Origin of the sequence: Vreelandella venusta (assembly GCF_015689495.1) — a bacterium.
GTDB classification, from domain to species: domain Bacteria; phylum Pseudomonadota; class Gammaproteobacteria; order Pseudomonadales; family Halomonadaceae; genus Vreelandella; species Vreelandella venusta.
In genome coordinates this window covers 1,268,439-1,498,586 of the sequence record NZ_CP065135.1, presented here as the reverse complement: position 1 = coordinate 1,498,586, position 230,148 = coordinate 1,268,439, and the positions used below count along the sequence as shown (strand labels likewise).

Annotated in this window: 211 protein-coding genes, 9 tRNA genes and 3 rRNA genes (1 of these 223 cut by a window edge); 94 read left to right on the top strand and 129 right to left on the bottom strand. The window is 52.1% G+C overall.

Going from position 1 to position 230,148, the window contains the following annotated elements:
* Positions 1–1,095: the 3' portion of a dihydrolipoyllysine-residue acetyltransferase gene (gene aceF, locus IR195_RS07060; protein ID WP_206049113.1), read on the top strand. The gene continues 600 nt to the left of window position 1, outside the view; only the last 1,095 of its 1,695 coding nucleotides appear in the window; the start codon falls outside the window, past its left edge; its stop codon occupies positions 1,093–1,095.
* A gap of 123 nt (positions 1,096–1,218) precedes the next feature.
* Here the strand turns inward: aceF and IR195_RS07055 are convergent, their stop codons facing one another.
* The 7 genes from IR195_RS07055 to IR195_RS07025 all read right to left on the bottom strand — a co-directional run bounded on the left by IR195_RS07055 (position 1,219) and on the right by IR195_RS07025 (position 7,456).
* Positions 1,219–1,452: a hypothetical protein gene (locus tag IR195_RS07055; RefSeq protein ID WP_241006807.1), complete on the bottom strand. Its 234-nt coding sequence runs from the start codon at positions 1,450–1,452 to the stop codon at positions 1,219–1,221.
* A 128-nt stretch (positions 1,453–1,580) separates the two neighbouring features.
* Entirely contained in the window at positions 1,581–2,981 is a 1,401-nt protein-coding gene (locus tag IR195_RS07050) for an amidase (protein ID WP_206049112.1), read from the bottom strand.
* A gap of 19 nt (positions 2,982–3,000) precedes the next feature.
* Entirely contained in the window at positions 3,001–3,468 is a 468-nt protein-coding gene (locus tag IR195_RS07045) for a RidA family protein (protein WP_206049111.1), read from the bottom strand.
* A 40-nt stretch (positions 3,469–3,508) separates the two neighbouring features.
* Positions 3,509–4,783, bottom strand: coding sequence for a TRAP transporter large permease (locus tag IR195_RS07040; protein ID WP_206049110.1), 1,275 nt, complete (start codon positions 4,781–4,783; stop codon positions 3,509–3,511).
* Positions 4,784–4,798: 15 nt separating this feature from the next.
* On the bottom strand, positions 4,799–5,320 hold the full coding sequence (locus IR195_RS07035; protein WP_206049109.1) for a TRAP transporter small permease: 522 nt from the start codon (positions 5,318–5,320) through the stop codon (positions 4,799–4,801).
* A gap of 62 nt (positions 5,321–5,382) precedes the next feature.
* A complete protein-coding gene (locus IR195_RS07030; protein ID WP_206049108.1) occupies positions 5,383–6,384 on the bottom strand; it encodes a TRAP transporter substrate-binding protein in 1,002 nt (333 codons plus the stop codon).
* A gap of 76 nt (positions 6,385–6,460) precedes the next feature.
* Entirely contained in the window at positions 6,461–7,456 is a 996-nt protein-coding gene (locus IR195_RS07025) for an asparaginase (RefSeq protein ID WP_206049107.1), read from the bottom strand.
* Positions 7,457–7,732: 276 nt separating this feature from the next.
* On the opposite strand from IR195_RS07025, the gene IR195_RS07020 reads away from it, so the two are divergent.
* Complete coding sequence (locus IR195_RS07020; RefSeq protein ID WP_241006806.1) at positions 7,733–8,431, top strand: FadR/GntR family transcriptional regulator; 699 nt, start codon at positions 7,733–7,735, stop codon at positions 8,429–8,431.
* A 97-nt stretch (positions 8,432–8,528) separates the two neighbouring features.
* Here IR195_RS07020 and IR195_RS07015 read toward each other — a convergent pair whose 3' ends face one another.
* The gene (locus tag IR195_RS07015) at positions 8,529–9,464 is read right to left on the bottom strand and encodes a LysR family transcriptional regulator (RefSeq protein WP_206049105.1); all 936 of its coding nucleotides are present in this window, start codon (positions 9,462–9,464) and stop codon (positions 8,529–8,531) included.
* 135 nt (positions 9,465–9,599) lie between these two features.
* Between IR195_RS07015 and IR195_RS07010 the strand changes: the two genes are divergently transcribed.
* Complete coding sequence (locus IR195_RS07010) at positions 9,600–10,673, top strand: tartrate dehydrogenase (RefSeq protein WP_206049104.1); 1,074 nt, start codon at positions 9,600–9,602, stop codon at positions 10,671–10,673.
* A 238-nt stretch (positions 10,674–10,911) separates the two neighbouring features.
* Here the strand turns inward: IR195_RS07010 and IR195_RS07005 are convergent, their stop codons facing one another.
* From IR195_RS07005 to uraH, 9 genes are all read right to left on the bottom strand, one after another.
* A complete protein-coding gene (locus IR195_RS07005) occupies positions 10,912–11,082 on the bottom strand; it encodes a hypothetical protein (protein WP_206049103.1) in 171 nt (56 codons plus the stop codon).
* Between the two features lie 54 nt (positions 11,083–11,136).
* On the bottom strand, positions 11,137–11,868 hold the full coding sequence (locus IR195_RS07000) for a GntR family transcriptional regulator (protein ID WP_206049102.1): 732 nt from the start codon (positions 11,866–11,868) through the stop codon (positions 11,137–11,139).
* 123 nt (positions 11,869–11,991) lie between these two features.
* Positions 11,992–13,314: a glycerate kinase type-2 family protein gene (locus tag IR195_RS06995; RefSeq protein WP_206049101.1), complete on the bottom strand. Its 1,323-nt coding sequence runs from the start codon at positions 13,312–13,314 to the stop codon at positions 11,992–11,994.
* A gap of 159 nt (positions 13,315–13,473) precedes the next feature.
* On the bottom strand, positions 13,474–14,358 hold the full coding sequence (locus IR195_RS06990) for a 2-hydroxy-3-oxopropionate reductase (RefSeq protein WP_206049100.1): 885 nt from the start codon (positions 14,356–14,358) through the stop codon (positions 13,474–13,476).
* 132 nt (positions 14,359–14,490) lie between these two features.
* Positions 14,491–15,267 carry a hydroxypyruvate isomerase gene (gene hyi, locus IR195_RS06985; RefSeq protein WP_206049099.1) on the bottom strand — a complete coding sequence of 259 codons (777 nt, stop codon included), beginning with the start codon at positions 15,265–15,267 and terminating at the stop codon, positions 14,491–14,493.
* Positions 15,268–15,335: 68 nt separating this feature from the next.
* Positions 15,336–17,123, bottom strand: coding sequence for a glyoxylate carboligase (gene gcl / locus IR195_RS06980; protein ID WP_125747003.1), 1,788 nt, complete (start codon positions 17,121–17,123; stop codon positions 15,336–15,338).
* Between the two features lie 351 nt (positions 17,124–17,474).
* On the bottom strand, positions 17,475–18,272 hold the full coding sequence (locus tag IR195_RS06975) for an IclR family transcriptional regulator (protein WP_038483184.1): 798 nt from the start codon (positions 18,270–18,272) through the stop codon (positions 17,475–17,477).
* Positions 18,273–18,462: 190 nt separating this feature from the next.
* Positions 18,463–19,662, bottom strand: a complete 1,200-nt coding sequence (locus IR195_RS06970) for a urate hydroxylase PuuD (RefSeq protein WP_125747001.1) — start codon at positions 19,660–19,662, stop codon at positions 18,463–18,465.
* Between the two features lie 92 nt (positions 19,663–19,754).
* A complete protein-coding gene (uraH, locus tag IR195_RS06965) occupies positions 19,755–20,117 on the bottom strand; it encodes a hydroxyisourate hydrolase (protein WP_206049098.1) in 363 nt (120 codons plus the stop codon).
* Positions 20,118–20,634: 517 nt separating this feature from the next.
* On the opposite strand from uraH, the gene IR195_RS06960 reads away from it, so the two are divergent.
* From IR195_RS06960 to IR195_RS06950, 3 genes are all read left to right on the top strand, one after another.
* Positions 20,635–22,089 (top strand): uracil-xanthine permease family protein, encoded by a 1,455-nt coding sequence (locus IR195_RS06960; protein ID WP_146945107.1) that lies wholly within the window; start codon positions 20,635–20,637, stop codon positions 22,087–22,089.
* A gap of 147 nt (positions 22,090–22,236) precedes the next feature.
* Positions 22,237–23,874 (top strand): methyl-accepting chemotaxis protein, encoded by a 1,638-nt coding sequence (locus tag IR195_RS06955; protein WP_206049097.1) that lies wholly within the window; start codon positions 22,237–22,239, stop codon positions 23,872–23,874.
* A gap of 68 nt (positions 23,875–23,942) precedes the next feature.
* A complete protein-coding gene (locus IR195_RS06950; RefSeq protein ID WP_206049096.1) occupies positions 23,943–25,019 on the top strand; it encodes a PA0069 family radical SAM protein in 1,077 nt (358 codons plus the stop codon).
* On the opposite strand, the gene tyrS is transcribed toward IR195_RS06950, so the two are convergent.
* Both tyrS and IR195_RS06940 read right to left on the bottom strand, forming a co-directional pair.
* Positions 25,016–26,284, bottom strand: a complete 1,269-nt coding sequence (gene tyrS, locus IR195_RS06945) for a tyrosine--tRNA ligase (RefSeq protein WP_206049095.1) — start codon at positions 26,282–26,284, stop codon at positions 25,016–25,018. The genes IR195_RS06950 and tyrS overlap by 4 nt on opposite strands.
* A 117-nt stretch (positions 26,285–26,401) precedes the next feature.
* Positions 26,402–27,244 (bottom strand): response regulator transcription factor, encoded by an 843-nt coding sequence (locus IR195_RS06940; protein ID WP_206049094.1) that lies wholly within the window; start codon positions 27,242–27,244, stop codon positions 26,402–26,404.
* Between the two features lie 76 nt (positions 27,245–27,320).
* On the opposite strand from IR195_RS06940, the gene IR195_RS06935 reads away from it, so the two are divergent.
* Positions 27,321–27,620 carry a winged helix-turn-helix domain-containing protein gene (locus IR195_RS06935; RefSeq protein WP_206049093.1) on the top strand — a complete coding sequence of 100 codons (300 nt, stop codon included), beginning with the start codon at positions 27,321–27,323 and terminating at the stop codon, positions 27,618–27,620.
* 11 nt (positions 27,621–27,631) lie between these two features.
* Here the strand turns inward: IR195_RS06935 and IR195_RS06930 are convergent, their stop codons facing one another.
* On the bottom strand, positions 27,632–28,411 hold the full coding sequence (locus tag IR195_RS06930) for a sulfite exporter TauE/SafE family protein (RefSeq protein WP_206049092.1): 780 nt from the start codon (positions 28,409–28,411) through the stop codon (positions 27,632–27,634).
* Between the two features lie 57 nt (positions 28,412–28,468).
* Between IR195_RS06930 and IR195_RS06925 the strand changes: the two genes are divergently transcribed.
* Positions 28,469–28,966 (top strand): LysR family transcriptional regulator, encoded by a 498-nt coding sequence (locus IR195_RS06925; protein ID WP_206049091.1) that lies wholly within the window; start codon positions 28,469–28,471, stop codon positions 28,964–28,966.
* Between the two features lie 5 nt (positions 28,967–28,971).
* Positions 28,972–29,349 (top strand): LysR substrate-binding domain-containing protein, encoded by a 378-nt coding sequence (locus IR195_RS06920; protein ID WP_338073927.1) that lies wholly within the window; start codon positions 28,972–28,974, stop codon positions 29,347–29,349.
* 105 nt (positions 29,350–29,454) lie between these two features.
* On the opposite strand, the gene IR195_RS06915 is transcribed toward IR195_RS06920, so the two are convergent.
* The 7 genes from IR195_RS06915 to IR195_RS06885 form a co-directional block, all read right to left on the bottom strand.
* Positions 29,455–30,336, bottom strand: a complete 882-nt coding sequence (locus tag IR195_RS06915) for a DUF2797 domain-containing protein (protein WP_206049089.1) — start codon at positions 30,334–30,336, stop codon at positions 29,455–29,457.
* A complete protein-coding gene (locus tag IR195_RS06910) occupies positions 30,320–30,604 on the bottom strand; it encodes a YeaC family protein (RefSeq protein WP_038483142.1) in 285 nt (94 codons plus the stop codon). The genes IR195_RS06915 and IR195_RS06910 overlap by 17 nt, the downstream gene beginning before the upstream one ends.
* An 11-nt stretch (positions 30,605–30,615) precedes the next feature.
* Positions 30,616–31,467, bottom strand: coding sequence for a rhomboid family intramembrane serine protease (locus tag IR195_RS06905; protein ID WP_206049088.1), 852 nt, complete (start codon positions 31,465–31,467; stop codon positions 30,616–30,618).
* A gap of 206 nt (positions 31,468–31,673) precedes the next feature.
* Positions 31,674–32,660 carry a metallophosphoesterase gene (locus IR195_RS06900; protein ID WP_125746980.1) on the bottom strand — a complete coding sequence of 329 codons (987 nt, stop codon included), beginning with the start codon at positions 32,658–32,660 and terminating at the stop codon, positions 31,674–31,676.
* Position 32,661: 1 nt separating this feature from the next.
* Positions 32,662–33,627, bottom strand: a complete 966-nt coding sequence (locus tag IR195_RS06895) for an NAD(+) kinase (protein WP_146945113.1) — start codon at positions 33,625–33,627, stop codon at positions 32,662–32,664.
* 116 nt (positions 33,628–33,743) lie between these two features.
* Positions 33,744–34,613 carry a carboxylate/amino acid/amine transporter gene (locus IR195_RS06890; RefSeq protein ID WP_125746978.1) on the bottom strand — a complete coding sequence of 290 codons (870 nt, stop codon included), beginning with the start codon at positions 34,611–34,613 and terminating at the stop codon, positions 33,744–33,746.
* A gap of 85 nt (positions 34,614–34,698) precedes the next feature.
* Positions 34,699–35,235 (bottom strand): YqaE/Pmp3 family membrane protein, encoded by a 537-nt coding sequence (locus IR195_RS06885; RefSeq protein WP_125746976.1) that lies wholly within the window; start codon positions 35,233–35,235, stop codon positions 34,699–34,701.
* A 209-nt stretch (positions 35,236–35,444) separates the two neighbouring features.
* On the opposite strand from IR195_RS06885, the gene IR195_RS06880 reads away from it, so the two are divergent.
* The 7 genes from IR195_RS06880 to IR195_RS06850 all read left to right on the top strand — a co-directional run bounded on the left by IR195_RS06880 (position 35,445) and on the right by IR195_RS06850 (position 44,269).
* A complete protein-coding gene (locus tag IR195_RS06880; RefSeq protein ID WP_206049087.1) occupies positions 35,445–35,852 on the top strand; it encodes a CBS domain-containing protein in 408 nt (135 codons plus the stop codon).
* A 328-nt stretch (positions 35,853–36,180) separates the two neighbouring features.
* On the top strand, positions 36,181–36,540 hold the full coding sequence (locus IR195_RS06875) for a hypothetical protein (RefSeq protein WP_125746972.1): 360 nt from the start codon (positions 36,181–36,183) through the stop codon (positions 36,538–36,540).
* A 26-nt stretch (positions 36,541–36,566) separates the two neighbouring features.
* Positions 36,567–37,460 (top strand): AraC family transcriptional regulator, encoded by an 894-nt coding sequence (locus IR195_RS06870; RefSeq protein WP_206049086.1) that lies wholly within the window; start codon positions 36,567–36,569, stop codon positions 37,458–37,460.
* Positions 37,461–37,708: 248 nt separating this feature from the next.
* Positions 37,709–37,855 carry a hypothetical protein gene (locus tag IR195_RS06865; RefSeq protein ID WP_164517070.1) on the top strand — a complete coding sequence of 49 codons (147 nt, stop codon included), beginning with the start codon at positions 37,709–37,711 and terminating at the stop codon, positions 37,853–37,855.
* A gap of 132 nt (positions 37,856–37,987) precedes the next feature.
* Positions 37,988–41,653 carry a bifunctional proline dehydrogenase/L-glutamate gamma-semialdehyde dehydrogenase PutA gene (gene putA / locus IR195_RS06860; RefSeq protein ID WP_206049085.1) on the top strand — a complete coding sequence of 1,222 codons (3,666 nt, stop codon included), beginning with the start codon at positions 37,988–37,990 and terminating at the stop codon, positions 41,651–41,653.
* A gap of 236 nt (positions 41,654–41,889) precedes the next feature.
* Entirely contained in the window at positions 41,890–43,380 is a 1,491-nt protein-coding gene (gene putP, locus IR195_RS06855) for a sodium/proline symporter PutP (RefSeq protein ID WP_125746966.1), read from the top strand.
* A gap of 262 nt (positions 43,381–43,642) precedes the next feature.
* A complete protein-coding gene (locus IR195_RS06850; RefSeq protein WP_125746964.1) occupies positions 43,643–44,269 on the top strand; it encodes an OmpW/AlkL family protein in 627 nt (208 codons plus the stop codon).
* Positions 44,270–44,420: 151 nt separating this feature from the next.
* Here the strand turns inward: IR195_RS06850 and IR195_RS06845 are convergent, their stop codons facing one another.
* Positions 44,421–44,753 carry a YqcC family protein gene (locus tag IR195_RS06845; protein ID WP_120387184.1) on the bottom strand — a complete coding sequence of 111 codons (333 nt, stop codon included), beginning with the start codon at positions 44,751–44,753 and terminating at the stop codon, positions 44,421–44,423.
* A gap of 286 nt (positions 44,754–45,039) precedes the next feature.
* Here IR195_RS06845 and IR195_RS06840 point away from each other — a divergent pair, with 286 nt between their 5' ends.
* The 4 genes from IR195_RS06840 to IR195_RS06825 all read left to right on the top strand — a co-directional run bounded on the left by IR195_RS06840 (position 45,040) and on the right by IR195_RS06825 (position 48,085).
* Positions 45,040–46,092, top strand: coding sequence for a DUF3549 family protein (locus IR195_RS06840; RefSeq protein WP_206049084.1), 1,053 nt, complete (start codon positions 45,040–45,042; stop codon positions 46,090–46,092).
* 69 nt (positions 46,093–46,161) lie between these two features.
* Positions 46,162–46,602, top strand: a complete 441-nt coding sequence (locus IR195_RS06835; protein ID WP_009724956.1) for an ATP-dependent zinc protease family protein — start codon at positions 46,162–46,164, stop codon at positions 46,600–46,602.
* Between the two features lie 40 nt (positions 46,603–46,642).
* Positions 46,643–47,551 carry a 30S ribosomal protein S6--L-glutamate ligase gene (rimK, locus tag IR195_RS06830; RefSeq protein ID WP_125746960.1) on the top strand — a complete coding sequence of 303 codons (909 nt, stop codon included), beginning with the start codon at positions 46,643–46,645 and terminating at the stop codon, positions 47,549–47,551.
* A gap of 87 nt (positions 47,552–47,638) precedes the next feature.
* On the top strand, positions 47,639–48,085 hold the full coding sequence (locus tag IR195_RS06825; RefSeq protein ID WP_125746958.1) for a hypothetical protein: 447 nt from the start codon (positions 47,639–47,641) through the stop codon (positions 48,083–48,085).
* Between the two features lies 1 nt (position 48,086).
* Here the strand turns inward: IR195_RS06825 and IR195_RS06820 are convergent, their stop codons facing one another.
* The 10 genes from IR195_RS06820 to IR195_RS06775 all read right to left on the bottom strand — a co-directional run bounded on the left by IR195_RS06820 (position 48,087) and on the right by IR195_RS06775 (position 56,627).
* Positions 48,087–48,860 (bottom strand): SanA/YdcF family protein, encoded by a 774-nt coding sequence (locus IR195_RS06820; protein WP_241006805.1) that lies wholly within the window; start codon positions 48,858–48,860, stop codon positions 48,087–48,089.
* An 18-nt stretch (positions 48,861–48,878) separates the two neighbouring features.
* Complete coding sequence (gene sufT, locus IR195_RS06815) at positions 48,879–49,448, bottom strand: putative Fe-S cluster assembly protein SufT (RefSeq protein WP_038483092.1); 570 nt, start codon at positions 49,446–49,448, stop codon at positions 48,879–48,881.
* 22 nt (positions 49,449–49,470) lie between these two features.
* Positions 49,471–50,736, bottom strand: a complete 1,266-nt coding sequence (locus IR195_RS06810) for an aminotransferase class V-fold PLP-dependent enzyme (RefSeq protein ID WP_206049083.1) — start codon at positions 50,734–50,736, stop codon at positions 49,471–49,473.
* A gap of 30 nt (positions 50,737–50,766) precedes the next feature.
* Positions 50,767–52,107 carry a Fe-S cluster assembly protein SufD gene (sufD, locus tag IR195_RS06805; protein WP_146945119.1) on the bottom strand — a complete coding sequence of 447 codons (1,341 nt, stop codon included), beginning with the start codon at positions 52,105–52,107 and terminating at the stop codon, positions 50,767–50,769.
* Positions 52,104–52,853 (bottom strand): Fe-S cluster assembly ATPase SufC, encoded by a 750-nt coding sequence (sufC, locus tag IR195_RS06800; RefSeq protein WP_125746952.1) that lies wholly within the window; start codon positions 52,851–52,853, stop codon positions 52,104–52,106. The genes sufD and sufC overlap by 4 nt, the downstream gene beginning before the upstream one ends.
* Before the next feature lie 69 nt (positions 52,854–52,922).
* Positions 52,923–54,365 (bottom strand): Fe-S cluster assembly protein SufB, encoded by a 1,443-nt coding sequence (gene sufB / locus IR195_RS06795; RefSeq protein ID WP_125746950.1) that lies wholly within the window; start codon positions 54,363–54,365, stop codon positions 52,923–52,925.
* A gap of 71 nt (positions 54,366–54,436) precedes the next feature.
* On the bottom strand, positions 54,437–54,895 hold the full coding sequence (locus IR195_RS06790) for an SUF system Fe-S cluster assembly regulator (protein WP_083002775.1): 459 nt from the start codon (positions 54,893–54,895) through the stop codon (positions 54,437–54,439).
* Between the two features lie 275 nt (positions 54,896–55,170).
* The gene (locus tag IR195_RS06785; RefSeq protein ID WP_146945120.1) at positions 55,171–55,512 is read right to left on the bottom strand and encodes a zinc ribbon domain-containing protein YjdM; all 342 of its coding nucleotides are present in this window, start codon (positions 55,510–55,512) and stop codon (positions 55,171–55,173) included.
* A 151-nt stretch (positions 55,513–55,663) separates the two neighbouring features.
* On the bottom strand, positions 55,664–56,224 hold the full coding sequence (locus IR195_RS06780; RefSeq protein WP_206049082.1) for a hypothetical protein: 561 nt from the start codon (positions 56,222–56,224) through the stop codon (positions 55,664–55,666).
* 28 nt (positions 56,225–56,252) lie between these two features.
* Positions 56,253–56,627, bottom strand: coding sequence for a thiol-disulfide oxidoreductase DCC family protein (locus tag IR195_RS06775; RefSeq protein WP_125746944.1), 375 nt, complete (start codon positions 56,625–56,627; stop codon positions 56,253–56,255).
* An 81-nt stretch (positions 56,628–56,708) separates the two neighbouring features.
* On the opposite strand from IR195_RS06775, the gene IR195_RS06770 reads away from it, so the two are divergent.
* Positions 56,709–57,170, top strand: coding sequence for a flavodoxin family protein (locus tag IR195_RS06770; protein WP_206049081.1), 462 nt, complete (start codon positions 56,709–56,711; stop codon positions 57,168–57,170).
* A gap of 60 nt (positions 57,171–57,230) precedes the next feature.
* Here IR195_RS06770 and fadA read toward each other — a convergent pair whose 3' ends face one another.
* Both fadA and fadB read right to left on the bottom strand, forming a co-directional pair.
* On the bottom strand, positions 57,231–58,409 hold the full coding sequence (gene fadA / locus IR195_RS06765) for an acetyl-CoA C-acyltransferase FadA (RefSeq protein WP_125746941.1): 1,179 nt from the start codon (positions 58,407–58,409) through the stop codon (positions 57,231–57,233).
* Between the two features lie 23 nt (positions 58,410–58,432).
* Positions 58,433–60,607: a fatty acid oxidation complex subunit alpha FadB gene (fadB, locus tag IR195_RS06760; RefSeq protein WP_206049080.1), complete on the bottom strand. Its 2,175-nt coding sequence runs from the start codon at positions 60,605–60,607 to the stop codon at positions 58,433–58,435.
* Positions 60,608–60,878: 271 nt separating this feature from the next.
* Here fadB and IR195_RS06755 point away from each other — a divergent pair, with 271 nt between their 5' ends.
* Both IR195_RS06755 and slyA read left to right on the top strand, forming a co-directional pair.
* Positions 60,879–62,036 carry a DUF5924 family protein gene (locus IR195_RS06755; RefSeq protein ID WP_125746937.1) on the top strand — a complete coding sequence of 386 codons (1,158 nt, stop codon included), beginning with the start codon at positions 60,879–60,881 and terminating at the stop codon, positions 62,034–62,036.
* A 71-nt stretch (positions 62,037–62,107) separates the two neighbouring features.
* Complete coding sequence (gene slyA / locus IR195_RS06750) at positions 62,108–62,560, top strand: transcriptional regulator SlyA (RefSeq protein WP_125746935.1); 453 nt, start codon at positions 62,108–62,110, stop codon at positions 62,558–62,560.
* An 8-nt stretch (positions 62,561–62,568) separates the two neighbouring features.
* On the opposite strand, the gene IR195_RS06745 is transcribed toward slyA, so the two are convergent.
* A complete protein-coding gene (locus IR195_RS06745; protein ID WP_146945123.1) occupies positions 62,569–63,111 on the bottom strand; it encodes a preprotein translocase subunit YajC in 543 nt (180 codons plus the stop codon).
* Positions 63,112–63,291: 180 nt separating this feature from the next.
* Between IR195_RS06745 and IR195_RS06740 the strand changes: the two genes are divergently transcribed.
* The gene (locus IR195_RS06740; RefSeq protein ID WP_125746931.1) at positions 63,292–63,744 is read left to right on the top strand and encodes a universal stress protein; all 453 of its coding nucleotides are present in this window, start codon (positions 63,292–63,294) and stop codon (positions 63,742–63,744) included.
* 50 nt (positions 63,745–63,794) lie between these two features.
* Here the strand turns inward: IR195_RS06740 and IR195_RS06735 are convergent, their stop codons facing one another.
* Entirely contained in the window at positions 63,795–65,714 is a 1,920-nt protein-coding gene (locus tag IR195_RS06735) for an ATP-binding cassette domain-containing protein (RefSeq protein ID WP_206049079.1), read from the bottom strand.
* A gap of 153 nt (positions 65,715–65,867) precedes the next feature.
* Between IR195_RS06735 and IR195_RS06730 the strand changes: the two genes are divergently transcribed.
* Positions 65,868–66,881, top strand: coding sequence for an AraC family transcriptional regulator (locus tag IR195_RS06730; RefSeq protein ID WP_125746927.1), 1,014 nt, complete (start codon positions 65,868–65,870; stop codon positions 66,879–66,881).
* Between the two features lie 3 nt (positions 66,882–66,884).
* On the opposite strand, the gene IR195_RS06725 is transcribed toward IR195_RS06730, so the two are convergent.
* The 5 genes from IR195_RS06725 to IR195_RS06705 form a co-directional block, all read right to left on the bottom strand.
* The gene (locus tag IR195_RS06725) at positions 66,885–68,552 is read right to left on the bottom strand and encodes a fatty acid--CoA ligase (RefSeq protein ID WP_206049078.1); all 1,668 of its coding nucleotides are present in this window, start codon (positions 68,550–68,552) and stop codon (positions 66,885–66,887) included.
* Positions 68,553–68,589: 37 nt separating this feature from the next.
* Positions 68,590–69,777, bottom strand: a complete 1,188-nt coding sequence (gene bktB, locus IR195_RS06720; RefSeq protein ID WP_206049077.1) for a beta-ketothiolase BktB — start codon at positions 69,775–69,777, stop codon at positions 68,590–68,592.
* Between the two features lie 102 nt (positions 69,778–69,879).
* A complete protein-coding gene (locus IR195_RS06715) occupies positions 69,880–71,022 on the bottom strand; it encodes an acyl-CoA dehydrogenase family protein (RefSeq protein WP_125746921.1) in 1,143 nt (380 codons plus the stop codon).
* Positions 71,023–71,024: 2 nt separating this feature from the next.
* On the bottom strand, positions 71,025–72,581 hold the full coding sequence (locus tag IR195_RS06710; RefSeq protein WP_206049076.1) for a fatty acyl-CoA synthetase: 1,557 nt from the start codon (positions 72,579–72,581) through the stop codon (positions 71,025–71,027).
* Positions 72,582–72,622: 41 nt separating this feature from the next.
* A complete protein-coding gene (locus IR195_RS06705) occupies positions 72,623–73,855 on the bottom strand; it encodes an ABC transporter substrate-binding protein (RefSeq protein WP_206049075.1) in 1,233 nt (410 codons plus the stop codon).
* Positions 73,856–74,124: 269 nt separating this feature from the next.
* On the opposite strand from IR195_RS06705, the gene IR195_RS06700 reads away from it, so the two are divergent.
* Both IR195_RS06700 and IR195_RS06695 read left to right on the top strand, forming a co-directional pair.
* Entirely contained in the window at positions 74,125–74,976 is an 852-nt protein-coding gene (locus IR195_RS06700) for a TatD family hydrolase (RefSeq protein ID WP_125746915.1), read from the top strand.
* 12 nt (positions 74,977–74,988) lie between these two features.
* Positions 74,989–75,468, top strand: coding sequence for a hypothetical protein (locus tag IR195_RS06695; RefSeq protein ID WP_125746913.1), 480 nt, complete (start codon positions 74,989–74,991; stop codon positions 75,466–75,468).
* Here IR195_RS06695 and IR195_RS06690 read toward each other — a convergent pair.
* Positions 75,465–76,046, bottom strand: coding sequence for an elongation factor P hydroxylase (locus tag IR195_RS06690; protein ID WP_206049074.1), 582 nt, complete (start codon positions 76,044–76,046; stop codon positions 75,465–75,467). The two genes, IR195_RS06695 and IR195_RS06690, sit on opposite strands and share 4 nt — an antisense overlap.
* A 155-nt stretch (positions 76,047–76,201) precedes the next feature.
* On the opposite strand from IR195_RS06690, the gene IR195_RS06685 reads away from it, so the two are divergent.
* From IR195_RS06685 to IR195_RS06675, 3 genes are all read left to right on the top strand, one after another.
* Entirely contained in the window at positions 76,202–77,620 is a 1,419-nt protein-coding gene (locus tag IR195_RS06685; protein ID WP_125746909.1) for an MATE family efflux transporter, read from the top strand.
* A gap of 3 nt (positions 77,621–77,623) precedes the next feature.
* Positions 77,624–78,622: a DUF3080 family protein gene (locus tag IR195_RS06680; protein ID WP_125746907.1), complete on the top strand. Its 999-nt coding sequence runs from the start codon at positions 77,624–77,626 to the stop codon at positions 78,620–78,622.
* Between the two features lie 112 nt (positions 78,623–78,734).
* On the top strand, positions 78,735–79,436 hold the full coding sequence (locus tag IR195_RS06675) for a hypothetical protein (RefSeq protein ID WP_125746905.1): 702 nt from the start codon (positions 78,735–78,737) through the stop codon (positions 79,434–79,436).
* A 77-nt stretch (positions 79,437–79,513) separates the two neighbouring features.
* Here the strand turns inward: IR195_RS06675 and tusA are convergent, their stop codons facing one another.
* Entirely contained in the window at positions 79,514–79,765 is a 252-nt protein-coding gene (tusA, locus tag IR195_RS06670) for a sulfurtransferase TusA (RefSeq protein WP_125746903.1), read from the bottom strand.
* Positions 79,766–79,793: 28 nt separating this feature from the next.
* Between tusA and IR195_RS06665 the strand changes: the two genes are divergently transcribed.
* Positions 79,794–80,081, top strand: coding sequence for an antibiotic biosynthesis monooxygenase family protein (locus IR195_RS06665; protein WP_125746901.1), 288 nt, complete (start codon positions 79,794–79,796; stop codon positions 80,079–80,081).
* A gap of 29 nt (positions 80,082–80,110) precedes the next feature.
* On the opposite strand, the gene rlmM is transcribed toward IR195_RS06665, so the two are convergent.
* From rlmM to IR195_RS06625, 8 genes are all read right to left on the bottom strand, one after another.
* On the bottom strand, positions 80,111–81,178 hold the full coding sequence (gene rlmM / locus IR195_RS06660) for a 23S rRNA (cytidine(2498)-2'-O)-methyltransferase RlmM (protein ID WP_206049073.1): 1,068 nt from the start codon (positions 81,176–81,178) through the stop codon (positions 80,111–80,113).
* A 384-nt stretch (positions 81,179–81,562) separates the two neighbouring features.
* Positions 81,563–81,678, bottom strand: a 5S ribosomal RNA gene (gene rrf / locus IR195_RS06655).
* Between the two features lie 118 nt (positions 81,679–81,796).
* A 23S ribosomal RNA gene (locus tag IR195_RS06650) occupies positions 81,797–84,689 on the bottom strand.
* Positions 84,690–84,984: 295 nt separating this feature from the next.
* Positions 84,985–86,519: ribosomal RNA gene (locus tag IR195_RS06645) — 16S ribosomal RNA — on the bottom strand.
* Together the 16S, 23S and 5S rRNA genes form the textbook arrangement of a ribosomal RNA operon.
* A 670-nt stretch (positions 86,520–87,189) precedes the next feature.
* The gene (locus tag IR195_RS06640; RefSeq protein ID WP_206049072.1) at positions 87,190–88,995 is read right to left on the bottom strand and encodes an acyl-CoA dehydrogenase C-terminal domain-containing protein; all 1,806 of its coding nucleotides are present in this window, start codon (positions 88,993–88,995) and stop codon (positions 87,190–87,192) included.
* A gap of 253 nt (positions 88,996–89,248) precedes the next feature.
* Complete coding sequence (locus IR195_RS06635; protein WP_206049071.1) at positions 89,249–90,016, bottom strand: SDR family NAD(P)-dependent oxidoreductase; 768 nt, start codon at positions 90,014–90,016, stop codon at positions 89,249–89,251.
* Positions 90,017–90,032: 16 nt separating this feature from the next.
* Positions 90,033–91,703, bottom strand: coding sequence for an AMP-binding protein (locus IR195_RS06630; protein ID WP_125746893.1), 1,671 nt, complete (start codon positions 91,701–91,703; stop codon positions 90,033–90,035).
* Between the two features lie 190 nt (positions 91,704–91,893).
* A complete protein-coding gene (locus IR195_RS06625) occupies positions 91,894–92,457 on the bottom strand; it encodes a TetR/AcrR family transcriptional regulator (RefSeq protein ID WP_125746891.1) in 564 nt (187 codons plus the stop codon).
* Positions 92,458–92,585: 128 nt separating this feature from the next.
* On the opposite strand from IR195_RS06625, the gene IR195_RS06620 reads away from it, so the two are divergent.
* The gene (locus IR195_RS06620; RefSeq protein ID WP_206049070.1) at positions 92,586–93,773 is read left to right on the top strand and encodes an acetyl-CoA C-acyltransferase; all 1,188 of its coding nucleotides are present in this window, start codon (positions 92,586–92,588) and stop codon (positions 93,771–93,773) included.
* Between the two features lie 33 nt (positions 93,774–93,806).
* Here IR195_RS06620 and IR195_RS06615 read toward each other — a convergent pair whose 3' ends face one another.
* A complete protein-coding gene (locus IR195_RS06615) occupies positions 93,807–95,489 on the bottom strand; it encodes a methyl-accepting chemotaxis protein (protein ID WP_206049069.1) in 1,683 nt (560 codons plus the stop codon).
* A gap of 8 nt (positions 95,490–95,497) precedes the next feature.
* Positions 95,498–95,923, bottom strand: coding sequence for an arsenate reductase ArsC (locus IR195_RS06610; protein ID WP_206049068.1), 426 nt, complete (start codon positions 95,921–95,923; stop codon positions 95,498–95,500).
* A gap of 154 nt (positions 95,924–96,077) precedes the next feature.
* Here IR195_RS06610 and arsH point away from each other — a divergent pair, with 154 nt between their 5' ends.
* From arsH to IR195_RS06590, 4 genes are read left to right on the top strand one after another with little or no spacing between them, the layout of a single operon-like run.
* Positions 96,078–96,797 carry an arsenical resistance protein ArsH gene (gene arsH, locus IR195_RS06605; protein WP_206049067.1) on the top strand — a complete coding sequence of 240 codons (720 nt, stop codon included), beginning with the start codon at positions 96,078–96,080 and terminating at the stop codon, positions 96,795–96,797.
* Between the two features lie 15 nt (positions 96,798–96,812).
* Positions 96,813–97,907: an ACR3 family arsenite efflux transporter gene (gene arsB / locus IR195_RS06600; protein WP_206049066.1), complete on the top strand. Its 1,095-nt coding sequence runs from the start codon at positions 96,813–96,815 to the stop codon at positions 97,905–97,907.
* A complete protein-coding gene (gene arsC / locus IR195_RS06595; RefSeq protein ID WP_125746879.1) occupies positions 97,908–98,312 on the top strand; it encodes an arsenate reductase (glutaredoxin) in 405 nt (134 codons plus the stop codon).
* A 40-nt stretch (positions 98,313–98,352) separates the two neighbouring features.
* Complete coding sequence (locus tag IR195_RS06590; RefSeq protein WP_125746877.1) at positions 98,353–98,646, top strand: CC/Se motif family (seleno)protein; 294 nt, start codon at positions 98,353–98,355, stop codon at positions 98,644–98,646.
* A gap of 9 nt (positions 98,647–98,655) precedes the next feature.
* Here the strand turns inward: IR195_RS06590 and arsJ are convergent, their stop codons facing one another.
* From arsJ to IR195_RS06550, 8 genes are all read right to left on the bottom strand, one after another.
* Positions 98,656–99,867, bottom strand: a complete 1,212-nt coding sequence (gene arsJ / locus IR195_RS06585; RefSeq protein ID WP_206049753.1) for an organoarsenical effux MFS transporter ArsJ — start codon at positions 99,865–99,867, stop codon at positions 98,656–98,658.
* A 10-nt stretch (positions 99,868–99,877) separates the two neighbouring features.
* Positions 99,878–100,939, bottom strand: a complete 1,062-nt coding sequence (locus IR195_RS06580) for an ArsJ-associated glyceraldehyde-3-phosphate dehydrogenase (protein WP_206049065.1) — start codon at positions 100,937–100,939, stop codon at positions 99,878–99,880.
* A gap of 149 nt (positions 100,940–101,088) precedes the next feature.
* Positions 101,089–101,928 carry a phosphate ABC transporter ATP-binding protein PstB gene (gene pstB / locus IR195_RS06575; RefSeq protein ID WP_125746873.1) on the bottom strand — a complete coding sequence of 280 codons (840 nt, stop codon included), beginning with the start codon at positions 101,926–101,928 and terminating at the stop codon, positions 101,089–101,091.
* A 26-nt stretch (positions 101,929–101,954) separates the two neighbouring features.
* Positions 101,955–103,121: a phosphate ABC transporter permease PstA gene (pstA, locus tag IR195_RS06570; protein WP_125746871.1), complete on the bottom strand. Its 1,167-nt coding sequence runs from the start codon at positions 103,119–103,121 to the stop codon at positions 101,955–101,957.
* An 18-nt stretch (positions 103,122–103,139) separates the two neighbouring features.
* The gene (pstC, locus tag IR195_RS06565) at positions 103,140–104,390 is read right to left on the bottom strand and encodes a phosphate ABC transporter permease subunit PstC (protein WP_206049064.1); all 1,251 of its coding nucleotides are present in this window, start codon (positions 104,388–104,390) and stop codon (positions 103,140–103,142) included.
* Positions 104,391–104,543: 153 nt separating this feature from the next.
* On the bottom strand, positions 104,544–105,557 hold the full coding sequence (locus tag IR195_RS06560; protein WP_125746867.1) for a substrate-binding domain-containing protein: 1,014 nt from the start codon (positions 105,555–105,557) through the stop codon (positions 104,544–104,546).
* 129 nt (positions 105,558–105,686) lie between these two features.
* Positions 105,687–106,418: a sulfite exporter TauE/SafE family protein gene (locus tag IR195_RS06555; RefSeq protein WP_125746865.1), complete on the bottom strand. Its 732-nt coding sequence runs from the start codon at positions 106,416–106,418 to the stop codon at positions 105,687–105,689.
* A 51-nt stretch (positions 106,419–106,469) separates the two neighbouring features.
* A complete protein-coding gene (locus tag IR195_RS06550; RefSeq protein WP_206049063.1) occupies positions 106,470–107,663 on the bottom strand; it encodes a multidrug effflux MFS transporter in 1,194 nt (397 codons plus the stop codon).
* 202 nt (positions 107,664–107,865) lie between these two features.
* On the opposite strand from IR195_RS06550, the gene tal reads away from it, so the two are divergent.
* Complete coding sequence (tal, locus tag IR195_RS06545; RefSeq protein WP_206049062.1) at positions 107,866–108,804, top strand: transaldolase; 939 nt, start codon at positions 107,866–107,868, stop codon at positions 108,802–108,804.
* A gap of 135 nt (positions 108,805–108,939) precedes the next feature.
* Here the strand turns inward: tal and IR195_RS06540 are convergent, their stop codons facing one another.
* The 8 genes from IR195_RS06540 to IR195_RS06505 all read right to left on the bottom strand — a co-directional run bounded on the left by IR195_RS06540 (position 108,940) and on the right by IR195_RS06505 (position 119,968).
* On the bottom strand, positions 108,940–109,455 hold the full coding sequence (locus tag IR195_RS06540; protein ID WP_146945272.1) for an STAS domain-containing protein: 516 nt from the start codon (positions 109,453–109,455) through the stop codon (positions 108,940–108,942).
* Entirely contained in the window at positions 109,445–110,638 is a 1,194-nt protein-coding gene (locus IR195_RS06535) for a PP2C family protein-serine/threonine phosphatase (RefSeq protein ID WP_125746857.1), read from the bottom strand. Before IR195_RS06535 ends, IR195_RS06540 begins: the two co-directional genes overlap by 11 nt.
* 8 nt (positions 110,639–110,646) lie before the next feature.
* Positions 110,647–111,447: an MlaA family lipoprotein gene (locus IR195_RS06530; RefSeq protein WP_146945271.1), complete on the bottom strand. Its 801-nt coding sequence runs from the start codon at positions 111,445–111,447 to the stop codon at positions 110,647–110,649.
* A 76-nt stretch (positions 111,448–111,523) separates the two neighbouring features.
* Complete coding sequence (locus IR195_RS06525) at positions 111,524–112,645, bottom strand: beta-ketoacyl-ACP synthase III (protein ID WP_125746853.1); 1,122 nt, start codon at positions 112,643–112,645, stop codon at positions 111,524–111,526.
* 108 nt (positions 112,646–112,753) lie between these two features.
* Positions 112,754–116,767 (bottom strand): ATP-dependent RNA helicase HrpA, encoded by a 4,014-nt coding sequence (gene hrpA / locus IR195_RS06520; protein WP_206049061.1) that lies wholly within the window; start codon positions 116,765–116,767, stop codon positions 112,754–112,756.
* A gap of 100 nt (positions 116,768–116,867) precedes the next feature.
* Positions 116,868–118,538: an AMP-binding protein gene (locus IR195_RS06515; RefSeq protein WP_206049060.1), complete on the bottom strand. Its 1,671-nt coding sequence runs from the start codon at positions 118,536–118,538 to the stop codon at positions 116,868–116,870.
* A gap of 185 nt (positions 118,539–118,723) precedes the next feature.
* Entirely contained in the window at positions 118,724–119,509 is a 786-nt protein-coding gene (locus IR195_RS06510) for a class II glutamine amidotransferase (protein ID WP_206049059.1), read from the bottom strand.
* 33 nt (positions 119,510–119,542) lie between these two features.
* A complete protein-coding gene (locus IR195_RS06505; protein WP_206049058.1) occupies positions 119,543–119,968 on the bottom strand; it encodes a hypothetical protein in 426 nt (141 codons plus the stop codon).
* Positions 119,969–120,030: 62 nt separating this feature from the next.
* On the opposite strand from IR195_RS06505, the gene IR195_RS06500 reads away from it, so the two are divergent.
* Both IR195_RS06500 and IR195_RS06495 read left to right on the top strand, forming a co-directional pair.
* Entirely contained in the window at positions 120,031–122,136 is a 2,106-nt protein-coding gene (locus tag IR195_RS06500) for a S9 family peptidase (RefSeq protein WP_206049057.1), read from the top strand.
* Between the two features lie 174 nt (positions 122,137–122,310).
* Complete coding sequence (locus IR195_RS06495) at positions 122,311–122,478, top strand: hypothetical protein (protein WP_206049056.1); 168 nt, start codon at positions 122,311–122,313, stop codon at positions 122,476–122,478.
* Positions 122,479–122,534: 56 nt separating this feature from the next.
* On the opposite strand, the gene IR195_RS06490 is transcribed toward IR195_RS06495, so the two are convergent.
* From IR195_RS06490 to grxD, 8 genes are all read right to left on the bottom strand, one after another.
* Complete coding sequence (locus IR195_RS06490; protein ID WP_038482916.1) at positions 122,535–122,993, bottom strand: YcgN family cysteine cluster protein; 459 nt, start codon at positions 122,991–122,993, stop codon at positions 122,535–122,537.
* An 18-nt stretch (positions 122,994–123,011) separates the two neighbouring features.
* Entirely contained in the window at positions 123,012–123,608 is a 597-nt protein-coding gene (locus tag IR195_RS06485) for an acyl carrier protein phosphodiesterase (protein ID WP_206049055.1), read from the bottom strand.
* Positions 123,609–123,655: 47 nt separating this feature from the next.
* The gene (locus IR195_RS06480) at positions 123,656–123,949 is read right to left on the bottom strand and encodes a YcgL domain-containing protein (RefSeq protein WP_125746839.1); all 294 of its coding nucleotides are present in this window, start codon (positions 123,947–123,949) and stop codon (positions 123,656–123,658) included.
* Positions 123,949–125,079: a ribonuclease D gene (gene rnd / locus IR195_RS06475; RefSeq protein WP_206049054.1), complete on the bottom strand. Its 1,131-nt coding sequence runs from the start codon at positions 125,077–125,079 to the stop codon at positions 123,949–123,951. Before rnd ends, IR195_RS06480 begins: the two co-directional genes overlap by 1 nt.
* 53 nt (positions 125,080–125,132) lie before the next feature.
* A complete protein-coding gene (recR, locus tag IR195_RS06470; protein WP_125746835.1) occupies positions 125,133–125,738 on the bottom strand; it encodes a recombination mediator RecR in 606 nt (201 codons plus the stop codon).
* Between the two features lie 2 nt (positions 125,739–125,740).
* Positions 125,741–126,067, bottom strand: coding sequence for a YbaB/EbfC family nucleoid-associated protein (locus IR195_RS06465; protein WP_038482905.1), 327 nt, complete (start codon positions 126,065–126,067; stop codon positions 125,741–125,743).
* A 54-nt stretch (positions 126,068–126,121) separates the two neighbouring features.
* On the bottom strand, positions 126,122–128,188 hold the full coding sequence (dnaX, locus tag IR195_RS06460; RefSeq protein WP_206049053.1) for a DNA polymerase III subunit gamma/tau: 2,067 nt from the start codon (positions 128,186–128,188) through the stop codon (positions 126,122–126,124).
* A gap of 135 nt (positions 128,189–128,323) precedes the next feature.
* Positions 128,324–128,674, bottom strand: a complete 351-nt coding sequence (gene grxD, locus IR195_RS06455; protein WP_038482899.1) for a Grx4 family monothiol glutaredoxin — start codon at positions 128,672–128,674, stop codon at positions 128,324–128,326.
* A gap of 221 nt (positions 128,675–128,895) precedes the next feature.
* Here grxD and argF point away from each other — a divergent pair, with 221 nt between their 5' ends.
* Positions 128,896–129,822 carry an ornithine carbamoyltransferase gene (gene argF / locus IR195_RS06450; RefSeq protein WP_206049052.1) on the top strand — a complete coding sequence of 309 codons (927 nt, stop codon included), beginning with the start codon at positions 128,896–128,898 and terminating at the stop codon, positions 129,820–129,822.
* 172 nt (positions 129,823–129,994) lie between these two features.
* Here the strand turns inward: argF and IR195_RS06445 are convergent.
* Positions 129,995–130,070, bottom strand: a tRNA-Ala gene (locus tag IR195_RS06445).
* 195 nt (positions 130,071–130,265) lie between these two features.
* Between IR195_RS06445 and uvrY the strand changes: the two genes are divergently transcribed.
* From uvrY to nadB, 7 genes are all read left to right on the top strand, one after another.
* Complete coding sequence (gene uvrY / locus IR195_RS06440) at positions 130,266–130,916, top strand: UvrY/SirA/GacA family response regulator transcription factor (protein WP_038482893.1); 651 nt, start codon at positions 130,266–130,268, stop codon at positions 130,914–130,916.
* Positions 130,917–130,962: 46 nt separating this feature from the next.
* A complete protein-coding gene (gene uvrC, locus IR195_RS06435) occupies positions 130,963–132,777 on the top strand; it encodes an excinuclease ABC subunit UvrC (RefSeq protein WP_206049051.1) in 1,815 nt (604 codons plus the stop codon).
* A 97-nt stretch (positions 132,778–132,874) separates the two neighbouring features.
* Positions 132,875–133,423: a CDP-diacylglycerol--glycerol-3-phosphate 3-phosphatidyltransferase gene (gene pgsA / locus IR195_RS06430; RefSeq protein ID WP_125746826.1), complete on the top strand. Its 549-nt coding sequence runs from the start codon at positions 132,875–132,877 to the stop codon at positions 133,421–133,423.
* Positions 133,424–133,507: 84 nt separating this feature from the next.
* Positions 133,508–133,582: transfer RNA gene (locus tag IR195_RS06425), tRNA-Gly, on the top strand.
* Positions 133,583–133,669: 87 nt separating this feature from the next.
* Positions 133,670–133,743: transfer RNA gene (locus IR195_RS06420), tRNA-Cys, on the top strand.
* A 41-nt stretch (positions 133,744–133,784) separates the two neighbouring features.
* A tRNA-Leu gene (locus IR195_RS06415) sits at positions 133,785–133,871 on the top strand.
* A 332-nt stretch (positions 133,872–134,203) separates the two neighbouring features.
* Positions 134,204–135,898, top strand: coding sequence for an L-aspartate oxidase (gene nadB, locus IR195_RS06410; RefSeq protein ID WP_206049050.1), 1,695 nt, complete (start codon positions 134,204–134,206; stop codon positions 135,896–135,898).
* Here nadB and IR195_RS06405 read toward each other — a convergent pair.
* Together IR195_RS06405 and IR195_RS06400 are read right to left on the bottom strand one after the other, a co-directional pair.
* On the bottom strand, positions 135,875–136,273 hold the full coding sequence (locus IR195_RS06405) for a protein YgfX (RefSeq protein WP_241006804.1): 399 nt from the start codon (positions 136,271–136,273) through the stop codon (positions 135,875–135,877). The genes nadB and IR195_RS06405 overlap by 24 nt on opposite strands.
* Entirely contained in the window at positions 136,233–136,526 is a 294-nt protein-coding gene (locus IR195_RS06400; protein WP_125746823.1) for an FAD assembly factor SdhE, read from the bottom strand. Before IR195_RS06400 ends, IR195_RS06405 begins: the two co-directional genes overlap by 41 nt.
* 205 nt (positions 136,527–136,731) lie before the next feature.
* Here IR195_RS06400 and IR195_RS06395 point away from each other — a divergent pair, with 205 nt between their 5' ends.
* From IR195_RS06395 to lapB, 3 genes are all read left to right on the top strand, one after another.
* The gene (locus tag IR195_RS06395) at positions 136,732–137,028 is read left to right on the top strand and encodes an integration host factor subunit beta (protein WP_009722715.1); all 297 of its coding nucleotides are present in this window, start codon (positions 136,732–136,734) and stop codon (positions 137,026–137,028) included.
* A 143-nt stretch (positions 137,029–137,171) separates the two neighbouring features.
* Positions 137,172–137,477, top strand: coding sequence for a lipopolysaccharide assembly protein LapA domain-containing protein (locus tag IR195_RS06390; protein ID WP_125746821.1), 306 nt, complete (start codon positions 137,172–137,174; stop codon positions 137,475–137,477).
* Complete coding sequence (gene lapB, locus IR195_RS06385) at positions 137,478–138,677, top strand: lipopolysaccharide assembly protein LapB (protein ID WP_206049049.1); 1,200 nt, start codon at positions 137,478–137,480, stop codon at positions 138,675–138,677.
* A 16-nt stretch (positions 138,678–138,693) separates the two neighbouring features.
* On the opposite strand, the gene pyrF is transcribed toward lapB, so the two are convergent.
* On the bottom strand, positions 138,694–139,392 hold the full coding sequence (gene pyrF / locus IR195_RS06380) for an orotidine-5'-phosphate decarboxylase (protein ID WP_125746817.1): 699 nt from the start codon (positions 139,390–139,392) through the stop codon (positions 138,694–138,696).
* 274 nt (positions 139,393–139,666) lie between these two features.
* Between pyrF and IR195_RS06375 the strand changes: the two genes are divergently transcribed.
* A complete protein-coding gene (locus IR195_RS06375) occupies positions 139,667–139,951 on the top strand; it encodes a ComEA family DNA-binding protein (RefSeq protein WP_125746815.1) in 285 nt (94 codons plus the stop codon).
* 113 nt (positions 139,952–140,064) lie between these two features.
* Here the strand turns inward: IR195_RS06375 and prpF are convergent, their stop codons facing one another.
* The 5 genes from prpF to IR195_RS06350 all read right to left on the bottom strand — a co-directional run bounded on the left by prpF (position 140,065) and on the right by IR195_RS06350 (position 146,944).
* Positions 140,065–141,243, bottom strand: a complete 1,179-nt coding sequence (prpF, locus tag IR195_RS06370) for a 2-methylaconitate cis-trans isomerase PrpF (RefSeq protein WP_206049048.1) — start codon at positions 141,241–141,243, stop codon at positions 140,065–140,067.
* Between the two features lie 159 nt (positions 141,244–141,402).
* The gene (gene acnD / locus IR195_RS06365; protein WP_206049047.1) at positions 141,403–144,042 is read right to left on the bottom strand and encodes a Fe/S-dependent 2-methylisocitrate dehydratase AcnD; all 2,640 of its coding nucleotides are present in this window, start codon (positions 144,040–144,042) and stop codon (positions 141,403–141,405) included.
* Between the two features lie 33 nt (positions 144,043–144,075).
* Entirely contained in the window at positions 144,076–145,203 is a 1,128-nt protein-coding gene (gene prpC / locus IR195_RS06360; RefSeq protein WP_125746809.1) for a bifunctional 2-methylcitrate synthase/citrate synthase, read from the bottom strand.
* A 57-nt stretch (positions 145,204–145,260) separates the two neighbouring features.
* A complete protein-coding gene (prpB, locus tag IR195_RS06355) occupies positions 145,261–146,157 on the bottom strand; it encodes a methylisocitrate lyase (RefSeq protein WP_146945311.1) in 897 nt (298 codons plus the stop codon).
* 43 nt (positions 146,158–146,200) lie between these two features.
* Positions 146,201–146,944: a GntR family transcriptional regulator gene (locus tag IR195_RS06350; protein WP_125746805.1), complete on the bottom strand. Its 744-nt coding sequence runs from the start codon at positions 146,942–146,944 to the stop codon at positions 146,201–146,203.
* A 252-nt stretch (positions 146,945–147,196) separates the two neighbouring features.
* On the opposite strand from IR195_RS06350, the gene pabB reads away from it, so the two are divergent.
* Complete coding sequence (pabB, locus tag IR195_RS06345) at positions 147,197–148,555, top strand: aminodeoxychorismate synthase component I (RefSeq protein ID WP_206049046.1); 1,359 nt, start codon at positions 147,197–147,199, stop codon at positions 148,553–148,555.
* Between the two features lie 115 nt (positions 148,556–148,670).
* A complete protein-coding gene (locus IR195_RS06340) occupies positions 148,671–149,291 on the top strand; it encodes a phosphoadenosine phosphosulfate reductase domain-containing protein (protein ID WP_206049045.1) in 621 nt (206 codons plus the stop codon).
* A 106-nt stretch (positions 149,292–149,397) separates the two neighbouring features.
* Here the strand turns inward: IR195_RS06340 and cysB are convergent, their stop codons facing one another.
* Positions 149,398–150,372, bottom strand: coding sequence for an HTH-type transcriptional regulator CysB (gene cysB / locus IR195_RS06335; RefSeq protein ID WP_146945314.1), 975 nt, complete (start codon positions 150,370–150,372; stop codon positions 149,398–149,400).
* Between the two features lie 358 nt (positions 150,373–150,730).
* Between cysB and trxA the strand changes: the two genes are divergently transcribed.
* Positions 150,731–151,054 (top strand): thioredoxin, encoded by a 324-nt coding sequence (gene trxA, locus IR195_RS06330; protein ID WP_016914369.1) that lies wholly within the window; start codon positions 150,731–150,733, stop codon positions 151,052–151,054.
* A 68-nt stretch (positions 151,055–151,122) separates the two neighbouring features.
* On the opposite strand, the gene IR195_RS06325 is transcribed toward trxA, so the two are convergent.
* Positions 151,123–152,220 (bottom strand): AI-2E family transporter, encoded by a 1,098-nt coding sequence (locus IR195_RS06325; protein WP_089038608.1) that lies wholly within the window; start codon positions 152,218–152,220, stop codon positions 151,123–151,125.
* 192 nt (positions 152,221–152,412) lie between these two features.
* On the opposite strand from IR195_RS06325, the gene IR195_RS06320 reads away from it, so the two are divergent.
* On the top strand, positions 152,413–153,240 hold the full coding sequence (locus tag IR195_RS06320; RefSeq protein ID WP_146945315.1) for an SIMPL domain-containing protein: 828 nt from the start codon (positions 152,413–152,415) through the stop codon (positions 153,238–153,240).
* On the opposite strand, the gene serS is transcribed toward IR195_RS06320, so the two are convergent.
* Entirely contained in the window at positions 153,185–154,462 is a 1,278-nt protein-coding gene (gene serS, locus IR195_RS06315) for a serine--tRNA ligase (RefSeq protein WP_206049044.1), read from the bottom strand. The two genes, IR195_RS06320 and serS, sit on opposite strands and share 56 nt — an antisense overlap.
* A gap of 339 nt (positions 154,463–154,801) precedes the next feature.
* On the opposite strand from serS, the gene IR195_RS06310 reads away from it, so the two are divergent.
* From IR195_RS06310 to ydiJ, 3 genes are all read left to right on the top strand, one after another.
* Positions 154,802–156,055, top strand: coding sequence for a dicarboxylate/amino acid:cation symporter (locus tag IR195_RS06310; RefSeq protein WP_146945316.1), 1,254 nt, complete (start codon positions 154,802–154,804; stop codon positions 156,053–156,055).
* A 115-nt stretch (positions 156,056–156,170) separates the two neighbouring features.
* Positions 156,171–156,761 carry a DUF4202 domain-containing protein gene (locus IR195_RS06305; protein WP_206049043.1) on the top strand — a complete coding sequence of 197 codons (591 nt, stop codon included), beginning with the start codon at positions 156,171–156,173 and terminating at the stop codon, positions 156,759–156,761.
* 87 nt (positions 156,762–156,848) lie between these two features.
* On the top strand, positions 156,849–159,953 hold the full coding sequence (gene ydiJ, locus IR195_RS06300) for a D-2-hydroxyglutarate dehydrogenase YdiJ (RefSeq protein WP_206049042.1): 3,105 nt from the start codon (positions 156,849–156,851) through the stop codon (positions 159,951–159,953).
* Between the two features lie 20 nt (positions 159,954–159,973).
* Here the strand turns inward: ydiJ and trpC are convergent, their stop codons facing one another.
* Genes trpC through IR195_RS06285 form a run of 3 tightly spaced genes read right to left on the bottom strand, consistent with a single transcriptional unit; the run spans position 159,974 to position 162,447 of the window.
* Entirely contained in the window at positions 159,974–160,777 is an 804-nt protein-coding gene (gene trpC, locus IR195_RS06295) for an indole-3-glycerol phosphate synthase TrpC (RefSeq protein ID WP_146945151.1), read from the bottom strand.
* 8 nt (positions 160,778–160,785) lie between these two features.
* Positions 160,786–161,805, bottom strand: a complete 1,020-nt coding sequence (trpD, locus tag IR195_RS06290) for an anthranilate phosphoribosyltransferase (protein ID WP_125746775.1) — start codon at positions 161,803–161,805, stop codon at positions 160,786–160,788.
* Positions 161,806–161,841: 36 nt separating this feature from the next.
* Positions 161,842–162,447, bottom strand: a complete 606-nt coding sequence (locus IR195_RS06285; protein WP_206049041.1) for an anthranilate synthase component II — start codon at positions 162,445–162,447, stop codon at positions 161,842–161,844.
* Between the two features lie 309 nt (positions 162,448–162,756).
* Between IR195_RS06285 and IR195_RS06280 the strand changes: the two genes are divergently transcribed.
* A complete protein-coding gene (locus IR195_RS06280; protein WP_206049040.1) occupies positions 162,757–163,680 on the top strand; it encodes a metal ABC transporter solute-binding protein, Zn/Mn family in 924 nt (307 codons plus the stop codon).
* Positions 163,681–163,722: 42 nt separating this feature from the next.
* Here IR195_RS06280 and IR195_RS06275 read toward each other — a convergent pair whose 3' ends face one another.
* Positions 163,723–164,391 (bottom strand): phosphoglycolate phosphatase, encoded by a 669-nt coding sequence (locus IR195_RS06275; RefSeq protein ID WP_206049039.1) that lies wholly within the window; start codon positions 164,389–164,391, stop codon positions 163,723–163,725.
* A 152-nt stretch (positions 164,392–164,543) separates the two neighbouring features.
* Between IR195_RS06275 and IR195_RS06270 the strand changes: the two genes are divergently transcribed.
* Positions 164,544–165,842 (top strand): NAD(P)/FAD-dependent oxidoreductase, encoded by a 1,299-nt coding sequence (locus IR195_RS06270; RefSeq protein WP_125746768.1) that lies wholly within the window; start codon positions 164,544–164,546, stop codon positions 165,840–165,842.
* Positions 165,843–165,851: 9 nt separating this feature from the next.
* On the opposite strand, the gene rpe is transcribed toward IR195_RS06270, so the two are convergent.
* A complete protein-coding gene (gene rpe, locus IR195_RS06265; protein WP_125746766.1) occupies positions 165,852–166,553 on the bottom strand; it encodes a ribulose-phosphate 3-epimerase in 702 nt (233 codons plus the stop codon).
* A 219-nt stretch (positions 166,554–166,772) separates the two neighbouring features.
* Here rpe and cysP point away from each other — a divergent pair, with 219 nt between their 5' ends.
* From cysP to IR195_RS06245, 4 genes are read left to right on the top strand one after another with little or no spacing between them, the layout of a single operon-like run.
* Complete coding sequence (gene cysP / locus IR195_RS06260; RefSeq protein WP_206049038.1) at positions 166,773–167,810, top strand: thiosulfate ABC transporter substrate-binding protein CysP; 1,038 nt, start codon at positions 166,773–166,775, stop codon at positions 167,808–167,810.
* Positions 167,811–167,819: 9 nt separating this feature from the next.
* Complete coding sequence (cysT, locus tag IR195_RS06255) at positions 167,820–168,674, top strand: sulfate ABC transporter permease subunit CysT (protein ID WP_206049037.1); 855 nt, start codon at positions 167,820–167,822, stop codon at positions 168,672–168,674.
* Positions 168,674–169,501, top strand: coding sequence for a sulfate ABC transporter permease subunit CysW (gene cysW / locus IR195_RS06250; protein ID WP_125746761.1), 828 nt, complete (start codon positions 168,674–168,676; stop codon positions 169,499–169,501). The genes cysT and cysW overlap by 1 nt, the downstream gene beginning before the upstream one ends.
* Positions 169,498–170,592: a sulfate/molybdate ABC transporter ATP-binding protein gene (locus tag IR195_RS06245; RefSeq protein WP_125746759.1), complete on the top strand. Its 1,095-nt coding sequence runs from the start codon at positions 169,498–169,500 to the stop codon at positions 170,590–170,592. Before cysW ends, IR195_RS06245 begins: the two co-directional genes overlap by 4 nt.
* A gap of 114 nt (positions 170,593–170,706) precedes the next feature.
* On the opposite strand, the gene IR195_RS06240 is transcribed toward IR195_RS06245, so the two are convergent.
* Entirely contained in the window at positions 170,707–171,321 is a 615-nt protein-coding gene (locus IR195_RS06240) for an alpha-ketoglutarate-dependent dioxygenase AlkB family protein (RefSeq protein ID WP_206049036.1), read from the bottom strand.
* A gap of 204 nt (positions 171,322–171,525) precedes the next feature.
* On the opposite strand from IR195_RS06240, the gene IR195_RS06235 reads away from it, so the two are divergent.
* Together IR195_RS06235 and IR195_RS06230 are read left to right on the top strand one after the other, a co-directional pair.
* Positions 171,526–172,362 (top strand): DMT family transporter, encoded by an 837-nt coding sequence (locus IR195_RS06235; protein ID WP_241006803.1) that lies wholly within the window; start codon positions 171,526–171,528, stop codon positions 172,360–172,362.
* 115 nt (positions 172,363–172,477) lie between these two features.
* Positions 172,478–173,071 carry a YajG family lipoprotein gene (locus IR195_RS06230; RefSeq protein ID WP_125746753.1) on the top strand — a complete coding sequence of 198 codons (594 nt, stop codon included), beginning with the start codon at positions 172,478–172,480 and terminating at the stop codon, positions 173,069–173,071.
* Positions 173,072–173,220: 149 nt separating this feature from the next.
* Here IR195_RS06230 and IR195_RS06225 read toward each other — a convergent pair whose 3' ends face one another.
* The 3 genes from IR195_RS06225 to IR195_RS06215 form a co-directional block, all read right to left on the bottom strand.
* Positions 173,221–173,853, bottom strand: a complete 633-nt coding sequence (locus IR195_RS06225; RefSeq protein ID WP_206049034.1) for a thiopurine S-methyltransferase — start codon at positions 173,851–173,853, stop codon at positions 173,221–173,223.
* A gap of 53 nt (positions 173,854–173,906) precedes the next feature.
* On the bottom strand, positions 173,907–174,542 hold the full coding sequence (locus IR195_RS06220) for a TIGR04211 family SH3 domain-containing protein (protein WP_125746749.1): 636 nt from the start codon (positions 174,540–174,542) through the stop codon (positions 173,907–173,909).
* Positions 174,543–174,626: 84 nt separating this feature from the next.
* The gene (locus IR195_RS06215; RefSeq protein ID WP_009100748.1) at positions 174,627–174,956 is read right to left on the bottom strand and encodes a DUF1820 family protein; all 330 of its coding nucleotides are present in this window, start codon (positions 174,954–174,956) and stop codon (positions 174,627–174,629) included.
* Positions 174,957–175,169: 213 nt separating this feature from the next.
* On the opposite strand from IR195_RS06215, the gene IR195_RS06210 reads away from it, so the two are divergent.
* Genes IR195_RS06210 through IR195_RS06200 form a run of 3 tightly spaced genes read left to right on the top strand, consistent with a single transcriptional unit; the run spans position 175,170 to position 179,277 of the window.
* Positions 175,170–176,393 carry an ATP-grasp domain-containing protein gene (locus IR195_RS06210; RefSeq protein ID WP_125746747.1) on the top strand — a complete coding sequence of 408 codons (1,224 nt, stop codon included), beginning with the start codon at positions 175,170–175,172 and terminating at the stop codon, positions 176,391–176,393.
* Positions 176,394–176,423: 30 nt separating this feature from the next.
* Complete coding sequence (locus tag IR195_RS06205) at positions 176,424–178,457, top strand: hypothetical protein (protein ID WP_206049033.1); 2,034 nt, start codon at positions 176,424–176,426, stop codon at positions 178,455–178,457.
* Positions 178,458–178,500: 43 nt separating this feature from the next.
* Positions 178,501–179,277, top strand: a complete 777-nt coding sequence (locus IR195_RS06200; RefSeq protein WP_206049032.1) for a TlyA family RNA methyltransferase — start codon at positions 178,501–178,503, stop codon at positions 179,275–179,277.
* Positions 179,278–179,393: 116 nt separating this feature from the next.
* On the opposite strand, the gene mscK is transcribed toward IR195_RS06200, so the two are convergent.
* Positions 179,394–182,735, bottom strand: a complete 3,342-nt coding sequence (gene mscK / locus IR195_RS06195; protein WP_206049031.1) for a mechanosensitive channel MscK — start codon at positions 182,733–182,735, stop codon at positions 179,394–179,396.
* Positions 182,736–182,912: 177 nt separating this feature from the next.
* Between mscK and IR195_RS06190 the strand changes: the two genes are divergently transcribed.
* From IR195_RS06190 to IR195_RS06175, 4 genes are all read left to right on the top strand, one after another.
* Positions 182,913–183,932 carry a phospholipase A gene (locus tag IR195_RS06190; protein ID WP_146945164.1) on the top strand — a complete coding sequence of 340 codons (1,020 nt, stop codon included), beginning with the start codon at positions 182,913–182,915 and terminating at the stop codon, positions 183,930–183,932.
* An 80-nt stretch (positions 183,933–184,012) separates the two neighbouring features.
* Positions 184,013–184,345, top strand: a complete 333-nt coding sequence (locus IR195_RS06185) for an ElaB/YgaM/YqjD family protein (RefSeq protein WP_125746737.1) — start codon at positions 184,013–184,015, stop codon at positions 184,343–184,345.
* Complete coding sequence (locus IR195_RS06180) at positions 184,345–184,749, top strand: phage holin family protein (protein ID WP_206049030.1); 405 nt, start codon at positions 184,345–184,347, stop codon at positions 184,747–184,749. Before IR195_RS06185 ends, IR195_RS06180 begins: the two co-directional genes overlap by 1 nt.
* Entirely contained in the window at positions 184,724–185,023 is a 300-nt protein-coding gene (locus tag IR195_RS06175) for a YqjK family protein (protein ID WP_125746733.1), read from the top strand. The genes IR195_RS06180 and IR195_RS06175 overlap by 26 nt, the downstream gene beginning before the upstream one ends.
* A gap of 90 nt (positions 185,024–185,113) precedes the next feature.
* Here the strand turns inward: IR195_RS06175 and IR195_RS06170 are convergent, their stop codons facing one another.
* Positions 185,114–186,298 (bottom strand): BaiN/RdsA family NAD(P)/FAD-dependent oxidoreductase, encoded by a 1,185-nt coding sequence (locus tag IR195_RS06170; RefSeq protein WP_206049029.1) that lies wholly within the window; start codon positions 186,296–186,298, stop codon positions 185,114–185,116.
* Positions 186,299–186,493: 195 nt separating this feature from the next.
* On the opposite strand from IR195_RS06170, the gene IR195_RS06165 reads away from it, so the two are divergent.
* Positions 186,494–187,561 carry an efflux RND transporter periplasmic adaptor subunit gene (locus tag IR195_RS06165; protein ID WP_206049028.1) on the top strand — a complete coding sequence of 356 codons (1,068 nt, stop codon included), beginning with the start codon at positions 186,494–186,496 and terminating at the stop codon, positions 187,559–187,561.
* Positions 187,561–190,701, top strand: coding sequence for an efflux RND transporter permease subunit (locus IR195_RS06160; protein ID WP_125746730.1), 3,141 nt, complete (start codon positions 187,561–187,563; stop codon positions 190,699–190,701). Before IR195_RS06165 ends, IR195_RS06160 begins: the two co-directional genes overlap by 1 nt.
* A gap of 99 nt (positions 190,702–190,800) precedes the next feature.
* Here the strand turns inward: IR195_RS06160 and IR195_RS06155 are convergent, their stop codons facing one another.
* Complete coding sequence (locus tag IR195_RS06155; RefSeq protein WP_164517067.1) at positions 190,801–191,229, bottom strand: DUF3617 domain-containing protein; 429 nt, start codon at positions 191,227–191,229, stop codon at positions 190,801–190,803.
* Positions 191,230–191,397: 168 nt separating this feature from the next.
* Between IR195_RS06155 and IR195_RS06150 the strand changes: the two genes are divergently transcribed.
* Positions 191,398–191,607 carry a zinc ribbon domain-containing protein gene (locus IR195_RS06150; protein WP_125746728.1) on the top strand — a complete coding sequence of 70 codons (210 nt, stop codon included), beginning with the start codon at positions 191,398–191,400 and terminating at the stop codon, positions 191,605–191,607.
* 9 nt (positions 191,608–191,616) lie between these two features.
* Here the strand turns inward: IR195_RS06150 and IR195_RS06145 are convergent, their stop codons facing one another.
* The 4 genes from IR195_RS06145 to IR195_RS06130 form a co-directional block, all read right to left on the bottom strand.
* Positions 191,617–192,459 carry an ABC transporter permease subunit gene (locus tag IR195_RS06145; RefSeq protein ID WP_125746726.1) on the bottom strand — a complete coding sequence of 281 codons (843 nt, stop codon included), beginning with the start codon at positions 192,457–192,459 and terminating at the stop codon, positions 191,617–191,619.
* Entirely contained in the window at positions 192,459–193,364 is a 906-nt protein-coding gene (locus IR195_RS06140; RefSeq protein ID WP_213017628.1) for an ABC transporter permease subunit, read from the bottom strand. The genes IR195_RS06145 and IR195_RS06140 overlap by 1 nt, the downstream gene beginning before the upstream one ends.
* 34 nt (positions 193,365–193,398) lie before the next feature.
* The gene (locus IR195_RS06135) at positions 193,399–194,583 is read right to left on the bottom strand and encodes an ABC transporter ATP-binding protein (protein ID WP_146945168.1); all 1,185 of its coding nucleotides are present in this window, start codon (positions 194,581–194,583) and stop codon (positions 193,399–193,401) included.
* A 93-nt stretch (positions 194,584–194,676) separates the two neighbouring features.
* Complete coding sequence (locus IR195_RS06130) at positions 194,677–195,780, bottom strand: polyamine ABC transporter substrate-binding protein (RefSeq protein WP_125746720.1); 1,104 nt, start codon at positions 195,778–195,780, stop codon at positions 194,677–194,679.
* 356 nt (positions 195,781–196,136) lie between these two features.
* Between IR195_RS06130 and ahpC the strand changes: the two genes are divergently transcribed.
* Both ahpC and ahpF read left to right on the top strand, forming a co-directional pair.
* Positions 196,137–196,700 carry an alkyl hydroperoxide reductase subunit C gene (gene ahpC, locus IR195_RS06125; RefSeq protein WP_125746718.1) on the top strand — a complete coding sequence of 188 codons (564 nt, stop codon included), beginning with the start codon at positions 196,137–196,139 and terminating at the stop codon, positions 196,698–196,700.
* A gap of 242 nt (positions 196,701–196,942) precedes the next feature.
* Positions 196,943–198,499, top strand: coding sequence for an alkyl hydroperoxide reductase subunit F (ahpF, locus tag IR195_RS06120; RefSeq protein ID WP_146945169.1), 1,557 nt, complete (start codon positions 196,943–196,945; stop codon positions 198,497–198,499).
* Positions 198,500–198,622: 123 nt separating this feature from the next.
* Here ahpF and IR195_RS06115 read toward each other — a convergent pair whose 3' ends face one another.
* Genes IR195_RS06115 through hemA form a run of 5 tightly spaced genes read right to left on the bottom strand, consistent with a single transcriptional unit; the run spans position 198,623 to position 203,172 of the window.
* Positions 198,623–199,378: a HesA/MoeB/ThiF family protein gene (locus IR195_RS06115; protein WP_125746714.1), complete on the bottom strand. Its 756-nt coding sequence runs from the start codon at positions 199,376–199,378 to the stop codon at positions 198,623–198,625.
* Between the two features lie 4 nt (positions 199,379–199,382).
* The gene (locus IR195_RS06110) at positions 199,383–199,883 is read right to left on the bottom strand and encodes an Lrp/AsnC ligand binding domain-containing protein (RefSeq protein ID WP_038482725.1); all 501 of its coding nucleotides are present in this window, start codon (positions 199,881–199,883) and stop codon (positions 199,383–199,385) included.
* A 33-nt stretch (positions 199,884–199,916) separates the two neighbouring features.
* Positions 199,917–200,777: a peptide chain release factor N(5)-glutamine methyltransferase gene (gene prmC / locus IR195_RS06105; RefSeq protein WP_146945171.1), complete on the bottom strand. Its 861-nt coding sequence runs from the start codon at positions 200,775–200,777 to the stop codon at positions 199,917–199,919.
* Positions 200,777–201,865 (bottom strand): peptide chain release factor 1, encoded by a 1,089-nt coding sequence (gene prfA / locus IR195_RS06100; RefSeq protein WP_125746710.1) that lies wholly within the window; start codon positions 201,863–201,865, stop codon positions 200,777–200,779. Before prfA ends, prmC begins: the two co-directional genes overlap by 1 nt.
* Entirely contained in the window at positions 201,862–203,172 is a 1,311-nt protein-coding gene (gene hemA, locus IR195_RS06095; RefSeq protein ID WP_125746708.1) for a glutamyl-tRNA reductase, read from the bottom strand. Before hemA ends, prfA begins: the two co-directional genes overlap by 4 nt.
* 263 nt (positions 203,173–203,435) lie before the next feature.
* On the opposite strand from hemA, the gene IR195_RS06090 reads away from it, so the two are divergent.
* The 9 genes from IR195_RS06090 to IR195_RS06050 all read left to right on the top strand — a co-directional run bounded on the left by IR195_RS06090 (position 203,436) and on the right by IR195_RS06050 (position 210,769).
* The gene (locus tag IR195_RS06090; protein ID WP_241006802.1) at positions 203,436–205,229 is read left to right on the top strand and encodes a tetratricopeptide repeat protein; all 1,794 of its coding nucleotides are present in this window, start codon (positions 203,436–203,438) and stop codon (positions 205,227–205,229) included.
* Between the two features lie 70 nt (positions 205,230–205,299).
* Positions 205,300–205,953, top strand: a complete 654-nt coding sequence (gene lolB, locus IR195_RS06085) for a lipoprotein insertase outer membrane protein LolB (protein WP_206049027.1) — start codon at positions 205,300–205,302, stop codon at positions 205,951–205,953.
* A gap of 17 nt (positions 205,954–205,970) precedes the next feature.
* The gene (gene ispE, locus IR195_RS06080) at positions 205,971–206,831 is read left to right on the top strand and encodes a 4-(cytidine 5'-diphospho)-2-C-methyl-D-erythritol kinase (protein WP_146945173.1); all 861 of its coding nucleotides are present in this window, start codon (positions 205,971–205,973) and stop codon (positions 206,829–206,831) included.
* Positions 206,832–206,862: 31 nt separating this feature from the next.
* A tRNA-Gln gene (locus tag IR195_RS06075) sits at positions 206,863–206,937 on the top strand.
* 59 nt (positions 206,938–206,996) lie between these two features.
* Entirely contained in the window at positions 206,997–207,938 is a 942-nt protein-coding gene (locus tag IR195_RS06070) for a ribose-phosphate pyrophosphokinase (protein WP_171880177.1), read from the top strand.
* 96 nt (positions 207,939–208,034) lie between these two features.
* Positions 208,035–208,670 carry a 50S ribosomal protein L25/general stress protein Ctc gene (locus IR195_RS06065; RefSeq protein ID WP_125746702.1) on the top strand — a complete coding sequence of 212 codons (636 nt, stop codon included), beginning with the start codon at positions 208,035–208,037 and terminating at the stop codon, positions 208,668–208,670.
* A 163-nt stretch (positions 208,671–208,833) separates the two neighbouring features.
* Positions 208,834–209,415, top strand: coding sequence for an aminoacyl-tRNA hydrolase (gene pth / locus IR195_RS06060; protein ID WP_089038651.1), 582 nt, complete (start codon positions 208,834–208,836; stop codon positions 209,413–209,415).
* Between the two features lie 108 nt (positions 209,416–209,523).
* Positions 209,524–210,615, top strand: coding sequence for a redox-regulated ATPase YchF (gene ychF, locus IR195_RS06055; RefSeq protein ID WP_206049026.1), 1,092 nt, complete (start codon positions 209,524–209,526; stop codon positions 210,613–210,615).
* 77 nt (positions 210,616–210,692) lie between these two features.
* Positions 210,693–210,769: transfer RNA gene (locus IR195_RS06050), tRNA-Met, on the top strand.
* Positions 210,770–210,833: 64 nt separating this feature from the next.
* Here the strand turns inward: IR195_RS06050 and IR195_RS06045 are convergent.
* A complete protein-coding gene (locus IR195_RS06045) occupies positions 210,834–212,138 on the bottom strand; it encodes a M18 family aminopeptidase (protein WP_206049025.1) in 1,305 nt (434 codons plus the stop codon).
* A 137-nt stretch (positions 212,139–212,275) separates the two neighbouring features.
* Here IR195_RS06045 and IR195_RS06040 point away from each other — a divergent pair, with 137 nt between their 5' ends.
* Positions 212,276–214,375, top strand: a complete 2,100-nt coding sequence (locus IR195_RS06040) for a carboxy terminal-processing peptidase (protein WP_206049024.1) — start codon at positions 212,276–212,278, stop codon at positions 214,373–214,375.
* A gap of 107 nt (positions 214,376–214,482) precedes the next feature.
* Here the strand turns inward: IR195_RS06040 and IR195_RS06035 are convergent, their stop codons facing one another.
* From IR195_RS06035 to IR195_RS06020, 4 genes are all read right to left on the bottom strand, one after another.
* Complete coding sequence (locus IR195_RS06035) at positions 214,483–215,142, bottom strand: potassium channel family protein (RefSeq protein WP_206049023.1); 660 nt, start codon at positions 215,140–215,142, stop codon at positions 214,483–214,485.
* Positions 215,139–216,320 carry a low temperature requirement protein A gene (locus IR195_RS06030; RefSeq protein WP_206049022.1) on the bottom strand — a complete coding sequence of 394 codons (1,182 nt, stop codon included), beginning with the start codon at positions 216,318–216,320 and terminating at the stop codon, positions 215,139–215,141. Before IR195_RS06030 ends, IR195_RS06035 begins: the two co-directional genes overlap by 4 nt.
* Positions 216,321–216,368: 48 nt before the next feature.
* Complete coding sequence (locus tag IR195_RS06025; protein WP_125746690.1) at positions 216,369–216,620, bottom strand: hypothetical protein; 252 nt, start codon at positions 216,618–216,620, stop codon at positions 216,369–216,371.
* Between the two features lie 63 nt (positions 216,621–216,683).
* Entirely contained in the window at positions 216,684–217,457 is a 774-nt protein-coding gene (locus IR195_RS06020; protein WP_125746688.1) for an SDR family oxidoreductase, read from the bottom strand.
* Between the two features lie 145 nt (positions 217,458–217,602).
* Between IR195_RS06020 and IR195_RS06015 the strand changes: the two genes are divergently transcribed.
* The gene (locus IR195_RS06015; protein WP_206049021.1) at positions 217,603–218,529 is read left to right on the top strand and encodes a LysR family transcriptional regulator; all 927 of its coding nucleotides are present in this window, start codon (positions 217,603–217,605) and stop codon (positions 218,527–218,529) included.
* Here IR195_RS06015 and IR195_RS06010 read toward each other — a convergent pair.
* From IR195_RS06010 to IR195_RS05995, 4 genes are all read right to left on the bottom strand, one after another.
* Entirely contained in the window at positions 218,521–218,889 is a 369-nt protein-coding gene (locus IR195_RS06010) for a metalloregulator ArsR/SmtB family transcription factor (protein ID WP_206049020.1), read from the bottom strand. The two genes, IR195_RS06015 and IR195_RS06010, sit on opposite strands and share 9 nt — an antisense overlap.
* A 196-nt stretch (positions 218,890–219,085) precedes the next feature.
* Positions 219,086–219,161: transfer RNA gene (locus tag IR195_RS06005), tRNA-Asn, on the bottom strand.
* 39 nt (positions 219,162–219,200) lie between these two features.
* A tRNA-Asn gene (locus IR195_RS06000) sits at positions 219,201–219,276 on the bottom strand.
* Positions 219,277–219,354: 78 nt separating this feature from the next.
* A tRNA-Asn gene (locus tag IR195_RS05995) sits at positions 219,355–219,430 on the bottom strand.
* A 198-nt stretch (positions 219,431–219,628) separates the two neighbouring features.
* On the opposite strand from IR195_RS05995, the gene miaB reads away from it, so the two are divergent.
* The 5 genes from miaB to lnt all read left to right on the top strand — a co-directional run bounded on the left by miaB (position 219,629) and on the right by lnt (position 225,293).
* Entirely contained in the window at positions 219,629–220,972 is a 1,344-nt protein-coding gene (miaB, locus tag IR195_RS05990; protein ID WP_172420340.1) for a tRNA (N6-isopentenyl adenosine(37)-C2)-methylthiotransferase MiaB, read from the top strand.
* Between the two features lie 86 nt (positions 220,973–221,058).
* Positions 221,059–222,138: a PhoH family protein gene (locus IR195_RS05985; protein ID WP_146945226.1), complete on the top strand. Its 1,080-nt coding sequence runs from the start codon at positions 221,059–221,061 to the stop codon at positions 222,136–222,138.
* Positions 222,135–222,596 carry an rRNA maturation RNase YbeY gene (gene ybeY / locus IR195_RS05980; protein ID WP_125746661.1) on the top strand — a complete coding sequence of 154 codons (462 nt, stop codon included), beginning with the start codon at positions 222,135–222,137 and terminating at the stop codon, positions 222,594–222,596. Before IR195_RS05985 ends, ybeY begins: the two co-directional genes overlap by 4 nt.
* 308 nt (positions 222,597–222,904) lie before the next feature.
* Positions 222,905–223,798, top strand: coding sequence for an HlyC/CorC family transporter (locus IR195_RS05975; protein ID WP_146945227.1), 894 nt, complete (start codon positions 222,905–222,907; stop codon positions 223,796–223,798).
* Positions 223,799–223,835: 37 nt separating this feature from the next.
* The gene (gene lnt / locus IR195_RS05970; RefSeq protein ID WP_206049019.1) at positions 223,836–225,293 is read left to right on the top strand and encodes an apolipoprotein N-acyltransferase; all 1,458 of its coding nucleotides are present in this window, start codon (positions 223,836–223,838) and stop codon (positions 225,291–225,293) included.
* Between the two features lie 237 nt (positions 225,294–225,530).
* On the opposite strand, the gene IR195_RS05965 is transcribed toward lnt, so the two are convergent.
* From IR195_RS05965 to IR195_RS05950, 4 genes are all read right to left on the bottom strand, one after another.
* A complete protein-coding gene (locus IR195_RS05965; RefSeq protein ID WP_206049018.1) occupies positions 225,531–226,895 on the bottom strand; it encodes a metal-dependent hydrolase family protein in 1,365 nt (454 codons plus the stop codon).
* A 319-nt stretch (positions 226,896–227,214) separates the two neighbouring features.
* A complete protein-coding gene (gene phaC / locus IR195_RS05960) occupies positions 227,215–229,068 on the bottom strand; it encodes a class I poly(R)-hydroxyalkanoic acid synthase (protein ID WP_206049017.1) in 1,854 nt (617 codons plus the stop codon).
* Positions 229,069–229,161: 93 nt separating this feature from the next.
* Positions 229,162–229,572 carry a phasin family protein gene (locus IR195_RS05955; RefSeq protein ID WP_125746644.1) on the bottom strand — a complete coding sequence of 137 codons (411 nt, stop codon included), beginning with the start codon at positions 229,570–229,572 and terminating at the stop codon, positions 229,162–229,164.
* 155 nt (positions 229,573–229,727) lie between these two features.
* Entirely contained in the window at positions 229,728–230,138 is a 411-nt protein-coding gene (locus tag IR195_RS05950) for a hypothetical protein (RefSeq protein ID WP_125746642.1), read from the bottom strand.
* Between the last annotated feature and the right edge of the window lie 10 nt (positions 230,139–230,148).

The window sequence follows — 230,148 nt, the reverse complement described above, 5'->3', positions numbered from 1 at the left end:
ATCGCTGGCGACGGCGGTGATACATCGGCTGAAGAAGACGCACCGCAAGCCGCTGCTGAAGAACCGGCCGTTGAAAACCCTGTCGCTAAAGCACCAGCAAAACAAGCGCCTTCTCCTGAAGGCACCCCAAGTCCGGAAGCACAAATCGCTGCTTACCAACCGCGGGATAGTAAGCTGGTACACGCAGGCCCAGCAGTACGCATGCTGGCACGTGAGCTCGGCGTCGACCTCGGCCTTGTTAAGCCTAGTGGCCCGAAAGATCGGGTGCTGAAAGAGGATGTGCAGGCTTACGTGAAGCAGGCCATTGCCAACCAAGGTAACGCACAAACAGCGGCTGCCCCGGCAGCGAGTGGTGGTGCAGGCATCCCCGCGATACCAGAAGTCGACTTCAGTCAGTTTGGCGATGTCGAAGAGAAGCCGATGGGGCGCCTGCTCAAGATGGGCGCGACCAATCTGCATCGCAGCTGGCTCAATGTGCCTCACGTGACACAGTTCGACGAGGCCGACATTACCGAGCTTGAAAGCTTCCGTAAAGCCATGAAAGCCGAGGCCGAAGCCCAGGGCGCTAAGCTGACACCGTTGCCGTTTATGGTCAAAGCCTGTGCCTTTGCACTGCGTAAATTCCCCCAGTTCAACGTCAGCCTGAAAGGCGACGGCGAAACGCTGGTATGGAAAAACTACGTGCATATCGGGATTGCCGTGGATACCCCGGATGGTTTGATGGTGCCGGTAGTGCGCAACGCCGATAAGAAATCCTTGATTGAGATAGCCAAGGAGATGGCGGAGCTAGGCAAAAAAGCGCAAACCAAGAAGCTAAAGCGTGATGAAATGACCGGTGGCTGCTTCACCATTTCGAGCCTTGGCTCGATTGGTGGAACCGCGTTCACACCGATCGTTAATGCGCCGGAAGTAGCGATCCTGGGAGTATCGAAAGCGCAGATGAAGCCGGTATGGGATGGCAGCGCCTTCCAGCCGCGCTTAATGATGCCGCTCTCGCTCTCCTACGATCACCGGGCGATTAATGGTGCGGATGCCGCCCGCTTTACGGCCTTCCTGGCCGATGTGCTGACGGATATACGTCGATTGCTGCTGTAATCGTCTCAGCGTAAGCCACCAGCGGCGCCCAATTGGGCGCCGCTTTTTTGAGACATCAGTTTGAGGCATTGAAATCTATTGTTAGCGAAAACTCAGGGTTAGCAAAAATCCAGGGTTAGCGAATCACGCCCTAACGGATTTACCGCCTAGAATAGTCATCAAATCGTCGTTTTCCGGCTCTTGAGACGACAGCACCAGCAAAGACTCTAAGCTATTAAGGTGCGTGTATATCGCCTGCTTAGCCGCCTGCGCATCACCACTCGCCAAGTGCCCAAGCAAGTTGGCATGGTCGCCTTCCAAGTAGCAAGAAGACAACCCTGGACGCTTATAAAGAGCAATGACAATTGACGTTCGCAAGACGAGATCGGTCAGAGGGTTATCGCGCCATCATGCACTATGAAGACCATAAGGCGATGCTAAATCGACGCCGCACGATGTGGGCTTTACGCTCCAAATCGACTGGAGTACTTAGGCCGCCTCAGGGCTCATATCGCTGGCGGTTGACCAAGAATCTCCAAGCCTGATCCCAACTCGTTTTCAATTGCCTGACCAACGGCCAATAATTTGGCGTCTTGCCAGGCCCCACCTAGCACTTGCAATCCAACTGGCATGCCAGCGGCATCTTTTCCAACCGGCAGTGTTAGCGCACATAGGCCAAGAAAATTAGCGATCACGGTATTGCGCAAGGCGTGCATATTGGATTTAGGGTAGGCGTCTTCCGGTTCAAGGCTTTCGATAGTAGGTGGCGTAATCGCCACCGTGGGAGTCAGTACCGCATCTACATCTGCCATGCGAGTGGTGGCCACAGCATACAGCGAATCCAGTACTGTGCGGCGACGTACGTACTCCCAAGCGGGCATATCATCAGCTGCTTTGACTCGGGCGGCAACGTTGGGATCGAGAGAATCAATCATCTCAGGTAGTTCGGTTTTGAGAAACGCTGCCAATTCCGGTGCAGCCACCCCCCCCAGTTTGAAGAGTTCATATGCGTCGTTGATTCCGGGCAGTTCCAACGTCACTATTCGCGCCCCGGCGGCTTCCAGCTGTTTAATGGCCGCGCGAACGGTTTCGGCAATGCCCGGGCTGCAGTCATCCCAGAAAAATGTTGCTGGCACGCCGAAGGTCAAATCCGCAAGGGAGGGCGGCGCCGGGACTCGGTTATCTTTACCACTAAGGCCGGGATCCAGCGCATCAAATGCGAAGGCAATATCATCCACCCGCCGCCCCAGCAGCCCGGGGGTATCTAGCGTGCTTGATAGGGGAACGATCTGTTCAGTGGACCAGCGTCCAGCGGTGGTTTTTAGCCCTACGACTCCGGTCATCGAGGCAGGAATACGCACCGAGCCAGCAGTGTCGGTGCCAAACGCCAAGCTCGCCGTGCCACTCACCAGCGACACTCCAGCCCCAGAACTGGAGCCGCCAGGCGTGCGGTGCTGGCTAGTATCCCACGGGTTGCGCGGCGTTCCCCAGTGGGCGTTGGTGCCCAGTCCACCAAAGGCAAACTCAACGGAGTGGGTTTTACCCATCACGGAAGGTAAATGCTTCAGTAACGCGCTGACTACCGGGCCCGGACGCTCCCAACGCTTCGGCAGGCGTTGGGAAGAGCCCGCATAGGTTGGCAGCCCGGTGACTGCATAAATATCCTTGATCGATACCGCCATGCCCATTAGCGCCCCCGCATCACCTCCCTGGGCGAGCACCGCATCGGCAGCTTTTGCCATTGCCAATGCCTGCTCGCCGTTCCAGGTGAGGTAGGCATGATCGTGCTTACCGCGTTGTTGGTACGCCGCTATAGATGCCTCGGCAAGTTCGGTAGCGGTGAGGGTGCCTGCACGTAGGCGTGCGCGTTGCTCACGTAAAGGTAGAAAAATGGCTAAATCCTGCATCGGTGCTCCCTATCGGTGCTTAGCGCACTTCAAAAATCGCTTCGACTTCCACCGCCGCATTGCCGGGCAGTGTCGCCACCCCAATCGCCGTTCGAGCGTGGCGCCCAGAGCCACCAAATAGCGCGACGAATAGCTCGGATGCCCCGTTGATCACCAGCGGCACATCGTGAAAGCCCGGCGCCGCATTAACGAAGCCATTCATACGCACGCAGCGCACCACGCGGGAAAAATCGCCATCAACGGCATCGCTGAGCGAGGCCAGCAGATTCAAGGCACACGCCTGGGCCGCCAGCTTGCCAGTTTCAAGATCGAACTCAGCCCCTATCTTACCGAGATAGAGAACGTCACCGTCACGCTCGCAAATTTGCCCTGCTAAAAACAGCTGACTGCCCAACTGAGACCAGGGCAGAAACATGCCACGCGGCCTTGGAATCGCCGGTAACGTAAGGCCCTGCTCCGCCACCGCTTGTTCAATCGTTTTGCTCATGGTTCGTTGTCCTTATTGTTTAGCTTCATTAAACCGGCTGTTAATAGATTAACGAGGGCAGCCAAGTACTCAGCCACGGTATATAGGTGATGATGATAAGCGCTAACAGCATCAAGCCAATCATCGGTAAACAGGCCTTGAACACTTCCTGCAGCGACATTTTGGAGATCGACATGGCAACGAACAGGTTCAACCCTACTGGCGGCGTAATCATCCCCACCGAGAAGTTGATCAGCGTGATCACCCCAAAATGCACCGGGTCTACGCCCACCTGGGCCGCAATGGGCTGCAGCAGCGGCGAGAGAACGATGATGGCCGAGGCGCTATCGAGGAAAAAGCCAGCAATGATCATCACGACATTAAACAGCGCCATGACCTGAAACGGATCGTCTGTCCAAGACAGCACCTCGCCTGCCAACTGACTAGGCGTGCCAGTAATGGCGAGTAGCCAAGAGAAAGCAGAGGCCCCCGCCGTAATCAGCAGTAACGTCGCTGAAATCAACCCAGAACTTCTTAGCGTGCCCGCCAGTTCCGTTACGTTAATGGTGCGGTAAACCACCATGCCGACAAACAAACCATATACGCAGGCCACCGCGGCTGATTCAGTCGGGGTAAAAACGCCGCTGTAGATACCACCTAGCAGAATCACCGGCAGTCCCAGGCCCCAAGCAGCATCTTTAAAGGCGACTAAAATTTGCCGCAGCGAAGGGAAAGGAGCACGTTCATAGCCTTTGATGCTGCTAAAAACGATGCAGTAGGCGATGAGAATAGAGGCAATCACAATAGCGGGCAGCAGACCCGCCGCAAACAACCGCCCCACCGAAGTACCGGTCACTGAGCCGTAGATAATCAGCGCAATACTCGGCGGCACAATCGGCCCCAAGGTACCGGCGGTGGCGATCAACCCAATCGCAAAGCGCTTATCGTAGCCAGCAGCGACAAGTGCCGGGAACATGATCGAGCCAATCGCCACCACCGTGGCGGGGCTTGAACCGGAAATGGCCCCGAAGAAGAGACATGACAACACCGTGGCCGCTGCCAAGCCCCCTGGCACCCACCCTACCAACGCTTTGGCAAGATTGATCAACCGGTCAGAAAGCCCGCCAATCCGCATTAGTTCTGCCGCCAGGATAAAAAACGGAATCGCCATCAGCGAGAAGTTGTTCATTCCGGTAAACATGCGCATCGGCACGATTACCGGATTGGTAGCGCCAAAGAATTCAATGGCAAGAAACACCGCCAATGCCAAGGAAGCAAAGATTGGTAGCCCAAGCAGTAGAACGGCAAAAAAGATCGGTAATAATGCAGTAATCATGGTCGCCCTCCAGGGTTAAATGAGCTTATCCGACTCAGCCACAAGCTCTTCGGAGAGACTTACCGGAGGCTTTTTCCAGACTTCATTGATTACCCACAGATAACGCAGAATCAGCAGCACACCGGAGACGCCAATCGGCAGATAGAACCATGCCATCGGCAAGCGAAGTGCAGCGGTTAACTGTCCGCGATCCAGTGTGCTGAAATAGAGAACAAAGCCGTAATAGGTCATGAAGCCAGCGAACACGATACCGATTAGTGCTGCGATCATATGCAGCCAGCGGTTCACAGCAGGCGAGGCAATGGCATTCAGCACATCCACCGAAATATGCGTGCCATGGCGCACACCCATACTGGCGCCTACAAAACTCATACAGATAATGGAGTAAATAACGACTTCTTCAGCCCAAAATAGCGAACCGCTAAAGCCGTAGCGATACACGACTTGGATGGTAGTGAGGATGGTCGCAGTCGACATGAAAACGACCATCGCCACACTTTCCAAGCGATCAAGACATTTGTTGAGCGCTTCGAACATGAGATATCCACACCCTGAAAGGGGTAAGAAGAGAGGAACTAGGCCTTAGCCGACCCGTTGGATCAATACTCGATACCCACAGCGTCATATACCTTATGCAGCAACTCCGTGGTGACGATATCTTCATACTCTTCGTGCACCGGCATGCTGGCTTCAATAAAGGCGTCGCGCTGCTCTGGGGTGAGTTCGTTGATCGCTATTTCGTCTTTGATCTCTTCCATAATGGTCTTTTCGTCCTGCAGCGTTAGCGCACGGGATGTGTCTCGGCCGTTATCGAAGGCTTCCAGCATGACAGCCTGCAGATCTGCCGGCAGCGAGTCCCAGGAGTCCTGGTTCATTACCGCTGCATAGGCGTGGTAAGCATGATTGGTCAGCGAGAGATAATCCTGGACCTCGTGGAAACGCATGGTGTAGATGTTGGCCAGTGGGTTTTCCTGCCCCGACACCACTCCCTGCTGCAGGCCGTTGTATACCTCGGTAAAAGCCATTGCGGTGGCGTTAGCACCCAGGTTTTCATAGGTAGAGATGATGATCGGCGCCTGCATGGTGCGCATACGGATACTGTCCATATCCTCGGGTGCTTCGATCGGTCGATCATTGTTGGTGATATGGCGGAAACCCGCTCCCCAGAAGTTGACGCCGTACATGTTATGGCCATTCAGGGTATCGAGGATTTCGCGACCTGCTTCACCATCCAGGGTTTCCACCATGGTGTCGTAATCGGCAATCAAGAACGGCAGATCCAAAATCTGCATGCGTGGCTCAAAGTTGCCCAGGGTGGCCGTTGGCGGGATACCGATATCGACTAGGCCCATCTGAATCTGCTCAATGATTTCAACGTCGCCACCCACCTGAGCGGCTGGCAATACGTTAATCTCAATACGACCGCTGGATTTCTGCTCTACCTCCTCTTTAAAGCGCAGCGCCGCTTGGCCGTTTGGCGTTTCTTCAATCAACACGTGGGCGAAGCTGAATGTATAATCGGCCGCATGGAGTTGAGCCGCACTTAGAGAAGCGACGGCAATAGCAGCAGAGAGGGTGGCTTTTGTCAGCGTTAGTTCCATGTCCAGTACCTTATTTAGTTATGGTGAATTGCTTTTTAGTTTTTGTTACTACAGTTGAGCAAATTTAAACGGCCGCTCACGCCATCAAGCTCTCCATCGCATCTCCCAACGCTTCGCGTGAGGTACTACTCAGCAGCAAGGCAAGTGCAAGCCTTGCCTTACGTGCGCTGATATCGTTGAGCGCGATCACCCCAGCTGATACTAAATCGGCCAAGCTGCCACTAAACTCATAACTGGTATTCACCGGCCCTTGAGCGCAACTACTCACGACTGCTATAGGGACGCCTGCGCTAATCAATGCTCGTATTTCGTTCATCCAGCTAGGTGGCACATGGCCCCGGCCTAAGCCATCGATTACCAACCCTTTCGCCCCACTCTCCACGCAGGCTTTCAGCAGTGCTGGCGAGGCATCCAGATAGGCGGGCAGTAGGTCGACACGCGGCAGTGGAACATCCCAGCCTTCAATGGGGGGGGCAATCGCCGTTCCCGTGTGATAAAGCTTGAGCCGCTGTCCATCGATATAACCCAGCGAACCGGCGCCAGGCGCATCAAAGCCGTTTAGCTGATAACTGTTGATCTTGCGAGCATAACGGGCGGCAAACAGCGACTCGTTAAATGCCACTACACAGCCAAGCTGTCTCAATTGAGGGGTTACCGCCGCCACAATGGCATCGCAGATATTTTTAAAGGCGTCGGTACCTAGCTGGTGAGGTGCCCGCTGGGAACCAGTGATCACACAAGGTTTATCCGCTGGCAGCGTGAGCGATAGAAAGTAAGCGGTCTCTTCCAAGGTATCGGTACCGTGGGTGATCACCAGACCGTCCACATCCGCTCGCGACAATGCTTTTCGCCCTTGGCAATGGAGTTCAGCAAGATCGGCGAGAGTGACGGCATTACTGGGTTTCTGCAGAATCGACATCACCTCTAACGTGACATCGACACCCTGCGGCAACGCTACCTGATTCAGTAACTGCTCGCCGCTTAAAGCCCCGGACTGGCTTCGCCCTGAGTCACTGGGCTTGCTGGCAATAGTGCCGCCCGTGGTCAATATCACGATGTGCTTTTTTGTCATTCAGGTTCTCATTTTTTATGCTTTTTGCCATACACAACAGACATCAGATGTCTGATTTCAGGCTAGACTAAAGAACAAACCCTTAGCAAGGCAGACATATAAAACAATTTGAAATAAGCATATTACATTTAAATATATGAAATCGAGCGTCTTAAGCCACTAGGCTTAGAACATTGATAAAATGCAGAAAACACCGATGAGCCATGCGAGGCCCACATGAGTTTTAAACGCCAGCCCGAGACTAACTCGACTAGTACAACCTCTTTTGGAGATTCAATGGATCGCAGTTCCGTTGCGCTGCAACTGCTAGAGCGTATTAAAAGCGCTCTTATACGAGGCGACCTCAAGCCAGGGGATTACCTGCCCTCGGAAACGGAGCTCACTCACACCCTGGGCATTGGTAAGTCAAGCGTGCGTGAAGCCATCAAAATGTTGCAAGCAATAGGGATTGTTGAGGTCAAACGGGGTCAAGGCACCATGATTCGCCGCGAACCAGGCACACCGCTCGTCGACCCGATGGCGTTTGGGATGATCCTGGCTCGAGGCATGACGCGGGATGTACTGGAGTTTCGCCGCATGTTTGAACCGGCTTACACGCTTCAAGCAATGAACGGGGCAACAGCAGAGGATCATCAACGTATTCAGCAGAGTATCGACGCTATGGAAGAAGCCATCCGAACGGGAGCTCAAACCTCCAAGCACGATATTGCCTTCCATCGTGCCATTCTGCACAGCACCCATAACCCCATGACCATCCGCGTCGGAGAAACCTTGCTACAGCTGATTGAAGCCGCGCTGGAAACCTCTATGCGCTCACTACCAGAAACCGCCTTGAAGGATCATAAAGCTATCTACGCTGCCTTCAAAGCAGGTGACACCGCCGGTATTCATGCAGCAATAACTGTTAGCAGCGAAAGCTGGGAAACCAACCTTACCTATGAAAACGGCAGCGAATTGAGTGCAGAACCACGCTAGAAAGCGTCAGGTATACTAACTAGCCGATCGCGATAATTCATCGCCAAGGAGCATGTTAATACCGCCCTTGCTAGGAAGCAGCGTCGTCAACATGGCCTTACTCCGGCAATATCGGCACCCGCCCGGCTATCTCACTCTGGACATAGTCAACAAAAGCGCGCAGCCGGGCGGGCACATGGCGGCGTTGCTCAAACACCGCATAGAAATCTGCCCGAATCCCCTGCCAGCCTGGTAATAGCGCTACCAATGCGCCACTGACAAGGTGCTCGTTAACATCCCACCAGGAGCGCAGCATAACTCCATGACCGTCCAAGGCCAAACGGGTAATGACCTCACCATCGTTGCTGGCTAATCGACCGCTGACCTTTATCGACTGTGTCTGCCCAGATAGCCCTTTCGCAGACTGAACGACTTGTTCAAAGCGCCAAAGCGGGAAATCACTGTCGTTCTCGCGGATCACCAAACAAGCGTGCTGCTGTAAATCGGTCGGTACTTGCAAAGGCGCTGCCTGGGCAATGTAACTAGGCGACGCACAGAGAACTCTCCGATTGGCAAGAATACGCCGAGCGACCAAGCGCGACTCCGGTGGTTCACCCACGCGAATGCCAATGTCAAAGCCGTGATCGCTCAAGTTGAGTGGAAAATTGGTTAACTCCAGCCACCCTTCCACCTCGGGATGATTGGCACAAAATCGTGACAGCAGCGGAGCAATATGACGGCGACCAAAACCAAAAGTGGCGTTCACCCGTAAACGTCCGCTAAGTGCTTGATCGCTCCTCTCGCCCAGTGAATTTTCCAGCTCACTCAACTCATCTAAAATCAGCGCGCCACGGTCCAAATAACGCTCACCTTCTGCGGTCAGCGTCAACCGCCGCGTGGTGCGAGCCGCGAGTTCTACCCCCAGACGCGCCTCCAACTGCTTTAGCCGCTTGCTTACCGCCGAGAGCGATAGCCCCAGCTCGCGAGCTGTCGCCGTCAGACTCCCCGCCCTCGCTAAGTACTGAAAAAATGCCAAATCATCCAGGTGTGCCATTTCACTCCTCACCTATTCTGCACTTTTACGCAACAATAACTTGAACAGTAGCCTGATTATCTCCAAAAAAATAGTCGCTACACTCCATTAATTACTCATATGTATCCATCAGAACTAACAAGATTAGGAGTCACTATGACCCACCGTATTGCCATTATCGCCGGTGACGGCATCGGCACCGAAGTCATGCCAGAAGGCATCCGCGCCCTTGAGGCGACCGCCAAGCGCTTTAATATTGATCTTGAGTTCGCCACCTTTGAGTTTGGTAGCTGCGACTACTACCTGGAACACGGCAAAATGCTGCCGGATGATTGGTTTGAGCGGTTAAAAGGCTTCGATGCGCTGTTTTATGGCGCGGTGGGTTGGCCCGACAAAGTACCCGACCATATTTCCCTTTGGGGCTCACTGCTGCAATTCCGACGCCGCTTTGATCAGTACATCAACCTGCGCCCCTGTAAGCTCATGCCCGGCATTAAAAGCCCGCTAGCAGGCCGCAAACCCGGCGATATCGACTTTTACGTGGTACGTGAGAACACCGAGGGAGAGTACTCAAGCGTTGGCGGCAAAATGTTTGAAGGAACGGACCGGGAGGTGGTCATCCAAGAAACGGTCATGACCCGAACTGGCGTAGACCGCGTATTGAAATACGCTTTTGAACTGGCCCAAACTCGCCCGCGTCAAAAGCTCACCTCCGCGACCAAATCCAACGGCATCTCAATCACTATGCCGTACTGGGATGAGCGCGTGGCCGAAATGGCAAAGGACTACCCTGAAGTCGCGGTGGATAAATTTCATATCGATATTCTCACCGCCAACTTCGTTCTTCACCCGGATTGGTTTGATGTCGTGGTGGGTAGTAATCTGTTCGGCGATATTCTTTCTGATCTCGGCCCCGCCTGCTCCGGCACGATAGGCATCGCTCCTTCAGCCAACATCAACCCCGAAGGCAACTTTCCCAGCTTGTTCGAGCCAGTACATGGCAGCGCACCGGATATCGCCGGTAAAGGCATTGCTAACCCTATCGGTCAGATTTGGTCAGGTGCCATGATGCTGGAGCACCTCGGCTACAAAGAAGCCGGTGATGCGCTGGTAAGCGCCATTGAGGAAGTATTAAGTGAGGGAGATGCCACCGTACTTACCCGCGATGTGGGTGGAAAAGGCACCACAGCAAGCCTAGGCGAGGCGATTGCCAACGCTATTTCGCGCTGACACACATAGGTCATAGCGATTGGCTGTCTGGTTGAATCCAACCGGACAGCCAATGCATGTTTTTAATCGCTTATGCTCTAGATTTGCCCTGAGAGTGGAAGCAGCGTCAGTTTCACTTAGCTCATGACAACATCAACAAACAACCATCAGGACAATGCTATGAAACTTGGGCACCGTCAGTTATTTTCGGCATCGGCCGCCCTAGCGCTGCTGGCACATCGCCACAGCTTTTTGCTTTTTAGAACTCACAAGGTTCTACCACGGAACGATAGTCGAAAATTCCCGCTTTACGGCCTTCCTGGCCGATGTGCTGACGGATATACGTCGATTGCTGCTGTAATCGTCTCAGCGTAAGCCACCAGCGGCGCCCAATTGGGCGCCGCTTTTTTGAGACATCAGTTTGAGGCATTGAAATCTATTGTTAGCGAAAACTCAGGGTTAGCAAAAATCCAGGGTTAGCGAATCACGCCCTAACGGATTTACCGCCTAGAATAGTCATCAAATCGTCGTTTTCCGGCTCTTGAGACGACAGCATCAGCAAAGACTCTAAGCTATTAAGGTGCGTGTATATCGCCTGCTTAGCCGCCTGCGCATCACCACTCGCCAAGTGCCCAAGCAAGTTGGCATGGTCACCTTCCAAGTAGCAAGAAGACAATCCTGGACGCTTATAGAGAGCGATGACAATTGACGTTCGCAAAACGAGATCGGTCAACATCGCGCCCAAGATACGATTAGGGGCATGCTGCGCAAGGAGATGATGAATATTGAGGGAATGCTCAATGCGTGACGGTTCGTCACTGTTTTCAAAAGCCTGCTTTTCGAGGGCGACCTGCTTCTCTAACGCTTTGTAAGTCACCACATCCAGCTTACCCGCCAACAGCGAGACAATCTCACCTTCCACTAACCTGCGCGCGGAAAACGTCTCTCGCGTTTCGTCAATCGAAGGCGCTCTGACGCGGGCGACCTGATTTGGTCGTTGGTCGATAACATGTTCTGCATCAAGCCGTGTTAACGCTTTACGCACCACTGAACGGCTGACTCCAAATACATCGCCGATGGTGACTTCAGGCAGTTTTGTATTCGGTGCCAGTCGCTGCATCAGTACCGCAGACCGGATGTGTTCAACAATATCTTGATCGCTAACGCGGCCTTCTTTCGTTTTGGTAAAACCTTTCTTGTGCCAGCCGAGGGTCATGGCTTAACTCTCTAATGAACCTCGACGAAACTTATCATGTTTACCCCTCAGACAACCACTCAGAACCACGCAAAACAATGTCTTAACGGGTAATCGGGTCGATATTCGGGCACAACCACAGCCTTACGACGGGTTGGGTAGAATAAGAATCGCCCGGAAATCGTTAACATTGGTTCGGGTTGGCCCCGTCACCACAAGGTCATCTAAAGCGTCAAAGAAACTGTACGCGTCGTTACGAGCAAGATAATCCTGTGCAGAAAGCGTTAATGCCTTCGCCCGCTGCCAGCATTCAGGCCCAATTAACGCGCCTGCGTTATCTTCAGAGCCATCAATTCCATCGGTATCAATCGCAATCGCATAAATGCCATCACACCCTTTTAGCGTATCAAAAAGCCCCAGCAGGTACTCAACGTTGCGCCCTCCTCGACCATTACCACGCACGGTAACGCTGGTTTCGCCACCTGACAGCACCAGCAGCGGACGATTAATTTCAGACTGCAACTTGCACACCATACGTCCCTGGGCAATACCTAAATCTCTCGCTTCTCCCTCAAGATCATCACCTAACACTCTTACCTCTAGGCCACTCTCTTCGGCACTGAGCTGGGCGGCCTTCAGTGCGTCGCGCGCGCGGGCTAGGATAGTCGATTTGTCCCGTGCAAATCCTTGGTTCCAGGTCTGAGGCGCACGATGATCGGCCATTAAATGGCGCTGCACATGCTCAGGCACCTCAATCTCATGGCGGTTTAAAATTGCCAATGCATCTAACGACGTTGTGTTATCCGGCAGCGTCGGGCCTGAGGCAATTAAGGAAGGCACGTCACCAGGAACATCCGAAATAAGTAGTGTCACCACTTGAGCAGGATGCGCTGCAGTGGCCAACCGCCCGCCTTTAATTGCAGACAAATGGCGTCTTACGGTGTTGATTTCGCGGATCGGTGCACCGCAGCGAAGCAGCGCCTTATTCAGAGCCTGTTTATCTGCTAACGAAATGCCGTCCGCCGGCAGGGTCGTTAACGCGGAGCCGCCGCCGGAGATAAGTGCGATCACTTGATCGTCTTCACCCAGGCCTTTTACTTCATCAAGCATGCGCTTAGCGGCTTGCTCACCCAGCGCATCAGGCATTGGATGAGAGGCTTCCAGTACATCGATATAGCGACAGGCTGCCCCATGCTGATAACGGGTCACTACTACGCCTGTTAAGTCGACTTCTTCGCCTGACTCACGAGCGCGTTTTTCCCACGCCAACTCTAATGCACGCGCCATGGAGGCGGCGGCCTTACCCGCGCCCACAACGACAGTTCGGCCTGGCGGTTTTTCAGGCAACTGGGCAGTTAATAAGCTATCAGGATGTACCGCAGCAATGGCCGTTTCGGCCAGTTGAATCAGCCACTGGCGGGTTGCCTCTTCACTGGTAAAAGGCGCCAGGCGAACAAGGGAATTCATCAAAAGACTCCTCGGGCAGGGATCAGGAAAAGGGCTCAGAAAGGAGCTTAGAAAAGAACAAAAACACAGCGCTTGGAAAGCTTAGTAAAAAGAACTTAATGCTTAAAAAAAGAGCTTAATGGCAGGCCAACAGGCGCTGGCCTGCCTGACAAAGGCGCGTTATTGGCCTACCTCATGGTCTGCCAGCTTCTCTAAAGCGCGCACAATACCCGCGTGATCCCAATCCTGGCCCCCGTTGGCGACACATGCTTGGAACAACTGCTGTGCATTGGCGGTGCCTGGCAATGACAGATTTAACGTCCTGGCACCTTCTAACGCCAAGTTGAGATCTTTCTGGTGCAGACGAACGCGGAATCCAGGCTCAAAGGTGCGCTTGATCATGCGCTCGCCATGAACATCAAGGATTTTCGATTGAGCTAAACCGCCCATCAGTGATTCACGCACTTTAGCGACATCAGCACCTGCTTTAGAGGCAAATAACAACCCTTCTGCCACCGCTTCAATGGTTAGCGCAACCACAATCTGGTTGGCCACTTTACACGTCTGACCTGCACCATGACCGCCGATGTGGGTAATCGTCTTCCCAACAACGTCCAGATATGGCTTGGCGCGCTCAAACCCTTCCGTTGTTGCGCCCACCATGATGGTAAGTGCAGCGTTAATTGCACCACCTTCACCACCAGAAACCGGCGCATCGACAAACTCTCCGCCCGCATCGGTAATGCGCTTGGCAAATGCCTGGGTCTGCATTGGAGCAATGGAGCTCATATCAATCACTAGGGTGCCGGGCTTCAGGCCTTCAACCACGCCTCCCTCACCAAATAACACGCTTTCGACATCGGGCGTGTCGGGCACCATGGTGATAATGACGTCAGATTCCTCAGCCACCGCTTTGGGTGAAGCGACTTCACTCATGCCTTTTTCGGCAAGCGCAGCATCCAAAGTACCGCGTTTAACAGTCACCAACGAGTGACCAGCGTCGAGCAGGTGCCCCGCCATAGGACGACCCATAATGCCTAAGCCAATAAAACCAATCTTACTCATAATTGTTCTCCATTCGCGTCTTTTAGAAACCAACCTATTGTTTCTAAATGATTTAAATTTCGTGAATTAGCGCCCTTAACGACCGGCCCTTAACAACCAAGCATTCACTTGCCTGATTTAAGTCATACGGGGTTAACGCGTTTTATCTAACCAACCTAAACCTTCTACCGTCGTGGTCTTAGGCTTGTACTCGCAGCCGATCCAACCGTCATAGCCAAGCTGCTGCAGGTGGCTAAATAAGAAGGGATAATTGATCTCACCCGTTCCTGGCTCATGGCGCCCTGGGTTGTCCGCCAACTGCACGTGAGCGATACGTGCAAAATGCTTTTCAATAGTGGGCGCAAGATCACCCTCCATGATTTGCATGTGGTAGATGTCATACTGCAGCTTTAAGTTATCGCTGCCGACTTCGTCAAAAAGTGCCAACGCCTGCTCGGTGCGATTAAGGAAAAAGCCTGGAATATCACGGGTGTTGATAGGCTCTGCAAGCAGCAAAATGCCGGCTGCTTTGAGCTTTTCGGCAGCGTAGCGAAGGTTTTCAACCAAAGTACGGTGAGCCTCCGCATCACTAACGCCCTCAGGCTGAATACCCGCAAGGCAGTTCACCTGCTTGCACTCAAGCGTAGTGGCATAGTCGATCGCTTTATCCACACCGGCACGAAACTCTTCTACCCGGTCGGGGTGACAAGCAATGCCTCGCTCACCAGCTCCCCAATCTCCCGCAGGTAAGTTGTGCAGTACTTGGGTTAGGCCATTCGCATCCAAGCGCTGCTTGATGTCAGCTGCCGCATAGTCATAGGGAAAAAGGTACTCAACCCCTTTAAAGCCCGCCTTTGCGGCAGCCTCAAAGCGATCAAGAAAATCGACTTCAGTGAACAGCATACTGAGATTCGCGGCAAACTTAACCATAGTGTTCTCCTAACGTTTTAGCGTCTTAATAACGACTTCAGCGACTTGCCTGGAAGCACCTTGGTGCCTTACGTCAGGCTGGCGATAGAGCTCGGTGCATCGGTTAGGTTTTCAGCTAACGCTTCGAACTCATTAACCCCATCAAGGTCAGTGCCCATCGAGATATTGGTAACCCGCTCTAGAATGATTTCCACTACGACCGGCACACGGTATTGGCGCATTAGCTCACGCGCTTTTTCTAACGCAGGCGCAATCTCATCGGGTGTAGTGACACGCAGCGCTTTACAGCCAAGGCCTTCAGCAACCGACACGTGATCTACGCCGTACTCAGCGAGCGCCGCTTCTTCGTCGGTGTAGTTGATGTTTTTGAACGACAGCTGGACACAATAATCCATATCGAAGCCACGCTGGGCCTGGCGAATCAAACCGAGATAAGAGTTGTTCACCAGCACGTGGATATACGGCAAGTTAAACTGTGCCCCAACCGCCAGCTCTTCGACCATGAACTGGAAGTCGTAATCGCCTGACAGCGCAACCACTTCAGCATCAGGATCGGCACGGCAAACACCCAGTGCAGCAGGCACTGTCCAGCCTAGTGGCCCAGCTTGACCACAGTTAATCCAGTGACGAGGCTTGTACACATGCAGGAACTGAGCGCCGGCAATCTGCGACAAACCGATGGTGCTGATATAGCGCGCATTTTTGCCAAAAACCTTGTTCATTTCTTCGTAAACACGCTGCGGTTTCACCGGCACATTATCGAAGTGCGTTTTGCGCAGTAGCGTGCGCTTACGCTCCTGACACTCTTCGGCCCAGGCACTACGGTTTTTAAGTTGTCCGCTGGCCTTCATTTCACGCGCGACGTCGATAAACAGGTCCAGGGCAAGCTTTGCGTCAGAAACGATGCCGTAGTCAGGTCCAAAAATACGACCTATTTGCGTAGGCTCGATATCAACATGAACAAACTTTCTATCTTTTGTATACGTTTCAACATTGCCAGTGTGTCGGTTTGCCCAACGATTACCAATCCCCATGACAAAGTCAGAAGCCAACATGGTCGCATTGCCGTATCGGTGCGACGTTTGCAGCCCCACCATACCTGCCATTAACGGGTGGTCATCAGGGATCGTTCCCCAGCCCATTAGCGTCGGGATCACCGGCACGCCGGTTAGCTCAGCAAATTCAACTAATTGCTCAGCAGCATCGGCATTGATGATACCGCCACCGGCCACGATCAGCGGCTTATCGGCTTCGTTGAGCAGCGTCAGTGCCTTTTCAATTTGGGCACGGGTTGCTGAGGGTTTATAAGCCGGAAGTGATTCATAGGTGTCTGGGTCAAACTCGATCTCGCTCATCTGTACATCGATGGGAAGATCGATCAGTACCGGCCCTGGACGGCTAGAACGCATAAGCTGGAAGGCTTTCTGGAACGCGCGCGGTACCTGTGCAGGTTCCATCACCGTAACGGACCACTTGGTCACCGGGCCAGCAATCGTCTGAATATCGACGGCCTGGAAGTCTTCTTTATGCATCTTGGAGCGAGGTGCTTGGCCAGTGATACATAGAATCGGAATTGAATCAGCACTGGCTGAATACAGGCCCGTAATCATATCCGTGCCTGCGGGGCCAGAAGTACCGATACACACACCAATGTTGCCAGCGGTTGTGCGGGTATACCCTTCCGCCATGTGTGAGGCGCCTTCCACGTGGCGTGCTAACACGTGATCTACGCCCCCTACTTTACGCATCGCAGCGTAGAAAGGGTTGATCGCAGCACCTGGCACACCAAAGGCAACATCAACACCTTCTTTTTTCAGGACGTGAATGGCGGCTTCTGCAGCTGTCATTTTAGCCATCACAACTTCTCCTCGAAGAGTGAATACATTTAGTATTCATTTTTGTATTTAATTTTGTATACGAGACAATATTCAAAGTATGCGCCATCCGGCACACTGTCAATATTTAATGGAAAATATTTCCACTAAATTCAGAATAATCAACAAAAAGCATTTAAAATCAAATGCCTAACATGAATTAAATTAAGTAAAAACACGCACATGGGAGCACACGAGTGACTAACGAAACACGCCTAGCAGTGGTAAAACAGGCATGCCAACTGGACCGGTGCTTTTGCATCCAGTCCATACCTTGGTAGACATTGTGTAGATTTACCCCCGCGTGCAGAGCGCTATTGCCATCTGCAACATCTAGCCATCGCGTTTCGCAAGGACTTGATCGTGCCCGAGCATATCGGAGATTGTTCTCGCGGCTTCTTGCACCAGCGTTTGCAACTTGGCTCGCTCATCTTCGGCAAACTCATGTACCGGCACCATGATACTAACGACGCCCTCCACTACCCCATCATGGTTGTAGAGCGGGTAGGCAATCGACGAAATTCCAAAGTGATAGTAAGAGTCGGCAATGACATAACCACGCTGACGGTCTTCCTGAACTAGATCCCACAGCACATCCCGCCGAATGGGGGCGCCAAGCTCTTTATTCAGCAGTTGATCGTCAGGATAGAGCGATTCAAATTCCTCTTTTGATAGGTCTGTCAGCAGTAGTCGCCCTAGTGACGTGCAGTGCAGTGGAATTCTTGTTCCAACGCTAACGCGACGAATTGTGGCGTTAGTGGCGCCCACACGTGCCACATAAACGGCATCCCTTCCATCGCGAACCGCAATATGGCTTGAGCAGCCGGTTTGCTCGCATAGCGACTCAATGACGGGGTGGCCTACCTGAACAACATCTAATGAGGCCACATATTCAAAGCCCAGCTTTAGCACGTTAACACCCAGCGAATACAGCCCAGTGACCGGGTGATGGCGCAGAAACCCCATATGCTCTAAGGTCTGTACTGCGCGATATGACGTCGACTGGGGATAGCCAACGCGTTTGACGATCTCAGCAAAACTCATTTCACGATGATGACGATTGAGTTCCATTAAAATCGTCAGCCCTCTTTCAAGCGCGGGAATTAAATGCTTTTTTTCCTTATCACTCATGGCGGGTTAACTCACTTCGTTATTTGTATTATCGAGATAACGTAAAACCCCCAACGCCTGCACAAACCTACTACTGGCCGATTGCCATTCATGATTTAAAGCATGCGTTAAGGAACTCAGCTAATACAGTAGCTAACACCGCTAGAGCGCTAGAAAGTGCTAGCTACTGACCTCACAACGAGCGAGCTAGTTACTCAGACCACTCTCCAATCAAGGCGCGCTCTTCATCTGTCATACTGGTCATGTTGCCGAGAGGCATGTATCCACTGGCTACGACCTGCTGAATGCTCTCTTTGTGATGCAAAATTTGCTCAAGGTTATCGTAGGCAAAGCCCGCAGGAGGAGCAGAAAAACCAGGTTGTGTTGGCGTTTGGGAATGGCACGCAACGCAGCGCTGCTCAACAACCGCCTGCACATCAGTAATATCTGGACCACTCTCTGCACTAGCATTAGCTTGCTGGTTAGCTGGCATCCCTATCCAAAACGCCACCATAATCAAGGCAACGCCTGCGGCAGGATAACCAGGCCGTATTTTGCCAGCATGCATCAACACGAAGTACTGACGAATTAAGGCACCCGCAAAAATCAGCAATGCCATGATGACCCATGCATAAGCGTGAGAGTATGCAAAGGAGTAGTGGTTACTGATCATTAATAAGACAACGGGTAACGTAAAGTACGTATTGTGTACCGAGCGTTGCTTACCACGTTTGCCGTCTAACGGATTTGGCGTTTCGCCAGCTTTCATTGCCTTAACAATGCGGCGCTGCCCAGGAATGATCCAGAAGAACACGTTGGCAGACATCGCCGTTGCCATAACAGCCCCGGTCAATAGAAATGCGGCACGACCTGAGAACATGTGAGTACTCAGATACGCGACGACCACCATCATGATTGCAACACCAATACTTAATAGGCCATCGCGCTCCATGTTGGGGCTGATGCGTTTACACATTTCGTTATAGACCACCCACCCCAGCAGCAAGAAGGTCAGCGCTAAAACGTTGGCCTGCCAGCCGGTCATATTGGCAGCCCACTCCCAGCTACTATTGGGGTTAACCAAGTAAAAGCCAGGATTAAACATGTACAAAATGATGAATAGAGCGAAGCCAGACAACCAAGTGGTATAAGCCTTCCAGAAAGACCAGTGGAGGTCATCAGGCAGCTTTTCCGGGCTGGTAGCATATTTCTGGTTATGGTAGAAGCCGCCGCCATGCACGGCCCACATTTCACCAAATACACCTTTTTTACGGCAATTTTCATCTTTGGGGGATTTCAAGCCATTATCTAGCATAACAAAGTAGATAGACTCACCAATCCAGGCAATCGCGGCAATAACGTGTAGCCAGCGAAGCATAAAGTTAGAAAAATCAATTAAGTAGGACAGCATATCGGCTTCCTCGCCTCATTTGTTTATTGTTAGTCGGCAGCATTATGTTTTTTATCAGGGCTATTTTTAGTAGGACGATTGGTTAAGCCTCTTTAGCTGCCGCGATACGTTGAGTAGGCATAGGGCGATAGCAGCAATGGCACGTGATAGTGCTGTGTGGCGTCATTGACCCCGAAGCGAAGCGGTATCACATTTAAGAACGCAGGCTCGTTACTATTAGCAACTCGGCCAGCCTGACTGGCGAAGTAGTCACCTGCATGAAACGCCAACTCGTACTCCCCTTCTTGTAGCTCGTCGCCATCTAATATGGGATGGTCACAGCGGCCATCATCATTGGTGGTTACCGTTTTGAGGAAGCTGCGCTCACCGTTAACGACACGGTACAGATCAATTTTGACCCCCTCGCCTGGGCAGCCTTGCGCAGTATCCAGAACATGAGTTGTTACGTAACCCATTGGTTTCTCCAATATTTTATTAATGTAATTAGAGCCACTACTATGTCTTTTTCCTATGTATTGCTAACCATCAGCAGCTCAACAGCGGATGAGACACACCACAGCTCAAAACCCAATGACTACATTTCTATATAAAAAATCGACACATTTCAAAGTATTTTTGTATACATTTTTATTTGGCAGCGCTATGCACCTCGTCGAGCACCACAATTTTGACGCAACTCTAGCTGTTCAAATTTTCTTGCCTAGGCGACGACCGGGCATCTAAGCACAAGCCTAGCCCTGGTGGCAGGTCCCAAAAATAAATTAAAAATCAAAAACTTGAACAAGAAAATTGATAGGCGTCGCTGAGCAAACATCATGCTATTTGTCGCAGCAAGAAGCGCTATTAGCCAAATAGATGAGCATAAACAGGGCGAAATTATTTATTTTCAGCAGATTTTTTGTGTACAGTATTAACTTTAAAAATGAACAATAATTTCAAATCATTGAATACAACAACAAAGGAGAGTCCTTCATGAGTGACGCCACATCCTCGTCTGAAGAGCGAACGCGAATAGATGGAAAGAGCACCTCCCTCTTTGATTTTTATGGAAAACCTAAATTTCTAAAGGTACTGCCACTTTCTCTTCAGCACCTACTCGCCATGATTGCTGGCGTGATAACTCCTCCTATTATCGTTGCTGGGGTCGTCGGCGCGAGCGTTGAAGAAAAGCTTCTGCTTATTCAGATTGCTGTGCTGGCATCAGGTGTTTGCACTGTGTTTCATCTATATGGCGTGTGGAAGTTCGGAGCGCGCTTACCTGCCATTTTTGGCGTCGGCTTTGCCTACGTACCAACGCTTGTAGCAGTTGGCGCTCAATATGGAATTGAAGGCATACTCGGCGCTCAGTTGATTGGCGGCATGACTATGGTCGTGGTGGGTTATTTCATCCAATACATTCGCCACTTGTTCCCCCCTGTCGTGGCAGGAACCGTGGTGTTGGTGATCGGTCTATCGCTATATGACATCGCTATCCGTTATATGGCAGGCAGTGGAAACGTCAATGCGGCCAATTTTGGTGACCCAATCAATTGGATGGTCGCTGTCGTTACGTTGCTCACTGTCTTAATTGCTGCCCAATTTGGTAAAGGAGTGATTAAGCTCTCAGCCATTATTGTCGGTATTGTGGTGGGCTATTTACTCTCCCTGTCGCTGGGCTTGGTTAGTTTCGACAACGTCGCCAATGCATCCTGGGTAGCCGTTCCTAAACTAATGCCGTTTGAGATGGAGTTTCACACCGCGGCCATTGCTTCAATGGTGGTTATTTGTGTTATCAACTCCGTGCAAACCATTGGGGATTTATCTGCCACGACCGTTGGCGGTATGAACCGTGAGCTAAAAACAAAAGAGCTTACCGGTGGCCTGCTCGGCAATGGTTTAACCACTACCGTCAGCTCTTTCTTCGGTGCCCTGCCCACCTCCACGTTCAGCCAGAATGTTGGCATCGTAGCCATGACCAAGGTAATTAGCCGATACGTACTGGCACTGGCAGGTATCTTTATGATTCTGGCGGGTCTCAGTCCGAAATTCGGCGCAATAATCACGACGATTCCTTACCCCGTTTTAGGTGGTGCAACAATTACTGTGTTTGGCATGATTACCATGACTGGCATCCAGTTACTGGTTAAAGATGAGATGTCCGCACGTAATATGACCATCGTCGGCCTTGCTCTAGCACTTAGCCTGGGTATCGCTGCTGAGCCATCCGCTATTGAGCAGTTTCCTGCAGTATTAAGAGACTTGATAGGTGGTGCCCCCATTGTTGTAGCCGCTATTACAGCTTTCACGCTGAATATCGTCCTACCCAAAAAATCTCTTACCGATGAGGCTAAAGAGAGAGAAAAAATTGCTAACGAAGATAAAGACACTAAGGACGAAGCCCATAACCAAGGCGATAACCTTAGTCAACGTAGCGTTCATGCCGAATAATGTTTTATTAATTAGCAATAAAAGCATCATTTAAAACCATCATTTAAAAACATCATTTAAAACATGCACGACGCTTTAGAACTGCCGTTAGCCCGGCAGTTCTATTTCTCTATGCAGAACATAATAATGAGACGATTGGAGTGACACATGCACCGCTTAAACAATCTAACAATGAGAATGAGCTGGTCACTCGTTTTATGCGCTTTTCTGACATTACTGCTGCTGCTGAGTGGCACTGGCCTCTACGCGGTCAATCATAGCCAGGAAAGTATCGAGCAATTTACCAACGTTAACGTCAATCAACAATCGACACTGAACAGAACCAATTCGTCGATACAAAATGTACGTTTACAAATGGGCCGTCTGTACGAAGAGCTGCTAGAGGCACCCCCTTCTCTTACTGCCGTTGAAAGACGCCAACGAGCGGATGAAATGCGTCATTTGCTTGAAAACGCAGACAATGTGTTCACTGAATTTCTTGCTTTACCATTCAACCCGTCTCATGAGCACTTCGTTCGTGAAATAGAGAGTAGCTTCAATAACATGATGAGTCACCAGCTACTTCCTCAACTTGATTCGCTTTATCAAGGGAACACTGCTGACTACCAACGCCTGCGCAATAGCACCCATGCTGCCTATGACACATTTTATCAAGATGCGGTTAATTTTTTTCATACGGTAGAAGACGAAGGTAATCAGCGTTTGGATAACTTCTCTTCAGTGGTCAACTTAGCTAATTCCGCTATTGTCAGTGTATTCATCATCGCGTTAATCATTACTGCCATTGTCTACTGGGGCGTAAGCGTCAACTTAATTCGCCCAACGCAGCGCATCAACGAGCACTTTCAATATATTGCTAAAGGTGATCTTTCTAGAGAAATTGAGGTGCATGGCCGAAATGAAATCGGCATTCTCTTCAACTCGCTACGCAACATGCAAAAAGATTTGTTGGAAACGGTGGCAACCGTGCGTCATAGCAGTGAAGAGGTTTTTGCAGGCGCACTAGAAATTGCGTTGGGCAACCAAGATCTCGCCTCGCGAACCGAGCGTCAGTCCGCTTCATTAACACAAACTGCCTCCAGTATTGAAGAAATGACGGCCACCATGGAACGTAACAGTGACAACGCAGCGCAAGCTAGCCGCGTTGCTCAAGAAGCTGCGCATAATGCACAGCAAGGTGGCGATGTCGTGACTCATGTGGTGAGTAAAATGCATGAGATACGTCATAGCTCGCAACAGATTACCGACATTATTGGCTTAATTGACTCAATCGCCTTTCAGACCAATATTTTGGCGCTCAATGCATCCGTTGAAGCAGCCCGAGCAGGTGAACATGGTCGAGGGTTTGCCGTGGTCGCCAGTGAGGTTCGCTTGCTGGCAACACGCAGCGCGGATGCCGCAGCGGATATTCGTCAACTGATTGCAACGTCAGTAAGCCAGATAGAATCAGGTACTCAACACGCGGATTTAGCCAGTGAGTCAATGGTCGCCATTATGGAATCTGTTAAGCGTGTTACCACTTTAATGGATGAGATCGCAGTCGCTAGCGAGGAGCAACGTGTTGGCATCAACGAAGTCAATAGTGCTATTAGCGAAATGGAGCAGACGACTCAGCAGAATGCCGCCATGGTGGAGCAAGCCAGCACCTCCGCCACTCAGTTAGAGCATGAAGCTGAACGGTTAACCGAGGTTGTGCTTAGGTTTAAACTCAACGCCAGCGCTGCAAACAGCCAATCAGGTGCCCAGTTGGTTTCGCTAACTCACCAAGCTGTACCTTGCACCTAGAGCCAAACGCCATATACTGTATATAAAAACATATATGGCAATTCTAGTCCGTGCAGAGGTGGCAACTAATGGCTTATTCCCCTTCCAGCACTACTGTATATAAAGGGCGCGGTGCGACCTACGATCCGCATAACCGCTTCGCACCAACCTGCAGCGTGGTAGAGGATGATGACTGGTGGCATGAGGAGGCCTCTACTTCGCTTGCAACGGAGGTACGCGAGGAACCCAGCAAAAGCGCGCTTTCCTGGAACCGTTCACCAGATTTACCCTTTGACCGCTCACTCAATCCATTTCGCGGCTGCGAGCATGGCTGCATTTACTGCTACGCTCGCCCTTCCCACGCCTACTGGGATTTGTCACCGGGGCTCGATTTTGAAACTAAATTAATCGCCCGCACAGGCTTAGTTGAGCACTTAACAGACGAGCTTAGCCATCCCCATTATGTCTGTCGTCCTATCAACCTTTCCGGCAACACCGACTGTTACCAGCCATTGGAAGCAAAATACCAAACAACTCGTCGTTTATTAGAGCTGCTACTAGCATGCAGGCATCCGGTCACCCTGGTGACTAAAAGTACGCTAATACTGCGGGATTTAGACCTGCTCGCAGCAATGGCCGAGCATCGCTTAGTACGGGTGTTTGTTAGCCTGACAAGTCTGGATGCCAATCTAAAGCGTACCTTGGAACCCCGGGCGGCCTCGCCTCAGGCGCGCTTAAAAGTGATCCGCGAGCTCAACACCGCAGGCATTCCAGTGGGTACGCTGGTCTCACCTATTATTCCTGGCCTTACTGATCACGAAATTGAACGTATTCTAGAAGCAGCCAGCCGTGCAGGCGCGCGCACAGCAACGTGGATGCTGCTGCGCCTACCCCATGAAGTCGCACCGATGTTTGAAGCATGGCTACAAGCCCACTACCCGGAGCGAGCCACTAAGGTAATGAGCCTGATTCGCCAATGCCGAAGCGGCCAACACTATGACGCACAATTTGGTAAACGCTTCCGTGGTGAAGGCGTCTTTGCCGACTTGATTGCCCAACGCTTTAATCGCGCCAGCCGCCAGTGGAACATGCAGCCACGCACCGAACAGGGCCTGAACACCCACGACTTTAGACCACCACGGGCGCAAGGAGATTTATTCTATTAGCGTGCGCGCTTAAACAGACAGAAGTGCTTTTTGCCTTTTTGTACGACCCAATAGGTATCAAATAACGCGAAGCTTTCCTCCAAGCGGGATTGCACGGCCCGTTCGCCGTTGAGACGTACTGCCCCCTGCTCAATCAGCTCACGGGCTTGGCGTTTAGAGCCAACTAAACCACCTTTAACCAGTACGCTGTCTAACGACTCTTCTGGCGATACCTGAATACATGGCAAACCATCTAACGCTAGTTGTTCAAGTTCATGCTGCGTTAGCGTAGCTACGTTGCCGCTGAAGAGCGCTTGGGAAATACGCTGTGCAGTCTTTAGCCCTTCACTTCCATGCACGAAACGCGTGACAGCTTCCGCCAGTACCTTTTGTGCCTGGGGCTTACCTGCCACGGCTCGATCATTGGCTTCAATCTCGTCAATCTCATTGCAGCTAATAAAGGTGTAGTAGCGTAAAAACCGGTAGACATCGCTATCATCCGTGTTTAGCCAAAACTGGTAGAAGTTATAGGGCGACGTTTGCTCTGGATCGAGCCATACAGTGCCACTTTCGGTTTTGCCAAACTTAGTACCGTCTGACTTGGTAATAAGGGGCAGCGTCATCCCCATGACCTGCTCACCATTAAGACGGCGGGTTAAATCAATACCGCTGACAATATTGCCCCACTGATCGTTACCGCCAATCTGTATAGTGCAACGCAACGTGCGGTTTAAATAGGCAAAGTCGTAGGATTGCAGTAGTGCGTAGCTAAACTCGGTGAACGACATTCCCTGATCGGGGCGCTCTAGCCGCTGCTTGACCGATTCCCGATTAACCATAGCATTTACAGAGAAGTGCTTGCCCACATCACGGAAGAACTCAATCACATTAATTTCGTTCATCCAATCTGCATTATTGACTACCTTAAATGGCGCCTCTAAGTGCGCAGCCATCAGCCAGTAGATCTGCTCTTTTAGCGACTTCCCCCAGCCTTTAACAGTGTCAGCAGAGTTGAGCGATCGCTCGGTGGCTTTGAAACTAGGGTCACCAATCATGCCTGTCGCACCGCCAACCAAGGCAACACCATGATGCCCAACATCTTGAAAGCGCTTAAGCATCAAAAGTGGCACTAGATGCCCAATGTGTAGACTGCCCGCTGTCGGGTCGAAGCCACAATAGATGGTTTGCGGGGTACTGAGTAGCTCGTTAAGCGCCTGCTGTTCATGCGTTGACTGCGCAATCAGCCCACGTTGCTGCAGGTCCTGCAATAATGCCGTCGCGTCCATGATGCTGCCCTTTTGCAGTTAATTAATAGCATTAGGCTAAGGCGCACCTCGGTAAAGAACGATATCCCGATAGGGATAAATAGCGACAATAGAGACAAAGGCATTGCCCCGCAGCGATCAGGGCCTAGCCGACGCCGCTACAACATGATTTAGAAACAGGCTGAATAGCTCACTCAGTGAGACAACGCCCAACTGGGCATAAATGCGTTTACGGTGATTCTTAACCGTACCGTGGCCGATAGCTAAGTATTCAGCAATCTCCTGGCTATCCATTCCCTGTACCAACAATGCAGCAACCTGTTGCTCCCTTGCTGTTAATAGCGTTTTCCCAAAGCTACCAACAGATTGGCGCAGCATTGCCGCGATATCACAATTCACTGTCGAACTGGCCAAGTGGAAAGGAGTATTCCAGTGCTGCTGGCAAAGCGCAGAAAGTACGCTCAGGTAGCCAGCTATCTGATTAAGTTCGACGTCAGTAAAGCGCGCCTGCTGTACAGCGTGATCCTCTAGCTTTCCCAGATATACGACAATCCAACGGGCGTCACTTAGGCGCAACGTTATACACAATTCATCTCGCCAGCCTGTTTGCTGGTAAAAATCTTGTTGGTAATAGGCATTCTTGTCACTAAATGAGCGAGTATCTTTTGGTGTAAACACTCCCTCTTGTTGGTGCTGAGCAAGCAGTAACAAAAACGGGTCATCCTGGTAGGCATCCATTAAGTAGCGCTGGAACAGAAGTTCTCGCTGCTGATGCAGAGAATCGAATAAATAAATAGGATGCTTACCGGGCCGGTAACCGATAATTACAGCGCAGTCGAAGGCAACTAACCGATTTAGCAGCTTGATAAAAGCGGACGTAAATTGGGTAGTGCGCAGTGCACTGATAGCATTAGCAAGGGCTTTGCTAAGCTCACTCGAAGATGCAGCCACGTTACGATGCATCACGTTATCGTTAACCATGACTCTATAAACCTTAAAGTTACGTTATGCTGCTTGCATTATTCTACAACACTTTTGATTTCCCACAGGACAATGCATGACTGTTGCTTTGAGCAAGACCAAATCAAGTTTTTACCGCCGCTTGTATGTCGCGCATTTAATTGACCACGGCGTCGCAAGCGTACCAGCGTTAATCGAGGCCACCGGTATGCCTCGGCGTACCGCGCAGGATACTATCGCCTCACTTGCGGAGCTGGATATCGAGTGCGTATTCGAGAAAGGCGAAGGTGAGCGCCATAATATTGGCCACTACCAGATACGTGACTGGGGGGCGATAGATCCTAGCTGGGTTGCTGCTCATGCGGAACGGCTAAAGGTGGAACTTGGCTATTGCTGACGCACAAGTACTTAGCGAAAGGGACGTGACATCAGGTCTACGGCCAGCAGCGACAAGGTTAGCAAAAACCAACCACGAAACTGCCCTGTCGATATACGGCTTCTAATCAAGCCCCCCAACCACATACCGGCTAATGCAGGCAGTACCGCGTACAGCGAAAGTGCCAGGTGCACGGTTTCCAAAGAGTGTTGCAGCGCTAGGCTGCTGAGTAGCGCCAGGGTAGAAACCGTAAACGAGAGTCCCAATGCTTGGATCAGTTCGTTCCTGGCTATCCCAAGCGCTTGCAAATAAGGCACAGCAGGAAGTACAAACACACCTGTTGCGCCTGTAATCCATCCGGTCAAAAGGCCGATAATGGGTGACAACCAGGACTCATGTTTGGGCAAAATATTAATCGCAGGTGCCCAAAAAGAGTATATGGAATAGAGCATTAAGGCGCTCCCCAGACTAAACGCTGCCCAGTCTGCATCTAGCTGGCTCAATAGCGGCGCCCCCAAAAAGGCCCCCACGGGAATACCAAGCATCATGCTGGAAAAGCGGCTTAGCACGTGCCAGCGATAACCGCCCTTCAAGAACTGCCAGACATTGGTAATTAATGAAGGAACTATCAATAACGCAGCGGCAACAACGGGTGAGTAAAGTGCCCCCAGCAGAGCCATAGCAACGGTAGGCAATCCCATTCCGGTTACCCCTTTGACCAAGCCTGCCAGCAGGAATGCGCCCAACAACCAAATTAGCGTAGCAATATCGTTTGTCATGGCTACATTGAAGCGCGGCGGGAACCTCGCCACAATCAGGTATTTTCCTCTCAGGCTTCGGCTCAGCCTTAGGGTGCAATAGGAGCTTTTATGCGCTTGGATTTATCAGACCTTCATCTTTTTCTGTGCATTGTTGAAGCAGGTAGCATCACTCAAGGGGCCATGAATGCTCACCTAGCCTTGGGTTCTGCCAGTGAACGCCTGCGCCGTATTGAGGCCGATGTTGAAGTCAAACTGCTTGAACGCCATCCTCGCGGTGTCATGCCAACAGAGGCCGGAGAAGCCCTAGCCCACCACGCTCGGCAAATGTTACTGCAGCATAAAAAAATGCGTGGTGAGCTTAAGGCATTTGCTGAGGGGCTGTCAGGAACGCTAAGACTGCATGCCAATACGGCTGCACTTGCCTCGTTTTTACCTGGCAAGCTCGCGCCCTGGTTACAGGCCCACCCTTCGCTGCATATGGACGTTAAGGAGCGAACCAGTCTAGCGATCATTCAATCAATCCAAGCCGGCATTATTGAGGGAGGAATCATCACCGATGTGGCTAACGCAGAGGGCTTAAAACGCGACTGGCGCCTGACCATTTAGTCGTTGTGGTGGCCAAGGGGCATCCACTATCTAGCCAATCATGGATTAGTTTTCACGAAGTTGTCGGGCTGCCAATGGTTGGATTGAGCGAGGAAAGTGCCTTGCAAACTCAAATCGAAGAGCAGGCTCGCCAGCTTGGGGCTTCATTAACCCTACGGATACGCATGAAAGGGTTTGGTGAGCTGTGCAACTTAGTAGCCCACCAAGTAGGCATCGCCATTATTCCTAAAGGCATTGCGCAACAATGGCTACGGCGTTACGACCTTAGCGTTGTAAATCTCAACGACCCGTGGGCCAAACGGCAACTGTGCTTGTGCTATCGCGATGAAGCATCACTGTCACCGGCTATGCAAAGCCTGTTTACTCATTTACGGCTTCCCTAAGCACTGAACGAGAACTGTCCGCCGTTTGGGCTATCCTAATCACTCAGCATTAAGCGGCACACTGAGCGAGCTTACTGCCATGGCGAGCACTAACATTAATGATGGCTAGTTAGGCGGCGACGACGAGACAGCAATTTCGTAACCGGTGAATTTACGCAGGTTAATAACCCCGGTATCAAAGATCAGGTACTGCCCTTTTACACCTTGAAGAGTACCTTCAATCAGCGGCTGCTTATCAAAGTTATGGGACGTGACTTTAGTTGGAAAAGTCGCCACGGGATAATGGAAGTTCAATGGCGTTTCATCCAGCGTGCGAATGGCATCCTCGCCGTGCATATCACGTAACTGCCCTAACCCATCGGCTAGCAGGTGAAAAAGACGGTCACGCTCTGCGCACAAATCCAGTGGCTTCACTTCGCCTTTAAGCATGGCGCGCCAATTAGTTCGGTCTGCCACCTGCTCTTTAAAGAGCATTTCGACAAAACCAGACTGTTGCCGGGTGTTTACCTCAAGAATAGGCAGCGCCTGTATGGCACCTTGGTCCAGCCAGCGGGTCGGCATTTCCGTTTTGCGGGTGATACCTACCTTCAAACCGGATGAGTTGGCTAAGTAGACTACGTGTGGCTGGAAGCAGTGCTTTTCACCCCACTCGGGGTCTCGACAGGTGCCCTGATGATAGTGGCAAGTCTCAGGTTTCATGATGCAGGTATCACACTGGGCTAAGCGCTTAAAGCAGGGATAACAGTAGCCTTGAGCAAAACTTTTTTTGGTTGCCCGCCCGCAGTGGGTGCAAGCAATCGCGCCGCTCCAGGTAAGACGCATCGGTGAACCAATACGCTCATTGAGTGGCATTCGATGGTCGCCCGCACGAAGGTGATACACCACCTGACCATCTTGGCGGCTTGGTAAGTCAGCCGCCATTTTCTGCAAACACCCTTGCACCGGCGATGCTACCGAGGCAAACAGATCATCAGTCACGCGTGGCATCCCGGGCAAGGCCTGCCATTTCTGGGGAAACACCGGCACCGGTCGCGCCAGCACCACAGGTACGCTGCTCCAGATAGCCAACACGGCTCTCTTCAGGAACGTTATTCTCCACCTCAAAACGCATTACCGCCTCCAGGCACAACTCGGTCTGTTCTGGCGTTAAATACCGACCATCGGGCCATTTGCGCAACGCAACTGCCTGCTTAAGGCTTTCGTAAATAGCAGGCGTCATTTGGTTAATCATTTTATCGAAGGTCATGTCACTCATCGTAGGCACCTTTAATGTTTGCTTCGTTTAGATGAATAATACCAGCCTGTAACCAGCCCCACGAGCAACCCGCCCAAGTGTGTTTCATTCGCTATATTGCCAAACCCCACGCTACCGGCAATATCGGTCATGGTGAACACCATCCAGCCCAGCATTAAGACGACTAGCATCTGAGGGACGAAGAATCCGCTTTGCGGGGCACGATAGGACATCAGCCACGCATGGGCCAGCAAGGCGTAAACCACACCCGACATACCGCCAAACAGCACGGTGCCAGTGACATACTGCGCAATGTTAGCGCCAATACCGGCAACCACAAGCAGTAGCAGCATGATACGACTACCCTGGAGCTGCTCGATTTGACGCCCGAAGTACCATACCCACATCAGGTTGAAGATCAAATGCATCCAACCAAAGTGTAAAAACGCAGGCGACAGTAAACGCCATACTTGGCCAGACATAACAGTGTCACTAAGGCTGCCATATACGAGCTGCCCGCCTGAAACGCCCACCGGCACGATGGTCAGCCCTACAATCAGTAAGTCGCCAAATACCCCTGTTAGGGCAAAAACTAATAGGCTAATACCAATGATTAGCGCTGTAACCGGCACTTGGCGCAACACCGGCACCAAGCGATTCATCCCGCTTCGGTGGTGGGGTCGAACAGTCTCGGTAATTAGCGGCTCGCCTCGCTCCCAGCGGCTAACCAACGATCTCATTTCATCATGCTGACGCGGGTCGGCAACCCATAGTAGCTGGCCATCTGCTTCATCGGTTATACGATGACCAATACGGTAGTGCCATAGCGCTTTACGCAGCTCTTTTGTGTCCGCGCCCGTGGGTAAAAGCATTACTGGATGCATGGCAGTTCCTTTCAACCAATAAGAATCGTCGCAACGTCACGCCGCGTCACCAACGGATAGACGAAAAAAATCCGGCGGAGGGGGCCGCCGGATCAAAAAGCAAGGGATCATTCAAGGGAACACTTACTCTGATAACCGACAACACCGTTAGTTCAGCTATTTTGAAAAAAATATGTAACCGAGTGTAAAGATTAACAATATCGCTATTAATCAAAATCTATTTCCCACGGTTTAGGCAGTGCGCGCTCCTCTCTTGGCACTTGTATCCATACAAAATGATCAGCATTTAGGCGTGTTTCTCCACTCCAGCGATAAGCCACTAAACGGCCAAATTTCACCGCACTATAATCCAAGCAGGCAATATTGTGTGCTGGTAAGGCGGGAATACCTTCGCACCAGTAATGGCCGATAAATAAAGGTGGCTGTTCAGGGCCATAATAACTAAGGCGCTGTCGTTCAGTATCGGTCAGCGCTCTGGTCTCTAGGTCGCCAGGAAGGTTATCTGGTTGAAATACCACGTCCCCCCACTGCTGAGGATTTGCTGACCAAAAGTGCGCACGAAAACTCTGCCTAGTAAAGCCATCGCCTGAGTGTATCGCAATGCCCTTGGGTAACGGTATATGAGGCCCACGGGTTAGACGATCAAGTATACGAAAGGCTTGTGTTGAGGGGTCCGTGGACTCAACCAGAAAGTGGTTGTCCATGCAGGCGTTGGGGGCGCGCTGTTTAAGCTGTCGAATTAACTCGTCATCCCAGCAGGCATGCACCACACGAATCCCATCCAGTTCAAGACATAGCGGAATCGTCTTAAACCACGCCAAGGTGTCTTCCCACTCATTGGTATAATCGCGATACTGGGCCAACGTGTCTTCAATAATACGGTTATGGCGCGGCGTATGTTCGCGCAGCCAGCGTTTGTTGCTCCCAGGGGGCGCAGGATGCGTATAGGCCAGGGCATTGTATTCATGGTTACCCATAACAATATATGCTTCGCCCTCTTCAACCATCCGGCGAGCGATGGTAACCGCTAGACGAATACGCGGGCCACGATCAATTAAATCGCCTAAAAAAATCACTTTTCGGCGTGGGTGACGATACACCCCACCCCGCTGATGATAGCCAAGTCGCTCTAGTAACGCTGCCAGTGTTGCACCACAGCCATGTACATCTCCGATTAAATCGTAACCCTCCATATCAATCCCCTAGCCGATGGCTCCAGCCGAGTTTACTGCGCAACACTTCATAGAAGTTATGCCCAATAGGATGCACGAGCTGAACGCGCTCTGGTTTTCGTTGGATAACGAGCACATCGTCAGGTTTTGCCACGGCACGAGTTTGTCCGTCGCAGCTGATATGGGGATAGGTCTGATTGGTTTCACCAATGTGGACACGGATTTCACTGGCAGCGTCAATCACAATAGGACGACTCGACAGCGTATGGGGGAACATAGGCACCAACGTCACCACATCCAACTTGGGGTGCATGATTGGCCCGCCGCCAGAAAGTGCATAGGCAGTTGAACCGGTGGGCGTGGCAATAATTAAGCCATCACTACGTTGGCTATACACAAACTGTCCATCAATAAACAGTTCGAACTCAATCATGCGCACCGCTTTACCGGGATGAACCACCACTTCATTGAGTGCAGCACCACTACCCACCGCTTTACCGTTTCGGTACAACACGGCATCTAGCAAGAACCGCTCTTCAACTTCAAACTCTCCCGCCAGCACTTCGCCAACCCGGCTTTCTAGTTCATCAGGGGAAATATCCGTTAAAAAGCCTAGCCGCCCCCGGTTCACACCTAACATCAATGTACCGCTAAGACATAGCGTACGAGCAGCCCCAAGAAGGCTACCATCCCCCCCCACAACAATAACCAAATCGCACAGTTCCCCCAGCATGCGTCGGCTAGCTTCAGGTAGTCCATGGTTCGGTAGAGCCGTTGCTGTGCGGTCTTCAATCAGAACTTTATAGTCGTGGGCAACTAGATAGCTGACCAACCGCTTAAGCGAATCGACCACTTTGTCGCTGCCTAAACGACCGATTAAGCCGATTGTTTTAAAGGAAGTCGCTTTTTTAAGTGGCGCATCTTCTGAAGGCTGCGTGCGCTCGGCATGGCTCAAGGGTGCTAAACCTGACGATGGGGTGTTAGACATGGGCAACTCTCGCTGGCATCAGCCCACATTATGGAGAGTATGAGGGTGTCGAGCAAATTGCCCAGCGCGACGCAAAACCGCTGGCTACTCTGGGCAAAAACAATCGCTTGAACTAGTTAGACCGGTATAACGCGACGGCGCTGCAACCACCAGTGATTTAACCACAGAGAAGCAGCCATGATAGCGGCGCCTAATAGGAGCTTGCCTATATCTGCATCCCGATTCCAAATCATCAAATTAACCACTAAACCAGCGGGCACCAGCGCATTGTTCATTACTGCCAGCGTTCCTGCATCGACCTTGGTGGCCCCTTGGTTCCAAGCGAAATAGCCGACGCCAGAAGCGACTAGCCCAAGCCATGCCAATACACTCCACTGCACCGGTGTACTGGGCAGCGCTGCAGTATTACCAAACAGCAAAAAGGCTGGGAGTGCTACTAGCATTGCGCCAATAAAGAACCAGCCAAACACGTTATGCCACGCCAAGGTAGGCGGCAAATCAGCCGCGAGACGACGATAGCCAACCTGACCTAACGCAAAACAGAGATTGGCTCCCTGGACTACCAAAAAGCCCAGCCAGAACCCGCTATCGATACCATCGTAACGAATCACGCCGGCCCCGATTACCGCCAATAGTGCAGTCACTAGATAAATAGGCGTGAAGCGCTTAAACATTAGGTCATCTAGAAGCGCAATATAAACTGGCGTGAAAATCGTGAATAACAGAACTTCAGGAACCGATAGCAGCAAAAACGAGTGGTAGAAGAAGGTATACATGACGCCTAGCTGCACCGCACCCAGTGCCATTAACGCTAAACGCTGTTTTCCACGCAGCAAACTGGGCCGTAAAAATGGCAGGAACACCAGCATAGCGAGCGTTACCCGTACAAGCACCGCAAAGTAGCTATCGACTTGGCCTGCCAGATATACACCAATCAACGAGAATGAGAACGCCCACAACGCCGTCACGCCAACAAGGTAGCCCATAGTAAACCCCACCCAAAAGAAAAGTTGACTGGAATTATACGCGCTTCACAACAACTGCCAATGGGCTAGACGAAGAATCGCTAGCTTAGTGCTTTTTTAACCATATAAACGCATGCACTACGCCAGGAAGCCAGCCCAACAACGTCAACACAACACTAAGGGCAACACGTTTTGCCCCGCCCTCTGTTAACCCAACGGCCAAAGGCGGTAGCAAAACGGCTAACGCGCGGTAGGCGAACAGAACCGATGTCGGCTGAGGCGATGCTGGCACGCCTTCAGAAGCAATGGGTGATGGGGTTTGATGCTTAAGCGCACTATCAGTCTCGCTGGTTGGCGCGGTAGGCGTAAAGTGCTCTACCGCCGCTTGCGCTTGCTGTTTTTCCTTAGCTAGTGCTTTTTGGTGAGCCTGTTTATCAATTTTCTGCTCTAGCGTTTCCGCGCCGTCTGCCAAATCGTCGTGATAGCGCTCCCAGTCTTCCCAATCATGTGGTGTACCGGATTTTGGACGCTGGCTACCTGACCCACGAGCTCTCTCCCACGCTTTTTCTTCTAATGTGTTGGGCCGCTCAGGGTCCCTCTCTATGCCTACGCCCTTGCGATTGAGATATTCACGTGCGTCCATAATGGCTCCTTGCAGCTTATGGAATGAAGCAAAGCGTTGAATGTAACAATAATAAGGACAACGCAGGGTGAGTTAAATCTTCTACATTAATAGAATTATAGGTCTCGTGGCTCACAGCTCTTGTGATTCATGGCCTGCATGCCGCAAGCGGTTATTGACCTATTCTCTTTAAGAGTGAAACTGCGCGTATTGCGTCAAGGAGTGTCAAGATGAATAAAAGAACCCCCGATACCGTACGCGATGTCATGTCACGGGACTGCTACCGCGTCACTGGCCAAACCTCGATCACCAACTTAGCTCAAGGTTTGGCATTGCATCGCCTACCAGGCGCTCCTGTGGTAGATGAGTCTGATCGGTTGATTGGCTTTATATCCGAACAAGATGTGATGGGACGCGTATTGGACAGCATCTACCATGATGATGAAGCGCCGCTGGTACGTGAGCTAATGCGTCAAGACGTGCTCACCACAACGCCCAATAAAAGTATCACCGACTTAGCGCAGGAAATGCTCGGAGCAAAGCCAAAGGTTTATCCCGTTGTGGAGCAACAACGCTTAGTCGGGATTGTGACGCGCCGTGACATCTTAATGGCGCTGCTAACCATTCGCCGACATTAACTATTCACTGTCACGACCTATTCACTGGCACGACCTATTCGCCAAGCTAGCGACTTCCAGCCAATCAAACCATCGTTCATAGCCACAAAACGGCCGACTGATAAGCAAAAAAAACCGCTGCTTGATGAGCAGCGGAAGCAAGGGATCGAAAACAATAGCCAGAACAACACTCTTAACGACTGCTATCGCGATGTTGCCTGTACACACTCTGACACCTTGCTGAGGAAAAGTTCGCAAAACTGCAAAATTTTCGTCTTAACGAGCAGCAGGCGTATACTGTTGTGGATTGTTAAACGAATGCTGATACCGATTTTGCAGGGAGTGGAGTATGGCGCTGTACCTATTAGTGTTTGGCGTCTGTTTGCTGGTAATAGGTGGTGTACTGGTAATATTAATGACCGTAGGTACGCCACGCTATCGCACTGAGCCTAACGATCTGATCAATTTGTTCGACAAAGCGCTGGAAAGCAGCATCAGCGAAACAGAGTGGAATGCGATCATTGGCTACCCCATTCGCCACGATGAGTACCTGGAGAGTGTCCGCCGCCGTGCATCACATTTAATGGACATCCACGGTCGCCATTGGCAAATTGCTCGAAGCAAGCCGTTACTTAACCAAGAGGGTTACGCGGAACTGAAAGCATTACGTGATCATTTAGCGGCACACACAGCGCTGCGCCAGCAGTAACCGGCCAGCCGTGCCGAGGAGACCCCATGCCGAGTACTATTCGTCAAATCCCTTTAGAAAGTGCCACAAAACACCACTCCCACGATTTTCACCAAATCGTCATTACGTTATGCGGCTCTTCAGAATTTGAAATCGAAGGCCTCGGCGGCCGGATAAACGCGTTTTCAGGCTGCATTGTTCCCGCTAATCACGAGCACTTCTATTCCGGTAGCGGCTATAATCGTCAACTGATACTGGACCTGCCTGAAGATGCACCTGCCTTAACGGGTGAACATCGTGAGCTGGTAGCACTGTTTGATGCACCGCGCTTTTTTGCACTCGACAACCCATTACGCCATTACCTTGCTTTCGTAGAAAGCGAGCTTGCCCAAGGTTTTGACACGCTGGCAATGTCCTTTCAGCAGGATCGGCTTGCTGCCACGTTGTTAGGTTCATTAAAAGCTCGCCTGGGTGCACCAGAGAGCGCATCACAACGGCGGCTCAATCTCGATCAAATCGATCGATTTATTCGCCGTCACTTAGCCGATGAACTGAGAGTCGCTGATTTAGCAAAATTGGCTTGCCTTAGTGAGGCACACTTTTCTGAACGCTTTCGCGTCCAGACAGGCCTGTCGCCCTGGCAGTATGTGCGACGCCAGCGCCTACATGCGGCTCGCCAACTTGTATTGCAAAGCCGTCTACCACTTACTGACATAGCTATCCAAACAGGCTTTGCGAATCAGAGCGCTCTTTCGCATGCTTTTCGGCGTAATTACGGTTTATCACCCCGCCAGTTACGCCAAGGAGTAGGCGCAACCAATACGCAGCTCGATTCAGCAAACCAGTTAACGCCTTCCTCAATATCTTGTGCAACCTCATTAGCATCTTCCGCGACGTCTTCAGGGGCAAGCGTTAAGACTAGCGCACTCTCATCTCGCTGATGGCAAAGCAATTAGCTTGGGCACATAACACGTGCTTTTGCGTGCTGGCAGCCGTTTAGAGACTAAACTAAAGTCTTAAAAAGCGTTTCTTACCGAGAATTTGACACGTTTTGCCATGAAAACGACATACACCTAATGGCAGCTCGCTCTACATTCGACCGTTACCTTGGGCACAGTGCCCTACCATCGCTTTATTTCGGTTATTTGATCCAGCTTTTCGCTTTCTGTTTAGACTTATGGGGGCCTCAATGCTCAATGCCAAGAAAATGCGTGACCCTGCCATTTGGCAAACTGATCTTGATACGCTTATGGAGCGTATCAGTGATCACTATCTTGTCGATGAGGATGCCTTTGTCAGTGAATCAAGGCTCTCAACACTGGCCCACACTACCTAAAGCGTTTTGTGACTGAATAAATAATCACCAACAGCACTGCCGCGCTGGGTGGTAACGCGTCGCTTCTGGCGCTTGGCGATAAGTGAACAGCTCAGCAATGCTGATGTGTCGACTTGCAAGGAGAACCCCATCATGAACAAAGCTAACTTCAATTCGCATAGCGACGTGAGTGATCTACGCTCACGTATCCGCAGCAACTATGACGCCGATGAAGCGGCAGTGCTGCATGAGCTGATCGAACGTATCAAGCTGTCAGAGGATGACCGACGCCAAGTTGCCGCCGCCGGAGCCAACTACGTACAGCGCGTTCGCAAAGAGAGATCGCCCTCGATGATGGAAGCGTTCCTCGCTGAGTACGGCCTTTCCACCACCGAGGGCGTCGGCCTGATGTGTCTGGCTGAAGCCCTGCTGCGCGTGCCTGATGCGGAAACCATCGACGACTTGATCCACGATAAAATCGAGCCATCCGACTGGGGCGCACACCTGGGAAAATCGTCCTCATCGATGGTTAATGCCTCGACCTGGGCACTTTTGCTAACTGGTAAAGTGCTGGAAGAAGACCCCAAGGGCCCAACCCGGGCGCTACGCGGCCTAGTACGCCGCATGGGCGAGCCGGTAGTGCGTAAGGCGGTTGGTCAGTCGATGAAGATTCTCGGTCGCCAGTTCGTACTCGGCCAGACCATCGAAGAAGGCATGAAAAATGCCCGCGAGCTTGAGAAACAGGGCTATACGTATTCCTACGACATGCTTGGCGAGGCGGCTCGCACAGATGAGGATGCCGTTCGCTACCACCAGGCCTATGCCAAGGCGATCACCGCAATCGCCGAACAGGCCAAAGGCGATGTCCGTGGCAGTCCCGGTATATCGGTAAAACTATCAGCCCTGCATCCGCGTTATGAATACACCCACCGTGACACGGTAATGGCAGAGCTTGTACCCCGTGCGTTGGAACTGGTCAAACAAGCGGCCAAAGCCAATATCGGTTTCAATATTGACGCAGAAGAGCAGGATCGACTGGATCTATCGCTCGATGTGATCGAGGCATTGATGTCCGATCCCAGCCTAGATGGATGGGATGGTTTCGGGGTCGTTGTACAAGCCTACGGGCGCCGCGCAGCGCCAGTGATAGAAACACTTTACGAACTTGCCGAGCGGTTCAACCGCAAGATCATGGTGCGCTTGGTCAAGGGTGCCTACTGGGATACCGAAATCAAGCTGTCCCAAGAAATGGGTGTTAAAACCTTTCCGGTCTTCACCCGCAAGGTCAACACTGATGTCAGTTACATGGCCTGCGCCCAGATGCTGCTCGACCGTCGCGACCGCATCTATCCTCAGTTCGCCACACACAACGCCCATACCTGCGCCGCCGTCGTGGCCATGGCAGGCGATGACAAGGACAGCTACGAGTTTCAGCGCCTGCACGGCATGGGCGAATCGCTGCACCACATCGTCAAGGAGGCAGAGGGCACGCACTGCCGCATCTACGCTCCGGTTGGTGCTCACCGCGACCTGCTGGCCTACTTGGTGCGTCGCCTACTAGAGAATGGCGCGAACTCCTCGTTCGTTAACCAAGTAGTCGATAGCTCGATTCCCCCCAGCGAGGTATCAAGAGATCCAGTTGAAGGGTTTAAACAGCTTGGCGACGCCATCTCAAGTCCGTTGATCCGCCAGCCCGGTGAGCTGTTTGCGCCAGATCGCAAGAACTCCAAGGGTTATCGTATCAATGAACCCGCTTCAATCCTGCCGCTGCTTAATGCACGGGAAACCTTTGCCGACAAGACCTGGACAGCAGGCCCGATGTTAGTGGGAAGCCCTGCTCCCCAAGGCCCGGCTCGCGATGCAGTTTCTCCCGCCGACGGGTCGCGTATTATCGGCAAGGTGCATGAGGCCACCCCAGAAGAGGTAGCCACTGCGCTCGACGCTGCAGAGCAGGGTTTCCGCGAGTGGTCAGCACGTCCTGTGGCCGAGCGTGCCGAAGTGCTCCGTCGTACCGCGGATCTCTATGAAGAACATATCGCTGAGCTGACCGTCATCACCACCCGCGAAGCCGGCAAGATGATGTTTGATGGCATCGCTGAAGTGCGCGAAGCGGTTGACTTCCTGCGCTACTACGCCAACGAGGGCGAACGGTTAGAAGCAGAAGAACCCGGCAGTGCCCGTGGCATCTTCGTCTGCATCAGCCCTTGGAACTTCCCGCTGGCCATTACCACCGGGCAGATTGCTGCAGCCTTGGTGGCTGGCAACGCGGTGCTTGCCAAGCCCGCCGAGCAAACACCGTTGATCGCCGCCCGCGCCGTCGAATTAATGCGCGAGGCTGGGCTGCCAGAAGCGGCACTTCAACTGCTGCCTGGCGATGGACCCACGGTGGGTGGCCCACTGACTAGCGATCCGCGTATTGCTGGTGTCTGTTTCACGGGTTCGACCCCAGTGGCTCAGATTATCCACAAAGCCCTAGCGCAGAACGCAGGACCCGATGCGATACTGGTTGCCGAAACCGGCGGCCTCAATTCGATGATCGTGGACTCTACGGCGCTGACCGAACAGGCAGTCCGCGATATCTTAATCTCCTCCTTCCAATCGGCAGGGCAGCGTTGTTCAGCACTGCGCATGCTGTATGTCCAGGAAGAGGCGCGCGACCGGTTGCTCAACATGCTTGATGGCGCCATGGACTCGCTCACCATCGGTGACCCTTGGAATACTGACACCGACGTCTCACCAGTGATCGACGCCGACGCCCAGGCCGAGATCAGCGATTACATCGCAGCTCACGAGAAGACAGGCAAGGTGCTGAAGAAACTGTCCGCACCGCAGACCGGCACCTTCGTGACCCCCGCGGTCATTGAGGTTGGGGGCATCGCAGATCTCGAACGCGAGATATTCGGCCCGGTTCTACACGTGGCGACTTTCAAGGCGCGAGACATCGACAACGTGGTCGACGACATCAATGGCAAAGGCTACGGATTGACCTTTGGCCTACATACCCGCATCGATGATCGTGTGCAGCAAATCGTCGAGCGCATCCATGTCGGCAACGTTTATGTTAACCGCAACCAAATCGGCGCCATTGTCGGCTCCCAACCATTCGGCGGTGAAGGCCTTTCAGGCACCGGGCCCAAGGCTGGCGGCCCGCTCTATGTCACGCGCTTCCGCCGCACTGCCACCGCCGAGCACCACGAGACTCCGGAGGGCAAGACCCTCTCACTCAGCGACCTCCAATCGGCCTTAGATGGGTTAGACGCGCGCAACTGGGCGGTACGGCCTAATCGGATCGAAGTACTCCGCAAGGCACTCTCCGGCAAGGGCGGCGTGATCCGCAAGGCCCTTAACGAGACAGCAGCTCTCGATATGACACCGCAGACGCTTCCAGGACCAACAGGGGAAAGCAACCGCTTGGCGATGTACCCCAAAGGAGCGGTGCTCTGCCTTGGACCAACGCTGGATATCGCCGCTGCCCAAGCAGTACAGGCGCTTGGCGCGGGCTGTACGGCAGTCGTGATCGCACCAGGCGCAGTGCAAGCCGTCCAGCCGCTGGTCGATGCTGGCGCACCAGTGATTGGACTCGACGGTAGCATCACGCCAGATACACTAAGCGAGGTTCAAGGGATTGCCGCCGTCGCCGCGGCTGGCAAAAGTGATTGGACGCATGAGCTGCGGATAGCACTCGCTAAGCGCGACGGTGCCATTGTGCCGCTCGAGACTCAGACCATTTCACCAGATCGCTACGTGGTGGAACGTCATCTGTGCATCGATACGACCGCAGCGGGTGGCAACGCCAGCTTGCTGGCAACGGCCGAATAGGCTCGCTGGCTTTGTCGGCGTCAACCTTCTCAACTAAACTTAGACGACAATAACCTCGTGTTGCCGGGAGGCGTCAGTACAGGCGCTTCCCTAGCAAGAAATATCGAGGACTAAGCGGTAGCGCCTTGCTACACGAATAAGAAGCGGAGTTAAACATGCGTGCTACTAGCGGTTCTGCACGGCAAGCGCGCTAACCTGTCGGAGCTAGCTCCGTCCTGACAAATTGGAGAACTTTCATGGCTATCGGTGTTTGGATTAGTCTTTTTGCCTACTTTGCGCTCATGATCGCCATCGGCATCTATGCCATGCGCAAAGCGACATCTTCATCAGAAGATTACATGCTGGGGGGACGTGGCCTCAGTCCACAAGTAGCCGCGCTGTCGGCTGGCGCTTCGGACATGAGCGGCTGGCTGCTGCTTGGGTTGCCCGGCGCCATGTTTGTGTCCGGCTTGGGATCGGCTTGGATCGGCATTGGCCTTTTGGTAGGTGCGTTCTTCAACTGGACCCTGGTCGCCCCCCGACTGCGTGAACAGACCGTTCACTACGGCAATGCGATTACCATTCCAGCCTTTTTGGCCAACCGATTTCCGACACGTGCGCTTTCACTGCGCACGGTGTCTGCAATCGTTATCGTCATCTTTTTCGCGGTTTACACGGCCTCAGGCCTCGTCGCTGGGGGCAAACTGTTTGAGAGCGCGTTTGCCGGTATTTTTAACATCGGCGGCATGAGCGACTACGCGATCGGCATTCTCATTACACTTGGCGTGGTACTTGTCTACACCGTTGTTGGCGGCTTCCTGGCCGTGAGTATGACCGACTTCGTGCAAGGCTGTATCATGATGCTAGCGCTAGTAATCATGCCTGCAGTGGTGCTATTTGGCGAAGGCGGCGGCGGGTTCTCCCAAGCATCACAGACGCTCAATGAAGTTGACCCCACCCTGCTATCCTGGACGTCAGGGCTGACCTTTATTGGCTGGCTCTCTGCGGTAACCTGGGGGCTAGGCTATTTTGGTCAACCCCACATCATTGTACGCTTTATGGCCATCCGGACGCTGAAGGATGTTCCTACTGCCCGTAACATCGGCATGAGCTGGATGCTTATCTCCCTGATTGGCGCAGTCTCGCTTGGTTTATTTGGCCGGGCCTATGCAATTCGCAATGGCATGGATATCGAAGACCCCGAAACGATCTTCATCATTCTGGCGAATCTACTCTTCCACCCGCTGGTCACCGGCTTCCTCTATGCGGCACTGCTTGCTGCGATTATGAGCACCATTTCCAGCCAGTTGTTAGTATCGTCGTCTTCACTGACCGAGGACTTCTATCGTCTGTTCCTAAGAAAAGAAGCCACCGATAAAGAGTGCGTAACAGTGGGCCGAATCTGTGTCGTACTGGTTGGTTTGGTAGCCGCTGTAATTGCATCAAATCCGGACTCCCAAGTTCTTGGGCTCGTCAGTAACGCCTGGGCTGGCTTTGGCGCAGCATTTGGCCCGCTGATCATTCTGTCGCTGATGTGGTCTCGCACGAACGGAGCTGGTGCCATTGCCGGTATGGTAGTGGGCGCTGCAACCGTCATGATTTGGATTGCATTAGGCTGGAACGGAGAATTTATGGGTGGCCCCGGCGTGTACGAGATCATCCCAGGCTTCATCGCTGCCTTTATTGCCATCTTGGTGGTTAGCAGCATTACTGCCGATGCGGGTGAATATCAGCATATTGACCGCTAGACGAGCGTCAATGACACGCTCAGCTTAATTAAACAATTAAGCTGATCATCGAGGCCTTCCCATACCATGGGAAGGCCTTTTTCACTTCTGACAGGCTCTTTTTAAACCCATTATTTAGCGGCGCAGTTCCACTCTTTGCCCCAGGTCAATAACCTGCCCTCCTCTCCTCGATACACTCTTTACATGGTTCGCGATCACGCCGAACAACGGTTCACGTTAACCACTACTGCGAAGACTCACATCAATGGTCAGGAGCGATGCTATGCGCCATAACTCTCTTTCAACACTGCTTACCACTGGACTTGCAGCAGCCACATTGATGGCAAGCGGCCAAGTTTTAGCTTACGGCGCTGGCGATTTCTTTACTCGCGTGGGTGTTGCCAAAGTGGAGCCCAAAAGCGACAACGGTTCATTAGCCGGAGGCGCGTTCGCGGTTGATGTTCAGGACAAAACCGATTTCGCATTTACCCTGGGCTACCGCTTCCACGACAAAATGGGCGTCGAGCTACTGGCAGCTCTACCGTTTGAGCATGACATTGCTCTGAATGGGGATAATCTTGCCTCTACCAAACACCTTCCGCCAACTCTAACGCTCCAGTACTACCCACTAGGTGGAACGGATGCGCGTGTACAGCCTTATGTCGGCGCGGGTATTAACTACACCTTTTTCTCTGACGAAGAGCTAGCCATAGGCGAACTGGAGCTGGACGACTCTTGGGGTGCCGCTGCTCAAGTGGGTATCGATTTGCTAATCGATGAGAACTGGGCACTTAACGCAGCAGCGTGGTATATCGACATCGATACTGACGCGACCGTTAACGGCGCCGCGGCAGGCACAGTGGAAATTGATCCGTTGGTGGTTATGGCAGGCTTGAGTTACCGCTTCTAACACTATTACGGCGGCGCAAACAGCTGTGCTAGTTGCGCCGTGCTAGTTGCATAGTCGCATGAAAATGCCCAGTACCGCTCTTAGGGTGCTGGGCATTGTCTTTGCTGACACCTTCACCACACTAGGCTTCAGCTCCTCGCATTAGCGCGACCTAGCTTTCAGTCACTAGCCGATCTATCTTTTCAACAGCTCGAACAACCAGTAGCTGGTCGCTGGCACGAACCTTTTCCTGCATCAGGTAGGCAGCCACTGCCGGCGCCACATCGCACTTGGCAGGCATGGCAGCCTGGGCATCAATCAGTGCATTTAGTCGAGCGATAAAAACAAATCGAATCCACTGAGGCAGCGACATCGTGTCGATACAGAAGGGTTGCTGGCTATTAAATGCCGAAATATCAGGCGTTGGCATGCGCCATAAGTTAGCGGCCTTCATAGTGGCTTCAAGCTCAAGAAGCGCGGTTTGAAGCTGTTGATGGACGCTCATAAGCACCTTTTCCATTTAAATCTATGAACCTTTATTATCCCAGCACTGTGAGTAAGTTGCCAACCGTCAGGCAGGAATTTGTGCCTTATTCACAGATTCACAGAAAACCTGCAAGAGGCTGTGGATAAACTATGGAAAGATGTCGCTACTGTTACTCTCATGCGGGTTACACCAAGTTGTGCAATTTTTAACCACGTTGATAATAAAGCACGGATTAATCAGCGTTTGCGGCTGACAGTGACACATCAGCAAGGTAGAGTGCAGGCTTGAAATGCGGAAGGATGTCATGCAACCAATCCAGACACTTGATGAGTTTTTTACCCGAAGCGGCGCGGACGTTTCTCTCTACCATATGGGACGACGAGTAACAGACTGCCCACGAGAAACGCTGCGAGCATTTGAAAACGGCGAGATAGCCTGGCCAGAACCCTGGCAGCAGCAGGCTCGTATTGGCGTAGTATTTCGTATGGGTGACATGCCTGAACCAGCCATCTGGTTTTTGGCGCTGCCGCTAGACGAGCAAGGCAAGCTCTCCCCCGCCCAACGAGACGGTTTTATTAATCGCTTGCTCGAGACCCTTGGGCGAAATGCTGTGCAGATAGAAAATAAACCGCTAGGCCAAGCGGAAACTGCAGACGTGGATCATCTAATGAAGGATAATCCGCTCGCTTTTTCGCCGGATATTACTTTTCAAGCAATGCTTAATGCTCAGGCCACTTATGCATTAGAACTTGCTGCTAGCCAACACTTAGAGCCTGTCGAGGCCTATCTAAGTGGTCAGCAGACCATTGACTGGCAAGCACTAGGGCTACAAGGCATCGCTGATTATGTGGTACGCCTCGATTTATCCACATCAGAAGCGCTTGCGCTGCGCCTTCCCCAGTTGCCCACTAGTGTCACTCACTCGCTGTGCTATTGCCTTGAGCATAGGCCTCTTGCAGAGCCGCTGGTAAGTGCATTACGGGCGCGTGGAGAGCAAGCAGCCATTGATGGTGACGTAGAAACCCTGTGCGCCTGCGTGCGCGCCGTGGGCTGCACTCCATCAGCAGATGTTGGCCAATGGTACTCAAGCCTGTTAAATGACCCCGCTGCCTGCGGTCCAGATATTATCGCAGCCATCGCTGGCCGCGGATGGCTATTGTTAGAAGACGCTGAACGTTTACCGTTGCTGTTACAGCGTTTAGCAGAAGACAAACGCACTAACTTTAATGCCGTCGTACGTGATCTTGCACTGATACCTAGACTTCGCCTATTGGTTATGCTGACACTACGCGACGCGCCGCCTGATTCTGCGATTCAGCGACGACTAAGTGCGTTGATTAACCAAGCTAGAAGCTAGCTATTTATTTATGAGACGCTAGAACGACGCATTTATTGATGACAAACCTTCATTTGCCAGGAGTAAGCCGTGAAGGAATTACCCTATCAGGCCAAAGCAGTCATCGGCCGCCGTGAAATGGTGACGTTACCTGAGTTAGGGCTTCACCTTTGCTGCAAAGCCGATACTGGCGCGCGCACCTCTGCTTTGCATGCCGAAGAGATTGACACTCATGAAGACGAGGATGGGCAGCTGTGGGTAAGTTTTATTACCCATAGCGGTGGCCCGCAAACGCCTGCCCACCGTTACCAACTCCACTTGCACGACCGGCGGCGCGTTACCAGTTCTAATGGGCACAGCGAGTGGCGCTATGTGATTCGCACCCCGATGCAATTGGGTGAACTAAATTTTCCGGTTGAACTAACCCTGACTGACCGTAGCAATATGCGCCATCCCATGCTGCTTGGGCGCCGTGCTATGCGACGCTTGCTTATCGCCCCTGGTGCTGCATTTTTGCACGGCGAGCCTTAAACTTACTTATTAGCCATATCTTTTGGCCCCGGAGCCCTGCATGCATATTGCCCTGCTTTCGCGCAATCGCAATCTATATTCTACTCGCCGCCTTATTGAGGCCGCCGAGCAGCGTGGGCACACCGCTCGCGTGGTCGACACGCTGCGCTGCTATATGAGCATCGCCTCCCACCATCCGTCGATTCATTATAAAGGCGCTGAAATCGAGCCCTTCGATGCCGTTATTCCTCGCATAGGGGCATCGGTTACCTTTTACGGCTGCGCCGTACTGCGCCAATTTGAAATGATGGGCACCTACGTTATAAACGATTCAGTTGCCATCACTCGTTCACGGGACAAGCTGCGCTCGCTACAGCTGCTCTCTAGAAAGGGGTTGGGCCTTCCCATCACGGGGTTCGCCCACTCGCCTGATGACATTCCTGACCTGATTACCATGGTCAAAGGTGCTCCGCTGGTCATCAAGCTGCTGGAAGGAACGCAAGGTATCGGTGTTGTACTTGCTGAAACGAACCAAGCAGCCGAGTCGGTTATTCAAGCGTTTATGGGCATGAAAACCAACATCATGGTGCAGGAGTACATTAAAGAGGCACGCGGTGCCGATATTCGCTGTCTGGTGATTGGCGATAAAGTGGTTGCGTCGATGAAGCGCCAGGCCGCCGAAGGTGAATTCCGTTCAAATCTGCACCGTGGGGGCACCGCCAGCGTCATCCGCATTACCCCCGAAGAGCGCTCAACGGCTATTCGCGCGGCAAAGGCGATGGGGCTGCGCGTTGCAGGTGTCGACCTATTGCGCTCTAACCATGGACCGGTGATTATGGAGGTCAACTCATCACCTGGCTTACAGGGTATTGAGAATGCAACAGGTAAAGATATCGCCAGCATGATCATCGAACACATCGAAAAAAATGCCATGCCAGTGCGTAAAACGCCACCCAAGCCTAAAGGCTAAGGCTGAATGCAAAAATAATCCGTATTAGGGGTGGCAAATTAGCGCTGCCACCCCCACAATCTGCGTCACCGAAGGAGGTAGACGCTCATGTTTCTCGACAATCGCCAAGTGGCGATGGACAGCGTGCTGGAAGCGCTGGCCGATAGCATTGATTATTTCCAGGATAATATTGAACGCCTGAGACCCACGCTGCGTGATGCACTGAAGCCGCACTATACCGAGCGGTTAAATCAGATGCGTAAACTTCAGGAACTGGCCCGTGCGCACTTAAAAATGCTGCCTCGAGATGCTGACGTTGAGCGTGATGACTTTTTATGGCTATGGAGTCGTTTAAAAAGCTTTGTGGGCAACGATAGTCAGGTATTAATCAATGAGCTGTTGGAACAAGAGCGTGTACTGATGCAGGCCCTTTCAACGCTATTCACCCACCCCCTGCCCGATCCTATTGAGCCGGTAGTGGATGAGTGCATGCAAGGTTGCCGCAAGTTAATACGCGAATTGTATAACTTACAAAAGCGCAAAACGTATCGCTAACCTATTGACCACTCACCGCCTGCACATGTGATGTCTTCGCCGACCCCACAAGGTAGTGGTAAATATCAAGGCCAACAGGAAGGCGAGACACTTCGTCGACGTTGCTACTGGCGCTTAATTCGATAGGTTCTGGAGAGCCTAGAAAGTGAGGCTCTCTTCCCCAAATATATAGATCACCTAAGGTAGCGACCCGCGCCACCCATTCGCGAATTTTCAACCGCCACTCCCCAGCAACAGATTCTTCTTCCGCGACACAGCCAGTAACATCCATTCCTAATGCGCGCCCAATAAAAACCGCACGGGGAAGATGCCAACTCTGGGTAACCAACAGTGCCTGATCTAGCTGGAAGACATCTCTTGCTCGCGCAAGCGTGTCATAGGTACTGAACCCAGCAAAATCCATGGTGAGCTGGTCTGCTGGCACACCGCGACGATAAAGATCACGCCACATGGCGCGAGGCTCGTTATAGGCTTGGGTACGATTATCCCCAGAGATTAGTAAATGACTTACCCGCTGATCGGCAATCAGACGCGCCGAGGTTCGCATACGGGCTTGAAAGTGAGGGTTTCGAAAGCCGCTGCGTGTCCAATTAGAAGTACCAAACACGATCGCCACATCGGTTGAGCGGCACTCCGCCAAGCTGTCATCAATATAGCGTGCCGTGCTGGCAACCACCCAAAAATTACCAACTATAAACAGCAATGTCGCCAGCAGCATAAATGCTCCTAGCGACATCAAAAAACGTTTTGTGTACCGCGATAGCAGGCTGTGCATCCAGCTCCCCACCAGGGGTTAAAACATGCCGAGCTCAAGCTTGGCTTCATCGCTCATCATGTCACGACTCCAGGGCGGGCTGAAGACAATTTCAGTATGTACCTTGTTAATCTGAGGTGCGCCTAGGATTTTATTGCGTGCGTCCGCCGCAATAACATCGCCCATGCCACAGCCTGGTGCAGTAAGCGTCATACGAATAGTGACCATCCGCTCGCCACTGATCAAACGCTCAAGACGGCAGCCATAGACCAATCCTAGATCAACAATATTAACCGGTATTTCGGGATCAAAGCAGGTGCGCAGCTGCTCCCAGACAAACTGCTCAATTTCTTCATCACTGGCGCTTTCAGGCAGTGTTGGACGCGGCAATGGCTCGAGCCCTAACGCATCCAAATTACGCCCTTCAATCAGATAAAGCCGTCCTTCAAAGCCAACACTTACCGAGCTGCCCTTCGCTTGCATCACGCTGACGACACTGTCCTCAGCCAGTGTCTCCGTTTTGCCAAACGGAATAGCAATGGCGTCAACATCTCGCTGAAGCGGCAGTTTTTGACCACGTTCAAGGCTGGCCACTTGCTCAATATCCATAACGGTCCTTAAATGACGGCTTTTAACGCACCATTCCAATCACACGCTTTAGCGCTGCAACAAACGTATCTATCTCTTGAAGCGTATTATACGCCGCAAATGATGCACGACACGTGGCATCTACGCCAAAGTGATGTAGTAATGGTTGCGCGCAGTGATGCCCGGTACGAATAGCGACGCCTAGCTGATCAATCAACAGCCCAATGTCCTGGGAGTGGGCGCCTTCGACCACGAACGACAGCACGCCAGCTTTATGCGGCGCGGTGCCAAGAATGCGCAAACCATCTATTTGATTTACCGCTGCAGTAGCATGTTCCAGCAGCACGGCCTCCCAAGCGCCAATCGCCTCCACGCCCACGCCATCTAACCACTCAATAGCGCGTCCCAAGGCAATCACCTCCGCAATGGCGGGAGTACCAGCCTCGAACTTATGCGGGAGTTCTGCAAAGGTGGTGCCGGCGTCAAAAGAGACCGTTTTAATCATCTCGCCGCCACCCTGCCAAGGCGGCATCGCTTCTAATAAGGTCTGCTTACCGTACAGCACGCCAACCCCAGTAGGGCCATAAATCTTATGCCCAGAAAACGCATAGAAATCAGCATCAATATCCTGAACATCAACCTGCTGATGCGGCGTAGCCTGAGCACCATCCACCAGAATAAGCGCACCGTGCTGATGAGCAAGCGTGGCCATCTCTTTTACTGGATTAATGGTACCCAACGCATTAGAGACATGATTGACGGCCACAAGTTTAGTGCGCTCATTGAGCAGCGCGCGGTACGCTGCCATATCTAGCGCCCCATTCGCCTCAACGGGAATGACCTTAATGGTAAAGCCAATTTCAGCCGCCAATAGCTGCCAAGGAACAATGTTGGAGTGATGCTCCAGCATTGAAATTAGCACCTCATCACCTGCAGCAAGCTGGGAGCGTCCCCAACTTTGCACCACTAGATTGAGCGCTTCAGTCGTGCCCCGAGTAAAGATAATCTGGCGCGCATCTTCCGCATTGAGAAACGCCTTAACACGATGCCGTGTGGCTTCAAACGCTGCTGTCGCCTCATCTGACAAAGTGTGCAGCCCCCGATGGATATTGGCGTTATAGCGCGAGTAATAGTCGCTAAATACGTCAATGACCTGCTGGGGCGTTTGACTTGTCGCGGCATTATCTAGGTATACCAACGGCTTGCCATGTACTTCCCGGTTTAGTATCGGGAAATCGTTGCGCAGCGCCTCAACATCAAAGGCTGCAGGGGCAATCACGGTAGGTTTCTCAATCACGCTATGGGGCATCGATGACTCCTTGGCTAGTCGTTGAGTGCGTTAGTCGTTGAGCGCAGCCGCTGCTTCTACCAATCCAGCAAGGTTAAAGCGCTCCGGCAGCTTGCCTGCTACCGCTAACTCTACTCGTTCAGCAATCACATCTAGCGCGACCTGCTCAAGCACCTCGCCAGCAAATGCAAGCGTTAACAAACCTCGCGCTGTCGCTTTGTCGATACCGCGGGTACGCAACGCGTAGATCGCGTCTTCATCCAACTGCCCCGTGGTGGTGCCATGAGAGCACTTCACGTCATCAGCATAAATTTCAAGCTCAGGCTTGGCATCAATCTGCGCGCGATCGGAAAGCAATAAGTTTTGGTTACTTTGGAAACCTTCGATCTTCTGGCTATCGCGCTTGACGTACACTTTACCGTTAAACACGCCGTGGGCACGGTCATCCAAAATGCCTTTGTAGTTCTCGTTAGAGAACGTCAGCGGCGCATTGTGATTAACCTTGGTGTGGTTATCCACGTGCTGGCGGCCTTGACCAAAGAACAGACCATAGAAGTTGGTTTCTGCGCCTTGGCCGTTTAAATCACTAATCAGGTCGTTGCGTACCAGCGCACCGCCCAAATTCAGATTGTAGGAGCTGTAGCGGCTATCTCGGCTCTGTTCAACATGAATACTGGCAACATGCAGATCACCCAAGGGCGCTTCTTGCAATTTGTAGTGATTCAAAATCGCACCGCGATCAAGCATCAGCTCTGCAACCACGTTGGTGAAGTTGGCCGCATCGGCTTCACCGATATAGTGCTCAATTAACGTTGCTTCACTGCGCCCTGCTGCTTCAACCAAAATGCGCGGATGGCTCATTACTGGCGTGCCCGCACGGGACAAAAATTGCAGCAAGATGGGCTTTTCCACCACGGTACCCGGCGCAATGCGTACCACCGCACCCTCTTCCATAAACGCGGTGTTCAACGCTGCGAACGGAGAGAAGTCTACTCCCGTTAAGCGACCCAGCGGCCCACCCACAGCCTCATGGTTATCAGCCAGAGCCTTAGAGAGCGGCATTACCTGAACGCTACTCGGCAGTGCTTCTAAGTCCGACAATGCGGCTGAGAAAATGCCATCCACAAAGGTCAGTCGGTACGCATCTAACGGCAAGGTAAGCGCAGCTGCTTGTGCCTGGGAAAAATCAGCAGTCTCAGCCAGCGCAAAGTTACCCTGGGCTATCGTGCGAACGTCAGTATATTTCCACTCTTCATCGCGACGAGTAGGAAATCCCATGGCTTCAAAGCGGGCAGCTCCCGCTTGGCGGCGAGCCGCGATCCAGGTTGGCTCAACTCCGCGCTGTTGGCTACGCGCTTTCAGCGTGTCCAAAAACGTTTGCGTATCGCTCATGCCACAGACTCCTCAATGCCTTCATAGCCGTTGGCTTCCAGCTCTTTAGCAAGCTCAGCGTCGCCGCTCTTCACAATACGACCGTCGACTAACACGTGCACTTTATCCGGTACGATATAGTCAAGCAGACGCTGATAGTGAGTGACCAGCAAAATAGCGCGTTCTTCAGCCCGCAGACTGTTAACGCCATCGGCAACGACTTTCATCGCGTCAATATCGAGACCAGAGTCAATTTCATCAAGCATGGCAAGCTTTGGCTGAAGCACCAGCATCTGAAGAATTTCGTTGCGCTTTTTCTCACCGCCAGAGAAACCTTCATTGACGGCACGCTGTAGGAAACTGGCATCCATCTTCATAAAGCCCAGCTTCTCTTTGACGAGCTTCATAAACTCAGGAGCGGGCATTTCTGCTTCACCACGTGCGGCACGCTGTGCATTAAGCGCCGACTTGAGCAGATAGATATTTTTCACTCCTGGAATTTCCACTGGGTATTGGAAACCTAATAGCAAGCCCGCTTGAGCACGCTCTTCAATTTCCATTTCCAGCACGTCCTGCCCCTCAAAGGTAATGCTACCCTGGGTCACTTCGTAGCCGTCTTTACCGGCAATAACTGCCGACAAGGTGGATTTACCCGCGCCGTTCGGGCCCATAATGGCATGTACTTCACCGGCATTGATGGTGAGCGTTAAACCTTTCAAAATTTCTTTGCCGTCGACGGTGACGTGTAAATCTTTAACTTGCAACATAGTCATAACCTTTTAAATTCTTGCGGGACGCTTGCGCGTCTCCGGTAAAATAAGTCGGGGCCGAAGTGGTTAACCCACTGCACCTTCAAGCGTGACACTTAGAAGCGCTTCGGCTTCTACCGCGAACTCCATCGGCAGCTCTTGGAAAACGTCTTTACAGAAGCCGTTAACAATCATGCTGACCGCATCTTCTTCAGAAATTCCACGGCTTTGGCAGTAGAACAGCTGATCTTCGCCAATCTTAGACGTGGTGGCTTCGTGCTCAATCGTCGCTGTACTATTACCAATTTCTTGGTAAGGGAATGTGTGCGCACCACACTTATCGCCAATTAACAACGAATCACACTGAGTGAAATTACGTGCCCCTTTGGCACGAGGGCCAATTTTGACTAAGCCACGATAAGATTGATCGCTCTTACCTGCCGAAATACCTTTGGCAACGATATAGGAGCGGGTGCCTTCGCCAATATGAATCATTTTGGTGCCAGTATCCGCTTGCTGACGGCCGTTAGTCACCGCCACAGAGTAGAACTCACCGATACTGTCTTTGCCACGCAAAACACAAGAAGGATATTTCCAGGTGATCGCTGAGCCAGTTTCGACCTGTGTCCAACTGATGCGCGAACGTTCACCGCGACAATCACCACGTTTGGTAACGAAGTTATAAATTCCGCCTTTACCGTCTTCATCACCGGGATACCAGTTCTGAACGGTGGAATACTTAATGTAAGCATCATCCAGCGCAACGAGCTCTACGACTGCTGCGTGAAGCTGGTTTTCATCACGCATTGGCGCCGTACAGCCTTCCAAGTAAGACACCTGAGCACGGCTCTCACAGATAATCAGGGTGCGCTCGAACTGGCCGGTATTGGCCGCGTTAATCCGGAAGTAGGTCGACAGTTCCATAGGGCACGTTACGCCTTCAGGAACAAACACAAACGACCCATCGGTAAATACAGCCGAGTTCAGTGCGGCAAAATAGTTATCCGCTACCGGAACGACCGTACCGAGATACTGTTTGATAAGATCTGGGTAATCGCGAATAGCTTCAGAAATCGAGCAGAAAATAACGCCCGCTTCGCCGAGCTGTTTTTTAAACGTGGTTGCCACGGAAACAGAGTCGAATACGGCATCGACGGCCACGCCAGCAAGCGCTGCACGCTCATGCAAAGGAATACCAAGCTTTTCATATGTTTCGAGAAGCTTAGGATCAACTTCATCCAGGCTCTGAGGACGATCTTCCGGGCGCTTGGGCGCACTGAAATAAGAGATCGATTGATAGTCAATGGGCGGATAATCAAGATGCGCCCAGGACGGCTCTTTCATTTTCAACCACTGACGATAAGCATCTAGGCGCCACTCCAGCATCCATTCCGGCTCGCCTTTCTTATTAGAGATAAAGGCAATGGTGTTTTCATCAAGGCCAGGTGGCAGGGTGTCGCTTTCAATATCGGTTATAAAACCATCTTTGTATTCGCGACGAACCAACTGTTCCATTTCTTCGCTTGCCATGGTGATACCCTCCGGGCAGTTGGGTGGCGAGCCTAGCTCGCCGTCAATAGGGTTAGTCTATGTTGCACTGCCTAAGCAGATGCCAGGCTAATGCTTTGAATCGGTAACTGTACGGGTAGCTTGATTGGCGTCGTATCGGCTAGGTGCGCCAGCGTAACGCTTTCCAGTAACGTACGAATCGCCAGTGAGACTCGCTGCCAGTTATCAGCGACACCGCAGGTAGCAGCCAGATCGCACTCACCCTCCGCTTGGCTACACTCGGTCATTGCCACCGGCCCTTCAATTGCAGCAATAATATCGGCAGCCGTAATATGCGACGCTGGTCGCGCCAGTCGATAACCACCCTGGACACCGCGCTGTGACTCCAGAAGACCGGCTTTCACCAACATCTTGAGCGTCTTACTAACAGTTGGATGAGGTAACTGTACTGCATCTGCTAAATCAGCCGCCGCATGCGACGCCTGTGGATGGCGAGCAATTTGCGCCATCACGACAGCGGCATAGTCTGTCAGCCGAGAAAGCTTGAGCATGTTGACTCCTATTCGCAGTTACAGTTGGCTTACCCGTTAATGGGTACCATTTTAGTCCTGTATAAATTTGATGTGAAGCCCTAGAGCAAAATCGTTATCAATTTGTGCAAAATAACAGCACGTTCGGCTCTGATAGCATCAAAAACAACAATCATTATCATTTAAAAAAACTATCGATGGGCCAAACAAAAAAACCTGCGATGATTTCGCAGGCTTTTAACAGAACACTACTTGGTGGTGAGGGTGCTATACCTTTGAGCCACTGCCTTTGAGCACTATGCTTTTTTGACGAACTCGGACTTAAGCTTCATGGGCCCAATACCATCGACTTTACAATCAATATCGTGATCACCATCGACTAAACGGATATTTTTAACTTTAGTGCCTACCTTAACCACCAGCGAACTGCCTTTGACCTTGAGGTCTTTTATAACAGTAACGCTGTCACCATCTGCCAGCATATTGCCGTTAGCATCACGAATACCCGAGCCAGCTGCTTCAGTGCCCTCTTCTGCTACTTTTGACCATTCGTTGCCGCATTCCGGGCAGACATACTGAATACCATCATCGTAGGTAAATTCAGAGGCACAGGCAGGACAATTGGGTAGATCACTCATGATAGGCTCCAACGCATCAGGCTAATACACAGGACTTAGTCACACACAGAACTTAGTCATACACAGAACTTAGAAAGCGATGGAGCCTACACGGCTTGAGCACAATACTCCAGTTGGGCACGTTAACTTGTGTGCTATCAATACAGCGTTATTACCCACCTAGCTGTGCCGAATACTGCTGCCACCAGTGACGTGCGATGCGCACATTTTCAGCATTTGCCGTCGCATCTAACACGGTGGGTAACTGTATATAGTCACCTCGAGTTCTTGCCATTAATAGCGGATCTTGGGTGGCAAGCTGAAGCGCATATAGGGCTAACATCAACTCATAGTCATCGGCTGTATTGAGACGCGCAAACAGCAAAGGTACGGCGGGCAAGCCAATTTCGCCCAACCGCTCTGCCGCGATATACCAAGTTCGGGGATTGTCTTGTCCGCCGTACTGCGAGACAAAGCGCCTATCTGCCAACCGGCTGACATAGTAGGCCGCCTTCTCTTCAGGGCTGGTTAACAGCGGCGGCACCCAGTCGGTTGCCTGCCGGTTAGTTACGTAGCCTGGCTGCGCCGCTCCTGAAGATACCTGCGCCACGTCAGGCGACACCTTCTGTGCCACGGCATCCGGTGCCTGAGAGGAAGCTGGCTGCCCAGCGCATCCCGCTAACATAGTAAACACTGCAAAGGCTGGCACTAACCATAGAGGACACTGCTTCATGACAAATTCCCTATATCAATATACATACTTATTCATACCAACGCCCTTCCTGCTTTAGGCGTTTTCTCACCCAGCGATCATAATACCAGCGTAACGCTGTTTTGATCCCTGGCAGACCAATAAGCCATGCGATTGGCACAAGCAGAGGAATACGCATCATCAGCAAACGGTAGGCATCAATACCTTCGATAAGCGTGCCATCAGCTTTTTCGATATGCAGCGAGCGTAAAGCAGCATCTGGTGCGACTCCTTTGTCACGCAATTGCTGCTGATGCTCAGTCACATCACACCAGCTAATCCCGTTACCATGCTTACCTGCCCAACTTTCAAACAGACGTCGATCCTTCCGACAAGTAGGGCAAACGGCATCGTAGAAAACATTGATAGAGTCATTGTCAGGCATATAGGCTCTCATCGTGGTCGTACTTAGCAGTGTGACACTTTGCGCTTACTACGCAAATTTCCAGTTCACGGGGGCACTCCAATGAAAAGGCTATTAATCGTTGCCCATGCGCCATCCGTTAATACACGCACTCTGCGTGATGCCGCCCAGCGGGGCGCGAGCCAAAACGTTGTTGAGCAGGTGGCCTGCATAGTAAAAACGCCTTTCGAGGCTGGCTCTGATGATATTCGCGCCTGCGATGGCATTTTGCTGGGCACAACAGAAAACCTGGGCTACATGAGCGGTGCACTTAAGGATTTTTTTGATCGCAGTTACTACAGCATATTGGAAGAGAAACAAGGGCTTCCATGCGCGCTCTATATTCGCGCAGGGCACGACGGCACCGGCACCCGGCGGGCAGTCGAAAGCATTGTGACAGGGCTACGTTGGCGTTGGGTTCAGGAACCACTCGCGTTACGTGGGCAATGGCAGGACACTTTTGCCGACCAAGTCGAAGAACTAGGCCTCTACATGGCAGCGGGACTGGATAACGGTTTATTTTAAGGCCGCTATAAACGCAAAAACGGCACCGCATGGGTGCCGTTGTGTGGGTAAACGCTGTGTTTATTTGAGTCGTTCAAACACGGTCGCAACCCCTTGCCCCATGCCGATACACATAGTGGCAAGGCCGAGGGTAGTATCACGCTGCTGCATAACGTTAAGTAGCGTCGTACAGATACGCGAACCCGAGCAGCCTAGTGGGTGGCCTAGTGCGATGGCACCACCATTGAGGTTTACTTTTTCATCCATGGCATCCAGGAAGCCTAGATCTTTCAACACGGGCAGACCTTGTGCAGCGAACGCTTCGTTAAGCTCAACCGTTTGAATATCGGCTGCCGACAAGCCAGCGGCTTTCAGCGCTTTTTTAGACGCAGGCACTGGGCCGTAACCCATGATAGAGGCATCACAGCCTGCAACACCGGTTGAAAGCACTTTTGCAATCGGCTCAAGCCCCAGCGCCTGAGCGCGCTCGTAGCTCATAACAGCCATTGCCGAAGCCCCTACCGACAGTGCAGATGACGTGCCTGCAGTAACGGTACCATTACGAGGATCAAATACCGGCTTGAGACTAGCCATTGACTCGATACTCGCCTCAGGACGAATCACTTCATCGTTCTTGACCAGAATTTTAAAACCGCGCTGGTCGTGACCTTCAACACCAATGATTTCGTTATCGAAGTAGCCTTTTTCCATCGCAGCCTGGGCACGCTGGTGGGAACGCACGCCAAACTTATCTTGGTCTTCACGAGAAATACCGTGCATTTTGCCCAGCAACTCAGCGGTCAACCCCATCATCATGGCGGCTTTTGCGGCGTACTTACTGGCAGCAGGGTTAACATCAACACCGTGAGCCATGGGCACGTGTTCCATGTGCTCTACGCCACCGATCACGTAAAAGTCGCCCATGCCTGCTTTAATATTGGCCGCCGCAATATGCAGTGCCGTCATCGAGGAGCCACACAGACGGTTAACCGTTTGCGCAGGCACCGAGCGCGGAATACCGGTCATGATTGCCGCATTGCGCGCAATATTCATGGATTGCTCAAGCGTCTGGTTAACACAGCCCCAGATCACATCGTCCACTTCGGACGGATCTAAATTGGCGTTACGATCAAACAGCGCCTGCATGACGGCTGCTGACAGGTTCTCGGCGCGCACATTGCGGAATGCACCATTTTTAGCTTTCGCCATGGCGGTACGTACACCGTCAACCACCACGATATCTCTTGGATTCAAACTCATCTTATATCTCCTTTGCGTGGTGGTTAGGCCTGAGAGCCAGCATAAAATTGCTGGTTATTTTGCGCCATCTGACGCAGCTTCTCAGTGGGCGCGTAAAGCGGGCCTAACTCTTCCGCAAGGTTTTCGGCCAGCTTGACGAATTCGGCAACACCCATCGCGTCAATGTAGCGCAGTGCGCCACCGCGGAAGGGAGGGAAACCGATGCCGTAGATTAATGCCATATCGGCTTCAGCGGGAGTTTCCACGATGCCATCTTCAAGGCAACGAACAGTTTCCAGACACAGCGGTACCATCATGCGAGCAATAATGTCTTCATCAGAAAACTCTTTCTGCTCTTTCACGACGTCTTTCACCAGCGCGTAGGCTTGTTCGTCGGTCACTTTCTTAGGTTTGCCTTTCTTATCTTCTTCATAGGCATAGAAGCCTTTGTCGTTCTTCTGGCCCAGACGCTTATTGTCGTACATCACCTGAATCGCGGTTTTGCCGTCACGCGCCATGCGATCAGGGAAGCCTTCCGCCATCACTTCGTTAGCGTGCACCGCCGTATCAAGCCCTACTACGTCCAGCAGATAAGCAGGTCCCATGGGCCAGCCAAATTTTTCCATCACTTTGTCAACGCGTTGGAAATCAGCGCCCTGCTCTACCAGGAAGCTAAAGCCACCAAAATATGGGAACAGTACGCGGTTGACCAAAAAGCCGGGGCAGTCATTCACAACAATCGGGGTTTTGCCCATTGCACGAGCGTAGGCAACTGTTGCGGCCACCGCCGCATCTGACGTCTTCTCGCCACGAATAACTTCCACCAGCGGCATACGGTGCACAGGGTTAAAAAAGTGCATGCCGCAGAAGTTTTCTGGACGCTTAAGGTTTTTGGCCAGGCGATTGATAGAAATCGTCGAGGTGTTAGAAGTCAGGATGGTGTTTTCGCTCACCATGCCTTCCACTTCGGTCAACACGGCGTCCTTGACCTTGGGATTTTCAACCACAGCTTCAACCACTAGATCAACATTGCCGAAATCACCGTAAGAAAGCGTGGGGCGAATGTTGGTCAGCTTTTCAGCCATCTGCTCAGTCGTCAGCTTTTTACGCTCTACCTGCTTAGCAAATAGCTTACGCGCCTCTTTCAGACCCAGCTCAATCGCCTCATCGTTAATATCTTTCATTATGATGGGCGTGCCTTTGCTGGCGCTCTGATAGGCGATACCACCGCCCATAATGCCAGCACCCAGCACAGCGGTCTGCTTAACTGGCTGCGACTGCTTCTCGTATTTGCTACCTTTTTTCTTCACAACTTGATCGTTAAGGAACAAGCCAACCAAGTTAAAGGCAACGCTACTGAGTGCTAGCTTGGCAAACGCTTTTGCTTCAATCGCCTGGGCGCGGGCACGGGTCTCGCCAGCGCCTTTCTGAATCACTTTAATCGACGCTACTGGCGCGGGATAGTGAGGGCCAGCCTTGCCAGCGACATACCCTTTGGCAGTTTCAAACGCCATCATTTGCTCAATGGCATTAAGCTTCAGCGGAGCTTTCTTCTCTTCACGGCGCGCCTGGTAATCTAAATCACCGGCATTGGCACGATCCAGAATGTCCAGCGCGGCTTCTTCAAGTAGCTCGTGAGTAACGACAGCGTCGACCGCGCCAACTTTAAGCGCTGCGTTAGCACGGTTTTCAGTGCCGCCAGCAATCCACTCAATAGCGTTATCCGCACCAATCAGGCGGGGTAAACGTACACATCCCCCCCAACCGGGCAGAATGCCTAGCTTGGTTTCGGGCAAGCCAATTTTGGCTTTCTCACTCATTACTCGGAAGTCGGTCGTCAACAGTACTTCGCAGCCGCCGCCAAGAGCCAAGCCATTAATGGCCGTCACGGTTGGAAAAGGCAGGTCTTCAATCGCATTGAAGATGTCGTGAACCTTAAGGTTCATCTCAACGAGATACTCTTCGCCTTTATCAAAAAGGCTGTGAAATTCGGTGATGTCAGCGCCGACAATAAACGCATCTTTGCCACTGCTAATCATCAGCCCCTGCAGGCCGCTTTCAGCTTGAAGCGCTTTAACTGCCTCACCCAGCTCTGCCACAACAGCGCTAGACAGCTTATTAACGGACTCATCTTTCAGATCGAAAGTGAGCTTAGCGATGTCATTGCCACCTTGGGTGTCACGACGCTCCACCGTGATGGCATTGCCTTGATAGATCATCCGCGCTCTCTCCACAAGTTCGGGCTGGCACCATTAATCGGACCCGCCACGCATTTCATACGGTCGTTTGATTGCGTAAGCTTGGTTGAGATAATGAGGAACGTCAAGCCCTGACTTTTGGCTAATGCGCTTATCTCTCAAGTGCACTTACACAAATCAACTTACAGCAGGCGCACATTTTTTGCGCTTTTAATAGACACAATAGGGAACGCATCGACTTTGCCAACGAATCCAACGATCATGCAGTTTTCATTTATGAGCCAACAACGCCATGGGTAGTTTCTTTACTCCCGCCCGTATAGCGGCACTACAGACACGGGTTGAACGTACCGTCGAACGCTTAAAACCCTGGAGCTGGCTGTGGCCACCCATCGCGTTTGGCGCTGGGCTGGGTAGTTTCTTTCTGGTGGACCGCCAACAGTGGCTAGGAGTGGTATTAGCGCTGGGGCTTCTTTTTGCATGGCTGCTACTGCTTTCCGAGAGTCTCATCGGGCGCTGGCTTGCTAAGCGCGGCCACCCCACCTTACCCCGCGGCGTTACTACCTTTATCGCCCAAATGATTCACCAGGAAACACTTTTCTTTACGTTGCCGTTTATCCTGGTTACAACCGTGTGGAATAGCGGACAGACACTGTTTGCGCTGCTAGTGATCGCAATGGCAATACTGTCGATCATAGATCCGCTCTATTACAAGCTCGCAGGGCGTTGGCGAAGCCTCTATTTTATCTTTCATGCCCAATGTGTTTTTTTAGTGGTACTGGTTATTCTGCCTATCATGCTGCAGCTTACGACTGGCCAAAGCTTAATCCTTGCGCTAGTGATCACCATCTTGGTAGCACTGCCCAGTTTTTGGCACTTACTTAAAAAACGTTCGTTAACGCGCTGGTGTGGGCTCTTCGTGCTCACTATCGCATTAGCCTATACGGCTTGGCTCGGCAAAATATGGGTGCCTCCCGCCAGCTTATGGATGACAAACAGCGCACTTTCTCCAGCGCTAGATATTCAGAGCCGCGAACCGCAGGGAACAATGGCGCTTACGCCAGACGCAATTCGCTCTAAAGGCCTTTACGTTTACACCGCCATTCGAGCGCCGCGTGGATTAAGTGAGACGATTCATCATGCATGGCACCACAACGGCGAATTGTTAGATGAAGTAGAACTTGCTATCAACGGTGGACGGGAACAGGGCTATCGGGCTTGGAGCCATAAGCAAAATTTCCCAGAAGCACCGTCGGGAGAGTGGCGTATCGACATTATGACCGCTAGCGGACAACGGCTGGGACTGATCCGGTTTACTGTTTCGGAAGATTTGGAAAAAGCCACGATAGCGGATAGCAAAATCCAACCTAGCGGCTTGAGTGCGCTAAATTTGCGGCGCTTTATCCCCGGAAATACCAATTCTGACAACGATCGGCCAACGGACGAATAACATAACGCCTTGCATTCAGCGGCGCAGCTTATGACAATTCGCCTACTTACATTTTTCGGTAGCTGTTTACTATGGCTTCAACAATTGGTTTTCGCATTGCACGTCTGCCCCACTTGTGGCGCTCTATTCTTGATCGAAGGCTAGCGCCCTTGGGGTTAACACAAACACGCTGGGTGACGCTTTACCATTTATGGAAGTTAGGTGAAGGCAACCCTCAGTGTGATCTAGCAAGGGTGATTGGCGTAGAAGCGCCCTCATTAGTTAGAACCCTTGGACAACTTGAGGAGCAAGGACTGGTTGAGCGGCGAGCCTGCGATAATGACCGGCGCAGCAAACGACTCTATCTGACGCCAGCGGCAATGCCGCTACTTGAACAAATCGACAGTGTCGTCCAGGAGGCACGCAAAGAGATGCTGGCTGGCCTCAGTGAGAGCGATCTAGATCAATTAGACAAGTGGCTAGCGCTAATAGAAGCCAATGGTATGGCGATCCAGTTAAGAGACCAAGACAGTCCCACGGCGTAAGACATGTATTACTGCCCTGCTGTTTCGCCAGCCCCGTTTAGCGGCTTTGCAGCAGGGCGGTCTGACAATCCGCTAAGCGCCTTTCTTAGCGTCTGAAAATCTTCTCCATAGATAGCAAAACGCTCCGCAGTCTGTGACTCCCACCACCATAGTGTTAACGCCGTCGCGTTCGACTCAACCACCAAAGCATCTTGTGGAAGGCGCTCTAGCAGGGTTTTCAAAGTAGCGCTTGCCATTTCAGGCAATGGCCGTAACGGTGCAATGCGCCAACGCCACCCAGCATGATAAAGCTCCAGCGCTTCACTTGCGTTCGATTCACGCACTAACACAAAATCAGGCCCTGGCGCGTGATGGGGAAAATACCACCGATAAGCGGGCATCGTGCCTCGAAAGTTGTGCAACGGGGGCTTCTCCATCTTGATCACTACCCCATGCTTCTTGGCGGCATTCAAACGCAGCGCCATATGGCGCTTCTGCCGCGGGCTGGGCTTAAGCCACATTACCGGCGCGATAACAAACAGCGATATAAAAATAACAATAAGCCACTCCATCTAATCACTTCCCCTCGTCGCAAATACTGGCCATCAGCATTGATGTTAAAAATTGGTCATACTAGCGAATTAACTTAAAAAAGCATGACATAGATCGTTGTTAAGATGGCACTTGAAGCCTAAAGTAAAGGTCATCTAACAACGCGTTCTCTTTGTTAATTATCACGAAGGAGATAAGCCATGAGCTATCACCACATTTTAGTAGCCGTTGATTTAACTAAGGACTCCCATAAAATCTTAGAGCGCGCAGTCGCGATTGCTGCTCGCAACAACGACGCTAAGATTTCAATCATGCACACCCTTGAGCCACTGGGCTTCGCTTACGGTGGTGACATTCCGATGGATCTCACCAGCATTCAAGACCAGTTGGATGACCATGCGAAGAAGCGGCTGGCTGAAATTGCCGCTCCTCACGTCGAGCCCGCTGACCAACATGTCGTCGTCGGCATGCCGGACACTGAAATTCATCGCTTTGCAGAAGAGCACAACGTCGATCTAATCGTTGTTGGCTCGCATGGGCGCCATGGCTTTGCCCTGCTGCTAGGTTCCACGTCTACCGGTGTACTGCACGGTGCACAGTGCGACGTTTTGGCCGTTCGGGTCGGCAAAAAAGGTGAAGAGAGCGACGAGTAATTCGTATAGAAAGGCACCCACTGGGTGCCTTTACTCATTCAATACTCATATCAGTCACCGCTGGCCATCGCCTCAAGCTCCATCCAACGCTCCATGGCCGTTTCAAGTGCTTGCTGTACGTTCTCTAACGTTTGCAGCTTAGCAGTGATAGTACTGGCTTCTTGCTGATAGAAAGCGGGGTCGCCAATTTCTTGCTCTAATGCCTCTACTTCACTCTCAAGACGCTCAATCTCCGCAGGTAACGCATCTAACTCCCGCTGCACTTTGTAAGACAGCTTAACGGTTTTTTTAACAGGCTCGGCAACCGGCTTCTCTGGCGCTTTTTCAATGACAGCGCTGGTCGGCTCGGTGTTCTGACGGGCAGCGCCCTCCCACGGAGCAGGTGGTAATTTGCCGCCTTGGCGAATCCAATCTGTGTAACCACCTACGTATTCACGCACAACCCCCTCGCCCTCAAAGGCCAGCATGCTGGTCACGACGTTGTCCATAAATGTCCGGTCGTGGGAGACCAGGAGCAGCGTGCCATCAAAGTCCAGTAGCAGCTCTTCAAGCAACTCCAAGGTTTCCATATCCAGGTCGTTGGTAGGCTCATCCAACACCAATACGTTGGCAGGCTGAGTAAACAACTTGGCTAGCAACAGGCGGTTGGATTCGCCGCCGGAAAGGGCTTTTACCGGCTGTCGAACGCGGTCAGGTGTGAATAGAAAGTCCTGAAGGTAGCTCATTACGTGGCGATCTTTTCCGCCAACGGTTACCCGATCGCTGCCTTGGGCGACGTTGTCGTAGACGGTTTTTTCCAGCTCTAAACCGGCACGCAACTGATCGAAGTAAGCGACCTTTAAATTGGTCCCCAGCTGAACGCTACCTTCTGTTGGAGTAAGCTCGCCGAGCAAAATTTTCAGCAGCGTTGTTTTACCTGCACCGTTGCGACCAAGGAAACCTATACGGTCGCCACGCATCACTTCAAGATTCACGTCACGCAGAATGACATCATTACCAAAGCGCTGTGTTACGCCTTTCAGCTCGACTACCCGCTTACCGGTACGCTCGCCGCTGTCGACAGTGAGATTGGCAGTCCCCTGACGCTCACGTCGCTGGCTACGCTCCAAGCGCATCTGCTCAAGCTCCCGCACACGCCCCTCGTTGCGTGTACGCCGCGCTTTGACGCCTTGACGAATCCAGACTTCTTCTTGGGCTAGTTTTTTATCGAAAAGCGCGTTTTCTCGCGCTTCGACTTCTAGCTCGTGCTGCTTACGCTCTTGATACTCGGCATAGTTGCCGGGATAACGGCCAAGCTTGCCGCGATCTAGTTCAAGGATGGAGGTGGCCAGCTTAGATAGAAAGGCACGGTCGTGGGTAATCAGTAATACCGCGCCGTTGAAAGCTAGCAGTTGCTCTTCCAACCAAGCAATCGTGTCTAGGTCGAGATGGTTGGTAGGCTCGTCAAGAAGCAGTAAATCTGGCTCGGAAACCAAGGCGCGCGCCAACGCAACACGGCGGCGCCAGCCACCGGAAAGCGCACTCATTTCAGCTTCAGGAGGTAATCCTAAACGGGTGAGTACAACGTCAATGTTCTGATGGAAAGACCAACCGTCGATAGCCTCTATGCGAGTTTGCAGCTTGGCCATGCGGCTCATGTCGGGGTCGGGATCATTGATCAAATGCTGGTATTCAGAAAGCAGCTCCCCCGCTTCCGGCAGCCCCTGAGCAACCATGTCAAAAATCGTCATGCCTGAGGACTCAGGCAGTTCCTGGGACAATACGCCAATCTTCAAGCCCGGCGCACGCCAAATCGAACCGTCATCGGCATGAATATCGCCCGCGACTAGTTTTAATAGCGTTGATTTACCGGTGCCGTTGCGCCCGACCAGCGCCAGCCGCTCGCCTTTTTCAACCGTTAGGTCGGCGCGGTTAAGCAGTACTTGGGTGCCGTAAGCGAGTTGCAGCTGTTCGAGTCGTAACAAGGTCACGCAGTGTCCTCCTTCATCATGAGCCGCACAGTGTAACGCATGCGCTCGCCTTAAGGAGAGCCCTTATAGAGCCAAACGACACATCGTGCTAACGTCCCACCATCACGTGATAATAACAAGGTAGCACCAAGCTACTCGTTTAGGGCTGACATCGTGACCGTTACCGTCTCAATGCACTTTGTGAACGAACTGTTGTGTGGCTTACCCGCCACCGAGCACTCCCCTGTCCGCTATCTGGAGCTTGCTGGAATTTCCCCTTTTCTACTCAGCGCACCAAACGGCCGAGTCACTGTTGAACAGTTTGCCGAGCTTTACCGCCTCCTTGCCCTTGAGCTAGATGATGAAACACCCTGCTTTTTCTCCAGGCCGCTACGCTGTGGAACGCTAAAGCTGCTGTGCTTGAGCTTGCTAGATGCACCTACGCTGCATGTTGCGCTTCATCGCTATACGCAGTTTTTCCGGATTTTATTAGATGATTTCAGCTACGACTTCACTATTGAGGGCGAATTTGCTCGCATGGCGCTTGAAGAGCGCGCACCGCTGCATGGCAGCCGTATATTGATTCATGAATTGATGTTGAAACTGTTTCACGGTATCGCCTCCTGGATGATCGCACGCAAAATTCCACCTATCCTGATGGAGTGCGGCTACGCCCAGCCCGCTCATAGCGCTGACTATCTCTACTTCTACCCCGGCAAGCTAAAATTTGATCAACCGCAAACAGCTGTTTACTTTGATAAGGTGTTTCTAAACCACCCCATACGCCAAACGAAACAACATCTTGGCGCATTTCTACAACGCGCACCGGCCGACTGGTTCTACGTCTCTTTTGAAGATCGTTTGATTACGCACCGGGTTCGCGAACATCTTAGCCGCCACTTACCCACCTCGTGTACGGTTCAGCATGTGGCAGACGCGTTACATATGTCCGTGCGGACACTCTCAAGGCACCTGAAACTTGAAGGTACCCATTTCCAGGCGGTTAAAGACGAATACCGTCGCGACTATGCTATTCAAGCACTCACTCGCAGCACACAGCCACTAACAGCCATTGCAGAAAAACTAGGATTTGAAGACTTGGCTTGTCTTAGCCGAGCGTTTAAACAGTGGACCGGGAATTCACCCGCCGCTTACCGCAAGGCGCAAACGGCGGGCATAAAACGCTAACGTTTATATCTCAGTACGAATGCGCTTTTTATCCAGCTTACCCACACTGGTTTTAGGAATTTCATCTACGAAACGAATCAGCGATGGAATACCCCAGCGATTGATGCTGCCCTGCTCGACGAACTGCTCCATAAACGCCTGTACTTCTTCTGCCGTGGGCGGGTTGTTGACATCGCTGGGAACAACCAGCGCTGCTGGACGCTCACCCCATTTATCATCCACAACGCCAATCACCGCCACCTCAGCGACCCCCGGGCATTGGCTGATATAGCTTTCCAGCTCAAGTGAAGAGAGCCACTCGCCACCGGTTTTGATGACATCTTTAATACGGTCGCTAATGGCTAAGAAACCATGCTTATCAATCGAGCCAACATCACCGGTATGCAGCCATCCATCCCGCCAAAGCTCTTCACTGCGTTTCTCTTCTTTGTAGTACGCCTGGGTTAACCAGGGTGCCTGGGCACGCACTTCACCGACACTGACGCCATCATGGGGTAACGGTTCTCCGTTGGCATCAACCACCTGCAATTTCACTAGGGGCACGGGTAAACCAGCTTTACACCGCCAGGGAAGCTGCGTTTCAAAATCAGCCTCGGCAACATCCTGAGGTAAAATATCAGCGGTTAGCAGCGGGCAGGTTTCTGACATGCCGTAGGCACTTCGTGTATCAATGCCGAGTGACCAAGCACGGCTAGCCAGGGCTTGGGTTAGCGCACTGCCGCCGACGAGCACCTTCCAGCCGGTTAAATCAATTTTTTTCGATGCGATAGCGTCAGCGCTAACCACCATATTTAACAGCGTTGGCACGCAGTGGGAGAAATCGACCTTTTCGTTCACCAACAGTTTGACCAACATTTCCGGCTCATAGCGGCCAGGGTACACCTGGGTCGCTCCCATCAACGTGGCAGTGTAAGGCACGCCCCAGGCATGCACATGGAACATCGGCGTGATGGGCATGTATACCTTGTCGCGGTTGAGCAGCTCAAAACCCGGTGCTTGGAAGGTACTGGCTTCACCTAGTGTGTGCAGGACTAATTGACGGTGGGTAAAAAACACCCCTTTCGGATTGCCGGTGGTACCCGTGGTGTAGAACAGCGTAGCCACTGCATTTTCATCAAAAATAGGGAACTCATAATGAGTTGGCTGCTCACTTAACAACGCCTCAAACTCACCCACTAATGGCAGCGACGTGCTGACTGCGTTTTGTGCTCCTTGACTCGCCGCTTCTTGGCAAAGTAGGTAACCGCGTATATTAGGTAGTTGATCAGCCAGCGGCTCCAGTAGTGGTACAAAATCCTCATGTACCAGCACAAAGACGTCTTCAGCGTGCTCCATCGTGTAGTGAATTTGCTCGGGCGCCAAACGTACATTAACGGTGTGTAGCACGGCACCAATCATGGGAATGGCAAAAAAGCACTCTAAATAGCGATGGCTATCCCAGTCTAACACCGCCACCACATCCCCCGCCTGGACGCCCTGTGCTGTTAGCGTATGGGCAAGCTGGTGTACCCGCTCACGAAAACGTTGATAGTCATGACGGCTCTGGTCTCGATAAACAATCTGGTTGTTCCCCGCCATTCGAACGCCGGACTCAAGTAAGTCGCTAATTAACAGCGGCGAGCTAGTCGCAGACGGCGTAGAGGGAAGTATTTTTGGCGTTATCGTAGACATAAAACACACCTGTCGATTGTGATTGGAAAACCGTTTGTTATTCGCGCTCGATTAACAGCGCAATGCCCTGCCCACCGCCGATACACAGCGTGATCAAACCATAGCGGCCCTGACGTCGTTCCAATTCGTGCAAGGCTTTTAGAATCAAGATGGCACCGGTCGCGCCGACTGGGTGGCCGAGCGCCACTGCACCGCCATTCGGGTTTAGTTTCTCCACTGGGAAGCCCAGCGTATCGGCAACCGCCATCGCTTGTGCCGCGAACGCTTCATTGGACTCAATCACATCAATGTCATTAATCGTCAGCCCTGCCTGCTGGAGACAGCGTTTCACCGCGGGGATTGGCCCTAACCCCATTACCGAAGGTTCCACACCGGCGGTGGTTGCCACACGCAGCCGCGCCCTAACCGTTAAATTGCGCCGTTGCGCTTCATCAGCATGCGCCAGCACCAAGGTCGCCGCGCCATCGTTGATCCCAGAGGCATTGCCTGCCGTAACCACTCCCTCTTTTTTAAAAGCCGGTTTAAGCCGTGCTAAATCGCTTAACTCAACGCCTTCTCGCACATGTTCGTCACGGGCAAAGGAAACCATCTGTTTACCTTTTGTCACCTCAACAGGCACGATTTGCTCGTCAAAACGCCCTTCTGCAATGGCTATTGCCGCCTTGCGATGGCTATCCAATGCAAACTGATCTAGCTGCTCGCGGCTAAAGCCATACTGCTTGGCGATATTTTCAGCAGTCATTCCCATATGTCCGCTGCCAAATGGGTCACTAAGAATGCCGAGGGTAAGGTCCTGGATATTGGCATCGCCTAGGCGTATGCCGTTGCGTGCTTGAGATGGCAATAGATAAGCACCTCGCGACATCGACTCAGCCCCACCTGCCAATGCTAAGCGGCTGTCGCCCAGAGCGATTTGCTGTGCGGCGGATATCACGGCCTGCACACCGGAACCACATAACCGGTTAACATTAAAGGCACCGGCTTCTTTTGGCACACCCGCACTCAACGCGATATGGCGGGCAAGGTAGGCATCCTCCGGGCCAGTGGTAATAATATGGCCATACACAGAGTGATCGATGTCGGCACCAGTAATGCCCGCACGGCGCAGTGCTTCCTGGGCAGTGATAGTGCCTAACTCATGGGGCGCGAAAGATGAGAGTGACCCACCAAACCCGCCAATAGCGGTGCGAGCACCGCTTACAATAACAACGCTATCCAGTTGCATAATCTCTCCTTAGTAATGACGCACAGCGGAAAAGGACTTAAGAAAAGGGCTTAAGCAAAGGACTTAAGCAAAGCACTTAAAAAAAGTACTTAAAAAAAGCACTTAAGCCACTTTGCCCAACAGCGAGCGTGCGACCACCTCTTTCATAATCTCAGAACTACCGGCGTAAATAGTTTGCACCCGCGCGTCTAAATAGAAGCGTGAAATGGGATATTCATGGGTGTAACCATAGCCACCAAACAGCTGAAGGCATCGATCAACAGCACGACACTGCAGCTCGCTAAGCTGTAATTTGAGTATTGCAGCCTCGGTACTGGTCATCGTGCCGTGGCGGTACTTATTTACGCACTGATCGAAGTAAGCTCGCGCGACATCCAGCTGTGCCTTGATCTCAGCCAGCGTAAAGCGGGTATTTTGAAAGTCGGCCACGCGCTGACCAAACGCGTGGCGCTGGGTAACGTAATCAAGCGTTAATGCCAACGCGCCCTCTACCGCGCCAAGCGCTTGCGCGCCTACGCCTAAGCGCTCCCGGGGCAGCTCTTGCATGAGGTAGCGAAACCCAGCGCCCTCTTCCCCCAATAAGGCACTGTTAGGCAGTTGCAGTTGGTCAAATGCTAGTTCTGCCGTATCGCTGGCGTGCTGGCCAATTTTCTTAATCGGCTTGCCACGGGAAAAACCGGCAAGTGACGTATCGACCAAAAACAGCGAGACCCCTTTTGCACCTGCGCTGGGGTCTGTTTTTGCACAGACAATAACGAGATCGGCCACTTGGCCATTGGTAATAAATAGTTTGCTGCCGTTAAGCGTCCACCCGTCAGCTGTTTTGGTCGCGCGGGTTTTCATCGCAGCCAGATCGCTGCCAGCGTGTGGCTCACTCATGGCAATCGCCCCCAACCACTCCCCACTGGCCATGCGGGGTAGCCAGGTTTCGCGCTGTTCATCAGTGGCTAAGTTTTGCAGGTAAGGCATCACGATATTGGCGTGAATATTATAAGCGCTGGCTAGCCCACCAAATCCTTGTCGAGACATCTCCTCCAGTACTAGTTGGGTGATAGCAATATCGGCACCTGAGCCGCCATAGGTCTCATCAAGATCAATCCCCAATAGACCAGCAGCACCCAGCGCTAGCCATAAAGAGCGTGGTATTTCACCATCCGCTTCCCACTGGTCATAGAAAGGCGCCACTTCCTGCGCTAAGCAGCGGCTGATCATGTCATGAAACAGCGCTTGTGTTTGCTCGTCCATGCTCACTCCTTTAGGTCTTTGCGCAGGTGACGTTTAAGAATTTTACCTGCGGTGCTTTTTGGCAGCGCCTCTGCAAACACCACACGCTTAGGAACCTTGTAGGGTGCAATCAAGCTTTTAACATGTTGGATGAGCTCATCCTCGTTAACCACCTGCCCCTCTTTCACCACAACGACAGCGGTTATCGCTTCAATCCACTTTTCGTCAGGCAGCCCTACCACCGCTACTTCCGAAATGGCCGAGTGCTTAAACAGCGCCTCTTCTACCTCACGGCTGGCAACCAGCACGCCCCCCGTATTGATAACGTCTTTAATCCGGTCCACGACATATAAGTAGCCTGCTTCATCGAAGTAGCCCACATCACCAGAGTGAAACCAACCACCTTGGAAAGACTCAGCGGTCATCTCCGGCTTATCCCAGTAGCCCGTCATTAACTGCGGCGAACGATGGACAATCTCGCCATGCTCACCGGGGGCAACGTCGTTCATTTCCAAATCCACAATGCGCGTTTCCACTGTAAGTATCGGCCGCCCCGCCGACGCAGGACGCTCAGTGTGCTCTTCTGGACGTAACACCGTTGCCAAAGGGGCAATTTCACTCTGCCCATAGCAGTTATATAAACCAACGCCGGAGAAACGCTGCTGCATCTCTTCCAGCACAGGCACCGGCATGATCGAGGCGCCGTAGTACGCTTTCTTGAGTGTGGTTAAATCGAACTGATCAAAGTCTGGGTGGCGCAGTAAGCTGATCCACACAGTGGGCGGCGCAAAAAAAGATACGACATTTTTTTCGGCAATCGCCGCCAAGCAGCTATCCGGTAGCGGTGCTTCAAGCAAATGAATGGGGGCGCCAAGGAGTAAAGCCGGCATCAAAAAAACATGCATTTGTGCGGAGTGGTAAAGCGGAAGAGCGGCCAACATGGCGTCACTTCCCTTGATATCCAGCTCCACCATGCAGGCCATATATTCCGCCATCAGCGCTTGGTGGGTCATCATTGCCGCTTTAGGCGCTGCGGTTGTGCCAGAGGTATAAAGCAGCTGCGCCAGACTGCTTCCCTCTACGGCGACCGTTGGCTCGCTTGTTGATAGCGAGGTTTGCGCATAAGCCAAGACATCAAACCGATCTAACGGGTTATCTTGTTGATCAGCATGCAGTGTTCCATTAACCGTTAATGCTAACCCTTGGGCTGCCTGCTGCACTTTGTCAGCTAACGAAATATCGCTTAGCAATCCTTTCGCCCCAGACTGCTCAAGGATATAGCGCAGTTCATCACTACTTAGCGCAAAGTTAATCGGCACATGTACTAAGCCTGCCTTAGTGGCAGCAAGCCAGGCAATAACATAGGCATCTGAGTTTTTACCGTATACCGCCAACCGATCCCCAGGAGAAAGACCGGCCTCTAACAAGCCACTAGCCACGCTGTTAGCGGCATCGTTAAGCGACTGATAGTTCCACACCCGCTCACCAAACGTTAATGCGAGCTGCTGAGAATATTTGCGAGCGCTGCGGTTTAGCGCAGCGCCAATCGTATTACGGTGAATTAAAGGTGTCTGTTGCATGCCAAATCCTTATTGTTATGTGTTGTTAGGGCTTCAGCGTTTTACGAATTGCTGACGAGTGGGCAAATGCTTTCAGAAAGTGGCCGGAATGCTTCCTCGGCGGGAATCGTGCGCACAACTCTGAAAAGGTCATCCTCATCGGCTGACTCTTCCGGTGTTTTCACTTCAACGAGGTACATATCATGGACCATACGGCCGTCTTCACGAATGTAGCCGTTCGTTGCAAAGATATCGTTAATGGGGGTATCAGCCATCTGCTGACGCACGGTTTGCGTGTCGTCTGTTCCCGCTGCCTCAATGGCTTCTAAATAGTGGCGGGTGCTGGAATAGAGCCCTGCGTGCACCATGGTCGGCATGCTGCCGGTGCGCTCACGAAAACGCTCTGCCCAGGCACGCGTTTCATCAGTTAGGTCGTAATACCATGCTTTAGTGAACTGCAGCCCTTGAGCGCTCTCCAATCCAATGCTGCGTATATCAGTACTGAACAGCACCATGCCGGCTAGAATCTGTCCGACTTGAGTAATGCCAAATTCGCCTGCCGTTTGCACCGCATTAATGGTGTCACCACCAGCATTATTGAGGGCAATTACATCAGCGCCCGATGCCTGGGCCTGCAGCATAAAAGAGGAAAAGTCACTGTTCGGAAAGGGGTGTCGTGCGCTACCTACTATCGTTCCACCATTCTCAGTGACCACCCGCTCTACATCTGCTTCAAGCGCATGACCAAACGAATAGTCGGCACTGAGTAAATACCAGTTTTTATAGCCTTCTTGGGTAATTGCCTTTGCCGTACCGTTAGACATCGCCCAGGTATCGTAAACCCAGTGAATATGGTTGGGAGAGCAGTGCTCGTTAGTGACACTGGAAGAAACAGCACCGTTCACTAAGCCAAGTTTATCCGCCTCTTCTAACAAGCCTACGGCTGCTAATGTAACCGATGAAGCCACTAGGCCAGTGACCATATCGACATTGCGTTCATCAATCCATTCGCGCACTACGCTTGAGCCAACATCAGGGCTATTACGATCATCGGCACTAAAGACGACGATTTGGGCACCGTGTACACTGCCACCAATATCCTCAATTGCCATCTCAATGGCATCTTGTCCTAACGGGCCTATTGGATCACGATAAACACCTGACATATCAGCTAGATAACCAATACGGATTTCATTATCTGAAATACCTTCATTGGCGGCCACGCTGGGAGCATAGCTAGCTGTGATGACGGCAGCCGATAGCGCAGAAATAGCGCAATGACGTGATAGATGCATGCTTTTTACCTATCTATTGTTGTTATTAAAAGAGCCTTAAGCCCGATTTATTTCATGCTTCATCCTCATGTTAAAAGTAAAAACCGCTTTACTGTTTACCTATCGAGCCAGTTTTTTTGCAATTCGTGCCATTCGAATAAGATATCCATTCGGGATAGACCATTAGTCGTTGTTACTCTCCAGCGCTACAATAACGTTTTTCAGCTGGCTAAATAGTCAACGCTTGCTAGCTGCCATCGAATATTTAACTGACACTGGGAGTGTGACGCTTGGCGACAAGTGATGTGGATAGCTTTTTACCCGAGGCGCTGCAATTTCGTTCTGATGCCCCCTTAGTGGATATCGGCGCTAACCTGACTCACGAAAGTTTTCAGCGTGATTTAGCGGATGTCATTGCGCGGGCGAAAGCGGCCAATGTAGCTACCTTAATAGTGACGGGTACTGATATTGAACACGCCGAGCAAGCCGTAGAACTGGCTAAACAGACCCCAGGCATATATGCCACTGCCGGGGTTCACCCACACGATGCTAGCGGGTGGAGCAGTGACGTGGCACGCCAGTTAAAAACGCTTCATCAAAAACCTGAAGTGGTTGCCGTGGGCGAGTGTGGACTGGACTTTAATCGCAATTTTTCAACGCCTCACGAGCAAGAGCTAGCGTTTGAAGCTCAGTTGGCGCTCGCTGCTGAAAGTGGCTTACCACTATTTTTGCACGAACGCGACGCAGGACAACGAATGCGTGAAATGCTGCATAGCTGGCGAGACGACATCAGCCAAGCTGTTATTCACTGCTTCACCGCTGATCGAGATACGTTACACGGCTATCTCGATTTAGACCTTCATATTGGTTTAACTGGCTGGATTTGTGATGAGCGCAGAGGTCATCACCTTCGCTCAATAGTGAAAGATATTCCGTTAGACAGGTTAATGGTAGAGACTGACTGTCCTTACCTGCTGCCTCGTAATCTTCCTGCCAAACTAAAAGGACGCCGTCACGAGCCAGCCTTGCTACCATGGATTGTAAGAGAGATTGCCCAATGGCATGACGTGACCGAAACCGAGCTGGGGAACGCAACAACCCGCACTGCCCAGCATTTTTTCCGCCTCGATACGGAAGCTTAAAAGGAGCAAAGCGTGGCTGATTACCCAGGGTTTATTGCCATTGAGACGGGCGAAGATAACGGCTTGCCGCTGGCTATTGCTTGGTCTCTACCTGATGGACGTATAAAGCAGACACTCATTCAGCCTGACGATAGCTGGATCAGTGAAGACACAAACGTGATGGGATCTTATAGCATTGAAGAGCTAGAAAGCCTCGGCGTCAGCCCTTTGGATGTCATACGTGAACTAGAGACCGATCACTTCTCAGCTACGCTGTACACCAGCGATAACGGTGAGGATGAAGCAGCGCTGGCTCGACTCTTTGACACCTACGGTTTGGATCCTTTTGTTGAATTAGCGCCTGCACAGGTGCTTTATGAGGCGATTAGCGCGCGAGATTGGCACCGTTTACGCAGCGAAATTTTTAACGACATGGGGCTCGAACCGATGCGGCCCGAGCACGAAATTGAAGTAATGCTAACGCTTCACAAGCAGCTTACCGAGAAAGACTAAGCCGTCGCGGCCAACGCCACGTCAAGTTCTCGCTGCCCCTGTTTAATGGCCTGCACCAAGGTATCTTGATGCTGATAATAGCGTGTCAATGCGATCAAGAAAGCGTTGGCACGCAATGGCAGCCCCTCTGCTAAATAGCGTGCCGCTCTAGCGTCTACTTTGTCAGCAAACGCTGCTCGATCGACCTCAACGTCCCCACCTAAATTATCGACACTAACGTGGAATGTGCGTCCGCAGGCATGGGTAAACAGCTTTTCCAACGCCTGCGGGGCAATCTCCGCTTGTTCGAAGGCGTGCTGCTGCTGGGCGTCGCGCCCATCAGGCAAGTACCAGTACCCGTAATCTTCCAGCTGCCGACGCTTCTCTCCTGCGATGCACCAGTGGCTGATTTCGTGCAGTGCACTAGCAAAAAAGCCGCGCGCAAAAATCACCTGATGATAAGGTGTTTCAGATGTAGCTGGGCGATATAGGGGTTCATCGCCACCTTTGATTAAGCGCGTCTGATAACGTGCTAGAAACACACCATCAAACAGCGTCGTTATGTCGTGAAGCGTCCAACGCTCCTGCTCTTGAGTCACTATATACCTACGTCGTCGTTCATTTCGTAAAGTATACCCGCGCCTTATCCAGATGATAAAGAGATGGCAAATCATTAGACAGCTACCGTGATCCTAGTAACTCCTGCTACTCTACCGGCTTTTGTTGGGTCACTTTGCTAAACAGGAAACATACCGTGGGCGGCTTTACTAGCAATATAAAATCCATCTATTGGCCAGAAACACGCACGTTGGTAGCGTTAGCGCTCCCCATCTGTGGTGCTCAACTCGCACAGGCGGGTATGAGTGTGGTCGACGTCATGATGACCGGCAGACATAACGCCACCGACTTAGCTGCCGTTTCGGTTGGCTCAAGCCTGTGGATGCCACTGATGCTATTTATGACCGGTACATTAATGGGCCTTACGCCTATCGTGGCACACCTTTTGGGTGGCAAGCGAAACAGTGATATTCGCCCTGCGGTTCACCAGGCACTGTGGGTCGCATTAGTACTCGGGTTCACTGCCGCTGTATTGCTGTGGACAGTCGTGACACCTATCTTCGAACTTATGAGGGTGCCTCCAGCGGTTGCAAGAGAGTCTGCTGCCTACCTTTCCGCGGTTGCCTTCGGCATGCCCGGGATCGCCTTGTTTCAGGCACTTAGAGCCTTTTCAGATGGCATGAATCACACTCGCCCCGCGTTATGGATTAGTTTAGTGGGGCTAATCGTTAATATTCCCAGTAACTATTTACTTATCTATGGCGGCGATGGCCTAGTTAACCTATTAGGTGATGGATTACCCAGCGCTCTGCAACAACTACCGGCACTAGGCGCATTCGGCTGCGGCATCGCCACAGCACTCTCGATGTGGACAATGGCCGTTGCAATGGCTCTCTATACCCGTAAAGGACACGCCTATCAAAGCGTCTCAATTTGGCAAACGCTAACCCCACCAACACTATCCGGCATCCGCGAGCTTGTCGTAGTGGGTATGCCTATCGGTGTGGCTATTTTCGTGGAAGTGACGTTATTTACCCTGATAGCCTTGTTTATTGCCAGTTTTGGAGAGGTCACAGTCGGGGCTCACCAAATTGCCCTAAGTTTCACGTCTATTCTCTTTATGCTGCCGATGTCATTGAGCATGGCACTTACCGTACGTGTTGGTAATACATTGGGCCAACAACGCTCTGCTATGGCGCGCACTGTCGCTTGGAACGGTATCGTGATCAGTGTCATTGTGGCCGTCATCAACAGTACATTACTTTGGTTTACAGCAGTGCCGGTGATTGCGTTGTACACCTCCAATGCCGACATCCAGGCTTTGGCGCTCACCATCATATCCCTGGCAGTCATTTTCCAGCTATCGGACTCACTTCAAGTCAACTTAGCAGGTGCATTACGAGGTTATAAAGACACCCGTATCGTGATGGTCATTACCGTACTTTCTTACTGGATTGTCGGTTTAGGCGGTGGCCACTGGCTAGGAACTCACGGTCTAGGTGGTATGTCTGGCCCACTGGGAGTGCATGGTTACTGGATGGGCCTGATTGCAGGACTCAGCACAGCCGCACTATTACTTGCTTGGCGGTTAAAATGGATTAGCCAACAGGAGTAACCAATGGCGCTCTACCCTCAACCTATATTATGGCTGACGACCAGTGTCAGCCTGGTACTAGCGGGCTGCGGAGACAATGGTGCCGAACAGCCTTGGGTAGAGTATCACCAACAGCTCACTAGCGACCTTGCAATTGCCGATATTGAGCGTCACCCTCCACCTAATATTGGTAAGTTTCCCGAGCGTCGAGAACGACTATTCACTATTCCTGAAACCCGAGAGGGTATGCTCAATATCTATGCGTTACGTGAGTGTCAGATAACATCGCTCATTGCAGCGCGGAACAATCAGCTGGGGCGTGTTGCTCCCCCTAGCCAGCACTGGCTTTACGAACGCACGCTCTGGCAGCGCCTAAGTGCCTGCTGGAATAGTGATGTTCCTGACGGCTTAAGTGATGACAATAAAGCGCGATTGGCTGAACTAACTGAACTCAAGACAGAACAGCTACCGGCTGTCAGTTGGAATGCTATTTTTGATTCTGAAGAGTGGGAAAAAAGCTTTTCCCGAGCAAGCGCGCCCCTAAACAGTGCTGAACTACCTAATATTGACAATCAACTGGCTGCCGTTGATTACCTTGAACAAATGGTGACACACCAATTTAGCCAAACATGGCAACAGGACTCTTCAACACTTGAAAACCACCTTAAAGCACTGCAAGAGAGGCCTTTAACAGCAGAAATTTTACGCACATTATTGCTTGCCCAGCAACGCTTAGCCGAGGCAAACGTAGCACTTGAGTCAGCACGCTTAACGACTAGTGAATGCCTGCAAGATGGTTTTCTAGCGGGCTTAAATCAAGTTGAACAAATCTCCCTCAAGTGGCTTACAGCAATTAACCAACTAATTAATGCCCAGCAAATAACGCCACCTGAAGCGGTTAAGAACTATCAGGACACTTGGTTATCACTGACCAATCCTCAGGCTCCCTGGCAGCGGCTCCAACAAGTAAAAGCACAACACCACGCGCTGCGAGACCAATTTACTAGCTGCTCCGATAATTAAAAATCACAAACCCCCTTAACCTTCTTGGCAACCTGTGCTATTGGTGAACTAAGTGGTAAGCAGCATACGCTGTTTATCGATGTCGTGACCACGCAGCACAAGGAGGGACATTATGGGCGCATCCCTGTCACCCCGCTCTGCCCAGGTCATCGACCTGGAAACCGTGCGTCAGCGTCAGCAGGCGCAAAAATGCTTGATCCGCCTAGCCCCTGAGCTAGATGGGTTAGAGATGGTCTACCAGCTCGCTGCGAGTCCCGACACGTATTACGGCCTACCTATTTTGGCCTGGGGGCTGCAAGAGAACGGTAACATCATTGGCCTTGTGCCATGGATGGAAAAGCTCGCTGCTTGTCATGAACTCGACAGCCATGAAAATGGCCAGTTTATTGGCTACCGCGATCCAGAAACTGAAGAAATTTTCGCCCTTCCTCCTGATCATAAATACGACGAGCTAATGGCCTCAGCCAGTTACTTCGAGTATGAAGCTTCAGGAGAGGTGACGCTGATTCAACAGCTTCCGGATACCCTTGGCACTCATGCTTTATGCATGAATCATCCCGACGCCCCCTGGAATATGAAGCAAGTCTATGGATGGCGTCTGTATAGCGATGGGAGTGTTGAAGCAGTTCTTGCCGATGAGCAGCAAGCCACAACGTCCCCCATTCTACTGGGTGATAAGTGCCTTTACGATGCCCACTCCCGCCATCGCACGGTTTACTTTTTTCAACGCCATATCGCCAACCGCATAATGGATGAAGACCCTGCGACACTGGAAGCTTTGGCGATGATGGTTGTTCCAAATAAAGAGGGGTGATCTTGCATAAGCACTCGCGAGGCTAGCCAAACCCTAAAGCCGATACTAATGGCTAGCCTCGCGTAACTGCAGAAGCCTTACGCTAGGCGAATAAGATACACATAATGGGCATCAGACTCTTCTTGCAGCAGTAGCTGGTGCCCCAAAAATTGACAAAATTTTGGCACATCGCGAGTCGTTGCGGGATCTGTCGCTATCACCTTCAACACCTGCCCTGGCGTCATATCACGCACCTTGTTATGCATTAGCATAATAGGTTCAGGGCAATACAAACCCGTTGTGTCTAACGATGCATCAAAGGCACTTGGGTCATACGTATTATCAGTCATCTACAATCTCGTTTAGGAAACAGACAGCATGATCAAAGTAATCATTGAACGGCGCATTATGCCTGGCCTGGAAGAAGAATATGAACTGGCTGCGCGCGAAGCAATGCGCGTTTCGCTTGGCGTACGCGGATTTGTCGGTGGAGAAACACTCGTCGAACTTGGCCACACAGATCGCCGCCTGATGATTACCAAATGGCGCGATCTTCGCGCTTGGAAAGAGTGGCACTCAAGTGAAGCACGTACAGTGGCCATGCAGAGCATTCTACCTCTATTAACAGAAGACGAAACTATCCGCGTATACGAGCCAGGCTATTAGCCCCTTACGCAACTCTGCCTACCTTTAAATTAGTGAGCGAGCCTTACATGAACCGTCACTTCTTCCCGATCATGGTAGAGGTGGCGACATGTAATATTAGCGCTCACCCCAGCCATTTCCAACGCCTCTTCCAAAGTGTTAATACAGCGGTTGACCTCGTCCCAGCGTTTCTTCATAGGCAGTTTTAAATTAAAAATTGCCTCTCGACACCATTTGCGAGTTAACCATCTTTCCACCATCGCTAATACGCGTACAGGCTTATCGACAATATCACAAACTAGCCAATCCATTCGTTGCGGCGGCTCCCAAGTAAATCCATCTTCTTTAAGATGATCTATCTGCCCTGTCGCCATTAGCTGCTTGTCCATTGGCCCATTATCAATGGCATAAACATACATACCACGCTGGACTAACTGCCAAGTCCAACCACCTGGGGCGGCCCCTAGATCCGCTGCCTGCATATGATCCGCAAGCCGTGTATTCCACTCTTCTCGTGGAATAAACTCATGCCATGCCTCTTCTAACTTCAGCGTTGATCGGCTTGGTGCACGAGATGGAAAACGTAAGCGGCGTATACCATTAATCAGCTCACTTCGATTGTCAGGAAAACTCATGCCCAACTGAACACGATCACCATCCGTCCAGAAAATATGTAAACGACGTGCACCGGCTTTACCGCGCAATGCGCCGCGTTTTTTTAGCATACTCTGCAATGGCTTAGTTAGTGCTTTAATTAAGCCTGCCAATGCTTTGCCATCATTGGTATCTGGCGTTTCGTGCCAAATTTCTTCAAAACTCCAGCGACTTGACTTTATCTGATCAAGAATAGCCGTAAGCCTATCGTCCCGGGACAGCGTGAGCGCAGGCAGAGCAGCTAGACTTTGGCGAGCAAAAATAAGTTGCTTAAATGCCGCTTTACGGTGCAAATCATTAATCGGCTCTTTATCTAAGCGCGTTAAACTCACCCAACCTTCGCCTTGTGCAGGCTCGCAACTCACCTGGTGCTGTTTGGCGTGGTGTTGCATTTCAGCTAGTGCGTCGCTTTCAAACCCTGGGCGGCAATAGACAAGCCACGATGTGGGTACTGTTTCACTCACCCTTTCACCTCGAAAGTAATTTCATGTCATAGGTGAACATCTATTCAGAATAAAATGCCCCCGCTAATCGATGCATCATAGCACTTTCTTGTAAATGCTTTCTAAGTAGCGAGATAATCAGCGATTATTCATCTGATTGATGCGCTTAAAACATTATCTGCGCCTAACAAAAAACCCCAGCGTCAGTTGAAGCTGGGGTTTCGGGCTGCGCTGCTGCAGGACCAGGACAAGGTGGATTCTCAATTACCCCACTCGAGAATGACGGTGTGGTGGCTCGGGGATGACGTGCGGTGTGGCCGCTTTGTGACAGGGGCTAGGGAGTGCTTTTTTCTTCCACGCAAACAAAAAACCCAGCCGGTTGGCTGGGTTTCTTGTTAAATAAGTGCCTGACGATGACCTACTCTCGCATGGGGAGACCCCACACTACCATCGGCGCTAAGCGGTTTCACTTCTGAGTTCGGCATGGGATCAGGTGGTTCACGCGTGCTATGGTCGTCAGGCGTAACTTGTAATGCATATCATGCTGGCGTGTTTTGTGGCGTCTCTCGTTTCCTGTCATCGACAGGAAGTGCGTATCCGGTTTTCGTTATCACTGCGACCAGACCCCTTGGGTGTTATAGGGTCAAGCCTCACGGGCCATTAGTACACGTTAGCTCAACGCCTTGCAGCGCTTCCACACCGTGCCTATCAACCAGCTGGTCTCGCTGGGCCCTTCAGGAGGCTCTAGGCCTCAGGGATGTCTCATCTTGAAGGGGGCTTCCCGCTTAGATGCTTTCAGCGGTTATCCCGTCCGCACATAGCTACCCGGCAATGCCACTGGCGTGACAACCGGAACACCAGAGGTGCGTCCACTCCGGTCCTCTCGTACTAGGAGCAGCCCTTCTCAAACATCCAACGCCCACGGCAGATAGGGACCGAACTGTCTCACGACGTTCTAAACCCAGCTCGCGTACCACTTTAAATGGCGAACAGCCATACCCTTGGGACCGACTTCAGCCCCAGGATGTGATGAGCCGACATCGAGGTGCCAAACACCGCCGTCGATGTGAACTCTTGGGCGGTATCAGCCTGTTATCCCCGGAGTACCTTTTATCCGTTGAGCGATGGCCCTTCCATACAGAACCACCGGATCACTAGAACCTGCTTTCGCACCTGCTCGACGTGTCTGTCTCGCAGTCAAGCACCCTTATGCTCTTGCACTCATTGCACGATGTCCGACCGTGCTGAGGGTACCTTCGTGCTCCTCCGTTACTCTTTGGGAGGAGACCGCCCCAGTCAAACTACCCACCACACACTGTCCTCGATCCGGATAACGGACCTGAGTGAGAACGCCAATGATGCCAGGCTGGTATTTCAAGGTTGGCTCCCCTCGAACTGGCGTCCGAGATTCAAAGCCTCCCAGCTATCCTACACAGGCAACATCAGCGTCCAGTGTGAAGCTATAGTAAAGGTTCACGGGGTCTTTCCGTCTAGCCGCGGGTACACCGCATCTTCACGGCGATTTCAATTTCACTGAGTCTCGGGTGGAGACAGCGTGGCCATCATTACGCCATTCGTGCAGGTCGGAACTTACCCGACAAGGAATTTCGCTACCTTAGGACCGTTATAGTTACGGCCGCCGTTTACCGGGGCTTCAATCAAGAGCTTCGGACGAATCCTAACACCATCATTTAACCTTCCGGCACCGGGCAGGCGTCACACCCTATACGTCCGCTTGCGCGTTAGCAGAGTGCTGTGTTTTTACTAAACAGTTGCAGCCACCTGGTATCTTCGACCGGTTCGGGCTTAGAGAGCAAGTCTCATCACCCTACGCCGGCGTGCCTTCTCCCGAAGTTACGGCACCATTTTGCCTAGTTCCTTCACCCGAGTTCTCTCAAGCGCCTTGGGATTCTCACCCTGACCACCTGTGTCGGTTTGGGGTACGGTCGCACATGATCTGAAGCTTAGAGGCTTTTCCTGGAAGCGTGGCATCAATGACTTCCTGACCGTAGTCAGTTCGTTTCGTGTCTCGGCCTTGAAGGGTCCCGGATTTACCTAAGACCCAAGCCTACTCACTTTCACCAGGACAACCAACGCCTGGCTCACCTAGCCTTCTCCGTCCCCCCATCGCAATCATGTCCGGTACGGGAATATTGACCCGTTTCCCATCGACTACGCCTTTCGGCCTCGCCTTAGGGGCCGACTCACTCTGCTCCGATTAGCGTCGAACAGAAACCCTTGGTCTTCCGGCGGGGGAGTTTTTCACTCCCCTTATCGTTACTCATGTCAGCATTCGCACTCGTGATACCTCCAGCGAACTTCTCAATTCACCTTCATCGGCTTACACGACGCTCCTCTACCGCTCACACATAGTGTGAACCCGTAGCTTCGGTACCTGGTTTAGCCCCGTTACATCTTCCGCGCAGGCCGACTCGACTAGTGAGCTATTACGCTTTCTTTAAAGGATGGCTGCTTCTAAGCCAACCTCCTAGCTGTCTGAGCCTTCCCACATCGTTTCCCACTTAACCAGGATTTCGGGACCTTAGCTGACGGTCTGGGTTGTTTCCCTTTTCACGACGGACGTTAGCACCCGCCGTGTGTCTCCCACGCTTGCACTCACCGGTATTCGGAGTTTGCCTCGGGTTGGTAAGTCGGGATGACCCCCTAGCCGAAACAGTGCTCTACCCCCGGCGGTGATACGTGAGGCGCTACCTAAATAGCTTTCGAGGAGAACCAGCTATCTCCGAGCTTGATTAGCCTTTCACTCCGATCCACAAGTCATCCAAATCTTTTTCAACAGATCCTGGTTCGGGCCTCCAGTTGATGTTACTCAACCTTCACCCTGCTCATGGATAGATCGCTCGGTTTCGGGTCTATATCCAGCGACTGTGTCGCCCAGTTAAGACTCGGTTTCCCTACGGCTCCCCTAAACGGTTAACCTCGCCACTGAATATAAGTCGCTGACCCATTATACAAAAGGTACGCAGTCACAGAACAAGTCTGCTCCTACTGCTTGTACGCACACGGTTTCAGGGTCTATTTCACTCCCCTCTCCGGGGTTCTTTTCGCCTTTCCCTCACGGTACTGGTTCACTATCGGTCAGCCAGGAGTATTTAGCCTTGGAGGATGGTCCCCCCGTCTTCAGTCAAGGTTTCTCGTGCCCCGACCTACTCGATTTCACATGATCAGATTTTCGACTACGGGGCTATCACCCACTACGGCCGCGCTTCCCAGCGCATTCGTCTAATCAGTCACATGCTTAAGGGCTGGTCCCCGTTCGCTCGCCGCTACTAGGGGAATCTCGGTTGATTTCTTTTCCTCAGGGTACTTAGATGTTTCAGTTCCCCTGGTTCGCCTCTTACGCCTATATATTCAGCGCAAGATACTCATCTTATGATGAGTGGGTTTCCCCATTCAGAGATGCCCGGGTCACAGGTTGTTTGCCACCTCGCCGAGCCTTATCGCAGGCTTCCACGTCTTTCATCGCCTCTGGCTGCCTAGGCATCCACCGTGTGCGCTTCATTGCTTGACCCTATAACCCGAAGGAGTCTGGTGTCTCGCAATGATAACGATTGCCGGATACGCTTGAGACGTATCACAAAACAATTACGTATAAACGTTTTAAAACGTTTATGTCAGCATGATATACATTGTTAAAGAGCGACTGCTATGCGCAGTGATAAGCGAGTGCTTTTTTCACATTAAAAGAAAAAGAAAGACCTTTTTTTCTTCTTTCAACATAAAGAAAACGCTTATCACTGCGTATCAACAGCATTCTGATCAGGTAATTCATTGTGAGCGCTTACCGCGAGGGATGATGCATCGTTTAAGGAGGTGATCCAGCCGCAGGTTCCCCTACGGCTACCTTGTTACGACTTCACCCCAGTCATGAACCACACCGTGGTGATCGCTTTCCCGAAGGTTAAGCTAACCACTTCTGGTGCAGTCCACTCCCATGGTGTGACGGGCGGTGTGTACAAGGCCCGGGAACGTATTCACCGTGACATTCTGATTCACGATTACTAGCGATTCCGACTTCACGGAGTCGAGTTGCAGACTCCGATCCGGACTGAGACCGGCTTTTCGGGATTAGCTGACTCTCGCGAGCTCGCAACCCTTTGTACCGGCCATTGTAGCACGTGTGTAGCCCTACTCGTAAGGGCCATGATGACTTGACGTCGTCCCCACCTTCCTCCGGTTTGTCACCGGCAGTCTCCTTAGAGTTCCCGCCATTACGCGCTGGCAAATAAGGACAAGGGTTGCGCTCGTTACGGGACTTAACCCAACATTTCACAACACGAGCTGACGACAGCCATGCAGCACCTGTCTCTGCGTTCCCGAAGGCACCAAGTGATCTCTCACAAGTTCGCAGGATGTCAAGAGTAGGTAAGGTTCTTCGCGTTGCATCGAATTAAACCACATGCTCCACCGCTTGTGCGGGCCCCCGTCAATTCATTTGAGTTTTAACCTTGCGGCCGTACTCCCCAGGCGGTCGACTTATCGCGTTAACTTCGCCACAAAGTGCGCTAGGCACCCAACGGCTGGTCGACATCGTTTACGGCGTGGACTACCAGGGTATCTAATCCTGTTTGCTACCCACGCTTTCGCACCTCAGTGTCAGTGTCAGTCCAGAAGGCCGCCTTCGCCACTGGTATTCCTCCCGATCTCTACGCATTTCACCGCTACACCGGGAATTCTACCTTCCTCTCCTGCACTCTAGCTTGACAGTTCCGGATGCCGTTCCCAGGTTGAGCCCGGGGCTTTCACAACCGGCTTATCAAGCCACCTACGCGCGCTTTACGCCCAGTAATTCCGATTAACGCTTGCACCCTCCGTATTACCGCGGCTGCTGGCACGGAGTTAGCCGGTGCTTCTTCTGCGAGTGATGTCTTTCCTAATGGGTATTAACCACTAGGCGTTCTTCCTCGCTGAAAGTGCTTTACAACCCGAGGGCCTTCTTCACACACGCGGCATGGCTGGATCAGGCTTTCGCCCATTGTCCAATATTCCCCACTGCTGCCTCCCGTAGGAGTTCGGGCCGTGTCTCAGTCCCGATGTGGCTGATCATCCTCTCAGACCAGCTACGGATCGTCGCCTTGGTGAGCCTTTACCTCACCAACTAGCTAATCCGACATAGGCTCATCCAATAGCGGGAGCCGGAGCCCCCTTTCTCCCGTAGGACGTATGCGGTATTAGCCTGGGTTTCCCCAGGTTATCCCCCACTATCGGGCAGATTCCTACGCATTACTCACCCGTCCGCCGCTCGTCAGCGGGTAGCAAGCTACCCCTGTTACCGCTCGACTTGCATGTGTTAGGCCTGCCGCCAGCGTTCAATCTGAGCCATGATCAAACTCTTCAGTTTAAAATCATTGTGATGCTTACTCGTTACCCGAAGACAACAAAAGCGCATCAAACTTGGCTCAAGGTTCAAACGAATTCATTCAAACTTTCGTTCTCATGACCGCTTGCCTTGATATTTGGTGATTTATCACCCTCATCGGCAAGCGCCCACATGAATTACCTGATCAAATTGTTAAAGAGCTGTTTTCGCTGCTGAACTTCCGAAGAAGTCACTGGCTAACCGATGAACTGGCTTGCCTCAGCGAGAAAGGCGTATTCTACGCATTTCCTAGTGTTTGTCAATCACTGTTTTAAGTGAGTGAAGCGAGTGAGCGAAGAAAGCGAGATAACGATGCTTTCTGGCGTGGCTCGTTTCAAAAAGCGCCGGAAGACATCGAAGCATATTACTGCTGAGTTCTTCTAACTCTCTGACAAACCGAAGGTTTTCACCTTCAATTACCGCTGGTAACGCTGTGCGTCCCCGGCAGCGGATGCGTACTTTACGGATTCGCTGCCGTCTTGGCAAGGGCTATTGGAAAATAAATTGAAATAAAAAAGCGGCAGGTGTTGTTCTAAGAACAAGCCTGCCGCAAACCACCGATCAGTCCCCTGACCAGAGAGTGCTCAGTTAAACCTACAGATGAATGTGCTTTTGCAGCATAACGCCCTCTGTTGAGCTAGCTATCAAAAGCTTAAATCTCAAAGCCCAGGCCAAAATCTTCGCTCGACATCGCCATAAGGCTTCCCGCCCCCGCCTGAATCATCAGAGCATGTGCTTTGGTACGCGGCAGCAGGCGCTGATAATAGAAACGAGCAGTATTCAACTTGGCCACATAAAATGCCTGATCATCGCCTTCTGATGCCGCCAACGACTGCTTAGCTGCGCGGGCAAAAAGGTACGCCAAGGTGACATAGCCGGAGTACATGAGGTAATCGACGCTGGCCGCCCCCACTTCTTCACGGTTTTGCATGGCTTTCATACCCACGCCCATAGTTAGCTCGCCCCACTCAGCATTCAGCTTCGCTAGCGGCTCAACAAACTCTTTTAGAGCAGGGTTATCAGCTTCTGCCTTACAGAACTTATGGATCTCTTTAGTGAATACTTTTAGCGATTCGCCCTGGCTCATCAACACCTTTCGGCCAAGCAGGTCTAACGCTTGAATGCCGGTAGTACCTTCATAGAGACGGGTAATACGCGCATCACGCACCAGCTGCTCCATTCCCCACTCTTTAATAAAGCCGTGGCCACCAAAAATCTGCACCCCTTCATTGGTGCACTCAAAACCAACTTCAGTGAGAAACGCTTTCACGATAGGCGTTAATAGACCAAGCAGAGTTTCAGCCTGCTCTCTCTCTTCGCCGGGCTTGCCGTGCTCAACGATATCTAGCATTTGAGCGGTATATAGCACTAGCATGCGACCACCCTCGGCGAACGCCTTCTGGGTTAGCAGCATACGGCGCACGTCCGGATGAACAATAATCGGATCTGCTACTTTCTCAGGAGCCTGAGCACCAGAAAGAGCACGCATTTGTAACCGGTCACGAGCGTAGCTGAGCGAGTTTTGGAAACTGGCTTCAATTAAGCCTAAACCTTGAATGCCCACACCTAGACGTGCAGCATTCATCATAGTGAACATGCACGCTAAGCCTTTGTTAGGCGCTCCAACTAAATAGCCAGTCGCGCCATCAAAGTTCATCACACAAGTCGCATTACCATGAATCCCCATTTTGTGCTCAAGCGAGCCACAGGAAACGCCATTACGATCGCCGGGATTACCTTGGGCATCTGGCATAAACTTAGGCACAACAAATAGAGAAATACCCTTAGAGCCTTCAGGAGCGCCAGGCAACTTGGCCAATACGAGATGCACAATGTTTTCTGCCAGGTTATGGTCGCCAGCAGAAATAAAGATCTTAGTACCCGTAATAGCATAGGCACCATTTTCATTAGGCACCGCACGCGTCTTAATTAATCCGAGGTCAGTGCCACAGTGCGGCTCGGTGAGACACATAGTGCCTGTCCAAACACCCTCAACCAGCTTAGTAAGGTAAGTTTCCTTTTGTTCATCAGTGCCATGATGCCGAAGTGCATCGGCCGCACCATGGGAAAGCCCTGGATACATGCCCCACGCTAAGTTAGTTGCGCAGATCATTTCAGACAGCATCATCGCCAATGAGGGCGGAAGTCCTTGGCCGCCCTGTTCAGGGTCCGCCGCTAGACTTGGCCAGCCGCCTTCAACATATTGCTGATAGGCCTCTTTAAAACCTTGCGGCGCTTTAACTTCGCCACCTTCTAACAAACACCCCTCTTCATCACCACTTTGATTGAGCGGAAGTAGCACATCACGAGCAAAGCGTGCGCCCTCCTCAAGAATCGCATTCACGACGTCTGGAGACGCGTCATCACCACAGGGCAGCGCTGCATAGTGGCTGGGATAATCAAACATTTCGTCCATAACGAAACGCATATCACGTAAGGGGGCTTGATAGCTGGGCATGTCACTTCTCCTGAGCTGGGGGCTGAAAGCGGCTTACATGTTTAGTACGGCCTGGATTTCAAAAAAACCGCTTTCAAACACATGTTTGAAAACTAGCGCGCAGCCGCATCATAGTCAAGCGGTCGTTTGAATATAACACCCAAAACCGCTACAACTTTGGTCGACCAACCGGTAAAAAGTTGATCTATAAACAAAAAAACCTGCCAGCAAAAGTGCTGACAGGCTATTAGACGCCACTAATTTTCCAGCCTATTTACTGCATTCGAATGCCGCCATCCAGCCGAACCACTTCACCATTCAACATTGGGTTAGTGATAATCTGCTCGGCCAACTGAGCAAATTCATCCGGCTTACCCAACCGTTTGGGGAAAGGCACCGCAGCGGCTAGGGCTTGAGCCGCCTCGTCAGGAATCTCACTCATCATGGGCGTTTCAAAAACGCCAGGCGCAATCGCCATAACGCGAATAGCATGACGCGATAGCTCTCTAGCAGCAGGCAAACTCATTCCCACCACACCGGCTTTCGACGCACTGTAAGCACACTGCCCCACCTGCCCATCGAATGCTGCGATAGAAGCCGTATTAATAATTACGCCCCGCTCACCGCTCTCATTGGGCGTATTTTTGGCCATGGCGGCTGCCGCCAAACGCATCACATTAAACGTACCCACTAAATTAATGTTGATCGTTTTTGCATAGCTTTCCAGGTCTGCGGGATTGCCATTACGGTCAACCAGCTTGGCCACGCTGACGACGCCAGCGCAGTGAATAACACCCGAAAGGCCGCTACCACCTCCCAACGCAATCGCTTCGTCAATTGCCTTCTGCATTTGCTCGGCAGAGGTGATATCAGCTATGCAGGCCACTGCACGATCACCTAAGCGTTTAGCATGCTCCGACACGCTATTATTCATGTCACACAATACAACGCTCCCACCGGCAGCTATTAGGCGCTCTGCTGTTGCCGCACCTAGCCCTGAAGCAGCACCAGTAATTAAAAACGTACAATCCTTCACCTGCATTTCAACTTTCCTTTGATTATTTGTCGTTGCGTGCTTGCTCAGTCGCTTGGGCACGAAGTTTGAAGCGCTGAATCTTGCCGCTAGGCGTTTTGGGCAGCTCATCGACGAATTCGATAACCCTGGGAAACGCATGAGTAGACAGACGCTCACGCACCTGCTGGCGGATTTCATCGGCAAGCGCCTCACTCGCCTGATAACCATCACGCAGTACGATATAAGATTTAATGACCTCGCCACGAATCTCGTCTGGCTGGCCAACCGCGGCCGATTCGGCAACCGCTGGGTGGGTCATAACACTGTTTTCAACATCCGTAGGGCCAACCCGATAGCCTGCGGTGGTAATAATGTCGTCATCGCGTCCGGCAAACTGAAACGAGCCGTCTTCATTGCGGATAACGACATCGCCAGTTAGGTAGTAACCGTTCACAAAGGGATCTTTTTCTTGCCAGGTATACCCTTGGAAGAAGTGAGCGGGTGAGTTTTTGATATCTACCGCAAGCACCCCCGGCTCACCAGGCGGCAGTTCGTTATATTCGGCATCCAAAATGACCAAGCGGTAGCCCGGCATTGGCACGCCCATCGCTCCCACATGTTTAGGATGATCAAGGGAGTGATGGTTATTACAGGTCATGCCGGTTTCTGTTTGCCCATAGTGATCCATAACCGGACAACCTAACGACTTCTCCACCCAGGTCACTACTTCTGTGTTTAGAGGCTCACCTGCAGAGCTTGCCGCGCGAAGCTCTAGCGTTTGATGGGCATCATCGAACAGTCCTGACGCTTTCATTAAGCGATACGCCGTGGGCGCCGCGGCGAAGTTAGTAATATGATGGCGCTTCATGAACGCCAAGGCACCTTCTGCACTGAAACCTGCCTCGCAGAAGTGCGTGGTAACACCGAGCAGCAGCGGCCCAGTAATCGCGTAATAAAGCCCATATGCCCAACCCGGGTCAGCCATATTCCAAAAGCGATCATCGTCGCGAAGATCGACTGCCAGTTCCATATAGAGAGCAAACGCTGTCATACCGGAAAGCGGCACAGCCACTCCCTTTGGCTTGCCTACCGTGCCCGACGTAAACATCTGAAGAAAAGGTTTTTCAGGGGCAAGACGAGGTGGCTTTTCACTCATTGACGTATGCGTCAACGCAGTCTGCCAATCATGATCTTTAGGGTGTTCGCTCGTGGCCCCACCGACGGCCAAAACAGGTGGACATTGGCTTAGCCCATCAAACTTGAAGCGATTAGCATGATCGGTAATAACCAGCTTGGTGTCAGCGCGCCCTAGACGATAATCCACCGCGTCAGGGCCGAACGCGGTAAATAACGGCTGATAGACCGCACCAATTCGCCAAGTGGCAAGAACCGCCACTAACAGCGCCGCTGAACGCGGCAGCATGCAGGCAATACGGTCCCCTTCACCAAGCCCTTGGGCCTTAAACCAACCAGCAAGCTTACCACTCTGCTCGTCTAGTTCTGCATACGTCAGCGTATGGGTTTGTCCATTGATATCTTCCTGCACGAGCGCCAGCACATCGCCTCGCCCCTGGCGCACATGACGACCACAACATGCCTCAAAGGCATTAAGGCAACCATCCTGATGGTCGTCCAGCCTGGCAATCATGGTGTCAACCGTAAAGCCTTCTAGGAAGGTGGAATATGTGGGTAGTGACGCTGATGTTGCTGTCATGATGGCTCTCTTATGTTGTTAGTCGTGAGCAGTTGTACGCAAACAGACAGGCCAGGTTTCGATCTTACGTTTTATTTTTGTCCGTTTACGTTAACGGAAACCTTGCAATTAAACTAACGCTAAAAGCATTTACGCGGGAGCGCAAGCAATCAGCGTCGTAAACGGATTAGACGTTGGTCGAGAAGAGGTATTAACGGGCCATGATCATCGCAACTAGTTCATCGGCTAAATCATCGGGTGTGCGCGGCCCACTCGGGTCGTACCAGCGAACCGTCCAATTGAGTGCGCCCAAAATAAACCGCGACACCAGAAAGCGATCACCGTGAATAAGTTCAGCGGCCAGCGCATCGTCGATAACCTCTACCCACAGTGCTTCGTAGGCATCCCGCAGGTGGCTTAAATGGGCACTGGCATCCGGATCTAACCGTCGCCATTCAAATAACGCCACCACATGGGCATTTCGGTCAGCGAACAGCGTCTCTAAGTGCGCTCGGGCCATGGCATGCAGCCGCGCCTCAGGATCATTGTCGCACTCTTGAAGCGCTGCTTTAGCAATGCCAAGAGCATTCTGGGTACCTTCTTCGATTACCGCAGCTAAGATTTCCTGCTTATCTTTGAAGTGATGGAACAAGCTGCCAGACTTGATACCCATTTCTTGCGCCAGCATGCGCACCGTGGTGCGGTCAAAGCCTTCTTGGACGAATAGCTGAGCCGCTAAACGTGTCAATTCCTTGCGGCGAGGGGAAGCATTCATTACATTCATGTCATTTACACTAGCGCTTGCTTGGTTACTTAGGAGAAGACCACAGCCCCGCCAACGGGTCAACGCATCACTAAGCTTACCGCAAGATAATCACAAGAAATCCGACAGGAGACGCACAAATGAGTAATGCCACCGAGGTTGTATTTTTATCTGCCACCCGCACGCCAATGGGCGGCATGATGGGGAGTCTTTCCAGCATGACGGCCCCCGAACTTGCGGCCGTTGCAATCCGCGCCGCCATAGAGCGAGCGAGTATCGAAGCATCCGTTATTGAAGAAGGCATCATGGGCTGTGTACTACCCGCCGGCGTAAAACAAGGGCCAGCTCGCCAGGCCATGCGTCAGGCCGGCATTCCCGATGCCAATGGTGCGACTACGATCAATAAACTGTGTGGTTCTGGCATGAAAGCCACTATGCTAGCCCACGATTTGATCAAAGCCGGGACAGGGGAAGTACTGCTCGCGGGTGGCATGGAATCAATGTCTAATGCCCCACACGTACTCACTAAAGCGCGTGGTGGTTACCGTCTAGGTCATGGCGAACTAAAAGATCATATGTTCCTTGACGGCTTAGAAGATGCCGAAACCGGTAAATTAATGGGGGTTTTCGCTCAGGATGTTGCCTCAGAGCGTGGCTATACGCGCGAGCGCCTAGATGACTTTGCTATTGCATCCCTAGAGCGCGCTATGGACGCCACCAATAAGGGGCATTTAACGGCAGAAATGGCACCGGTAACAGTCACCTCTCGCCAAGGTGAAACGTTGGTCGAGCATGATGAACAGCCCTTTCAAGCCAAGCTAGATAAAATTCGCCAGTTGCGTCCGGCGTTTGCCAAAGACGGTACCATTACGGCTGCCAACGCTAGTTCAATTTCCGACGGCGCATCTGCACTTATTTTGGCCAGCCATGAAGCCGCTAAGCGCCATGGCGTGAAGCCACTAGCTAAAATGCTTGGCCATACCACCCACTCCCGCCATCCAAGCGAATTCACCATTGCGCCAGTCGGTGCTATTGAAAAGCTGATGAAAAAGCTTGGCTGGGGCCTTAACGACGTTGATCTGTTTGAGATTAACGAAGCGTTCGCTGTCGTAACGCTCATGGCGATGGATGACTTGGGACTGCCACACGAGAAAGTCAACGTGTTTGGCGGCGCGTGTGCCCAAGGGCACCCAATTGGCTCAACAGGTTCTCGCATCATTGCGACGCTTATTCACGCCCTACGCACCAAAGGCGGCAAACGTGGTATTGCCAGCCTGTGCATTGGTGGTGGCGAAGCCACCGCTGTGGCCGTTGAGCTAATCGACTAACATAATCAACCTACCCGCGCCTTGCCATGCCGATCATGCCAAGGCGCGCCTATCCTCACTATCACTATACTTTTCTGAAGCGGCGAATGTCTGCCACTCCAATGACTGGAGTTCCTCTGTAGCATCACTGACATCTTCGGAATTATTGCTAAGCGGCCCCTCAGGCATGCGAAATTGACCAGCATACTCACGCATTTTCAGAGCCTCTTGAGTTAGTCCTTCAGCACTTTTGGCTGCGTGATTGACCAGCTTCAGCGCATCCTGGGTTGTCAGATCCATTTGCGTGACCGCCCTATTCACTTCCTCAATGCCATGACGCTGCTCTTCCGACGCGCAGGCTATTCTGGCCATCAACTGCTCTACCTGAGTGGCCGACTGCATAATATCGCGCGTGTGCTCACCCGCTTGCTGGGATAACTCACTCCCCTGCTCAACACTCTGGCGAGATGCTTCAATACGCGACCGAATCTCATGTGCCGCATCAGCACTGCGCGTTGCTAGCGCCCGCACTTCGCTGGCCACCACCGCAAAGCCACGCCCGTGTTCACCCGCACGCGCTGCCTCGACAGAAGCATTCAAAGCCAGAATATTCGTTTGGAAGGCAATACTTTCAATCATGGTAATGATGCTTTGTATTTCTTCGGAGTGCTTGTTAATGGCCTGCATAGTCGCTATGAACTGGGCAATCACCTGATCACCTTGCTGCGCTTTATGAGCGACCCCCGTCGTCGCTTGACTCACATGCGCCGCACTTTGTGCATTCTGGTTTACGGTTGCGGTTAACTGCTTGAGGCTTGCCGACATTTGCACGAGCGCGGCTACTTGCGAGTCAGTCTGCCCCGCCAACTGCTGGCTTTGAGCAGCCATCTCTTGGCTATCGGTATAAACCTGCTGGCTACTATTGTTAAGGTGGTTCACCGTCGACATCAGCGAATGCTGCATGTTTGCCAACTCGCTAAACAACAAACCAATTTCATTATCGGAATGGGCGTCGACTGGCGTTGATAGATCACCCTTGGCGATGCGCTTAAAGTGCTGCGTTATGGCACGCAGAGGCTGCAAAACATTGTTACGCACGCCCCATACCACTAGCGCGATGACCAACATTGCCACAACAATAACGCCAAGCACTCCCCCAAACAGCAGCGACGATACTTTTTGAAAGCGATCAAGCAGCCCTGCGCCGCGGGCAACTGAATAACCGTAGAAAGCTTCCGCCGTACTCACAAACTGCTGGCTGCTGTCATCTACGCGTGACTCGCCGGATAGGAAGCCTCGAACATCACGCTCTTCCAGCATCATCATTTGCAACCTTAAGTTATTATTAACCAACGAGCGGAAATCATTCGCTAACTGATCCACAAGCTCAAGACGCTGCTCCTCAGAAAAGCTCGACTGGAAGGCGTTAAAACGGGCTGAAGCCGTACCCAACAAACTCTCTGCTTCTTCTAGCAAAGGTTCTGGCCGCTCAAAAGAGGGAGTGCGGATTAGCTCAGCAGCTCGGTTCATTTGTATACGAGCACGCAGCAGCTGAGTATAGGCCCCGTTAAGTTCACGTACTTGGTGCATATCTCGCTGCTGCAGCGACGTAAACGCCTCACGGCCAAAGTGATTGGCAAATAACCCCAACCCACCAATCGCCAATATCAGACAAGTAAAGATCACTAACACCAGCGTCCAGCTCGTTTTGACGCTTAAACTATTCACCATACGCATAAATTATTTCAACCACGTAGCTGATTATCAGCATGCAGAGACAGCCATAGCTGCAAACGCCGACGAATCTCAAGCAGCGATTGCTCGTATGCATCTAATTTACTAATTAGCCTCGGATCACGAATATCCCAGAAAAGCACTTCTCTGGCGCGCCCTTGCCAGTCTCTACAAACTTGTTGTGCCTTGTCGCAAAGTACAATGACAAAGTCGAAGTAGTCGTCCTCAAACTCATCCAGCGACTTACTCCGTAACCCTTCCGCTGAAAGCCCTTGGTTATGCAGTGCCTCTAACGTTAGCGCATGGGGTTCATCGGGCTCGGCGCCGGCGCTAAAAGCCTCAAAACGATCACTGGCCATCTGGCGAAGTAGCGCTTCTCCCATCAAAGACCGTGCAGAATTGGCATTACAGAGGAATAACACGCGACGCTTTGGCATAAGTAAGTGACCTCTTGATGGGTGTAATTACAGCAATTTACGCCTCCATGATGACGTCTTTGTTGCAGCCTGCTAGTTACTGACACAAACATATGGAAAAACATATATTATAGCTATCAACCCCCACTACCTCGACATCAAAGGAGCATTACCAATGGCATTGCTTGATGATTTACCCAACGTAGACAGCAGCCTATTTGAAGCTCCCAATCATGCAACATTGAGGCTTCCCTCGAGTGACCAGCCTGCCCCCAAAATCCTGCTGCTTTACGGTTCACTGCGGGAACGCTCATGCAGTCGATTAGCCGTTGAAGAAGCCGCTCGGCTACTCAATGCAATGGGGGCAAATACAAAGATTTTTGATCCTAGTGGCTTGCCCCTGCCGGATGCGGAAGATTCAAGCCATCCTAAAGTGGATGAGCTGCGCACGCTGGCACAGTGGGCCGATGGCATGGTGTGGTGCTCACCTGAACGCCACGGTGCAATGACTGGCATTATGAAAGCACAAATTGACTGGATTCCTCTTGCCTTAGGCGGCGTTCGCCCCACTCAGGGCAAAACACTTGCAGTAATGCAGGTGTGCGGTGGCTCCCAGTCGTTTAACACGGTAAATCAATTGCGTATTTTAGGGCGCTGGATGCGCATGGTGACAATTCCAAATCAGTCATCGGTACCTAAAGCTTTTATGGAGTTTGATGACAACGGTCGCATGAAGCCTTCTCCATTTTATGACCGCATTGTTGATGTTATGGAAGAACTAGTGAAGTTCACACTGCTGGTTTGTGAGCGCAGCGATTTACTGACCGACCGTTATTCTGAGCGCAAAGAGAGTGCTGAAGAAGTCTCCAAACGCGTCAGCCAACGTGCTATTTGATCAGGGAGTGGTTTTATGACAAACCAGCGTAACTCATCACCCAGCAGTGCCGACATGGGGCTGTTTGAACGCTACCTTTCCGTATGGGTAGCAATTGCCATTGTTACCGGGATTGCACTTGGGCAGTTCGCCCCTGCCGTGCCAGAGGTGTTATCACGGTTTGAGTATGCCCAGGTCTCCATTCCGATTGCCGTATTAATCTGGGCGATGATTTTTCCCATGATGGCGCAGATTGATTTCAGTGCGATTGCAGGAGTGCGCCGCCAGCCAAAGGGCCTGACCATTACCACCACGGTCAACTGGCTGATTAAACCCTTCACCATGTTCGCCTTGGCCTGGCTGTTTTTCATGGTGGTTTTTCAGCCATTTATTGCGGAGGAACTGGCCAGCCAATATCTAGCAGGTGCCATACTACTGGGGGCAGCCCCTTGCACCGCGATGGTATTTGTATGGAGTTACCTGACCCGAGGTGATGCCGCTTACACACTGGTTCAAGTAGCTTTGAATGATCTGATTATGCTGTTTGCCTTTGCGCCGCTGGTGGTGCTGTTACTAGGAATCTCAAACATCCAAGTGCCCTGGGACACGGTTATTTTATCGGTCGTGCTGTACATCGTCATCCCGCTTACCGCTGGCTATATCACCCGTAAAGCACTGATCGCCAAGCGCGGAGCTGAATGGTACGACAACGTGTTTATGAAGCGCGTAGGCCCCATCACCCCCATCGGGTTAATCATCACTCTCGTGCTTCTATTCGCCTTCCAAGGCGATGTTATTCTAAACAATCCACTGCATATCGTATTGATCGCTATTCCACTGATTATTCAAACGTTCTTGATCTTTTTTATTGCCTACGGTTGGGCTAAAGCATGGCGTGTGCCGCACAACATCGCTGCCCCAGGCGCTATGATCGGTGCCAGCAACTTTTTTGAACTGGCGGTCGCAGCAGCCATTGCACTGTTTGGTTTACAATCAGGCGCCGCGTTAGCCACAGTAGTGGGTGTTTTAGTTGAAGTACCGCTTATGCTCGCACTGGTACGCATTGCCAACAACACGCGCCGGCATTTTCCTTCACCTATTCATTCGCATAACCTGAGAGGCTCCCCCTGAATGGTCACCATCTACCACAACCCTAACTGCAGTAATTCGCGCAATACACTGGCAATGATCAAGGCGTCGGGCGAAGACCCCGAGGTAATCCACTACTTGGAAACACCGCCCAATCGAGAGCAGCTAGTAGCGCTACTGGCGATAATGAAGATGTCACCACGAGAACTGCTGCGCCAAAAGGGCGCGCTTTTTGATGAGCTAAAATTGAGTGATTCTTCGCTAAACGATGATCAGCTGATTGACGCCATGCTAGCGCACCCGGTTCTGATCAATCGTCCTATCGTCATTAGCCAAAAAGGCGCGCGCCTGTGTCGCCCACCCGAACGAGTATTGGAGCTGCTTGAACAACCCGTTGCACACTTTACCAAAGAGAATGGCGAAACTATCTACTATCCAGCGAGCTAATATAGGAACCACATACCAGGACAATAGTGCGGGGTGAGCAATGAGCCATGTCATTGATATCGACAGCAACGCCGTCGACTTCATCAAACAACAAGGCGGCGTTGTGACCGTCCGTCTCTCCCCACGGCACGGCTGCTGTGGAGGCCTCGCCAATCTAGCGGTAGCCGAAGCGCACTATCCAGAAGATACCCAGCACTATCAGCACCATATTCAAGAGAGTGTTTCGATCTATATTGATCCCGGCCTTGCTAACCAAGGACTGCGCATTGGCGTGGAAGGCTGGTGGAAATTGCGCCACCTTTATGTGGATGGCGCGGCGTTATCAGCAGGCTAGAAACGGGTGTTAAGCAGCTTGTCTAGGTAACGCCAGTGCCATCACTGAGCTGGCTGCCACTAAGGCCGCCGATACCCAAAGACAGGCGCTCAGTCCGTAAGCCATATACAACCAGCCTGACAGCAGCGTTCCTACCAAACGGCCCATGGCGTTGGCCATATAATAAAAGCCGACATCCATCGAGACGCCATCAGCACGAGCGTAATGAACGATCAGGTAACTGTGCCAGCTAGAGTTAATCGCAAATAGCACGCCAAACGCCAAAAGCCCGACCACCAGCCACCCCACCTGCGCCAGCGGTAACAACGCCAACACAATCGCTAGTACCGCTAAAGCGGCTGCCCACCCTGCGGTTAGCGCACGGGCATCCCCCTTAATCAATCGGGTAAGCTTAGGAGCTTGGGTTTGTACCCCACCGTAGCCAATAATCCATGCTGCCAGTAATCCCCCTACAGTCCAGTGACTCCAACCATGCTGATCGTATAGAAATACCGGCAATGCCACTACGAACCAAACATCCCTGGATGCAAACAGGCAAAAGCGCGCCGCTGAAAGCACGTTAATTGCGCGGGACTTAGAGAAGATTTCCGAAAACTTGGGCTTTACCTTTTGGCGGCCTAAGTCTGCCTTTAAGCGCCATAAAGAGACCATTAATACCGCGCTAAGCATTACCGCCATGGCAATCACCGCACCACGGAAACCAATCAGCGTCAGCAGTACTCCCCCAATAAAAAAGCCTAAGCCTTTCAACGCATTTTTAGAGCCGGTCAGCATCGCTACCCAACGGTAGAGCGCGCTATTGGCATTGGCACTCTCTTTAGGCACCAGTACTTTGACCGCACTTTTAGCACTCATTTTATTTAAGTCTTTAGCAATGCCAGACAGCGCCTGCGCCGCCATCACCCAAACAACCGTGAGCATCCCTGCAGGCACCATCAGCATCACAAGCGCAACAATTTGCAGTCCCAACCCCACATTCATCGTGCGGTTCAAGCCTAGCCGCGCACCTAGCCAGCCGCCGATCAAGTTGGTCACTACGCCAAACGCTTCATAAAACAGAAACAGCATGGCGATTTGCAGCGGCGAGTAGCCTAGCTGGTGGAAATACATCACCACCAGCATGCGCAGCGCGCCGTCGGTAATGGTAAACGCCCAGTAGTTGCCTGTGATCAGCATGTATTGGCGCACCTCGAAAGGTAACGCCTTTACGCGTGCGAACATCTTTAGCGAATCAGCCACGGCCCATCTGCTCACTAACGATCTGCTCCTTAACTGTCCCCTCACCAGCTACCATTAGCGCCAACTCGGCCGTGCGGTTGGCGTAGCCCCACTCGTTGTCATACCAGGCGTATAGCTTAAGCTGAGTACCGTTGACCACCATGGTAGAAAGCGCATCGATAATGGAGCTGCGCGGGTCAGTGCGGTAATCAATCGATACCAACGGGCGCTCTTCATATCCCAAAATACCGGCGAGTTCTCCCTCCGCGGCCATTTTCAGCGCTTGATTGACCTCTTCCACCGTGACCTCACGCACCAGCTCAAACACCATATCGGTGAGCGATGCATTGGCCAGCGGTACGCGAATGGCATGGCCATTCAGCTTGCCTTTCAGTTCGGGAAAGATGGCTGTAATTGCTTTTGCAGAGCCCGTTGTCGTTGGAATCAAACTCATACCACAGGCGCGAGCGCGACGTAGGTCTTTGTGCGGCGCATCTAGGATCGTCTGAGTATTGGTGATGTCGTGTACCGTCGTCATCGAACCATGGCGAATACCAAAGGTTTCCTGAATCACTTTAACGACCGGGGCTAAGCAGTTGGTGGTACAGCTAGCGGCCGTTACGATCCGGTGCCGAGAGGGATCATAAAGATGATCGTTGACACCTACCACCACGTTCAGCACGCCCTCTTCTTTAATCGGTGCACTCACCACTACGCGCGTAACGCCTTGATCAAGGTACGCTTGGAGCTTGGCGGTCTCTTTCATTTTTCCCGAACACTCGATGACCACGTCACAGGCAGACCAGTCACTGTCGGCAATCGCTTTATTGGCACTAAACGCAACCGTTTTACCATCTACAACTATCGCATCGTCGTAAGCGACAATCCCCTCACCTGGAGACCAGCGGCCATGCACCGAATCAAACTCAAGCAGATGAGCAAACGTTGCCGAATCGCCGCCAGGGTCGTTAATACGCACAAGCTCTACTGCCCCAGCTTCAACCTCAGCCCATAAGCTTCGCAGTGCCAATCGACCAATACGACCAAAGCCGTTAATACCGATACGTAATGTCATGGGGCCTCCTATTTAGATAAACGTATTCATGAACGTCTAAATAAATAAATAGTGCAAAAATTCGCAATGCCAATATACGAAAAAACATATATGAAAAAATAAAAAAATGCCTGCAGGTTAGCTTGGGGCTAGCCTGCAGGCAGTCTTGGTTAGCCGTAACGACCGGAGATATAGTCTTCGGTCTTTTTCTGTGCTGGGGTTGAGAACATCACTTTAGTATCGTTGTACTCAATGATTTCTCCCAGGTGGAAAAACGCCGTGTAATCAGCTACCCGTGCGGCCTGCTGCATATTATGCGTCACGGTAACAATGGTGAACTGCTCTTTCAGCTTATCCATCAAATCTTCGATGGTTGCGGTCGAGATCGGGTCAAGCGCCGAAGTCGGTTCATCCATTAAAATCACATCCGGCTGTACAGCAATCGCGCGTGCAATACACAAACGCTGTTGCTGGCCGCCGGATAACGAGGTGCCAGGCTCCTGCAGTTTATCCTTCACTTCATTCCACAGGCCTGCATCACGCAACGCCTTCTCAACAAGCTCGTCTTGATCAGCCTTACGACTGACTAAGTCATGCATACGCGGTGCGTAGGCAATATTTTCGTAGATCGATTTAGGAAAAGGATTTGGCTTCTGAAAGACCATGCCAACACGACGGCGCAACGCGACTTCGTCCATCTTAGCAGCATTGACGTCCTGCCCATCCATCTCGACCGCCCCTTCGATGCGCACGCTAGGAATCAGGTCATTCATGCGGTTAAGACAGCGCAAAAAGGTCGATTTACCGCACCCAGAAGGGCCAATCAACGCGGTTACATTCTTCTGAAACAGATCTATATTTAACCCTTTTAGCGCCTGGGTTTTGCCGTACCACAGATTTAAGTCACGAACGCGAATACTTAAATCATGGCAAGCCTTTTCATTACGCGTATAGGGCTGCCCTACATCGGGCAGATTCTGCTGGTTCATGACAGGTACATGGCTGTTCATAGTAGTGTCCTCTATGACGTGCTGGCCTACCAGCGACGCTCAAATTTCTTACGTAGTACAACGGCAAAGGCGTTGAGTGAGATAAGTATGGTGAGCAGCACTAAAATACCGCCGGCGGTTTTTTCTACAAACGCCTGCTCTGGCTCACCTGACCAAGTAAATATTTGAGCGGGCATTACCGTTGCAGCATTAGTAAACGAAGCCCCTACATCAGGGATAAATGCCACCATTCCAACAATAATCAGCGGCGCTGTTTCACCCATCGCCTGTGCCAAACCGATGATAGAACCAGTCATGATGCCCGGCATCGCCAAAGGAAGAACATGATCACGCACGACCTGCCAGCGTGAGCAGCCTACTCCAAATGCCGCATGGCGAATAGAATCCGGTACACTTCGCAGCGCCGTACGGGTGGAGATAATAATTACCGGCAGCGTCATCAGTGCCAAGGTCATACCACCTGCCAGTGGCGAAGAGCGCGGCACCCCGAAGAAGTTAATAAAGATCGCTAAGCCCAGTAAACCGAATAGAATCGAAGGGATAGCAGCTAGATTGTTAATATTGATTTCAATTGCTTGGGTAAAGCGGTTATCTGGCGCAAACTCTTCTAAATAAATCGCGGTCATTACACCGATGGGAAATGCGATCAGCAAAGTAACGATCATCGTCATCACTGTGCCAACAACCGCCGACAAAATGCCTGCATTCTCAGCAATTTTTGAATCACCAGAACCAAAGAACGTTTTATTGAAGCGTAGATCAACTTGGCCAGCAGCTACGCGCTCCTCAATCTCGGCCTTTTCTTGGTCGCTGAGGCGATTTCGATGCCCTTTTAGATATTGATCTACTTCACTGTTCGCCAACAACCAACGTTGCTCTGACGTACCAATTAGTTCAGGGTTGTTACGCAGTTGCAGCGGAACTACCCTCACCTCGGTGCGACTAATCAGTGGTAGCAATTCGTTATCAAAGGCTTGGCGGCCGTCGCGGCTAGCTTCTTCTGAATAACGAATTTCCGTATTGATGTACGCCTGCTGAAAAGCTGGCAACCCTTTGCTCAACATGTCAGCAAAGAACAGCAACAAAAATAGACCTGCCAACCCCAGCGCGCCCATGGATACCCACTTCAAGCGTGCTGACTTGCGGTGACGCCGCTTTAGCTGCTGGCTGATCTCGTCAAAAGTATGGCTCATCGAATCAGTTCCTCGGCGTTACAGGTTATTTACGCGGTATTTTTCACGGAAGCGGCGAATCATTAAGACTGAGACGAGATTGAGCGTCAGCGTCACCGCGAACAGCACCAAGCCCAGAGCAAACGCTGACAGTGTTTCTGCGCTTTCAAACTCCTGGTCGCCAGTCAGCGCCGCCACAATGCGCACCGTCACCGTCGTCATATCTTCTAATGGATTTGCCGTTAGATTAGGTCGCATTCCTGCAGCCATCACCACAATCATTGTTTCGCCTAGCGCTCGCGACATACCAAGCAATGACGCAGAAATAATTCCAGGTAAAGCAGCAGGTATAACCACATCACGAATGGTCTCGCCTTTCGTCATGCCCAATGCGAGCGAGCCTTGGCGCATACTGTCTGGCACAGAGTTAATGACATCGTCGGAAAGCGATGAAATAAACGGGATAATCATAATTCCCATTACCACACCGGGTGCGACGGCATTGTTATAAGACGCGTCTAAACCAAAAAACCCGGCAATGTTTACAATAATTGGAGCAACGGTAATGGCAGCAAAGAAGCCGTATACCACTGTTGGAATACCTGCCAACACCTCAAGTACAGGCTTAGCAACAGTGCGCACCTTTGTTGGCGCGTATTCCGACATATAAATAGCAGAGAGCAAACCTACCGGCACCGCTACCAGCATCGCAATAGCAGTGATCATGAAGGTGCCCGCAAATAGCGGCACTGAGCCAAACTCGGCACCACTGCCGTCACCACGACCCGCCGAGGCTAAAAAACTCGCGCCTGGGTTCCAAGTGGTGCCGGTGATAAAATTCCAGAAGCTATGCATTTTAAAAAAGCGCAAAGCCTCTGAAATAATTGAAAAAAGTATTCCAAAGGTTGTAAAAATCGAGATCAGTGCCGCGCCTGCTAAAATCCACCGGATTACGCGCTCAATGGCTTGGCGGGCGTGGAACTGAGGCTTTATTTGAGCAACACCTACCGCCAAGCCCGCGGCGGCCACAACAAGACTCGCGGCAAATAAATACAGCGGGGGGATATCCGCTCCTAGCAGCAATAACAGCAAAGAGCCGACTGCGCCCACTAACACCGCAGGCCCCGCAGTTGAGAGAACAGCAAACCATGCATACTGGTCTGGCTGCGCATACATTGCAGCCCCAGACGCGCGTACACGGGAAGCCTTTGCGCGGCCAATAAAGTAGGCCACTAGCCCAAACAGCAAGAGCACAGTGCAAAAGAGTAGAAGTAGCTGGTTAGTTTGCATCGAATTTCTCTCGCATCACCTAATGAAATCGTGTTGGCGACTACTTTGGCGTAAAAACATGACAGCAATGTGACATACACCAAGATATAGCCAACTCAAACTAAAAGGCCGGTAGCTTGTGCTACCGGCCTCTTGTATCAAGCGGTACTAACCTTACTTCAGATCTTCAAGCGTTAACTGGGCACGGTCAGCAACGCGCTGGCGAGCCTGTTCACGCTCAGCTTCGGGCAGCGGAATCAAGCCAATATCAATCAAGTAGCCATCACTGCCAATCATTAGCTCTTCCATAAACATGTTGGCATAGTCATACATTGGTGCTACTTCATCAGCGTGCTGGTTCTTGAGATAGAACCACAGCGAACGAGCAACCGGATATTCGCCTGAACTAATGGCTTCAACTTCTGGCTCTACTCCATTGATGCTTGCTGCACTAATAGTGTCAGTGTTTTCTTCAAGGAAGGAGTAGCCAAAGATACCAAAGGCGCCAGTATCTTCTGATAGACGCTGAACAATCAGGTTATCGTTTTCGCCCGCGTCGATATAAACGCCGTCTGAACGAATTTCGGTGTAACCTTCGTCACCGTAGGCTCCCAGCTCTTCTGAAGCAACTTCCATCACCAGCTCTTCAAAAGCATCGCGGGTACCAGAAGTCGTGGGCGGCCCATAGATAGAAATCTCACGATCCGGCAGAGAACCGTCGATCTCACTCCAGTTGGTGTAAGGGTTATCAACCAGCTCACCATCAACCGGAACCTGAGCGGCAACCGCTAGGAAAATATGCTCCAAGGTAAAGTTGACTTCGTCGTTATCAGCAGACTGGCCAAGAACGATACCATCAGAACCGATTTTAGCTTCGGTAATATCGGTAACGCCGTTCTCTTCACAGCGCTCGAATTCGGAGGGCTTCATACGACGTGAAGCGTTGGTTATATCGGGTGTACCTTCACCAAGGCCATTACAGAACAGACGCAAGCCGCCACCTGAACCTGTTGATTCAATAACAGGAGTAGGGTTGCCGGTAGTGGCACCGAACTCTTCAGTAACGTAGCTGGCAAACGGATAAACGGTACTGGAACCTACGATGCGGATCTGGTCACGTGCCTGGGCAACACCGGCAACGCTCATTACGGCAGCCGCTATCACGGTCGTTTTAAGAATACGGTTCATGCGAAATACTCCTGTCGATGTAAGGTTTTGGCCTTCGCAGGACGTACTCTGCACCGTTTCAATGACAACTTTGTGACACGGCATAACATCACTAATTTTTTTTACCCGCAGTCCCACTTGTGTCTGGTGTTAAATTAACAGCCCCAACGCTGCCAACGTACATAGCCCGAGGGAGACACCTTGTAGTAACCGCCTATCCAACCGATGAGCAATCACATCTGCCAGGGCGTTACCGATTAGCACTGCAGGTAGAAACGTCAACGCCAATTTAAAATGCCAAGCGGACACCTGGCCCGCAAGGGCTAGTGTCATAAGCGTTAGTAGAGAGGTCAGAATAAAGAAAGCAGCTAAATTGCCGCGCATGCGATCAGGTGGAAAGCCATGCATTAACAGGACGATTGGAGGACCACCGATAGCAGCCACCGTGCCAAAAACACCTGATAGCACACCAGCCAGGAACAGGGTTACACGGTTTACCGGGGGATGAAAACGAAACAGCGTTACGACCACAGCAAACAGCACGATAGCGGCGATCAGTTTTTCGAGCACCACCAACGGGGCAGCTAACAATAACCAAATGCCCAGTGCATTTCCCGGCAAGCGGCCAATCAAGGCAATGCCTATCGCGTCTAGACGTATTTCTTGCCAGTAGTGACGTACCATCAGCAATGAAACAGTGAACCCAAACAACACGAGAACCACTGGCACCAAACGTGGCTCTAGCATCAACAATAGCGGCGCCCCGACCACTGCCAAACCGAACCCTGTCGCACGCTGCACGAAAGCCCCCAGCATTAATACGGCTGAACAGGCTAACCACACGCCAAGTGGCATATCTATCCATGACATCAGGCTATTCATCTGAATCAATCATCATACTTTCTCACCAACACCATTTAGCAGCATAAAGCTTCAATACGTATCACCGTAAACGGGCTTTTTTGTCAATTTGCGGACGCCGATATTACCCAGCAATGCGGCTCCCAGCATAGTAAGCACCATCGGCCATAGGTGCTCTACCTGAAATAAGCCCACTAGCACCCCGGCAATTGCGCCACAGCTAAACTGGATGCCACCTAGCAGCGCAGTCGCTGTGGCACTGATATGACCAAAATGATCCAATAACGCAGAAATCGCATTAGGTGTGATCAAACCAATCATGCCGGTAAACAACATGACTAGCGGCACCACCACGTATAACGACGCCAAATTAAGCGCTGTCGCAATAGCCAGCCCCAGTGCTGCAATTAACTGAATTGTTAGCCCTAGCCGTAAATTTTGTTGTGGTGAACGTTTACGCAACAAATGAATATTGACGCGATTAGATAGCGCAATGACCAAAACATTGACACCAAACACCATGGGGTAAACGCTCGGTGATAGTGAGAAGTAGTCCAAGTATAAAAACGGAGAGGCGGTTACAAAAGCAAACAGTCCAGCGAATGACGCTGCAACAGCACAAATGTAGCCCATCCCCTCTTTGTGTCGCAGCACGCTGACGTAGTTAAGTACAACTTGACGAGGTGAAGCCGCAGGCAAGTTGATATCCCGTGTTTCGGGTAAACGAGTTCCTAGTAGCCAAAGCAAAAATCCTGCGTAAGCGGCCAAAAACACAAATATCAGCCACCACCCCGCAATGTGCAGCAAGATACTACCCACGGCTGGTGCCACCAACGGCGCAAGCATCATGATCATGGCCATCGTCGACATGACTTTAGCGGCTTCACGTCCACTGAAGCAGTCGCGCACAATAGCCGCTGAATTCACCACGCAAGCGCCGCCACCCAATGCTTGAATGAACCGCCATACCAACAAAGAGGGCAAACTATCAACAGTGGCAATCATTAGGCTGGCGAGCATAAACACCACCAAACCACTGAGCAAAACAGGCTTACGTCCCATTCTGTCCGACAGCGGCCCAAAGCATAGCTGACCAATGGCGAAGCCAAATAAAAACATACTGATTGAGAGTTCAGTATGATGAATACTCGCATTGATGCTTTCGGCCAGAATCCCCATGGCTGGTAAGTAAGCATCAATCGCAAACGGCGCGAGCGCTGTGTTGGCCGCCACCAACAGCGCCACCCGACGAGGATTAAGTTCCATAAACATCCTTGGCGTTGGCATTAATCAGCAGAGAATGCCGCTGAATAGATAGGCCGCTAATCATAATCGATTTCATTACATTTGTCGGTCTCTGTTCGCCACGTAATGCCCTTGCTAAAGTACCCCAACGGCAACTATCGCAAAGAGTGCTATCTCAAAAGTACTATCTCAACGACAGCTATCTACAACTAAGGAGCGATGCATGGCAGCTAGCCTATTAACCCAATTAAAAGAGATGACCACAGTGGTCGCTGACACCGGCGACCTTGAGGCGATCCGCCGCTTCCAGCCTCAAGATGCCACGACCAACCCCTCGCTCATTTTGCAAGCTGCTCAGCAGGAAGAACGACGTGCACGGCTCGCCAGCATTGCTAAACAAAGCACCCACTTGGAAGACGCCGTAGATCGAGTAGCCGTTGATATCGGCAGCGAAATCAGCGAACTGGTCCCCGGCTACGTGTCGACGGAAGTCAGTGCTCGACTATCGTTTGATCGTGATGCCACCATTGCCAAGGCACACTCGCTAATTGAGCGATATGCCCAGCAGGGCGTGGGCCCAGAGCGTATTTTGATCAAGATGGCATCGACCTGGGAAGGCATCCAAGCCGCTCGCCAACTTGAACGTGACGGCATTCGCACTAACTTAACGCTGTTATTTGGCTTTGCCCAAGCACAGGCCTGTGCAGATGCTGGTGCAACGCTCATTTCACCGTTCGTAGGCCGTATTCTCGATTGGCATAAAGCCAAAGCCCCTGACACAGATTTTAGCGGCACCAACGACCCTGGCGTGCAGTCTGTTAAGCGCATTTACGATTACTACAAAGGCCATGGCTACTCCACCATCGTTATGGGCGCAAGCTTCAGAAACGTGGGTGAAATTCAGGCGCTCGCTGGCTGTGATCGTTTGACGATATCCCCAGCGCTACTTAACGAACTAGACGAACTTCAAGGAGAACTGCCGCAACAACTTATTCCCAAAGCAGCTTCCAGCGCAGCGAATGAAGCGTTAGCGCAGGCAGATTTCCGTTGGGCGATGAATGAAGATGAGATGGCGACGGACAAACTGGCAGAAGGTATCCGCAAGTTTATGGCTGACCAGCGCAAGCTCGAAGAATTGCTTAGCAAGCTTCGCGACAGCTAATTCGATTGCCGACTCCGCTGCACCGTTAACAAAGAGATAGGCGGCAGCAAAAGCTAACAGGCCCTCCTGGATGTTTATCCCAGGAGGGCCTTGGCAAGTAGGCTCTTGAAACCTACCGACAGATGCAGTGCGCTGCTAGTGGGCCGTCGAGTTTTGCGCTTCGAGCATTTCCACAAGCGGTTGGAACTGTTCGCGGTTGTGCTCATTCATATGCATCAGAATTCGATGGGCCTCTAAAATACGTTCACGCAGCCCCTCCTCGTCAGCGGGCTCAGCAGGCAAGTCTTCTAGGGCCGATGTTAGCGTCGACGCTTGCTGCAATGGCGCTTCCATTAACGTAAAAAAGCGTGAAAAACCCATCACATCCAGCATTTTCCGTACATCTGGATTATCAGCGATGATGGTAGGTGGGTGCTCCAAGCGCCCTTTTACCGCCATAGCAACTTTGGCAAGAAAACCCAGCGCCGTCGAATCGACATTCGTCGCTTCGCGCAGATCGATCATTACCGCCGTCAGCCCGGGCGTTTCAGCTAAACGCTGAGCCTGAGAATCAAGCGTAGCGCACAACGTCAAACGCACGTCGCCACATAATTTTAAAACAAATACACCGGAGTCGAACGCCGCTTTAATGCGGCCCTCTTCAATCAGCATGACCAAATCCGCTCACCATCATGATTGTCAGGTCATCGGGTAAAGCATCGCGGTCCTGGTTCGCCTCATCATCCGCATCACCTTCGATAAGAAGAGAGTTGGTGTTGGCTAGCCGATCGCGCAACTGCTCAAGCGTGACACTTTCACTTACTAATTGCTCAAGTTCCTTGAGCCGCGTGTCGAGTGTCTTACCCGGCAAGCATTCCAATACACCGTCTGAACACAGCCACAAATGAAAATCGGCCGGTAAAGCACAGCTGAGCGAAGGATACTCTACATCTGGAAAAAGACCTACTGGCATCCCCTCTCCCGCAAGACGCACTAGCTTACCACCAGACACTAGCAATGGCATAGGAAGCTGTGCGCCGAGCGAATAGTGAAGCGTCTGCTCCTGGTGGTCAATCACGCCAACAAACAAGGTCGCGTGCTTGCCAATATCAGTGTCTTGTAACTCTCTGTTTAATGCCGCCAACCAATTAGGTGCCAACTGTTCTGGCGATTGGCCATCCCACTCATTCAGCCATCGGTTGCATAGATACTTGAGCAGTACGGTCACAAACGCAGAAGACGCTCCATGCCCTGACACATCGGCAAAATAGAACGCGCTATAGCGGTCGTTATAGCGCTGATAGTCAAGGAAGTCGCCTGACAAATACAGCGAAGGTGCAAACCAGTAGTCGTAGTACACACCATTGATGGTTTTGGGATGAATAGGCAATAAACGGCGCTGAATATGACCACCGCTCTGTTGATCCATACGCAGTAAGGCTAAATGCGTTTCCAAGCTTTCGTTTAATTCGGCCAGACGCTCTCGGTCTCGGTCTCGCTCCTGAGCCAGTGTGTGAAGCTCGATGGCTTTGCGAATCATCCGGCGCAACAGCTCTGCATGGCGTAGCGGATGAACAATATAGTCAACTAAACCAACATCGACTGCCTTAATCAGGTCCGCGTCCTGACGAGAATCACTGACAACTAAGGTAGGCAAACGATGTGTCAGCTGCGACCACTGCTGGCGCGGCACTGCCCTTGCATGAGCAACGATAAGCGCTGTATCGGCAGGCAAATTGTCAATATTATCTGCTGCAAATACCCACAAGCCATCGCACGTAATCGCTTCTGCTAGCGCGTCACGCTCTTGCCCTGGCTCATCGATCACCGCGATCAACTGCTTGGAATGATCCATATTAAGCCTCAATCGGCGAAATCGTCGTCACCAAAATCGGTATCGTCGAATTCAAAATCGTCCATAGCAAATGGGTCATCCCCAAGCTCACCATCACTAATCTCAAACTGACGGCGTTGTAAGAAGGCATCACGAACAAAGCTGTAACGATCGCCACTAATCAAGTCTTCTTGATCAAGTAGCCCTGCGCGAATATGAATAATATCCAGTGCCGCTAAACCATCCCTTAGCGCATGGTCATCCAGATAAGTAAGCGGATGAGCGGCAATGTCAAAAGGTAGTCCAGTGGCATCCCTAAGTGTTCTAGGACCGAGCAACGGTAACACTAAATAGCGCGAGTCATCCCATCCCCACACCGCCAGCGTTTGACCGAAATCTTCCTTGTCGGCATTGATTTCCATCAACGTAGCGTAATCCAACAGTCCGCCAACACCTACCGTCGAGTTAATTAGAAAGCGCGAAGTAGCAAGCCCCGCATTAGCTGGCTTGCCTTGGAGTAAACTATTTAACGCGGTGCGCACGTCACTAAGGTTAGCGAAAAAGTTACCTATGCCCGTTTGCACGGGATCGGGGGTCACTGTCTGATACCCTTTAGCGATTGGCTTTAACGTGTAACGGTCCAGCACGTCATTAAAGGCAAACACGCGACGGTTAAACCCTTCCCAAGGATCTTCAGGCTGGACTTGCTCGCCAACACTCCCCCCAGAACTGGCACACCCACTCATGCTTAATACGGCTAGCAGCAAGACAGGCAATCCCTTGTAGCACCAACTAAGCGCGCTTTTTTGCTTTGCTAACAACCCAAGCATGGTAGTTCCTCTTTCAACATAGGTGGCGTGCGGTTCGACGCATTTCACGCCTGAAAACAATTAACCCAAAGCACGGTTATCGACGGCGTATAACAACACTGCCGGCGCTGTAACCTGCGCCAAACGAACAAATCACACCAATATCACCACTTACTAACTGTTCACGATGCAGGTGAAAGGCAATAATCGATCCCGCTGAGCTGGTATTAGCGTAGCGATCTAGAATAATGGGCGCCTGCGTTTCACTCGGCGCAGTACCTAGCACTTTCCGCGCAATCAGGTCATTCATATGCTGATTAGCCTGATGCAGCCACATGCGTTTCAAATCACTTCCAGACAGCTCTAGAGAGGCTAAATGGCTCGCAATCAGTTGAGCTACCATGGGGCACACCTCTCGGAATACCCGCCGCCCTTCTTGTACAAATAACTTATCCAGCGCCAGCGGGTCACTGTCGGTGACGCGATTCAAGAAGCCTGCGTTATTACGAATCGCATTAGAGAATTTCGTCACTAGACGCGTACCTAGTATCTCATACTGCTCATCAGACACGGCGCAGTCACTGCTTTCCAGCACCATCGCAGTACAAGCATCGCCAAAAATAAAGTGGCTATCGCGATCTGTAAAGTTGAGATGTGCCGAGCAGATCTCTGGGTTTACAATCAGAGCTCGCTTTACACTACCAGATGCAATTGCATTGGCCGCTGTTTCAAGGGCAAATGTGGCTGAACTACAGGCTACATTCATATCGAAACCGTAACCGCTGGTGCCTAACGCTCGCTGAACTTCGACAGCCACGGCTGGATAGGCGCGCTCTAGATTCGAACACGCCACGATGACAAGCTCAATATCAGCAGCATCGACGTTAGCGGCTGCCAATGCTTGCTGTGCCGCCTGGGTAGCCATATCACACTGAATAGACGGTTCATCATTACTACGCTGGGGCAGTTTAGGCCGCATGCGGGCTGGATCAAGAATTCCTGAGGCATCCAACACATAACGACTTTTAATGCCGGATGCCTTTTCAATAAACTCGCTACTGGAGTGTGACAACGGCTCTCGCTCACCACGTGAGATTGCATCAGCATGCCGAGCATTCTGGCTGTCTACCCACGCGTTAAATGCTGTCACCAACGACGCGTTATCAATGGCGTGTTCCGGCGTGTAAAGTCCTGTACCGGTAATCACCACATGTGTCATGCCTTTCTCCTTTTAGCGGCTTGCTGAGAGTCGCTGGCTGTCAATCGATGTTGTCATCTTGGTGCATTGGCTTAACTAGGTAAGCCTATTATCGTCTTATGACAAGCGTTAAACGCTAATAAGCTCTTCCCAACGTTTTTCTAGGCGCTTCACAGAAACGGGCATTTTAGTCCCCAACTGCTGGGCAAACAGAGACACCCGAAGCTCCTGAATCCACCAACCAAATGCCACTAACTCTGGGTCTTCCGCGTCGCCTCTGCGTTCGCTTTTACGGCGCGCGTCAAAACGTGTTTCCAGTGCTTGGACATCGTGCATCAGCATTTGGTCGCGGCCTCGCTCGCGCGCGGCTTTTTCAAGCCGAATTAACGCAGCCTCTGTATAACGAGGATACTCCGTTAACCACTCTCCTGCATCGCGAATGAAACCGGGGTAAACCAATCGCTTCATCTGGGCACTGACATCACTGTAAACAAGCGCCAACGCAAAATTGAGTTTACCTTTCAAGATCTTGGTTACCGCCAAGTGCCCCTTCAGCGCTGCCTCAACATGCGTTAACAGTGTTTGTGCATGCGCTAACAAGCTTCCTTCAGTCGCTTGCAAGCGCTGCTTAAGCGCTTGCTCCGAGCGTGGCAGCGGATGCGTGGCCACTACTTGAGTAAATACCGCCAGTAAAAGATCATCAACTAATTCATTCTTGTTGCCTACCTTGGCAAACAATAACGCGCATGTTTCCACGCCAGGCAAACGCTTAATCGCTTTCACTTGATCCGGCTGTTGTGAGATCGCCAAACGCGCCACGCCCATTTGATGAGCTGCCGCGGCCTTGGCGGGATGATCGAAAAGGGCCACTTTGAAGCGGGCTTCTTCTGCCACCAGTGCCGGGTAAGCTTCAACACGGATACCCGCCTGAGTGGTCACCCGGGACTCAGGGAGCGGCTCATTTGGGAGGCCTTCAAGCGCCGGCGCCTGACTCGCCTGCTCTGATAATGCCTGAGCTCCCTTGCTGGCGGCTTCCTCAAAGCGCCGCTCCAGGGCACGCACGTCACGCCCCTGGCCCAACGTTTTGCCAGCGTGATCGACCACGCGCACGTTCATAATTAAATGCGGTGCTAGCAGATCTAGCCGCCAGTCATCAGGGTGGACCCGCGTCCCCGTTCGCCGCCGAATAAACTCGCCCAGCGCCTCGGTCAGTGGGCGCTTGTCGGGCACGAGCATTTCCAGCGCTGCATCGACCCAGTCAGGAATGGGGACCACCTGGCGACGAATGCTTTTCGGCAGGGATTTAAGCAGCGCAATACACTTTTCACGCAGCAATCCAGGCACTAACCACTCAAGGGCATGCACGGGCAACTGAGGCAACATAGCAGCGGGCACGGTTAGCGTAACGCCATCATCTTCTGCATCAGGATCAAAGTGATAGCTAACCGGATAGGCAACCCCTGCCAACGTCAGATGATCAGGGTACTGCGCCTGAGTCACGTCGTTGGCATCCCGTGCTTTAAGTGCCTCAATATCGAATTTTAATAAGTCAGGAGACTCACGCTCCACTTGCTTGCGCCAGTGCTCAAACCCCTTGCCATTAACGATATCGTGAGGGAGCCGTTCATCATAAAAAGCAAACAACGTCTCTTCATCGACCAGAATATCACGCCGACGTGCACGATCTTCGAGCGCCTCGACCTCTTCAATCAGCGCTCGGTTATGGGCAAAAAACTCACCCTTCGTCTGAAATTCGCCTTCCACTAGCCCACGACGAATAAACAGCTCCCGGGACTCTTGGGGAGCGATAGGACCATAATGCACGCGGCGACGGGCAACGATCGGCAAACCAAACAGGGTTACTTGCTCAAACGCCACTACCTGGGCACGTTTCATTTCCCAGTGAGGCTCGCTGTAGCTGCTTTTTATCAGGTGCTGCGCTTGAGGCTCAATCCACTGAGGGTCAATTTTTGCCACTGTCCGGGCAAACAATTTAGTGGTTTCAATCAGCTCAAACGCCATTACCCACTTCGGCGTTTTTTTCGCCAATCCTGAACCGGGATGAATCATAAACTTACGATTACGCGCACCGAGATATTCACGATTTTCCAGCAGTGTGCCCAGGTTAGACAGCAATCCGGACAACAGTGCCTGGTGCAGTTTTCCTGACGTTTTACGGCGCGCTTGCTTGGCTTGCTCTTCGCTTTCGCCTTCATCTCTAGGCAGCGGTGCGGGCACGTCGATGTCCATATCGCGCAGCAGCTGACGCAATTGACGGAACGTGTCATGCCATTCGCGCATGCGCAGATAGTTAATATAGTGCTCGCGACACCAGCGACGTAGTTGGTTGCCTGAGAGCACCTCGCGGGCATTTTCGATGCCATGCCATAAGTTTAACAACGCAACAAAATCAGAATCGGGATCATGCCAGCGCTGGTGCGCTTGATCCGCCGCTTGGCGTTTGTCGGCTGGTCGGTCTCTTGGGTCTTGTATTGCCAGAGCCGATACCACAATCAACACATCCCGCAGGCTGCCTCGTTCGGCGCCTGCCAGGACCATACGCGCTAGCCGTGGGTCGATGGGTAGCTTAGCGAGCTTACGCCCCAGCGTGGTCAGGCGCTGCTGGTCGTCTACCGCCCCCAGTTCAAACAGCAAACGAAAGCCATCTTTTATGAACCGACCATCGGGCGGATCAACAAAAGGAAATGCCTCAATGCTGCCAAGTTTCAGCGCCAGCATGGAAAGAATGACCGAGGCTAAATTGGTGCGCTGAATTTCTGGATCGGTAAACGCTGGTCGCGAGAGGAAATCTTCTTCATCATAAAGACGAATGCATACCCCTTCTGCCACCCGTCCACAGCGACCTTTACGCTGGTTGGCGCTGGCCTGGCTAATCGGCTCAATCGGTAGTCGCTGTATTTTCGCCCGATAGCTGTAGCGACTGATCCGCACCAAGCCCGGGTCAATAACGTAGCGAATTCCCGGTACCGTAAGCGAGGTTTCCGCAACGTTAGTCGCCAGCACTATTCGCCGCCCTCGATGGGAAGCAAAGACACGATTTTGCTCTTCGTTGGAAAGCCGAGCATAGAGCGGCAATATCTCGGTGCCGGTTAGGTCAGCCCGCCGCAGGGTATCGGCCGTCTCACGAATCTCACGCTCTCCGGGCAAAAACACCAGCACGTCGCGAGGACCATGCAGCCAGCCCTTCTCACGCTCGATGGTTTCGATTTCGCGCACAGCATGCAAAATGCCTTCTTGCAGTGTCCGGTCTTCTTCATCCTCTTCGCTACGCACCAACGGGCGATAGTGAACATCGACAGCAAACGTGCGGCCAGAAACTTCAACCACCGGCGCAGGCGCGGTGGCACTGCCGAAGTGGGCAGCAAAACGATCTACATCGATGGTGGCTGAGGTAATAATAACTTTTAGATCAGGACGTTTAGGCAGCAGGCGCTTTAAATAACCCAGCAAAAAATCGATGTTAAGGCTACGCTCGTGCGCCTCATCAATAATCAGCGTGTCATAACGCAGCAGCAAAGGGTCGTGCTGGGTTTCTGCCAGCAAGATACCGTCCGTCATCAGCTTTACGAGCGTATTTGGGGAGCTTTGATCATTGAAGCGTACTTGGTAGCCCACCTGCTCACCCAACTGCACGCTCATCTCTTCCGCTAATCGCCCGGCAACGCTACGTGCTGCCAGTCGACGTGGCTGGGTATGCCCAATCACCCCTTTACGCCCACGGCCAAGCTCTAGGCATATTTTAGGCAACTGAGTGGTTTTGCCCGACCCTGTCTCCCCCGCCACGACGACAACTTGATGGTCGCGGATAGCGTTTAGGATATCCTCTCGTCGTTCGACTACAGGCAACTCGGCAGGATACTCCAGCGCTACCTTGAGTGCTTCACGGTTAGCCAGCAGGCGCTTAGCTTTTTCCAGGTCGCGCTGGACTTGCTGGACACCGCGGTCAATCGGTTTTCTGTCTCGTTGACGCCGCTTAAGGCCTGCCACACGACGCGCTAGCTGCTGTGCATCACGCAGCATAACGTGCCTTATCTCCTCATCTAATACGGTGAGTGGATAAGCGTTCTGGGCGTCAGCATGGGAAGTTTGCGTGTCGGTGGTCACGTTAGGCTCGGTTTCCATCTCAGAATAAAATCGGCCCACTGCATGAGTGGGCCGACTATTGTAACGCCTTCGATAACAGGACGCCTAACAACCACCTAATGGCGACCTGATTAAGTGCTTAAGCGTTGCTTGTTTCCTGATCGCGGAGCTGTCGACGCAATACCTTGCCAACGTTGGTTTTGGGAAGCTCATCACGAAACTCTACGTACTTCGGAACTTTGTAGCCGGTTAGCTCTTTTTTGCACCACTTGCGCAGCGTCTCAGCGTCTAACTCACTGTTTTTGGAAACAACGAAGAGCTTGATGGCCTCTCCAGCACCTTCATCTGGCACTCCCACGGCCGCAGACTCCAACACATCTGGATGCGCTGCCACGACATCTTCGATTTCATTGGGGTAGACATTAAAGCCAGATACTAAAATCATATCTTTTTTACGATCAACGATCTTGATGTAGCCATCATCTTGCAGCACGGCAATATCGCCCGTATGGAACCAGCCGTTTTCATCAATAGAATTGCGGGTTTCATCTTCGCGCTGCCAGTAACCTTTCATCACTTGAGGCCCTTGCACGCAAAGTTCACCAGGCTCGCCCATGGGAACATCATTACCGTCTGCATCTATCACTTTCACCGCGGTACCAGCCACTGGCTTGCCAATGGTGCCCAGCTGTATAGCGTTTGTGGGGTTAAAGCTAACAATGGGCGATGTTTCGGTTAGCCCGTAGCCCTCTGCAATCGGGCACCCCGTTGTCTCTTCCCAACGCTGAGCCGCCGCTTTAGTCAGTGCCATACCGCCGGAAATGGTCAGCTTTAGCTTTGAAAAATCGAGCTGCTTAAAGTCATCTCGGTTACACAGCGCATTAAACAGCGTGTTCAGACCAATAAACCCGGTAAACGGCAAGCCTTTAAGCTCTTTGACAAAGCTAGCTAAATCGCGAGGGTTCGTAATCAATAGCGAGTGGTTGCCTGTTTCCATCAGGAATAGACAGTTAACGGTAAACGTATAGATGTGATAGACCGGCAATGGCGCAATTACCAGCTCTTCACCATCGGTCAAGTGCTCACCGATAGCGGCACGCGCCTGAAGCATATTGGCCACAAGGTTCTGGTGGGTCAGCATCGCGCCTTTAGGCATACCGGTGGTGCCGCCGGTGTATTGCAGTGCAGCCACATCACCCATGGTGCGTTGCACCTCGGTGTGATGTAACGACGCGCCTTTTTTCAGTGCATCACGGAAGCCAACAGCCTTGGGTAGCGAGTAGGCAGGCACCATCTTTTTAACGTGCTTAACAACGGCGTTAATTAGCCAACGCTTCGGCACATCGTGCATATCGGCAAGCTGGGTCACCAAGACGTGTTGGATATCCGTTTTATCCAACACTTTCTCAAGCTTATCCGCCATATTGGCCAGAATCACAATGGCTTTGGCATTTGAGTCTTTGAACTGGTGCGCCATCTCCCGCTCGGTGTATAGCGGATTGGTATTAACGACCACCAGCCCCGCTCTTAGCGCACCAAACACCGCCACAGGAAACTGCAGCACGTTAGGTAACTGAATGGCGATTCGGTCGCCAGGAACCAAGTCGGTTTCGTGCTGCAACCAAGCGGCAAAGTTAGCAGAAAGACGATCAAGATCGGCAAACGTTAGGGTTTTGCCCATGCAGCTAAATGCCGGCTTGTTGGCAAAACGTTTAACCGCTGAATGAAAGACATCCGTGACTGAGTTGTACTGATCCAAGCCTTCAAGCGCTGGGCCACGTAGTACGTGGGCATTGGCGTTTTCGCTCATGGGCAATCTCCGCTATCCGTGTCGATATTTGACCGACCTTGTTATTGTGCGTGACTAACTAGCAAGCCTAAAAGAGCCAACCATATACGACAGGCAGCACGCTGTAAAACGATCGATTGAAACTGGCGTTTCAACTTTAGCTTAAAGCACTGCCCTGTTGCTGTCGCTCACGCTGTGTCACCACACTATTTGCTACGACCGTAACTCGCTTTGATCTCTCCCTCGCGCCATACCAATAATTCACCAGGAACCATTCGCTGCCACGCTTCATTTTGAGTAAGCGGCTCTGTAGCAATCACAGAGACAATATCGTTAGGCGTCGTATGCTCGATAAAGTTAACCGTTAACTCTGCATCGGACAGCTCCGCCTCACCAAAAGGTGCGCGACGAGTAATATGCGCCAACTTGGTCGAGCAGTAGCTATATAAGTAAACGCCATCAGATAACAGTAGGTTAAAAACGCCTAGTCCGCGCAACTCTTCACATAGCCCATGCAAACGCTCCCACAATGATTCAGGAAACGCAGGCGGCGTGGGAAAGCAACGACGCAGCTCGCCCATTAACCAGCAGAACGCATGTTCACTGTCGGTATTACCTACCGGGGTGTACGTACCTAATGGTAACTGCTGCCAATCACTCAATTGGCCATTATGGGCATAGCACCAGGGCCGCCCCCACATTTCACGGGTAAATGGGTGGGTATTTGCCAGCCGTACGCCGCCTACATTCGCTTGGCGAATGTGGCTAATCACTACATTGGACTTGATAGGATATTCACAGATTAAGCGAGCTATCGGGGAATTAACCGAGGGGTGAGGGTCACGAAACTCGCGGTATCCACCCTCCTCGTAAAATGCGATGCCCCACCCATCGCGGTGAGGCCCAGTGCCCCCACCGCGGTGTAAAAAGCCGGAAAAGCTGAAACAAATATCGGTAGGAACATTGGCGCTCATGCCTAGTAATTCACACATCGGCTAGCTCCATTATCGCGCCTTGTACTCGCATTAGTTAATCACTGGTTCCCGGCGCCGGGTTGGCTGAGGATCTTCTTCCTGGGACTGATGCTGAGACACATCGTCATAAGGTTCTGGCCTACGCCACCACCACAGGGCAATGCCAACACATGCGCCTAAGGCAATGCCTAAAGTCAGCCACAGCAAACCACCCCGTAGTGCACTGGTGCTATTCTCAAGAAAAGCAACCGCAGACACCATGGCAGCCGGTGCCCAGCCGGTATAAAACTCACCCTCTTCTACTAACGGTAACTGATATCCTGCAGGTATCCACATCGCCCCCGCCACACACCAAGTAATCACCAAACGCGGTAGGCGAGGCAAGAAAGCTAGCGCAAAGTAGACAGCAACCAGTACAACCAGTGAAAGAACGTAATAACTTGACCACAGCAGTGACATTGAGTCTTCAAACAGCATAATACCCCTCATGTGGGTGGAGACACCCGACGTTGATTTCCCGTTATGGTACCTATCAATTTATGAAAGCACAGCCTGATAAGCACGAAGGCTCGCCTGTCACACATTATTATCGCGCTAATTCTCCAGAATGGCACTGGTTAGAAGAGCGTGATGCGCCTGACGTATCGCTTTTTTTAGCAGCCGCGAACCACCAGCATGATGAATGGTTTGCTCCTTTACGGCCGCTTGCTGAAACACTTTATCAAAGCCACTTAGCGCGTCGTGAATTGGCAATAACCAGCCTTAAGACAGCGCTTGACCACTTTACGTTCTGGAGCACGACTGCCGCCGAAGATGACTACCCCTGCTGGTGGCGCCACCCAAACAACCAGCCCGATGCTCACGAGTGCTTTCTTGACGTACGTGAGCGTGCCGCCGATCAGCCTTTTTATGACATGGGCGACATGGCACTTTCCCCGAATGAGCAGTGGCTTGCCTGGACGGAAGATACCCAAGGCGACGAGCGCTTTACACTGTGGTTAAAAGCACTACCTGACGGAAAACCTCAGCAACTACTAAGCGATATTGGCCCTAGCGTATGCTGGGCAGAGGATGAGACAACCAACGGCGCAACGCTGCTATTTACACGCTTTGATGATACTCAGCGTCCGGACTCCATCTGGCGTGTGTGGATACCGTTTTCAACGTCAGAGAGCCTTGCAGAACCAAGCTTAGTAATGCGTGAGAACGATTCGGAGTTCTGGATTGGGATTGGCAAAACGCGCTCGAAAGCATGGCTTTTGATTGAAAGCGGTTCGAAAGATACAACAGAAATCCATGCCGTGCCGGCAGACCAGCCCCATGCTTCCCCGATGTGCCTACATGCCCGCCAGGCAGGGGTTGAAGTGAGCATTGATCATCGCCCTGGTACGTTTTATCGCTTACAAAATCTCGCCGGCCCGCATTTTCAACTCGACTTCACAAGCACTGCTCAGCTCAGTAACCCTACTGCCGAGTGGAAGTCGCTGATAGCCCACCGTGAAGACACTACCCTAGAAGGGGTCGATGCGTTTGCATGGGGGCTAATCATCGCCGAGCGAAGCCATCGTGATGCCCAGGTTATATTACGCCGCTTAGTGCTAGATAAAGATCACAGCCTCACACTAGATAAGCATATAGAGCTACCTGAAACGCCCTGCTCGCAGTTGCTAGAAGATTCGCCACACTTCGATTCCAATACCGTACATCTACGCGAAGAGTCGTTTACTCGCCCTCCCAGCTGGTATGCGCTAAACCTGAATAGCGGTGAACGTACGCTACTTAAGCAAGTGCCCATTTATGGCCAACTGCAGCCAGATCAATTAGTCAGCCAACGTATATGGGCAACCAGCGCTGATGGCGAACGCGTGCCAGTATCCATTGTCATGCGCGCTGACTTAGCCGGCCAACCACTGCCCACGCTGCTGTATGGATATGGTGCCTATGGTGAAGCACTTGATCCCTGGTTCTCAATTGCTCGGCTCGAACTACTGGAACGTGGCGCAGCCTTTGCAGTCGCCCACGTACGCGGCGGCGGTGAGCGAGGCGAACCGTGGTATCTAAAGGGCAAAATGGCTTATAAAGAGAATAGCTTTAACGACTTCTTAGCTGCCCGAGAGGCGCTAGTAAACGAGGGGCTTAGCCAGCCAGCACGGATAGTGGCTTGTGGGGCAAGCGCAGGCGGCTTGCTAGTCGGCACCTGCATCAACCGTAAACCTGAGGCATTTTGCGCAGCGGTATTGGAGGTACCATTTCTGGATGTGCTCCGTACCATGCAGAACCCAGAGTTACCGCTTACCACCGCCGAGTATAGTGAGTGGGGCAATCCTGAAGACCCGGAAGTCGCTGAGCGTATCGCTGGCTACTCACCTATCGACAACATACGCGCCCAGCACTACCCAGCGCTATGGATAGAGGGCAACTGGTTTGATACCCGTGTTAGTTACTGGGAGCCTGCCAAATTTTATGCCCGCGTTAGCGAGGCGCAGCAAGGCAATGCTCCTGTACTGCTTCACACCGACATGACTAGCGGCCACGGCGGCGCATCCGGCAGGTTCAAAGCTTGGCGAGATACGGCTCGCCAAGACGCATTTATTCTGTGGGCACTCGGGCTAGCCCCCATGGATACGGCAAAGCAAGCGCAATAGTTACTTATCAACAAACAGTGCAAGTTCCAAAATAGCATTCAGGCAGCGCCCAGGCGCTGCTTTTTTTTTGTGAAAAATAATTTTATGGAAAGCATTTCCATAAAATTATTTTTACGTCATACTATCTATTAGTTTTATAGACAAACGTCTAACCAGCAGAATTAGGAGCACACCATGAGCTACCAGGAACAGTTTCCAACCATTTGGGATACCCCGCTAAAGACAACAGCGCCAACCGATCAAACAGCGACGCGAGAAACCACAGCGAAGCCACAGCCCTCGCCGCTTAAAGAAGCGTTTTCAACCATTTGGGATAGCACAAAAAGCAAAACCGCCAGCTAACGTTATGACCGTTAGCCAGCGGTTAATGAGCATGCCAGGGAGGGCAACAGTTAGGTTTAGGACATCGGCAATACAGCGATAATATGCTCTTCCAAAAGGCGCTCGGGCACGTCATCTTGGGAAACCGCAAAGCTTCTTACGCTCACGCCCTTCCGGTGAACGCGCTCAGCATCATTACTCAGCAGCGGATGCCATCCTGCTAGCTTGCGCCCTTCAGCAACACGCCGATAACCACATGTGTGCGGCAGCCAGGTAAACTCTTTGACGAGCTCAGGCGTCAGTTGGGTACAGTCGGGTACGCTATCGAAACGATTTTCATAGTCACTGCACTGGCAACTGTGAATATCCAGCAACCGACAGGCAACGTTAAGCACCGCCAATTCTTGCGTTTCATCGTCGTGGAGCTTCAACAAGCAACACTGGCCACAGCCATCGCATAGCGCCTCCCACTCTTGGGGCGTTAATTCTTCTAGCGAATATCTTTCCCAGAAGCGTTCACGCATGGCCGCTACCATCATTGATTCCCTTTACTTTCAACATGTCTGAATATCCTCACCCTCCGCAGTTCCACCGCTGCTGGTTAGCGTAACTCGGCACTCTTGCCATAACACGGCAAAGTCGGCGGCTAAGCATGCATAGTCCTGGTAGAGCCAAGGCACTAACTCGGCTAAGCGGTTCGGCCCTGATAGCCGTTGACCCACGCCGGCTACTGCGCGACAGGTAAAGTCAAAATCAGCGTATCGGTGTAGCCAATCATGCTTAACCAGCAGCGGCATCATGGTAGACAACCGTTGCGGTGCAGGCCAAGCCTGTAACAGCTGATAGCAGCGCTCGATTAACTGGTGCTGCTGCTCTCCCGCCTGCTGACGAGCAAGAAAATGATCCCACACGATATCTAACGCGATACCGGCGTAACGCCGCTGAGCACGTGGCGCGCGCTGCTTGGCCTCTAAAACGTTTGGATGCCGATCAATCCAAGCATCCACACGGCGATGATGCCGTATGCCGCTAGCAACATCTGGCGACCAAGCCGTTAAGTCTTGCCCCTTCACACCGTCAGCAATCAAATTTCCGTACAGAAACTCATCACTGCCAGGATGGGCAAGCCAAGCATGGGCAAGAAAGTTCATGGCAAAACGCTCATAGCAAAATGCTCATGGCAAGAAGCTCATTACGTTCATTCGCGGCTAGCTGCCTGTGCGCGGTGAATATCCAGCAAATAGGCTTCTTTCGCCGGCGGCATTTGCAGGTAAAAACCTTGCTCTTGGATTGCCTCCATCACATCAGCAGCATTTACCCGAGCCAGCTTTTTATCAGCGGTTAGTATCATTGTCAGCACCGGCACTGGCTTACCGAAGGTATCCATTAATGCATCGGGTACGGATGACACCCCTTTCTGCTTATCTATGTAGAGATACATTTCGTCTTTGCGTGAGCTTTTTAAAATCTCACAAAGCAGTTTCTCGCTCATTACGCTGACTCCTCAAGCGCCTGATGAATTTCTTGAGCTAAATAGGTATGACGCCAACCGCCGAGTGTCGTTAATGGCTGATTTGCAAGCCGCTGCATCACGAGCGCCTCAATATCTCGCCGCCGCAGTAACATTTCGGGCGCTATTTGTAGCTCAGCAGCCTTCTCAGTCACTACCTTTTTAAGTGCTTTAAAGCGCCGTTTAAACACCGGATGCATCGGGTCTGGCCAGCGCGCAGGCAAATCACCTTCGGGGCAATGCTGAGCCTGTTTCACCAGCGACAACAGCGTATCGCCCTCTTTTTTAACCAGGGGCAGCTTAACCCCTTCAACGTCTGCTAGCTCATAACGATTTTTAGGCATTTTTTCAGCCACCGCGAACAACAGCTTATCGCTAACCAACCAATTACGCGGTAAATCCCGACGGCGGGTTTCCCCTTCCCGCCAAATGGTCATTAAGCGGTAGGCTTCAAGCTGGCGAGGATCAAGACGCCATAGCTGCCGCTGGCGCGTATACCATTGGCCATCGCTCTCGACGCTGCGGCCTGCCTGCTCAATAAGACTGGCACACTCCTCGTTTAGCCACTCGCGCCGCCCTAATTGCTCAAGTTTCTCTGCTTGAAACTCCCAGACCTTCAGCAAATAGATAACATCTAACGCCGCATATTCACACTGGGAGGGCGTCAAGGGGCGCTCTAACCAGTTGGAACGCGTCTCTTCTTTAGGCAGCGTTTCCCCCATCCAGTGCTCTACCAATTTTTGATAGCCCATGCCGGGAGTTTCCCCCAAAAAAGCCTGAGCAACTTGTGTATCGATGAGCGGTGCTGGCAATACGCCAGCCCAGTGCTGGAAAACCTCGAGGTCTTCGCTGCAGGCATGCAGTAATTTGATAGCACTATTTTGCAACAAATCACCAAAAGCAGCGGTGCAAGGCGTGCTCACCGGATCCACTAAATACGCCATGTCGCCGGCGGTGAACTGAATAAGCGCTGGCACCGGAAAAAACGTATTTTCACGGAAAAACTCAGTATCTAGGGCAATCACACTGGCACCAGCGACCTGCTCGCATGCAGCATCTAAGGCGTCGGCACTATCAATCCATTGATACAACTGGGGGGCTAAAGAGGACAAAGCAAACTTCCGGGTTGGCACAATCGCAAAAGCGCTTGCGTTTTTTATAAGGGTCAATCGCTGGCGAAAGGCTGGCGACCATTAAAGGCGCGGCTTAGCGTACCACCGTCTACATACTCAAGCTCTCCGCCCATGGGCACACCATAGGCGAGTCGCGAAAAAGAGACACCGTAGTGGGCAAGCTGGGCGGCAATGAAGTGCGCGGTTGCCTCACCTTCTACAGTGGGATTGGTGGCAAGCACGATTTCGCGAATATTGCCTTCTGCTACGCGGCTTTCCAATAGATCCAATCCAATGGCATCTGGACCAATGCCGTCCAGCGGCGAAAGATGACCATGTAAGACAAAATAGCGCCCTTGGAAGCCCCCCGCCTCTTCAATAGCAAGCTGATCAGCAGGCGACTCAACGACACACAGCAACGCATCATCACGGCGGGGACTTTCGCACAGCGCGCAGATATCCGCTTCAGTCAACGTTCGGCAGCGCTGGCAATAACCAACTTCTTCAATGGCCTGCTGAATTACCGCTGCCAACCGTTGCCCTCCTGGGCGCTCGCGTTCTAGCAAATGCATCGCCATGCGTTGAGCCGTTTTTGGCCCAACGCCCGGCAACACACGAAAAGCGTCCATCAGTTGCTCAACAAGCGGGGAAAAGCGCATGCTTAGAACGGCATCTTGAAGCCAGGCGGCAAGTTTAAGCCTGCCGTCGCTTCTTCCATTTTCGCTTTGGAGTTTGCTTCTACTTTACGAACAGCATCATTCACCGCAGCAGCGAGCAAATCTTCCAACAGCTCTTTGTCTTCTTCAAGAACGCTGGGATCGATAGTGACATTGGTAACATCGTGACGGCCGTTCATGGTGATTTTCACCATACCGGCGCCCGCTTCGCCATGTACTTCCGCTTTAGCAGCTTCTTCTTGAATCTGCTGCATCTTTTCCTGCATCTCTTGGGCTTGCTTCATTATGTTGCCCATTCCACCTTTAAACATGCGGTTATCTCCTGAAGGAATAAAAAATAAGCATCGCGAGTCAACTGTCAGCGGCTATGAGCGCTTGTCAGACGTGGGCTTAACGGTTGACTCAATGAGAGTAGCCCCAAATGCCTGCTGTAGCTTCTGTATATTGGGGTCGCGGTGTAATAGATCAACAGCCAACGAGTGGCGCTCTTTCTGCTGGCGCTCTTCCTGCTGACGCGGCGTTTCGAGCTCAGGTGCTAAATCAGCTACCGTAAACTCGATACGTCGAGGCAACCCATAACTGCTTAGCGCGCGTTCAATACGACTATTGTGAACATCGGCCTGCATAGCGGATTGACTAGGGTCAAGCCGCAACACCACCGTATGGCCATCATCGTTTTCAAGCTGACAATGTGCTGCCAAATTACGGGTAAGACCGCCTAGCCCAAGGGCACTAAAGCATGCCAGCCAGCCAGCATGGTCTAAACGGCCGTCAGAAACGACTTGGCTGTTGGCAGACACCTCATTGGAGACTGGCTCTGGCTCTGGCTCTGGCTCTGGCTCTGGCTCTGGCTCTGGCTCTGGCTCTGGCTCTGGCTCTGGCTCTGGCTCTGGCTCTGGCTCTGGCTCTGGCTCTGGCTCTGGCTCTGGCTCTGGCTCTGGCTCTGGCTCTGGCTCTGGCTCTGGCTCTGGCTCTGGCTCTGGCGAGAGCATGGCAGCACTTTCCACCTCGTCAAGTGACCAAGGTGGTGCTTGCTCTGATGAAACAGCGTCAGACGCGCTTAACTCTTCAGTTATATCCGAAGCAGCACTCGCCTGCACCGCGGCTGAGTCAGGCATTGTTGCCTGATTGCTCGGCAGCGCAGGCTCAGGCTTTTTTGCCGCTGGCTCATGAGCAGAGACTGTTTCAGGTGCGTCGCTATCCTCAGAGACAGCTACCTGAGCAGCAGGCTCGTGAGAAACAGGCTCATGCGGTACCGTTGCTTGGGAAACAGCGTCACTAGAAGGTTCGCGGCGCAGCGGAAGTGGTGTGGCAGCAGGCTTTGGCACGCCCTGGGGGCGAAACGCCAGCATTCGCAACAGCGTCATTTCCAGCGCACTGCGTAGATCAGGCGCATGCACCATGTCGCCGCGACCTTGAATGCCGATCTGGTAATAGAGCTGAATATCTTCGGCAGTAAAGCGGCTCGCTAATTGTTGAATAAGCGCTCGATCACCGTGGCTATTATCAACGGCATCAGGCACCATCTGCGCCACGGCCAAGCGATGCAGAACTGCACTTAATTCATCCAATACTGCTGCAAAATCAGGCCCCTGCTCCGATAACTGGGCAACCTCGGCTAACAGGCGCTGAACATCAACATCAGCCAGTGCTTCTACCAGCGCCAACACATGACGATGATCCAAGGTGCCCAGCATGGCAGCAACATCCGCATGGCGAATCGCCCCCTGGCCAAAGGCAATGGCTTGATCGGTCAGGCTCATTGCATCGCGCATAGAGCCTTCTGCGGCCTTCCCTAGCAGCCACAGAGCACTCTCATCATACTCGACCCCTTCCTCTCCCAACACATAGGTTAGGTGCTCTACCACCCGCTCAGGGGGCATATGCTTAAGCGTGAACTGAAGACAGCGGGATAGGACGGTGGCAGGCAGCTTTTGCGGATCGGTGGTGGCCAGCAAAAACTTCACATGGGGCGGCGGCTCTTCCAGCGTTTTAAGCAACGCATTGAAACTGCTGGTCGACAACATGTGCACCTCGTCAATCAGGTACACCTTATAGCGCCCTTGCGTTGGCGCATATTGCACGTTATCGAGCAGTTCTCGGGTATCTTCAACCTTTGTCCGCGAGGCAGCATCGACTTCGATCAAGTCAACAAATCGACCTTCATCAATCGCGCGACAGCTGTCGCACTGACCGCAAGGCGTCGAGGTGATTCCCTCATCACCACGGCCATTTGCGGTGCAGTTAAGGCATTTAGCCAGGATACGCGCCAGGGTGGTCTTGCCCACCCCGCGAGTCCCCGTAAATAGGTAGGCATGGTGAAGGCGGCCTTGGTCGAGTGCATTGACCAAGGCGCGCTGAACATGGGCCTGGCCCACGAGCTCGTGGAATGTACGCGGCCGCCATTTGCGGGCCAGAACCTGATAGCTCATTGAGCATTACTTCCTTTGGCGGGCTAACTGTCGATGCTAAAAGGACACCATTCTAGCGGCTGCGCTGCAGCCCGCCAACCGCTCAGCCCAATAGACCAGCGGCCCACCAGACCAAGCGACATAGGGCAATAAACGTTAAGCGTTGTTATCGCTTTCAGCAGCGCCAGCACGCTGGGCAGCTTCTTTGATCAACTTTTCGAGCTCACCACTTTGATGCATCTCGATCACGATATCGCAGCCGCCAACCAATTCGCCTTCCACCCAAAGCTGCGGAAAAGTCGGCCAGTTAGCAATTTTTGGCAGCTCAGCGCGAATATCTGGATTATCCAGCACGTTAACAAAGGCAAAACGCTCGCCGCAGCCCATCAGCGCCTGCACCGTTTGTGCAGAAAAACCACACTGCGGCAGTTGGGGAGTGCCTTTCATGTAGATAAGAATGGGGTTTTCACTAATTTGGCGCTGAATATTTTCGGCAGTTGTACTCATGATGTGCTCCTAAAACAAGTGATGTTATCTCGCCAGTCTACGCAATTCGTTAACTCGCTTTAACCCTTAAAACCGAAGATTACCTTTTGTTGCTACACAGTCTAATACTTGAGCAAACTACTCGGCCTTACTATGTGGGTCGTCATTCTACGCATGCCGAGCGCGTTGCGCATCCCCCGCCGCATCGCTAGGATAGTGTTTTTGCGCGGAGAGATACCATCATGGCGACACGCCATTTCTTAACCTTGCTGGATTTAACCCCAGATGAGCTGGCGTACCTGATTCAGCGTGCGATTAAGATCAAAACCGAGCTCAAGGCTAACGGCCCCATCTATACGCCACTGCCTAACCGCACGCTGGCGATGATTTTTGAAAAATCATCGACTCGCACCCGCGTTTCGTTTGAAACCGGTATGGCGCAGTTCGGCGGGCACGCCCTCTTTCTCTCTCCCCGCGACACTCAGCTAGGGCGTGGAGAGCCGATTGAAGACACCGCCCGCGTGCTGTCCGAAATGGTTGATGCTGTAATGATTCGCACCTTTTCACACGCAGGCTTAGAAGCCTATGCCAATGCCAGCAGCGTACCCGTAATTAACGCGCTAAGTGACGACTACCATCCTTGCCAGCTGCTGGCAGATGTGATGACCTGGACTGAGCTGCGGGGCAGTGTGGAAGGACGCACGGCGGTTTGGATCGGTGATGGCAATAACATGTGCCACTCCTGGATCAATGCCGCCCGTCAGTTTGGTTTTAAATTACGTGTGTGTTGCCCCAAAGGCTACGAACCTCGCGCGGACATTATGGAAGCTGCCGGTGACTGCGTAACGCTGCTTCACGATCCCCAAGAGGCTGCCAAAGACGCCGACCTGATCACGACAGATGTGTGGGCATCTATGGGGCAGGAAGAGGAGCAAGCTAAGCGCGAAGCAGATTTTGCAGGCTTCCAGGTCACTGAGGCAATGCTTGATAGCGCGCAACCTGATGTGCTTTTCCTCCACTGCCTGCCTGCCCACCGTGGCGAAGAGATCAGCACTACTCTATTGGACGATCCACGCGCTGTCGTATGGCAAGAAGCAGGGAATCGCCTACATGCACAGAAGGCGCTAATCGAATTCTTGCTGCTTGGCAAAATTAGTGACAACAAGTAGCGCCTGAGGGTAAGTGCGCTGCTAACACAGGCTTTCTAAGCCCAAGTTTTCAGCCACGCGGCCGCCTAACAGCGCCCCTCCCACGAACGATCAATTGAAAATCATAAGCATAAAAAATGCCCCGCTATTGATAATAACGGGGCATTTTTTTGAATTCTTTGAGTCTGTAAAATGGTGGAGCCTAGCGGGATCGAACCGCTGACCTCAACACTGCCAGTGTTGCGCTCTCCCAGCTGAGCTAAGGCCCCACATAGTTTTACATGCCGCTTTTTTGAACCACTCTTTAGGCAGCGGCAAGATACTACGCCAGTAATTTGCTTAGCGTCAAGCTAATCATGAACAACTATCAACTAAATTCTCCTTTGGTTAGAGCTGTGGCACTCTATATTATGCAACACGGGTTACGCCCACCACTACGATGATTTCATGCAGGAGCCTGCGCCTTGATCAAAGTTTTAATCGCCGATGATCATCACCTAGTGAGAACCAGCATTGCTCACCTGCTAAACGAAGAGTGCGACATTAAAGTCGTAGGCGAGGTCGACGATGGCGAAAGCGCAGTGGCTCAATGCCGTCGCTTAAAACCTGACATTGTCGTGATGGATATTCGTATGCCAGGCATCGGCGGGCTCGAAGCTACTCGCCGTATCCATAGAACAATGGAAGACGTTAAAGTACTCATATTAACCGCCCACATTGAAGATAGTGCGTTGCGGCTCATGCTGGAAGCAGGCGCAATTGGCTTTCTTAGCAAAGGCGCTGACACGTCAGAAATGACCGATGCGATCCGCCAAGTCTTTCACGGAAAGCGCTACGTCAGCCAAGAAATCGCCCAGCGGTTGGCGCTTTCCCACTTTACTGACGAAGACAATCCGTTTAGACACCTGTCGCACCGTGAGCTACAAATCGCCCTTATGATTGTCAACTGTCAGCGTGTCCAGGATATTTCAGACCGCTTGCACCTTAGTCCCAAAACAGTGAACACCTATCGCTATCGGCTATTTGACAAACTAGAGGTCGCCACCGATGTAGAGCTTACCCACTTGGCACTACGTCATGGTTTGGTTGAGGGCTTTGACGCCATGCTGGGATAGACCTACCATCGCAGCTTCCGTTGCCCAGAAGCGCCGATATCCAGCCATGACTTTTGATGCCAAGCAATTTTTAAGCTCTGTCAGTGCCTCGCCCGGTGTTTATAGGATGCTGGACGAACACAGCAACACTCTCTATGTCGGCAAAGCCAAGCGACTAAAAGCTCGGCTTGCTAGTTATTTCCGTGGCCAGCTTAATACCAAAACCCAGGCAATGGTGGCACGAATTGCAGATATCCAAATCACCGTCACCCGTAGCGAAACAGAGGCCTTGCTACTAGAGCAAACGCTCATAAAAGAACTGCGCCCGCCCTATAACATTTTACTAAGAGACGATAAGTCTTACCCCTTCGTATTTGTCACCGATCAGCACGCTTACCCTGCGCTCGAGTATAAACGTGCGCGACAGCGTAGAGGGGATGGGCGCTATTTAGGCCCTTATCCAAGTAGCGGAGCGGTGAAAGAAAGCCTAGCGCTAATGCAAAAGATTTTTCGCATACGCAACTGTGAAGATAGCGTGTTTGCCCACCGCTCTCGGCCGTGTTTGCAATACCAAATTCAGCGTTGTAGCGCGCCTTGCGTTGACTTCATTTCGGAAGCAGATTACCGACGCGATGTTGAGCATGCAGTGATGTGCCTTGAAGGTAAAAGCGAGCACGTTACTCAGCTCCTTAGCGAGGAGATGGAAACGGCCAGCCGCGCCTTAAATTTTGAAGAAGCAGCCAGGTTACGCGACCAGATACAGCAGCTGCGCCAGTTACAGCAACGCCAGTTTGTCGATAACGAAAGCGGTGATGCCGACGTCTTTGCGCTGGCACAACGCCCCGGGGCATTAGGCATATCAATACTTAGCGTTCGTGATGGGCGCTTGCTGGGCGCCCGTCATCACACACCTAAAAACGATCTCGACCTGCCACCGGAGATGCTGTTGACGGAAGTCGTTAGCCAGTACTACTTTGGCCAGCCCCACAACGTGCCCAGTGAAGTAATTACCAGTCACCCACTTGAAGATAGCCCACTGATTGCCGACGCACTCTCACAGCAAGCAGGTAAACGTGTTCGCGTCACCAGCCAAGTTCGAGGGCATCGCGCCCAGTGGCAGCATCTGGCTATGACCAACGCAGAGCAACAGCTTGATGCGCAGTTGGCTAACAAAACCCAGCTTACTCAGCGATTTGAAGCTCTTCAGAAAGCACTCGCATTGGACAAAACACCCCAGCGCCTTGAGTGTTTTGACATCAGCCACAGCCACGGAGAAGCAACCGTTGCTTCCTGTGTCGTATTTGATCATCAGGGCCCACGCAAGAGCGATTACCGCCACTTCCGCATTGAAGGCGTCGCTGCAGGCGATGACTATGCGGCCATGCAACAAGCACTAACACGCCGCCTTAAACGAGTGAAAAGTGGCGAGGCAGTGGCACCTGATATTTTGATCGTCGATGGCGGCAAAGGTCAGCTAAACATGGCTCGCGGTGTGTTAAACGAGCTAGCGGTTACCGATATCATTTTACTCGGTGTCGCTAAAGGCACCACCCGCAAAGCCGGCCTGGAAACGCTCTTTTTAGAAACCACTGATAACCCATTACCCCTTGACCCAGCTTCGCCGGCATTACATTTAATTCAGCATATACGCGATGAATCTCACCGTTTTGCTATCGCCGGCCACCGCGCCCAACGCGACAAAGCACGCCGCACCTCTACACTTCAAGACATTCCCGGCATTGGCCCCAAAAGACGCCGCGAACTATTACGCTTCTTCGGTGGCTTGCAGGGCGTTCAAAAGGCTAGCCGCGATGAGTTGGCGCGCGTACCTGGCATTAATTCATCGCTCGCTGAGACAATTTACCAAGCTCTAAATGGATAAACCTACTGTTAGCATGGATGCTAAGCACCAAGGGGGATAGAATATCCCCCACTACACTCCGTCTTCCATGACTCTCCGGCAAGGATCGCGCCCCGCGATGAATATACCCAACATACTTACTCTGGCAAGAATCGTTTTTATTCCACTGTTAGTAGTGCTTTTTTACCTACCTTTCAGTTGGAGTATGCCAGTCGCTGCAGGCTTATTTGCACTAGCATCCATCACCGACTGGCTAGATGGCTACTTAGCCCGCCGCTGGAATCAATCAACGCCGTTTGGCGCGTTTCTTGATCCTGTGGCTGACAAATTGATGGTCGCGGTTGCACTGGCGTTACTTATTGAGCGCTTTGACACCCTGATATTAACACTGCCCGCGCTGGTCATTATCGGCCGCGAAATCGTCATTTCGGCACTGCGTGAGTGGATGGCCGAAATGGGCAAGCGAGGCATGGTTGCGGTTTCCTGGATTGGTAAGCTTAAAACAACACTGCAGATGGTTGCCTTGCTCATACTCCTGGCCTTCCCTCCCGGACACGAGTTCGCGCTATTAGGTGTGGTTGTTCTTTACGCAGCAGCCATTCTTACGCTGTGGTCAATGGCACAATACCTTAAAGCCGCTTGGCCTCACCTAAGTCGTTCCATGTGAACGACTCTCTAGACGATTGAACCTTCTGACAAATTCATTAATTGACAAGCGCGTAGCGATGCGTATAATTCGCCCTCGAGTCAAGCGGGAATAGCTCAGTGGTAGAGCATCGCCTTGCCAAGGCGAGGGTCGGGAGTTCGAATCTCCTTTCCCGCTCCAACTTGGATAGCGCAGTAAAGCAAGAGAGGGCCGTGAGCTGGAACGCCAGCCCGATCTAATCTACTTTCTCGCTCCAATGACTTGTTAGGCTGGATGGCAGAGTGGTTATGCAGCGGACTGCAACTCCGTGTACGCCGGTTCGATTCCGACTCCAGCCTCCATTTAAGTGTGGCGATGAATAGCAATATTCCTGCGATGCACTGCCCGGATGGCGAAATTGGTAGACGCAAGAGACTTAAAATCTCTCGGAGGCAACTCCGTGCCGGTTCAAGTCCGGCTCCGGGCACCATATCTAATTAGCATCTCCCCTTCCTTCAGCAGTAAACGTTTCCCATATTGTTTTAAGAGCGCTAGAGAAGCGTTTTTTGTGCTTCTTACAAGGCTCTTCAATTTTTTGATCACCCTTTTCTTTTCCCCTTCTATTTTATCCGGTTGTTAAACAGTTAGTCCTCTCCCGACCATCGCATTAGAGCGCTTAGCCGCTATCGCTATGCGCTGAAAGCAATTTTTCACAGCCCCTCATCGCCAAGTGGCAACAGTCACGCTATGATGCCTTCCCTGCTGCCTACAGCGTGCGAAAAAGCACCTACCGCGTTTGAATGTAAAAGAGGATCCGGCCCCATGAGCTCGCCAACATCCGACGTACTTGTCATCGGCGGCGGCGTCGCCGGCCTAACCTTAGCCCTTGAAGTTGCTGACCACCTTTCGGTAACCCTGGTTAGGCCCGCTCTGGATGACCAGGGGGCCAGCCGCTGGGCGCAAGGTGGAATAGCCGCCGTACTCTCACCAGACGACGATCTGGACGCCCATGTGCGTGATACGCTCATTGCTGGCGATGGTCTATGTGATGAACAGGCTGTTCGATTTACCGTGACACACGGCCCAGATGCTATTCAGTGGCTAATCGACAACGGCGTCCCTTTTACGCCGGATCCAGACCCAAGCGCCCGCTACCCTTATCATTTAACACGGGAAGGCGGCCACAATGCACGCCGTATTATTCACGCTGACGATGCGACGGGACGCGCGGTAGTCGACACGCTATACGAAAAAGTCACTTCTCACCCCAATATTACTCAGCGCAGTGACTTGACCATCCTGCACTTAATCAGCGATACCACAGGCCGCTGCATTGGCGCGGAAGGCGTAGATCAACAGCAGCATCAACAAACACTGCTTGCCAAGCACATCGTACTAGCAACAGGCGGTGCAAGTGGCCTTTATCGACACACCACCACCCCATCACCAAGCAGTGGGGAAGGCATGGTGATGGCTGCTGAGCTGGGCGCGAAACTGATGAATCTTGAGTTTCAGCAGTTTCATCCGACCTGCCTGTTTGACCCAGAAGGACCTGCTTTTTTAATTAGCGAAGCCGTACGAGGAGAAGGCGGGCACCTGCTAAATGAGGCCGGCCATCGATTTATGCCCGATATCGATTCTCGTGCCGAGCTAGCTCCCAGGGACGTCGTTGCTCGAGCTATCGACTCACAAATCCAACAAAGCAGCCAAGGGCATGTGTGGCTAGATATCAGCCATCTTGGAGCAAGCGCTATTCGCCACCACTTCCCTACTATTTTGGCACACTGCGCCTCTCGGGGAATTGATATAACCCGCCAACCCATCCCAGTAGTGCCTGCGGCTCACTACAGCTGTGGCGGTGTGGCTACAGACCAGCGCGGCGCCACTCACGTCACCAACCTCTATGCGGTCGGCGAGATTGCTTACACGGGTTTACATGGCGCAAATCGCATGGCTAGCAACTCACTATTGGAGTGCCTGGTATACGCCAGAAGCTGCGCAAGGCACTTACTCACGCAGGAAAAACGTGCGCAGACACACCCAACTGTCCCCAAAGAAACGCCCAGCGATACTCAAAATGCAATACCGCTACCAGACCAGCAGTGGTCACCCTCCACTTTGGAAGCCTTGGCGACTATTCGTAGCGAACTACGGGCAACAATGAGCCAGCATGTTTCGATTGTTCGCAGCAATCAGGGGCTAAAGGCCGCTCATCACAAGCTGAACGCACTTGAGACGCAGCTTAACGACATTCTAAACAACAGTCTTGACGGTGTTACCGACAGCGCTAAGAAAAGCTCTAACAACGCTTTTGAAAGCACCGCTGGCAAGCACAGCCACCCAGAGAGCGTGCGTTTACAGCAAGCACTGTGGCTTGCAAAACTGACCGTATTGGCAGCGCTTCAGCGACATGAATCACGAGGGCTGCACTACTCTCTGGACTGGCCTGAGCACCAAGAAAACACAGCAGCTTCCGAAATGTCTCTTGAACAGCTATCGCCCAGGACGATGGCATAAACGCCGCAGAGCACGCTGACTGTGTGCTGGCAAGCTATCTGGCCACAACCAAAGACGTTGCGGCCCGACATGCAGCCCAATTAACCAAGGCCCCACGTAATCAGCGTTAACAGGCTGTACGTTTTCAAGCTCACCCTCTTTCGATAGCCATTGCGCACTTAACTGATGGCCGCTTTTCGAAACTCTTAACTCGCCCATGGGTTGATAGCGATACTCACGACCCAGCATCAGTATCGCAATCACAGCCGCAAGCAACGCTATCCATGGGCTAATAAGCCACGCCGTCACCGCACACAGCCCAAATGCCAAGGATGCGTGGAAAGCGCACTGAATTTTAGAGCGTGCGATAAGCAGAGTTATCGGTATTTTCTGCATGCGCTACGATCATCTGTACGATGTGCTTTAATGATGGCTCCTCGGGCCATTCACGACGCATTAACCACCCAAAGAGATCTTGATCCTCTTCCTCAATTAAGCGCTGATAGGCTAACTGCTCATCTTCACTCAGCTGATCAAAGCGGTGCTCAAGAAACGGTATCAGCAGCAGGTCAAGCTCCCACATGCCACGGCGAGAGTGCCAATAAAGCCGTTTACGCAATATGGCTGCAGGGGAAGTATCGTCGTTCAACGTCAGCCTCTCCAGTTACAAAATGAGTCGCCAGTATACCTAAGCCACAGGGTCGCGCCAGCGCCTCACTTCGCCTATGCTGATATTCATTCTAGTACCTTGTTTTATCTGAATTGTTTTATCCTGTTATGCGCAGTATGCTGACTCTGTTGTTATCGAGGTCGCAAGCGCGTCACGGCCATTAAAGTTCGCAGGGAGCCAACCGATGACCAAATCTGAACTAATCGAACAAATTGCGATGCGTCAACCGGAGCTATCCGCCAAAGAAGTAGAAACGGCGGTGCGTATTATTTTAGACGATATGACCGATGCTCTTGCTAGCGGGGGGCGGGTTGAAATCCGAGGTTTCGGCAGTTTTTCGCTACACTACCGAGAGCCTCGTGTTGGGCGCAACCCTAAAACAGGAGACCCGGTCGACCTGGACGGCAAGTATGTGCCGCACTTCAAACCGGGCAAAGAGTTGCGCGAACAGGTAGATGCCAGCCGCGCACTTGGCTATTAATGCGCTAACCGAGGCTACACAAGCCCGGCGTTGCCAATAGCAAGGCTCTTTTGATCTTGTTATCCGACTTAATGTGGGATGACGCCGCGCCACGACTCATACACAATAGAGCCATTATGAACGTCACTGACTAGGAAACTCTCATGCGTTGGATCAAAGGGCTGATTCTGGCCGTCATATTGCTGGTTGTTCTACTGGTGGGCATTTTATTTGCCGTCAACAACCAACAAACCATTGCCTTAAACCTGATTTGGGCAGAACTGCCGCCTGTGTCACTCTCTGTTTGGCTGCTTGCCACATTAACTTGCGGCGTTATTTTAGGCATGCTTGCCATGCTAGGTGTTTACGTACGCCTTAAAGCGCAGCTAGCACGAAGTGAACGACACAATAAGCAACAGCGCAAAGAGCTAGACCGCCTACGCACTCAGGAGCTTAAGGAACTGGCTTAAATGTATGATGTCGTGCTGCTAGGCGTTCTACTGGCAGCCATTGCCATCGGCTTTGGCCTGGGTGTTCGTCACGCCTCCCGCCGCCGCCAGCGCACTCACGACTCTCGCCCATCAGGCTTATCGAGAGAGTACTTTGTCGGGCTGAATTACCTGCTCAATGAGCAGCCCGACGAAGCTATCAATACGTTTGTCAACGCATTGGATGTCAATAGCGATACTGTGGAAACCCACATAGCGCTCGGCAAGCTGTTTCGCGCACGCGGTGAAGCAGATAAAGCCGTTAGCATTCATCAAAACCTACTTGCTCGCCCCGCCCTTTCCACCAGTACTAACGAACATGTACAGCTTGAGCTAGCACGTGACTTTATGGCGCTAGGCGTGCACGACCGCGCCCAGCGAATGCTGAGAGCACTGCTGGATAAATCAGCCAATGATCTCTACCGCCAGGAAGCCAAGCGGTTACTGATTGATTTACTTGAGCGCGAAAAAGACTGGCAGGAAGCGCTTGACGTGGCCCAATCACTGTTTAAGCAACAGCCCGGCATGCAGCGACCTGCTGCTCACTGGCTATGCGAACTTGCCCAGGAAGAGATACATCAAGCAAGTCGCGCGATCGCCCGCAAGCACTTAAAAAAAGCGCTTCAGTTGGATGAGCGATGCGTCCGTGCGACGCTAATGCTGGCCGAGCTGGAGATGGATAATGGGCATTACACACGTGCCATTGAGCACCTAAACCACATTCCCCAGCAGGATATTGCCCATATCCCCACTATGCTGCCCACCCTTCAGCATGCCTATGAACGCAATAACGATATTCAAGGATTTGAAACGCATCTTTATCGGCTACTGGGTCAAGCACCGTACACCAGCATTATTATCGCCCTCGGAGAGCTCGTTCATCAAAGAGATGGTGTAGATAGTGCTATTGAGCAAACGGGCGAGTGGCTAAGGGAGGCACCCAGCCTGGGGGGGCTCGATTACTTAATCGATCTTTATCATGAAAGCCAACGCTTAAGCGGTAAAACCCCGCCTGACACGCGCTTGCTGTTACTTAAGCACCATACCAATGCCCTTTTAGAGGGCAAAGCCCGCCATCGCTGCCGTCGCTGCGGCTTTGCCAGCGACAGCTTGGCGTGGCAATGTCCTAGCTGCCGCCGCTGGGGCACCATTAAGCCCATTACCGGGGTTGATGGCGAGTAAGCGGTAGTACCGTCAGTCAGCCAGCCAGTTCAGCTTCTATGGCTGCTAGCGCCATCATTGGCTCTGCCGCCTGTGTTACCGGCCGCCCAATCACTAAGTGCGTACTACCAGCATTCAGCGCATCACTGGGTGTCATAATGCGCTGTTGGTCATTAGCCGCTGCAAAGCTTGGGCGTATTCCAGGAGTTACCTTCAAAAAGTCGTTGCCACAGAGCGCCTTGATTTGCGCTGCCTCTTGGGCTGAACAGACAACACCACCCAACCCGCTCTGCTGAGTTAATGCGGCTAAACGCAATACATGCTCCTCCGGCGTTACAGCTATACCTACCTCATGCAGATCTTCAGCTTGCATGCTGGTTAGCACTGTGACGGCAATAAGATGCGTATTCAGCCTATGATCATCTAAACGCTTAGCGGCCGCTTCCATCATCTTGCGCCCGCCGGAAGCATGCACATTAACCATCCACACGCCTTGCTCAGCTGCCGCTTGCACCGCACCTGCCACCGTGTTGGGAATATCATGAAATTTTAAATCTAAAAAAATTTCAAAACCACGGCCGTGCAAAGCTTCCAGTACCGCAGGGCCACTGCGCGTAAACAGCTCTTTACCCACCTTTACCCGACAGCGCTTAGGGTCAAGCTGATCTGCCATGCATAAAGCGGCATCCAGAGAGGAATAATCCAACGCGATAATCAACGGGGTATCAGTAGACACTGCGCTTAACTCCATTTTTCATTTGACAGCATTATAACAGCCATCTCGGCCCTACTGTGTAAGTGATTAACCATTATCAGAGAGCAAAAATCTTACAAATACCATCGTTAATGTCTTACAGCCTACCTCCTATAAACGTATTAGTTTAATTAAGGCAAAAGGTATTGAAGGAACAGTCAACCTTATTGCATACGCAAACCGCCACAGCCTATCACTCCAAGTACAACAACCGATGGGAAAGGCGGCTTTAGGGAAATCTATGAGGATATTAACAATGAAAATAACGCTAAAAGGACTATTGGCTGCACTGCTATTGAGCCTAAGCTTAGGGGTTTCTGGCCTTACATTGGCACAAGACATCGCGCCTATTAATGTGAATACAGCAGATGCTGAGCTGCTTGCTGAGTTACCTGGCATCGGCCCCAGCCGTGCGGCCGCGATTATAGAAGAGCGCGAAAATAATGGCGCGTTTGCTAATGTAGATGATCTTACCCGCGTTAGCGGCATTGGCCCCGCCACTGTTGATCGTATGCGCGATCAAGTAGCGATTGAAGAGTAAATCGCTAAAGCAAAGATAAGTATAAAACTTACACCACTCTAGGCTGAAGCCGCCGTTTAGGGCATTCCCAAAACGGCGGCAAGGCGTCATCTAGTATTCACCCGCGAATACTATTAAAAGCTATCAGCGGGTATGCGTACACAACCTTCCATTAACACCCGCGCGCTACGGCTCATGACAGCTTGATCAATCTGCCAACGCCCATCAATCAGGCTTGCTTTTGCACCTACCCGCAACGAGCCAGAAGGATGTCCAAAGGTTACTGCTTCACGCTTCTCACCACCTGCGGCTAAATTCACTAACGTGCCTTGAATAGCTGCTGCCGCGCCGATGGCAACCGCTGCGGTACCCATCATTGCGTGGTGCAGTTTACCCATGGACAGCGCCCTTACCACAAGATCGATGTTTTCCGCACTCACCGCTTTGCCACTGGATGCCGTGTAGCTGGAAGGCGGGGCAACGAAAGCCACCTTCGGTGTGTGCTGTCGGCTGGCCGCTTCATCAACATGCTTAATCAATCCCATACGTACCGCAGCATGGGCACGAATGGTCTCAAACATGGAGAGTGCATTGGCATCGCTGTTAATCGCTTCCTGCAGTTCACAGCCGGTATACCCAATGTCCTGAGCATTCACAAACACGGTGGGAATACCCGCATTTATCAACGTCGCTTTTAAAACGCCAACCCCAGGCACGTCCAAGTCATCGACCAAGTTCCCGGTTGGGAAAATTGCTCCCTCACCATCCGCAGGATCCATAAAGGCCACAGGGATCTCTGCAGCAGGAAAGGTCACACCATCTAGCTCAAAATCGCCCGTCTCCTGCACTTGTCCATCAACAATAGGCACTTGAGAGACGATGGTTTTACCGATATTGACCTGCCAAATACGCACTTCAGCGACACCGTTTTGCGGTATTTTTGTGGGATCAACTAACCCATTAGCAATCGCATAAGGACCTACGGCTGCCGATAAGTTGCCACAGTTGCCGCTCCAATCCACAAACGGCTTATCAATTGAAACCTGGCCAAACAGGTAGTCGACGTCGTGATCTGGCGACTCACTCTTGGAAAGAATCACCGTCTTACTGGTACTTGAGGTTGCCCCTCCCATCCCATCGATCTGCTTTTCATAGGGGTCTGGGCTACCAATCACCCTCATCAGCAGCTTATCTCGCACCTCGCCTGGCACTCTCGCCGCCTCGGGCAAGTTGCTCAAGGTGAAAAACACCCCTTTGCTGGTGCCACCGCGCATATACGTCGCAGGAATACTAATTTGTCCAACATGAGACATAAATAACGCTCCCTAACCATTTTCAATGACGATGCCTGAACATGCTCAATGACAACTATCATTGGCTATGTTCACTAACGCATGCCGAAAAAAGAGCCCGGCGCTTAGCGGCGGGCTCTTTCATTAATCGCCTTGGCGCTGTGTTACACGCCAATTTGGCTAAGCCGTGGTGGACTCAAGAAAGTCTTGGGCAAAACGCTGCAAGACCCCACCGGCAGAGTAAATCGTGACCTCTTCGGCGGTATCAATACGGCAGATCACCGGCACACGTTCAGTGGTACCATTTTGACGATGAATAACCAGCGTTAGCTTGGTGCGGGGCTGAGGAGTGCCCTCTACGTCGAAGACTTCGGTACCGTCCAGCGCTAAGGTTTTACGTGTGGTGCCCTCTTCAAACTGCAGCGGCATCACGCCCATACCAATTAAATTGGTACGGTGAATACGCTCAAAGCCCTCGGCCACAATGGCTTCAACACCCGCTAGCGCAACACCTTTCGCCGCCCAGTCACGCGAGGAACCCTGGCCATAATCCGCACCGGCAATAATAATCAGCGGCTGTTTACGCGCCATATACGTCTCAATGGCTTCCCACATCCGCGTCACGGTGCCCTCTGGCTCAACCCGTGCCAACGACCCCTGCAGCACATTGCCCTGCTCGTCGTGGACCATTTCATTGAACAGCTTGGGGTTCGCCAACGTCGCCCGCTGGGCAGTTAAATGATCGCCACGGTGGGTCGCGTAGGAGTTAAAGTCCTCCTCAGGCAGGCCCATCTTGTGCAGATACTCACCTGCTGCGCTGTCTAGCATAATCGCGTTAGAAGGCGACAAATGGTCGGTGGTGATATTGTCCGGCAAAATCGCCAGCGGACGCATACCTTTCAAACCACGCTCAGCCGCCATATTGCCTTCCCAGTAGGGGGGCCGGCGAATATAGGTGCTCTGAGGCCGCCACTCGTAAAGCGGGCTGACCTGAACGCGCGCGCTCTTGTCGAGGTCAAACATCGGGATATAGGTCTGACGGAACTGCTCCGGCTTCACAGCAGCCTTCACAATCGCATCGATTTCGCTATCGTCGGGCCAGATATCTTTTAGCGTGACAGGGTTTCCGTCATGGTCGGTGCCCAGCACGTCTTTCTCAATATCAAAGCGAATCGTGCCGGCAATGGCGTAGGCAACCACTAAGGGCGGCGATGCTAAAAATGCCTGCTTTGCATAGGGATGAATGCGCCCGTCAAAGTTACGGTTACCGGAAAGTACCGCTGTGGCGTATAGATCACGGTCGATAATTTCTCTCTGGATGACTGGATCTAACGCCCCGGACATGCCGTTACAGGTCGTACAAGCGTACGCCACAACACCAAAGCCAAGTGTTTCCAGCTCATCCATCAACTTGGCTTCTTCCAGATACATCTTGACGGTTTTCGACCCCGGTGCCAGCGACGACTTAACCCACGGTTTGCGGGTTAGCCCTAAGCGGTTAGCATTGCGAGCAATTAAGCCTGCTGCCACCATATTGCGCGGGTTAGAAGTATTCGTACAACTGGTAATCGCGGCGATAATCACCGCGCCATCTGGCATTCTGCCGGCCTGCTCGTCGGCCCTAGCTTTATCCAGGTCGATCGCGATCCCGCGTTGGGCCAGTTCCGAGGTAGGCAAATGAGCATGAGGGTTGGAAGGCCCAGCCAAGGTGCGATTAACGCTTGAAAGATCAAAGCGCAGTACCCGCTCATACTCAGCAGTTTTTAGGCTATCGGCCCATAGCCCCGTGTGCTTGGCATAGGCTTCAACCAGAGCAACCTGCTCATCCTCACGCCCCGTGAGCTTGAGGTAGTCAATGGTTTGGTTGTCGATGTAGAACATCGCCGCAGTGGCGCCGTACTCTGGCGTCATGTTGGAAATGGTCGCCCGGTCACCTACGGTTAACGCGTCGGCACCTTCTCCGTAAAACTCCAGGTAGGCACCGACGACGCGCTCTTTACGCAGAAACTCGGTAATCGCTAACACCATATCGGTGCTGGTAATGCCTGGCTGCAGTTTGCCAGAGAGCTCTACACCAACGATATCCGGCAGGCGCATCATCGAGGCACGGCCCAGCATCACGCTTTCGGCTTCAAGACCACCCACGCCAACGGAAATAACACCCAGCGCATCGACCATCGGCGTGTGGCTATCGGTACCCACACAGGTGTCTGGGTATGCAACAGGCACGCCCTGTTCATCAGGACGGCACTGCACCACCGGCGACATTTTTTCCAGATTGATCTGGTGCATAATGCCGTTGCCGGGAGGAATCACATCGACATTCTCAAAAGCCACTTTGGTCCAGTTAATAAAATGGAAGCGGTCATCGTTACGGCGATCTTCCACCTGGCGGTTTTTTTCGAACGCGTCTTTCTCAAACCCTGCGTGCTCAACGGCCAAGGAGTGATCAACAATCAGCTGCGTAGGTACCACAGGATTCACTTTAGCCGGGTCACCGCCCTTCTCAGCGATGGCATCCCTTAGACCAGCAAGGTCGACTAACGCGGTCTGCCCCAGGATGTCATGACACACAACTCGTGCTGGGTACCAAGGAAAATCCAAATCTTGCTTGCGCTCGATGAGCTGCTTCAATGCGTCGGTTAACAGCGCTGGATCGCAGCGGCGCACCAACTGCTCAGCCAACACCCTGGAAGTGTAGGGCAGCGTCGCATAGGCGCCGGGCTTGATATCTTCAACGGCTTGATGCGCGTCGAAGTAATCTACCGGCTCCCCCTCTGCCGTCACGCCAGGCAGCGGCTTACGATAATTCGTATTCATAATGCCTCTCACTTAATCACGGCCCGTTAAGGGTTAGTCACGCGCTTCGATGGGCACCCACTCGCTCTTCTCAGGACCAGTGTAGTCGGCGCTGGGGCGAATAATGCGGTTATTGGCGCGCTGTTCAAACACATGCGCTGCCCACCCCGTTAAACGGGACATGACGAAGATTGGCGTGAACAGTTTGGTAGGAATATCCATGAAGTGGTAAGCACTGGCATGGAAGAAGTCCGCATTGCAGAAAAGCTTTTTCTCGCGCCACATGACTTCTTCACAGCGCACAGAAACGGGGTAAAGCACACTATCGCCAACGTCTTCAGAAAGCTTCTTAGACCACTCTTTGATAATCTCATTACGCGGGTCAGACTCGCGATAAATGGCATGGCCAAAGCCCATGATTTTCTCTTTGCGCTCCAGCATACCGAGCATTTCACGCTCAGCTTCTTCCGGCGACGCCCAGTTCTCGATCATCGCCATGGCCGCTTCGTTAGCACCGCCATGCAGCGGGCCACGCAACGAACCAATCGCACCGGTAACACAGGAGTGCATATCGGAAAGCGTCGAAGCACAAACCCGCGCCGTGAACGTTGACGCATTGAACTCATGCTCGGCGTATAGAATCAGCGATACGTTCATAACCCGCGCATGCAGCTCAGAAGCAGGCTCGCCGCGCAGCAAGTGCAAGAAGTGTCCGCCTACCGAAGCATCGTCGGTTTCAGTATCAATACGGACACCGTCGTGGCTAAAACGGTACCAGTAGCAAATAATTGAGGGCAGTACCGCTAACAGCCGATCAGAGACATCCTGCTGCTGGTCAAAGCTCTCTTCTGTCTCCAGGTTACCCAGCATGGAGGTACCGGTGCGCATAACATCCATCGGGTGCGCATCTTTAGGAATTTGCTCCAGCACGGTTTTCAAAGCATCAGGTAAGCCACGCAGTCCCTTCAGCTTGGTAATGTAGCTATCAAGCTCGGCTTGATTGGGTAGCTTGCCTTTCAGTAATAAATACGCGACTTCTTCAAACTTCGCCTTCTCAGCCAGTTCTTTAATATCAAAACCACGGTAGGTTAATCCGGAACCCGTTTTACCCACCGTACATAGCGCTGTAGCACCGGCGCTTTGACCACGGAGTCCTGCGCTGTTTTGCGGTTTATCAGCCATGTCGTGTCTCCTGTTAGCTCTTTTTATATGTTTTAGTATCGATAGTATTAACGGCTATTAAGCGTCTTTCTGCTCCGCAAATAGCGCGTCGAGCTTTTGCTCAAAATCGTGATAATTTAAAAAGTCGTACAACTCATCGCGAGTCTGCATGGTATCGACCACCTCTTTTTGATGACCGTTATCCAAAATGCTCTGATACACCTTCAATGCGGCAGCATTCATAGCGCGGAAGGCAGACAGCGGATAGAGCACCATGCGACAGCCCACCTCGCCCAGCTCCTGCTGAGAGAACAGCGGCGTTGCGCCAAACTCAGTGATGTTGGCCAGTATTGGCGCATTTACGCGCGAACAGAACGCACGATAATCATCCAGGGTATGCACGGCTTCGGCGAAGATTGCATCCGCACCGGCTTCCACACAAGCATTAGCACGTTCGATGGCGGCGTCTAAGCCCTCTTTCTGGAACGCATCGGTACGCGCAATCAGATAGAAATCGGGATCAAGCTTGGCATCTGCCGCGGCTTTGATGCGATCAACCATCTCCTGCTGGGACACAATGGCTTTATTCGGGCGGTGGCCGCAGCGCTTTTGAGCCACTTGGTCTTCCAGGTGAACGGCAGCAACGCCTGCGCGCTGCATCTCTTTAACGGTACGTGAAATATTAAAAGCACCGCCCCAGCCCGTATCGATATCTACCAGCAGCGGCAGGTCGGTAGCGCCGCAGATACGATGTGCATCTTCCACCACGTCGTTCATGCTGGTCATACCCAAGTCCGGCAAGCCAAAAGACGCGTTAGCCACGCCGCCGCCCGACAGATAAATCGCTTGGTGGCCTACTCGCTCGGCCATCATCGCGGTATACGCGTTAATCGTGCCTAGAATCGGTAGAGGGCGGTTCGCGTCTAGCGCAGCACGAAAGCGAGCACCTGGCGTAAGAGTAGATGAACTGGACATTGGCATTGCTCCTTTAAAAGGCTTGGCGGATAGGCATAACAAACTAATCCGCTGATGGCGTTGATTGTTGTTCAAGAACAGCTGCGTAACGGTCGGCGACGTTGGCTCGGGAAGCGCTAACGTGGCGGCGCATCAGCAACTCTGCTAGCTCGGCATCTCCGGCTTCAATAGCATCTACAATGCGGTGGTGCTCGACAAAGGCGAGCTGGGGCCGCTTACCGCTGGCGCTGAACTGGGTACGGTAAAGACGCACTAAGTAGTAGAGGTCGTCGCAAAGCAGGTTCATCAGCATTTTGTTATGGCTGCCTTGAACAATGCGATAGTGGAAGTCGAGATCGCCTTCGCGCTGATAGTAAGCTTCGCCACGCTTGAGATCTGCCTGGCCTTCGTGAAGTGCCAACACCTCGCGCAACCCCTTAATCTCTTCGGCAGACATATGCTCAGCGGCCAAGCGTGCTGCCATGCTCTCAAGCGCTTCGCGCACATCAAACAACTCAAGCAGCTCTTTCATAGAAAGCTTGACAACGCGAGCACCAACATGAGGAACACGCTCAATTAAACGGTGCGCTTCTAAACGCCGCATGGCTTCACGCAACGGCCCGCGAGAGATGCCGTACGTTTTAGAAAGCCCCGGCTCGGTAATTTTGCTGCCCGGCGCCAGCTCTCCACGTACAATAGCGTCTTGAAGCTGATGAAAGACCCGCTCAGCCAGCGTTCGGACTTCTGGCGAGGCCTGATCACTGGGCGAATCAGCTTTAGAACGAGAAAGAGTAGCAAGTGAGGTCATGGCTAATTGTCGACAATTATGAAGTAAGAGAACTTTAGCCCGCCATATTTGCGCCGTCAACTAGTCAAAATGGTCGATTTTATTCACCTTTCGTGTAACCCAGCTATTTATTCTTGGGTTAATGTCAACAATCACCCCCTCTCCGTTAACCGTGTTTAACCTATCGTGAGAAAGGCGTCAGTGGTTAGCACTGGTGTCATCAACTAACGACCTCTAGAATGCGTTGCCTTCCATTGGCCTGGCGTTTGCTCCATGACATCGGCGTTGACCATTAAAGCCCTGCCCTACTCTCCTACTCCACTGGAGATCTTTGCTCACCTGCGAAAGCGCCATGGTGCGGTATTACTTGATAGCGGCCGCCCATCAGCAAACGGGCGCTACGACATTATCAGCAGTGATCCGCTAGCCACGCTAGAAGTCATGCCTGATGGACAAACTAACTTCACTTCAAGGCAGCTTGAGCTTCCTCCGGCACTGGCTGGAGATATGCACGCCCAGCAGCAATGGATGCTTGATCAGTTGCCCAATAAAGACCTGCCTAGCGAGCTACCTTTTTTAGGCGGCCTGATCGGTTATTGGAGTTATGATCTAGGACGTAATAACCTTGCGATTCCCAGCCGCCACCCCAGTGTTACTAATCTACCATTGGCACGCTTGGGGCTTTATGATTGGTGCATTACCTTTGATCACGAAAAGCAGGCAGCGTGGCTCATTGCATCAGCAACTCGTCAACAGCAGGTCATGCAATGGCTAGCTCAGCCACCTGTCAGTGTTACTAAAGACTTTCAATTAATCAGCCCCTTTCAGGGCCAGCTAAGCCAAGCGGATTACACCGAGCGTTTTAATACTGTTCAGCACTACATTCGCGCCGGCGACTGCTATCAAATCAACCTTGCTCAGCGGTTTACAGCAAGCTATGAAGGCGATGAATGGCAGGCTTACCTACGCCTTCGCAAGGCAACGCCCACGCCCTTCTCAGGCTTCATGGCATGGCAAAACCAAGCAGTACTTTCGCTTTCCCCAGAGCGCTTTATTCAGTGTAAAGACGGAGTGGTGGAGACGCGCCCAATCAAAGGCACGCGAGCAAGAGGTAAGACGCCGGAGGAAGATATCGCCCTAGCCGAGCAGCTAGTCAGCAGCACGAAAGACCGCGCAGAAAATGTCATGATTGTTGACCTGCTGCGCAACGACTTGGGGCGAGTATGCGCGCCGGGGTCTATTCGTGTACCGCAGCTATGTCAGCTAGAGAGCTACCCCAACGTGCATCACCTAGTAAGCGTGATTCAAGGCCAACTGGCCAAACATCGCTCACCGCTGTCTTTGCTGACAGCAGCGTTTCCTGGCGGCTCTATTACTGGCGCGCCCAAAATACGCGCCATGCAAATTATTGACGAACTGGAACCTTGCCAGCGCAGCGTCTATTGCGGAAGCCTGGGGTATATCGATAAACGGGGCAGCATGGACACATCAATTGCGATACGCACCATGGTAGCAGATGCAGGCAAGCTGCATGTTTGGGGCGGCGGAGGATTAGTCGCCGACTCTAAAGCAGACGAGGAGTACACAGAAACGCTGGACAAAATCCGCCATCTAATTGGCGCTTTGGAATAAATAATAAAATTTTTAAATCAAAAAGGAATATAAAAGCCAAACCAAACGGTATTGGGGCTACGCCCCCTCTCTTTGATAGCCTAGTGTCATACTCGACCTTATGACAGGAGGCAGCATGTCTTCAGCGCTTGACAGCATTAATCGTGACTTCGCCAATAATCCTCAAGACCTTATCAAGTGGGCGCTTGGCCAAGGCGAGCGACCTATTTGCACGACCAATTTCCGGCCGTTTGAGGCGGTGATTCTGCATATGGTCACTCAGGAACGTCCAGATATCCCCATCGTGTGGATGGACAGTGGCTATAACACTGAGGCCACTTACCAATTCGCCGATGCCTTAATCCAGCGGCTGAACCTAAACATGGTCAGCTTTATTCCGCAGCGAACCCGCGCTCACCGTGAAGCGCTAGAGGGGGCAATGCCCAGCATTGATGACCCACGTCACGCAGCCTTCACTCAAGAAGTAAAGATTGAGCCGTTTGAGCGCGCCCTACGGGCAATGCAGCCGGATGTCTGGTTCACCGCCCTGCGGGCAGAGGACACCCCAGAGCGGGCTAAAATGCAGCCTGCCAGCCGGAACAGCGATGGCTTATTAAAAATTGCCCCGCTGCTGCAGTGGACAGCAAAAGATATGTACTACTATCTTGAGGCACACGACCTGCCCAACAACTTTGACTACTTCGACCCCACCAAGGTAGAAGACAAACGTGAGTGTGGTCTGCATTTACAGCACTGAAAATGAAATGTAGGTGACAAACGGTGAATAGCGCGCAAGCTCAACCACGCTAATGCGCTATTCACCCTCTATCTCACCCTCTATCCTCACCCACTATTCGATGCTGCTAATGCTCAGGAAGCTCTACTCCCTCAAATAACTCATGCTCAAAACGTGGGCCAGCCAACAAGGCTTCGTCTACCAAGTCCCGAGTGAGATGAGGTGCAAAGCGCGCTAGGAAATCGTACATGTAGCCGCGCATAAAAGTACCACGACGAATTCCAATCTTAGTCGTAGAGCTCGCGAAAAGATGACTGGCGTCCAGCGCGACCAAATCTTCATCTAATACGGGATCAAACGCCATTTGGGCGACAATACCAACCCCCATGCCCAGTCGCACATAGGTTTTAATTACATCAGCATCAGCGGCCGTTAACACCACATTAGGTGTCAGTCCCTGTGCTTTAAACGCATCATCTAACTGCGAACGGCCGGTAAACCCAAACACATAAGTAACCAGCGGATGTTCACCCAGCGCTTGAAGCGTCAACGGCTTGTCTATTGATGCCAGTGGGTGGTCTTTAGGTACTAAAGCGCAGCGATTCCAGCGGTAGCAAGGTAGCAACACTAAGTCGGTGAATAGTTCTAGCGATTCAGTGGCAATTGCAAAATCAGCCTGGCCTTCGCTAACCATTTGGGCAATTTGCTTCGGTGTACCCTGCTGCATATGTAGCGCAACATCAGGGTACTTAAGAGTAAACTCACTAATGATAGGAGGCAGTGCGTAGCGCGCCTGAGTATGAGTGGTAGCAATCGACAAACTTCCCCGGCGCTCATCGCTGTGCTCTTGGGCGACTTGTTTGATATTTTCTGTCAGCTTCAGCACCTGGCCTGCCAGCTCAATGATAGACAGCCCTGCAGGTGTTACGCGGGTAAGGTGCTTCCCACTACGTGCAAAAATCTCAACACCTAGCTCATCCTCAAGCAAGCGTATTTGCTTGGAAATACCCGGCTGCGAGGTAAACAAACTCTGCGCAGTGGCTGACACATTCAGGTTGTGTCGATTGACTTCCCAGATATAGCGAAGTTGCTGTAGCTTCATATCCTCACCTTATTATCTATGCAGGAAGCACGTTGAAGCGCATCCTCGCGCCGCTGCTAACTTGCACCACCCGCGAAGCACCAAAAGGTGCAATACGCGGGGGGCGACACGCCTCATACATACAATTTTGAATAAAAAATTCTCTTATAATTCACTTATAGTATAAAAAATAGCCGTTACGAACACCTCAAAATTTTTCATAATGGTTGTCTAAACGTCATAGGAAATTTGCCAGCACCTTCTTCGCCCGCTAACATCTGCCAACTTGGCGCGGTGAAGTGCGCTAGTAAAACGCGTAATGACCGTTGCTCCATTTGAGGCAACGAAACAGCAAGAGCAACGCAAACGGGAGAAACAGATGGCTAACAATGTTGATGTCACCAACGCCAATTTTGAGCAAGAAGTCCTCAACGCCGAACAGCCAGTCCTACTGAAGTTTTGGGCCCCCTGGTGCGGTCCCTGTAAAGTAATGGCACCTGTGGTTGATGAAGTTGCCGCCGAACGTGGTGATAACCTGAAAGTGGTTAGCGTGAACGTTGACGATGCGCCTGAAATTGCTGCAGAGCAAGGTGTGCGCGGCGTTCCGACAGTGATGTTATTTAAGTCGGGCACGAAAGTGGCATCGCTAGTAGGTGCACAGTCTAAATCCCAGCTGACCCAATTTATCGATCAAAACGCCTAACGCGCGCGAACGTTACCGCTGGTACTGCCAGCGGTAACTCTCTGCACTTACCATCCTAAACGCCCCTTTTATTCTCGACGCTTCCAAGGCGGACGACGTGCATCACCAAGACGCGTTCGACGCTGACCTCCCGGCCCTAGCAAATGAGCAATCCAGCGAGTCTGAGGATGACTATCCAAGGCGATTTTTAATGTCATCGTCAATACGACCGACAACAACATCCCCGTAGCGCCAAAGATCCACCCCCACACAACCAACGAAAGAAACGCCACGAAGGTAGATAGCCCCAGCGCTTGCCCCATAACTCGCGGCTCAATCAAGTTACCCAAAACAAAATTGATCACCAAATAGGCGGATGCGAGTAACAGCGCCTGTAATACTCCGCCATCTTGAGATACTAACAATAGCAGTACGGGAGGAATCGCCGCCAAAGCCGAGCCGATATTAGGGATAAAGTTAAGCGCAAAAGCCAATACCCCCCACAGCAACGGAAACTCCACTCCCACTATCAAGCAAGAGAGCCATACGAGTACCCCGGTGGCCAAACTAATAACGGTCTTCACTGCTAGATAGCGTTTCAGCGTTAAACTAAACTCGCTAAACCGCTTTAGGCTTGGCGCTGGGTTCTCAAGAGCGCGGGACACTTTATCTCGGAAATTAAGCGTCTCAAACAGCATGAAAATAACTAACAGCCCAATAATACTGCCTTGCATAAAGAGATTGCCGAGCTCGCCTAACAACGTTGCCACCCACGACCCATCGTCCTCCATAGCAAGCATATTGCTAAGCTGATCAGGATTAATGGCTAGCCCACGGCTGGAGAGCGCGTTGAGCAAAGCCCAATAGTGCTCATACAAGCGCGACTCGATATCTGGCAGCACCTGAACAAAGGTGCTAAAGCTGTTGACCACCAGCAAACCAATTAAGGAAATAAAGCCCAATAGCACCATCAGCGTTAAAAAAGCAGAAGCTCCCCTACTGAGGCCACAACGATGCAGCCACTGCACAGGCGACGTACATACAACAGCAATAAATACTGACAGTAGCAGAGGAACCAAAAGATCCGCCCCGGCCTTCATACCCGCCACAATAACGACTAGTGCAGCAAGCGCCAGGGTCGCATTTAAGGGGATGCTACGATAATCCTCATCCGATAATTTCGACATTGCCCTTTCCTTAGCGTGTTATCCAGATATCATGGCCGCTCGCACAATATTGCACAAACCATGACAACATTAAGCAATTGCTTTGCATCGACTCTTAGCCAGTGAACTTTATTGCGCTTTGCCCTTCCAAGCAGCGTCACAGTATAAGTTAGTTAACATTAAACATTGGCTCGATCAGTAAGGAAGTGACTTATGAATCCAGTAACACCACAGCTAAAACGCTTGCGCTACGGCGTGCTTGGCAGCGCACTGCTCGCCCTTCTGGCAACGTCTACGGCTCATGCTGCTCCCACTACCCCGCCTAGCTTACAGGTCCAAGCCCAATCATGGGTGGAAGTAGAGCCCGATAAAGCCACTCTGTCCGCACGGCTGTGGGAAAATACTCCCGCGGTTTCCACGCTGGAAGATACCGACAGCGGCGAACTGAGCGACGCACGCGAACGACTGGAAAATCGTGCCAGTGAGCTAATTAAGGCCATGGAAGACATTGGCATTGAGCAGCGCGCCATCAATGCAGGGTCACTCAATGTTTATCCTGAGCACGTCGCCGGCCCGCGCAACGATGATGGTGAGCGTGAAACGTTAATGCGCACCCGCTTAGAGCGCCCTTTCAGTATTGAGCTTACCGATATAGATCAGTTGGGCGAGGTGCTTGACGCCATGATAAGTGCTGGCGTGAACACGCTAGATGGCGTTCAGTTTGATCTTCAAGACCGCAACGCCGCTACCGATGAAGCGCTGACCAAAGCACTAGAGAAAGCCCGCCATAAAGCGGACCTAATGGCCAGCACCCTAGGCGTAAGCCTTGGTCAAGTACAGCGCATTGAAGAAGCCCAAGCTCCCGTCTTCCAGCCCCGCATGATGGCCATGCGCGCTGAGAGCGATTCCATGGGCAGTGGTTCCGCTAGCGACTATCGCCCCGGCACCATTCGTATCGATGCCGAGGTCAACGTCGTGTGGGCAATTAGAGGGCAAGACGCTCAAGACCGCCCAAGTAATGCTGGAGAGGCTCAGGAATAGCAATAGAGCCATCCGCCTGCTGGTGGTTTTCAAGCACCGCCAGCAGGCAACGCCCCACTGCCAAACCTGAACCATTCAATGTATGTAACAACTGCGGCTTTTTAGCGTCTGGGTGGCGGAAGCGAGCTTGCATGCGCCGCGCCTGGAAATCCTCACAGTTAGAGACTGAAGAAATCTCCCGATACGTTTCTTGGCTAGGTAACCAAACTTCCAAGTCGTAGGTCTTCGCCGCACCAAAGCCCATATCACCGGTACATAACGTGACTACGCGGTAAGGCAACTCCAACGCCTGCAGAATTGCTTCAGCATGGCCACGCATCTCTTCCAGTGCTTCATAACTCTTTTCTGGCTCAACAATCTGCACCATTTCAACTTTATCGAACTGATGCTGACGAATCATACCGCGGGTATCGCGCCCATGAGATCCTGCTTCGCTGCGGAAACAAGGCGTATGAGCCGTCAATTTCATTGGCAATGTCGCCTGATCGACAATCTCATCGCGCACAAAGTTCGTTAGTGGCACTTCCGACGTCGGAATTAAATGGTATTCCCGTTCGTCATTAAGTTTAAACAGATCTTCGCCAAATTTTGGCAGCTGGCCGGTGCCTATCAGCGAATCGCGATTCACCATGTACGGCACATAGCACTCTTCATAACCGTGCTGCTGAGTTTGCGTATCCAACATAAATTGCGCTAGCGCCCGATGCAGACGCGCAATCGGCCCACGCATTACCGCAAAGCGAGCGCCGGTCAGCTTAGCTGCCAGTTCAAAATCGAGATAGCCCGATTTCTTACCAAGATCCACGTGATCCAGCACCTCAAAATCAAACTCACGCGGCGTACCCCAGCGGTGAAGCTCAACATTGTCGTCTTCGCTTTTGCCTTCAGGCACGCTTTCATGCGGAAGGTTGGGAATACCACTGATAGCGTCATCCCACTCTTCCTGCACCTCGGCCAGCTCTTTCTTGGCTTTGTCCAAGCGCTCGCCTAAATCACTCACTTCATCCAGCAACGGCTGAATATCTTCACCGCTAGCCTTCGCCTTACCAATCGCTTTTGAACGCATGTTGCGCTCGTTTTGCAGCTGCTCGGTCTGGGTTTGCAACTCACGACGGCGCGATTCCAGCGCTTGCAGTGCCGCTTTATCAAGTTCGAAGCCCCGCCGGGCCAGTTGTTGCGCAGCCGCATCAAGATCACCGCGCAGCAGTTTCGGATCGAGCATGAGTTATCCCTTGGCCTGAAATCAGTGAAACACGGCGTACATCGCCCGTGATGAAAGAAGCCTATTGTAGGCAAAAGCACGGCGGGGAGCTATGGGGGAGCGCCAGCGAGTTATTACCTACTACAGCAAGTTATAAAAAGGAGGTTGGAAAACGAGAATTAGAGGTTCACACCTCCAAGAAAAATTCCCTCCGAACGTTTACTGCACAAAACTCTCTCTCCCCTGCATACGCTATTACCAATCGGCATAAAAACCTTGGCTCACTAGCCCAAAGTGATAGAGTGCCCGCCGATTTGCAGCACGAATCACTAATAATGGATGTTTAACAGGAGAAGCCTCGTGCAAGAAACAGCAAAAAAGGGAAAGTTTTCTTGGTGGAGTAGCATCGCGCTGTGGAAAAAAATTTTAGCGGGGCTGGCACTGGGGATATTAGCCGGTGCGTTACTGGGTGAAACCGCCAGTGTCTTTAAGCCGCTCGGCGATATTTTCATTAATGCCATCATGATGCTGATTGTACCGCTAGTGTTTTCGACACTGGTGGTCGGTATTACCTCAATGCGTGACCCGCAAAAAATGGGCCGTATTGGTGCGCGCACTATTACCTTGTATTTGGTGACGACGGCCTTTGCGATCAGCATTGGCCTACTGCTTTCTACCCTGTTGCAGCCAGGAGTAGGCGTCGATTTAAGCTTCGATACAGAAGTAACTGCCAACGAAGCCCCCTCGTTGATTTCTATTCTGGTCAACTTGGTGCCGCGCAACCCTCTCGATGCCCTGGCGAATGGCAACATTATGCAGATCATTGTATTTGCTATTGGCTTAGGTATTTCGCTAACGCTGATTGGCGAAAAAGGCGAGCCGGTTATGAAGGTCTTCGATAGCTTTGCCGAGGCGATGTACAAATTAACGGGGATTGTGATGGCCTTTGCGCCCTTCGGCGTATTTGGCTTAATCGCCCATGTTTCTGGCCAGTACGGCTTAGAAATCCTGCTGCCGCTGGCCAAGCTGATTGGCGTGGTATATCTCGCCTGCATTCTGCATGTGTTGGTAATTTACTCTGGGTTTATTTCACTACTTGGCCGTTTGAACCCTATGCGCTACCTCCAAGGTAGCTTGGATGCCATTGTGGTGGCGTTCTCCTCGGCCTCGTCTGCTGGCACGCTGCCGGTATCGATTCGCTGCGCGCAAAAAAACCTCGGGGTTTCAGAGGGCGTATCTGGCTTTGTGCTTCCCGTAGGCGCGACGATTAACATGGACGGCACAGCGCTTTACCAAGGCGTAGTCGTGCTGTTTATTGCCCAGATGACCGGCACCGATCTAACCATGATGGATTACGGCATGATTGTGGCCACCGGCACGCTGGCCTCAATTGGTACCGCAGGCGTTCCCGGCGCGGGTCTCATAATGCTGTCGATTGTAATGGCACAAATTGGCCTGCCTCTGGAAGCGATTGCGGTGGTTGCCGGTATCGACCGTATTCTGGATATGGCTCGCACCAGCGTAAACGTGGCGGGTGATTTGATGGTCACGACACTAGTGGGTAAAAGCGAAGGCGAACTAAACGAAGAGGTGTATAACAACAACCGCGCATAGACTTCTTTATGAATGTTACTTTAGCGCTTGCTGCCTTTGTGTAGCGGGCGCTTTTTTTATGGCCTGGCGCTAACCTGCTAGCATGTTGTTAACCCCCCTAACCATGCGAGCTCTTATGCCTTCTGCGTTTGAACAAACTCTAACGGCCATTGATGCGCTGCACGCCCAAGATCCGCGCCAAACCACCCCTGCCGATGGCACACCCCTGCCCCAAGAGCTTGCCTACGCCCAGCGTATGAGCCATTGGTTAGCACAGTTACAATCTGCCCCTGCCGAGCTGCTACGCTTGGCAGTGCGCGCCCAGCATCTCCAGCGCTGGCTTGTGCCGCGCAGCGACTATCCTGAAGGACGCATAGGCTATTTAACCTGGCGTCGCGATCAAAGTGAGCGCGCGGGCGATACCACTGCCCAACTGATGCGTGACGCTGGTTATAGCGCTGCAGACGCCGAACGAACTGCAACGCTTATCCGTAAGAAAGGTCTTGGCCGCGATGCCGATGTGCAAACGCTGGAAGATTGCGCTTGCCTAGTGTTCTTGGAAAATTACTTTGCAGATTTCTCCCGCAAGGTCGAGCACGATCATATGGTGCGTATTGTGCAAAAAACTTGGGGCAAGATGTCCCCCCAAGCACATGCACTTGCTCTGGCACTGCCCATGAATGCGACCAGCGCAGCGCTGGTGAAAGAAGCGCTTGGCAGCGCATAAGACGCGCCATCAAGATGCAGAGCCGCGGTAGCTGCGGTAAAGTAGCGTATCCCCTATCCGCTCCCAGCAGTGACGGCTTGATCAACTATGATTGCATCTTTGGATTCTCGTACGGCCCCGCTTAAACGCCTAAGCACTCATTACGTGCGTTTCCTCGACGCCTTGCGCGCCCGTGGCTTCGAAGGCGAGATAGCCCCTGACTATGCCAACCGCACGGTGCTGGCAACGGATAACTCGATTTATCAGCGCCTGCCCCAAGCGGCGGTGTTTCCTAAGCATGCGGAAGACCTGGAACGCCTTGCCAAGCTGGCTGCCGAGCTGCCCCACCGCGATGTCGTGCTCACTCCTCGGGGGGGCGGCACTGGTACCAACGGCCAGTCGTTGACCGATGGCATCGTGGTGGACGTTTCCCGCCATATGAACCAGATCCTCGAGATTGATGTTGAGGCGCGGCGGGTGCGCGTTCAGGCAGGCGTGGTGAAAGATCAGCTCAACGCGGCGCTGAAGCCCCATGGGCTGTTTTTCGCCCCGGAGCTGTCGACCTCGAATCGCGCCACCATCGGCGGCATGATCTCCACCGATGCCAGCGGTCAGGGCAGCTGCGAGTATGGCAAAACCCGTGACCATGTGCTGGAACTGGATACGATTCTGCTGGGAGGCCAGCATCTGCATAGCCGCCCGCTTAGCGCTGACGAGGAGCAGCAGGCCGTTGCCCAATCCGGCATACTCGGCCAGGTGCATACCACCGCGGCCGAAATTATTGACCAACAGCGCGGGCTGATTGAGGCCAAATTTCCGCCGCTCAACCGCTGCTTAACCGGCTATGATCTGGCGCATCTGCGGGAAGCAGAAGGCCAGCTGAACCTGAACAGCCTGCTGTGTGGCTCGGAAGGCACGCTGGGCTTTTTGAATGAAGCGGTACTCAATGTGCTGCCGATTCCCAAGCACGCCACTTTGGTCAATGTACGTTATGCCAGCTTTATGGACGCGCTGCGCGATGCCAAGGCATTGATGACGACCAGCGCGCGCCCCACCTCGATTGAAACCATCGACGACACCGTGCTGCAGCTGGCCATGGAGGACTTTGTCTGGGACAGCGTGGCGACGTTTTTCCCCGCCACCGGCAGCACGCCAATTCGTGGCATTAACCTGATCGAGTTTAATGACGATGATCCTGAACGCTTGGCAGAACGGGTGCGGGCGTTCACGGACCATTTGAGCCAAGACCCCACGGTAGAGCGTTTAGGCTATACCCTGGCGGAAGGCCGTCCTCAAATCCAAAAAGTTTACGCCATGCGCAAACGCTCGGTGGGCTTGCTGGGCAATGTGCAGGGCGAAAAGCGCCCACTTGCGTTTGTCGAAGATACCGCTGTACCGCCAGAGCACTTGGCTGACTTTATTAGTGAGTTTCGCGCCGCACTGGATGCCCGCAAGCTCTCCTACGGTATGTTTGGCCATGTCGATGCGGGGGTACTGCACGTGCGCCCGGCGCTGGATATGAAAGATCCCGAACAGGAAAAACTGATTCGTGAGATTTCTGATCAAGTGGCTGACCTGACCCAGAAGTACGGCGGGCTGTTATGGGGTGAGCATGGCAAGGGCGTGCGCTCGGAGTACGGCCCCAAATTCTTTGGCGAGCTGTATCCCAGCCTACAGCGTGTTAAAGCCGCGTTTGACCCGCATAACCAGCTAAACCCCGGCAAGATTGCATCGCCCGCCGAAGGCAGCGAATTAATCGCCAAAGACAGTGACCCTGAGCTATTAACGATTGATGGTGTTACCCTGCGCGGCCAGTTGGATCGCACCATTGATGAGCGGGCATGGCAGGCCTACGACGCGGCGGTGTACTGTAACGGCAATGGTGCTTGCTACAACTATGATGTTGATGACCTCATGTGCCCTTCCTGGAAGGCTACCCGTGACCGCGTGCATTCGCCTAAAGGCCGTGCCAGCTTAATGCGTGAGTGGTTGCGTCTGCAGTCCCAGGCAGGGATCGATGTAGTGGAAGAGTCGCGCAAAAAGAAAGCCGAAAACGGCTGGGGCTTTATCAAAAGCTTTCCGCACCGCATCGCCAATACGCTCAGCCGCAAACAGCACCACGATTATTCTCACCAAGTTTATGACGCCATGGCGGGCTGCTTGGCGTGTAAATCTTGTGCCGGCCAGTGCCCGATTAAGGTCAACGTGCCGCAGTTCCGTTCGCAGTTTTTAGAGGTCTACCACGGCCGCTATTTACGCCCGCTGCGCGATTACATCATCGGTGGCACTGAGTTCATGCTGCCTACGCTTGCCAAGGTAGCGCCGCTGTATAACGCCCTACTCAACCAGCGCTGGGTCGATAGCCTAATGCGTAAAGGGCTGGGAGTGAGCGACTCCCCGCAGCTTTCCCGCGCCAGCGTGAAAAAGCAGCTGCGCGCCTGGGGCGTGGCCGAAGCTACGCCTACCTCGCTTGCACTGCTGACTGAACAGCAGCGTGCCAACAGCGTGATCATTGTCCAGGATGCCTTCACCAGCCACTTTGAAGCCAAACTGGTGATGGACGTGGTGGAACTGCTGTCGCGACTGAATCTGCGGGTGTTTGTGATGCCATTTTCTGCCAACGGCAAACCGCTGCAAGTGCAGGGCTTTTTAGGCGCCTTTGAGCGCACGGCGGAAAAACAGGCCAAGCGCCTGCGGGCACTGGCAGAGTTCGACGTCCCCATGGTGGGGATCGACCCAGCGATGACGCTGACCTACCGCCAAGAGTACGTCAAAGCCTTAGGGGCCGAGCAAGTGCCCAACGTGCTGATGCTGCAAGAGTGGCTGGCCACGCGTATGAACACGCTAGTGCCTCGCCCACTGAACCTAACCGACCCTGGCTTTAAGCTGCTGTCTCACTGTACCGAAAAGACCAACGCCCCCGGCAGCCCAAAGGCCTGGCAGCAGGTGTTTGCGGCATTTGGTTTAGAGCTGGCGTTAGCCACCACAGGGTGTTGCGGCATGTCAGGCACTTACGGACATGAAACCCGTAATGTCGCAACCTCCAAAACCATTTATGCCCAGTCCTGGCAGCCCCAGGTGGAAGCCGACGAAAACACGGGCAAGCTGCTCGCCACCGGCTACTCCTGCCGCAGCCAGGTGAAACGCTACTCAGCGCAAACATTACACCACCCGCTTCAGGCGCTACTTACGTGCCTCAAGCGGGCCAGTTAATAAGCGTTTAACACTATCGATTAAAAAAACAGCTGCTTGAGGGCTTGGCCTGGGTCCTCTTCACGCATAAAGGCTTCACCAACTAAGAAACCGTTCACTTCATGGTCGCGCATAAGCTCCACGTCATCACGGGTATGGATACCAGACTCCGTGATGACCGTGACGCCCTCAGGAATGCGCGGCAGCAGGTCTAATGTGGTGTTCAGGCTGGTCTCAAAGGTATGCAAATTACGGTTGTTGATGCCCACCAGCTTTAAATCCAGCGCTAGGGCACGCTCTAACTCAACAGCGTCATGCACTTCTACCAGCACATCCATGCCTAATGCATTAGCTTGCTGGTGCAGATCGCGCAGCTGAGCGTCGTCGAGGGCAGCGACAATCAGCAAGATACAGTCTGCCCCGATGGCGCGCGCCTCGGTTACCTGATAGCCATGGGTAATAAAATCTTTACGAATGACGGGAAGGTCACAGGCATCGCGGGCAGCGATTAGAAAGTCTTCATGTCCCTGGAAGAAATCGGCATCCGTTAATACTGATAAGCAGGCTGCGCCGCCCTCTGCATAACGCTTAGCGATATCATCAGGATGAAAGTCATCACGTATCACGCCCTTGGAAGGCGAAGCTTTTTTCACCTCAGCGATAACCGCTGCGTCACCAGCGGCAATACGGGCATTCAGTGCAGCAATAAAGCCACGGGGGGCACTTTGCTTGTCAGCCAACGCCAGCAGTTCTGCTTCAGAAACCGCCTGTCGGCGCTCGGCTACTTCTTCGTCTTTACGAGCCAAAATACGCGTTAAAATTGTTGGCGTTGCCTGGTCAGTCATTTGATAGTTTACCCTTTAAAGACGCTAGTGAAGTGTGAAAGCTCTCGGAGCTTCTCTAACGGCAGCTTGGAAGCCTGTGCATCCTGAGCCACCATTACGCCCTCTTTTAAGCTATCGGCCACACCTGAACAGTAAAGCGCAGCGCCCGCATTAAGTGCCACTATATCTGCCGCTGCCCCCTCACCACTCAATGCAGCTTTTACCAGACGTAAGCTGTCTTCGGCGCTGGCTGCTTTAAGCGTAGCTAAGCTTTGTCGCTCAATCCCCAACTCTTCTGGAGTGATGGTGTACTCGGTAATTTCGCCATCCTTTAGTTCAGCCACCCGCGTCGGTGCCGCCAAGGAGATTTCATCCAAGCCATCTTCAGAGCAAACTACTAACACATGGTGGCTGCCAAGCTTACGGAGCACTTCAGCCATCAATGGCACTAATTCTGGAGAGTAAACCCCCAGCACTTGGTTACGTGCACTTGCAGGGTTAGTCAATGGGCCAAGGATGTTAAACAGCGTGCGCACGCCCATTTCCCGGCGCGGCCCGATTGCAAAGCGCATGGCAGGATGATGATTAGGAGCGAACATAAAGCCCACACCTACTTGTTCGATACAGCGCGCCACTTGTTCAGGCTTAAGGTCTAGGTAAATACCGGCAATATCAAAAAGGTCTGCACTGCCCGACGATGACGAGACACTGCGGTTACCATGCTTAGCGACATGGGCGCCGCCAGCAGCAGCCACAAAGCTAGCCGCCGTAGAAACATTAAACAGGTTCGCACCATCACCGCCGGTGCCAACAATATCGACGACGTTGTCAGTGTGCAGTTCAACGCGCTTCATGAGTTCGCGCATAACCTGAGCCGCCGCACTAATTTCCTCGGCGCTTTCGCCTTTCATGGCAAGCCCCACTAGCAGGCCGCCAATTTGCGCATCGGAGGCTTCGCCGGTCATGATCTGGCGCATTAGCGCGTGCATCGCATTGAAAGAGAGGTCTTCGCGGCGCATCACCGCGTTAATTGCATCTCGCATTTGCATGAACAGAAAAGCCCCTAAAGCGTGTAAATTTGGCAATCAGCCGCGTTTTAAAAAGTTAGCCAATAACGCATGGCCTTGGCGCGTGAGTATTGACTCAGGGTGAAACTGTACCCCCTCAACATCCAGGCTGCGATGACGAAAGCCCATTATCAGCCCTGGCGTAACGTCATCGTCTGAGGTCCAGGCAGTGATTTCAAAACACTCCGGTAAGCTTGTTCTTTCTACCACGAGTGAATGATAACGGGTCACTTCTAACGGGTTTTCAAGCCCGCGAAAAACCCCTTGCCCACTATGCACAACGGCAGATGTTTTACCATGCATCACCTGGGGCGCTCGCACCACTTTACCACCGTAGACTTGTCCAATCGCCTGGTGACCAAGACAAACCCCCAAAATAGGCAGTTTACCCGCAAAGTGGGCTATCGCCGCCAGCGAGATGCCCGCTTCATTAGGGGTACAGGGCCCCGGTGAAATGACTAGATGAGTAGGCGCTAAGGCGTCAATCTGTTCAAGGGTAAGCTCATCGTTACGATAGGTCATTACCTCGGCACCCAGCTCACCCAGGTACTGGACGATATTGAACGTGAAACTGTCGTAGTTATCGATCATCAATACACGTTGCACTACCCGCACTTGCGCCATCGCCGCAGCTACTCCATCACATTAATCAAACCCCTTGGTAGGGATGATACCCCAACCCAAGCACCACTTGCAGAGCCAAGGGTCGGCTAGGACATACACACGCCCAATACTCTGGTAATTTTTAGTGAGAAACAAACACTGAGTTTATCAGTAAACTAGTGAGGGACTTTTCAAGGTAATCAAAAATACTGAAAGAGAGTGGCTAGCCCTTTCTGCTAGGTTTAAACAACTTGACAGCATAACGAAACTAGCAACGGGCCTTGACTGTCTTTATCATCTGCCGACTTTTTAATGCGTTAGGAGCGTGACATGGACAATCGAGCACCCTGGATAATAACGCTCGTATTGATGACGACTGTCTGCAGCAGTCACGCGCTGGGAGACACCTCGTTTAAGGTTATCGCTTCGTTTTCAGTCATTAAAGATTTAGTGAAGCGTGTCGCAGGCGACAGCATCGGCGTTACCACTATTGTGCCCACAGGCGAAGATGTGCACCGCTGGGAGCTTCAACCGCCAAATGCCCTAGCTGTCGAAGAAGCTGACATTGTTTTCTACAACGGGTATGGGCTAGAGCCATGGATACGGCATATTGAAGCCATGGCAGACGATTCACTAACGCTCACAGCACTTGCAGAAAGTGCCGACTATGCACCGCTAACGATTCTAGTTGGCCAGTATCAAGATAACACTGACCCGCATATGTGGATGGACCCCAAAGGGGCAGCCGCTTATGTTGATGTCATAGAAAAAACGCTTATCGAACGCTATCCCGAGCAGGCTGAGGCGTTTGCCACGCGTGCCGCTGAAACTCGTGAAGCACTGGCGCTGCTAGATCATCAACTCCGGGAACGCTTGGAAGGCATCCCGCAAACGAATCGCATGCTCACTACCAGCGAAGCCTCCATGGCTTACTTTGCCCGTGCTTATGGTTTTGAGTACGCCGCCATTTGGGGGATTGGCAGTGAGACCATTGGCAGTGCGCAGGCAATGGAAGAAATGAGCATGCTCCTCTCGCAACAGCGCCCGCCTGCACTGTTCTATGAAAGCACCTCTCCCTATATCCACATGGATGCACATGCCCGAGCAACGGAGCTTTCGCTGGCAGGGCCTTTATACACAGACACCTTAAGTGACACAGACGGCCCTGCCTATAACTACCCTGCTATGTTGCGCCATAATGCTGAATTACTGCATGAATACCTAGGCGGCGCACGGGCAGAAAAGCAGCCCTAGAAAAAAACAGTTCTAGAAAAAACAGCCGTATCACCGACAGTTTTACTCCGTCAGCGCCAGCAATGAGCTAATAATCACGTCAGGCTGGCTATGCTCAATCGACTCGCCGTGGTTATAGCCGTAAGGCAACGCCACGGTAGTAAAGCCAGCGGCCTTACCCGCAGCAATATCGTGGCGCGAGTCTCCTACCATGACACTTGCCGAAGGTGAGATATCCAGCTGTTGAGTCGCATGCAGTAGCGGTAACGGGCTGGGTTTTTTCTCGGCAAGCGTGTCGCCACCAATGCAGAGGGTAAAAAGCGAAAGCAGATCAAAGTGGCTTAAAATTGGCGCAATAAAGCGCTCTGGCTTGTTAGTAATCAGCACCAGTAGATAGCCTGCTTTGTGCAAATCATGCAGCGCTGTTCTCACGCCAGGATAGAGCCGGGTTAGTGCATTGGGGGCAGCACCGTAATGGCGCATAAAAGCCTCATAGGCGGTGGTTTGCAATGCCTGTCCTGGCGCATCAGCGAGTGCCCAGGTTAGCGCTCTTTCAATAAGTACCTGCGCACCATTACCCACCCAATCGCGCACATGCTCTTCACTAGGCGCAGGCAGCCCAACATCGCTGAGCGAGCGCTGAACCGCTATCGCTAGATCCGGGACCGAATCAATCAAAGTGCCATCTAAATCAAATGCAATTAACCGCTTACCCTGCAAAATGGCATGCACGCTCTCTCTCCCTAGGCTAGGTAAAAATATTTTTCAAAAAATGGCCGTTAGTAAACGTAATCGCGGCTAGTTCTTTTATCCTACCGACTTAGCACGTCGCCAACCACGCCCGGAAGCTCTATGCTGTGATCATCTTATCCGAGGAGAAAGTAATGACCATCCCCCGAATTGTGATCGTCGGCGGTGGCGCTGGCGGACTTGCTCTAGCAACACGCTTAGGACGCACGCTGGGCAAAAAAAAGCGCGCCGAGATTGTCCTGCTAGACCGCAATGCCACCCATGTATGGAAACCGCTGTTACACGAACTCGCTACCGGAGTATTGAACTCTAGCATGGATGAAGTGGATTACCGCGGCCACTCTTCCGCGCACCATTACCGTTACCAGCGCGGCTCTTTAAATGGCCTTGATCGCGCACAAAAAGTCATTCACCTAGCACCCATCAAAGATGAAGACGGCGTTGAAATCCTTCCCTCTCGAAAACTAACCTACGATTATTTAGTAATAGCGCTCGGCAGTATTTCAAATGATTTTGGTACAGCGGGTGTTGCGGAACACTGCCACTTTATTGATTCGCCTCAGCAAGCCAAAGCGTTTCAGCGCGATATGATCAATACCTTTTTGCGTTATACCGATCCAACGCTGCGCCAAAACGCCGAACTGACTATTGGCATTGTAGGCGGCGGCGCAACGGGCGTAGAGCTTTCTGCCGAGCTTCTAGATGCTTCGCGCTTACTTAACGCCTACGGCGTAACCGCTGTTGACCACCAAACGATTAGCGTACACCTCATCGAAGCGGCTCCCCGCCTACTACCCGGCTTGTCAGAGCGTATTAGCGAAACAGTGCTGCAAGAGCTAGAAAGCATGGGGGTCACCGTTCACGTCGGCACCGCTATTAAAGAAGCTCAGCAATATCAATTAGTAACAGGCGACGGAGAGGTTATCAAAACGGATCTAAACGTGTGGGCAGCAGGCATTAAAGCACCGCCATTTTTGGCTGAACTAGACCTGACCACTAATAAGAAAAATCAAATTAACGTCCACCAAACGCTGCAGAGCGTAGATGACCCTTATATTTTTGCCATAGGTGACTGCGCCGACTGCCCTCAGGGCGAAGGCATCTCCGTGCCGCCACGGGCACAGGCTGCTCATCAACAGGCAACATTACTCGCCAAAAACTTGGTGCACTGCTTGGATAACAAACCACTGCAAAGCTTTACTTATCGTGACCACGGTTCGCTGGTGTCGCTCGCCCGCTACGATGCGGTAGGAAAGTTGATGCGCAGTTCCGCGTCTCGTGGGCTATTTTTAGAGGGCTGGTTAGCGCGCCAAGCCTACGCTTCACTTTATCGAATGCATCAGCTATCTATTCATGGCGCACCCAAAACGGGACTCGCATGGCTGGTTGATAAGTTAAACCGCTACTTAAAGCCCCGTATGAAATTGCACTAAGCTGTTTGCTTAGCCGTTATCCTTTGCCAACTCAGCGCGCATTTGCTGGATAACGCTATCGTAACCGTGCGGGTCGCTTGACTGGTGAGCATTGAAAATAGCTGAACCAGCGACAAAGGTGTCGGCACCCGCAGCGGCGATATCGGCAATATTATCTACCTTAACGCCGCCATCGATTTCTAAGCGGATAGGGCGGCCTGAAGCATCAATACGCGCCCGAGCTTCACGCAATTTACCCAGCGTGCTGGGGATAAATGACTGACCGCCAAAGCCCGGGTTAACGCTCATCAGCAGAATCATGTCAATTTTGTCCATGACATAATCGAGATACGAAAGCGGTGTTGCCGGATTAAATACCAGCCCTGCTTTACAGCCACTATCGCGTATTAGCTGTAACGAGCGATCCACATGCTCAGAAGCTTCCGGGTGAAATGTAATGTAACTCGCCCCAGCCTCACTAAAATCGCCGATCATACGATCCACGGGTTTAACCATTAAATGTACATCTATGGGTGCCGTCACGCCGTGCTGGCGCAGGGCTTTGCAGACCATCGGCCCAATCGTCAGGTTCGGCACATAATGATTGTCCATGACATCGAAATGGACAATGTCGGCCCCAGCGGCCAACACATTGTCGACTTCTTCACCAAGACGCGCGAAATTAGCGGATAGAATCGAAGGGGCAATCAGGAAGTCCTGCTCAGCGCTCATAGTGCATTCCTAGGTTAACAGGGGAAAGGAAGGCCCCTATCTTACCAGAGCCACCTAAGAAGCCCCATCTCCCTGCTGTTAAAGCTCAGCCGACAATAAATGCATATCTTTTAATACATATTCCCAAATAGAATATAAAACATAATTGTAATTCCACAATCACAGGTTTAACCTTATCCTCATTGCGATTAAATCGCCCCCAGATACAAGGAGCCTGTAATGACGCGACCTACTTTTTTCCGTACTGGCCTGCGCCGCAGCCTGATAGCCACGGCTGTTGGCGCTACGGTGGCTGTCACCGCTGTTTCAAACACGGCAATGGCTCAAGAGCGCGAGTTACTGAACTCTTCTTACGATATTGCCCGTGAACTGTTTTCAGCGATCAATCCGGAATTCCAAGCATGGTGGCAAGAAGAGCACGGTGAAGAGATTGCCATTAGCCAGTCTCACGGCGGCTCATCCGCACAGGCGCGCGCGATCATGCAAGGCTTGCGTGCGGATGTCGTTACCTTTAACCAGGTGACTGATGTTCAAGTACTTGCGGATGCCGGCCTAGTGGCCGAAGACTGGCAAGACGCGTTCGATAATAACGCCTCCCCTTACTACTCCACGACGGCGTTTTTGGTGCGTAAAGACAACCCAAAAGGAATCGAAAGCTGGGATGATCTCGCGAAGGAAGACGTGCAAATCGTTTTTCCCAACCCAAAAACATCTGGCAACGGACGCTATACCTATCTAGCGGCTTGGGGCTTTGCGGAAAATGAATTCGATGGCGATGAAGAAAAGATTCAAGACTTCATGCGCACCTTCCTACGCAATGTTGCGGTGTTTGATACCGGCGGCCGCGGTGCCACCACAAGCTTTATCGAACGCGGCATTGGCGACGTATTGATCAGTTTTGAGTCAGAAGTAAACAACATCCGTAGCGAATATGGCAGCGACGACTATGAGGTTATCGTGCCGCCGGTCAGTATCCTGGCAGAGTTCCCCGTTGCGGTGGTAGGTGAAAATGCTGAACGCAATGGTAACAGCGACCTTGCCCAGAGCTACCTTGAGTATCTCTACCGTGAAGACACCCAGCGCTTGCTGGCGGGCTTTAACTATCGCGTTCACGATGAAACAGTGGTAGCCGAATTTGCCGACCAATTCCCCGATACCGAACTTTTTGAAGTTGAAGATGTGTTTGGCAGCTGGGAAGAAGCTATGGAAAACCACTTTGAAGGCGGCGCCCTACTTGATCAACTGCAACGTCGTTAACGGAACACCATGAGCCAGCTAGCATTATGGCGGTCCGACAGCGCTCGCGTGCTGCCGGGCTTTGGCCTATCAATGGGGATCAGCGTGCTGTTTATTTCGCTGGTCCTTCTTCTCCCAATCACCGGGCTATTTGGCCAATTGGCAGGGCTTAGCCTTGCCGAATACTGGGCCATTATTACCGAAGGCCGCGTGGTGGCCAGCTACATGGTCACCATAGGTGCAGCGGCTGTCGCGGCGCTGGTGAATGCAGTATTTGGCTTACTACTTGCCTGGGTCCTGGTGCGTTATGAGTTTCCCGGCAAACGTCTGCTAGATGCTTTAATGGATCTGCCCTTTGCGCTACCCACAGCGGTAGCCGGTATTACTCTAGCGACACTGTATGCGGGTAACGGCTGGATGGGCAGCTTGTTGGAGTCACTGGGATTCCAAGTAGCCTATACCTGGGTAGGCATTGCACTGGCCATGGCGTTTACCAGCATTCCATTTGTGGTACGCACCGTACAGCCGGTACTGGAGGATTTACCCGCAGAAGTTGATGAAGCAGCGATGTCTCTTGGCGCAACCGATGGCGTGGCGTTTCGGCGCGTGATTATGCCGCACCTGTGGCCAGCTCTCGTTACCGGCACCGGGCTAGCCTTTGTGCGCTCACTAGGTGAGTTCGGGGCGATTATTTTTATCGCGGGGAATATGCCCTACGAAACCGAAATCACTGCGCTGATGATTTTCGTCAAACTGCAGGAGTATGACTACGCAGGTGCCTCTGCAATCGCCTCCGTTGTGCTGTTTGTGTCACTGGCCCTGCTGCTGGCGATCAATATTTGGCAAGGCCGCTTTGTGCGCCGTCTGCATGGAGGTAAAGGTTAATGCGCCGAATTGGTGATGCACCCGCCGTGCGGCGTTTACTCATTGGCGCCGCCCTGCTGCTATCTGGGCTATTTTTGCTGCTACCGTTGGTGGCAATTTTTGCCCAGGCCTTCTCCCAGGGCGTGACAGTCTTTTGGGCCAACGTTAGCGATACGTTCACCCTGCATGCGATTGGCCTGACACTCGTCATTGCGTTATTAACCATACCGATATGTCTAGTATTCGGTGTCGCCTTGGCATGGTTGGTTACCCGCTTTAGTTTCCCAGGTCGGCGTATTTTACAAACGCTGATCGATATTCCTTTTGCCGTTTCCCCCGTTGTGGCCGGGCTTATCTACCTGTTGCTATATGGCCGTAATGGCTGGATTGGCAGCTGGCTAGACAGCCACGATATTCAACTGATGTTCGCTTGGCCCGGCATTTTAATGGTCACTATTTTTGTGACCTGCCCGTTTGTGGCCCGCGAGCTCATTCCGCTCATGCAGGCCCAAGGCTCCCGGGAAGAGGAAGCCGCGGTGACCCTAGGGGCTGGCGGCTGGACCACCTTTCGGCGTGTCACGTTACCCAACATTCGCTGGGCACTGCTCTACGGGATCATCCTCACTAACGCGCGCGCCGTGGGGGAATTTGGTGCCGTTTCGGTGGTTGCCGGAGCTATTCGCGGCAAGACAAATACGTTGCCGCTGCATTTAGAGCAGCTTTATCAGGATTACAACGCAGTGGGCGCGTTTTCTAGCGCCGCACTACTGGCCCTTATTGCCCTGTTAACCCTTGCGGCCAAGGCAGGCCTGGAATGGCGTGCATCGCGCCAGGAGGCATTTTTATGAGTATTCGCCTACAGAATATCGCCAAGCACTTTGCCAACACCCAAGCGCTTGAGCCGATCAACCTGGACATTCATGAAGGCGAACTAGTCGGTCTGCTTGGCCCGTCTGGCTCAGGAAAAACCACACTGCTGCGTATTATTGCAGGCTTGGAAAGCGCTGACCGCTCTCCTCAACCCGGTAAAATACTGTTCGGCGACCGCGATGTCACCAACGTTCACGTTCGCGATCGCCGCATTGGATTTGTTTTCCAGCACTACGCCCTGTTTCGCCATATGAGCGTGTACGACAATGTCGCTTTTGGACTAACCGTGATGCCCAAGAAGCGACGCCCATCCAACGGTGAAATTCGCGCGCGAGTCTTTAGACTGCTGGAAATGGTTCAGCTGCAGCATTTAGCTAACCGTTTGCCCGCTCAACTCTCTGGCGGTCAGCAGCAACGTGTTTCCCTCGCCCGCGCCTTGGCCGTTGAACCTGACGTATTGCTTTTGGATGAGCCATTTGGCGCGTTGGATGCCAAGGTGCGCCAGGACCTACGACGCTGGTTACGCCGTCTGCATGAAGAACTTAACTTTACCAGCGTGTTTGTTACCCATGATCAAGAAGAAGCGCTGGAGCTGTCTGACCGCGTGGTGGTGATGAGTAACGGACGCATCGAGCAAATTGATACGCCTGAAACGCTCTATCGTTCGCCCAAAAATCGTTTTGTGTTTGAGTTCCTTGGCGACGTTAACCACTTAGAAGGCAAGGTACACCAAGGTGTACTCACCTGTGGCGATGCGCACCTCAATGTTGACTTGCCTAACGGTGACGAAGAGCTGTTGCTGCGCCCTCATGAAGTGCGCCTTGCCCAGCAGCCAAGTGCAGAGAGCCACTTGCCGGTGACAGTGACTGCCATTTCACCGGTTGGTGCTGAAGTGCGTGTTGAGCTGGAAGCCGACTGGCTGGCTAAGCCATGGCTTGCAACGGTGCGTCATGCTGATTTTGAGCAGCTTCAGATGCGCCGTGGGCAACGCCTATTCGCTCATCCACGGCAGTGGCATCGTTTCCCCGCCGCAGCGTCAAAAGTAACGGAGCAAAGCCGCGCCGCTTAGGGCATGCCAACAACGGCACAAGTAGAGGGCAGCTTTAGTTCGCGGACGCTTTAGAGCTGCCACCTTCTATTTTTAGCCACGACAGATGAGCTAACCACCTGTATCAACAGCTGGTTAGCGCATTTGCCTAAACGTTAGGCTAACCCGCAACTCACTACTTTTCTTGGTTTTAGGCAGGCTATGCAGCCAATATCGTTGCGTGGCACCTTTCATCACCAACAGACTACCGTGCTCTAGATTAAGCGATAGACTCTCCCCTGTTTGTTTATGTTTAAACGAAAATTTCCTTTCGCCACCTAGGCTCAACGCGCCAATCACACCATTTTCAACCAGGTCTTTTTCAGCATCACTGTGCCAACTCATTCCTTCCGCGCCAGAGCTATAAAAGTTGCACAAGCACGAATTGAACACATCACCACAGTTGCTCTCCACTACCTGCTTAATCTCTTGTAAAAAGCCAGGCCACACTGATGCCGTCTTGGTATATCCAGAGTAGGTATAAGAGACTGGCTCATCCGCGTACCAGGCTATTTTCCTCTTGGTAACGATCTCTTTTCCGTAAATAAACGCTCGATCATGCTCCCAGTTTAATTCGTCCCGACACTTAGCTAGATACATATCAGCAGAAGCCGCCTCTAGGATTTTACCGTGATAGTAGACTGCCCCATCTTGTGGAAGCAGGTTAATCAACTTCATGTCGTCGTTTTCAAACAGGTCAGTAAACGTCATAGCGATGCCTATTTTATGCTAACTACCAAGACAGCAAGAAACGGGTTTTTCCCATACCCCAAAGGCGGCAATACTGAGCCACACGTGGCTAACTCTAGAGCCTACTGATTAATAGCAAACCTTAAAATGGGGTATAAAATGAGAGCAATCGACTATATACGACTACTGTCATTAGCCGCTATATGGGGAGCGAGCTTTCTTTTCATGCGAATCGCCTCCCCTGCAATAGGGCCAATCAACACGGCATTTTTTAGAGTCTTTTTTGGCCTAATTGGTTTAGCTTTGATCATCTTAGTCATACGCAAAAGCCTGGAGTTCAAAGGTAAACTAGGTAAAACTTTGATATTGGGTGCAATCAATTCAGGCCTTCCTTTTCTGATGTACAGCATAGCAGCAACATTATTACCCGCTGGATACTCCGCTATTTTAAATGCCACCACCCCTTTGACGGGCGCCATGATTGGTTTATTTATCTTTAGCGAGCATTTATCGTTAAGAAAATGGATAGGTGTCTTATTAGGTATTATCGGTATTACGATCATTACTACGGTGGGTGATTCAAATATCGACGGTAATATATACATTGGCGTGGCCGCTTGCATCATAGCCACTATTGGTTATGGCTTGGCGGGGTTTCTTACCCGCAAGTGGATAACCCAACAAGGCGGCCTGGATTCAATGCTGGTTGCGTTTGGCAGTCAAATAGGCGCAACCGCTTTTCTTAGCCCCTTTTTAATCTGGAGTATTTCATATGGTCCAAGTACTGATTGGCTTCAGGGTGAGGTGTGGATCAGTCTGCTAGCCGTCGGCTTTTTATGCACGTCCCTCGCTTATATCCTCTATTTTAGATTAATCGCCGACATCGGGCCTTTACGATCACTCACGGTTACCTTCTTGGTGCCGCCATTCGCCGTGTTATGGGGCTTCTTAGTTCTTGATGAAACAATTTCCAGCGGATTCCTCTCGGGCTCTGCCGTCATTTTGCTATCCGTCTGGTTAATCGTTGGCCCTGATTCCCAAGCAACAGCCGAGCGCATTTGATTGAAATCGCATCACGACATGGCGTTGAAAGCGACAGAATAACCCAACCACCAGAACATACCGCCAGCACACTACCCGCGTTATACTGACGTTTTAGCCATTGCGGAGGAAGACCATGCGTCGGCGCCATTTTTTACACCTCTCTGGTGCGCTGCTTACCAGTGTTTTGCTAGCGGCCTGCGCTAGCCCTCAGTACCTACAGCTAAGCCCAGAACGCAGCGCCAGCGTGCCGCAGACAGGCTCTGGTCAGCAAGTCACCGTGATAGCGACTGATGCCAGGGAAAGCGAAGTGATTGGAACACGCTCAGGTGGCAATATGTCTACCGCGCAGATCACCGTAAGTAGCCATGAGCTCATTCCGCAGTTGCAAGCCGAAGCTGAGCGCGCTGTGCGCGATATGGGGTTCACTCCTACTCGCGATGCAGCCCAGGGCCGCCCGAGTATTACTCTTGAACTCGCTGGTCTTAACTATGCCAAAGGTGGAAGCGGCCAACCGCTGATCGACGAAGCGCGTATTGAAGGGGTTTTCAGAGCGATCGCTCAGAACAAAGGCACGACATATACCGGCACTTACACCTCGCGACGCACCCAAGGCTATGCCATTAAGCCCGGCGAAGATGCCAATGCACGCATGCTAAACGATTTGTTAAGTGATGGTTTAAACCGTGCGTTTAGTGACCCAGAACTGGGCCGCTTACTCGCTCGCTAAACCGTTTTATCCTGATAGCGTATTCTGAGAATATCTGCCCGCTTCGCGGGCAGATGTCGTTACAGACAACGCGATAAAAACACAGCTATTAGCAAACACGCTTATCAGCAAGCACAGCTATCAGCAAACATAGCTTTTAACAGAGACAGCTATACGTGCGGGCCTCGGCGCTCCAGCACCCAAACGCTTTCGCTGCGGCCCCGTTCATCAGCCTCTCTGTTCTCAACCAATTCAACACGGAAGTTGGGCATAAACAAATGCTCAATCTCACTGTTGGGCACACTGTAAGGCGGACCTGCATTGTCGTCATCGTGGGTTAACCCCACTAACAGCCCTTTAGCACCAGGCGGCACTAATTGGGCAAGGTGGAAGGCATAGCGCTCACGGGTAGCCGGCGGCAGTGCAATTAATGAAGCTCGGTCATAAAACGCGCCCACTTCTGCTGCCTGTTTGATGTGCAAGTGAAAAAAATCGCCGCACCACAATTCAACACTACCCTGGCGTGCGACATTAAAGCCTGCCTGGGTATAGCGCGACACACTCGCGTTGCGCTGAGCCAGGAACTGCTCTATTGCTTCAGGAGCCAACTCAATACCCAATACCGGATGGCCTTCATCTGCTAGCCAACGCATATCCAAACTTTTTCCGCATAGCGGCACAAGCACTTTGGCTCCAGGCGTCACATTAAGCGTAGGCCAGTACTGGGCAAGCGCTGGGTGGGTATCGGACAAATGAAAGCCAATACGTCCCTCTTGCCAACGTTGACGCCAGGGGTTTTCCATTGCGGCCACCTCGTACTCGAAATTTACACGTAACGCTGGTTTGTTTACGTCGCTTAAAACCAGCGGTCTCTCTTTTTACGACGACGCGGCAAATGAGGAACAATCAGCCCAACTAATAACCCAGCGCCAGCAACTCCACCGCCGTACATGAAATAGCGCATCAGCAGATCTTCTTCCTGGGTCTCTAGACGCGCCTGCAATGCACGCACCTGCTGGCGAGACTGCTCTGCTTCACTATCAAGATCGTGGTTACGCGCTTCCAATTCGACGATCCGCTTTTCACGGATATCGAGTGTTTCCGTCATGGAAGAAATGCGCTGCTCCCAAGTATCGTTAATACCATCCAATTCTTGGGTAAGTTCATCGACTTGGGCTTGTAGTATGGGTAACTGTTGGCGGGCACTCGGGTCTTGCTGCAGCTCGCTACTGAGCACCCACACTGTATCGCCGCTATTGCTGCGTACGCGCGTATAATCACCGCTTGTTTCCAGCACCTCGACCTGCTCACCTGCCTTTAATGTTCCCACAATGCGATAACCATCGGTGGGACCACTGCGCACATACGTGCTTAACTCGTCACTTACCCAAGCTTGGTTATCAGACTGGGCAAATGCTGGGGTTCCCCCGATACTCAACAACACGCCAACGGCAGCGGCGTAACAACTACTACGAAGTTTATTTACTTGCATAACGTCATGTCCTGATTGTAAAAACGCGCGAGGCAGACGAAGCCGTCGCGCGTATCGCTCAAAGCGGTGCGCTTGTCTAGGCGCTTACCCTTCTCCACGAGGCGGCAATGGAAAGGGACGAGGAAACTCTGCGACGCGAGCATCGCTTTTAACTGCTTTCAAAGGGCCTTCACGTTCCACTTCATCAATACGCACAATGGCATTAAGCGGCAGATAACTGCGCTTAACACCTTCAAAGGTACGCTGTAGCTTTTCTGCCCCTGGATCAACAACAACCCGCGACGCATCGTCAAAGACAAACTCCTCGACTTCAATAAAGCCCCAGAGTTCGCTTTGAAAGATTTCTCTGACGTATAAATCCCATATTTCACCCTGCTGGTGAACCACCACACGGTAGATCGGCTTGGCCGCCATCTTGGCCTATTCCTCTTGCCACTTGAACATAATGTTAAGGCGCCTAGCCTAACATACTCAGGGGTTTGCTCTTTAGTATGCCATCCTCAAAAGGGCTTATTTTTGGCTATTTCCACCTTCAGTGGCTGCTAATTAGCCGACGGATGACCCTATCGTGTATGGTGAAGTAAGTGGTATGGCAACTTTATTCACTCACCCACAGGAGTCACTGACATGCAAAAGGATCCCAATAAGGGCTATATCGCCCTGTTAGGTTGGAGCCTCAATGCGATTGAAGCGGCTGAGAATTTTGACCGCCGCTATATCGTGGTTGCACCCGACTGGGCCGAGGAGTACTGCCAGAAACATGATATTCCCTACGTTCCCTGGAATTTTGAGCGTCTCAACGACCGCTCTCTCGAAATTGCTGAAACGTTGAAAGAAAAAGGCGTTGACGTCGCTATCCCGCTTTACGAGGAAACCGTTGAATGGGCAGGCGCTATTAACTCAGTGCTGCTCGACAATCCACGTATTTACGGTCAATCGCTGCTGCTTCGCGACAAAGCATTGATGAAACGCCGCGCCCAGCTTGGCGGCATTCGCGTGGGTATTTTCGAAGAAGCCCACGATAAAGATGACGTAGTACGCTTTCTAAAACGCGTTAATCAGACACTACTCAAGCTGGATGGCGACCCCAACGACCCTATCCACCTGAAGGCGTTCGATAAGGCTGGCTGTCTTGGCCACCGCGTTATCCGCACACCGGATGAAGTCGATACGATTCCCGACGAAGAGTTTCCTGTGCTGATGGAGTCTCACTTAGACGGCTGGGAATTCGCCGTTGAAGCGTGGATTCACGATGGAAAAATCGCTTTCTTGAATATTTCAGAGTACGTCACTCTTGGCTACTCAGTATTTGTGCCCGCGTCTCCAGAGCTTGAAAAATACCGCGAACAAATTACGGCACAAATCGAAAAGCTGATCAAAGCGTTTGATATTGAATTCGGCCTCATTCACCCCGAGTACTTTGTCACCAGCGACGGTGAAATGTACTTTGGCGAAGTCGCTTACCGCCCACCCGGCTTTAAAGTCTTCGAACTTCTTGAGCGGGTGTATGGATTTAACGCCTATCAGGCATCAATGCTGGTATTCGATCCTAAAAGCACAAAAGAAGAAGTCGCCGCCTTCTTTCCCAAAGAAGTGGTCGACGCTGATGGGTTCGCGGGCTGCTTCGGCGTTTATCCCCGCCGCCGGGTTGTTAGCCGCTTGGAGATTCCTGAAGAAACAGAGGATCACGCCTATTTTGAATCCCACGAGCTGACATCACCGCTTGAAGAAACCGTCACTAAACGTACGGCATTTGGTACCCACTGGGGCTTGGTCTATTTTAAAGGCGAAGACGCACACACGCTCCGTGATCTGCTTAAACGCCAAGAAGACCTCGACTTCTATGTATAATCCCCGCTACAGCTGGGATAAGGAGTCAATGTGACGAACGATCAAGAGGCATCTTCAACTGAAGAAGATGGCAAGCTCAAAGGGCTGCTGAGCAAATTTGATGATGCGGTGCGCCTGCTTTCGCAGGCGCCTGCCTTTTCTAAACCGGCGAAACTGCCCCGCGTAATGGATACTGCGCGCCGACTCTTGATGCAGGAGGGAGGCTGCGCTGCCCTCGAAGCGCGTGCAGCAGATTTTGAATCCGCCGGCGTGTTTGCAGGCTCAGACTGGGAAACCCCACAGTTCCTAGTCCCCACCCTCACTACGTTCTCGTTGAAAAGCCCTGACGCCAATGTGGTCGTTATTGAGGCGCTGAGTGAGCTGCGACTTTTAGCAGTCGCCAAAGGTGAATACTTGCATGCGCTGGTATCCCAAGAGCATGCACACCACTATTTAACCCAAGTAATGGCCATTAATCTGTGGCTGTTATTTAACGCACCTAGCGAAGCCGAACGGGAAACCCAGGGCCGATTAGCGACGATTCCCAGGCAACTATTCCAACACTTAGCCGACCGCATCGGCTATGAACATGTTATTGATCAGCTAATTGATGAGATATGGCGCATTCTAAAACAGCGCCCTATTCAAGTTGATGCCATTAAACAGATGATCACCCAAATTGCGTTATGCCAAATTAATCCAGCCATTGATTTGGGAGCAAGTGGCCAGGGGGCTGACAGGCTAGTTAGCTCGCTTTTCGGGCCCACCCAAGCGTGTCGCGAAGACCCAGGCATTGCGGTGTATCGTGAACGACTGGAGCGTATGGATAGCGCGGCTTTGCAAGCTGAAGCCACTGGCTTCGCTCGTGCAATGCATGACACAGGGCTGGTATCGCCCTATCACACGATACTGATGCGCTATTTACTCGAAGAGAGCGACCACCTTCTATCAGAGGCTCTAGGCCTCTCGTCGACGGGGCGTGACTGTCTACTCTGCTATCGCGAGCTAGTCCATGCGCTGATTCGCGGGGGTGTTTATCCCGCCACAGCCCAAGCGGTGTATGGCTTGGCACTGCTACTTGAGCGAGGCATTCTCTATCAGCCTCCGGTTGCGCCAGCAATGTGGCGGCAGTTAAATCTAAAGCTTTCAGAGTGGTCAGAAGCACGCTTAAATCTGGCCTATGGTGAGGATGCATCCCCCCGTGCACGTTTAATTGAAGGCGTGCTCTGCATGTTAGGTCTGCCGCTCGGCGTAGGACAAGGTAATAACCCGACCTGCCAGTCAGCGAGAGCACTTTCCATGTGGGCTTATAACGACCCTGACTATCTGCTGCAAATGGTGGCCTGGGCTGCGCGTGATGATGAAATCATTATGCATTTCGAGGGTCAGCCAATCTCTTCAATGGAAAGCGCCTCAGGCGTTGCCTCCGAGCTGCCGATGGATCTCGACCCAGCCTCGTTGATCGTGGTCCCCCATCTTGACCGTATTTACGCTGAGATGGGTAGGCGCTGCATTGGCCGCGAAGGCGATCCCCATCGCTGGGTTAATCCAGAGTTTCACGGGTGGTGGTCAGGTCGTGGCTTTAGCATCAACGTTGATGTCGCCTCCGGCCAACTTAGCGGTGTAGATAACTTTATTCGTCACTTCTACGCCAGCTATCATCCTTACTACAATGGCAACCAGCCGCTGATTCACCCTCAGCCTGCTGGCATTGCCGTCACTGACAGTGCAGCCCGGTTTATTGGTTGGCATGCAATTACCATTTTGCGCGCCTCGCTAGATCCCAACGATGTCATGAGAATCTATTTTTACAACCCCAATAACGACAGCGGCCAAGACTGGGGAGACGGCGTGAAAGTTAGCACCTCAGGTAACGGAGAACGCTTTGGCGAAGCCTCACTCCCCTTCGCACAGTTCACCTCTCGGTTATATATTTACCACTACGATCCGTTGGAGCGGGGCGAGCTGGCCACAGTAACGCAAGAAGAGCTTGAGTCTGTAAAAGGCTACTTGCATCGCAGTTGGGGAGCTAGCCGCCTACCCCCCACCGAGCTGCAGGCCGACAAAGGACCACACACGCCGTAGCGAAACACGCTAGCAGCGTTTAATAACCGCCATATTGACGACAATGACTCAACTAACACGATTAGACCAATTGCTGGTCAGCCAAGGGCTAGCCAGTTCACGCACCCGCGCGCAGCGATTAATTCGCAATGGGCGCGTGTTTCTTCAAGATGGCACGCCACTCGTAAAACCATCCGAAAAATGGCCGCTGGATACTCCGCTTCAGATTGATGAAGACCCAGAGGAGCGTTACGTTTCCCGTGCAGGATTAAAATTAGAGGGCGTTCTTAACGCTCTAAACATGCGCCTGGAAGGGTACGTTGTGTTAGACGTTGGTCAGTCAACGGGGGGATTTACCGATTGCTCGCTTCAATTTGGCGCCCGGCATGTTATCGGAGTTGAAGTCGGCCATAGCCAATTAGCCGAGTGCTTACGTAATGACCCAAGGGTCACGTGTTTAGAAGGCTTAAATGCTCGTCATATGGCCTCAGCGACAGCCCTTCAACACGTCGTGGCTAAATACCCTATCGACCTAGCCGTCATGGACGTTTCGTTCATCTCGCAAACCCTGATTTTAGCTGAAATCGCTGCTCTGCTCCCCACTGGGGGGCAACTGCTCTCATTGGTAAAGCCACAGTTTGAGTTAGACCCAGGCGCACTGGATAAGCACGGCATTGTGCGTAACGCTAGCCGCTATGCAGAGGTAGAACAAAAGATACGCGATGCTTGCACAGAGTGTGGCTTAGTCATTAGCCACTGGCAGGAAAGCCCGATTACCGGTGGTGACGGTAATCGGGAGTTTTTACTGTTCGCCACCAAACAGGAACAACCAAGCGTTTAAAAACCAGTACTTAAACATAAGTATTTAAACATAAGTATTTAAACATAAGTACTTAAACATAAGCACTTAAACACAAGCACTCACCTCCGCTGCTAACCCAGCCATTAATTTAAAACTTAGGTTAGGTTAGCAGGAGGCAGCCGGTTAGCTGACTGTACTTTAACTGATTCACCTCGGTCACGGTGCAGCCACACGTCCATCTGCTCGAAGGCCACCCTAACGCCCGCCTCACGGAACAGCTCGTCAATCCGGCAGTTCACTTCGTCAGCAGCAAACAGGCGATCAAGCAAGTCGTTAACGAAAATGCGCAGCTCAAAGTTCAGGCTGTGCGGCCCATAGTTGAGGCAGAAAACCTGTGGTTCTGGGTCTTCTAATACCCGCTCATTTTCGTCGGCAGCCTGGCGCAGCAATGTATGCACTAAAGGCAGATCAGACCCATGAGCAACGCCGTATGTCAGCACCACGCGGGTCACGTTATCCGAAAGTGACCAGTTGATGAGCTGATCCGTTACAAAGGTTTTGTTCGGAATGATAATTTCTTTTCGGTCAAAATCGGTCACGGTGGTGGCTCGGATGCGAATCCGGCTAACCGTGCCATGAAGATTACCTAACGTGATAGTGTCGCCAATGCGAATTGGGCGTTCAAACAGAATGATCAAGCCAGAAATAAAGTTAGCAAATATTTCCTGAAGACCAAAACCTAACCCCACGCTCAGCGCGGCCACCAGCCACTGCAATTTATTCCAGGAAACGCCCAGCGTGGCCAACGCCATCACGACGCCAGTACCAACAATGGTATAAGAAAGTAGCGAGCTAATGGCATAAGCACTGCCCTGCTTTAACGACAAGCGTGAAAGCACCATCACTTCCAATAAACCAGGCAAGTTACGCGCCATAATAAACGTAATGGCAATTACAAGTAGCGAGGTAAATACATCGGAAATCGATAGTGCATCTCCGACCAAGTCACCCTCTTCCGCATCCCATATTGACACTTGATCTAGATAGCTCAGTACCGCCAGCAGGTCTGACCACACTAGGTACAACAAGGCACTGAAGCCAATCAACAAAATCAATTTGGATAAGCGTAACGACTGAGAGTTAATTTTCTCCATATCCAGCGGTGGCTCTTCAACGACTTCTAGCCCACCTTCTGCGCCTTCTTGTACTTGAGCACGACGTCTGGCGAGCGCTCGTCGGTAAGCTAGCCGCCGTGCTGCAACCGCCAAACTACGTACGACAGTAGCTTCAACGACGACCCACAAGCCCAACAGGTAAAGGGTGATGGCAAAACGAGCGACCAGCCGCAACGCCGTATATTCATAGCCCCACGCCACCAGGCCAAGGAGTACTAATGGCACCGAAGCCATCGCAAGACCTAATACCAGCCGAAAGAGCCGCACACCGAAAAATGGCACATGGGCGAGGATTAATAGTGCCAGCCACCAGCTCATGGCCACTAAGCCTACGGCAAAAAGTCCTATCGCCACCGGGCGCATCGCCAATGGGGTTTCCATTTGTCCAGAGAGCGCGGCAATAACGACCACAGGCGCTAATGCCACGCCGAAACCACCCAGCAGCTTACGCAACCGCGCTGTATAAGCAGGTGCCCAGGTAAAATGGCGCTCAGCAACCCCGTCTTGAACGAGTAGCCGTCGGCCCCAAGCCACGACAGCCCAACTAAGCGCCAGTTGCAGCAACGCTGGCGAAACGCTGTTTGCCAAGGCTCCTTCAGCTTCACTTAGACCGACGCCAATACCTGCCAACCCTAACGGTCCTGGTAACGCAAGCAGAGCATTTAACAGCACCGCTTTGGAGGTATGCAGTTGAGTGTCGCTTTTCAGTCGACCAATTTGTGAGTGAATAAGCGCAAGCTGTGATTTAATTCGTCGGCGCAGCCCAACCAGCACCACGCCAAGTAAAATAAATGGCGTGCCAATCAGCATTTTCCAAGAAAAACCTTTCCACTGCGAAGGCAAAACGGCCCGCCACTCACCTTCTCGCCACTCCAGTTGAAGGTTTTGGGGAATTTGTCGTAGCCAATTTAAATCTAGAGGGCGGCTATTAGCTACCCAGAATAGCTGTTCATCAATCGTCGCCCGTAAATCTCGCGTCGTCGCAAATAGCTGTTGTTGATTAAGTTGAAGCTCAATAGCGGCACTCAGCAAGCTACCGTAAGATTGTTCAAGCTGCTCTACCAATTCACGCCGAGACTGGAAGAGACGCGTTAGGGAGTCCACCAACCCAGGCGTGACTTCAACCCCAGCTTCCTGCAAGCGTTGGGTCGCCAAGCGGTCACTTTGGCGCAACTGGTCACGCTGTCGAATCAAGTCGAACTGCTTGAGACGCAAATCGGCAATTTCATCTTGTAAATCACGTCTTGGCGCGACAAAAGGTAACGACTGGCGCTGTTCTCGAAGAATACGCGACAGTAATTGGCTACCGCGAATAGCATCAATTTGTTCGTTCAGGCTACGTTGAAGCTGCCGTACATGATCCAACTGACGCTGGGCTTCAATATTCTCACGTATAATGCCATTCGCCCTGTCCGTGGTTCGCAACAGCTCAAGGCTTAGCGCTTGGTTCGTTTGTTGAGCATTAAGCACCACAGGGTGCCCTTCAGCGATCAGCGGGTCATTCTTGGCGGCGTCAGCAATTGCCTGCTCAGATTGTAGCCGTCGCTGACGATCAATAACGCCTTGCAATAAATTAAGCTGCTGCTCCTGCTGGTCTATTTGCAGCTCAATGAGTTCTCGGCGCTCCTGAGCCAACTCACGCAGCCGACTATTGGCACTTAGTTCACGCTGATTAAGGTTCACTTCTTGCTCAGCGAGGGCACGCTCAATGCGCCACTGAATCAACTGTGCATCGTGGCGTGCCGATAGTTGCCGATCTCCCAATAGGGCTTCTCGCTCATCAGATTGACGGCGTAAACTTTCAGTGCGCTGTAACGCATCTGAAATTGCTTGCTGAGCGCGCTCAGGCAGTGTCTGCGTGGCCAATAGCTGAGAGTTAACTTCCGCTAATTGGCTTTGAAGCCGCTGAAGCTCCACGACGGCTTCTGCTTGCTGCGCTTCCAGCTGATTCAGCGGCATATCACTAAGGTTATCCACCGAGAACTGTCGGCTTTGCTCTTCCGCTTCGTTTAGCTCACGCTCTAGGCGAAGCAATATTTCGGGTGCTTGGACAACCCGTTGCTCTAATGCCTCAATGCGGTCTTCAACCGCATGCAGGCGTTCATAGCCTTGTAGCGCAGCCGTCAACGCTTCTTTGACCTGAGTTTGCTCGGTGGTTAGCTCGCTTTCTTGGGACTCGAGCTCTGCTAATCGCTCAGATAACTGCTCCTCAGAAGGAACCTGTTCAAGCAACGCAGCCTGCGCGTATACGGCACTAGCAGTCGTAAGTAATAGATAAATAAAGAAGAGCTTGGGGAGTGCCTTCAGTGCATTTTTGACCACGTTAAGTATGCCTCATCGACATGGATACAACTCCAACCAGGAAGACCGCCATTGTCAGACGTTCCGGCTTCTGACGCAATCTAACGCGTTTGGTGGACAAGAGGAGTTGACTTACGCGATGGGCGTGTATAGAAGAGAACCTGATAACTGCCCTTTATTAATTTGCGAGCCATTTTGATGGTCATTCGAAAACTGTTGCTAGTTAGTTTTATTGTATTGCTAGGCACTGAAAGTGCCGTCGCCGAATCACGAGAAGAAATCGAGGCCCGCATCCGCGCACTCAGTAGCGAACTTTATCAGTTGCGACAACAGCTGCAACAGGTTGAAGATCCTACAGAAAGCGAATCAACGACCCGCCCCAATCTGCTCCCGGAAGAGGTCGCGCTTGAGGATCTCAACGAACGCCGTCAATTTGAGCAGGAGTCATCACGCAATCCGTTTGCGATTACCACTCACCGGACCAATTATCTTTTCCCGATTAGCTATAGCACCAACCAGAACAGCGCAAACTTTCGTAGCATTTCCGCAGACTCCACGCCTAACGACGTCGAGATGAAATTTCAGTTTAGCGCTAAATTCAACCTCGCAGAGAATGTGTTTGGCGACATTGGCGATGTCTATTTCGCCTACACGCAACGTAGCTGGTGGCAGGCCTATAATACCGATGCTTCTTCCCCCTTCCGGGAAACCAACTACGAACCTGAAGTTTTTATTGATTTTGATAACGCCTGGAGCGCATTAGGCTGGGTAAATACACGCAATCGCCTGTCCTTTATTCATCAGTCTAACGGCCGTTCAGACCCACTCTCACGCAGCTGGAACCGAGTTTATTTGGAAAGCACATTCCAACGCGGTGACTGGGCACTTTCTCTCGCGCCCCACTGGCGAGTACCTGAGTCCGACGGCGACGATGACAACCCAGATATTGAGCGCTTTGTCGGTTATGGCGATATCCGTCTGGCAAAACAACTCAATGGCAACCATGAGGTCGCGGGGCAGCTGCGTGGCAACCCCAGCGCGGGAAACTATGGCACTCAAATAGACTACAGCTGGCCTGCGTTTAACAATGTGCGTGCTCATCTACAGTACTACTACGGCTACGGAGAGAGCATGATTGACTACAATAATCGCGTGCATCGTCTCAGCATCGGCTTTAGCTTAAACCCCTTGTTCAGTACGTCAGGGCTGAACCGATAGCGCCTAAGGTTGTCTTATGGTTAACGGCTGCTATGCTGGAGTTGACACTTTTTCATATTCACTCGTCAAAGGATGACATTATGGCTAAACGTACTACTGATACCTCTGCTCGTGCTGACCAGTTGAAGGAAGATCTCCGCCACCTGAGTGAAACCGTAGAAGAGTTGATGAATGCCACGTCAAAAGATGCAAGTGGCGAGATGCGTGATCTTCGTGAGCGTGCCGAAAAGCGCCTGAAAGACACTCGAGCACGCCTAGAAGCTCGCGGCGAACGACTTTACGAAGACACTCGTGAAACGCTCTCTCAGCAAGCTGATTGCTGTGACCGCTACGTCCACGAAAACCCCTGGACTAGTATTGGTATTGGTGCCGCAGCAGGTCTAGTGGTGGGTATGCTTCTCGGTCGCCGCTAATGGCTTTAGGGCCAACACAACGCGTTTTCTCTGCCGCCAAACGTCTGCTGAGATCATTAGTCGCTAATGGTGAGACCCGGCTTCGTTTGGCGGTTTTGGAATTAGAAGAGGAGCGTGCTCGTTTATTAACCCTGCTTTTGTTAGCGGGAGCTAGCCTGTTACTGCTGCTGTTGGGCGTCGCGACACTTACCGCGCTGGTAGTAGTAATGTTTTGGGACACCTACCGGCTGACTGCGATTGGCGTAAGCGCAGGCGTTCTTATGACCTTAAGTGTTTTGCTCGCCGTTATTGCTATCCGCCAAGCCAAGCAGCATACGCTGTTAAAAGAAACGCTTAAGCAACTCTCCGCTGACCGAGCCTTGTTGGAGGTAAATGAGGATGACTCAACCCAACATCGTCAATAAGCCTCCCAGCCGTGCGGAGCGCAAAGCTGCCTTGTTAGCTGAACTAGAGCAACAGCGTATCGATATATTGGTTGATAGCGATACACTTACCAAGGCAGCCTCTCCGCTAGACAAGAACTGGCGCAGCCTTAAAGTACCTTTGTATGTGGTTGGTGGCATCGCCGCGTTGCGTATTTTGCGCCATCCAGGTGGCGCAATGGCGGTTGGCAGAAAAGCATTGGCTAGCTACATGTTGATAAGAAAACTGAAGCTGCTAGCGAAAGTGGCTAGCTAGCGAGTTATTTCTGAGAACGACGCTGGGCCATTTTTTATAAACGCAAAGTTTGAATGCTTTACGTATTGATGGCCCAGTTCTTGAGACTTATCAGCACGCCTGCCCACAAGCGACACCACTTGCCCAAGCCCACTGAAAGTTGTACCCCCCCAATTCCCCCGTCACATCGAGTACTTCACCGATAAACCTAAGCTGTGGTAAATCTTTCACGGCAAATGTTTTTGATGAAATCGCTTCCGTACTTACCCCACCCATGGTTACCTCAGCTGTTCGCCACCCTTCTGTACCTGACGGTTTTAGCTGCCACTGATTTAGCCGCTGCGCCCAGTGATCAAGCGCATCATTGCTGTACTCAGCCATAGGGCTGGTAAGATTGGCGTCTGGGTACCACTCTAGCAACGCTTGGGCAAAGCGCTTTGGAAAACGCTCTCCCAGCCAAGTGGACAGCAGACGCTTAGGGGTCGCATGCCGTGCATAGCGTAATACGTCAGCGGCATCTTCAGTTGGCAGTAAATTAATAGTGATCGCGTCGCCAGGTTGCCAAACGCTGGAAATTTGCAGCATCGATGGGCCTGATAGGCCACGATGAGTAAATAGCATTGGCTCTATATAGCGTTTCCCATTGCAGCTAACTTCGCATGGCACACTGACCCCAGAAAGTGCTGCTGTACGCTCTTTCCAGCTATCGCTTAAGGTAAACGGCACCAAACCTGGGCGAGTGGGCAGAACATCTAAGCCAAACTGACGGGCAATATCATAACCAAACCCTGTCGCCCCCATCGTGGGTATCGAAAGTCCTCCCGTCGCAATCACTACCGTACCCGCGTCGATGCTTCCCAACGACGTGGCTAAGAGCATGCTATCCCCCATTCGCTCCAGCCTAGAAATTGACGTGCTGAGCGATACCTCGACGCCGGCCCATTCACACTCGGTGAGTAGGACATTAACAATGTCTTTAGCGGAGCTCGCACAAAAGAGCTGGCCTGGGGCTTTCTCCACATAGTCAACACCATGCCGCTCTATCAACGATACAAAATGCTCAGGACGGTAACGCTTTAATGCAGAAATGCAAAAATACGGATTTTCCGAATAAAAGTTCTGAGGCGTAGTTGCAAGATTGGTAAAATTGCAGCGTCCTCCTCCAGACATCAATATTTTCTTGCCCGCCTTGTTGGCATGGTCCACTAACAGTACACGACGCCCTGCGTAACCCGCTTGAGCCGCGCACATTAAACCAGCGGCTCCGGCACCAATGACGACGACGTCGTAGACCATAAAATCAGGCTCCCAGGATGAAAAAATGAGGGGCATTTTAACAGGTAAACGGCTCAAGATTACTGTACATTCAAAAGCAATTGTACAAACTACGTATACCTACTTAACAAAATACCATTACTCACTCTTTCGCCCTCTAACGCGGCGCTACCCTAAATGGTATTACTAGGCCTTTTTGATAACACTGAGACGCTAATGCTTGCTTGTAAACGTATCTGTTTCTTTTGGCTGTTGACCCTATTATGGGTGAGCCCCCTTTTGGCACAGTCTCCCCCTCCTGTTATTGGGCACTACGCGGCCATAACTGCGTGGTCTGATCCGCTTGAGGCGTTAGGGACACTAAGTGCTGATGAGAGCTTGACACTTTCCGCCACAGTGACCGACACAATTGCCGAGATCAATTTTGAAGATGGCGAACAAGTAGAGCGCGGAAGGTTATTAATTCGTTTAGAAGATGCTGAAGAACAGGCTCAGTTAAGGGCGGCGCAAGCCCTTAATGAAGAACGCCGTAATGCGCTAGACCGAGCCACCCAGCTGCAACAACGCAGCCTTGCCCCGCGGGCTGACGTAGAAGATTCTCAGGCACGTTTACGTCAATCACAAGCCGACGCACAAGCGTTAGAGGCTAGGTTGTCAAATTATCGCTTACATGCCCCTTTTAGCGGACGGGTTGGCTTTCGTAACGTCAGCATCGGCGCACTAGTGACGCCCGGCATGGAGCTTGTCACGCTTGATAAGCTGGATGTCATGAAGCTCGACTTTACCGTACCTGAAGTATTTTTAGGACGTTTGTCCAACGGCCTAAAGCTTAGTGCTACGACGGCGGCCTTCCCTGACGAGGTCTTCAGTGGTGAGATCTCTAGCATTGGCACTCGCATTGACCCTATCACCCGCAGTGTTAACGTTCGCGCCGAAATGGTAAACCCTGGGCTTCGTCTGCGGCCAGGTATGTTAATGGAGGTCGTGGTTCAACAACGCATCCGCGATACGCTTGTACTTCCTGAAGCGGCGATCGAACCCAGTGGCAACCGTCACTTTGTGATGTTAATCAACCAACAGGACGGCAGCTATCGATTAGAACGGCGAGAAGTCACCATTGGCGAACGACGGATTGGTCAAGTAGAGGTACTGGATGGTATCAGTGCAGGCGACCTAATCGTGATTCACGGATTACAACTCGCTCGAGATGGCCAGCAAGTCAGACTACTCGGTATCGCTGATGAAGAAGCGGATATTCGCACGCTACTGGAGGCTGATCGTTAATGCGCTTATCCGACATTTCAGTTCAGCGGCCAGTGCTGGCGATGGTGATCGCCACACTGATTATCGCGTTTGGTTTACTGGCTCTCAACCGACTGCCCCTACAAGAATACCCAACGGTTGATCCGCCTATCGTTAGTATTGACACCCGCTATCCTGGCGCATCAGCAAGCGTTGTAGAGACCCGCATTACCCAAGTGCTCGAAGACCGCATCGCCGGCGTGGAGGGTATTGAGCTAATAACGTCGCAAAGCGAGGATGGTCGTTCGCGGATTGAAATCGAGTTCGCCATCACTATGGATATCAATGCTGCCGCCAACGATATCCGCGATCGCATTTCAGGAGCACTGCGCAACCTTCCTGATGATGCCGATAACCCAGAGGTCACTAAAGCCGACAGTAGTGAGACGATTGTCGTGTGGCTAAGCCTCTCGGGGGCAGATTACTCGATTACTGAACTGACCGATTATGCCAACCGCTTTCTGGTAGACAGCCTTTCGGTACAACCCGGCGTGGCAAGGGTGCGCGTGGGTGGTGGACGCGACTACGCGATGCGCGTTTGGCTAGACCGCAATGCGCTCGCCGCACGAGGGCTAACCGTCGGTGATATTGAGGATGCTCTACGTGCTGAGAACGTTGAGTTGCCAGCGGGCTCAATTGAGTCCGAAGATCGCCAATTTATTGTCCGTTTGCCGCGCAGCTTCGCGACCGCGGATGATTTTAAGCAGATTGCTTTAATTGAAGGCAGTAACGGTTATCTAGTACGCCTGGGCGATGTAGCACGTGTCGAGATAGGCTCAGTAGAAGACCGAACGGTGTTTCGTGCCAATGGCGTCCCGATGGTGGGGCTAGGCATGATCATGCAATCAACAGCTAACGTAGTGGAGCTATCGAAAGCCGTTCGACAAGAACTTGAGCGGCTTCAAGGCACCCTGCCGGAGGGGATGTCACTCAGCCTTAACTATGATGCCTCAGTATTCGTTTCAGGCGCTATCGAACAAGTCGTGATGACGCTGTTTATCGCCATGGGGCTAGTCATTGTGGTGATGTTTATGTTTTTAGGCAATCTGCGCACCACACTAGTACCCGCAGTGACAGTGCCGATTGCCGTTATTGGGGCATTTACTGCCCTAGCCGCTATGAATTTTTCGATTAACCTGCTCACGCTATTGGCGCTGGTGTTGGCGATTGGGTTAATTGTTGATGACGCGATTGTAGTGCTTGAAAATATCAATCGGCGTATGCACGACTACGGAGAAACACCTCTGGTCGCAGCATTTCGAGGCACACGGCAAATCGCTTTTGCGGTGATTGCTACCACGCTGGTGCTAGTAGCAGTCTTCGTTCCCCTCAGCATGCTGCAGGGGGATATTGGTCGGCTATTTTCAGAGTTCGCACTTACCATGGCGGCAGCGGTTGTTGTCTCAACCCTACTAGCCCTTACCCTCACCCCGATGATGGCTTCTAAGATTCTTAAGCCGGGCATGCATGATAGCCGAATTGGTCAAGCCGTTCAGTGGCTGCTGACGGGCACGCAACGTTATTACCAGCGCGCATTAGAAATCGTACTCACATTGAAGTGGCTGGTCGTTGCCCTGTTTTTCTTGTTGATTGCCGCTACCGCCTGGCTGGCAACCGCACTGCCCAATGAATACACCCCGCAAGAAGATCGTGGCAATTTCATTGTCCTTGTCAACGGCCCAGAAGGCGCAACGTTTGACTATATGATGGACTATATGGATGAGATAGAGGCCAGGTTAACGCCTTTGGTGGACAATGGAGAGCTTGAACGAATCGTGGTTCGAGCACCACGTGGCTTTGGTAATATCGAAAATTTCAACAGCGGTTTTATTATCGTCAACATGGCTGATTGGGGGAGCCGCCGTAGCGCTTGGGAAATCATGGCCGATATTCGTCAGCAGCTACGAACATTACCAGGTGTTCAGGCTTTTCCAGTGATGAGGCAAGGTTTTGGGCAGCGCACTCAAAAACCCGTGCAATTCGTGCTCGGGGGCGGTACCTACGAAGATTTAGCACGTTGGCGGGATATGTTGATTACTCATGTTCGTGAAAACAACCCACGTATTACTGCTATCGAAAGTAATTATGATGAGACCCAACCCCAGTTACGCGTGGATATCAATTATGAGCGCGCTGCAGCGTTGGGCGTCACGGTTACAGAGATAGGTCGGACGCTGGAAGTGCTGCTTGGTGGGCGTAACGTCACCCGCTATGTAGATGACGGGGAAGAGTACGATGTCATCCTTGAAGGTGACCGCAGCGGTCAAAATAGCCCTGCTGCGCTAAACAATATTCAAGTCCGCTCTGCTCGCTCAGGAGAGCTGATCCCTCTAGCCAGCCTGGTAACGCTCTCTGACTTCGCTGGTGCTAGTACGCTGAACCGTTTTGACCGTGTTCGCGCTATTACGATTGAAGCCAATCTAGCCGATGGTTACCCCCTTGGTGAAGCATTGGAATACTTGCAACAAGCTGCCGACAATGTATTGCCTGAGGAGGTACAAACGAACTTTGCCGGGCCTTCCCGCGACTTTCAACAGGCCAGTGGCGCTACCATGTTCTTATTAGTGCTCGGTGCCGTGGTGGTTTATTTAGTGCTTGCAGCCCAGTTTGAAAGCTTAATTCACCCGTTTGTGATCATGCTGACCGTCCCACTAGCCATGGTTGGCGCCCTGCTTGCCTTGCTGCTTAGCGGCCAGTCACTCAATATCTATAGCCAAGTAGGCTTAGTACTACTGATTGGTCTTGCCGCTAAGAATGGCATTCTGATTGTTGAGTTTGCCAACCAGCTACGCGATGAGGGCCAAGCGTTTCGCTCTGCTTTAATTGAAGCGTCGGTAACACGCCTGCGACCGATTCTAATGACTGCGGTCACTACAATGGCGGGTGCAATACCGCTGATACTATCAAGCGGCCCGGGTGCGGAATCACGACTCGTTATTGGCACCGTTATTATGGCGGGTGTTGGCTCTGCGACTGTATTTACGCTGTTTGTCGTCCCGGTAGCCTACGACCTGCTTGCGCGTTACTCGGGCTCACCTGGGGCAGTTAAACGTCAATTAGAAAAGGAGATAGCCAGCGCTCCTATTGCTCATCATACGCCGCTGAATACCCCAGAGCGCTAACATGAGCCATTACGCAACGTCATAAAGCCATCTTCGCACTATGCAAAAGGCGCCACACAGGCGCCTTTTGTCGATCATGAAAATACGCTAACTGTCATCTTAATCGCAGTTACCAATACGCTCGCCTTCAATGACCGTATTCATGTTCAGCTCGCCCATCGGCGATTGAGTGAATATATCCACATTGCCTTCGATTTGCTCACCCATAAAACGCATTTCGCCATCAATGGTCGCTTCACCGCCATCGGCACGGCAAATCATGCTGTAGGAAAGGCCATCGGCATTCATATCCTGGCTCAGCAGCTCGCAGCCCTCTTCCTCTTCAATAAAGCCAAACTCAGCGCTATCCAACTCCTCTTGGGTGATGCACTGACGCTCAGTCTGGGTTTGATCCGGAATTTGCATGTCGCCACTCATGCTGGTCACGCTGACAAACTCCCACTCGCCAGGCGTAACGTTAGGGGTTTCCGCCTGAGCGACCATCGGGATGGCCAAAAAGGCCGCTACTGCCATGTGTCGTATCATCATCGCACTCATCTCTAGGTGGCTTTAAGGAATACGTTATTATCCTACCTGATTCATTACTTACATGTCCTACCGGACAAGGTCACTGCTACACTATTATCGTCACAGTTACTCATTTTCAGAGCTTTCCGATAAAAGGGCGCTAGCGATCACATTAAGGGGGAAATAGCCATGCAGGATGACGCGCTAGTCAATTATGACTTTTACTGCCCCTACTGCGATACACCACTCACGTTTCTTATCGACACCTCCCAAGGTAGCCACGATACCTGGGAGGATTGCCACCAGTGCTGTGCTCCGATTCAATTACACATCATGGTCTCGCTAATAACCGGTGAGCTAGAAGCTGTGCTCACCGGGCGAGACGACGATGTGCTTTAGCGCCCGTCGCTAAGCACTCTCGGCTTGTCGCAGCAGTGCTTTTCGTTTTGCTTCACCCCGACGCATAAAGAACCACGCCAATAGCGTCGTCAGCGATACGGCCAGAATAATCAGCGTAGCCAGCGCATTGATCTTAGGCGACACCCCCATCCGCACCGACGAAAACACCACCATTGGCAAGGTGTTGGCACCGGGGCCAGAGACGAAGCTGGCAATAACCAAGTCATCTAGTGACAGCGTGAATGCCAGCAACCACCCCGCTGCTAAGGCAGGCGAAATAACAGGCAGCGTAATAAAGAAGAAGGTCTTCACCGGTGGCGAGCCCAAATCCATGGCAGCTTCTTCGATAGAGCGATCAATTTCACGCAAGCGGGCTGCCACAACCACCGCAACATACGCACTGCAAAACGTTGTATGAGCAATCCAGATAGTCGCCATCCCACGATCAGCCGGCCAACCAATCAGTTGAGCCATCTGCACGAATAGCAATAGTAGCGACAGCCCCGTAATAACTTCCGGCATTACCAGCGGCGCGGTAACCATACTCGACAATGCCGTCTTACCGCGAAAATGGCCATAACGCGTCATTACAAAAGCGGCCACTGTACCTAAGCATACCGCCATGCTAGCGGCAAAAAAGGCAATTTTCAGACTGGTCCAAACCGCTGACAGGATCTGTTGATCGCGAAATAGTTCGCCGTACCATTGTGTCGAGAACCCTGCCCACACCGTCACTAACCGCGAGGCATTGAAGGAGTAAACCACCAACACCACCATCGGCAAATAAAGAAACAGCAGCCCCAACACTAACATCACGGAGGTAAAGCGTGGGCGTCTATCCAGTCTCATCATTATTCAAGCTCCCGTGACTGGTAGCGATGGAACAGCACAATGGGAATTAACAGCAGCAATAGCATTACCATGGCTAACGCCGAAGCCACAGGCCAGTCGCGGTTCAAGAAGAACTCTTCCCACAACACTTTACCAATCATCAGCGTATCCGGCCCCCCGAGCAATTCAGGGATCACAAACTCACCGACGGCAGGAATAAATACCAGCATAGAGCCCGCGATGATTCCGCCCATAGAGAGCGGCAGCGTGACTTTGATAAAGGTATTAAGCTTGCGCGAACCCAAATCGGACGCCGCTTCTAGCAGCGAGTTATCCAACCGCGTTAGATGGGCATAAAGCGGCAACACCATAAACGGCAGATAGGCATAAACAATGCCGATAATGACAGCAAACTGGGTGTTCATCATGCGTAGCGGGGAGTCGATCAGTCCCATTCCCAACAGTACGTTATTGATTAATCCGCTATTACTTAAAATACCCATCCATGCATAGACGCGAATCAAAAACGACGTCCACGACGGCAGCATTACCAACAGCAGCAAAATAAGCTGCCAGCGCCCCGGCGCACGGGCCATCGCATAGGCCATCGGATAGCCAATCAACAAGCATACTGCTGTCGCTACAAACGCGGTTTTTATCGAGCCCCAGTAGGCCGCCACATAGAGAGAATCAGACAGCAAAAACAAATAGTTGCCCAGATTCAAGAAAATATTGAGCGTTTGGTCAGCATACTCAACCAACGGCCCATAGGGTGGTATAGCAATTGCTGCTTGCGAAAGGCTGATCTTTAAGACCAGCGCAAACGGCAATAAAAAGAACAGCGTAAGCCACAAAAGCGGTAGTGCGATAACTGCACGACGACCTAACTGCAACCGCTTTACGAAGCCTGCAATGCGAGATGGCATCACGATAGACGATCTCCTGTCAGCCACTGAGGCATTAGCGATTCAGTACGATAGCGCTATGGTCTTCCCAATAGACATAAACACTATCCTCCCAGGTTGGGCGATCCCCCCGCCGCTCGGTATTGGCCATACTCACTTTGATCATTTGCCCGGAGGCAGTACGCACGTAGTAAAGCGAGTAGCCACCCAAGTAAGCAATATCATCAACCTTGCCCGCCTCCCAGTTGTACTCTGCGGATGGCTGCTCACGGGTTAGCCAGATTTTCTCAGGGCGCAGCGCAGCCCACACCCGGCGATCTACCGCTTGGGTCGTAATACCATGATCAATATAGATCGGCCGAGATAGTGCCGGTGATGCAATGCGACAGTGGTCCGCAGCGTCTTCGACGATTTCACCTTCGAATAGATTCACCGTACCGACAAATTCCGCCACCATTCGGCTGGCCGGACTTTCATAAATATCGACCGGTGAGCCCACCTGCTCTATCCAGCCATCGGCCATAATCGCCACGCGGTCGGCCATGGTCATGGCTTCTTCTTGATCATGAGTCACCATGATGCAGGTCACCCCCACCTGCTCAATGATCTCAACAACCTCAAGCTGCATCTCCGTACGCAGCTTTTTATCCAACGCCCCCATCGGCTCATCCAGCAACAGCAACTTGGGACGTTTGGCCAGCGAACGAGCAAGCGCTACCCGTTGGCGCTGGCCGCCAGAAAGCTGATGCGGTTTACGCTTAGCAAAACGCTCCATATGCACTAGCTTGAGCATCTGTGCGACACGGGCATCAACGTCGGCCTTAGCTAGCTTGTCCTGCTTGAGCCCAAAAGCGATGTTTTGCGCTACCGTCATGTGAGGAAATAACGCGTAGGATTGAAACATCATATTGATTTGACGCTTATGTGGCGGCATCGAGGTGATATCTTCGCCGCCTAGCAGAATCCGCCCTTCACTGGGCGTTTCAAACCCCGCCAACATCCGCAACAATGTCGACTTGCCTGATCCTGACCCACCTAGCAAGGCGAAAATTTCGCCGCGCTTTACCTGTAAATTAACATCATCGACCGCAAGCGCATCGTCGAAACGCTTACTTAAGCGCTTTACCTCAAGCACACTATCTTCTGCAAACCTTGGCGTTTTTCCCTGAGCGCGCTGAGTGGCGGGAGAAGTGACCGCAGGAGAGGATGACGGCTCGTTCGACAGGGGCGTAGTGACCATTCGCCACTCCCATCAAAAGGCCCGGAAACCGGGCGTTAAAAAAGTAACAGCGAGCCAAGCGAATGCTGGGCTCGCTGTTAGGCGATGACTAAATTAACGACCTGATTTGACGCGATTCCAGATACGCGTACGTGCCCGCAGAACGTCTTGAGGCTTTTCAGCCTGCAAATAGAGGTTTTCCATCACCTCGGCTTCAGGGTAAATAGCCGGATCATTGACAATCTCATCAGAGAGATACTCATTAGCCGCCGCATTAGGGTTGGCATAACGCACGTACTCGGTAATTTCGGCGGCGATTTCCGGATCCAAAATAAAGTTAATGAAGGCGTGGGCATTTTCAGAATTCGGCGCATCAGCGGGCACTGCCATCATATCAAACCACAGTGCAGCCCCCTCTTTGGGAATGCTGTAGCCAATCTTGAAATCACGGCCAGCTTCTTCGGCACGATCAGCCGCCTGAAAAACATCGCCGGAATAGCCTGCGGCTACACAAATGTCACCGTTCGCTAAGTCGGAAACGTAACGAGAAGAGTGGAAATAGGTTATGTCATCACGAACACTGGCAATCAGTTCACCAGCAGCTTCCAGGTCTTCGATATTTTCACTGCGCGGATCAAACCCTAGATAGGCCATGGCGGGCGACAGCATTTCATCGGCAGAATCCAACATCGACAGCCCACAGCCGGCCTCGCTCAACGCGGCGGTAATTTCAGGATCAAAGAGCAGCGCCCAGCTATTCAGTGGCGCGTCATCGCCTAAAATGTCTGTCACACGGTCAACATTATAACCAATGCCGTTGGTACCCCACATATAGGGCACCGAGTATTCGCTACCCGAATCGATCTCTTCCAGGCTAGCCATCAATTCAGGATTGAGGTTATCTAAATTAGGCAGCAACTCATGATTGAGCGGCTGAAAAACACCGGCCTTCACCTGGCGGGTAAAATAATAAGTAGAAGGAACCACAACATCGTAGCCAGAACGGCCAGACAAAAGCGCAGCGTCTAATATTTCATTACTGTCATAAACATCATAGGTCACTTCAATACCGGTGCGCTCGGTAAACTTTTCTAGTGTTTCAGGAGCGATATAATCGGACCAGTTGTAAACTCGCACTTCATTCGCTTGAGCATTAGCAGCCGCTACGGCAAGAGAGAGGGCCGTAACGGCCACTGAAAGTTTGTGAATATTGCCCATCCCACTACTCCTTATTTAAAACCGATATCGCTAAGAATATTTCGTTAAATGCCAAGTCATTCTCAAACGTCAAGCTTACGCTAAAACATTAAAAACAGCTGTGGCTACTCTGTGTGGCTGCTCTGCCAGATAAGCGAATTTTGCGATGCAGCGACATCTATCGCAAGCCCATGTGGAAAATTCTTGTATTCGGCTTAATGCGACCCCACTTGTAGGGTAGCCAACTGTCAAAAACACGCACTAATAGTCTCATGCTATTTCTCGGATGCATTTTTACAATTTTAGCTATTGGTCGTAGTTGGTTAACATGAGCAGCAACTTTTCACTGCCACTCACTTATTTTGGAGACGTTCGGAATGTCCTTGATCAATACTGAAGTAAAACCTTTTAAAGCGACTGCCTACCTGAATGGCGAATTTATCGACGTCACTGAAGCAGACTTGCAAGGTAAGTGGTCTGTTTTCTTCTTTTATCCTGCCGATTTCACCTTTGTTTGCCCGACAGAGCTAGGCGACTTGGCTGACAACTACGCTGAATTTCAAAAGCTTGGTGTTGAAATCTACAGCGTGTCGACTGACACCCACTTTACTCACAAAGCTTGGCACGACAGCTCTGAGACCATCGGCAAGCTGCAGTACCCGATGATTGCTGACCCGACCCTACAAATCTCTCGCAACTTCGAGGTATTGATTGAAGAAGCAGGTCTTGCAGAGCGTGGTACCTTCGTGGTTGATCCCGACGGCAAAATTCAAATCGTCGAAATCAACGCTGGCAACATCGGCCGTAACGCTGAAGAGCTACTGCGCAAAGTGAAGGCTGCCCAGTACGTTCGCGAGAACCCGAACGAAGTATGCCCGGCTAAATGGAAGGAAGGCGAAGAGACACTTGCCCCGTCTCTGGACCTCGTAGGCAAAATCTAAACGGCCTACCGCTGCCGTTCAGGGTTGCCCCTTAAGGCAGCACGACACCCGGGCATACCCCGGGTGTCCTTTTTTGAGTACTCGTTTTTGAATACTGGTTTTTGAATACCCGTTTTTGAGTACCCGTGTTAACGCAACCATTGTTCTCCCTATTGCTCTGTTACTCATGCTGCGGTCTTTCAACAACAGCGAGCGTGTTAGGTTGAGAACCCATTACTGCTGACTGCGAGGAAGCCACTGTCATGCTGGACGCCAATTTAAAAAATCAGCTGAAAGCTTATTTAGAAAAAGTGACTCAACCGTTCGAGATCGTTGCGTCCCTCGATGACGGTGCAAAGTCACATGAACTGTTAGGTTTGCTCGAAGAGATCAGCAGCCTATGCGACAAGATTACACTGCAAACTGACGGTCAAGATAATCGCACGCCGTCATTTGCGATTAACCGCCCCGGCGAAGAAACCGGCGTGGTATTTGCGGGCATCCCGATGGGGCACGAGTTCACTTCACTAGTGCTGGCACTGTTACAGGTGGGTGGACATCCCCCAAAAACGTCTGAAGAACTGCTCAACCAAATCAAGGCGCTCGATGGCGAAATGCTGTTTGAGACCTACTATTCGCTCTCCTGCCAGAACTGCCCAGATGTTGTTCAAGCGCTTAACTTGATGGCGATTTTCAATCCAAATATTCGCCACGTGGCCATTGATGGCGCACTGTTTCAGGATGAAGTCGAAGCGCGGGAAGTCATGTCGGTTCCCAGCATCTATTTAAATGGTAAACCGTTTGATCAAGGGCGCATGACTTTAGAGCAGATTCTAGCCAAGGTTGATACGGGCGCCGCCGAACGGGAAGCAAAAAAACTTGGCGAAAAAGCCGCCTTTGATACGCTGGTGATTGGTGGCGGCCCTGCAGGAGCCTCAGCCGCAATCTACTCTGCCCGTAAAGGGATCAACACAGGTGTTGCTGCTGAGCGTTTCGGTGGCCAGGTGGCGGACACCATGGGCATTGAAAACTTTATCTCTGTCAGCCATACCGAAGGCCCTAAACTGGTAAGCGCTCTGGAAGAGCATGTTAAAGAGTATGACGTTGACGTTATGAACCTTCAACGCGCCACATCGTTTAAGGCTGCTGAAAACGAAGGTGATTTACACGAAATCGTCTTCGAGTCGGGCGCCAAGCTGAAGAGTAAAACGCTTGTTCTGGCAACCGGTGCGCGGTGGCGCGAGATGAATGTGCCTGGCGAACAACAGTACCGCAATAAAGGCGTTGCTTACTGCCCTCACTGCGATGGCCCGCTATTTAAAGGCAAGCGCGTAGCAGTGATTGGCGGAGGTAACTCTGGCGTTGAGGCCGCTATCGACCTGGCGGGGATTGTGGGCCACGTCACCTTAGTCGAATTTATGGGTGAGATGCGCGCAGACGCTGTGCTACAGAAAAAGCTTAAGAGCCTGCCTAACGTCGACATTATTTTAAACGCTGAAACCACGGAAGTAACCGGCGACGGCAGTCGTGTTAATGGTTTAGCCTACAAAGACCGCAATACCGATGAGCTAAAAACCATCGCATTAGAAGGTATCTTTGTCCAAATTGGCTTAGTGCCTAATACCGAGTGGCTGAAAGGCTCACCGATTGAAATGACTCCGCGCGGCGAAATCATTGTCGACGCCCACGGCATGACATCGGTTCCAGGCGTATTTGCCGCAGGTGACGTGACAACCGTGCCATACAAGCAAATTATTATCGCTATGGGTGAGGGTGCAAAAGCATCACTGGGTGCGTTCGACTATTTGATTCGTCACTAACCTAAGTCGACATTAGCTAGCCTGCTGGGCGGATCCCCTGCCGCCCTTTAGGCTGTTTCCTTTGACGTAAAAGACCGTGACGTCACGCCCGCTGCCCTGCGGGCGTTTTTTTGTTCATAGGGTTTAATCAGCGCGACCGCACACGGAGCAGGCAGGGTCACGGGGCACCTGGAAATGGCGCCACTGCCCGCTCAAGCCTTCAAAAGTGGCAAGCCCTTGATGCGGTTTTCCTGCACCGCTCAACAGCTTAAAAGCTTCTATCGCTTGAAAACAGCCAATCAACCCCACCAGTGGCGCCATGACACCACTTTCTGCACAGCTCAAGGCTTCATCTTCGCTGTCGCCGGGAGGATAAAGGCACGCATAGCAGGGGCATGCTGGGTTACGAGGATCAAAAACAGCTAACTGCCCAGAAAAACGAATTGCCGCTCCAGAGACCAGAGGCACACCGGCCTGCTGAGCAGCGGCGTTAATCGCATAACGGCTTGAAAAACGATCGGTGCAATCCAGCACCACATCTGCCGACGCGACCAATGCCTCAAGCGCCTTGCCATCCGCATGTTGCTCCAAGGCGATCACATGGCACTCAGGGTTAAGTGCCTGCATGCTCGCTTTGGCTGAACGCGCCTTATTGATGCCGATACTTGCCTGCTGATGAGCAATCTGACGCTGCAGATTTGACAATTCTACCGTGTCAGCGTCGGCAATCGTGATTTTGCCCACGCCAGCGGCGGCTAAGTAAAGCGCCACGGGAGACCCCAACCCACCTGCGCCGACAATCAGAGCATGAGCATTTCTCAGGCGCTCCTGCCCCTCAATATCAACCTCGGGTAGCATAATTTGGCGGCTATAGCGCAGCAGCGCCTGATCATCCATCATGGGGTTACTTATCCTCAAATTCCTCGAAATCGGGTATGTGTAAGTTGAAGCTCTCTTTCACTTCTTCCATTACCACATAGCTTTTGGACTCTTTTACCCCAGGCAGCGTCAGTACGACATCGCCTAGTAGCTGCCGATAGGCGGACATCTCAGGAATGCGGCATTTTAAAATATAATCAAACTGACCAGACACCAAATGACACTCTTGGATTTGCGGCAGCTTCTCGACCGCCCGGCGAAACTCATCAAACACAGCAGGAGACTGAGTTTCCAGGCTAATCTCCACAAAGACCAACAAGTTAGCCTTCAGTGCCTGCGGATCAAGAATGGCTTGATAGCCGCGAATGATGCCCGCACGCTCAAGACGCTTAACACGCTCTAAACAAGGGGTTGTGGATAAGCCCACTTCAGCGGCAAGGTCGACATAGGAAATTCGCGCATTTTCCTGCAGACAGCGCAAAATTTTAAGATCGATCCGGTCCAGCGTTCTATTTTTTGGTTTCATGGCAGGATCCAATACTGATGAATCAGGCGGTTATTAAAGGTGGCCCAGGGTAACCCGTTCATGACCTCCAACGTCTAGTACACTTTCAACGTTTTGGAAGCCAGCGCGCACTAATGCCGTGCGTACGTTGGCCGCTTGCGTATAACCATGCTCTAAAGCAAGCCAGCCACCACCGGCAAGATAGCCACGAGCGCTGCAAATCAAATGCAGCAAGTCTGCCATCCCGTCAGCATCAGCCACCAGAGCTGATAATGGCTCGAAACGCACGTCACCCAAGCGCAAGTGTGGGTCGTCGGCAGCGATATAGGGCGGGTTACTAACAATAATATCGAATGCGGCCGCTTGAGGGGGCTGAGCGAACGCACTAAACCAATCGCTAATTACGAACTGAGCATTGCCAATCTTCAGCGCTTGCGCATTGCGCGTTGCAAGCGCCACTGCTTCTGGGCGAATGTCCGCCCCGACTACTTGCCAATTAGCTTTCTCACTAGCAAACGCAAGTGCAATAGCACCAGTGCCGGTGCCAAGATCCAGCAATCTCCCCTCGCTTGCGTTGGCACGCAGCAGGGCAGCCTCAACCAGGGTTTCGGTATCAGGGCGGGGAATCAGCGTTTCTGGCGATGTTGCCAGCCGCAGCCCCCAAAATTCTCGTTCGCCGGTTAGATAGGCAATTGGCACTCCCTGGACACGCGCAGCCACCAACGCATCAAATCGTGCTTGCTCCCAGAGGGGGCACTCACGATCTCCCCAGGTATACAGCCAAGTACGGTCATGCCCCGTAGCGTGACTGAGCAGCACCTCGGCATCAATTCTAGGGGAAGGCGAACCTACCGCTTGCAGCCGAGCCGCCGCTCGTCGCAAAAGCATATCGAAAGTTACGACACCAAAACTCATTAGGCGTCCTGAAGGGCCGAAAGCTGCTCAGCTTGATATTCATGAATGAGCGGTTCAATCACATCGTCGAGCTGCTCACCGGTAATGACTTCCGTTAGCTTGTAAAGTGTCAGGTTGATACGGTGGTCGGTAATTCGCCCCTGGGGGAAATTATAAGTACGAATGCGTTCACTACGATCCCCGGAGCCGACCAATGAGCGGCGAGCGTCTGCTTGCTCTTGGCGCTGCGAGTCAACCGCATTGCGTTTGAGCTTGGCTGCCAGCAACGACATCGCCTTTGCACGGTTTTTATGCTGGCTACGCTCTTCCTGGCACTCCACCACGACGCCTGTCGGCAAGTGCGTAATACGGATAGCAGAATCTGTAGTATTGACGTGCTGGCCGCCCGCGCCACTGGAACGGTAAGTATCAACGCGCAAATCCGCGGGGTTAATATCGATATCGCCCACGTCGTCCACCTCAGGCATGACGGCCACCGTGCACGCGGACGTGTGTATCCGGCCTTGCGATTCCGTCGCCGGCACGCGCTGTACGCGGTGCGCGCCAGACTCAAATTTTAAGCGCGCATAGACACCATCACCTTTCACACGAGAAATAACTTCTTTATAACCGCCCTGCTCACCGTGACTTGCGCTGACAACTTCAACGCGCCAGCCACGTTTTTCCGCATACCGAGAGTACATACGAAACAGATCACCAGCAAAGATTGCAGCTTCATCTCCGCCTGTACCGGCACGCACTTCCAAGAACACACCGCGGCCATCATCGGGATCTTTAGGCACCAGCAGGCGTTTCAGCTCACTATCCAGGGCTTCGAGTTTCTCTCGCCCCTCACTGATCTCCAGTTCCGCCAGCTCGCGCATATCAGGGTCGCTGTCACGGCTTAACTGCACGGCGTCTTCGATGTTTTTTTCTACCTCACCGTAGCGCTTCCAGGCGGCGACCAGCTCTTCTAATTCCGCGTACTCACGGGAGTAGTCGCGAAAACGCTGCTGATTATTGATCACTTCAGGATCAGACAGCAGCATTGCCAGCTCTTCAAAGCGGTCGGAAAAGCTATCTAGACGTTGGCGCAAAGTCTCTTTCATGCGGGTGTATCATCCTTCTGGCGTTTTACCGCAGCCACGGGTTGTTCAAAGGCAGGCTTAGCAGGCAGTAATATATTGGGCGCGGCATTCAGCAATTGGTTATTTTCCTGCGATGCAGCGTCGCGCAAGGCAAGCGTGGGCTGGTGCATTAATCGGTTCGCCAATTGGTGAGCTAGACGTTCAATCACCTTGGCAGGATCTTCACCCTTTGCTAATCGCTCAAGAGCCTGCTCACGAGATTGGTCCCGAATGGCCTCTCCGTGGCGTCGATAGTCGCGAATAATTTCGCCACCATTGCGGATTCGACGCTCATGCTGCCAACTACCCACCCCGTGCTCGATGAGTGATTCCGCCTGATCAGCGGCAACTTGACGGTGACGACGATTCTCTTCAATGACCTCTTGCAAGTCATCAACGGTATAGAGGAAGACATCGGCAAGTTCACCCACTTCTGGTTCGATATCACGGGGCACCGCGATATCCACCATAAACACTGGTCGGTGACGGCGCTTTTTCAGCGCACGCTCTACCATCCCCTTCCCTAGAATCGGCAGCGGAGAAGCCGTGGAGGAGATGACAATATCAGCCTGTTCTAGCGCCTCCGGTATTTCTGGCAGCGTAATAGCAGAACCACCCAAAGAAGCAGACACTTGTTCAGCGCGCTCCCGAGTACGGTTGGCTACCGTTAGATGCCGTACACCAGCTTCATGAAGATGACGCGCGACTAGCTCAATGGTTTCTCCCGCCCCGATCAAAAGCGCCCTGGCACGACTAAAGTCATCAAAGATGCGGCTAGCCATACTGACAGCCGCATACGCCACCGACACTGGATTTTTGCCAATGCCTGTTTCCGTACGCACCTGTTTGGCTACCGCAAAGGTGTGCTGAAATAGTCGCTCTAATTCGCCACCCAGCCCATTGGCTTGTCGCGCCTGCTGATAAGCATCTTTTAACTGACCGAGTATCTGCGGTTCGCCCAGCACCATGGAGTCTAGGCCAACGGCGACACGCATCAGATGACGCGCAGCATCGTTGTCAAGATAATGATAAGCACAGCGGGAAAGGTCTTCGACGCGCAAATTATGAAAGCGCCCAAGCCAATCCAGCACGGCATGCTCACCGGCGGCATCCGTCACGCAATAAAGCTCGGTACGGTTACACGTCGAAAGCACAGCCGCTTCGCTGATTTGTGGCAGGTTACGCAGTTCCGTCAACGCGCTTTCCAGCTGCGTTGGCGTAAATGCAACCTGCTCACGTACGGCCACGCTGGCGGTACGATGATTTATTCCCAGGGCAAGAAGCGTCATGCGTTATGCGTCTTCGCTAGTGGATCGGTCGTCACGTCACTTGTCGTTCTGAATGTCTGGAGCTTGCTATAGCAAGTCTAAAGGGTGGGTAGATACGATGAACTATTAGTAGATACTATGAGTAGATACCATGAATTGCACCCCCCCACCCCGTTTTCAAGGTGGAATATTCTATCACAGCACAGCATGTTCTGGCGCACACCACTTTGCCGCAGGCAACCAAGCCGCTATGCTGAGCACTCGGCCACCTGATCGAGAGACGCATGCCCCTTCGCGCGACACTACTGGGTCACCCCCTATCGTTACTGGGTTTACCCTTACTGCCCTTGGCCGCAACGCTACTACTGGGCGGCTGCCAGCTTTCCCCGTCTTCCTTTGAGAGTGGGGTTCAAAGCGATGCCTACGATCCCATGCATTCAGCACCGCCGATTACTCGCGGCTTGGACGCAGAAGGTCTTCGTTCGTTGCTGGCAGCAGAACTTGCTGGCCAACGGGGCGATTATCGCTACGCCAGCCAAGGCTATCTAGAAGCGTCACGGCGCTATCGCAACCCCGCGTTAGCCGAGCGTGCTACCTTCGCAGCGCGCTTTGGCAATGATGTCGCCTTAATGGAAGCCTCCGCGATACGCTGGCGTGAATTAGCACCTCAAGCAGAAATGCCGAATAGGTTGCTGGCAACTCTCTCATTACAACGCGGAGACTGGCTGGACAGCCTAGAGCAGCGTCTGGCGATCGCTGAAGCAGGAGGCAATGGCGAAATAGCGGCTTTTTCTGAGGCGGCGGTGGCCGAAGAAGCGCCACTGAACCTATTAATCGAGCCGTTGCGCGATTATCTTGCCCAGCCTGGCGCCCAGCAAAATGAATTCCACAGCGATGTTTTACTTGGTGCCGCACTGATTGAGTCCGCACTGGGGCAAACGCGTCAAGCACAACAGTACCTGGACCAAGTAACGCAGCTGTCGCCTGAGTCTGCCGCCTTGTGGCTTGCTAAGGCGCGTCTAGCTTTAGAGACTGGCGATCATCGTGGTGCTCAGCGCGCTGCGCAAAGGGGGCTGGATTTAGCACCCGACGATGTCCGTTTCATATTAATGTTAGCCCAAGCTGAAATTCGCCTGAATAACATTACCGCTGCGGAAGCACACACCACTTCTTTGCTAGAAACCCATGGTGGTAACGAAGAATTACGCATTGCTCTCGCTCAACTCTATTTGGAAGAAGGCCATAGCGAGCCAGCGTATCGATTACTGCAACCTTTTATTGGCCAGGAACGCGTACCTAACACGGCCTACTTCTTGTTGGGGGCCATCGCCCAATCCCAAGGAGAAGTCGACAACGCACTGCTTTATTATCGGCAAATACAAGACGGCAACGAGTTTCTTCCGGCCCGAGCCGCCGCTGCACGAATGCTGATTGAAAATGATCGCCTGTTAGATGCTCGCGCTATGCTGCGTATTGAGCGAATGCGCCATGACGACTACTTCGGCGAGCTGGTAATGCTAGAAATACAGCTACTGGATGAGTTTAATCTACAAGAAGAGGCCATGGCACTACTTGATAGAGAGCTGACGCGTACGCCAGATGACACCAGCCTGCTTTATTTAAGGGCAATGCGCGCGTGGGAAATGGGCGATCTTGAAGCGATGGAGCGTGACCTCCGCCAAATACTGAGTACCGAACCTGACAATGCAGATGCATTAAACGCATTAGGCTACACACTTGCCGACCTGAACATCCAAGGTCGCCTTGAAGAAGCTCGCGATTTGATTGAGCGCGCCTATGAAGCAGATCCCAACAACCCGGCCATACTCGACAGCATGGGTTGGGTCTATTTTCGGCTTGGCCAGCCTGACAATGCCCTGGCATGGCTAGAGAGCGCCTACGCACAAGTGCCTGATCAAGAAATTGCCGCTCATTTAGCCGAAGTTCTGCACGCCCTAGGGCGCAGCGAAGAAGCACGCCAACTTATTGAGCGCACTCTTCAGCGGGTAAATTATCACCCGCAAATTGATGACCTACTTGAGCGCCACCCTGAACTAACACCGCTTAGCACGCCCTAATACGGTATGCCTTTATAAAAGCATGCCCTTATAAAAGACAGTTTACGCAATACTGACATGGAGCCAGTTTATGTTGACCCATTCCCTGCCCGCGAGCCGTTTATCAATATGCAGTCGTTCAACTCGTTTGTTACTGGCCGGTATTGCCCTATTAACGCTGGCTGGGTGTGCCACCCAAACGCCTGTAGATGATGGCGGACGCCAAGCTGGGCAATGGGAACGCCAGCAAACCGACGTTGAAGCCTTCGATACCTGGACACTCGTGGGCAAAGCAGGACTTCGCACCCCCCAAGAAAATACCAGCGCCAACCTAGACTGGAATCAACACCCCCACTATTTCCGAATGCTGATCAGTGGTCCCTTTGGCGGCGGCCGCAGCGTGCTAGAAGGCCGCGAAGGGCGTTTTTCACTCACCACTAGCGATGGCCGCTTTGAAGCCGAGACGCCGGAAGCATTAATGGAAGAGCAGCTTGGCTGGTCATTACCGGTTCGCGCCATGCCGGACTGGGTGCGAGGCCTGCCGGGCGAGCACGCCAGCTATCAGCTGGAAACGGACGAACTAGGCTTCCCTAACCATTTACAGCAAGATGGCTGGGAGATCGACTACCGTGATTGGGAGCAAGTAGAGGGCATGTGGCTACCGCGTCGACTAGTAATGAACTACGGCGACCTGCGCATCACCCTGGTGGTCAATCAGTGGCAATCGACTAACTCGGACGCCTAGACCAGTAGAGAGATCACATGCCTGCAACACCCTCGGCGTTGACACTGCCAGCTCCCGCTAAGCTAAACCGCATGTTGCATATCGTAGGCCGTCGTCAAGACGGCTATCACGAGTTGCAAACGCTTTTTCAGTTTATCGATTTGTGTGATTACCTTACTTTCACACCACGCACTGACAGCGCTATTACCCTGTCCAACCCCCTTAGTGGCGTTGCCCATAACGACAATTTAATTGTCCGTGCAGCCCACTTGTTGCAACAGGCAAGCGGTATTCAGCAAGGCGTCTCAGTCGCCATCGAAAAGAACCTGCCAATGGGAGGTGGCCTTGGCGGTGGCAGCTCTAATGCAGCGACCGCCCTGATCGGGTTAAACCACCTGTGGCAACTAGGACTAAGTAGCGAAGCGCTAGCAAAACTGGGGCTGACGCTAGGTGCCGACGTCCCGGTATTTGTTCACGGTCACAGCGCTTGGGCGGAAGGCGTTGGCGAAAAGCTGACTTCAGTCACGCTGGATACCCCCTGGTTCGTGGTCATTCATCCTGGTGTTAGCGTCTCAACACCAGCAATCTTTCAAGACCCGGAATTGACACGCGACAGCCTCCCCATTACTATGGCGCGCGCACTGCAGGGGGGAGCGCCGGAGTGGCGTAACGACTGCGAAGCTATCGTCAAAAAACGCTATCCGCCAATTGCGGAAGCATTGGACTGGCTCACGCAGCATGCACCTAGTCGGTTGACCGGTACCGGCGCCTGCTTGTTTGCGGCTTTCGATTCACAGCAAGCCGCGCAAGCCGTCGCACATATGGCAGGTCAATACTGGCATTCATGGGTAGCGCGCGGACTCAACACCTCTCCCCTACAAGATGCTCTGGGCCGCTGAAAGCGCCCGGTCATCGCATTAGGTTTATTGCTGGGGTATCGCCAAGTGGTAAGGCACCGGTTTTTGGTATCGGCATTCCCAGGTTCGAATCCTGGTACCCCAGCCAAACCTAATTATGATCTGCGTTTTCTCCCCTGATCCCCAACACTGCAAAGGTGGCTGCGCGTGTCAAAATTGATGGTTTTCACCGGGAATGCCAATCCCGAACTCGCTCAAAAGATTGCCGAGAGCTTAGACAGCCGTATGGGTAATGCTACGGTCGGTCAATTTAGCGACGGCGAAATCGCGGTCGAGATCAATGAGAACGTGCGTGGTAAGGATGTGTTTATCCTGCAATCCACCTGTGCCCCCACGAACGACAACCTAATGGAACTGATTCTGATGGTGGACGCCCTGCGTCGCGCCTCAGCTACCCGTATTACGGCAGTCGTTCCCTATTTTGGCTATGCACGCCAGGATCGTCGCGTCCGCTCAGCCCGCGTTCCTATCTCAGCAAAAGTTGTGGCTGATATGATGGTGAAAGCTGGCGTTGATCGCGTCATGACGATGGATCTGCACGCTGACCAAATTCAAGGTTTCTTCGACGTACCGGTTGACAACGTTTACGGCTCGCCCATTTTGCTGGACGACATCGAGCGCCAGAACTACGACGACCTCGTTGTGGTTTCTCCCGATGTCGGCGGCGTTGTGCGCGCTCGCGCTATCGCCAAACAGCTTAACGCTGATCTTGCCATTATTGATAAGCGTCGCCCCCAGGCCAATCAGGCCCAGGTGATGCACATCATCGGTGAAATCGAAGGCCGCACCTGTGTGGTTGTCGATGACATGATCGATACCGCTGGCACGCTCTGCAAAGCCGGCGAAGCGTTAAAAGATCACGGCGCAGCACGCGTTGTCGCCTATGCAACACACCCGATTTTGTCCGGCCCCGCGGTCGACAACATCACCAACTCGGTGCTGGACGAGGTTGTCGTGACCGACACCATTCCGCTTTCCGACACTGCCCGTCGCAGCGGAAAAATTCGCCAGCTGAGCGTTGCCGGACTCATCGCGGAAGCCATCCGTCGAGTCAGCAACGAAGAATCCGTTAGCGCGATGTTCCACTAATCGCCTGACGTAGTAGCCCCCTATTGGGGCCCTGGAAGCGTCGTCGTCTGGTCGCGGTCGGCGGCGTTTCCTTACTTAAACCAAGAGGCAAATTCCATGTCTGATTTTATCCTGAAAGCCAGCGTTCGTAACGACCTGGGGAAAGGTGCGAGCCGCCGCCTGCGTCGTGCGAACCAACAAGTTCCGGCCGTTATTTACGGCGGTGAGAAAGGCGCACAATCTATCTCTGTAGAAAAAACTGCTTTCTACAAAGCGATTGAAGACGAGTCCTTCTTCTCCTCAGTGATCAAGCTGGTCATCGACGGTGCCGAAGAGCAAGTGGTTGTTCGTGACCTACAGCGCCACCCGTTCAAGCCGCTGCTCACCCACGCTGACTTCCTGCGTGTTGATGCTACTCACGAAATCACCATCAACGTGCCGCTGCACGTCGTTGGCGAAGAGAAGTGTGTTGGCATCAAAGATCAGGGCGGCGAACTGCACGTTCTGGCCAATGAAGTAGCCATCAGCTGCTTGCCGAAAGACCTTCCTGACTTCCTGGAAGTGGACATCAGCGCCATTGAGCTAGGCACTACATTGCACCTGTCTGACCTAAACCTGCCTGCTGGCGTCACGTCGGTTGATCTGGCCCACGGCGAAGATCACGACAACGCGGTTCTAAGCATCACCAAAGTAAAAGTACGTGGCGGTGATGACGAAGAGAGCAACGACGAAGAAGAGCCAAGCGCTGAGTAAAACGCTAGCTCTCGGCGCTGCCAGCTAATGCTTTTCAGTGCCACCTGGGCCATGCCTGCATAGCCCAGGAATGATAAAATCAAGCGCTCCGGCGCTTGATTTTTTTTTGCGGCCTGACATGACGTCGAAAATTTCGTCTAGAAATTTTTTATGAGGTGGGACAATGAGCCAGGTAACGGCCATTATTGGCCTGGGTAACCCCGGTGCAGAATACGATGCAACTCGCCATAATGCGGGCTTTTGGCTGGTAGATGCCATTGCACGCAGTGCGCACACAGAGCTTCGCCCGGAAAAGAAATTTTTGGGCCTGTACGCAAAAGCACGTGTTGGCGACCATGAACTGCACCTTCTCAACCCCACTACTTTTATGAATCGTAGCGGTGCTGCCGTCGCGGCGCTTGCACAGTTTTTCAAACTAACGCCTGACAACTTACTGGTTGCTCATGATGAGCTAGATCTTCCGCCAGGACAGGCTCGCTATAAGACCGGCGGTGGCCATGGCGGCCATAACGGCCTGCGTGACATTATTAGCGCCTTAGGCAACCAGAAGCAGTTTCATCGGGTAAGAATTGGCATTGGCCACCCAGGAGAGGCGCGTCAGGTCGTTAACTATGTGCTAGGCCGGCCCGGCAAAGCCGAACGGGAAGCTATTGAAAGCGCTTTGGATGAGTGCCTGGCGACGCTACCACTTGCACTCTCTGGCGACTGGGCTAAAGCCATGAACCGCCTTCATAGCGTAAAATAGCAGCCTACTTTATAAGCACCTTTAAAATCAGGCGTTCTAGCACGCCCTTTTTTCAATATTGGCAGACGCTTCCCTTGTTGCGCTGCCCTAGCGGCCAGGAAGTAATTTATGGGCTTTAACTGCGGTATCGTCGGCCTACCCAATGTAGGCAAATCCACACTTTTTAACGCGCTGACTAAATCAGGTATTGATGCAGAGAACTTCCCGTTCTGCACCATTGAACCGAACGTAGGCATCGTACCAATGCCTGACCCGCGACTTGATAAACTAGCGGAAATCGTCAAGCCACAAAAAGTGCTGCCGACAACAATGGAATTTGTCGATATTGCCGGCTTAGTCGCTGGAGCGTCTAAAGGCGAAGGCTTAGGCAACAAATTCCTGGCCAATATTCGCGAAACCCAGGCGATCGCTCATGTTGTACGCTGCTTTGATAACGACAACGTGATCCACGTTGCCAATCAAGTGGACCCGCGGGCAGATATTGAAACCATTAACCTGGAGCTGGCGCTTGCCGACTTAGATACCGTCGAAAAAGCCAGCCAACGCCTTGTGCGTGCAGTGAAAGGTGGTGATAAAGATGCCACTGCCACCAAGACCATTCTTGACCGCATTCAGCCACACCTCGCTGAAGGCATGCCGCTGCGTAGTTTTGGTCTTGATGAAGATGAGAAGCGCCAAATTAAGAGCTTCGGCTTCTTAACGCTCAAGCCCACCATGTACATTGCCAACGTTAACGAGGATGGCTTCGAGAACAATCCCTACCTGGACATCGTCAATGAGATTGCGGCAGAAGAAGGCGCCGCAGTGGTGCCGGTATGTAACCAGCTAGAAGCTGAGATTGCCGAGCTGGATGACGAAGAGCGCAGCATGTTCCTATCAGAAATGGGTATGGAAGAGCCAGGGCTTGATCGCGTCATTCGAGCAGGCTATGCCCTGCTTGGCCTACAAACATACTTCACCGCCGGCGTTAAAGAAGTCCGCGCCTGGACAGTAAAAGAAGGCGCCAGCGCCCCAGAAGCCGCTGGCGTGATTCACACCGATTTCCAGAAAGGCTTTATCCGCGCGGAAGTAATTGCTTACGAAGACTTTGTCGCACTCAATGGCGAGCAAGGGGCTAAAGATGCTGGCAAATGGCGCTTAGAAGGTAAGGATTACATCGTTAAAGATGGCGATGTTATTCATTTCCGTTTTAACGTCTGACCTGTCGCTGCTTGATAAACAAAAAAGAAACACTTGACGAACGGCGGGCCACTGAGTAATATTCGCCCCCGTTGAATGGCTACGTAGCTCAGCTGGTTAGAGCACATCACTCATAATGATGGGGTCCCCTGTTCAAATCAGGGCGTAGCCACCACGCGAATATTAAAAGCCCGCTGACTCAGTCAGCGGGCTTTTTTCGTTATTGGCCAGCAATATACTCAGTACAAGTCAGGACGATTCAAAAACACCGTCAACGCTCGGGTCAAATAATCAACATCTCGGGTGCCTGCTGTTTCACGTATTGAGTGCATTGCCCACTGAGGAAGCCCTACATCAATCGTCGGCACCCCCACCTCAGTAGCAGTAATCGGTCCAATAGTGCTGCCACACCCCATATCTGAGCGAGTAACAAACGCCTGCACGGGCACATCTGCCTCACGGCACACATCCCGAAACAGCGCCCCCGTTACACTGTTAGTTGCATAACGCTGATTGGCATTTACCTTAATAACCGGACCACCATTGATAGCAGGGCCATGACGTTCATCGTGCTTGTCTTGGAAATTTGGGTGTAAAGCATGAGCGTTATCGCATGAAATCATAAGCGATGACTGAATTAGCTGAATCAGCGACTCTTCAGTAGCCCCTCCCACTTGAGCATTTAAACGCTTCAGCACATCACCTAAGAAAGGTCCCTGAGCACCGCAGGCACTGGCACTGCCTACCTCCTCATGATCATTAGCCACCAATAAGGCTCCCTGGCTAGCATCACACGCGAGCATCGCCTCAAGCCCCACAAAACATGACAATAAGTTGTCTAACCGTGCACTGGCGACCAACTCCTGATGCAACCCTACCAACGATGGCGGCTGTACGTCATAAAAGCCCAGCTCAAAGTCAACAACTTCCACAGCACGCAAACCATGCTGCTCCTCCAACCAATCAGCCAGTAAGTCGCTAAGTTGCGCACCATCACTCTGCATGACAACAGGTGACATTTGCGTCTGCGGGTTGATAACACGCCCAGCGTTAACATCGCGGTCTAAATGAATCGCCAAACTAGGCACCATGGCAATAGGCCGATCCACATTAAGTAGCACACTTTCTAGATGGCCATCAGCGTGACGCACATGAACACGCCCAGCCAATCCCAAGTCGCGATCAAACCACGGGGCCAACAACACACCACCATAGACTTGCACCCCTAACTGCAACCATCCTGCGGCATACTGAGTGGCGTTGGGCTTTAAACGCAGCCCCGGGCTATCAGTATGCGCACCGAGCATGCGCAGGCTGGTTAACCTCTTAGCAGGCAGTTGAAATGCAATCACTGATGAATCATTGCGCGTCACGTAATAGCGCTTGCCTGGCTTAAGCTGCCAGTTAGCCGTCTCTTCAAGGCGCACAAAGCCCGCCCGCTCCAAACGCTCCACCATACAGCGCGTGGCATGCCATGGCGTGGGCGACTGGTGCAGAAAATCACATAGTCTCGCTACACGATCCGCATTGAAAGCTTCGGACATAGAAATCCTCATAACAGTAATGATTGAGTATCACAGGGTAAATGACCTGCTACAATGCTCCCTCGGCCTACGCAACTCATAGGCTATCTGCGGGTCTAGAAAGAATAAGTGTACACAAATCCGGGAGAGCTTGACTGATGAGCTTGTTTGCAACGTTTTCGCGCTCGGTCGCCCTTGCGATGATGCTGGTAATTACCAGCCCAGCAGCGCTGGCGCAACTTGAGCCGACCGACGAACAACGCCAAGCGGCAGAGGAAGTAGCGGATTCACTTCGCTATGGGCATTATGCTGATATTAACTTCGACGAGCAGTGGTCAGCGGAAGCTTTCCAACGCTATCTAGACATACTGGACGGCCAGCGCTCTTACCTGTTGAGCCGCGACATAGAGCCTTATCGCCATTTAGAACGCGACATGGCTGAAGCACTTTTCGATGGCAATCTTGACGATGCATTTGCACTTTATAATCGCCTCAGCGAACGCCACACCGCCCGCCTAGAGTGGTTGCTAGAGCGCCTTGATGAAGGGCTTTCATTTGAATTCGATAGTGACGAGCGCTTAGAAGTTGATCGCGAAGACGCCCCATGGGCAACCCGCGAAAGTGAACTAGACGAGCTATGGCGTAAGCGGCTCAAAAACGATGCGCTGACGCTCGCCCTAACCGACCAAGATAACGAGCAGATAGAAAGCAATCTGCGCCAGCGCTACGAAGGACAGTTATCCCGCTTGCGTCAGTCGGAGTCTGAAGATGTCTTTGGGCTAATCATGGCAGCAGTCTCCAGCACTATCGACCCACATACCAGCTACCTCTCCCCCCGCCAAAGCGAATCGTTTGATATTCAAATGAGCCTTTCACTCGAGGGTATCGGCGCACTACTTCAAGCCGATGGCGAGTACGTCAAGGTCGCCAGCCTGGTTCCCGGTGGCCCTGCCGATCAAGCGGGTGTACTTGAGCCTGCCGACCGCATTATTGCCGTGGGCCAAGAAGAAGGCGGCATGGTTAATGTGGTCGGCATGCGTCTGGACAACGTCGTTGACCTGATTCGAGGCCCCAAAGGTTCCGTTGTACGCCTAGACGTGGTGCCCGCCCAAGCAGTGGACATGACCCGATCTCAAATTGTTGAAATTACTCGCGACACTGTCAGCCTGGAAGACCAAGCAGCGCATAGCGAAGTGATAAACATTGAGCGAGACGGCAAGCCTCATCGCATCGGGGTGATTGACGTGCCGACGTTCTACGTCGATTTCGATGCTTGGCAAGCCGGTGAAGATGAGTACCGCAGCACCACCCGCGACGTCGCTCGAGAAATTGAAAGCCTCAAGAAAGAAGGCATTGAAGGCATTGTCCTAGATCTTCGCAATAATGGCGGTGGCGCACTTCAAGAAGCCAATTCTTTGATCGGTTTATTTATTGACCGAGGCCCCACTGTACAGGTTCGTGACGCCCAAGGTCGCATTCAGCTCTATGGCGACACCGATGCGGGCACGATTTACGACGGGCCACTCACTGTACTGGTGAACCGCCTTTCCGCTTCAGCATCGGAGATTTTTGCCGGCGCTATTCAAGATTATGGCCGCGGCATTGTGGTAGGCACCCCCACCTTTGGCAAAGGCACAGTGCAAACGCTTAATGATCTTAGCCATGGTCAAATCAAGCTTACCCGCGCCAAGTTTTACCGCATTTCGGGTGATAGCACCCAAAACCGCGGTGTTGAACCCGACATTATATTCCCTAGCCTGATTGACCCAGAACGCATTGGTGAAAGCAGCCTAGATAATGCTCTTGCTTGGGATACCGTGCAAAACGTTCAATACCGTCGCTATGGTGCCCCCGAGAACGCCCTCGCGGCACTAACGTCTCAACACCAAGAGCGCGCCAATGGGAATCCTAACTTCCGCTATCTAGAGCGTCAGTCCACCCTGGCTCGCCAGCTACGCGAACAGCACACCAGCGTTAGCCTGAATCGCGAACAGCGCCAACGAGAGTTAGAAGCTCAAGAGGCTGAACAGCTTTCCCTAGAAAACCAACGCCGTCGCGCTTTAAATCTGCCAGAGCTAGATGAGTGGATGGATGCGCGCAGTGATAACTCGCAACCCGAAGGTAGCGACGCAGACGCTGACAACGAGGAGGATAAAGATAAAGACATGCCGGTTGATCGCGCTCAGGTACTAGAAGCCGCCGAAATCTTACTCGACTACGCCCACCTTCAAGGCATCCAGCGCATGGCAAGATACTAAGCCCTCCCCCAAAAATGAATGTACCAGTCCATATTTCGGACTGGTACATTCGCAGTTACTTTTCAAAAAGCTTCCTGAGAAGACTTCTTAGCAAATATCTTTGCGCACTACTTTGGCGGTGTACTCGTCTGTAAGCCCACTAGACGCGATAGCAGGATCACCGTATATAGCACGCCAATCATTGCCTCAAAGATCGCAAACGACTGAGCGTAGAACCCTTGTGGGGTAATATCGCCGTAACCCACGGTCGTTAACGTGACATAGCTATAGTAGAACAGTTGTTGCCAGTTGATTGGCACCCCTGACGACACAACAAAAGAGCCTGGCGCGATCCATTCAATCAGCGAAAAGATTGCAGTAAAGCCTGACCCAATCACCAGATAGATCGAAGCGGCAGCCACCAGCACATCGGACATCATCTCGGTCGAACGGAAGATATAAAGTGCCAGCACCACCCCGATGACAAGATGGTAGGCAATGGAGGTTAGATAAACCGCCAGAGTGGTATAAGCACCTGGAGTATAAGAGTTCGCCAATCCAGCTATGACCACAGCCGCGCCACTGAGAACCGCCAGCGCACTCAGGCGGCGGTCAGCCAACAGTAAGAAGGTCGCTACGACGAAGATAGAGCCATAAAAAAGATAAAACAGCGCAGGCCAGACGCCCTCCGCTCCCGATAACGGATAGGTCAAATTGTGCAACAAAATCGCCACTAAAAGGCCAATTGTCACCCGCAAACCACCAAGCCGAGAAGGAGCACTGGTCATACTGCCGCTCCTCCTCGATGAGCAGTTGCTGCCAGGGTGATCATCACGACCAACACCCCGCCTCCCAACCACAGGCCATTTAAGTGCATTGTTAATACCAGCCAAGCCCAAGCCGCAAGAGCCACTCCGGCCAGCAGGTAGCAGACGGGGAGTTTTGAGGCCATGGTGCGATGAAACATGGCAGATCCTACCAAAAAGATCGTTGGGCCAGCGAAAGCAAACAACGCCGTTGGGGTATGAACAGCATCATGCGGATGGGCAACAATTAGCTCGATAGCAACGGCCACCACAATAGCACCGCAGACCATCACTCCATGAGCATAGGCCAGGCCCGCCCGAGCCAACCGCGTATGATCAGCCGCATGTTCGAAACTGTGCTCACCTGCCTCAGCAAGATGCACGAAATAGATCCACCATAGCGTAATAATCAATAAAAAGCCGATAGCCGCAGCAGCAAGGACACCAGCCCCCAACGTTTGGCTAACGAGCAAGCCTCCCAAAAGCAGAATGGATTCACCAAGCGCAATAATGAAGACTTGTTGGTTACGCTCCAAAAGATGCAGGCCGCGCAAAGGCCAGCTATCCATTGGCGTGGCTCCTTTTCCAGGCAACCAAAAACCAACATAGGGCCCGGAATAGTCGATTACTACAGCGATGATCCACAACTCTAACCTAGCGCTTGGAAACACAACGCCAGCAATCCAGAACACGCCCGATATCGCACCCCATGCACAAAGCTGTGCATAGTTTCGCCCCATCTGTTCGCCACGAAAAACGATGGACATATAGCCCGCGCGTATCAGCGCCATGGCAACATAAGCACCCACGAAAAGGCCTGCGCGAGATGAGAAAGCATGCGGGATTGCAATCGCCATCAGCAGTGCGCAAGCCATGAGCACAATCATCAGAACGCGCCCACTGGCATGATCCGGGTCAAGCCAGTTGGTTGCCCATGACGTGTAGTTCCATGCCCACCAAGCCGCCGCAAAAAGCGTAACCGCCTCCAGCGCGCCCGCCCAATTGTTGTGCGCTAATAGGAAATGCGAAAGCTGAATAATTGCAAAAACGTAGACCAAGTCGAAGAACAGCTCAACATTGGTCACACGCGGAGTTTCACCCGGACCTATATTGCGCAACGCAGCCTTTGGAGCGAGATTGTGAAAAATTGTTGCTTTCATTAAACATTCCTTCTATGATCAATAGCAGCAATTCGCGGCACTCATCCCTCAGTTTTTCCGCGACCACAAAATAGCAACCAGCGCAGGTACAGTAAAAACGATTAACAAGAATGGCAGCTCCTGCATTACGCTGTAGCCCGCTTGACTGACACCAATCCACATATTGATGGCAGTACAAATTAACCAGACTACGAGATAAACAGGCAGAAGCCGCGCGAATCGGATTGAAGCAATACGAGCAAAGACGACAAAAACCGCCAGCAATACCAATCCAGCGAGGATGATCATAACCGTATGCATGAAACGTTTCCTTTGAATCTAAAAAGGTAGCCAGCGGCGATGTTCGTCAGCCCCCAAATAAATTTATTTGGTGGTATAGCCACCGTTGACAAGAATTGTCTGACCCGTCATCCACCAGCCATCAGATACCATGAAAAGAATCCAAGGTGCGATGTCTTCAATATCAGTCAGACCAGTTTTTGAGAAAGGCGAAAGTGCTGCCGCTGTCTTATGGTAGGCAACCGCATCCTCTCCTTCCGCAGGGTAAAAGAAAGGCGTATCCATCGGCCCTGGTCCAATCGCAGTAACAGAAATGCCCCGCTCCCCAAGCTCTTTTGATGCCGCCCGAGTAAAGTGCTCGACGGGTGCCTTAAGCCCTTCATAAGCCGCATAAAATGGCGTGTAAGCCCCTAGGAGTGATGTTACAAGGGTACAAACCTTGCCATGATCATTAACGTAGTTACCTGCCTCCTTCAGGAAAAAGAACGCCGCCTTAACATTGACCGCACACGATTGATCAAAAGCCTCTTCGGTCACCTCTGCCATTGGCCGCTTAACCACCATACCAACGGTATTGATGGCAATATCGGGCCTACCTACTGCGGCAACGGTATCCTGGAAGAGTTTTTCCATGGCTGCCGCGCTTGTTAGATCAGCTTGGAATGCGACCGCCTCGGCTCCTGCCGCTCGAATCGAAGCCAGGGTCTGCTCAGCGGCCTGCTTAGCAGAATCACTGTTGTAGTGAATTGCTACAGCCTTGGCCCCCGCTTTTGCAAATTCTTGCGCGAGCAAACCACCCAAGTTCTTCGCACCACCAGCGATCAGAACTACTTTACCTTCAATACTATTATTAGACATCGCTCATCCCTCACGTTAAGTATCATCACCGCTCGGCAGAACGGCTTACGGATAAGATGACGCGTTGTGTGATCATGATAAACATGCGAATATCGACAAGACCTGTCGGAATATACGAACAATAGCAATGGATCGCATCAGGCAAATGCAAATCTTCATCCAAGTGATGGAGAGTGGAAATTTCACGCGGGCAGCTGAGGCACTGGCTATACCGCGCTCTACTGTCTCAACGGAAATCCAAGCATTGGAAGACCGGCTGCAAACGCAGCTACTGTTCCGCAGCACTCGCAAGGTCGTTCCAACCCAGGATGGTAGGCGGTTTCTAGAAACGGCACAGAATATCGTCGATGCCGTAACTACCTCCGAGCAGATGTTCCTACCTGGCAACCTGTGTCTAAGCGGCCGACTTCGCGTCGACATTCCTAGCCGTATCGCTCGCAGGCTCGTCCTCCCTGCATTATCAGACTTTATCACCCAGCACCCCTACCTGACGATTGACATAAGCGCAAGCGATAGGAAAGTAGATCTAGTCGCTGATGGCGTCGACTGCGTGCTGCGGCTCGGAGTGCTTCTTGACTCAGACCTTGTTTGCCGCCCTCTTGGCGAAGTGGAGTTCGTGACCTGCGCCAGCCCCGCCTACTTGGCTCGCCACGGGCTACCAAAGAAGCTTGACGATCTGGACTCTCACTTACTGATCAACTACTCTCCCCGGCTGCCGGCCTCAACCGCGACGCTAGAATTCCAGCAGGGCGAGCACTTGATCGAAATCAAAATGCGCAGCGCTATTACCGTCGACGGAGCCGAAGCCTATGTCGCGGCGGCTTTATCTGGATTGGGCTTAATTCAAGTACCCGCCTATGATGTACGCCATCTTCTTGAAAGAGGCGATCTTAAAGAGATACTACCTGACACGCCGCCACCATCAATTCCACTCTCTTTTTTATTCACCAAACGACGCAACCTATCACCCAAAGTGCGCGTTTTTTTACTCTGGCTGGAAAGCGTACTTGAGAGGCACGGCGTTATTTCGCAAAGCCCTACACAAAGAGAAAGCATTGACAAGTCAGCATAGCGCTGCCCGCCGCGTCGGCCGATCGCCCATCTTAGCCAATCGCTGAGTGTGCGCACTCAACTGCACCGCACTGCCTTCAGCAGCTGCACGAATAATATCTTGCGCCCATCCAGGTAATTGAGGGGCTAGACGATAATAAACCCACTGCCCTTCCCGCTGATCGATTAGCAATCCACACTGACGCAACTGGGCCAAATGACGCGACACTTTAGGCTGCGACTCCTCTAGCGCACAGGTCATTTCACACACGCATAGTGATTGCTCTTTGGCGATCAAGAGCACCAGCATTAATCGTGTTTCGTCACTTAGACATTTGAACACCTGCAGTGCATTCAGGCTGGCAGTTTTTCTCACGGACATCTTCCCAAAAATGAGTAGCCGAAACAGTCTATACGCCCCAACCGACAGGCACAAAAAAGACACCTTAGAGCATTGAGCAAAGGCATTTAGCGTTATCACAAATATATTACAGCCATGCGGAACGGTCATTTTAGATCAGTGACCACGCAAGAAAAATTGCGAGAAGGGAAAGACTAAAGGGTAAGAAAAATCAGAATGGCTCCCCGAGCAGGACTCGAACCTGCGACCCAATGATTAACAGTCATTTGCTCTACCAACTGAGCTATCGGGGAACGTTTACCGTAGGCGGTAATTAAAGCAGAACAGCAATTTGGCTCCTCGAGCAGGACTCGAACCTGCGACCCAATGATTAACAGTCATTTGCTCTACCAACTGAGCTATCGAGGAACATTACATTTTGCTGTTGTGTTTAGAGCGAAGCCACCACTGAAAGCGCTATAAAACCTGCTTTAGGCTTCAATATGTTGGCTCCTCGAGCAGGACTCGAACCTGCGACCCAATGATTAACAGTCATTTGCTCTACCAACTGAGCTATCGAGGAACTGCTCAAACACGGTGCGTAGTATACTGATAGAAACGCTCGGGTCAAGTATCGATTATAGGTTAACGGCTAGCCCCGGGTTTCTTGTGTCCGTATAATGCCGCCATTCAATGGCTGTACGTTACACTGCCCATTACGATTGCATTCATGTTTTCATTCATCCCTCGTCCCCCGACGACTCATAGATGACAGGTACCGATGGCGAAGAAGCTCTTTATCAAAACGCACGGCTGCCAAATGAACGAGTACGACTCCTCGCGGATGGCAGATCTGCTCGGCGAATCTCACCAGCTGGAATTGACCGATAACGAAAAAGAAGCCGACGTTATCTTGTTGAACACCTGCTCTATTCGCGAAAAAGCGCAGGACAAGGTGTTTCATCAACTGGGTCGCTGGAAAAAGCTAAAAGACGCCAACCCAGACCTTGTGATTGGTGTTGGTGGTTGTGTGGCAAGCCAAGAAGGCGAGGCACTGCGTAAGCGCGCGCCTTTTGTCGATATGATTTTTGGCCCACAAACGCTTCACCGCGTGCCAAAAATGCTGGACGCACGCAATAGCAACCAGATTGCCGCGGTCGATGTCACTTTTCCAGAAATTGAAAAGTTTGATCACCTGCCACAGCCAAAATCTGATGGCGCAACCGCCTTTGTTTCTGTCATGGAAGGCTGCTCGAAATACTGCACATTCTGCGTCGTGCCTTATACCCGCGGTGAAGAAGTCTCGCGCCCCTTTGAATCAGTTATTGATGAAGTCATTCACTTAGCCGACCAAGGGGTACGCGAAATTAACCTGCTTGGCCAGAACGTGAATGCTTATCGCGGTGAAAATGACGAAGGCGATGAAATCGACCTTGCCGAGCTAATCGCCTGCGTTGCTGCAGTGGATGGCATTGATCGCGTGCGTTTTACGACCTCTCACCCGGTGGAATTTACGGATAGCCTGGTCGATGCGTTTGCCGATATCCCGGAACTGGTGAGCCACCTACATTTACCGGTGCAGTCAGGTTCTGACCGTATTTTAAGTGCGATGAAGCGCGGCCATACTGCAGAAGAGTACATCGAGAAGATGGAGCGGATCCGCGCCAACCGCCCGGATATTAGCTTCTCTTCCGACTTTATCATCGGCTTCCCTGGCGAAACCGAAGAGGATTTCGAAGCCACGATGAACCTGATTCATCGCATCGGTTTTGATCACTCGTTTAGTTTTGTTTACTCGGCACGCCCAGGCACCCCCGCCTCCGGCCTGCCGGACGAAACGCCAGAAAGTGTCAAAAAACAGCGTCTCGCCATTTTGCAGGAGCGAATTCTGCAGCAGGCAGCTCAGATCAGTCGACGCATGGTGGGCACGACCCAGCGAGTTCTGGTATCCGGTTTTTCACCGCGAGACCCGGGCCAACTCTCTGGGCGCACCGAGAATAACCGCGTGGTTAATTTCCGGGCGGCCAACCCAACAGAACTGATCGGCTACTTTGTAGACGTGGAGATTACTGAAGCGCTGCCCAACTCGCTGCGCGGCGATCTCGCCTCTCCAGAGCGTTATTAACTGCTCACTTATCCTAGGTAATTGCCCCGGCATCGTCGGGGCAGTAAGCTGAGTCTCACATACATCAACTAATGGGTTTCTTACTCTTGAGCCAGCCATCACCTCAGGCCAATCGCATTATCACCCTAAGCCTTGAACCCAATGACCCGCAGCGTCTCGCTAGTCTCTGCGGCCAACAGGACGAGCATCTAAAGCTGATTGAGAGCCGCCTGGACGTGACGTTGCGCAACCGTGGCAACGTGTTTCAGCTGGCCGGCGCCGCCAATCGGATTAAAGCCGCTGCAAACGTGCTTGAGCACCTTTACCGTGAAACTGCGGCAGAGGAGCTTGAAGCAGATACAGTTCACCTCTTCCTTCAGGAATCTGGCTTAGAAGCGCTAGAAGAAGAGGAGGATAGCGACATTAACAGCGACGACGTGATCATGCGTACACCGCGCACCATGATTAAGCCTCGCGGCCTTAATCAGCAGCGCTACGTACAAAGCATTCGCGAGCACGATATCAATTTCGGTATTGGGCCTGCCGGTACGGGAAAAACGTACTTGGCGGTTGCCGCGGCAGTAGAAGCACTAAATCAGCAGGAAGTGCGCCGCATTCTGTTAGTCCGCCCAGCGGTAGAAGCAGGCGAAAAGCTAGGCTTTCTTCCTGGCGACCTTGCCCAGAAAATCGATCCTTATCTCCGCCCGCTCTACGATGCGCTGTACGAGATGATCGGCTTCGAGCAGGTCGCTAAGCTAATTGAGCGCCAAGTGATCGAAATTGCCCCGCTGGCTTATATGCGTGGGCGTACGCTGAATAACTCCTACATCATCCTGGACGAAAGCCAGAACACCACGCCGGAACAGATGAAGATGTTCCTAACACGGATTGGCTTTGGCTCAACGGCGGTGATTACCGGTGATATTACCCAGGTAGATCTTCCCCGCGGACAGCGTTCTGGCCTTTCACAGGTGCTGGATGTTCTGAAGGACACTCCCGGCATCGGCGTGACCCACTTTGCTGCGAAAGACGTTGTACGTCACCCGCTGGTGCAGCGGATCATTGAAGCCTATGACGAGTTTGAGTCGCAGCAGGAAGTTCAGGAGCGCGCTCGCCGTGAAGCTCGCCAACAGGAGCGCGAAGCCCGCATGCAGGCACTTGAGCGCACAGGAGAGGCACCTCGATGAGTAACATCGTGATTGACCGCCAGGCGGCCATCAATGAGCCGTTGCTTCCTACCCTTGAGCAGCTCACCCACTGGGTGGGCTGCGTCTTCTCACACCACCCCGATGATGACCGCTTAGAGCTGACGATTCGCTTTGTGGATGAAGCAGAAAGCCAAGCACTCAATCGAGATTATCGGGGTAATGATAAATCAACCAACGTACTCTCGTTTCCTTTTGAGAATCCTCCCGGCGTCTGTTTACCGTTACTTGGCGACCTGATTATTTGCCATGCTGTGGTTGCCCATGAAGCCAAAGAACAACAGAAGCCTCTTGAGCATCATTACGCGCACATGGTGGTGCACGGTACACTGCACTTAATGGGCTATGACCACATTGAAGAGCAAGAAGCGGAAGAAATGGAACAATTAGAGCGCGAGCTGCTTGCCACTCTCAATATTCCTGACCCGTATCACGAGTAAGCTGTTAACCTGATCGATAATTACTTTTAGGGTGGTGTATCCCCCGACTCAGTGATAAAACGACAGGCTGTTTACCTGTAGCCATCTTCACATAGGGAGCCTCTGATTAATGTGATGAGCGCAGGCCAGACAAGGCAAAAATTAACGAAAAAAGAATCGGACTCACGTTCGAGGCGATTTTTAACGCAGTATGGCCAAGCGTAGTTAATCAGAGGTTTCATAGCTGTTTTTTAGTAGTGCTTTGACGTACTGTTTGCACACAACTATTTGCAAGTCACTATTTGCACGTAATAGAGAGATTAGACGCAATGAGCGAAGACCGATCGAGCAACTCAAATCAAAAATCCTGGCTCGAGAAACTCTTTGGCGCCCTTTCCGGAGACAATGACGAACCTAGCTCCCGCGATGAGCTAATGACGTTTTTACGCCACACCGCAGGAAAACTGAAACTAGATCAAGACGCTATTATGATTATTGAAGGCGCTCTTGAAATCAGCGATCAGCAAGTGCGTGAAATATTAATTCCACGCTCTCAGGTGTCGGCCATTACCCTTGATCAAACCAGCGATGGCTATTTGCCATTAATTCAAGAAACAGGTCACTCCCGCTATCCGGTCATTGGCGAGAATCTTGACGATGTAAAAGGCATTTTACTGGTTAAAGATTTGCTCCCCCTGCTCTCTCAAACGCAAGAAAGCCGTGATGCCTTTAAGCTGGAAGACGTGCTGCGCCCGGCAATGTTTATTCCCGAGTCCAAACGCCTAAACAGCTTGCTGAAAGAGTTTCGTGATACCCACAATCACATGGCCATTGTGGTGGATGAGTACGGCGGCACAGCGGGTATTATTACTATCGAAGATATTCTGGAGCAGATCGTTGGGGATATCGAAGATGAGCATGATACCGATGAAGAGGACGATATCCGCACGCTGGACAATGGCCACTTCGCCATTCGTGCTCTCACACCGATTGAAGACTTCAACGAACGCTTTGGCAGCGAATTTTCAGATGACGAATTCGATACCGTGGGTGGCCTTGTGATGCAACAATTTGGTCACTTACCAGGCCGTGGCGAACATACGAGCCTGGGCGGCTGGCGGTTCGTCATTCTTAATGCCGATAATCGGCGCATCCGGTTGCTGGAAGCTTATCCCGATGACACCAGTGAAAATGCTACCGATGGCGACCACAGCAACGGCTAGCTAACCGCCCACTTCAACCTGCCGATAGGATATCACCATGGGGTTGACGCCCACCTTTGCACTTCAACTGCTGGCTGCCCTGGTGGCCGGCGGTTTCACGACGCTTACCGCTTCACCGTTTGAATTATGGTGGCTAGGGCCCATCGCCATCGGCCTGCTTTATGTTGGCCTGCATACATTAAGCCCTGCTCAAGCAGCGCTAAAAGGCTGGCTATACGGCGTAGCGCTCTTCGCCAGCGGCACTTCTTGGGTATACGTATCCATTCACGATTACGGCTATACCGGCGTTCCCCTGGCGGTATTTCTAACCGCTCTGTTTGTGTCCGTATTAGCCCTCTTTTTTGCAGGCACGTTTTGGCTTTATCGACGTTTTTGCAGCCCGCGCTGGGCATTGGCTAGCTTTGCAGGGGCATGGGTGCTAGGGGAAGTGCTGCGCACTTATCTGTTTACCGGCTTTCCGTGGCTACTGGTTGGCTCCAGCTATGTGGATTCACCGCTGGCCAACTGGGCACCAGTAGGCGGTGTTTACTTGCTTTCCTTACTGGTTGTGCTCACCGGCACCTTAGGCGCTGAACTGCTGCGACGCCAATGGTGGGCAGCACTGCCATTAGCCGCTATTTGGTTCATCCCGCTGGCACTGCCCTCACTCTGGACAACACCAGCAAGCGAGCCCACCCGCGTTGCGCTACTTCAGGGTAACCTACCCCAGCTATTAAAGTGGACCTCCGAAGGCCAGCGCGTAGCAGCCAATACTTATAGCGATTTAACCCGCCGTGTCGCGGATGATGCCGACCTCATTTTGTGGCCCGAAACCGCCCTACCAATGATCGATAACCAAGCTCGCCCGGTGTTAGAACGCGTACAAGCCAACTTACCGCCCAGCACTGCGCTATTAACTGGCATTGTCCAACTCGACGAGGACAACCGTTATTTCAATAGCGTGATTGGTGTTGGCAACGTAGAGGGCAATTACCAAAAAGAGCACCTCGTGCCGTTTGGCGAATACTTGCCGCTTGAAAGTGTGTTACGGGGTGCTATCGACTTCTTTGATCTACCAATGTCGAGTTTTTCTAAAGGCGCCTCCGAACAAACACCCATGCAGGCCGCCGGCGTGACCATTGGCAACGCTATTTGCTATGAGATTATCTACCCGCAACTGGTGGCACGCCGTGCAGCAGACAGCGACGTGATTGTAACGATATCTAATGACACTTGGTTTGGCGCTTCCATTGGCCCACACCAACACTTGCAAATGGCCCGCCTGCGCGCGCTAGAGAATGGCCGTTACGTCGTGCGCGCCACCAGCAACGGCATTACCGCGATTATTAATCCCCGTGGCGAGCTGGTAGATAGCGCCGCACAATTTGAAACCACCTACCTTATTGGCGAATTTTACGCCATGAAAGGGGCAACACCGTTTACCCGCACAGGTAGTTGGCCTGCATGGCTATTCGCTGGCCTACTACTGTTACCGGGCTTGATACGCAAGCGTTAAAACCAAGAAGGCCGTTTCCAGTGGACAAGGGCGGTGTAACCGCCCTTGCTAAGCCATGCGTATCAGTTGAATTATCGTCGCAGTGCCAAGTGCTGATGCATACATTGCAAGAATATAGATACTATCGAACCAATGATTACCTATGATCAGTGCCCGCTTAATATTATTCAGGCACTGGTCAACAAGTAATAAAATGTCGTTTTAACAGAAAATTTTTAAAATTATATTCAGCAGTTGTTATAGCTGCTCTTTATAAATTCGCCCACCTTTCATAATCATTCGAAGTTTACTCTCTGGATCGTTTAGAAAGTCTAGATCGCGACTTGGATCGCCATCGACGACCAACAGATCAGCTAGTGCACCCGGTTCAATTCGTCCAAGTACACCAGGATAGGGATTACGAGGACCGGAAAGTGACAACAAATCACCGTTATGCCCCGTTGCCATTGCCAATACGGTTAGCGGATCGTAAAAGCGCGTCAATTTTGCCAAATGTCGCAGCTGGTTCGGGGTGTTTTTAGGGCTAAAAAGAATGTCTGTACCCCAGGCAGTTTTCACATTAAACCGCTGCGCCATTTCATAAGCGCGTACGGTGCCTTCAGCTACTTGGCGCTGAGACTCTCGGCGCGCGGCATCAGGATAAACGTTGGCATCTTCATCTTGTAGGAAAGGCTGAAGGCTCCACCATGCGCCCTCTCCAGCCATCATTCTTACCGATTCTTCATCGGCTAATTGGCCATGCTCAATCGACTTAACACCAGCCCGCAGAGCGCGCTGTATGCCGCGGGGCGTATATACATGCACCATCACATAGGTGCCCCAGTCATCGGCAGCCTCAACCGCTGCGCGTAGTTCTCGTTCTGAAAACTGAGTACTGTCTAAAGGGTCGTAGAGCGATGCTACTCCACCGCCTGCCATCAACTTGATCTGCGAGGAGCCTAGCATTAGCTGCTCGCGCGTGCGCCTGAGCACTTCAGCCTCACCATCCGCAATCATTGCAACGCCTTGACGTTCTGCTTCACTTAGCGGCGTTGTGCTGCCACGAGGTACGTCATGGCGCATTCTAAAATCACCGTGCCCCGATGTTTGGGAAATCATCGCCCCTGCGGGAAACACCCTAGGGCCATTCACGATCCCTTCATCAATAGCACGCTTTAACGCAAACGATGGCCCCCCAACATCCCTGACTGAAGTCACGCCACGCATTAAGGTTCGCTCTGCTTCTCTGGCTGCCACCAAATGCACATAGCCAATATCAGCAGTCATAGCTTCCACCTGAGAGATGGCTGCCAAGGTGGTATGCCAATGGGCATCAATCAAACCGGGCATCAATACACGACCGCCGCAATCAATGACATTAATACCGCCCACCTCGCCACTACCGTCCAGAATAGCGTCGATACGGCCATTCTCTACCCTGACGGATACGCCATCACGCAGCGGGCCACCACTGCCATCAAACAGGCTTAAATTGGTTAACAGTAGCGGTCCATCATCGGCTTTCGGTTGTTGGCCAACGGCAAACGGCACATGTAAACCTGCGAAGAGTGCCATCACCGCCGCTGTTCCCCCAAGCATTTGGCGACGGGTTATTTCTGCCATCACCCGTTCATGAAAGCGTTGCAATATCGGCGACCCACAACAGCATGCCCCGTGGCTATGATGGGCGTGGACATCTGTTACCACTGGCGAAAATAAAGAACGGGCAGTCGGGGGCATGGCGAGAACCTCGCTTAACGGTAAGGAGTGCGGCAACTTGCTTTAGGCCAAGCATACTTAGTAGAGACGCAAATGGCGATGATGCCTCATTTAGTCACCCTTATTGAGACATACACCGCCATTTTCACCACTCTAAATGTTACCGTTCGCACGCAGGTATACGTAACGGCTTGTCATCAGCCCACCACTTTGTGGAGGCAAGTCATTGCTTGGTAGGGAGTTCGCCTAGCACCTCGGGAATCGTCATTTTCACATAACGACCAGGAGCACTTTCAATAACACTTAACCCCCCTTCTCCTGGCTGACGCGCGGCCACCATTTTTTCCGGATCAGGATCTGCATAGCCATTTTCCGTTACCCAGGCCTGCCAATGCGGCCACCAGGAACCTTCATTAAAGGTCGAGCCTTCCTGCCACGCATCATGCGTTTCGGGCAGCGCATCGTTGGTCCAATAGCCGTATTTATTCTTATGAGGGGGGTTCACAATGCCCGCAATATGGCCAGAACCACCCAACACAAACGTCACCGGCCCTTTGGGCAACAGTGCCCCATAATACGTACTGTTCCACTTAGCGATGTGATCTTCTTTCGTTGATACGAAATAACAAGGCGCCGATATTTTACGAAGGTCAATCTTCACCTCGTCTAACTCAATGCCACCCGGCTCGACCAAGCGGTTTTCTAAATACATATGGCGCAGATACCAAGCATGCGTACCTGCTGTCAGGTTTGTGCCATCGGTATTCCAATACAGCAGATCAAACGCGGCAGGCGTTTCGCCCTTCAGATAATTATTAATATAGAACGACCAGAACAGATCATTCTCACGCAATAAATTAAAGGTATAAGCCATTGAGCGGCCATCTAAATACCCCTTTATTGCTAGCGTGCTTTCGATTCCCTCAACCACGCGCTCGTTAAGGAATACGCCAATATCACCAGGATCGCGGAAATCTTGCAGCGTCGCCATGTAAGTAACAGACTTCACCTTGCGACCACGCCGCGTGCTTGTCAGGTAAGCGACCGTTGAAGCGGTTAGTGTCCCGCCCACACAGTAGCTCAACAGGTTGACTGACTTCTCGCCACAGGCTTGCTCAATGGCCTCTATCGCGCTAACCGGGCCCATTTGCATGTAATCAGCCCAGGTGATGTCACGCTGTTCTGGACCGGGGTTACGCCAGGAGATTAAGAATACGCTATGCCCTTGATTCACCATCCACTTGACCAGCGAATTATCTTCTCGCAGGTCGAGAATGTAATACTTATTGATCCATGGGGGCACAATTAGCAGTGGCGTTTTAAAGGTCTTTTCCGTGGTGGGAGTGTATTGAATCAGCTGAATTAGCTCATTTTCATACACCACGGCACCCGGGGTAACCGCAATGTTATCGCCAATACCAAAGGCACTTCGATCGGTCATGCGTACATTGATACCTTCGGCTGAGTTCGCCAGGTCTTCTCGCAGACGCGTCAAACCATCCACCAAGTTCTGCCCGCGAGTTTCCAAGGTACAGCGCATCACTTCCGGGTTAGTCGACACGAAGTTAGTCGGCGACATGGCGTTTACCAACTGCCGAGCATAAAACGCCAGATTGCGCTTTTGCGTCGGGTCTAGGCCCTCCAGGTCTTCTATGAGTTCCTCTACCATCTGCGAAAACAGCAGATACTGCTGCATAATCGCCAAGTAGTAAGGCTCTTGCGTCCAGGCTTCATCTTTAAAGCGGCGATCACCTTTAGCAGGGGTTATCAATGGCGTCACCTGCTCACCAGACATAGCGCGCACGCTCTGTTGCCACAGCAGCCACTGATCTTGCATAAGGCGCGACTGGGTTTGCCACAACAAGTTAGGGTTACTCATGAGCGATTGCGCGGCAGCTTCAAAGCTTTCACGCATATCACTGTAGACGGAGTCAGCAGCTTCACTGGGGGCTATCCGTGACAGTAAATCTTCAAGTAGGCCTTTGTACTGTTCACCGACATTGCTTAGCTGCACTTTCCATGCTTCAAGCTCTTCTTGAGAAACACCTTGAGACGGCATTTTCCATCCTGACAGCATACTCACTCTCCCCTCACCTGCTTGGCATTCTTTGCCCAGGCACATCATCCAAAAGAACGCGGCGCCTTTAAGGCGCCGCGAACATAGTTGCGTTTAGCTTTTGCGTGAAGACTGGCTAGTCGCTTTCGCAGGTTGTTCACTTTTCGCGGCTGAGGTGGCTTGCTCGCTCATTTTCTGCCCAGCTTCGCTGAACAGCTTTTCCATTTCAGATTTGAACTGCAAACTCATCTCACCCATGACGCGGGCATCTTCCTGCATCTGCTGAGAAAGCTCGTTCATCATTTCGGCTTGTTTGGTGCCAAAATCACGCAGGCTCTCTGCATCGTCAATTTCCGTCGCGCTACGAATACGCTCGGTGCCCATCTGGCTGTAGCGCTTCATTGCTTCCAGCTGATACTGGGTCATTTTTTCCATATTGTTGAGCATCAGCGAGTTCATCTTACGCATTGGCTCAAACATTTGGCGGGTTTGGGTACTAAAGGCGTCCATCATTTTATCTTGCATAGTGTCTGCTCCTGTCTCTCATTCCTTGGCATGAGCCTGGAGTGGCTCATCACATGGCAAAATTGCTGCACTGCAAAAAGAGTAAACGCTGTAATGCTGCTTTGCAACATTCTTGGCAGTACGCTCAACAACGCTACACATTTCACATGACAGTTCTACCCTTTAGTGCGAGAGCGCGAAGAAGCCGTCGCTTTCGCTTTGGAGCTTCTCGCACTTGATGCGCTTCTACCTGACGCTGCTGACTTGGTAGCCTCTTGAGACTCGCCTTGACCTATGCCGCCATCCTGTTCGGCACCGCTGCCGGAGGAGCCCGCTTTGCGCAACATGTCCAACATCATCTGTTGATATGTGCCGAAGTTGGCTAACCCTTGGGACAGACCTTGTTGCATCATCGGCTGCTGCAGGAAAGGACGCATTAGACTCATAGGGTCGTAGCCATCCACCCCTGACTCCATTTGCCGCTGAATATTTTCCAGCAGGCTTTGCTGAAACGCCTCAACATCCGGTAGCCCTAGCGATTGGCGAAACTCATCCGGTGTCAGGTCAAATTCAACGTTGATCTTCATAGGCGACTCC

What these genes read in the sequence shown, in the direction of transcription:
- pabB (WP_206049046.1), top strand. Translation starts at nt 147,197, where the DNA reads ATGACATCGGCGTTGACCATTAAAGCCCTGCCCTACTCTCCTACTCCA.
- IR195_RS06845 (WP_120387184.1), bottom strand. Translation starts at nt 44,753, where the DNA reads ATGAGCGTCCATCAACAGCTTCAAACCGCGCTTCTTGAGCTTGAAGCC.
- tusA (WP_125746903.1), bottom strand. Translation starts at nt 79,765, where the DNA reads ATGACTGATAATACGTATGACCCAAGTGCCTTTGATGCATCGTTAGAC.
- IR195_RS06810 (WP_206049083.1), bottom strand. Translation starts at nt 50,736, where the DNA reads ATGCCCCATAGCGTGATTGAGAAACCTACCGTGATTGCCCCTGCAGCC.
- IR195_RS06175 (WP_125746733.1), top strand. Translation starts at nt 184,724, where the DNA reads ATGACTCAACCCAACATCGTCAATAAGCCTCCCAGCCGTGCGGAGCGC.
- IR195_RS06715 (WP_125746921.1), bottom strand. Translation starts at nt 71,022, where the DNA reads ATGGACGAGCAAACACAAGCGCTGTTTCATGACATGATCAGCCGCTGC.
- IR195_RS06740 (WP_125746931.1), top strand. Translation starts at nt 63,292, where the DNA reads ATGAGCTATCACCACATTTTAGTAGCCGTTGATTTAACTAAGGACTCC.
- IR195_RS06145 (WP_125746726.1), bottom strand. Translation starts at nt 192,459, where the DNA reads ATGATGAGACTGGATAGACGCCCACGCTTTACCTCCGTGATGTTAGTG.
- IR195_RS06535 (WP_125746857.1), bottom strand. Translation starts at nt 110,638, where the DNA reads ATGGATCATTCCAAGCAGTTGATCGCGGTGATCGATGAGCCAGGGCAA.
- IR195_RS06780 (WP_206049082.1), bottom strand. Translation starts at nt 56,224, where the DNA reads ATGAAGCAGTGTCCTCTATGGTTAGTGCCAGCCTTTGCAGTGTTTACT.
- prpB (WP_146945311.1), bottom strand. Translation starts at nt 146,157, where the DNA reads ATGTCCAGTTCATCTACTCTTACGCCAGGTGCTCGCTTTCGTGCTGCG.
- IR195_RS06970 (WP_125747001.1), bottom strand. Translation starts at nt 19,662, where the DNA reads ATGCTGTCCTACTTAATTGATTTTTCTAACTTTATGCTTCGCTGGCTA.
- IR195_RS06955 (WP_206049097.1), top strand. Translation starts at nt 22,237, where the DNA reads ATGCACCGCTTAAACAATCTAACAATGAGAATGAGCTGGTCACTCGTT.
- slyA (WP_125746935.1), top strand. Translation starts at nt 62,108, where the DNA reads ATGGCTTCAACAATTGGTTTTCGCATTGCACGTCTGCCCCACTTGTGG.
- dnaX (WP_206049053.1), bottom strand. Translation starts at nt 128,188, where the DNA reads ATGAGCTATCAGGTTCTGGCCCGCAAATGGCGGCCGCGTACATTCCAC.
- IR195_RS06850 (WP_125746964.1), top strand. Translation starts at nt 43,643, where the DNA reads ATGCGCCATAACTCTCTTTCAACACTGCTTACCACTGGACTTGCAGCA.
- IR195_RS06270 (WP_125746768.1), top strand. Translation starts at nt 164,544, where the DNA reads ATGACCATCCCCCGAATTGTGATCGTCGGCGGTGGCGCTGGCGGACTT.
- IR195_RS06155 (WP_164517067.1), bottom strand. Translation starts at nt 191,229, where the DNA reads ATGATGATACGACACATGGCAGTAGCGGCCTTTTTGGCCATCCCGATG.
- IR195_RS06935 (WP_206049093.1), top strand. Translation starts at nt 27,321, where the DNA reads ATGACTGTTGCTTTGAGCAAGACCAAATCAAGTTTTTACCGCCGCTTG.
- gcl (WP_125747003.1), bottom strand. Translation starts at nt 17,123, where the DNA reads ATGGCTAAAATGACAGCTGCAGAAGCCGCCATTCACGTCCTGAAAAAA.
- ybeY (WP_125746661.1), top strand. Translation starts at nt 222,135, where the DNA reads ATGAGTAACATCGTGATTGACCGCCAGGCGGCCATCAATGAGCCGTTG.
- cysP (WP_206049038.1), top strand. Translation starts at nt 166,773, where the DNA reads ATGACGCGACCTACTTTTTTCCGTACTGGCCTGCGCCGCAGCCTGATA.
- prmC (WP_146945171.1), bottom strand. Translation starts at nt 200,777, where the DNA reads ATGAGTTTTGGTGTCGTAACTTTCGATATGCTTTTGCGACGAGCGGCG.
- IR195_RS07025 (WP_206049107.1), bottom strand. Translation starts at nt 7,456, where the DNA reads ATGACAAAAAAGCACATCGTGATATTGACCACGGGCGGCACTATTGCC.
- IR195_RS06510 (WP_206049059.1), bottom strand. Translation starts at nt 119,509, where the DNA reads ATGTGTGAATTACTAGGCATGAGCGCCAATGTTCCTACCGATATTTGT.
- IR195_RS06895 (WP_146945113.1), bottom strand. Translation starts at nt 33,627, where the DNA reads ATGTCTAACACCCCATCGTCAGGTTTAGCACCCTTGAGCCATGCCGAG.
- IR195_RS06160 (WP_125746730.1), top strand. Translation starts at nt 187,561, where the DNA reads ATGCGCTTATCCGACATTTCAGTTCAGCGGCCAGTGCTGGCGATGGTG.
- IR195_RS06480 (WP_125746839.1), bottom strand. Translation starts at nt 123,949, where the DNA reads ATGAGCGAGAAACTGCTTTGTGAGATTTTAAAAAGCTCACGCAAAGAC.
- sufD (WP_146945119.1), bottom strand. Translation starts at nt 52,107, where the DNA reads ATGAGCGATACGCAAACGTTTTTGGACACGCTGAAAGCGCGTAGCCAA.
- IR195_RS07045 (WP_206049111.1), bottom strand. Translation starts at nt 3,468, where the DNA reads ATGAGCAAAACGATTGAACAAGCGGTGGCGGAGCAGGGCCTTACGTTA.
- trpC (WP_146945151.1), bottom strand. Translation starts at nt 160,777, where the DNA reads ATGACTGACCAGGCAACGCCAACAATTTTAACGCGTATTTTGGCTCGT.
- lapB (WP_206049049.1), top strand. Translation starts at nt 137,478, where the DNA reads ATGTATGATGTCGTGCTGCTAGGCGTTCTACTGGCAGCCATTGCCATC.
- cysB (WP_146945314.1), bottom strand. Translation starts at nt 150,372, where the DNA reads ATGAAGCTACAGCAACTTCGCTATATCTGGGAAGTCAATCGACACAAC.
- IR195_RS06755 (WP_125746937.1), top strand. Translation starts at nt 60,879, where the DNA reads ATGGGTAGTTTCTTTACTCCCGCCCGTATAGCGGCACTACAGACACGG.
- miaB (WP_172420340.1), top strand. Translation starts at nt 219,629, where the DNA reads ATGGCGAAGAAGCTCTTTATCAAAACGCACGGCTGCCAAATGAACGAG.
- IR195_RS06225 (WP_206049034.1), bottom strand. Translation starts at nt 173,853, where the DNA reads ATGGAAAACCCCTGGCGTCAACGTTGGCAAGAGGGACGTATTGGCTTT.
- IR195_RS06960 (WP_146945107.1), top strand. Translation starts at nt 20,635, where the DNA reads ATGAGTGACGCCACATCCTCGTCTGAAGAGCGAACGCGAATAGATGGA.
- recR (WP_125746835.1), bottom strand. Translation starts at nt 125,738, where the DNA reads ATGCGCTTTTCCCCGCTTGTTGAGCAACTGATGGACGCTTTTCGTGTG.
- IR195_RS06785 (WP_146945120.1), bottom strand. Translation starts at nt 55,512, where the DNA reads ATGAGTGATCTACCCAATTGTCCTGCCTGTGCCTCTGAATTTACCTAC.
- putP (WP_125746966.1), top strand. Translation starts at nt 41,890, where the DNA reads ATGGCTATCGGTGTTTGGATTAGTCTTTTTGCCTACTTTGCGCTCATG.
- IR195_RS06820 (WP_241006805.1), bottom strand. Translation starts at nt 48,860, where the DNA reads ATGCACAGCCTGCTATCGCGGTACACAAAACGTTTTTTGATGTCGCTA.
- IR195_RS06495 (WP_206049056.1), top strand. Translation starts at nt 122,311, where the DNA reads ATGAGCTACCAGGAACAGTTTCCAACCATTTGGGATACCCCGCTAAAG.
- cysT (WP_206049037.1), top strand. Translation starts at nt 167,820, where the DNA reads ATGAGCCAGCTAGCATTATGGCGGTCCGACAGCGCTCGCGTGCTGCCG.
- IR195_RS06220 (WP_125746749.1), bottom strand. Translation starts at nt 174,542, where the DNA reads ATGCAAGTAAATAAACTTCGTAGTAGTTGTTACGCCGCTGCCGTTGGC.
- IR195_RS06890 (WP_125746978.1), bottom strand. Translation starts at nt 34,613, where the DNA reads ATGGGCTACCTTGTTGGCGTGACGGCGTTGTGGGCGTTCTCATTCTCG.
- IR195_RS06030 (WP_206049022.1), bottom strand. Translation starts at nt 216,320, where the DNA reads ATGAAAGCAACAATTTTTCACAATCTCGCTCCAAAGGCTGCGTTGCGC.
- IR195_RS06490 (WP_038482916.1), bottom strand. Translation starts at nt 122,993, where the DNA reads ATGGTAGCGGCCATGCGTGAACGCTTCTGGGAAAGATATTCGCTAGAA.
- IR195_RS07030 (WP_206049108.1), bottom strand. Translation starts at nt 6,384, where the DNA reads ATGGAACTAACGCTGACAAAAGCCACCCTCTCTGCTGCTATTGCCGTC.
- IR195_RS06110 (WP_038482725.1), bottom strand. Translation starts at nt 199,883, where the DNA reads ATGAAACCAAAAAATAGAACGCTGGACCGGATCGATCTTAAAATTTTG.
- IR195_RS06465 (WP_038482905.1), bottom strand. Translation starts at nt 126,067, where the DNA reads ATGTTTAAAGGTGGAATGGGCAACATAATGAAGCAAGCCCAAGAGATG.
- IR195_RS06375 (WP_125746815.1), top strand. Translation starts at nt 139,667, where the DNA reads ATGAAAATAACGCTAAAAGGACTATTGGCTGCACTGCTATTGAGCCTA.
- IR195_RS06065 (WP_125746702.1), top strand. Translation starts at nt 208,035, where the DNA reads ATGTCTGATTTTATCCTGAAAGCCAGCGTTCGTAACGACCTGGGGAAA.
- IR195_RS06020 (WP_125746688.1), bottom strand. Translation starts at nt 217,457, where the DNA reads ATGTCTAATAATAGTATTGAAGGTAAAGTAGTTCTGATCGCTGGTGGT.
- IR195_RS06025 (WP_125746690.1), bottom strand. Translation starts at nt 216,620, where the DNA reads ATGCATACGGTTATGATCATCCTCGCTGGATTGGTATTGCTGGCGGTT.
- IR195_RS06285 (WP_206049041.1), bottom strand. Translation starts at nt 162,447, where the DNA reads ATGGCGCAAGTGCGGGTAGTGCAACGTGTATTGATGATCGATAACTAC.
- IR195_RS06045 (WP_206049025.1), bottom strand. Translation starts at nt 212,138, where the DNA reads ATGTCCGAAGCTTTCAATGCGGATCGTGTAGCGAGACTATGTGATTTT.
- prpC (WP_125746809.1), bottom strand. Translation starts at nt 145,203, where the DNA reads ATGGCTGATAAACCGCAAAACAGCGCAGGACTCCGTGGTCAAAGCGCC.
- IR195_RS06150 (WP_125746728.1), top strand. Translation starts at nt 191,398, where the DNA reads ATGCAGGATGACGCGCTAGTCAATTATGACTTTTACTGCCCCTACTGC.
- IR195_RS06395 (WP_009722715.1), top strand. Translation starts at nt 136,732, where the DNA reads ATGACCAAATCTGAACTAATCGAACAAATTGCGATGCGTCAACCGGAG.
- IR195_RS06015 (WP_206049021.1), top strand. Translation starts at nt 217,603, where the DNA reads ATGCAAATCTTCATCCAAGTGATGGAGAGTGGAAATTTCACGCGGGCA.
- IR195_RS07010 (WP_206049104.1), top strand. Translation starts at nt 9,600, where the DNA reads ATGACCCACCGTATTGCCATTATCGCCGGTGACGGCATCGGCACCGAA.
- rimK (WP_125746960.1), top strand. Translation starts at nt 46,643, where the DNA reads ATGCATATTGCCCTGCTTTCGCGCAATCGCAATCTATATTCTACTCGC.
- grxD (WP_038482899.1), bottom strand. Translation starts at nt 128,674, where the DNA reads ATGAGTACAACTGCCGAAAATATTCAGCGCCAAATTAGTGAAAACCCC.
- IR195_RS06540 (WP_146945272.1), bottom strand. Translation starts at nt 109,455, where the DNA reads ATGCTGATTGAAGAGGGCCGCATTAAAGCGGCGTTCGACTCCGGTGTA.
- IR195_RS06770 (WP_206049081.1), top strand. Translation starts at nt 56,709, where the DNA reads ATGAAAAGGCTATTAATCGTTGCCCATGCGCCATCCGTTAATACACGC.
- IR195_RS07050 (WP_206049112.1), bottom strand. Translation starts at nt 2,981, where the DNA reads ATGCAGGATTTAGCCATTTTTCTACCTTTACGTGAGCAACGCGCACGC.
- arsJ (WP_206049753.1), bottom strand. Translation starts at nt 99,867, where the DNA reads ATGTTCGCACGCGTAAAGGCGTTACCTTTCGAGGTGCGCCAATACATG.
- putA (WP_206049085.1), top strand. Translation starts at nt 37,988, where the DNA reads ATGAACAAAGCTAACTTCAATTCGCATAGCGACGTGAGTGATCTACGC.
- fadA (WP_125746941.1), bottom strand. Translation starts at nt 58,409, where the DNA reads ATGAGTTTGAATCCAAGAGATATCGTGGTGGTTGACGGTGTACGTACC.
- IR195_RS06925 (WP_206049091.1), top strand. Translation starts at nt 28,469, where the DNA reads ATGCGCTTGGATTTATCAGACCTTCATCTTTTTCTGTGCATTGTTGAA.
- argF (WP_206049052.1), top strand. Translation starts at nt 128,896, where the DNA reads ATGGCGACACGCCATTTCTTAACCTTGCTGGATTTAACCCCAGATGAG.
- IR195_RS06640 (WP_206049072.1), bottom strand. Translation starts at nt 88,995, where the DNA reads ATGCCCAGCTATCAAGCCCCCTTACGTGATATGCGTTTCGTTATGGAC.
- IR195_RS06010 (WP_206049020.1), bottom strand. Translation starts at nt 218,889, where the DNA reads ATGTCCGTGAGAAAAACTGCCAGCCTGAATGCACTGCAGGTGTTCAAA.
- IR195_RS06350 (WP_125746805.1), bottom strand. Translation starts at nt 146,944, where the DNA reads ATGACCTCACTTGCTACTCTTTCTCGTTCTAAAGCTGATTCGCCCAGT.
- IR195_RS06665 (WP_125746901.1), top strand. Translation starts at nt 79,794, where the DNA reads ATGATCAAAGTAATCATTGAACGGCGCATTATGCCTGGCCTGGAAGAA.
- IR195_RS07000 (WP_206049102.1), bottom strand. Translation starts at nt 11,868, where the DNA reads ATGACCCTCGGCTGGCACAAGAAAGGTTTTACCAAAACGAAAGAAGGC.
- IR195_RS06840 (WP_206049084.1), top strand. Translation starts at nt 45,040, where the DNA reads ATGCAACCAATCCAGACACTTGATGAGTTTTTTACCCGAAGCGGCGCG.
- hrpA (WP_206049061.1), bottom strand. Translation starts at nt 116,767, where the DNA reads ATGGAAACCGAGCCTAACGTGACCACCGACACGCAAACTTCCCATGCT.
- IR195_RS06135 (WP_146945168.1), bottom strand. Translation starts at nt 194,583, where the DNA reads ATGGTCACTACGCCCCTGTCGAACGAGCCGTCATCCTCTCCTGCGGTC.
- IR195_RS06590 (WP_125746877.1), top strand. Translation starts at nt 98,353, where the DNA reads ATGAGCCATGTCATTGATATCGACAGCAACGCCGTCGACTTCATCAAA.
- IR195_RS06090 (WP_241006802.1), top strand. Translation starts at nt 203,436, where the DNA reads ATGCCCCTTCGCGCGACACTACTGGGTCACCCCCTATCGTTACTGGGT.
- IR195_RS06865 (WP_164517070.1), top strand. Translation starts at nt 37,709, where the DNA reads ATGCTCAATGCCAAGAAAATGCGTGACCCTGCCATTTGGCAAACTGAT.
- arsB (WP_206049066.1), top strand. Translation starts at nt 96,813, where the DNA reads ATGACAAACCAGCGTAACTCATCACCCAGCAGTGCCGACATGGGGCTG.
- IR195_RS06615 (WP_206049069.1), bottom strand. Translation starts at nt 95,489, where the DNA reads ATGCGTATGGTGAATAGTTTAAGCGTCAAAACGAGCTGGACGCTGGTG.
- IR195_RS06240 (WP_206049036.1), bottom strand. Translation starts at nt 171,321, where the DNA reads ATGACGTTTACTGACCTGTTTGAAAACGACGACATGAAGTTGATTAAC.
- IR195_RS07005 (WP_206049103.1), bottom strand. Translation starts at nt 11,082, where the DNA reads ATGCCTCAAACTGATGTCTCAAAAAAGCGGCGCCCAATTGGGCGCCGC.
- trpD (WP_125746775.1), bottom strand. Translation starts at nt 161,805, where the DNA reads ATGCAAATGCGAGATGCAATTAACGCGGTGATGCGCCGCGAAGACCTC.
- IR195_RS06325 (WP_089038608.1), bottom strand. Translation starts at nt 152,220, where the DNA reads ATGTCGAAATTATCGGATGAGGATTATCGTAGCATCCCCTTAAATGCG.
- ahpC (WP_125746718.1), top strand. Translation starts at nt 196,137, where the DNA reads ATGTCCTTGATCAATACTGAAGTAAAACCTTTTAAAGCGACTGCCTAC.
- IR195_RS06560 (WP_125746867.1), bottom strand. Translation starts at nt 105,557, where the DNA reads ATGAACCGTATTCTTAAAACGACCGTGATAGCGGCTGCCGTAATGAGC.
- IR195_RS05975 (WP_146945227.1), top strand. Translation starts at nt 222,905, where the DNA reads ATGAGCGAAGACCGATCGAGCAACTCAAATCAAAAATCCTGGCTCGAG.
- IR195_RS06915 (WP_206049089.1), bottom strand. Translation starts at nt 30,336, where the DNA reads ATGCCACGCGTGACTGATGATCTGTTTGCCTCGGTAGCATCGCCGGTG.
- IR195_RS06200 (WP_206049032.1), top strand. Translation starts at nt 178,501, where the DNA reads ATGACTCAACTAACACGATTAGACCAATTGCTGGTCAGCCAAGGGCTA.
- IR195_RS06185 (WP_125746737.1), top strand. Translation starts at nt 184,013, where the DNA reads ATGGCTAAACGTACTACTGATACCTCTGCTCGTGCTGACCAGTTGAAG.
- IR195_RS06040 (WP_206049024.1), top strand. Translation starts at nt 212,276, where the DNA reads ATGAGCTTGTTTGCAACGTTTTCGCGCTCGGTCGCCCTTGCGATGATG.
- arsH (WP_206049067.1), top strand. Translation starts at nt 96,078, where the DNA reads ATGGCATTGCTTGATGATTTACCCAACGTAGACAGCAGCCTATTTGAA.
- IR195_RS06775 (WP_125746944.1), bottom strand. Translation starts at nt 56,627, where the DNA reads ATGCCTGACAATGACTCTATCAATGTTTTCTACGATGCCGTTTGCCCT.
- IR195_RS06215 (WP_009100748.1), bottom strand. Translation starts at nt 174,956, where the DNA reads ATGGCGGCCAAGCCGATCTACCGTGTGGTGGTTCACCAGCAGGGTGAA.
- IR195_RS06525 (WP_125746853.1), bottom strand. Translation starts at nt 112,645, where the DNA reads ATGACACATGTGGTGATTACCGGTACAGGACTTTACACGCCGGAACAC.
- ydiJ (WP_206049042.1), top strand. Translation starts at nt 156,849, where the DNA reads ATGATTGCATCTTTGGATTCTCGTACGGCCCCGCTTAAACGCCTAAGC.
- IR195_RS06940 (WP_206049094.1), bottom strand. Translation starts at nt 27,244, where the DNA reads ATGGTTAACGATAACGTGATGCATCGTAACGTGGCTGCATCTTCGAGT.
- fadB (WP_206049080.1), bottom strand. Translation starts at nt 60,607, where the DNA reads ATGATCTATCAAGGCAATGCCATCACGGTGGAGCGTCGTGACACCCAA.
- IR195_RS06905 (WP_206049088.1), bottom strand. Translation starts at nt 31,467, where the DNA reads ATGCATCCAGTAATGCTTTTACCCACGGGCGCGGACACAAAAGAGCTG.
- IR195_RS06515 (WP_206049060.1), bottom strand. Translation starts at nt 118,538, where the DNA reads ATGAGCGAAAACGCCAATGCCCACGTACTACGTGGCCCAGCGCTTGAA.
- IR195_RS06580 (WP_206049065.1), bottom strand. Translation starts at nt 100,939, where the DNA reads ATGACATTACGTATCGGTATTAACGGCTTTGGTCGTATTGGTCGATTG.
- IR195_RS06620 (WP_206049070.1), top strand. Translation starts at nt 92,586, where the DNA reads ATGAGTAATGCCACCGAGGTTGTATTTTTATCTGCCACCCGCACGCCA.
- cysW (WP_125746761.1), top strand. Translation starts at nt 168,674, where the DNA reads ATGCGCCGAATTGGTGATGCACCCGCCGTGCGGCGTTTACTCATTGGC.
- IR195_RS06485 (WP_206049055.1), bottom strand. Translation starts at nt 123,608, where the DNA reads ATGAACTTTCTTGCCCATGCTTGGCTTGCCCATCCTGGCAGTGATGAG.
- IR195_RS06885 (WP_125746976.1), bottom strand. Translation starts at nt 35,235, where the DNA reads ATGGACGCACGTGAATATCTCAATCGCAAGGGCGTAGGCATAGAGAGG.
- IR195_RS06625 (WP_125746891.1), bottom strand. Translation starts at nt 92,457, where the DNA reads ATGAATGCTTCCCCTCGCCGCAAGGAATTGACACGTTTAGCGGCTCAG.
- IR195_RS06245 (WP_125746759.1), top strand. Translation starts at nt 169,498, where the DNA reads ATGAGTATTCGCCTACAGAATATCGCCAAGCACTTTGCCAACACCCAA.
- serS (WP_206049044.1), bottom strand. Translation starts at nt 154,462, where the DNA reads ATGCTCGATCCGAAACTGCTGCGCGGTGATCTTGATGCGGCTGCGCAA.
- IR195_RS06305 (WP_206049043.1), top strand. Translation starts at nt 156,171, where the DNA reads ATGCCTTCTGCGTTTGAACAAACTCTAACGGCCATTGATGCGCTGCAC.
- IR195_RS06530 (WP_146945271.1), bottom strand. Translation starts at nt 111,447, where the DNA reads ATGCTTGGGTTGTTAGCAAAGCAAAAAAGCGCGCTTAGTTGGTGCTAC.
- IR195_RS06825 (WP_125746958.1), top strand. Translation starts at nt 47,639, where the DNA reads ATGTTTCTCGACAATCGCCAAGTGGCGATGGACAGCGTGCTGGAAGCG.
- IR195_RS06680 (WP_125746907.1), top strand. Translation starts at nt 77,624, where the DNA reads ATGGCGCTCTACCCTCAACCTATATTATGGCTGACGACCAGTGTCAGC.
- IR195_RS06555 (WP_125746865.1), bottom strand. Translation starts at nt 106,418, where the DNA reads ATGAATAGCCTGATGTCATGGATAGATATGCCACTTGGCGTGTGGTTA.
- pstA (WP_125746871.1), bottom strand. Translation starts at nt 103,121, where the DNA reads ATGAGCCATACTTTTGACGAGATCAGCCAGCAGCTAAAGCGGCGTCAC.
- pstB (WP_125746873.1), bottom strand. Translation starts at nt 101,928, where the DNA reads ATGAACAGCCATGTACCTGTCATGAACCAGCAGAATCTGCCCGATGTA.
- IR195_RS06610 (WP_206049068.1), bottom strand. Translation starts at nt 95,923, where the DNA reads ATGCCAAAGCGTCGCGTGTTATTCCTCTGTAATGCCAATTCTGCACGG.
- sufT (WP_038483092.1), bottom strand. Translation starts at nt 49,448, where the DNA reads ATGGATATTGAGCAAGTGGCCAGCCTTGAACGTGGTCAAAAACTGCCG.
- IR195_RS06725 (WP_206049078.1), bottom strand. Translation starts at nt 68,552, where the DNA reads ATGTCTACGATAACGCCAAAAATACTTCCCTCTACGCCGTCTGCGACT.
- IR195_RS05955 (WP_125746644.1), bottom strand. Translation starts at nt 229,572, where the DNA reads ATGCAAGATAAAATGATGGACGCCTTTAGTACCCAAACCCGCCAAATG.
- IR195_RS06500 (WP_206049057.1), top strand. Translation starts at nt 120,031, where the DNA reads ATGAAAGCACAGCCTGATAAGCACGAAGGCTCGCCTGTCACACATTAT.
- IR195_RS06910 (WP_038483142.1), bottom strand. Translation starts at nt 30,604, where the DNA reads ATGAGTGACATGACCTTCGATAAAATGATTAACCAAATGACGCCTGCT.
- IR195_RS06320 (WP_146945315.1), top strand. Translation starts at nt 152,413, where the DNA reads ATGAATCCAGTAACACCACAGCTAAAACGCTTGCGCTACGGCGTGCTT.
- sufB (WP_125746950.1), bottom strand. Translation starts at nt 54,365, where the DNA reads ATGGCAAGCGAAGAAATGGAACAGTTGGTTCGTCGCGAATACAAAGAT.
- IR195_RS06705 (WP_206049075.1), bottom strand. Translation starts at nt 73,855, where the DNA reads ATGCATCTATCACGTCATTGCGCTATTTCTGCGCTATCGGCTGCCGTC.
- tal (WP_206049062.1), top strand. Translation starts at nt 107,866, where the DNA reads ATGGCAGCTAGCCTATTAACCCAATTAAAAGAGATGACCACAGTGGTC.
- pstC (WP_206049064.1), bottom strand. Translation starts at nt 104,390, where the DNA reads ATGCAAACTAACCAGCTACTTCTACTCTTTTGCACTGTGCTCTTGCTG.
- pgsA (WP_125746826.1), top strand. Translation starts at nt 132,875, where the DNA reads ATGAATATACCCAACATACTTACTCTGGCAAGAATCGTTTTTATTCCA.
- arsC (WP_125746879.1), top strand. Translation starts at nt 97,908, where the DNA reads ATGGTCACCATCTACCACAACCCTAACTGCAGTAATTCGCGCAATACA.
- IR195_RS06630 (WP_125746893.1), bottom strand. Translation starts at nt 91,703, where the DNA reads ATGACAGCAACATCAGCGTCACTACCCACATATTCCACCTTCCTAGAA.
- IR195_RS06790 (WP_083002775.1), bottom strand. Translation starts at nt 54,895, where the DNA reads ATGCTCAAGCTTTCTCGGCTGACAGACTATGCCGCTGTCGTGATGGCG.
- IR195_RS06340 (WP_206049045.1), top strand. Translation starts at nt 148,671, where the DNA reads ATGTCTTCAGCGCTTGACAGCATTAATCGTGACTTCGCCAATAATCCT.
- IR195_RS06130 (WP_125746720.1), bottom strand. Translation starts at nt 195,780, where the DNA reads ATGGGCAATATTCACAAACTTTCAGTGGCCGTTACGGCCCTCTCTCTT.
- IR195_RS06230 (WP_125746753.1), top strand. Translation starts at nt 172,478, where the DNA reads ATGCGTCGGCGCCATTTTTTACACCTCTCTGGTGCGCTGCTTACCAGT.
- prfA (WP_125746710.1), bottom strand. Translation starts at nt 201,865, where the DNA reads ATGAAAGAGACTTTGCGCCAACGTCTAGATAGCTTTTCCGACCGCTTT.
- IR195_RS07040 (WP_206049110.1), bottom strand. Translation starts at nt 4,783, where the DNA reads ATGATTACTGCATTATTACCGATCTTTTTTGCCGTTCTACTGCTTGGG.
- IR195_RS06390 (WP_125746821.1), top strand. Translation starts at nt 137,172, where the DNA reads ATGCGTTGGATCAAAGGGCTGATTCTGGCCGTCATATTGCTGGTTGTT.
- ahpF (WP_146945169.1), top strand. Translation starts at nt 196,943, where the DNA reads ATGCTGGACGCCAATTTAAAAAATCAGCTGAAAGCTTATTTAGAAAAA.
- IR195_RS06635 (WP_206049071.1), bottom strand. Translation starts at nt 90,016, where the DNA reads ATGCAGGTGAAGGATTGTACGTTTTTAATTACTGGTGCTGCTTCAGGG.
- IR195_RS06170 (WP_206049029.1), bottom strand. Translation starts at nt 186,298, where the DNA reads ATGGTCTACGACGTCGTCGTCATTGGTGCCGGAGCCGCTGGTTTAATG.
- IR195_RS05965 (WP_206049018.1), bottom strand. Translation starts at nt 226,895, where the DNA reads ATGGCAGAAATAACCCGTCGCCAAATGCTTGGGGGAACAGCGGCGGTG.
- hemA (WP_125746708.1), bottom strand. Translation starts at nt 203,172, where the DNA reads ATGACGCTTCTTGCCCTGGGAATAAATCATCGTACCGCCAGCGTGGCC.
- IR195_RS06950 (WP_206049096.1), top strand. Translation starts at nt 23,943, where the DNA reads ATGGCTTATTCCCCTTCCAGCACTACTGTATATAAAGGGCGCGGTGCG.
- IR195_RS06235 (WP_241006803.1), top strand. Translation starts at nt 171,526, where the DNA reads ATGCGAATCGCCTCCCCTGCAATAGGGCCAATCAACACGGCATTTTTT.
- ychF (WP_206049026.1), top strand. Translation starts at nt 209,524, where the DNA reads ATGGGCTTTAACTGCGGTATCGTCGGCCTACCCAATGTAGGCAAATCC.
- IR195_RS06210 (WP_125746747.1), top strand. Translation starts at nt 175,170, where the DNA reads ATGCAAAAGGATCCCAATAAGGGCTATATCGCCCTGTTAGGTTGGAGC.
- bktB (WP_206049077.1), bottom strand. Translation starts at nt 69,777, where the DNA reads ATGCAACTGGATAGCGTTGTTATTGTAAGCGGTGCTCGCACCGCTATT.
- uraH (WP_206049098.1), bottom strand. Translation starts at nt 20,117, where the DNA reads ATGGGTTACGTAACAACTCATGTTCTGGATACTGCGCAAGGCTGCCCA.
- IR195_RS06165 (WP_206049028.1), top strand. Translation starts at nt 186,494, where the DNA reads ATGCTTGCTTGTAAACGTATCTGTTTCTTTTGGCTGTTGACCCTATTA.
- tyrS (WP_206049095.1), bottom strand. Translation starts at nt 26,284, where the DNA reads ATGGACGCGACGGCATTATTGCAGGACCTGCAGCAACGTGGGCTGATT.
- lolB (WP_206049027.1), top strand. Translation starts at nt 205,300, where the DNA reads ATGTTGACCCATTCCCTGCCCGCGAGCCGTTTATCAATATGCAGTCGT.
- IR195_RS06875 (WP_125746972.1), top strand. Translation starts at nt 36,181, where the DNA reads ATGGCGCTGTACCTATTAGTGTTTGGCGTCTGTTTGCTGGTAATAGGT.
- IR195_RS07035 (WP_206049109.1), bottom strand. Translation starts at nt 5,320, where the DNA reads ATGTTCGAAGCGCTCAACAAATGTCTTGATCGCTTGGAAAGTGTGGCG.
- IR195_RS07015 (WP_206049105.1), bottom strand. Translation starts at nt 9,464, where the DNA reads ATGGCACACCTGGATGATTTGGCATTTTTTCAGTACTTAGCGAGGGCG.
- acnD (WP_206049047.1), bottom strand. Translation starts at nt 144,042, where the DNA reads ATGAATACGAATTATCGTAAGCCGCTGCCTGGCGTGACGGCAGAGGGG.
- nadB (WP_206049050.1), top strand. Translation starts at nt 134,204, where the DNA reads ATGAGCTCGCCAACATCCGACGTACTTGTCATCGGCGGCGGCGTCGCC.
- ispE (WP_146945173.1), top strand. Translation starts at nt 205,971, where the DNA reads ATGCCTGCAACACCCTCGGCGTTGACACTGCCAGCTCCCGCTAAGCTA.
- sufC (WP_125746952.1), bottom strand. Translation starts at nt 52,853, where the DNA reads ATGTTGCAAGTTAAAGATTTACACGTCACCGTCGACGGCAAAGAAATT.
- IR195_RS05950 (WP_125746642.1), bottom strand. Translation starts at nt 230,138, where the DNA reads ATGAAGATCAACGTTGAATTTGACCTGACACCGGATGAGTTTCGCCAA.
- IR195_RS07020 (WP_241006806.1), top strand. Translation starts at nt 7,733, where the DNA reads ATGGATCGCAGTTCCGTTGCGCTGCAACTGCTAGAGCGTATTAAAAGC.
- prpF (WP_206049048.1), bottom strand. Translation starts at nt 141,243, where the DNA reads ATGTCTCATGTTGGACAAATTAGTATTCCTGCGACGTATATGCGCGGT.
- uvrC (WP_206049051.1), top strand. Translation starts at nt 130,963, where the DNA reads ATGACTTTTGATGCCAAGCAATTTTTAAGCTCTGTCAGTGCCTCGCCC.
- hyi (WP_206049099.1), bottom strand. Translation starts at nt 15,267, where the DNA reads ATGGTTAAGTTTGCCGCGAATCTCAGTATGCTGTTCACTGAAGTCGAT.
- IR195_RS06550 (WP_206049063.1), bottom strand. Translation starts at nt 107,663, where the DNA reads ATGGAACTTAATCCTCGTCGGGTGGCGCTGTTGGTGGCGGCCAACACA.
- IR195_RS06870 (WP_206049086.1), top strand. Translation starts at nt 36,567, where the DNA reads ATGCCGAGTACTATTCGTCAAATCCCTTTAGAAAGTGCCACAAAACAC.
- IR195_RS06675 (WP_125746905.1), top strand. Translation starts at nt 78,735, where the DNA reads ATGGGCGCATCCCTGTCACCCCGCTCTGCCCAGGTCATCGACCTGGAA.
- IR195_RS06405 (WP_241006804.1), bottom strand. Translation starts at nt 136,273, where the DNA reads ATGCAGAAAATACCGATAACTCTGCTTATCGCACGCTCTAAAATTCAG.
- trxA (WP_016914369.1), top strand. Translation starts at nt 150,731, where the DNA reads ATGGCTAACAATGTTGATGTCACCAACGCCAATTTTGAGCAAGAAGTC.
- IR195_RS06995 (WP_206049101.1), bottom strand. Translation starts at nt 13,314, where the DNA reads ATGAATTCCCTTGTTCGCCTGGCGCCTTTTACCAGTGAAGAGGCAACC.
- rpe (WP_125746766.1), bottom strand. Translation starts at nt 166,553, where the DNA reads ATGAGCGCTGAGCAGGACTTCCTGATTGCCCCTTCGATTCTATCCGCT.
- lnt (WP_206049019.1), top strand. Translation starts at nt 223,836, where the DNA reads ATGGGGTTGACGCCCACCTTTGCACTTCAACTGCTGGCTGCCCTGGTG.
- IR195_RS06035 (WP_206049023.1), bottom strand. Translation starts at nt 215,142, where the DNA reads ATGACCAGTGCTCCTTCTCGGCTTGGTGGTTTGCGGGTGACAATTGGC.
- pth (WP_089038651.1), top strand. Translation starts at nt 208,834, where the DNA reads ATGAGCCAGGTAACGGCCATTATTGGCCTGGGTAACCCCGGTGCAGAA.
- IR195_RS06880 (WP_206049087.1), top strand. Translation starts at nt 35,445, where the DNA reads ATGAATAAAAGAACCCCCGATACCGTACGCGATGTCATGTCACGGGAC.
- IR195_RS06140 (WP_213017628.1), bottom strand. Translation starts at nt 193,364, where the DNA reads ATGCCATCTCGCATTGCAGGCTTCGTAAAGCGGTTGCAGTTAGGTCGT.
- IR195_RS06990 (WP_206049100.1), bottom strand. Translation starts at nt 14,358, where the DNA reads ATGAGTAAGATTGGTTTTATTGGCTTAGGCATTATGGGTCGTCCTATG.
- IR195_RS06115 (WP_125746714.1), bottom strand. Translation starts at nt 199,378, where the DNA reads ATGATGGATGATCAGGCGCTGCTGCGCTATAGCCGCCAAATTATGCTA.
- IR195_RS06180 (WP_206049030.1), top strand. Translation starts at nt 184,345, where the DNA reads ATGGCTTTAGGGCCAACACAACGCGTTTTCTCTGCCGCCAAACGTCTG.
- IR195_RS06190 (WP_146945164.1), top strand. Translation starts at nt 182,913, where the DNA reads ATGGTCATTCGAAAACTGTTGCTAGTTAGTTTTATTGTATTGCTAGGC.
- phaC (WP_206049017.1), bottom strand. Translation starts at nt 229,068, where the DNA reads ATGCTGTCAGGATGGAAAATGCCGTCTCAAGGTGTTTCTCAAGAAGAG.
- IR195_RS06975 (WP_038483184.1), bottom strand. Translation starts at nt 18,272, where the DNA reads ATGAGTGATAAGGAAAAAAAGCATTTAATTCCCGCGCTTGAAAGAGGG.
- IR195_RS06280 (WP_206049040.1), top strand. Translation starts at nt 162,757, where the DNA reads ATGGACAATCGAGCACCCTGGATAATAACGCTCGTATTGATGACGACT.
- IR195_RS06745 (WP_146945123.1), bottom strand. Translation starts at nt 63,111, where the DNA reads ATGGAGTGGCTTATTGTTATTTTTATATCGCTGTTTGTTATCGCGCCG.
- IR195_RS06505 (WP_206049058.1), bottom strand. Translation starts at nt 119,968, where the DNA reads ATGCTGTTTGAAGACTCAATGTCACTGCTGTGGTCAAGTTATTACGTT.
- IR195_RS06710 (WP_206049076.1), bottom strand. Translation starts at nt 72,581, where the DNA reads ATGCAACAGACACCTTTAATTCACCGTAATACGATTGGCGCTGCGCTA.
- IR195_RS06900 (WP_125746980.1), bottom strand. Translation starts at nt 32,660, where the DNA reads ATGGAGGGTTACGATTTAATCGGAGATGTACATGGCTGTGGTGCAACA.